Below are 220,808 nucleotides of genomic sequence, written 5' to 3'. Positions count from 1 at the left end.
CAGGTAGGCGCCGCCCACGGAGTCCTGCGGAGATTCGCTGTCGAAGCGCAGGTTGAAGAATTTCTTCGGCACGTTTTCTTTCCTTGGGTCGGGCCTTCAGGGCTGCTGCACGATCTGGATCTCGTTGCCCGCCGGGTCGCGCAGCGTCGCGAGAATCCCGCCCCATTGCTGCCGCTCGGGAAGCCCGATGAACGCGACGCCGAGCGACGAGAGTTCCTTGTACTTCGCCTCGATGTCCGCCACGTCGAAGGACAGCCCCGTGAAGCGCCCCACGAGCACCTGGTCTTCCGTCGGGGCGTCCGCGTCGACACGCTCGACCACCAGGTTCAGCGGCCCCGAGCCGAACACGCAATAGCCATGTTCGCGTCCGTCGGCCTTCAGCGGCAGGCCCAATGTCTGTTCGTAGAAACGGGCAGCATCGCCGAGGTCCTGGACGAAGATTCGCGCGGTGTGAAGTTCCATGGTGCCTCCCCCCGGGGCTGTGTGGTGCGGTCGAACGGCATCCTAAACGCGTGCCTCCATCAAGGACAAGCAACATCGTCAACGGCGACCGCGCACCGCTCCCTTCACGGAATCAACAACACCGACCCCACCGTCCTCCCCTGCTCCACGTCCGCATGCGCCAGCGCCGCGTCGGCCAGCGCATAGGTCCGGCTCACCTCGACCTTCAGCGCGCCGCCGCGCACCAGGTCGAACAGCTCTTCGCAGGCCTGGGCCCGAGTCTCCGGCGTGATGGCATGGAAGCCGAAGCCCGGCCGGTGCAGCGCGAGGCAGCCCTTCTGCGCCAGCAGCATCAGATCGAAAGGCGGCACCGGGCCCGAGGCGTTGCCGTAGTTCACGACGGCACCGAAGGGGCGCATGCAGTCGAACGACGGGATGAAGGTGTCCTTGCCGACGCCATCGAAGACGGCCGCCAGGCCCTGCGGCGCGAGCTGCTTGGTGGCGGCCACGAAATCCTCCTGGCGGTAGAGGATGGTGTGGTCGCAGCCGTGCGCGCGTGCGAACTCGGCCTTGGCCTGCGAACCGACGGTGCCGATCACGGTGGCGCCCAGGTGTCGGCTCCATTGCGTGAGCAGGCTGCCGACGCCGCTCGCGGCGGCATGCACGAGGATGGTGTCGCCGGGCTGGGGCCGGTGGCAGCGGTGGATGACCACCGAGGCGGTCAGTCCCTTGAGCAGCATGGCGGCGGCCTGGCGGTCGTCGATGTCGTCGGGCAGGCGCACCAGGCAGTCGGCCGGCAGGTTGCGCGCCTCGGCGTAGGCGCCGGTGTCCTGGAAGAACAGGCCGCCGGTGCCGGCATAGGCCACGCGGTCGCCCGCGCGCCATTCGGTGACCTCGGCACCCACCGCCTCCACCACGCCGGCGGCCTCGTTGCCGAGGATGACGGGGAAGCGCGGTCCGCGGCCGAGGTAGAAGCCGCCGTTGCGCACGTTGATGTCGGAGAAGTTGAGGCCGATGGCGGTGTGGCGCACGCGCACCTGGCGCGGCGCGGGCGGCGGGAGTTCGAGGTCAAGGGCTTCGAGGACCTCGGGCCCGCCGTGGCGATGGATGGCGATGGATTGCATGCCGCCGAGTGTGCGCACGCGGCGCCCGTCGCGCCCGTCCCCTCCGAGGGGACTGACACCGGGGCGAGCGCGCCCGACAGTGGCGCCATGACCAAGGCCACCTTCATCTGCGCCGACGGCGCCCGCCGCGACGTCGACGTTCCCGTCGGCACCAACCTCATGCGCGCCGCCTGCGACCACGGCATCGACGAGATCGTCGGCGACTGCGGCGGCTCGCTCAGTTGCGCCACCTGCCATGTCTTCGTGGAAGACGGCCCCGCGGACGCACTGCCCGCCATGGCCTCGACCGAGGACCAGATGCTCGACTACACGGCCGCGCCGCGCCAGGCCACGAGCCGGCTCTCGTGCCAGCTCGTGATGAGCGCGGCGCTCGACGGCCTGGTGCTGCGCATCGCCAACCCGCAAGTCTGACGCCATGACCGCAAACTGGCTGCAACTGGAAGACAAGGTCTGCGTGGTCACCGGCGCGGCCGGCGGCATCGGCATCGAGATCGCACGCGAGCTCGCATCGGTGGGCGCCAGGGTGGCGCTGCTCGACCGCGACGAGGCGGGCGCGGCCCGCGCCGCGGCCGACATCGCGGAAAGCGGCGCGCGCGCGATCGCGCTGGGCTGCGACATCACCGACAAGGCCGACGTGGAACGCGCCGCTGCCGCGGTCGAGCGCGAGCTCGGGCGCTGCGACGTGCTGGTGAACAACGCGGCCACGATCTACGCCGCGGCATTGATGGACATCGACATCGAGCGCTGGCACCGGCTGATGGCGGTGAACCTCGACGGCTTCCTGCTGTGTGCGCAGGCCTTCGGCCGCCAGATGATCGCCGCGGGCGGCGGCAGCATGGTGCACGTGGCCTCGATCTCGGGCCGCGTGCCGCAGCCCTACAGCGGCCCCTACAGCATCAGCAAGGCGGGCGTGAAGATGCTGTCGCAGCTGCTGGCGGTGGAGCTCGGCGAGCACCGCATCCGCAGCAACGTGGTGAGCCCGGCGATGGTGCGCACGCCGCTCACCGAGGGCATCTACACCCAGCCCGAGGTGCTCGCGAAGCGCGAGGCCATCGTGCCGGCCGGACGCATCAGCGGACCGAAGGACATCGCCGAGGTGGTGGCCTTCCTGGCCAGCCCGCGCTCGGGCTACGTGAACGGGCAGGACCTGCTGGTCGACGGCGGCCTCAGCACCGCCTGGCTGTCGCTGATTCCCCGCCCCGGTTTCGAGAAGCAGGACGCGCAGGCCCGATGACCCGCGTGCGGCCGGGTGGCCTGGCGGCGTTGGCCACGGTGCATTGCTGCAGCAGCGCGATGATGCGCGTCTGCGATCCGATGCTGCCCGCGCTGGCGCAGAACTTCGGCGTCACCACCGGCCGCGCGGCGCTCACGGTGTCGGTCTATGCGGTGGCCTATGGGCTGCTGCAACTGCTGTTCGGCCCGCTCGGCGACCGCTTCGGCAAGCGCCGCACCATCGGCTTCGCGGCGTTGGGCTGCGTGGCCGGCAACCTGCTCGCGCTGGTGGCGATGAGCCTCGAGATGCTGGTGGTGGCGCGCTTCCTCGCCGGCGCCGCGGCGGCCGGCATCATCGCGCTGGTGCTGGCCTGGGTCGGCGACACCGTGCCCTATGCCGAGCGGCAGCCGGTGCTGGCGCGCTTCCTGATGCTGTCGCTGGGCGGCATGATCGCCGGGCAGTGGGTGTCGGGCGTGCTCACCGAATGGCTGGGCTGGCGCGCGGTGTTCGCGCTGCTGGCCGTGGTGTTCTGCGTCGGCGGGCTCGCGATCAGCCTGAACCGCGAGGTGCGCGCCGAGCCGGTGCGCGCGCCCTCCGGCCACGGCCATGGGCATCTGCGCGACATCCTGCGCGTGCTGGCCGAACCCTGGGCGCGCTGGATGCTGCTGGTGGTGATGGCCGAGGGCGCCTTCGCCTTCTCGGGCCTGGCCTTTCTGCCGGCCTTCCTGGTGCGCGAATACGGCCTCGGGCTCTCGAGCGCGGCGGGCGTGGTGGCGCTCTATGGCGTGGGCGGCTTCTTCTATGCGTTCGCGGCGCGCCGGCTGCTGTCGGTGTTCGGCGAAGGCGGGCTGGTGCTGGGCGGCGGCATCGCGCTGGGCCTGGGCTGGCTGGCGCTCGCGCTCGGCCAGCACTGGGCGCTGGCGCTGCCGGCCTGCCTGGTGGCGGGCCTGGGCTTCTACGCGCTGCACGGCACGCTGCAGACCCATGCCACGCAGATGGTGCCCGCGCTGCGCGGCACCGCGGTGAGCCTGTTCGCCTCGACCATGTTCCTCGGCATCGCGCTCGGCGTGGCCGTGGCCTCGGCGGCGGTGGACCGCATCGGCACGCGGCCGGTGTTCCTGGCCTGCGCGGCGGCGCTGCTGGCGATCGGCGCGGGCTTCGCACTGAGCCTGCGGCAGCGGGCAGCGGCGAATCCGCGCCCGGCCGCCTGAGCGCTCACACGCTGTCCCAGCGCACCTCGCCGTTCTTGCGCACCGTGCGCTTGCGTGCCGCCGGCATCACGTAGAGCGCGTCGAGCACGAGTTCGCCCGGCAGGTCGGACAGGTGGTCGAGGTCGTCGTGCTGCGGCGGCAGCAGGAAGCCCGTGCTCTCCTCCATGTCGAGGAACAGGAAGCCCAGGCACATGTGCATGGCCTTGCGTCTGCCTTCGGGCGAGGCGCGCAGCAGCGCATCGACCGTCATGCCGGTGTGGACGTAGCCCCACAGGCGGCCGCGATAGCCCGCATGGGCCACGAGGCACTTGATGCGCATGTCGGTCTCTTCCACCGAAACCAGGAACACGCCGTCGGCGGTGTACCAGGTGAAGCTCCCGTCGGGGGTGCGCTCCTCGCGCAGGGTCCAGGGGCCGTCGAGTTGCGCGATCACCTCGAGGATCTCGTCCTGCAGGCGCAGGCCGCCGAGGGACTCGCCGGGGACGATGTCGGCGTCAAGATCCATGGGCGGACAGCACCATGCGTTTCCCACCGTCGCGCCCGATCTCCTCGCGCACGCGCAGCCAGCCCCGCGCGCCAGTCCTCGAAGTCGACCTCGATTCCGCGCGCATCCTCGAACACGTAGTCGCGCCACAGCAGCCGCGCCGCGCCGCCCTCCAGGCGCACGAGGTAGGCCTCCTCGCCATCGAAGAGTTCGGATGCCTCGGGCAGCGCGGAATAGGGGCGCGAATCGGTGCCGGCGACGGCGAATGCGAGGCGCACTTCTCCACGGTGCCAGGCGGCGAGATCGGCGAACAGGTCTTCGGCCGGCGCGTGCGCCATGCCGGGCAGCAAGGCCTGCCGCGCCGTTCTCTCGAGCATGTCGTCGATCGCGGCCTGGACCAGCCCGACGACCGACCAGACATCGGGGTCGCCGATCTCGCCGGTTCCGGTGTCGAGGCGGACCTGGCAGAAGCGATGCGTGCCGTCGGACGAGGCGCGCACATCGACATGCCAGGCCAAGGGGGTGGTGTTTTTCTCGGTCATCACCCGCAGGGTACTTCCATGTGCGCCGTTCCCGGTGGCGAGCACCGCCACGTACCGTCTTTCGCGTTCGCCGCGTCCCTATGCAGAATGCGTTCCTCGCCCACGCGCGGCCATCGCGAAGGGCAACGACAAGAACCAGGAGCAGCACGAATGACGAAGCCGGATTCGAAGACGGACCTCCCGATCTCGGAGCAGATCGACCGCAAGATCGCCGAGCTCGGCGACTGGCGCACCCAGACGCTGGGCCGCATGCGGCAGCTGATCAAGGAGGCCGATCCGGAGATCGTGGAGGAGCTCAAGTGGATGGGCACGCCGACCTGGTCGCACGACGGCATCGTCTGCACCGGCGAGTCGTACAAGGGGAAGGTGAAGCTGACCTTCGCCAAGGGCGCCTCGCTCGCGGATGCGGCCGGCCTGTTCAACGCGAGCCTCGAGGGCAATGCGCGGCGCGCGATCGACATCGGCGAAAGCGAGACGGTCGATGCGCAGGCCTTCAAGGCGCTGTTCCAGGAAGCGGTGGCGTTCAACGTGACGAAGAAGGCGGCGAAGGCGAAGCGCCCGGCATAGCCCGCCGCGGACGAAAGCTCAGTCGCCGATGCCCACCAGCTGCCGCGGATACCGCCGGGCCTCGAGCTCGTCGACCAGCGCGCAGGCGAAGTCCGCATACGAGATACCGCTGCGGCCCTGCGCATCGCTGACCAGCGCGCCGACCGCGCAACGGTAGCGGCCGCTGCGCTCGCCCGGCGCGATGCGCGCGGCGGGCGCGAGGCAGGTCCAGTCGAGCCCCGAGGCCGCGAGCAGGGCGACCGCTTCCTCGTGTGCCCTGACCTTGGGCAGCAGTTCGGCCGGAAAGTCCGCCGTGTCGGCCAGCCGCCGCCCCGGCGCCACCGCGAGGCCGCCGGCACCGCCCACGGTGACGATGCGCATAACGCCCGCCGTGCGCATCGCCTGCAGCATCGAGGCCGTGGCGCGCACCAGCAAGGGCGCCACCTCGGCCGGCGCGCCATAGGCGCTGACCAGCACGTCCTGCCCTTGCAGCCCGCGCGCGAGCGCCTCCGCATCGAACACGTCGAACTCGGCGCGCGGCAAGGGCCGCAGCAGGTGGCCGCGGCGCGTGGCCTCGAGCGCCACATGCCGTCCCACGCGCCCGGTGCCGCCCACCAGCGCGATCTTCAGCGGCGCCATCAGGCGATGCGGCCCAGCCCGGCGCGGATGGTCGCGCCCGGCGCGGGCTCGAGCAGGTTGACCTCGGCGCGCTGGAACAGCGCCGTGCCATGGCGCGCGCGCTGCGCTCCGAACTCGGCCTGCAGCGCGGCATCGCGATCCAGCCGCTGGCGGCCCGCATGCCAGGCCGCGGCGTCGGGCCAGGCGTAGAGCAGCACGACCTTCTGCATGCCGGCGCCGGCCGCCATGTCCCACACGGCGAGCACGCGCGCGCCGGCCTCGCGCACGCGCGGCAGCCAGGTCTCGTGCAGGAACACATTGGCGTTGGCGTTCTGCCCGGGCGCGATCTGCTGCTGCACCAGCTCGTGCAGGCCGCCCACCGGCACGGCGGCCTCGGCTCCCGCAAGCGCCGGCCAGGCGGCGTTCGGCTTCAGGAAGAACAGGTCGTGGCGCTCCACCATCTCGTGGCCCGCGTTGGTCTCGGCGCGCACGCGCCACCACTCGGCGTCGGCATAGAAGCTGGCCCACACGGCCTCGCGGTGCGCGTAGTCGCGGTAGGCCATCAGGTAGACGAAGCGCGGCGCGTCGGGGCCGGCCACGGCCTGCCAGCGCGCGACGCAATCGACGCCGTGCTTCTCGAACAGGGCCGGGAAATGGTGGTTGAAGCGGTCGTGCACGTCGGCCATGCGGCCCGGTGCCACCGAGTAAAGACGCAGTTCGTGGATCATGGCCGCCACCATAGCCATGGCACGGCGGCTGTCTGTCCCGCCGCAGGGGGGCATACCGCGCGCGGGTCGCTGCCTATGCTGGCCGGCGGCGGGCACCGTGCCCGCAACTCCTACAACAACCCGACCCGCGCACCATGGCCAAGCTCACCATCGTCTACTACAGCAGCACCGGCCACACCTGGCGCATCGCCCAGGCCATCGAGGAAGGCGCGCGCGCCATGGGCGCCGAAACGCGCCTGCGCAAGGTGCGCGAACTCGCGGGCGCCGAGGCCATCGATGCCAAGCCGGCCTGGAAGGAACACCTGGAGGCCACGCGCGAGGTGCCCGAGGCCACGCCCGACGACCTCTCCTGGGCCGACGGCTTCGTGTTCGGCACGCCCACGCGCTTCGGCCTGCCGGCCGCGCAGCTCAAGCAGTTCATCGACACGCTGGGCCCGCTGTGGGCCGCGGGCGGGCTGCAGGACAAGGTGGCGGGCGCCTTCACGGGGGCCGGCAACCTGCATGGCGGGCAGGAATCGACGCTGCTCGCGCTGCACAACATCTTCTATCACTGGGGATCGGTCATCGTGCCGGTGGGCTACACCGACAAGCGGATCCCGGCGGCCGGCGGCAATCCCTACGGCAGCAGCTTCAGCGACGGCCGCGGCCAGGGCCTGCCCGCGGAGAAGCTCGACGCCGCGCGCTACCAGGGCGAGCGGCTCGCGCGCTTCGCGGGCGTGCTGGCGGCGGCCCGCGCACAGGCCGCCGGCTGAGGCAGGCGGTTCCGATGCCCGTGCTAGTCTCGTGCGGATGGTCCCGCCCTCCCCCATGAAAGATGCGAAGTCCGGCCATGGCGCCGACGAGACGAACGGCACGGGCCCTGGCGCCGGCGACGAGGACGCGGGCGGCGTGCAGGCGGTCGACACCGCGGTGCGCGTGCTGTCCGCGCTGATCGACACCGGCGCGCCACTGATGCTCAAGACCGTGGCCGAGCGCGCCGAGATGCAGCCGCCCAAGGCGCACCGCTACCTCGTGAGCTTCTGCCGCAGCGGGCTGGCCGAGCGCGACGCCGCCAGCGGCGGCTACCGGCTCGGGCCGCTGGCGGTGCGGCTGGGCCTCGCGGCACTGCGCCGGCTCAACGTGGTGCAGGTGGCCTCGCCCACGCTGGGCGAGCTGCGCGACGAGCTCGGCTTCACCGTCGGCCTCGCGGTCTGGGGCGCGGCCGGGCCGACCTTCGTGCGCTTCGAGGAGACCAACGACGCATTGATCATCAGCGGCCGCCCCGGCTCGGTGATGCCGATGCTGACCTCCTCCACCGGCCGCATCTTCGGCGCCTACCTGCCGGCCTCGGTGACGGCGCCGCTGATTGACCGCGAGCTGTCGGGCGTGCCGCATCCGGGCGCGACGCCGAACCCGGCCGCCGGGAAGATGACGCGCGCCGATGTCGAGACGCTGTTCGAGTCGGTGCGCAAGCGCAAGCTCGCGCGCATCCAGGGCGACCTCAATCCGGGGCTGCACGGCGTGTCGGCACCGATCTTCGACCACGCGGGCGCGGTGGCCGGCGTGATGACCGTGATGGGCTCGGCCGGCCTGATCGACACCCGGCTCGACGGCCACGTGGCGACCGTCCTGTCGGCGCGCGCCGAGGACGTTTCGCGCCGCATGGGCTGGGGCTGAAGTCGCCTGCCGCAGCGCAGCGGAGGGTTTCTCCTCACACAGTCAGGATTTCGATGAGCGTAATCTGATTACGGAATTTGAAACCTGCCCGGAACACAGAAGTCCGGGCAGTTGGCGCCCCACAGGCGCCTGGCGGTACCCCAGGAGACAACGATGATGACGGTGATGATCCAGGACCGGCCCGCGGCCGCCTCCTCCTCGGAAGCGCAGCTCGCGCGCCTGGTCGACGGCATGGGCAGCGAGCGTTTCGCGCCCGCGCTCGCGAACTACCTGCATGCGCTGTGCGGCGCCGATCACTTCGCGGCCTTCCGCCTCGGCCAGGACGAGCTGCGCGAAGTGGCGGCCTGCTGCGTGCAGCCCGAGCGCACCGCGCGCGACCGCGTCGAGAGCTACGTCAAGCAGGGCCTGTGGAAGCACGACCCGGCCATGACCGAGGCCCAGCGCCGCGTCGACGGCGCGGCCGCCACGATCATCCACGTCGACTTCAGCGACCACGAGTACGACGACCTGCGCCCGCGCGTCTACCCGCACGTGCGCGACCGCATCCTGCTGTGCGGCCGCGGTACCAACGGCGCCTTCGGCCTCAGCGTGCTGCGCGCCGACCCGCACACGCCGTTCGCGCACGACGGCATCGAGCGCCTCGCGCAGGCGGCCGAGCTGCTGCTGGCGATGCTCTCGAAGCACGCCGACGTGTGCCAGAGCCGGCCCGACGTGGCGCAGGCGCTGACCACGCTCGAGGAGATCGAGAACTGCATCGTGGCGACCAGCCCGCTGCCGCGCCGCGAGGCCGAGGTCTGCGCGCGCATCCTCTACGGGCTGTCGTCGGTCGGCATCGCGCTCGACCTCGCGGTGAGCGAGGAGACCGTGAAGACCTACCGCAAGCGCGCCTACCAGCGGCTGGTGATCGGCAGCGAGCGCGAGCTGCTGACCTGGTATCTCGCGCGCTGGGGCCGCTGGAGCGCGGAGCGCTTTCAGACGATGGCCTCGCGCGCGCTGCACTAGAGCGCGACGTCACGCGTCCCCTGCAGCGGGACTGACCCCGGCGCCCGGCTGTGCCCCAATGAGGCCATGCCCGAGTCGCACCGATGCCGCCCCTGCTCCAACCCTCCGCCGTCCAGCTGATCCTCGAGGATCACCAGGCCCTCGCGACGGTGCTGCGGGCACTGGGCGACAGCGTCGAGCAGGCGCGCCGCTCGGCCCGCCGGCCCGACTTCGAGGAGCTGCGCGCCATGCTGTTCTACCTCGACGAGATGCCCGCGCGCATGCACCACGCGAGCGAGAGCGAGCTGCTGTTCCCGAAGATCCGCGAGCGCTGCCCGGCGCTGCGCCCGGTGCTGGCCCGGCTCGAGGCCGAGCACGAGCGCGGCGAGTCGTCGGTGCGCGAGCTCGAGCATGCGCTGACCGCCTGGGAGCTGATGGGCGAGGTGCACCGCGAATCCTTCCAGCTGCTGCTGCACACGCACTCGACCGTCTACCTCGGCCACATGGAGGTCGAGGAAAGCTACGTGCTGCCAGTGGCCGCCGACTACCTCTCGCCCGCCGACTGGCGCGAACTCGCCGAGGCGCTGGCGCGCCAGCGCGGCGACACCGATGCCGCGATGACGCAGGGCCACCGCGCGCTGTTCGCGCGCATCACCGCCCGCACCTCCTGCCCCGATCCCACGCTCCAGAAATGACCATGCAAGACATCGACGTTCCCGTTCTCATCGTCGGCGGCGGAGGCTGCGGCCTCGCGGCCTCGCTGTTCCTCTCGCGCCAGGGCATCGCCAGCGTGCTGATCGAACGCCATCCGGCGCCGGGCCGGCTGCCCAAGGCGCGCTACATCAGCCAGCGCACCATGGAGCTGCTGCGCCAGTTCGAGGTGGCCGAGCGCGTCTACGAACGCTCGATGCCGCTGGCCCACATCTCGCACATCCGCTGGTGCACCACGCTGGCCGGCGACGGCGAGCTCGACCGCCGCACCTTCTACCGCATCGAATCCTTCGGCGGCGGCTCGCTCGCGCAGCACTACGCGAAGGACAGCCCCTGCGAATCCACGCTCTACCCGCAGGTGCGCATGGAGCCGCTGCTGCGCGAGCTGGCCTCGGCCGAGGCGAACGCGCAGGTGCGCTACCACCACCAGCTGCAGTCCTTCGAGCAGGACGACAACGGCGTGACCGCGCGCGTGCTCGACCGCGACAGCGGCGAGGAATACCGCGTGCGCGCGAAGTACCTGATCGGCGCCGACGGCGGCAAGACCGTGGGCCCGACGCTGGGCGCGGTGATGAGCGGCGCGACCGACCTCGCGCACATGGTCACGGTCTACTTCCGCGCCGACCTCTCGAAGTACTGGGACGACGACCACTCGATGACCACCTGGTTCGTCAATCCCGAGGGCGGCTCCTGGGCCAGCGGCGTGCTGGGCCAGCTCGGGCCCACGCGCTTCGGCCGGCATTCCGAGGAGTGGATGTTCCACTTCAGCTTCCGGCCCGACGATCCCTCGCGCTTCGAGGAGTCGTCGCTGCTGCCGCGCATGCGCGAGCTGCTCAAGATCCCCGACCTGCATCCCGACATCATCGGCATCGGCCACTGGACGGTCGAGGGCGTGCTGGTCGACCGCTACCGCTGGGGCCGCGCGCTGCTCGCGGGCGATGCCGCGCACCGCCATCCGCCGACCACCGGCCTGGGCCTGAACTCGGCGATCCAGGACGCGCACAACCTGGCCTGGAAGCTCGCGGCCGTGCTCAAGGGCGAGGCGCACGACAGCCTGCTCGACAGCTACGAGGCCGAGCGCCGCCCGGTGGCCGCGTTCAACATCCAGTGGGCGCTGATGACCTTTCAGAACCACCAGCTCACCGATGCCGGCATCGGCCTAGTGCGCGGCAACGCCGAGCTGAGCCAGGCGAACTTTCGCCGCTACTTCGCCGACGACGCCGAGGGCCGCACGCGGCGCGCGCGGCTGGCACAGATCATGGAAGTGCAGCGCATGGAATGGCAGGCGCACGACATCGAGCTGGGCTACCACTACGACCTCGGCGCCGTCATGCCCGACGGCACGCCCACGCCCGAACGCGATCCGCTGGGCCAGACCTACGTGCCCACCACCCGGCCCGGCCATCGGTTGCCGCATGCCTGGCTCGAGCGCGACGGCAGGAAGATCTCCACGCTCGACCTGGTGCGCCCGGGCCGCTTCACGCTGCTGACCGGCCGCCAGGGCTCGGCCTGGGCCGATGCCGCGGCCACGCTGGCGCATGGCGCCGGCTTGCCGGTGGACATCGTCGAGATCCACGACACGGCCGCGGTGCGCGACATCGAGGGCACCTGGCGCTGCCTGCGCGGCGTCTCATCGGACGGCGCGATCCTGGTGCGGCCCGACCAGCACGTGGCCTGGCGCGCGATGGGTCGCGGCGACAGCGCGCGCGGCCAGCTCGCGGCGGCCTTCGCGAAGATCCTGCAACGCGATCTCGCGGCCTGATATTCCAACGAACGAGGAGACAGCCACCATGCAACGACGCACCCTGCTTTCGCTCCTGGCCACCGGCGCCCTGGCCCCCGCGGCCTTCGGCGCCGCCGCCCAAGGCAACTGGCCCAGCCAGCCGATCCGCCTGATCGTGCCCTACCCGGCCGGCGGCGGCACCGACTTCTTCGCGCGCCTGGTCGCGCCCGGCATGGGCGAGGTGCTGGGCCAGCCCGTGATCGTGGACAACCGCCCCGGCGCCTCCGGCATCATCGGCGCGACCGCCGTGGCCAAGCAGCTCGCGCCCGACGGCCACACCTTCCTGCTCGGCGACATGACCACCTACGCGGTCAACCCGGCGATGTTCGACAAGCTGTCGTACGACCCGCTCAAGGACCTGCGCACCGTGACCATGACGGCGAAGTTCGACTTCCTGCTGGTCGTCAACCCGAACACCCTGCCGGTGCGCAACCTGCAGGAACTGATCGCGCTGGCCGCGCGCACGCCCGAGGGCCTGAACTACGCCTCGCCGAGCGTGGGCACCACGCACCACCTCGCCACCGAGTTGCTGGCGCGCGAGACCGGCATGAAGCTGGTCGCCATCACCTACAAGGGCGGCGGCCCCGCGGTGCAGGACCTGCTGGGCGGCCAGGTGGGGCTGATGTTCCTCGACCGCGCCACCGCGCGGCCGCACATCGAGTCGGGCCGGCTGCGGCCTATCGCCGCGGCCGGCGCCAAGCGCATCGCGGCCTATCCCGAGGTGCCGACCGTGGCCGAGCAGGGCGTGAAGGGTTTCGAGGTCGAGGGCTGGCAGGGCTTCACCGTGCGCACCGGCACGCCCGACGCCGTGGTGCAGGCGCTGCAGGCGGCCTATCTCAAGGCCATCGCGCCGGCCGAGATCCGGCGCAAGCTCGGTGAGGCGGGCATCGACCCGGTGGGCGGCACGCCCGAGCAGTTCACCCAGTACATCCAGACCGAGACCGCCAAGTGGGGCCGCGTGGTGCGCGAGCGCGGCATCAAGGCCGAATGACGGCTGCTTGACGGCTACTTGAGGCAGGCCTTGGTGAAGACGCCGTCGTGCGCGGCCGTGGCCTCGCAGGCCGGCGCGGCGGTCTGGACGGCCGTGGCACCGGCGGCATCGTCTTTCTCCACCGCCCATGCCATGGGCGCGAGGATCGCGAGGAAGAACGATCCCAGCAGGGCAGCACCGGCTGCCAGCGATCCTATTTTTTTCGTCATGTGCGGCTCCTGGTGCTTGCCGGGCAACAGGCCCGACGCATGGGGACCGATAGTGGGGGCCGGGCGGGTGGGGAACCGTCAGTGCCGGAGCACGGCGCTTGTAGGCGGGCGCTGTATTCAGGGCTGCGGGACCTCACTGGATGAGGCGGCCATCGACCGCCACGGTCTCGACCTTGGCGGCGCTACCGGGCCATTGAGCCCCACCTTCTAGTCCGGCCACCACAGAGAGTGGCCGACCGATGCGGGGACATCGCCAACAGCTATTCAGTAACCGCAGAGAAGGCCGGTGCAGTCATAGGCCGTGGTGAAAACAATATTGCTCCGAGCTTCGTCCACGCCAATGATGCGGGGAGTCGCGCCCTTGCTTCCCTCTTCGTTCAAGAGGGCGATGAATGTCTTCTGGTACTCGGGGTCGCTCAAGCCAATCGCTGCGCCACCCTTCAGCTCCAGCTTCGTCAAGTGATGCTTGAACACCGTTTTCTGGGCCGAGTCTTGAACGTACAGGCTCTCCAGGGTCGTGCCCGGAACGTCCATCACGAAGATCTTGCCGTCGGCGCCGAGCTGGTTCCCGTGGGAAACGCGCTCCTCATAGGACTTTGCGACAGGGTTCAATGTGAAAGAACAACGAGCAGTCGTCGGTTGTTCACGCACGACACGCGCACGTATCTGCGGCGTACCACCTGTCGTATCGATTCCAACCTCGACACCGCAATATCCATTGCTTCCCAACTTGTTCAAGGACGCCAGGAATTCGGGCTTGTCCGTGTCCTTGGTCGGAAATGCGCCCGCATCGGCGTATTCGTACTTGATGTTCGCAGCGCTGTCCTTGCTGAAGAGGACACGGGCCGCTCCCGGCTCGAGAATGAGCCTTGCCGCCGAGTTGACCCTGTACCCCTCTGCGCCGAGGGCCTGCAGCCTGGAGAAGTCCACCGCGTCGGATGCGGGAGCCAGGCGATGAACATATGCGGTTTTATCGACACTCCAATAGACGCCCCGGAGCTTCGGAGCCGCGCCAAAAATCGGAAGCAGGGAGAAAAGTCTCTGCCCTGAAAATTTGGGGCTCTCGAGCTCCGTCGAAAGCAGATCCATGCCGGCAATCTCGGCGTCTCCCAGCGCATAGGTGGAGCGCGTCGTCACCATGGGAGGCGCCGGCGAATCAACCGGCGTCTCCGTCTGCGGCGTATCCGAGCCCGACGTGGGTGGCGTCGTCACGGGCAGTATGGGAAACCCTCCACCGCCGCCTCCTCCACCTCCACCTCCACACGCAGAAATCGACAGGGCAAGACAAACCGAAAGGGCGACTCGCCCTTTTCCATTCTTCGACATTGGAGCTCCTCAGGTTCTTATATGCGCTGACATTCGTCATCAGCTTCAAGGGGTGTGACCCCCTCGACATCATCTCAGAGTCGTTCCTGCCGTTTTCCGCTCAGTGGCGTGCTCGCAACGATCCAAGCTCGGACGCGGCAGGCAGCAGGATCTTGCTTTCTTGCGCCACGAAGAAGTCGATGAGTACGATCGCCGCGCCCACCGCTGCCGCGCAAACCGGTGCGGCGGTCTGAAATGGGCGGCCGCTGTATTCAGGACTGCAGGGCCGCCCCCGCCGCGGCGCGAATCCGCTCGGCCGACTGGCGTGCGCGGCGCATGATGGCCGGGACGTCATAGGCCACCAAGCGGCCGCCGCGCTTGACGATGCGGCCATCGACCATCACGGTCTCGACGTTGGCGGCACTGCCGCTCTGCACGATCGCGGTCTCGGCATTGCCGACCGGGCCGATGTTGAGGTCGTCGGTGCGCACCAGGATGATGTCGGCACGCTTGCCCTCGACGATCGAGCCCGTGACATCGCCGAGCCCCAGCGCGATGGCGCCGTTGATCGTCGCCATCTCGATCACCTCGTGCACGCCCACCGGCTTCGCGCCCGCGCTCGGCGTGCCGGCCCAGGGCACGCCGAGGTTCCAGGTGAAGCGCATGGCCTCGAACATGTCGGGCGGCGCGATCGAGGTGGCGTCGCTCGACAGCGAGACCGCGAGGCCCGCCGCACGCATCGCGAACAGCGCGGCGCGCGCGTCGCCGGTACCGCTCAGGCGCAGCTCGGAATGCGTGGCGAAGCTCAGCGGCGTCCTCGTGCGCGCGAGCGCCGCGAGGTCGGCCGGGCTCGCGGGCACGTAGTGGGCGATCATGAAATCGGGCCCGAGGTAGCCGCGCCGCTCGTAGTCGAGCGCGTCGACGTTGTTGGGCGCCTCCTGCGGCGCATGGATCGCGACCGGCAGCCCGCTGGCCTTGGCGAACTTCATCTCCTCGTGGAAGACGGCCTCGGTGCTCTGCTGCGGGCCGCGCAGGTTCAGCCCCAGGTGCACCAGGCCGGCCAGCGGCGAACGTTCGCCGAACCAGTCGCGCCGCACGCGCGCCAGGTCCTCGTAGCGGTTGAGTTCGTCGGCCGGCATCTGGTCGACGTGGCCGTAGGAATAGCGCGCACGCAGCAGCGACTGCCGGTGCGCGCGCAACTCGGCGTCGGCATGGGCCGGCGAGCGCGTGTTGTGCGACCAGTTGTGCACGGTCGTGGTCCCGCCATGGGCCAACTCGGCGCAGCCCAGCAGCACGCTGTTGTAGAAGTCCTCGGGCGTGTAGAGCGTGGAGGTCGCGCCCTTGGCCGGGTAGTAGGAGAAGCCCTCGCGCGCCGTGAAGCTGCGGCCGATCGCGCTCCACAGGTGGTAGTGGGAATTGACGAAGCCCGGCATCACGATGCGGTCGGTGGCGTCGATCACCTCGACGCCCGGTGCGCGCAGGCCGCGGCCCACCTTCTCGATGGTGCCGTCGCGCACCAGCACGTCGGCGCGCGGCAGGGTGCCGGTGGCGCGGTCGACCGTGACCACCGCGCCGTTTCGGATCAGGTAGCTGCCGCGGCCATCCCTGCGCGCCGCCGTGGCGGCGAGCAACGGTGCGCCGGTGGCGGCGGCCGCGAGGGCGCCTGCGAAGCGGATGAAGTCTCTCTTGCTGGTCTGCATGGGATGTCCCGGTGAGGAAGTGAAGAAGCGATGGATCGCGCGGCTCAGCGCGCATTGAGAAAGAAGGCCCCCGTCATCGCGAGCCCCGTCAGCACCACGAACCCGCGCACCAGCTCCGGCCGCAGCCGCCGCGCGGCCGTGCCGCCCGCATAGCCGCCGGCCGTGGCGCCGAGCGCCATCCACAGCGCATGGGTCCAGACGATCGCGCCGCTGGCCGCGTAGATCGCGACCGCCATCAGCGTGAGGATGGCCGAGACGAAGTTCTTGATGCCGTTCATGCGGCCCATGTCCGCATGCCCGAGCGCGCCGAGCACCGCGAGCAGCAGGATGCCGAGGCCGCCGTTGAAGTAGCCGCCGTAGACCGCGACCGCCACGATGCCCAGGTCGGCGAGCCAGGCGCGCCCCGGTGCGGCGACCTCGGCCCGGCGTCGCACCAGCGCGGGCCCGATCGCGAACAGCAGCGTCGCGGCCAGCAGCAGCCAGGGCACGATGCGGCCGAAGGCCTGGTTCGAGGTCGACAGCAGCAATGCCGCACCGGCCGCGCCACCGAACACCGAGAGCACGCCCAGCCGAAGCAGCGAGGGCGACATCGGCCCCGCGAGCTCGCGCCGCAGCGCCCAGGCCCCGGCCAGGTAGCCCGGCAGCAGCGCCGCGGTGCCGGTGGCATTGGCCGACACCAGCGGCACGCCGACCAGCGCGAGCGCCGGCAAGGTGAGGAAGCTGCCGCCACCCGCCACCGCATTGAGCGCGCCGGCCAGCGCCGCGGCGCCGCCGAGCAGCGCCCATTCGAAGGCCGTGGTCACGGCTTGCGCGCCGGCAGCGACATGCGGTCGGTGCGCAGCAGCGCCGTCAGCACCACGCCCACGGCCGCCAGCAGCGTGATCTGCAGCAGCCCGGCCGAGCCCCAGCCGAGGCGCGCGGCGATGGCACCGATGATGTAGCCCGCGAAGGCGCCCGCGCCGTACAGCGTGGTCACGAACACGCCGGTGGCGCGGTTGGTGAGCGAGGCGCGCACCGCCTTGATGTGATAGCCGGCCAGGTTCACGTAGAGCACGCCGCTGACCACCAGGCCCCAGGCGAAGGACAACGCGGACTGCACCCAGATGCCGGTAGGGCCCGAGAACAGCAGGAAGCCCAGCAGCCCGGTGCCGACGAAGCTCAGCGACAGCACCAGCTTGGGATGGAAGCGGTCGCCGAGCCAGCCGCCGAAGATGGAGGCGAACACGCCGAAGCCGAAGATGCTCATGACGCGGCCGGTGTCGGCCGGCGTGTAGTGCAGGTGCTCGCGCAGGAAGGTCGGGTACATGCCGAGGTAGCCGTAGATGCACAGGCCGCCGATCACGCTCATCGCGGTCAGCAGCACGGTGTTGCGGTTCCACATGCGCTCGGCGCCGCGCTGGTCGGCGCGAGTGTCGGCCGCGGCCACGTTCTCGGTCATGCGACGGCCCACGGTGAGCGCGATCAGCGCCATGGCCGCGAAGCCCGCCACGCCGAACACCACCAGCGGCAGCCGCCAGTCGCGCTCGGCGCCGATCAGGTGGCCGCCGAGCAGCGGCCCCACGATCGCGCCGATGCCGAACGAGAAATTGATCGCGCCCACGGCCGTGGCGCGGTAGCGCGCGAAGTGGCTGGCCGCGATCGCGATCACCACCGTGAGCTGCATCGCCTCGCCGATGCCGGTGGCGGCGCGGTAGGCGATCATGTCGGCGAAGCCGTGCGAGTAGGCCGTGAGCAGCGTGCCCAGCGAGAAGATGGCGATGCCGATCTGCAGCACGGTCTTGCGCGACAGCCGCGCCAGCAGGTAGCCGGTGGGCACGCCGGCCACCGCCATGCCGAGCGTGAAGATGGTCGACAGCAGGCCGGTATCGGCCAGCCCGAAGCCGAACTCGCGGCGCACGTCGGCCGCGATCAGCGGAAAGATCTGCCGGTCCATCGCATTGAGCGCGTAGGACGCGAGCAGCACCAGGAACATGGCGATCTCGAGGCCGCTGATGGGCGCCTCGCGGCGCGCGTCGCCGGCCAGCGGCAGGGCCGAGGTGGTGGAATGCACGATCTGTCTCCTTCTCGCCGGGGCGAGACTCTTGTTCTGGGGAAAAGGCAGCCTCGGCGGCGCGCGCCGGGGCGGGTCTCAAGCGGCGTCGCGCGTCGCGAGATGCCAGTCGAGGATCTGCTCGCCGGTGAAGAAGCCGACGTCCTCGCGCTCGCGGATGTGCGCCAGCGCCTCGCGGAAATAGCGCAGCCGGTGCGGCGCGCCCATGATGTACGGATGCACCACCAGCGCCATCACGCGCGCCGAGTCCCGGGCGTCGGCGTACAGCTGCTCGAACTGGTCGATGGCGCGGTCGCGGTACTCGCTGGCCTTGTGGTGCTGGATCAGCATCATCGCCACGTCGTTGCATTCCTGCGTGTAGGGCACGTTGACGATGTGGCCGCCGTTGCGCGTCTTCAGCTCCACCGGCTGGTCGTCGAGCACCCAGTCGCAGACGTACTCGTAGCCCTGCTCGGCCAGGATGTCGGGCGTGTGCCAGGTCTCGGTGAGGCCCGGGCCGAGCCAGCCGCGCGGGCGCTTGCCGATGTAGGCGCGGATCGCCTCGGTGGTTTTGGCGATGTCCTCGGCCTCGTCGGGCACCTTCTGCATGTTGCGCTGGCCGAAGCCATGGCCGATGAACTCCCAATCGCGCGCCTTCGCCGCCTTGGCGATCGGCTCGTAGGCCCCGATGGCCGAGCCGTTGATGGCGAGCGTGGCGGGAATGCCGAGCGCGTCGATCGCCTCGAGCATGCGCCAGAAGCCGACGCGGTTGCCGTACTCGTGCCAGGCCCAGTTCGGGATGTCGGGCATGGGCGAGCCGCCGGCCGGCGGCGTGAGCACGGTGCGCGGCATGGTCTCGTCGATGTTCCATTCCTCGACGTTGACGATGACCCAGACGGCGAGCCGCTTGCCGCCGGGCAGCCGGCGGGCGGGACGGTCGGCGATGGCCGAATAGGCGATGCGTTCGAGCGGTTTCATGCGGTGTCTCCTTGGCCTTGTGCGTTCAGACGATCTCGACCTGCAGCGGCTCGAGGCCCTCGATGCGGCCCGTGAGCCGGTCGCCGCGCTGCACCGGGCCCACGCCCTCGGGCGTGCCGGTGAAGATCAGGTCGCCGGGCAGCAGGCGGTACTGCTTCGACAGCTCGCTGACGATCTCGTGCACGTTCCAGATCATCTTCTCGAGCACCGAATCCTGCCGCACGCTGCCGTTGACCGCGAGGTTCAGCGCGCCCGAGCGGATGTGGCCGACGCGCGCCACCGGGTGGATCGGGCCGCAGGGCGCCGAATGGTCGAAGGACTTGCCCTGCTCCCACGGCAGGCCGCGCTTGTTGCACTCGCGCTGGCGGTCGCGGCGCGTCATGTCGAGGCCGGCCGCGTAGCCGAACACATGGTCGAGCGCGGTGTCGGGCGAGACATTGGAGGCCTCGCTGCCGATCGCCACCACCAGCTCGAACTCGAACTGGAAGTCCTCGGTCAGCGTCGGATAGGGCACGCGGCCGTCGGTCACCACCGCGTCGGCCGGCTTCTGGAAGAAGAACGGCGGATCGCGCTCGTCGCCCTCCTTCATCTCGCGGATGTGGGCCAGGTAGTTGCGGCCCACGCAGTAGACGCGGCGCACGGGGAACTGCCGGTCGCTGCCGACGATGTCGATGGAGATGGGGGCGACCTGGAGGGCGTCGGCGGCGCCGGGCGCGGGGCTGGTGGGCATTGCGTGTTGTCTCTCTGGAAGGGTTGTGAAGGAGTGGCTAGAGTCTAGGAACGAGGCCCTTCTGCCTCAACGCACAGGCTTGCGCAAAGATATGCAATCCTTGCGATTCCTCGTGCCAGGCCCGCCATGCAACCAGCGCCCTCCCTCATCGACCCGCCCCTGCCGCGCTCCGGCGCCGCACGCCCCGCCATCGGCAACTACACCATGGCCACGCGGGCGCAGCGCGCCTACTTCGGCATCCACGACCAGACCAACATCCTGCCGAACCCGGTGCCGCACCGGCACGAGTACTTCCAGATCTACGTCAACACGCGCGGCGAGACCACGCACTACATCGGCGGCGGCCAGCGCCCGATCGGTCCGGGCACGGTGAGCTTCGTGCTGCCCTTCCTGGTCCACTACATCCCGAACGCGGCCGACGGCGTGTTCCACATCATCAACATCAGCAAGGACTACCTGCTGCCCTCGCTCGATCTCGACGTGTTCGAGCTGTCGGAGGTGCCGCTGGCGCGCGCGCCCGAGCTCGCGCCGTTCCGCTTCCAGCACTGCCTGGACTTCCGCTTCGACGCGGCCGAGACCGAACAGCTGCAGGCGCTGTGCGAGCGCATGACGCAGGAGGCGCAGCGGCCCTCGGGCGAGGACACGGCCAGCCACCTGCTGATCCGCGGCCACCTGCTGAACCTGATCGGCATGGTGTGGCGGCGCTACGGCGAGGACTTCCGCCATTGCGAGGCCCAGGGCCTGGTGCTGCAGTCGTACAAGCAGGCGGTGCTGCGCTGCATCCGCTACATCACGCAGAACCTGGCGCAGGAACTGACCCTGGGCGACGCGGCGCAGGCCAGCCACGTGTCGGCCACCCACCTGGCGCACCTGCTCAAGAGCGAGACCGGCAAGACCTTCCTCGAGATCGTGACCGAGCGGCGCATCGACCGCGCCAAGACGCTGCTGGTCTTCACCTCGGCCTCGGCGGCCGAGATCGGCGAGAGCACGGGCTTTGCCGAGCCGGCCCACTTCGCGCGCCGGTTCCGGCAGGTGGTGGGCACCACGCCCTCGGCCTACCGGCGCCAGTACCAGGGCGTGGGCGCGCGGACCTGGATCGAATAGCGGCGCCACTTCGATGGACTCCCTGATCGCCGCCGCCGCGCGCGCGCTGGCCGCGGGCGACGCGCTCGGCGCGCTCAAGCGGGTCGCGCTGCGCGACGATCCGCCGGCGCTGGCACTGCGCGGCATCGCCATGGCCCAGCTCGGCGACCATGCGCGTGCCCGCGAACTGCTGCGGCGCGCCGCGCGCGGCTTCGGCGCGCACGAGGCACTGGCACGCGCGCGCTGCGTGGTCGCCGAGGCCGAGGTGGCGCTGGCGATGCGCGACTTCGGCGGCTCGCCGCGCGCGCTGCTGGCGGCAGCCGCCACGCTCGAGGCGCACGGCGATCCCACCAATGCGCTGCAGGCCTGGCTGATCGCGGCGCGGCGATCGCTGCTGCTCGGGCGGCTCGACGAGGCGCGCGACGCGCTGGCCCATCTCGACGGCCAGGGCCTGCCGGCCTCGCTCGCGGCCGTGGCCGAGCTCGCCACCGCCGAACTGGCGCTGCGTTCCCTGCGCACTGCGCCGGCACGCGACGCCCTGGCCCGTGCGCGCATCGCCGCCGAGCATGCGGGCGTGCCGGCCCTGCTGGCCGAGGTGGTCGACACGCGCGCCGCGCTCGACCGCCCCGCGGCGCGGCAATACTTTTCCGGCGGCGAACGGATGCTGCGGCTCGACGAGGTCGAGGCGCTGCTCGACTCGGGCACGCTGGTGGTCGATGCCTGCCGCCGCGCCGTGGGCGCGGGCACGACCTGGCGCGCGCTGGCGCGCCGCCCGGTGCTGTTCGCGCTCGCCCTCGCGCTGGCCGAGGCCTGGCCCGGCGACGTGGAACGCGAAGCGCTGATCGCGCAGGTGTTCCGCACGCGCGACCCCGACGAAACGCACCGCGCGCGCCTGCGCGTCGAGATCGGCCGGCTGCGCGCGCTGGTCAAGCCGCTGGCGCGCATCGAGGCCAGCGCGCGCGGCTTCGTGCTGCGGCCGCACGACGAACGGCCAGTCTCGGTGCTGGCGCCGCCGATCGCCGGCGAGCAGGCCGCGCTGCTCGCGCTGCTGTCCGACGGCGCCGCCTGGTCGACCTCGGCGCTGGCGCTCGCGCTCGACGCCAGCCAGCGCACCGTGCAGCGCGCGCTGGCCGATCTCGAGGCCGAGGGCCGCGTGCGCGCCATCGGCCAGACCCGCGCGCGCCGCTGGCTGGCGCCGCCGCTGGCCGGTTTCACGACGATCTTGTTACTCCCCTCCACGCTCGCGATTGCATAGAGTTGTCTCCAAGGCGCCGATGTCCGGTGCCCTCCCAAGGAGCCAACCATGACAGCCAAGACCATCCACGACAGTTCCAGGGCCCGGGCGGCCGAGATCGTGCGCGAGTACGGGCCCTTCGCGGGCGCCACCCAGGTGCACGGCGTGACCCACGACGGCCAGCGCGTCTGGGCCGCCACCGGCGAGAAGCTGGTGGCCTTCGACCCCGACAGCGGCGAGACCACGAAGGCGCTGGACCGCGCCTGCGATGCCGGCACGGCCTTCGACGGCACCCATCTCTACCAGATCGCCGAGGCCCGCATCGACAAGATCGACCCCGCCACCGGCCGGGTGCTGGCCTCGATCCCCGCGCCCGGCCAGGGCAGCGACTCGGGCCTGACCTGGGCCGAGGGCAGCCTGTGGGTGGGCCAGTACCGCGACCGCAAGATCCACGAGATCGATCCCGCGACCGGTGCCGTGCGCCGCACCATCGAGTGCAACCGTTTCGTCACCGGCGTGACCTGGGTCGACGGCGAGCTGTGGCACGGCACCTGGGAGGCCGAGGAGAGCGACATCCGCCGCATCGACCCGCGCAGCGGCGAGGTGCTCGAGCGGCTCGAGATGCCGCGCGGCACCGGCGTCAGCGGGCTCGAGTCCGATGGTGCCGGTCTCTTCTACTGCGGCGGCGGCCCGAGCGGCAAGGTCCGCGCGGTGCGCCGGCCCGCGCATTGATTTACCGAGACTCACGCAAGGAGCATCCGATGAATGCAACGACCACCGAAGCAGGCACGGCGCACCACGCCGTCGTCTCCAGGGACCAATGGACCGAGGCGCGCCGCGCCCTGCTGGAACGCGAGAAGGAACTCACGCGGCTGGGCGACCAGATCGCGCGCGAACGCCGCGCCCTGCCCTGGGTGCGCGTCGAGAAAGACTATGTCTTCGACACGCCCGACGGCCCACGCGCGCTGGCCGACCTGTTCGAGGGCCGCAGCCAGCTGCTGGTGCAGCACTTCATGTTCGCGCCCGGCGGGGATCAGGGCTGCCCGAGCTGCTCGTACATGGCCGACCACCACGACGGCGCCGCCCCACACCTGGCCGCGCGCGACGTCACGCTGCTCGTGGTCTCGCGCAATGCGCTGCCCGAGATCGAGCGCTTTCGCGAGCGCATGGGCTGGAAGTTCAAGTGGGTTTCGTCGGCGCGCAACGACTTCAACCACGACTTCCACGTCAGCTTCACGCCCGAGGAATTCGCGAGCGGCTCGGTCTACTACAACTTCGCCATGCAACCCTTTCCGCAGGCCGAGGCGCCGGGCATCAGCGTGTTCTTCAAGGACGCGGCGGGCCAGGTGTTCCACACCTACTCGCGCTACGGTCGTGGCGTGGAAGTGATGATGGGCGCCTATCCGCTGATCGACCTCGTGCCCAAGGGGCGCGACGAGGAAGGGCTCGAGCACACGATGGCGTGGGTGCGGCATCACGACCGCTACGAGACGCGGCTCGCGGCGCATGCGTGCTGCTCGTCGCGCGGCTGAGACCTCCCATGACCGCGCTATGGCCCTGGCTGGCGGTCGCTGGACTCGGCGCCTTCCATGGGCTGAGTCCGGCCAATGGCTGGATGTTTGCCGCGGCATGGGGCGTGCAGGCGCGCGACGATGGACGGGCACGGCGCGCGCTGCTGCCGATCGCCGTCGGGCATTTCGCATCGGTCGCGATCGTGGCCTTCGTCGTCGCGCAAGGGATGTGGCTGGACCGCGCACTGGTCCAGGTGCTGGCGGGCGCGGCGCTCCTTTTCGCGGCCGCCTGCCGGTTGTTTCGCGGCGGTCGATCCACCATCGGATGGCGAGCCGGCCATGCGGGCCTCGCGGGCTGGTCCTTCGTGATGGCGACCGCGCACGGCGCCGGGCTCATGCTGGTGCCCGCGCTCGTGCCGCTGTGCCTCGGCGGCGATCCCGCGCGGGCCATCACCGCATCGGGCTCGATGACGCTGGCGCTCGCCGCGGTCGCGGTGCACACGGCGGCGATGCTGCTGGCCACCGGGCTGATCGCGACCGGCGTGTGCCGCGGCATCGCGCGGCATCCGCGGTGGCTCGAAGGGCAGGCACTGAAGCGCGGCTGGACCGCGGCGCTGGCGGCTACAGGCTTGCTGCTGATCGCGCTGCGCTGACGGTCGAAAACCCCTCGGCCCGACGGGTGCACGATTGCAACCGCGATGCGTCGACGTTCGAATAGCCCGATGACCGCATTGCTCCCCATCGACATCGCACCGCAACTCGCGCTCTCCCGTGTCGTGCTCGAACGCCACCTGTCCGACACCCTCGAATCCCTGCACCTGTTCGGCTCCGCCGTCGACGGTGGCCTCCGGCCCGGGAGCGACATCGACCTGCTGGTCTGCGTGACCGCGCCGCTGGCGCTCGCGACCCGGCAGGCGCTGATGACCGACCTGCTCTCGGTGTCGGCCGCGCCCGGCACCGACGCGGCCCTGCGCCCGCTCGAGGTCACGATCGTCGTGCGCGACGAGGTGCTGCCCTGGCGCTACCCGGCGCGGCGCGAACTGCAGTTCGGCGAATGGCTGCGCGACGAGTTGAAGGCCGGCGTCTTCGACGCGCCCGAGATCGACCGCGACCTCGCGATCCTGCTGACCAAGGCCAGGCAACACAGCGTCCCGCTGATCGGCCCCGCCGCCGAGACCCAGTTCGACCCGGTGCCCGCGAGCGACTTCGCACAGGCGCTGCGCGACACCATCGGCATCTGGAGCGAACCTCCGGACTGGGAGGGCGACGAGCGCAACGTGGTGCTCGCGCTGGCGCGCATCTGGTTCAGTGCCGCGACCGGGGGCATTGCTTCGAAGGATGCGGCCGCGGCTTGGGTGATCGAACGGCTGCCCGGTGAGTTGCGGCCGTTGATGGCGCGGGCGAGGGAGGCTTATCTGGGGCAGGCGGAGGACGATCTGGCGTCGCGTCAGGGCGAGGTGGCGGGGTTTGTGGCGTATGCCAAGCCGGCTGTACAGCACGCGTTGGAACTGTGTGCTTCACGCCGCGCAGATGCCGTGCGGGATTGAAAGATGGGCGCCACAGGAAGGCGCGCAATCCGGCCACCAGGCACCCATCGGTCGGTTCTTTCGCCCGTTCGTCGGCGGCAGCATGTTCAGAGAGCCTGCCCCGGTACTCTCATGTTTTCCTTGCGATAAGCTCCGTTCATGACCCGCATCGCCGTCCAGCCCGCTCTTTTCGTCTGGGCACGCCAGCGCGCGCGGATGGACGAAGCAGCGCTGGCGGTACGTTTTCCGCGTCTGCCGGACTGGGAGTCCGGCGAGACTCATCCGACGCTGCGACAACTTGAACAGTACGCCCAGGCCACTCACGCCCCGTTGGGCTATTTCTTCCTGCCAGCACCACCACAGGAAGTCGTTCCCATCCCGGATTTCCGAACCATGGGTCAGGGCTTGCCGCGCTTGAGCGCCGACCTGCTGGATGTCATCTACACCTGCCAGACACGGCAGGCCTGGTATCGGGACGAGGCCGTCGTCCATGGCGAGACCCCTCTGCCATTCGTCGGAAGCACAACCCTCGCCACACCGGCAGCAGATGCGGCCCAGCTCATTCGCCAGACGCTGGGTTTCAGCGTGGAGGCGCGTCGCGAATGTCCGACCTGGGCAGAGGCCCTGCGGTTGTTCATCGCGCAGGCGGAGCAAGCCGGGGTGATGGTGATGGTCAGCGGCGTGGTGATGAACAACAACACCCGTCACCTGGATCCTCAGGAATTTCGGGGTTTCGCGTTGGCCGATGCGCTCGCACCGCTCGTGTTCATCAATGGCGCGGACAGCAAGGCCGCGCAGATGTTCACTCTGGCGCATGAGCTAGCCCATCTGTGGCTGGGTCAAACCGCTCTGTCTGATGCTGCGATGGTCGAGGCCTCCAATCACGCAACCGAGAGCTGGTGCAATCGCGTGGCGGCCGAGTTGCTGGTTCCCCAGACCGAATTCCGTGCAGCCCTGCAACGTGACGAGGCACTGGATGTGGCCCTGCAGCGTCTGGCCCGCCATTTCAAGGTGAGCACGCTGGTGTTGCTGCGGCGCATGCTGGACGTGGGCTGGCTGGACAGGAGTGCGTTCTGGGCCGCCTACCGCGCCGAGGAAGCACGCCTGAAAGCCTTGACTCAACGCAATGCCGGCGGCGGCGATTTTTACCGAACCACAGTTGCCCGCGTCAGCAAGCGTTTTGCGCAGACTTTGGTGGCCAGCACCCTGGAGGGACGCACGCTGTACCGCGATGCGTTCCGCATGCTCGGCATCGCCAAGCCAAGCACCTTCAACGAGCTGGGACGAACCCTGGGGTTCCCGACCTGATGGCTTACCTGCTCGACGCCAACGTCTTCATCCAGGCCAAGAACCTGCAGTACGGCTTCGATTTCTGTCCCGCCTTCTGGGAATGGCTCACCAGGACGCATGGCGCAGGCAGGCTGTACAGCATTCGACAGGTGGGCGACGAGTTGACCGCAGGGGCCGACGAGTTGACGGCCTGGGCCGAAGCTCAGGGCGACGGGTTCTTCGTACCGACCGATGCCGACGTGCTGACGGCCGCCCCCGCTGTGAGCGGGTGGGTGGTCAGGCAGGGTTTCGATCCAGCGGCAGTCAACACCTTCTTGCAGGTGGCGGACTTCTGGCTTGTCGCGGCGGCGCTGGCAGGCCGGCACACGGTGGTGACGCACGAGGTCGCGTCGCCGACACTCAAGCGCATCAAGATTCCCAATGTCTGCGTCGGGCTGGGCATCGAGTTCATGAACCCCTATCAGATGCTGCGCAAGGAACAGGCACGCTTTGTCCTTGGCGGATGAGGCCGCACTCTCCACGTTCCCACACAAGCTGCAAGAGCAGTGCCTGCATTCCAAATCGGCTGCGGATCACTGTCCCGAACGCCGTCCGGATTTCGCCGCCTCCCTGGACGGCTTTCGCTTTGCCGGTCCTGCCCTGACGCTTCGCTCTTCCTCTTTCGCCCGCAGCTCATGCACCAAATCCACCAACGCCCGCAACGCCGCAGGCAGATGCCGATGCCCCGCGTAATAAATGCACAACCCCGGCACCGGCACCGTCCACTCGTCGAGCACGCGCACCAGCCGCCCGCTCGCGAGGTCTTCGGCCACGTACCACTCGGCCAGTTGCGCCACCCCCACGCCTTGCCGCACCGCCTCCAGCATCAGCATCGGCGCATCGAGCACCAGCGGCCCCGGCACATCCACAGTGAAAGGCTCGCCGCCCTGCGCGAACTCCCACGGTGAGGGCACGCCGCTCGGCAGTCGCGCGCGGATGCAGGCGTGTTGCATCAGGTCGGCCGGCACCTCGGGCCGGGGGCGGTTCGCGAAGTACTCGGCCGACGCCACCACGGCCATGCGCAGGCTGCCGCCGAGCGGCACGCGCACCATGTCGCGCGGCACCAGCGGCGCGAGGCGCAGGCCGGCGTCGAAGCCCTCGGCGACGATGTCGACCATGCGGCCCTCGGTGACGATGTCGACGGTCACGCCCGGATGACGGCGCAGGAACTCCGCCACCAGCGGGCGGAACACCATGAGCGCCGCGCCCAGCGCGCTGTTGATGCGCAGCGTGCCGCCCAGCGTGGCCCGGCGCTCGCCCACGCTGTCCATCGCATCGCGGATGTTCGTGACGGCCGGGCCGATCTGCTCGACGAACTGCCGGCCGGCCTCGGTCAGCGAGACGCTGCGCGTGGTGCGATGGAACAGCCGCGCACCGAGCCGGGCCTCGAGGCTGGACACGGCGTTGCTGACGGCGGTGGTCGACATCTCCAGTTCCACCGCCGCGGCGCGAAATCCCTGCCGCCGCGCGACGGCCAGCACCACCTCGAGTTCGATCAGGCCGCTCTTGTGCATTGTTCCGATTTTCTGGATGAGTCATCTCATTTTGATCGGATTCTCAAAACGATGGCGGATTCCTAGACTGCCTTCAACCCCGCCAACCGGCGGCAACAAGCCAGGAGTCAGCACCATGTGGAACATCGACAAGGCCTACATCGACGGCGCTTTCGTGCCCGTGCAGGGCACCGAGGTCGTCGAGATCGCCAACCCCGCGACCGAACAGCGCATCGGCAGCGCGACGCTCGCCAACCGCGACGATGCGAAGCGTGCCATCGCGGCCGCGCAGCGCGCTCAGCCCGCGCTGGCCGCCACCGGCAAGGCCGAGCGCATCGAGATGCTCGAGCGGCTGCGCACCGCCGTGCTCGCACGCACCGACGCGATCCGCGACGCGACCATCGAGGAGTACGGCGGCCCGCTCGCGCGCGCCCAGTGGGTCAGCGACTACGCCTCGCAATGCTTCGCCAACGCGGCACGCACGCTCGAGGCCTTCGAGTTCACGCGCCGCGTGGGCGATTCCACGGTGACGCTGGCGCCAGTCGGCGTGGCCGGGCTGATCGCGCCCTGGAACAGCGTCGCCGGCTCGGTCTGCAGCAAGCTCGCCTCGGCGATCGCGGCGGGCTGCGCGTCGGTCATCAAGCCCAGCGAACTGGGGCCGATCCAGGCCTGGGTGGTGACCGAGGCATTGCACGACGCGGGCCTGCCCGCGGGCGCATTCAATGTGCTGCTCGGCCGCGGCGCCGACGTGGGCGACGAGATCGCCACCCATCCCGGCATCGCGAAGCTCTCGTTCACGGGCTCGACGCCCACGGGCAAGCTGATCGCGCGCGCCGCGCTCGACACCATGAAGCGCGTGAGCCTCGCGCTCACCGGCAAGTCGGCCTCGATCGTGCTCGACGACGCCGACTTCGCGAGCGCGCTGCCGCTGGCGCTCAACGCGGCCTTCATGAACAACGGCCAGGCCTGCGTCGCGGGCACGCGGCTCCTGATCCCGCGTGCGCGCATGCCGGAAGCGATCGAGCGCATCGCCGCCATCGCGACAGCGCTGCGCGTGGGCGATCCGCGCGATCCGGCCACGGCCATCGGGCCGTTGCTGAACGCGGCCCAGTTCGAGCGCATCCAGCGCTTCATCCGGCGCGGCAAGGAACAGGGCGCGACGCTCGTGGCCGGCGGCGAGGGCCGGCCCGAGGGGCTGTCGCACGGCTGGTACGTCAGGCCCACGGTGTTCGCCGACGTGCGCAACGACATGGAGATCGCGCGCGAGGAGATCTTCGGGCCGGTGCTGTCGGTGCTGGGCTACGAAGGCGAGGACGAAGCCGTCGCGATCGCGAACGACTCGCCCTACGGACTGCAGGCCTACGTGTTCTCGTCCGATGCGCAACGCGCCGGCCGCGTCGCCACGCGCCTCGAGGCCGGCACGGTGCTCGTCAATCGCATCGCGCCCGACCTGCTCGCGCCCTTCGGCGGGGTCAAGCAGTCGGGCGTGGGTCGGGAGTTCGGGGTCTTCGGGCTCGAAGCCTTCCTCGAGCCGAAGACGATCACCACCGCCTGAGCCTGCCCGTGCCGATCAGGCGATCAGGCCGGCCCGCCCGAAGTAGTGGTCCGCAATCACCGGATCGTTCGCCAGGTCGCTCGCCATGCCCTCGTGCACGATGCGCCCCTGCTCGAGCACCGCGGCGCGGTGCGCGGTCTGCAGCGCGAGGCGCGCGTTCTGCTCCACCAGCAGGATGGTCATGCCCTCGCGGTTGAGCTGCACCAGCGCGCGGAACACCTCCTTGATGATCACGGGCGCGAGCCCGAGGCTGGGCTCGTCGAGCATCAGCACGCGCGGGCGCGCCATCAGCGCGCGGCCGATCGCGAGCATCTGCTGCTGGCCGCCCGACAGCGATCCCGAGAGCTGGTGGCGCCGGTCCTTGAGCACCGGGAACAGCGCATGCACGCGCTCCAGGTCCTTCGCGTCGCTGCCGCGCACGCCGGCGGCCTGGCGGCCGAGCTCGAGGTTCTCGGCCACCGACAGGGGCGCGATCACGCGCCGGCCCTCGGGCACCTGGATGATGCCGGCGCGCGAACGCAGGTGCGCGGGCATGCGGCCCAGCGGCTGGCCCTCGAAGCGGATCTCGCCGCCCGCGGGCACGAGGCCCGAGAGCGCGTTCACCAGGCTCGACTTGCCGGCGCCATTGGGGCCGATCAGCGCGAAGATCTCGCCCTGCTTCACATGGAGGTTCACACCGCGCAGCGCCTGGATGCCGCGGTAGTGGACGTCGAGGTTCCGGATCTCGAGCATGGTTCAGGCCCCCAGATAGGCTTCGACGACCTTCGGGTCGCGACCCACCGCCTCGGGCAGGCCGTCGGCGATCAGCCGGCCCGAGGCCAGCACGTAAAGGTGCGAGCACAGCGACATGACGAAGCGCATGTTGTGCTCGATCAGCAGCACCGCCACGCCGCTGGCTGCCACATTGCGGAAGATGCCCGCGAGGCTCTCGGCCTCGGCGTCGTTCATGCCGGCCACGGGCTCGTCGAGCAGCAGCAGCTTCGGGCTCGTGGCCAGCGCGCGCATCATCTCGATGCGCCGCTGGTGGCCGTACGAGAGGCTGCCCGCGCGGTGCTCGGCCAGCGCGGCCATGCCGAAGCGCTCGAGCAGTTCCATCGCGCGCGCATCGAGCTCGCGCGCCTCGGCGCGCGCCGACGGCAGGCCCAGCAGGTTGGCCCACAGGCCGGACTTCTCGTGACGATGGAAGCCCGCCACCACGTTCTCGCGCACGCTCGCATCGGGCACCAGCCGGATGTTCTGGAAGGTGCGCGCCACGCCGGCGCGCGCGAGCGCGGGCGCCTCGTCGCGCGACACGTCGCGGCCCTCGAGCAGCACCCGGCCCGCCGTCAGGTGCAGCAGCCCGGTGATCAGGTTGACCACCGTGGTCTTGCCCGCGCCGTTGGGGCCGATCAGGCCGGTGATCTGCCCGGCCGGCACCTGCAGGCTCAGGCCGTCGACCGCCGGCACGCCGCCGAAATGGCGGGCCACGCCTTCGAGAACCAGGGTCGCGGTCATGAGCGCACGCCTCCTTCGATCGATGTCTTGACGATGGGTGCCTTGGACACCGCCGGTGCCGCGGGCGCGCGCGCCGCGTGGCCCGCCTGGCGCCGCAGCCGGCGGTCGTGCAGCAGCGCGATCGCGGTGTCGGCCACGCCGCGCGGCAGGTAGACGATCACCAGCATCAGCAGGATGCCCTGCACCACGTTGCGGTAGTCGGCGAACACGCGGAACAGCTCGGGCAGCGTGGTGAGGATGGCCGCGCCCACGAGCGCGCCCCACACCGAGGTGCGCCCGCCTAGCACCACCATCGCGAGCACCGCCACCAGCATGCCGAAGCCGAACTCGCCGGGCGTGATGGCGTAGCTGCTCGAGGCCTGCAGCGCGCCGCCCAGGCCCGCGAGCAGGCCCGAGAGGATGAAGGCGATGCGCTGGTGGTAGGGCACCGAGATGCCGAGCGACACGGCCACGGTCTCGTCCTCGCGGATCACGTCCATCGCGCGGCCGATGCTGTGGCGGCCCATCGCGGCCAGCAGCACCACCACCGCGACCACGATCAGCAGCAGCTCGCCGGTGCCGGCCACCTTCGGAATGCCGCTGATGCCGATCGCGCCGTTGGTCACGCTGGTCCAGTTCTGCGTGGCCGACAGCACGATCTGCACCATGGCCAGGGTGGCGACCGCCTGGAACACGCCGCGCAGCCGCGACAGCGGAAAGGCCAGCACCGCGCTCGCCGCGCCGCCGAGCGCGGTGCCCGCGGCGATCGCCGCCAGCGGCGGCCAGCCGGCCTTGACCACCAGCAGCGCGCAGCCATAGGCGCCGATGGCGGCGAAACCCGCGCTGCCGAGCGAGAACACGCCCGCGCGCAGCACCACGTACTGGCTCATCGCGAGCATCGCGTAGACCAGGATGTGGTCGAACAACGACTGGTAGGTGTAGAAGAAGTTCATCATGCGCGTTGCACCCGCATGGCGGCGGACGATTGACCGAACAGGCCGGTGGGCCGGACCAGGATGACGACGAACAGCGCGGTGAAGACGATCGCCTCCGCCACGCCCGAGGAGACGTAGGCCACCGCGAGCGTCTGCACGATGCCGATCGCGAGCCCCGCGATCAGCGCGCCCGGAATGCTGCCGAGCCCGCCGAGGATGATGATCACGAAGGCGCGCAGCAGCAGCGGCTCGCCCATCGCGAAGTGCACCGAGTTGAAGACCAGCCCGATCAGCACGCCGGCCATGCCCGCGAGCGCGCCCGAGATCAGGAACACCTGCATGTTCACCGGCCCGGGGTTGATGCCCAGCAGCCGCGAGGTCTGCTCCGAATAGGCCACGCAGCGGATGCGCTGGCCGAAGCCGGTGCGGTAGAGGTACCAGACCAGGCCGAACACCATCGCCACCACCAGCGCCACGATCACCAGCTGCAGCAGCTGCACGCGCACGCCGCCGATGGTGTAGATGACCACCGGGAAGGCATCGAAGGGAAAGCGCATCACGGCCGTGTTCGACAGCTTCTGCGCCAGCGCGAGCAGCACCAGATCGGCCCCGATCGACGAGACGATGGCCGAGAACTCCGGCGCGCCACGGCGGCGCAACGGCCGGAACGCGAACAGGTCGAGCGCCACCGACACCAGCCCGCCCGCGAGCATGCCGATCAGCAGGGCCACGTAGATCGGCGCGTCGAGCACCGTGACCGCGTACAGGCCCGCGAACGCGCCCCACATGAACACCGAACCGTGGGCCATGTTCATGATGTGGTTGACCCCGAACAGAAGGGTAAACCCGAGCGCGAACAGCGCGTAGACGCTGCCCACGACCACGCCATTGAGTAGTTGTTGCATCAGCATGGCGGCGATCATCGGAATGCAGCCCTTGGTTGTATGTCCCCTTGCGGTGGTACGGGTGCGCCCGGGGCCGCCGTCCCCCGCATGGGGACAGACGCGCGCGGCGCGCCTGCGGACACTGGGCGAAGCACTGTGCCGACCCTGGAGACCCCATGCGCTTTCCGCAACTGCCCGTCGAGGACGAGCTCGAGATCCGTTCCCTGTTCGCCCGCTACGGCCACCTCGCCGACGCCGGCGACCCCGACTTCGCCCAGCTGTTCACCGAGGACGCGAGCTGGACCCGCGCCAACTCGCCACCGGCCTCGCAGGGCGGCAGCGGCCTGCCGCCCGAAACCATTCATGGCCGCGACCATCTGCTGGCGCTGATGGAAGAGGTGATGAAGAAGAAGTTCGGGCAGCGCATGCACCACCAGATGACCGACTTCTACGCCGTGCCCGGCGAAGGCGCCGACGAGGCCCACGGCCATGCGCGCGCGCTCATCACCGACTGGCGCGACGGCCCCGGCAAGATCGCGATGTTCGGCAAGTACGAGCTGCGCTTCCGGCGCACCGGCGAGGGCTGGCGCATCGCCGACATGACCGTGCGCGTGCTGCCGAGCGCGGATTGAGGAGGACCGACCCATGAACGCCACCGCCACCCTGTCCGTTCCCGACGCACCGGTCCTCGACGAGGACCCGTTCTCCGACCCGAACATCGCCGATCCCTATCCGCTGTTCGACCGCATGCGCGAGATGGCGCCCGCGGTCTACGTCGCGCCGCACGGCTACTACGCCGTCACGCGCCATGCCGAGGCAGGCATCGTCGCGAGCGACTTCGAGCGCTTCACGGTCGAGGGCGGCGTGGGCATGAGCGACATCCGCAAGCCCGGCGCCTGGCGCACGCGCAGCCCGATCTCGGAGATCGACCCGCCCGAGCACACGCGCGTGCGCGCCGCGCTGCAGCGCATCCTGTCGCCGCTGGTGGTCAAGAGCTGGAAGGAGAAGTTCGCGCAGCGCGCCGAGGAGATCGCCGAGGCCGCGGTGGCGCGCGGCCGCGTCGACGGCGTGGCCGACATCACCGAGGCCTACGTGCTCGAGGTGTTCCCGGCCGTGCTCGGCATCGCGGTGCCGCCCGAGCGCATCAAGCTCACGGGCGAGCTCAACTTCAACCAGCTCGGGCCGAACAACGAGCGCGTGGCGCAGGCGCTCGAGCGCGCCGCGCCGATCATGGACTGGTACCAGCAGGTGCTGCAGCGCGAGCACACGCTGCCCGGCGGCTTCGCCGAGAAGATCTACGAGGCCGAGGACGCGGGCCATTTCGACAAGGGGACGGCGCCGCTGCACGTGCGCTCCTTCTTCCGCGCCGGCGTCGACACCACCATCGCCGGCATCGGCTCCACGCTCAAGCTGCTGGCCGAGCATCCCGACCAGTTCGCGCGCGTGAAGGCCAACCCGGCGCTCATCAAGGGCGCGTTCGAGGAGGCGCTGCGCCTGGAGTCGCCGGCGCAGGTGATGTTCCGCACCACCACGGGCGAGGTCGAGCTCGGCGGCGTGCGGCTGCGCGCCGATACCAAGGTCGGCTACCACATGGGCGCCGCCAACCGCGACCCGCGCCAGTGGCCCGACCCCGCGCGCTTCGACGTCACGCGCCAGACCGCGGGCGTGCACCGCGCCTTCGGCATTGGCGCGCACGTGTGCATCGGCCAGATGATCTCGCGGCTCGAGGCCGAGAGCATCCTCGGCGCGCTGGTGCGGCGCGTGAAGCGCATCGAGCCCGCGGGCGCATCGCGCTGGCGGCCGGTGAACACGCTGCGCACGCTCGACGTGCTGCCGCTGCAGCTGGTGGCCGAATAGCTTCGGCACCGCTTCGGGTCGGTCCGTCCCCTGCGATGGGGACTGACGCAACCCGGATGCATGAAGACACTGCCATGGCCCCCTGAGAAAAACCGCGCACCTTCGCGCGCCCTTGGAGACACACCATGACCATGCATCGCAGAGCCGCCGTCGCCGGCGCGCTGCTTCTCGCCTTCAGCGGCCTCGCCTTCGGGCAGGGCAAGGAGATCCCCGTCGGCGTGTTCAACGCCATGACCGGCACCTACGCCTTCGGTGGCGTGCCGATCCAGAACGCCATGAAGCTCGCGCTGGAGGAAGCCAACGCGCAGGGCCTGCCCGGCGGCAACAAGTTCAGGATCGTCGAGGGCGACACCGCGGGCGACAAGGGCCAGGTCATCAACCTCGTCAACCAGTTCGGCAAGCGCGACAACGTGATGCTGATCCTCGGCCCCACGGTCAGCGCCGAGGCCCTGGCCGGCGCGCCGGTGGCCAACGACCTCAAGCTGCCGATCCTCGCCATCGGCAGCTCGCCCGGCATCCTCGCCACCGGCCCCTGGGCCTTCAAGATCCAGGCCACGCCGACCGACATCATGGGCTTCCTCGGCAAGCTGGCCTCGGAGAAGCTCGGCGTGAAGCGCGTGGTGCTGCTGCACGACCAGAGCAGCGACGGCTACATCGGCCAGAAGAACGCGCTGGCCGACTACTTCACCAAGGCCGGCGTCACCATCGCGGCCGACGAGAAGTTCATCTCCTCCGACTCCAACTTCCTCGCGCTCGCGACCAAGATCGCGACCACGCCCACCGACGCCATCTTCATCGCCGCGCCGGCCGAGGTCTCGGCCAACCTGATCCTGCAGATCCGCCAGGCCGGGCTCGAGTCGAAGGTCAAGTTCATCGGCCCGTCGACGCTGGGCTCGGCCGGCTTCATCAAGGCCGGCGGCAAGGCGGTCGAGGGCACCTACTTCGTGTCGGACTATTCGCCCAGCAATTCCTCGCCGATGAACCAGGCCTTCGTGAAGGCCTACCAGGCCAGGTACAAGGCCGCGCCCGACAACTGGGCCGGCATGGGCTACGCGCTGGGCCAGGTCGCGGTGCAGGCGGTGAGGAACGCCGGCGCGAACCCCGACCGCACCAAGATCCGCGACGAGCTCGCGAAGCTCAACAAGGTGCCGATGGTGCTGGGCAACGGCACCTGGAGCGTGGACGCGGGGCGCAACCCGAGCTACGGCGGCGTGCTGCTGCAGGTGAAGGGCGGGGAGTTCGTGGCGGTGCAGTGATCGCCTGAGCGGGGGTGGCAAGCGCGGACGCCGGGCTTGCCGCACAATGCGCCGTCCTTTCGACGCCCCCGGCCATGCCCCTTCCCAAGACCGGCCTGCTCGCGCAGGTCTCCGCCGCCCATCTCGTCAGCCACCTGCACATCATGGCGCTGCCCGCGCTGTTGCCGGTGCTGCCCGCCGCCTGGGGCCTGAGCTTCGTCGAGCTCGGCCTCGCGCTCAGCGTGTTCAACGTGGTCTCGGCGCTGGTGCAGGCGCCGCTGGGCTTCGCGGTCGACCGCTTCGGCGCGCGGCGCCTGCTGATGGCCGGCCTGCTGCTGGGCAGCGCGGCCTTCGGCTCGCTCGCGTTCTCGGGCCATTACGCCTGGCTGCTCGTCGCGATGGCGCTGGCGGGCATCGCCAACGGCGTCTACCACCCGGCCGACTACGCGATGCTCTCCGCTGGCATCGACAGCGCGCGCATGGGCAAGGCCTTCTCGGTCCACACCTTCGCGGGCTTCGTCGGTGGTGCCATCGCGCCGGCCCTGCTGATGGGCATCGCCAGCACCCTGGGCGTGCGCTGGGCCTTCGCCGCCACCGGCCTCGCCGGACTGCTCGCCTGGGCCTTCCTGTTCGCGGGCGAGAAGCCGGCCCTTGCCGCACGGCCCGCGAGCAAGCCGAAGACCGCTGGCGGCAACGGGGCTGGCGTGCGCATCCTCACGCCCGCGATCCTCACGCTGACGCTGCTCTACGTGCTGCTGAGCCTCAGCACGAACTCGATCGGCAGCTTCTCGGTGTCGGCGCTGGTCGGCGGCTATGGCGTGAACCTCACCTGGGCCAATGCGGCGGTCACGGCCTTCCTGTTCGCCAGCGCCTTCGGCGTGCTGGCCGGCGGCGCGCTGGCCGACCGCACGCGCCGCCACGGCCTGGTGGCGGCCGTCGCGTTCGCGCTCGCGGCCATGCTCGCGGCGCTCGCCGCCTGGGGCCGGCTGCCCGATCTCGCGCTCGTGCTGTGCCTGGGCGCCACCGGCTTCCTGACCGGCGTGATCACGCCTTCGCGCGACATGCTCGTGCGCGCCGCCGCACCGCCCGGCGCCGAGGGCCGCGCCTTCGGCATCGTCTCCACGGGCTTCAACATCGGCGGCGCGGTCGGCCCGATGCTGTTCGGCTGGCTGCTCGACCGCGGGCATTTCAGCGGCGTCTTCTGGGCCGCGGTGGTCTTCATGGGGCTGACCGTGATGCTGACCCTGCTGCAGGAGCACCGCGCCGCGCGCGCGCCGCGGCCGCTGTCTCGCCCCGCCGCGGGTTGAGGAAGACGGGGCGGCGACCGACACGCCCGCATCGCGCGCCTGGGCACACTCGGTCATCGACATCACTTGGGCGCTCCGGCGCTCCACCGCATGCTGAGCTACGCAATCCAGAAGGTCGGCGACGACTTCCAGCAGACCCACCCGCAGGGCGAGACCACGCTCGTCGGCTTCATGGCCGCGATCGATGCACATCCGTGGCAGGAACAGCACCGCGAATGGAACGAGCAGCAGGACGGCCCGCTGCCCGCGCTGGTGCTGCGCCACGAGGCCGACCAGCGCGAGCTGTGGGTCACGCTGCTGGGCGACGGCACCGACCGGCGCGGCGAGTACCAGCTGCAGTCGGTGGCGATGCGCCCGCGCAAGGGTTTCTTCGGCAAGGGCAAGCTCGAACAGGACGTCGCGGTGTTCGAGACCCGCGACCGCGGCGAGCTCGACCGGCTGTGCGAGCTGTTCTGCGACGGGCAGTACGAGGCCTTCGATCGCGAAGCGGGGCGGATGGCGGCGCGCGAGGACTGACAGAGCGCCCGCGCGCAAGCACACCGTTTTCCGTTATCCTCCGCCCCGCCCGGACACCAAGATCCGGCCCTTGCAAGAAGGGGCGTTCACCGCCCGGAGACGGAGAGAGACAGATGAATTCGATGGCGTTCTGGCGTCCGCTGCTCGCGGCCGCCACGATGGCGGCTGCGGTGCTGCCGGCTGCGGCGGTGCAGGTGGTGGTCGGGCAGGTGGCCCCGATGTCGGGGCTCGAGGCGCGGCAGGGACGGGCCTTCGGGGTCGGCCTCAAGCTGAGCTTCGACGCGATCAACAAGGCCGGCGGCATCAACGGCCACACGCTGGGCCTGGTGCGCAAGGACGACCTGGGCCAGCCCGAGCAGACCGTGGCGCTGACCAGGGCCCTGGTCGCGGAGAACCGGCCGATGGTGCTCGCGGGCTACTTCGGCACGCGCAACATCGCGGCGCTCGTGGCCTCGGGCACGCTCGAGAAGGAGAAGCTCGCGCTGGTGGGCTATCGCTCGTCCGAACTGCGCGCGCCGCCGCCGCTGCTGTTCAACATGCATGCCGACCTGCGCGAGGAGCTGACCAAGATCACGCGCCACCTCGCCACCATCGGCATCAACCGGCTCGGCGTCTTCTACGAGGACGTGCCCGCGTCCGGCGAACTGCTCAAGCTGATGGACGAGCTGGCCGCGGCCTCGTCGTCGCGCATCGTGGTGCGGGCCTCGTACCCGGCGGGCACCACCAAGGTGGGCGACGCCGCCGAGGCCTTCCTCAAGGAGCCGCCGCAGGCCATCGTGATGCTGACCAGCACCGGCGCCGCCGCGGCCTTCATCGAACGCTACCGCATGGCGCCCAAGGGCACGGCGCAACTGGTCGCGCATTCGGGCGTCGACGTGGAGCAGCTCTCGCAGCGGCTGTCGGAACAGCACATGCAGGGCATCGTGATCGCGCAGGTCACGCCGAGCCCGTTCCGCATCTCGAGCAAGCTGACGCGCGAGTTCATCGAGGCCACGGCCGGGCAGACGCTGGAGGTGCCGGTCAGCTACTCGATGTTCGAGGGCTACATCACGGGCCGCGTGATCGCCGAGGCCGTGCGCCGGCAAGGGCGTACCCCCACGCGCGAAGGCATGGCGGCGGCGCTGGCCTCGCTGGTGAATTTCGACTTCGGTGGCTACGTGGTCGACCTCGGCCCCAATGCCGGCGGCAACGGCACGCGCTTCGTGGAGCTCACGATCCTCAGCAACGCGGGCAAGATCCGGCAGTAGCGCCGGGATTCATTTCTTCGGGCCGAACAACGCGCCCAGCGCCCGTGCCGCCTTGACCAGCGGCGACGGCCGCAGCTGCTGATACTCCGCGCGCAGCTCGGCGCACAAGCCCTCGTCGATCTTTCCGGCGGGCAGGGCCAGCAGCAGTTCCAGCGTCTCGACCTGCCGCTCCACCTGCCCCACGTGGCCATAGCTGCGCGCGAGCCCGATGCGCGCCTTCACGACCTGGGCCGCGATGCCCTTGTCGGCCTCTTCGCCGCAGGCCTCCACCAGCGCCTCGCAGCAGGCCACGGCCTCCTCGTAGCGGCCGGCCTTGCGCAGCCGCACGCCGCGGTTGACGCTGGATTTCGCGGCATAGGTGCGCAGCGCGACCTCGGGCGCCTGCAGGCAGGTGTCGATCACATGGCCATAGAGCGCCAGCGCGGCATCCAGGTCGGTGTCGGCGATGGTGATCGCCTTGCAGAAGCGCGCATTGGCCACGCGCTCGCGCAGGTAGGCGACGTCGGAGCGGGCCCAGCGCACGATGATCGCGTCGTAGGTCTGCAGCTCCTCGGCGCGGCGGCCGAGCTTGTCGAGCTGCACCGCTCGGTTCGACATCGCGAGCGCGACGTCCTTCTCGGCCGAGGTCGAGAGTTCGTTGCCATAGCGCGCGATGACCTCGTCATTGACCGCCAGCGCGGCCTCGCGCTGCGACAGGCAGCCCAGGCTGTAGCCCTTGCGCACCATCGCGTCGAGGCAATGGCGCCGCAGCTCGGGATGCAGCGATTCGACATGGGCCTGCAGCACCTCGTCGTAGCAGGCGATGGCCTCGCGATGCTTGCCCTCCACCGCCAGCACGCGCCCGCGCTCGATGGTGGCGTCGATCTCGTCGCGCTGCGCCAGCGTCAGGTCCTCGTACTGGTCGCCATAGCTCACCGCCGCGCCCTGGCGCTGCAGCCGGTTGAGGCAGGTCAGCCGACTGGCCGCGGCCTTGGCCAGCGTGTCGCGCATCGATGCGCCGGTGGCATTCGGGAAGCGCGCGAGCAGCGCGTCGTAGACCGGCAGGGCATCGGCCTCGCGGCCCAGCAGCATCATCAATGCGTAGGCCTGGTTGAGGTAGGCGCTGGCGACCACGCCCTCGACCTCGGAACCGGTGTCGGCCGCGAAGGCCTGCAGCAGCGCCGCATAGGCATCGACCGCGCGCTGGAACTGCAGGCGACCGCGCCAATGGGCCGCGAGCGCGTACTGCGCCTTCACCGCGATCGTGCGCAGGGCCTCGACCGGATCCTTCGCGAAACGCGCGACGAGCGCATCGACAGCCACGGCATAGCGCTCCTCGACCTCGGTCACGGCGACCTCGATCGCGCGGCCCTCCTCGTCCTTGCCGTCGGGGCGCGGATGCGCGGCGGGGGCCTGCGCCTGCAGGATGTCGCAGCGCAGGTCCATGGCGCGCGCGATGGCGCGGCGCAGCGCGGTGTCCTCGGCACCGCGGGCCTCGGTCCAGCCTTCGAGCGCGCGCAGCGCGGCCTCGACATCGCCGCGGGCCCAAAGGATCTTCGCGCGCTCGATGCGGCCGTGCACGCATTGCAGGCGCGTGTAGGCATCGGCGGACTCGGCGTGCAGCGCATCGAGTTCCGAGAGCGCCGACAGCGCCTCGTCGCCCCGATCGAGCGCGCGCAGGGCCCAGGCCTCGAGCAGCCGCGTGCGTGCCAGCTGCGGCTGCAGCAGCGCGCTGCGGTCGTCGCCGAAACGATCGAGCAGGCGGCGGTAACCGGCCAGCTCGCGTGCCGGGTCGTCGAGCGGCACCAGCTGGTCGAGCATCGCGAGCAGCAGCTCCTGGCGGACCTGCGCATCGGGATGCCCGGCATAGCGCGACCATTGCCATTCGGCCAGTTCGTCGGCGCGGTCCTCATCGTCGGGCTCGGCATCGCGGTCGCGCAGCAGCTGTGCCTTGACGCGCAGGATGCGGTTCACGCAGCGCAACACGGTGGCATCGTCGCTGTCCGCATGCGGGTCCAGCACCGCATCGCAGGCCGCGAGCAGGCGCTCCTCGAGATCCTCGTCCTGCGCGCCGCGCAGCAGGTGGCGCTGCAAGGCGAGCGCGAGGTCGGTGCGCGCCAGTGCGAGGGTCTGGCGCCGCTCGGGCTCGGCGGCATCGGCGTGCGCGGCGATCAGGGTGTGCAGCAGCGCACGGGCTTCCTCGTTGCGGCCCAGCGTCTCGAGCAGGCGTGCATGGGCATGCTGCGCGTCGGCGGCTCGTGCCTTCAGCGCGGGTTCGGTGGCGGCTTGCAGGTCCTCATGCAGGGCCGCGTATTTCTTCAGCGCCTCGTCGTGGTAGTCGAGCTCCGCCAGCATCCGGGCCTGCACGGCGCGCACGCGGGCCACGAGCACGCGCGTCGCGGGCCAGTCGTCGCCGCCGAAGCGCCGCGCCAGGTCCTCGCAATGCCGCACCATGTCGACCCGCGCGAAGGTCGCGCCGCCGGCGGCGCGCAGCCTCGCCTCCTCGAGCCCCGCGGCGACGATCCATTCGCGCAGCGCCGGCGACTGCGCCTGCTCGAAGCGGCGCTGTACCTCCCGCAGCAGGTCCAGCGCGGCCTCGGCGTGGCCGGTCGCAGCCAGCGCGCGAGCCTTCTCGCACTGCGCACGCGCGATCCACGGCCAGGCCGCGACCGGCGCGAACACCGGCGCCAGCACATCGCGCGCACCGGGCTCGAAATGCGCGCACAGCGCATCGGCCGCCGCCACCACCTCGGCCGTGCGCCCGAGCGCGTCCAGCGCCTCGATCTGCCGGAGCCAGGCCGAGGCCAGGTGCTCCTGCAGATCGGGCGAGGCGCTGTCGGCGGGCGTGCTCAGCGGCAGCAGCCGCGCGACGAGCGCTTCGGCCTCCGCGAGGGCCGATGCGGCGGTGGCAAGGTTGGCGAAGCGAGGCGAAGGGTCCGGGCGATCGATGTCGTGCAATCTGGTGTCCTGGCTGGGGCTCTGCGCTTCATTCTCGCCGCCGGCCGGCCGGCCCGCGCTTCACCAGAACGAATCGTCCTCGCGCGCCTTCACCACGCGCAGTCGGTGCTCGGCGATGCGGCGGATCAGGTCCTCGGGCAGCGGTTCGTCATAGCGGACCTTGAGCAGTTCCTTGGTGGTCTGATGCCCGGCCAGTTCCTTGCGGAACGCCTCGAGCGCCGCGGCCGAGGGGGCGAAGCCCAGGTGGGCCTTGTGCGCGGAGAAGGCGAACAGGAAGCGCGGCTCGACGAAGAAGGGCGTGCCCCACTTGATGGCCTCCCGGGCCTCGGGTGCCACGCGCCGCAGCAGCGCGCGCAGGCGCCGCAGGTGCGCATGGGCCTCGGGCGGGGCGGCGGCGATGTAGTCGTCGATCGTGGTGGGCGCCTTGCCGGCCATCTCGTTCATCCCCTTCGTGTTCATCCGCCCTGGCGCTGCACGTCCTTCGGCGTGCGGCCGAACCTCGCCTTGAAGGCGCGGCTGAAATGGCTGAGGTCGGTGAAGCCGAACTCGAGCGCGGCCTGCGACACCTGTCGCACGCGCCCTTCGGCGAGCGCCCGGTAGCTGGCCTCGAGCCGCTGCTGCCAGAGCCAGCGGCCGGGCGTGGTGCCCTCGGCGGCGAACAGCCGCATCAGCGTGCGCAGCGACAGGTGGCAGTCGCGCGCGATGGTCTCGCCGTCGAGCGTCGGGTCGCCGAGCCGGACACGGAGGTAGCGCTTCACGGCCGCCAGGCGCCCGTCGCGCGCACCGGCGTCGACCTGCGAGGGCGAGAGCTCCGCCTCGAGCGCCGTCGACCAGATGTCCATCGCGGCCTGCGCGAGCGCTGGCGGCGCATCGTCGTGCAGCGCCATCAGCTGCTGCAGCACCGATCCCGCGAGCGCGGCCAGCTTCGCGTCCCGGCCGACCGGCCGGGCCACGAATTCGTCGGCCGCGCCGATGCGGCTGGTCAGCAACGCGCGCGGGATCGCGACCATGACAGCATGCGACCACTCGCCGAACTCGAGGCTGAAGGGACGCGACTGGTCGTGCAGCACCATGTCGCCGGGGCGCATGCTCACGCGCCGCTCGTCCTGGCTGAAGCGCGTGTTGCCGCCGAGCGCGAACCAGAGAAAGAAGTCGTCGCGCGGATCGCGCCGGATGTCGGTGGCGCCGCGCGTGACGCGGATCGTCGCCGCGCCGGGCAGCTTCGATTCGATCTCGTTGAGCGCGAGCGCGCCCAGCCCGCGCTGCGACACCCTGGCGCGAAACGCCGCGCCGCCCGGCGCGTTCGCGCACTGCGTGACCGAGTAGCTGCGGCACGTGACCTGGTGCCACTTCTCGAAACTGTCGCCGGGTTCGACCAGGGTTTTCATGGAACGGATGGCAGGTGGAGAACAAAGCTTGGCAAGCCGGGGCCAGCGCGGACGGCCGGCGCGACCCAAGATCGCCGCACCCGCCACCATCCGACTCACCCACCGAGGGGCCAATATGCCTTATCAGATCGATCGCATCAATCCGGCGACCACCGCCGTCATCGTCGTCGACATGCAGAACGACTTCGTCGCCGAGGGCGCCCAGTTGCGCTCGGCCCAGGCCGCGGCCATGGTGCCGACCTTGGCGCGCACCCTGGCCACCTGCCGCGAGCGCGGCATCCGCGTGATCTACACCGCGCACGTGCACCGGCGCGACGGCTGCGACATGGGCCTGTACGACGACCTCTACGGCCCGATCGCCGATCGCAGCGCGCTGGTCGACGAGACACCCGGCAGCGAGATCTTCGCGGCGCTCGCGCCGGCCGCGGGCGAGCACGTGGTCAAGAAGCACCGCTACAGCGGCTTCTTCGCGACCGACCTCGACCTGATCCTGCGCGAATGGGGCATCGACACCGTGGCGATCACCGGCACCACCACCGAGAACTGCTGCCATGCGACGGCGCGCGACGCGATGTTCCGCAACTACAAGGTGGCCTTCCTGTCGGATGCGACCGGCACCTTCGACTACCCCGACGTGGGCCAGGGCGCGATGCCGGCCGAGGCGGTGCACGAGGCCACGCTGACCATCCTGGCCTTCTCGACCGCGCATGTGATGACGAGCGAGGAGTTCGTCGCGCGGATCGATCGCTGAGCAGGCGCGACGGACCGAGCCGGACTGGATCTCAGGGCTTGAGCACGACGAGCAGCGCGATGCCGCCGAGCGCCGCGACGCACAGCCCCGGAGCGATCCGGACCCATGCACGCTCGCGGGTGTTCGTGCCCTCGACCTGCCTTCTGAGGCAGGCCGACAGCACGCCGTGCAGCCCCGACAGCGCGAACACCAGCACCAGCTTCGCGTAGAGCCAGCCCGCGCCGAACCAGCCGCCCAGGCTCGCGAGCGCGATCCCCAGGCCCCACACCGCCACCATCGCCGGCACGGTGACGCGGCGGTCCCAGCGCAGGAAGGCCTGCCCCATGCGCTTCTCGTGCGGCAGCAGCACGCCGCCCGAACGGCCGAGCGCGGCGACCGCCACGCCGAGCAGCAGCAGGCCGCCGGTCCAGGCGAGCACCGCGGCCAGATGCAGGGCCTTGAGCCACAGGTAGCTCATGCGGCCGGCCCGCGGTCGAGCAGCTTCCAGCTGTGGAAGCCACCGCCCGGCAGGCAGGCGAAGAGCACGAGCTTGAAGCCCATGCGCGCGGAGACGTCCTCGAGCGTTGCCGCGTTCACGACCTTCCAGCAGAAGCCCAGGAAGACGAGGCCATGCAGCGGCCCCATGAGGCTCACGGCCCAGGGCAGGCCGGCGAGGTGTTTCATCGGCACCGCGACCAGCAGCAGGACCAGCAGCGTGGCGGCTTCGAGCAGGCAGAAAAGCCGGAGACGGGAAAGGCGCAGGGCTCGGGACGGCAAGAGCAACTCCATGGCGGGAACCTCCATAGTCTCCCGGTGCATGGCCCGAAGCGAAAGTGGCCGGATTGACAAGCTTCGACTGTTTTCCGCCATCCATGGAAGAATCCGCCGCCATGACACCCAGCGCCCCGAAGACCACGCCGCACCGGCTCGCGGTGCTCGCCCTGCCCGGCCTCATCGCCTTCGATCTCGCGAGCGCCTGCGAGGTCTTCGGCCACGCGGAGCTCGCGCCCGGCCAGCCCTGCTACCGCATCGCGGTCTGCGGCGAACGGAAGTCCTTCGACAACGGCAGCTTCACGCTCACGGTCCGGCACGGGCTCTCGGTGCTCGATGAGGCGCAGACCATCGTCGTGCCCGGCATCGCCGATCCCGCGGCACCGATCGGCCGAGCCGTGCTGCAGGCATTGCGCACGGCCTCGGCACGCGGCGCGCGCATCGCCTCCATCTGCTCGGGCGCCTTCGTGCTGGCGCAGGCCGGCCTGCTCGACGGACTGAGCGCCACCACGCACTGGGTCGCGGCGCCGCTGCTCGCCGAGCTCCATCCGCGGGTGGAGGTCGATGCCAAGGTGCTCTACATCGACCACGGCCGGATCCTGACCTCCGCGGGCGCGGCGGCGGGGCTGGACCTGTGCCTGCACATGGTGCGCAAGGACTTCGGCGCGGCCGTCGCGGCGCGGGTGGCGCGGCTGTCGGTGGTGCCGCTGCATCGCGAGGGCGGCCAGGCCCAGTTCATCCAGCCGCTCGACCTGCCCGCCGACCGCGACCTGCAGCCGCTGCTCGCATGGGTGGAGCGCAACCTGCACCGGCCGCTGTCGCTAGACGACCTCGCGCGCCAGGCCTGTAGCAGCCAGCGAACCTTGAACCGGCGCTTCCAGGACCAGTTCGGCGTCTCGCCCGCGCAATGGCTGATCCGCGCGCGCGTGCGCCGCGCGCAGGAGCTGCTGGAACGCACGCGCCTGGGCGTCGAGCAGATCGTCGCCAAGGTCGGGCTGGGATCGGCGGCGAACTTCAGGGCGCAGTTCCAGCGCGTGGCGGGCGTGAGTCCGAGCGCATACCGCCGCAGCTTCGGCGCGAGGTCGAGGGCCTGAACTCCGCGGCGCCGCGCGACTACGAATCCTTGTAGTCGCGTGCTCCCGCGGCAAAAACGGCAGTAGAGTCTTCCCGAAAAGAAAACGTTTGCCCCATCGGCTCGACGCTGCTGCACCGACGAACGCCAAGCTTCATACCTTCGACTGATATTCGTTGTCGAAGGTAGTGGAATGGATGTATCGCCATTGCAATTTGGTTGCAGCTTATTACCGCCGATCGTCACGAGCTTCTCTACAGTGCTCGGTTTTTCGCCTTCACGCTTCGTTGCAGGGAGTTTCATGCCCACGCCCGCCTCCAGTCGGGGCCGCAAGATCACCGCGACCTCCGACGCCATGCCCGTGCTCGACGGGATGGCCGCGCTCGAACCCGTCCTGATCGAGGGCGAGGAAGCACTGAGCCGCCCCTATCGCTACACGCTCACGCTGACCACGCCGGAGTCGTCCACCATCGATGCGCGCTCGGCCGCGAACATCAAGCTCAAGCCGCTGATCGGCGAGGAGTTCGGCGTCCACATCCTGCTCGACGGCCGCCCCGGCGGCGCGCAGCAGCAGCGCCATCTCTCGGGGCTCGTGACGCGGGCGCGCTTCCTGCGCCTGGAGGGCCGGCGCGCGCTCCATGAAGTGGTCATCGAATCTTGGCTGAGCCTGGCCCAGCGCACGCAGGACTTCCGCATCTTCCAGAACAGGAACGTGCTCGACATCGTCGACGAGGTGCTCGGCGCCTACGGCTTCGCGCTCTCGATCCGGGCCACGGGCAGCTACCCGCCGCGCGAGTTCGTGGTGCAGTACGGCGAGACCGACTACGACTTCGCGAGCCGCCTGCTGCACGAGTGGGGCCTCTACTACTACTTCGAGCACGCGGCCAACAGCCACACGCTGGTGATCGTCGACGACATGCAGGCGCACGGCCCCTTTCCCGCCGGCGGCTACGAGCGCATTCCCTTCAGCGCCGCCGAGGCGTCGTCCAACGAGGAACACTGCCACCACTTCCAGCTCGCCGAAGCCTTGCAGAGCGGCCAGTGGGTCACGGGCGACTTCGACTTCACGCGGCCCAAGGCCGACCTGCTGCGCACCAAGGCGATGCCGCGCCGCACCCGGCATGCGGCGCGCGAGGTGTTCGCCTGGCCTGGCAACTACGCGGCCGAGGCCGATGGCGAGCAGATCGCGCGCGCACGGATGGAGGAGACCGGCGCGCCCGGCCAGGTCGCCAGCGGCGCGGGCAACCTGCGCGGCCTGGCGGCCGGCTACCGCTTCACGCTGACCGACCACCCGCAGGACAGCGCGAATGCCGACTATCTCGTGACCGCCACGCGGCTGTCGCTGCAGGAAGCGGGCGACGCGACGGGGCAGGAGGAGTTCCGCTGCCGGGTCGAGTTCGAGGTGCTGCCGGCGAACAACATCTTCCGCCCCACGCCCGACGCGATCAAGCCGCGCACCACGGGCCCGCAGACGGCGGTGGTCACCGGCCCCGCGGGACGCGAGATCTGGACCGACCAGTACGGGCGCGTGAAGCTCAGCTTCCACTGGAACCGCTACTGCAGCAAGGACGAGAGCAGCTCGTGCTGGGTGCGCGTGTCCTCGCCCTGGGCCGGCAGCAACTTCGGCGGCATGCAGATCCCGCGCGTGGGCCAGGAGGTGGTGGTCGACTTCGAGTACGGCGACCCCGACCGCCCGCTGATCACGGGCCGGGTCTACAACGCGGACAACATGCCGCCCTGGGACCTGCCCGCCAACGCCACGCAGAGCGGCCTGCTCTCGCGCAGCTCCGAGGGCGGCAACGCCGCGAACGCGAACGCGCTGCGCTTCGAGGACAAGCTCGGCGAGGAGCAGCTGTGGCTGCACGCGGAGCGCGACCAGTTGCTCGAGGTCGAGAACGACGAGGTCCACACCGTGGGCCGCGACCGCAGCAAGACCGTCGAGCGCGACGAGACCCACCATGTCAAGAACGACCGCACCCGAACCGTCGACCGCAACGAGACGGTCACGATCCACGGCCAGCGCGCCGAGACCGTGGACGGCGACGAGGCGGTCAGCGTCAAGTCGAACCGCAGCCATGCCGTCACCGGCACCGAGACCCTGACGGTCACGGGCGACCAGACGCACATCGCCAAGGCCCACCGCACCGCCAGCGTCACGGGCAACCAGACCACCTCGGTCACGGGCACGGATTCGCTGACGGTCACCAAGGCCCGCACCGTCACGGCGCAGGACAACGACCTGTGGAACGTCACGCTGGCCCAGACCACCACCATCGGGCAGGCCTACCAGGTCTCGGCCCGCTCGCACACCGCGACCTACAACGACGCGATGACGCTCAACGTGCCGGCCGGCCCGGCCTCGGCCACCGCGCAGGGCGACGTCTCGCTGACCAGTTCGGCCGCCAACCTGTTCGGAACGGCCGCCCTCAACATGGGCCTGCTGGCGCAGGGCGGCGACTTCTCGGCCGTGGCCTCGGGCAGCGTGGGCGTGAGCGCCGAGGGCGGCACGCTCGATACCTTCGCCTCGGGCGCCATGACGCATGCGAGCCCGACCAGCGTGGTGCTCAACGTCGACGGCACGGCGGTGGAGGTGACGCCCGGGCGCATCGTGCTGCGCGCGGGCAGCGCCACGCTGATGCTCGACGAATCGGGTGTCACGGTGAACGGCACCAAGATCTTCCTGAACTGCTGAGGGCCGCATCGATGTCCTCCGCGGCACCGGTGCGCAACCCGGTCGAAAAACGCATGGCCCGGCTCCACGACCTGTGGTGGGAGCGCACCGACGATGCCTCGCTGCGCGCGGTCGTGCTGCGGCTGCCGCCCGACTCGCAGCGCATGCTCGACGCCTTCTTCGCGCTGCAGATGGTGGACAGCGACTACGCCACGCCCGACCTGTTCCTGCGGCTGGACGCGGCCTACGAGACCGGTTACCGCTACAGCCGCGAGCTGCGGCAGGCCATGATCGAGACCGTCGCGCACAACCGGCCGCAGCTCGCGAAGCAGGGCGTGGCCGGCCCCTGGGAAGAGGAACACGCGAGCGGCCGCGACAGTGCCGCCGGCTTCGTCGACACCGGCCTGTCGCTGGCGCGCCACCTGCGCCGCCAGCGGCTGTCGGTCGTGCTGCAACCGGGTGGCGTGAGCGACGTCGCCTGCTTCGAGCGCTGGCTCGACGCGGCCATGCAGGCACCCGTGCCGCCGCAGGATGCCGGGCTGCTGCGGCTGGTGCTGGTGGACGACAGCGACTCGCGCGCCTGGCAGCCGCTGGTGGAGCGGCACGCGGGGATCGTGCGCGTGGTCGATGCGCCGCTCGACATCCTGGAAGCCGCGCGCGAGATCGCCGCGCAGGCCGGCGGCGGCGCCGGGGGGGCCGCGCTGTTCCGGCAGCTCCATGCCGACATGCTGATGCTGCTGCGTCGCGGCGACGCGGCCGCCGTGGAAGCGACCGCCGAGCGCGCCGCGCGGCTGGCCACGCGCAACGGCTGGTCCGACCAGCGGGCCGTGCTCGACGTGATGGTGGGCGGCGCCTGGCTGCAGGCGCGCGACTTCGCGCGCTCGGTGGCGCGCTACCGCCAGGCCCGTGCCGCGGCGGCGGAGGCCACGCAGGCCGGCAACCCGATGGGCCCGATGCTGCTGATGCAGGGCTGGATGGCCGAGGGCGGCGCATGGGCCGCGGCCGGCGACATGAAACAGTCGGCCCAGGCCTTCGAGCAGGCGGGCGAAACGGCCCGCCGCATCCCCAACAGCCTGTTCGCGGTCGAGGGCCGGCGCGCCGCGGCCCAGGCCTGGCTCGGCGCCGGCGAACGCGACCGGGCCTGGGCCTCGGCGCTGGCCGGCGTGCGCGAGGCACGCGCCATGGCCGGGGCCGACCGGCCGAACAGCACAGTGCCGCAGCTGCTGCAGGACATGCTCGCGATGCAGGATCCCCGACGCTGCGAGCGCATCGCACAGTGCGCCACGGCCTACGAGCGCGAGGCGCGCGCGGCCCTGGTCGAGGCCGATCTCGCGGGCCACCGGCTCGGCCCCCACCCGCCGCCGGCCGCGATCGCGGCGATCGAAGCGCAACTGGTGCAGCGCTACGAGCTGCTGTTCCAGGGCCAGCTGCGCGAGCGCGAGCAACTGGTGCAGGGTGGCGAGGAGGTGTTTCGCACCGTCGTCGCCATGGGCCGCGAGTGGCTCGATCCGGCCTGGAGCGGACTGCCGCACGTGAAGCATCCGCTGGACCTTTCGCCCGGCGAATGGCGCGAGTCGCCAGCGTTCGCGCGCCTGCCCGATCCGCAACCCTTCGTCGAGGCCGCCTGAGGCGCGCCGGCTCCTTCACGCCCCAAGGAAAGCACTTGTTCTTCGCGGCCAAGCATTTCGATCCGCAGCTGGGCATCGACGCCCACACCTACCTGGCGCCGCCCGGCGTGTGGCCCACGGTGCACATCGGCATCGTGATGGACCCGTTCGACTACCTGCCGACCATCCAGGTGTCGCCCGACAACCCGATCGTCAAGGGACTGGGCGCGCTCGGCACCGCGACCGAGGCCGCCAAGAACGCCATCGGCGAAGGCACGGCGTCGCCTCGGATACCGGCGCCGCCCGGCGCGCCGCCGGACGATGGCGCGATGCCCGAGAGCATCCCGCTGCCGCTCGGCGCCACGGTCGAGGTGGCCGGCGTGCGGCGCGCCAATGCCGGCACCGGCGGCGTGGACTTCCACATCCTGGTCGGCGCGCCGATGCCGATCGTCAAGGGACCGGGCGGCCCGCAGTTCGACGACGAGCTGTTCATGGGCAGCCGCACCGTGCTGGCCGACGGCGATCCGTTCTCGCGCATCACGATGCCGGTGCTCGGCTGCAACATCGTCGGCCTGGTGCCGCCGTTTCGCCCGCGCAAGCTGGTCAAGCCCGTGCGCCTGAGCCTGATGCTGCCGACCACCTTCAACGTGGCGATCCCGCCGCAGGTGTTCGTCGGCGGGCCGCCCACCATCTCCTGGGGCGCGATGATCCAGCGCGGCCTGTTCAAGGCGCTGGGCCGCGCCTACACGCGCATCGCGCGGCGCGTGTTCAAGAACATGCCGCCGGGCTTCCTCAAGTGCCGGGTGCTGCGCGCCGAGCCCGTGGACATCCGCGACGGCAGCGTCTCGGTGACGCACGAGGACTTCCACGTTCCCGGGCGCCTGCCGCTGACCTGGAGCCGCGCCTACGCATCGCGCGACCACGACTTCGCGGGCCACTGCGGCCAGGGCTGGCAGACGCCGGCCGACCTGCGCCTCGTGGCCGAACCCGACGGCCTGCTGAGCCTGCACGGGCCGGACAGCTGCGCGCTCTTCCCCGCCCTGCCCCGGTCCGAGCGCGAACCGGTGCGCGACCTGGTGGACGGCGCACGCCTCGAGCGGCAGGGCGTGCGCCTGACGGTGCGGTTCAAGGACGGACTGCACTTTCACTTCGACGATGCCCTCTCGCCGGCGGGCGAACTGCGGGCGGCGGCGCTACCGATCGCATGCATCGAGGATGCCTGCGGCAACGGCTGGCGCTTCGTGCGCGACGAGGACGGCGCGCTGGTACGCATCGTCGAGAACGGCGCGCACGGGCAGCCGGGACGCAGCATCGAGGTGCGCTCCAGCGGCGGCCGCATCGAGGCGATGGCGCTGCGCGACCCGCTCACCGGCCTGGAACATCCGCTGGTGAGCTATCGCCATGCCGGCGGCGATCTCGTGGCGGCCGTCGATGCACTCGGCGCGGCACGGGAGTTCGCCTACCTGCAGCACCGCATGGTCCGCCACACGGATCGCCTGGGCCTGAGCTTTCACTACGCCTACGACGACCGGTGGCGGGTGGCGCATGCCTGGGGCGACGGCGGCCTGCAGGACTGCCGCTTCGCCTACGACGAGGCATTGCGGCAGACGCAGGCGACCGACTCGCTCGGTCATCTCACGGTGGTCAAGTTCGACGAATCCGGGTTGCCGCTCGCGGAGATCGACCCGCTCGACGGCGTGACCACCTTCGAATACGACGACGCGGGCCGCACCGTGGCCGTGACACGGCCCGAGGGGCTGCGCACCGCGTTCGTCTACGACGCGCACGGCAACCTGCAAAGCACGCGCTGGCCCGACGGCAGCACGATCCGCAACGAATTCGACGACGAGGACCGCGTGCTCGCGGTCGTCGACCCGAACGGGCAGCGCTGGTCGCAGGGCTACGACGAACGCGGCCTGCTGGCGAGCCAGCGCGATCCCCGCGGCGCGGTCACGCGCTTCGAGCACGACGCGCACGGACAGCTCGTGCGCCATGTCGATGCGCGCGGCGCCGTCACGCAGCTCCAGTACGACCGACATGGACGGCTTCTCGTGCTGACCCATCCGCTGGGCGCGCGCACCCGCTTCGAGCACGACGTGCTGGGCCGGCTGAAGGCGCGGCAGGACGCGCTCGGGCGAACGACGCGCTACCACCACGATGCCAAGGGGCGCACGCTGCGCATCGAGCGCCCCGGAGGCGGCCATGCCGCCTGCGCTTACGACGCCGAGGATCAGTTGCTGCTCTACGTCGACGAAGCAGGCGCGCGCACGCGGATGCAGTACTTCGGGACCGGCAGCCTCGCCGCTCGCGTGCAGCCCGACGGCCAGGCGGTGCGCTACCACTACGACACCGAGGAACGGCTGGTCGGGCTGACCAACCAGCGCGGCGAGCGCTATGCGCTGCGGCGCGACGCGCTCGGCCGGATCGTCGAGGAGGTGGACTACTGGAACCAGTCGCGCCGCTATATCTACGACGGCGCGGGCCGCCTGAACGCCACCGTCGACGCGCTGGGACAGCGCGTGGCCTTCGCGTGCGACGCGATGGGCCGCATCACGCGCAAGACCTTCGACGATCCGCTGCAGGCGGGGCGCCAGCGCCACGAGCACTTCGTCTACGACCGCCTCGGCCAGCTGGTGGAGATGCGCAACGACGCGATGCACGTGCGGCGGCGCTTCGATGCCGTTGGCAACCTGCTCGAGGAGCGCCAGGGCGGCTTCCGCGCGAACTACCGCTACGACGAGGTCGGCCATCGGATCCTGCGCGAGACGAGCGCGGGCCATCGCCTGCGCTACGCGTTCGACCTGGGCAACCAGCTGCAGGGCATGGCGATCGACGACGACCCGCTGATCGCCATGACGCGCGACGCGCTGGGCCGCACGCTGAGCGAGCGGCTGGGAACGGGGCTGGAGCGCCGCTTCGCCTACGACGAGCGCGACCTGCTGACCGCGCAGCGCCTGCTCGAGGATGCGGGCCCGGTGTTCGAGACGCGCTACGACTACGACGGCGCCGGCAACCTCGAGTGCCGCGCCGACAGCCGGCAGGGGATCGATCTCTACCGCTACGACGCGCTCGGCCAGCTGCTCGAGCATGCGGACCCGCAAGGCCGGATTCAGCGCTTCCTGCACGATCCGGCCGGCGACCGGCTGCACACACGCGTGCGGCAGACGCCGCGGGCCCGCGTGGCCGGCGGCGAGAACGATGCCGAGGCCGTGCACTGGACGCGCGAGGGCAGCCTCGAGGGCACCCACTACGTGTTCGACCGCGCGGGCGACCTCGTGCAGATGCACGATGCCATGCCGGCCGGGGACGCGCTGCAGCTCGTCTGGGATGCCAACCACCGGCTGGTCGAGAGCCGCAGGGGAACGGCCGTCACCCGCTATGGCTACGACCCGGTCGGCCGGCGCGTCTTCAAGCGCGGTCCGCAGCGCACCACGTGGTTCTTCTGGGACGGGAACACCCTGCTGGGCGAACTGACCGAGGACAACGACGTGCCGCGGCCGCCGCCGGCCCTGCCGTCGAACCCCGTGTTGCAACTGGCGGGCGCGCGCCGTTCCTCGGCCGCCCCCGGAACGAACGACGCGCGCTATCTGAAGGCGCGCGAGTACGTGCACTATCCGTCCACCTTCGTGCCGCTCGCGCTCGTCGAGCGCGATGGCGACCGAAGCGCGGTCCTCCACTACCACGTCGATCCGAACGGCTGCCCGACCCGCCTCACGGACGGGCAAGGCCGCACGGTCTGGTCGGCGAGCCATGCGGCCTGGGGCGCGATCCGCGCGCTGCAGTGCGAGGAGGTCGGCAATCCGCTGCGCTTCCAGGGCCAGTACTTCGACGAGGAGACCGGGCTTCACTACAACCGCCACCGCTACTTCGATCCCCGCAGCGGCCAGTTCGTCTCGCTCGATCCGCTGCGCCTGGGCGCGGGCGAGAACCTCGTGCGCTATGCCGAGAACCCGCTGCTGGGCATCGATCCGCTGGGGCTGGTGGCCGGCGAAAGAATCCCCTATTGGGAGATCGGCGAAACGGGCCAGCACGGGCGCCCCATCCTCGCGCGCGTCACCGGCGACGACGGCAAGTTCGACCACTACGAGAACCCCGGCCATCACGATCCCAACATGCGCTCCCCCGGCCGCGGGACCGATCCCTACAACACCGGCAAGAGCGTGCTGCCCGAGAACCATCGCGAGTTGTTCGAGAGCAGCCGCTCCTACCCCGGCGATCGAAGCGTGCGCTATGCCCGCGACAGCCACGGCAACGTGCACCAGTTCCAGGACTCGGGCGCGCGGATCTTCCACTGGGCCGGTTCGGACAACGGCGTCTCGCTGCGCGGCACGGTCGACCACCTGCGCATCAATGCCGCGCGGCGCCGCTTCGCGTCGACCGTGCCCGCGTGCCGCGCCTAGCGGCGCGCCTCGAACCGACGGCTTCAAGGACAATCGCCCCATCATGCCCGCACATATCTTCGGCACCCGGGAGACCCTGCAGTTCGACATCGCGCCCAAGGACCCCGAGAGCTTCGCGATGCGGCAGGTGGACATCCACGCGGCCGGCACGCACGTGACCGCGACCGATAACGGCGTCTACGTGCCCAGCTTCCTCTTCACGCTGCACAGGACCCTGAAGAGCTTCCGCAACCCGGCCCGCTTCCAGCCCAGGGCGGACATCTTCGGCGACCGCGGACCCGTGGACATCCACCGGATACTCGCCGACGCGCCGGATCCATCGCCCGATCCCGGCGACTTGCCGGACCTCTGGGCCTTCCTCCAGTTCGGAGACGTCACGTTGCGCGTGCTGAGCTTCCTGATCCCCACCGCGCACGGCGTGTACCTGAGCTGCGAAACGCCCTCGCCGGAGACGCCGCAGCAGCCCGGGATCCGGGTCGTCGAAGTGTCGGTGGAAGCCCTGGCACGGACCATGACGCAGGCCTTCGAGGCCGTCGCCGCCGAGTACGAGGGCGACAAGTCGTCCGTGTCCTGATCCGCCCGCGGGCGTCGAGAGAAGGTCGCGGCTAGTCGATCGCGATCTTCGCCCGCGCCACCACGTCCTTCCAGCGCTCCAGCCCCTGCCGGATCGCCTGCGTGACCGCCTCGGGCTCGCTCGATCTCACCGCATAGCCCAGGCGCGCCAGCCTCGCGGCCAGGTCGGCATCGAGGGCCTTGCGCGTGGCGGCGCGGATCGTCGCGAGCACGGAGGGCGGCACGCCGGCCGGCGCCAACAGGCAGTACCAGACCTCGTAGTCGACCGAGGGCCCGCCGATCTCCTTGAGCGTGGGCACCTCGGGCAGCTGCGTGCTGCGCTGCGCGCCGAACACCGCGATGCCGCGCAGCCGCCCGGCCGCGATCTGGCTCGCGACCGAGGGCGAGGTGGCATAGACCATGTCGATCTGCCCGCCCATCGCATCGTTGACCGCCGGCGCCGTGCCCTTGTAGGGCACGTGCAGCGATTGCAGCGGCGAGATGGTCGAGAGGTACTCGCCCACCAGGTGCGGCGAGGTGCCCGCGCCCGGCGTGCCGTAGCTCAGCGAGCGCTTTTTCGACAGCGCGACCAGCTCCTCGAAATTGCGCGCGGGGAAGTCGGGACGCACGGCCATCACCACCTGCGTGCTGCCGACCATGCTCACGGGCGCGAAGTCCTTGAGCGGGTCGAAGCGCGTGTTGCGGTTCACGCTCGGATTGGTCGCGAGGTAGTCGTTGGCGAACAGCAGCGTATGGCCGTCGGCCGGCGCGCGCGCGACGAAGTCGGTGCCCATGTTGCCGCCGCTGCCCGGGCGGTTGTCCACGACGACCGCGCGTCCGAGCAGCTGGCCGAGCCGCTCCGCGAACGGCCGCGCGATGGTGTCGAAACCGCCGCCCGGCGGGAACGGGACCACCATCGAGATCGGGCGCGAGGGAAATTCCTCCGCGGCCCAGGCGCGTGGCAGCGGCGAGGCCGCCAGGGCGGCACCGAGTCCCAGCACGATGCGACGGCGCCGGCCGTCGGACTGAGGGTCGCGCATGGTCACAGCCTCGGCAGCTCGATCTGCAGCAGCTCGCTCGCGGCATCGGCCGTCATCGCGCTGGCCGTCTCCCCGCTGTAGAGCGAAGACCGCGCTTCCCAATCGCGCGGGCCGTCACCCGCGTGGCCCTTGCCGGCCAGCACGAACACGATGCTGTTCGGCGGCACCTCGATGCTCCGGCCCGCTTCGAGCGCGATCAGCGACAGCACGGTCCGCGCCTCGGAGAAGCTGCCCAGGTGCTTGCGCGCCACGCCGGGCCGCTGCGCATCGCCCAGCCATTGCGCGGCAGAAGGGCGGATGAAGATCGGCTTGTCGTAGCGACTCTCGGGGTAGCGCAGCTCGCGGCCGTTCATGTGCTCCCAGACGGCTTCGTAGGCATCCTGGTTGCGCGTGCCGCCCTCGGGCTTGTCGACCTTGTAGACGCCGGCCTCGAAGCGCCCGTTCTTCTTGAGTTCGACGATGCCGCGCTGGAACGCCGCCTCCGACAGGTAGCCGCTGCGGCTCGCGCCACCGAACTGCAGCACCAGCGTGAGCGATTCGCCCGCGATGCTCTGCGGGCCGTAGAACACGCCCTCGGGAAAGTAGCCGATCATGCCGGGCTTCATGACGCCATCGCGCGCGAAGTCGGCGTCGCCCTCGAGCTGCACGCGCACCTGGTCGAAGTTGTGGCGGTGGCGCGGCGAGTCGAAGTCGTTGAAGGTGTTCGAGAGCTGGAGGAAGAAGTTGCCCACGCTGCCGTCGCGGCCGGACAGCAGCGGGTGGTAGCGGAACTTGCCGCCGCGGGCATGGGTGCGCTCGATCATCGTGAGATCGCGCAGGTTCAGAATCTGCTGCATGGAAGGATGCGTCTCCTTGTTGGAATGGCCCGCATGCTGACGCAGTCCCCGCCACAAGCCCAGCGACATTAATTCACGGCAGCGTTGCCATTGCGGCAACGCTGCCCCGCGCACCATGAAACCCCGACGCCCCCTGCTCGACCACCTGAACCTCGCCACCCTGAAGCTCGTCGCGGCGATCGAGCACGAAGGCAGCCTGTCGCGCGCGGCCGCCACCCTGCACATCGTGCCCTCGGCCGCGAGCCGCCGCATCACGCAACTCGAGAACGCCATGGGCGTCGAGCTGCTGCATCGCACGGCGCGCGGCGCCGGCCTGACCGCGGCGGGCCTGTCGATCGCACGCTATGCGCGCGCGATGATGGAGGACGTCGACACCCTCGATGCCGAGCTGCAGAACCTGCAGGCCGGCGTGTCGGGCCGCATCCAGCTCGTCGCCTCGATCTCGGCCATCGTGCAGCACCTGCCGCAGGACCTCGCGCTGTTCCTGCAGCAGCACCCGGGCATCAAGATCGAGCTGGCCGAACACACGAGCGCGGAGATCGTCGAACTGCTGCTGCAACGCAAGGCCGACGTCGGCGTGTTCGTCGCCGAGGGCGACATCCCCGGCCTCAAGCTGCAGCCCTACCGCACCGAGCGGCTGGTCGTGATCCTGCCCGTGCACCACCGGCTCGCGAAGCGCAAGCGCCTGCGCTTCGAGCAGTTGCTGAAGGAGGAGTGGGTGGAGCTGCCCCCCGGCACCGCGCTCGCGAGCCGCGTGGCCAGGGAGGCACTCGCGCACGGCGTGCGGCTGCGCACGCGCATCCAGGTCAAGGGCATGGATTCGGCGAGCCGCATGGTGCAGTGCGGCCTCGGCATCGGGCTGCTGCCCCAGGCCAGCCTCGAGCAACAGGCGAAGTTCCCGAACCTGGCCTTCGTGCCGCTCGACGAGCCCTGGGCGCACCGGGTCAGCTACCTGGCGGTGCCCGCGCTGGCCGAGCCGGCGCCGGCGAGCCGGATGCTGTTGCAGGCGTTGATGGGGCTTTGAGCGGTTCCGGGGGCGAGCCCCGGTCTCAGCGCGGCGCCTGAATCAACGGATCGAGCGCCGCCCGGATCCGCCGCACCGCCAGTTCGCTCGCCAGCGTCTGCGACCCGCGCCCGTAGGTGCCCGCGAGCCGGATCAGCCGCAGCTGCTCGCGCTGCAGCCGCGTCTTGAGCCGCCGCGCCCTGGCGCCGAAGGCCCGGCCCATCTCGCGGCGCACGCGCCAGCGTGCCAGCGGCTGGCCCAGGCGCACCCATTCGTCGTCGCGGATCAGTTCGCGCTCGGGCACGAAGTAGGCCGCGAGCGCGTGCAGGTAGGCGCCGTTCTCGCGCGCGGCCTCGCGCCAGAACAGCCAGGCCGCGATCAGCACCGGGATGCCCTTGACCAGCAGCAGCAACGCCATCTCGCCATAGCCGCCGTCGAAGTAGTCCTCGAGCAGCGGCGAGTTCCAGACGAAGTGCATGGCCCAGGCCAGCACGAAGCACAACACGGCGGCGCCGATGCGCGTGACCAGCCGCCGCTCGGGATGCAGCAGGAACCACGCGACGCCGAAGGACGCGATGGCGGTGTAGGCCGCGTGGCTCCACAGCCCGCTCATGAGTCCGCGCGTGAGCAGGTTCAGCAGCACCGGATAGACCTGGTTCTCGAGCGGGAAGCGCATCGAGGCGTTGACGGTGTAGGTCAGGTTCTCGACCACCTGGAAACCGAGCCCCGCCATGGCGCCGACGATGAGCACCGACAGGTAGGTCTGGAACTGGTTGCGCGCCACCAGCACCAGCAGCACCACGCCCGCTAGCTTGAGGAATTCCTCGGTGATCGGTCCCGCGACCGCGGGCCCCCAGGCCGCCACGAATTCGGGCGAGATCAGCTTGGCGCACAGGCTCTGGATCGCGATGTTGGCCGGCGCGGCGAAGTACACGGCGCCCATGCCGCCCCAGGCGAAGGCCAGCACGAAGGCCTCGGGCGGATGCTGCTCGAGCAGGTCGAGCGTGCGGAACACCAGCAGGAAGGCCAGCGTGTAGAGACCCCACACCACGAGCCCGAGGAAGGCCGTGATGGGCACCACGCGAAAGCCCATCGAGAACATCTGCGCGGTGTAGAACAGGCCGTTGACGATCAGCGCGCTCAACAGCCAGAAGGCGGCACGGCGCGGCTGGAAGAAGGAGTCGGTGCCGACCGGCCACGGCGACTCGTCGCTGTCGAAGGCGGTGGTGGTGATGGTGGTGTCGTGGCTCACAGCGGCGCCTCCAGGTCCATCGACTCGAGCATGCTGCGCGCATCGGCCATGGCTTCGTCGAGGCCGTCGCTGCCGCCGTAGACGTCGATCTGCACCAGCGACTTGCGGCGCTGGTCCACCACCTGCCAGAAGCGGCCGGCGATCTTGCTGCCGTAGTAGGCGAAGGTCTTGCCCTGCAGGCCCCACATGGTGACGAAGTCGGACACGTCGCCCTCGATGCTCAGGCCCTGGCCGCGCTCCATCAGCCGCTGCTGCCGCACCAGCGGACCGTCGGGCCCGCCGGCCCAGGGCAGCGTGGTCACGAGGAACTTATGGTTGCCCTTGAACAGCATCAGCGAACGGCCGGCCTTGGAGCGCGCCACGTCCATCTGCCAGCCGCGCGCGGGCTCGAAGCGCGCATGGCCGACCGACACGGTCTCGCCGGCCGGCAGCGGGCGCGCGCCGGGCGTGTGGCGGTCCCAGAAGATCAGGCCGCCGACATAGGCGGCGATGGCGAGGAAGACCGCGAGGGCGCCCGGCCAGGTGCGGTAGGGGATGCGGCGGGAGGGCTCGTGCATGGGGGCGATGGTGCCATGGCGCGGCACGAGCGATCCCGCCCTCGCACGGTGCGCGCGAGCCTCTTCGACGCCGCGTGTTCGATGCGAACTTTTCACTTCGGCGTCAGTGTGCGGTCAGTCGTCCTATGTCATGCATCTGCCACCGGGAGGTCATACGACCCCCGCATGATCCGCCCCGCGCCCGCCGGCCCCTTCACTGGGGCGGCGGGCGTTTCGTCACTTCTTTCGCGGATCTTTTTTCATGATTTTTTCCTTCCCTCGCACCGCGCGCGCGACCTCGACGCTCGCCGTCGCCGCGGCCGTGCTGCTGCTGTCCGCCTGCGGCGGCAGCGACAACCAGAACGCCGGCTTCCTCCCGCTGCCGCCCTCTGGCTCCAACCCCGGCCAGACCACGCCGCCGCCGGCCGAGTCCGCGCCGCCGGTGCAGGTCGCGTTCATGCCCGACATCCACTTCCACGACGTCTATGCCAACTTCAAGGACGGTTCGTTCCCCGGCGTGTTCAATCCGAAGTCGGGCCGCAACGCGACGATCCGCCTGATGCACGCGCAGATGACCTCGACGCGCCTGTTCAACGAGAACTACTTCGCCTTCATCACCGCGCTCGACGACGCGGTGGCGCGCGGCGTGAAGCTGATCGCGCTGCCCGGCGACTTCTCGGACGACGGACAACCGGTGCACATGCGCGGCCTGAAGAAGGTGCTGGACGACTATGCGAACAAGCACGGCATCCAGTTCTTCGCGGCCCCGGGCAACCACGACCCGAACAAGCCGCTCGAGCGCGCGGGCGGCAAGGCCGACTACCTGGGCATCGACCCCACGACCAACCGCGTCGGCGCGCCCCAGCCGATCTACAGCCGCGGCGGCAACGGCGACTGCGCGGCGTCCAACTACAGCGGCGAATGGGCCAAGGTCAACAGCAGCTACTGCACCGAGGAAGTCAAGGAACAGGGCTACGCGGGCATCACCGAGGCGCTCGACCAGCACGGCCTGATGCCCAAGGCCGGCTACCGCTACTTCGAGACGCCCTACAGCAGCTACAGCTACCAGAACTACGACTTCGCGAAGGCGAAGGAACAGGCGGCCTGGAGCAGGCGCACCTTCGAGATTTGCGCGCAGGGCGCGGGCGGCACCTACAAGAAGGACGGCTACACCTTCTGCCATGACGTGCCCGACACCAGCTACCTGGTCGAGCCGGTCGAAGGCCTGTGGCTCGTGGGCATCGACGCCAACGTCTACGTGCCCACCGGCACCGGCCCCAACGACTTCAACGGCTCGGGCGACGCCGGCTACAACAAGATGCTGACGCACAAGCCGCACGTGATCGCGTGGCTCAAGGACGTGGTGGCACGCGGCAAGAAGCAGGGCAAGCAGGTCGTGGCCTTCAGCCATTTCCCGATGAGCGAGTTCTTCAACGGCGCCTCCGACGACATCATCGCGCTGCTCGGCGCGGGCAAGATGCAGATGGTGCGCCGTCCCGCCGAGGACGTGACCAAGGCGCTGGCCGACACCGGCCTGCAGGTGCACGTGGGCGGCCACATGCACTTCAACGACACGGCCGTGCGCAACTACGAGGACGGCCATGGCCTGGTGAACATCCAGGCACCGTCGATGGCGGCCTACGTGCCGGCCTACAAGCTCCTGACCTTCAAGGACGCGACGCACATCGACGTGCAGACCGTGCGCCTGGACAACGTGGCGCGCTTCGACGAGCTGTTCGACCTCTACCGCGAGGAACACCGCTTCTTCACCGACTTCCCGGGCCGACTGCCGGGCGGCAGCAACGGCGTGCTGTGGGACAAGACGGTGCTCGACGCGAAGAACTACGGCGAGTTCAACACGCGCTACATGTCGGAGCTGGTGCGCCTGCGGCTGCTCAACGACGACTGGCGCTGCGAGATGCGCGAGCTGGTGAAGAGCCCGATCTACGGTTCCGACCTGCTGGTGCTGTCGCAGCTGCAGACCAAGGTCACGCTCAAGCAGCTGGGCAACACCGGCAACCGCGGCCTGCTGAGCAGCGCCTTCTTCTCGTGCCTGGGCGACGCCGGCGGCGACGGCAGCGCGCAGCAGGCGGCCTATGCCAAGGACTACGCCGATGCCGAAGCCAAAGCGCGCGCGCTCGCGGGCGCCAGCGGCATGCGGCTGGAGGACTTCAACCAGTGGAAGGCGATCGACCTCGCGGGCGACTTCGTGCGCCTGGCCAATGCCGGCGACCTCGCGTTCGCCGACATCCCGGCCGACCGCGCGCGCCAGTACAAGCTGATCGCCCAGGCCCTCGAAGGCACCAGCGCCACGCTGGCGCTCAACGGCAGCCAGCAGGTGATGAACGACAACCCGGCCCATGCCGTGTTCCAGGCGCGCTTCAAGCCGCTGATGCAGATCCTGCTGAAGCTCGCCAAGGGCGCGCCCACGCAGCACTTCACGATCGACCTGCAGACCAACAAGCTGACCGACATGACGTCGGCACCGGCGCCCTTCTGAATCGCAGCGAAGACCCAGACATGACATCGAAGAACAACATCCAGCGCCGCGGCCTGCTGCTCGGCGCGGGCGGCGCGCTGCTGGCCGGTTGCGGTGGCGGCGGAAGCAGCGGCGGCTTCCCCTTCGTGCCGGCACCCGCGCCGGCCCCTGCTCCCGCACCGGCGCCCGCGCCGGTGGCCGAACCCGAGGTCACGGCCCCCACGCTGACCGGCCGCGCCGTGCTGCCGGCCGACAGCTACGTGGCCGGCCCGACCTCGGGCCAGTTCATCTCGGGCGGCGACTACACGCGCGCCAGGGACACCTATGGCTACACCCTGCCCTTCCAGGGCAAGCAGCCGATGCAGGGCTTCTCGGCGATGGTGCCCAGCGGCATGCCGGGCGTCTTCTACGCGATGCAGGACAACGGCTTCGGCGGCCGCGCCGCCTCGCCCGATGCCCTGCTGCACATCTACGCGGTGAAGTTCAACTGGGCCAAGGGCCAGGTGATCCCGGCCAACTTCCAGACCGGCGAGACGCTTTCGTCCTTCAGTGCGCAGAGCTATATCCGCCTGAGCGATCCCTACCGCAACCTCGGCTATCCGGCCGTGGCCGACATGGTCAACTACCCGGGCAGCTCGGTGTCGCCGGCCGGCCAGACGCTGGCCGTTGACCCGGCGATCGTCTCGGGCCGCCTGCTGACCGGCTACGACATCGACCCCGAGTCGCTGCAGATCGATGCGCAGGGCAACTTCTGGATCGGCGACGAGTTCGGTCCCTTCCTGCTGAAGTTCGACCGCCAGGGCCGCCTCGTCGCGCGCGAGGTGCAGATGCCCAACCTCGCGAAGATCGGCGGCAATCCACTGGTGCAGACGCCGAACAACCCGTACATCCAGTCGAACACCTCGGTGGCCAACCTCGGCGGTTCGGGCGGCCTGGAAAGCATGGCGATCAACGCCAGCCGCACCAAGCTCTATGCGATGTACGAGAAGGAGATGAACGGCGACAACGCGCAGCGCCGCATCATCAGCGTGTTCGACCTGGCCTCGCAGAACTTCGAGCCGCGCGTCTACGCCTACAAGGTCAGCACCGGCCAGCGCATCAACGGCGACGGCAACCTCGAGACCGAGGTCTACAGCGTCAACGACATGGTCGCGATCAACGACACCGAGTTCCTCGTGGTCGAGAAGGACAGCGGCGCGGGCGACGTGCGCAGCGGCAAGTTCCCGGCCTCGGGCACCTGGCGCAACGCGGCGCGCTTCAAGCGCGTCTACAGGATCGACCTCGCGCAGGTCGACAGCAGCGGCTACCTCAAGAAGGAAGAGATCGTCGACCTGATGGCGCTGAAGGACCCGAAGGGCCTGGGCGGCGACGCCACCATCGACGGCATCTTCGCCTTCCCGATGGAGTGCGTGGAGGTGGTCACGATCGCCGACGCGCAGACGCTGATGCTGGTGAACGACAACAACTACCCCGGCGGCTCGCCCTCGCGCCTGCCGAACAAGGTGGACGGCAACGAGTTCATCCGCATCCGGCTGCCGAAGCCGCTGGCGCTGCCTTCCGCGAAGGCTTGAGCGCGCGCGGCGCGGGGATCGCGATGCGCCGCAGCGCCACGGCCGACACCACGGCCAGCGCCGCGATCCCCGCGGCCGCCACGGCGGACGACACGCCGAGCCCGGCCACGAAGGCGTGCCGGGCCTCGTCGAGCAGGCCCGCGGGCAGGCTTTGCGCAAGCGAGGTCGCGCTCCAGAGGCCCTCTTCCACCGCGCGGGCCGCCTGTTCGGGCAGCCCGCGCGGCAGATGCTCGGCGATGCCCGCGCGGTAAACCACGGTCGTCAGGCTGCCGAAGATCGCCACGCCGAGCGCGACCCCGAGTTCCTGCACCGTTTCCGACAGCGCCGAGGCCGAGCCCGCATGGGCGGCCGGCGCCGCGCCGATCACGAGGTCGGTGCCCAGCGCGGCCAGCGTTCCCAGTCCCAGGTAGATCAGCGCATAGCCGGCCACCGCCCAGCCCAGGCCCTGCGTCGCGGGCAGCACGGGCAGCAGCGCGAGCAGGCCGTGGCCCAGCGCCGACAGCGCGAGCGACGCGGCCATCACGAAACCCGGGCGCACGCGCCGCGCGACCAGCGGCGCGCCGATGCCGGCCACCAGCATCGCGAGCGCGGGCGGCGCCATCCACAGGCCGGCCGTCACCGGCGGCAGGCCGATCACGAGCTGCAGGTACTGCGTCACCAGCAGCAGCGCACCGCCCACGCCGGTCAGCCCGACCAGCAGCACGCCGAGCGCGACGCTGAAGCTGCGGTCGGCGAACAGCCCGATGTCGAGCAGCGGATTCGCGAGCGCGCGCTGGCGCCGCACGAACGCGATCGCGCAGGCGATGCCGAGCAGCAGCGCCAGCGTGGTGGCAATGCCCCAGCCGCTCTTCGCGCTCTGCTTGACCACGTAGACCAGCGGCAGGATCGCCGCCAGCGACAGCGCGACGCTCGCGAGGTCGAGGCGCGCGCGTTCCGGCGCGCGGTATTCGGGCAGCAGCAGCGGCCCGCCGATCCACAGCAGCAGCACCACGGGAATCGCCACCAGGAAGGCCGAGCCCCACCAGAAGTGCGCGAGCAGCAGGCCGCCGACCAGCGGCCCCGCGGCCATGCCGAAGGCGAACATGGTGGCCCAGACGCCGATCGCCAGCGCGCGCTGGCGTGCATCGAGGAACATGTTGCGGATCAGCGCCAGCGTGGAGGGCATCAGCGCCGCGCCCGCGATGCCGAGCAGGGCCCGCGCGGCGATCAGCAGGTTGGCGCTGGGCGCGAAGGCGGCCAGCACCGAGGTGAGCGCGAAGGCCGCGGCGCCGATCAGCAGCAGGCGGCGACGCCCGATCGCATCGCCCAGCGCGCCCATCGTGACCAGGAAGCCCGCGATCATGAAGCCGTAGGCGTCCATGATCCACAGCGCCTGGGTGGCGCTGGGCTGCAGGTCCTCGGCCAGCTTGGGCAGCGCGAGGTAGAGCAGCGTCACGTCGAGCCCCAGCAGCATCGTGGGCAGCGCGAGCATGGCGAGGCCGGCCCATTGGGCGAGGCCCGCGCGCGCCGGCGGCGTTGTCGCAACGCTGTTGCCGTTGTGCTGTTTGAGACCGAAAGCCATGCGAACCACTCCTGAATGATGAAGGAGCGATCATTCTGGGAACGGATCGGCAACAGGACAATATTTCCTCTCATGCTATTACTGGCAGCAATACGAAGGGCGGCGCACTATGGCATCTAGATCGCTCGACCGCACGCGCACCGAACTCTCGGCCTTCCTGCGCGCCCATCGCGAGCGGCTCGCGCCCGCGGACGTGGGCCTGCCCAGCGGCGGGCGGCGCCGCACGCCGGGTCTGCGCCGCGAAGAGGTGGCCGCGCTCGCGGGCGTGGGCATCACCTGGTACACGTGGTTCGAGCAGGGCCGCGAGATCGGTGTCTCGGAAGCCTTCCTGCTGCGCATCGGCAAGATCCTGCGGCTCGACGATGCCGAGTGCTGCCACCTGTTCCTGCTCGCGCAGCAGCGGCCGCCCTCGGCCGAGGCCTATCACTGGCCGAGCATCCCGCCGCTGGTGCAGCGAATGATGGACGAGCTGGTCACGCGCCCGGCCTACGTCACCAACCTGCGCTGGGACGTGGTCGCGTGGAATGCCACCGCCGATCGGTTGTTCGGCTTCTCGGGTCGCGAGCCCGCGCAGCGCAACTTCCTGCGCCTGGCTTTCGCCGATCCCGAGCTGCGTCGGCGCCTGCCGGACTGGAAGGAGGATGCGCCGCGCCTGCTGGCCGCGTTTCGCCGCGAGCTCGCGGTCGCGCCCGACGATCCCGCGATGCTGGCGCTGGTCGATCAGCTGCGGCGGCTGTCGCCCGACTTCCGGCGCTGGTGGGACACGCCGCGCGATCCGCAGCCCTCGCGCGGCATCTCGGCCCTGCTGGACGAGGGCCGGCGCGTGGCCTTCGAGCACGAGGCGCTGACGGTGGACGAGTACCGCCACCTGCGCATGGTGGTGTACTTCGAGGAAGGCGCCGGGCCGCTCAGCGAGACGTCGTCGCCGGCCGCGCGGGAATCCACGCCACCAGCGGCGCCAGCCAGCGCGGTCGCCAGCTCAGCGTGAAGGTCACGGCGAGCGCGGCACCCGCGAGCGCCATGAACCAGACCAGCGAGGCCATCGAGACATGGTCGACGCGCAGGCACAGCAGCAACGACACGACCAGGCAGGCCGCACCCAGCACGCGCAGCACGCGCGCCATGCGCACTGGGTAGGCCGTGCCGGGGCGCGCCTGCTCCCAGTGCACGTCCATCGACAGCGCGAACAGGCCCGCGCCCACGAGGTTGGCGGCCAGCGCGGCCGCGAGCATCAGGGCCTCAGACACGGGCCACCGCCGATCCGTTCGACGCCGACACGGTGGGGACGGCGGCCGCGGCCGTCTCAGCGGCTCGGCGCCGCAGCATGCGCGCGGCCACCACGGCCAGCGAGACCGCCGCGAGCACCGACAGGTCGACGCCCGCCACCGGCCAGTAGCCGCTGCCGATGGTGCGCAGCAGGTGATCGCCGGTGGTGATCCAGTTCAGCAGCACCGCCGCCACGCCCAGCAGCGCCACGGCCCAGCACTGTTCGGCCCAGGCCGGTGCGAGACGGCCCTGCGCCGTGGGCGCGGTGCGCCACAGGCCATGGAGCAGCGAGACCAGCCAGGCGCCCGCGAAGATGCCGATCTCCCAGTTGCCGCGCAGCGGCAGCTCGGCCGGCAGCAGGCGGTTGGCGACCAGCATGGAGAAGGTCGCGATCAGCAGGCCCGGCACCGTCGCGACCGCGAAGGCATCGACCCAGCGCGCGCCCTGCAGGCCCTGCTTCGCATGCTGGCGCTTGCGCTTCTCGACGAAGAAGATGAAGCCGGTGGCGATGCAGGCGCAGCCGGCCAGCCCGCCCAGCACATAGAGCCAACGCAGCAGCCAGTGCCTGAAGTGCTGCAGGTGCAGGCCGGTCAGGAAGTCCTTGATGCCCGCGACCACCGTGGGCGCCGGATCCTCGCGGATCACCTCGCCGGTGGCGCCGTTGAAGTGGATGCCCTCGCCCGTGAGCGTGACCCGGTCGGTGCCCGCGCGGTAGACGCTGACGTAGGCATTGGCATCGCTCACGTGCTGCACGTTGAGCATGCCCACCTCGCCCGCCATGCCGCGGCTGGCCCAGCGGCGCTGGGCCTCGGCCACCATCGCGTCGACCGAGGCCAGCGTGCCCGGCGTGCCCGCGCGGTCGTGCGGCAGGCCGGTCTCCTGGGCCTCGAGCTTCTCGTGCAGTTCGTGCAGCGGCTCGAGCTGGGTGTGGCTCACGGGAAAGTAGACGCCCGCGAACACCACCAGCCCCGACAGTGCGAAGATGAAATGGAAGGGCAGCGCGACCACGCCCGTGAGGTTGTGCAGGTCGAGCGCGCTGCGCTGCACGTGCTTGGCCGGACGGAAGGTGAACAGCTCGCGGAAGATCTTGCGGTGCATCACCACGCCGCTCACCAGCGCGATCAGCATCACCAGCGCCGCGAAGCCGACGATCCAGGTGCCGAGGTTCAGCCAGTTGAGGTGCAGGCTGTAGTGCAGCGGGTAGAAGAAGTCGCTGCCGATCTTCAGCCGGTCTTCCGGCAGCGTCTTGCCGGTGCGCGGGTCGATGGTGGCGTTGCCCCAGACCCCGTCTTCGGGGTCCTTGGCGTTGGGCAGGATGAAGCCCGAATAGATGCTCAGCACCGGGTCGCGGTGCGTGGTGTAGGCCAGCCACTGCTTGGGCTCGAAGCTCGTCGCCATCGGGCCGTTCACGCGCGAGCGCGCTTCCTCGACGTTGGCGGGGGTGGGCTTCGCCTCCTTGAACAGCGGCAGCAGCACCTGGTCGAACGAGGGCATGCGCTGCGGCTCGAAGCGCGTCTCGGGGATCGCCCAGCGGTCGATCTCGCGGTCGAACACCGACAGCGAGCCGAAGAAGAACACGACCATCAGCACGAAGCCGAGCACCAGCCCGAACCAGGTGTGGAGCCAGGCCATCGAGAGGCGGAAGTTCTGGAACACGGAAGTCTCTCCTCGCGGGAATGGTTCGATTCGGGTCGGGTCAGAGCAGCGCGCGCTGCACGAGCGATGCCGCCGCCGTCATCGACAGGCCGCCGCCGGCCAGCACCAGCCACACGCGCTTGACGTTGGCGGCCGAGAACGCCCAGAGGAACGCGACCAGGAACACCAGGAAGGCCAGCATGCTGGCGAGCGACTCGGCATCGTGGAACGGCATGCCCGCGGCGAACAGCAACCCGATGCCGAGCGCGACGAAACCCCAGGAGAACGCATAGCCGCCGAGCACGGCGGCGCCGATGCGGGAGACGATCTGCAGGGCGGGGACAGCGTTCTGGGCCATGGCTTTCTTCGACGGGATGGACGACGGGGGCAGGCGTGATGCCTTGCCGGTGCCAGCCTCGTTTCAGTGGGCCCGCACGCGCGGTTGCTCGAGGCAATTGATAGTCGTTCTCATTCTATCAAGCGCGTTCGGGCCGCCCCGATCTCGTCACGATCCAAAGGACATTCGACTCGAAGCGGTAGTCAGGGCGTCTGCTGCGCCGCGTGCTTGACGCGCAGGATCTCGACGATGCGCGCTTCGTGCAGCACGCGATAGAACACGATGTAGTTCCGGTGCACGACCAGCTCGCGCACGTGGTCAGGCAGCCCGGGTCTTCCGCCTCGGCCGAGTTCAGGGTGTTGCGCAAGGGGCAAGGTCTTGTCGCGCAGCTCCTGGCCGAAGCTGCGCGCCCGCGAGGGGTTGTCCTTGCCGATGTAGCGAACGATGGCACGCAGATCGTCGACCGCCTTCGGCCGCCACTCGATGCGGCAAGGCGTCATGCACGTTTCTTCGCGGCGGGTTTTCGTGCGGCCGTCGGGGCCGCAATGTCGGCCTCCATGAGGGCCAGCACTTCATCGTGCGAAAGATTCGGCCGGGGGTCGTCGACGGCCTCCTGGATTTCCGCGGCCAGCCACTCGTTGTAGGCAGCGGCTTCGTGCGCCTTGCGCAGGGCCTGCGCACGATTGTCGGTGGAACGCTCCACGGGCTCCCGCTCGGCCGGATTCCACTCGCTGGCATCGAACTGCCCGACGGTGATGCCCAGGTCGCGCAGCACGCTCAGTGCGGTGGCCGGATTTCCGAAGCGGCGCGGCTCGGTGCTGCGGGCCTTCGCCAGAACGGCGCCGGCACCGTTGCGCGTGGCGATCTGAACGAGAAACGTGCCCCCCTGCCCTTTGAGCGTCACGCTCGAAACACCGCCGGCTTCGGAGGCCGTGCGGAGTTGCTCCAGGGTCATGCTCTGCATGGCGCCTCCTTGCAGTCAAACAACGTCTATTGTGCAAGACATGTTGAAATCGTGCAAATCGGGGCGCCGGATCGAGGCCCCGTCACATCTTCAATTGCGTCAGTGCCCAGGCCACCATCGCCAGCTGTGCGACGTTCACCAGCATCCCCGCGATGTGCAGCTTGCGGAACGCGACGATCGAGGCGTCGACGCCGGGGATCGTGCCGCGCAGCTCATCCATGCGCGGGATGATGATCCAGCCCCGCAAGGCGAAGGCGAGCCCCCCGATGACCGCGGCACCGAGCGCGAAGACGAGCTTGCCCGACCAGACATAGCTCAGCGCCGCGGCGCTCGCCGTCAGGATCACCGCCACGTAATAGACGTTGAACAGGCCCCGGATGAAGCGTCCGTCCAGCGGCGTGTCGTGCTTGAGCACGAGCAGCGGCAGCGAGCCCATCATGAAGAAGCCCATCCAAACCAGCAGGACGACGGTGGCGGCGAGCGCAACGACGATGGGAAGCATGGCGATCCTCCGCGCGGTCTCGCGGCGGGTGCCGGGGCCGAGGCGCCGAATGTATCCGTTCGCTTCGCCGTTGCGTAGAGGTTCACCCCCTGCTCAAGCCGTCATCCCCCCATCCACGTTGTAAACCCCACCCGTCACGAAGCTCGCCTGCGGCCCCAGCAGCCAGAACACCAGGTTCGCCACCTCCTGCGCGCTCGCCGCGCGCTTGAGCGGCTGGTTCAGGAAGTGCTGCTTCAGCGCGGCCTCGGCCTGCGCCTCGGTGCGGCCGTCGACGAGGAAGGTGCTGCGCAACAGCGGCGTGTCGATCGGTCCCGGGCAGATGGCGTTGATGCGGATGCCGAGCGGCGCGAACTCGAGCGCCGCCTGCTGCGTCATGCGGATCACCGCGGCCTTCGAGGCGCCGTAGACGCCGAGCCCGGCCTCGGCGCGGCTGCTGCGCTGGCCCGACACCGAGGCAGTGTTGACCATGGTGCCGCCGCCCTGGTCGCGCATCGCGCGCGCCACGGCCTGCATGCCGAGCAGCACGCCGCGCACGTTGACCGCGAAGATGCGCTCGAAGTCCTGCATGCGGAACTCGAGCAGCGAGGATTGCGGGCCGACGATGGCGGCGTTGTTGTGGAACAGGTCGATGCGGCCGAACTTGCTCAGTGCGGCATCGACATAGCGCCGCACGTCGGCCTCCTGCGCGACATCGGCCGCGACACCGATCGCATCGCGCGCATCGAGCCCCTCGAGCGCGCGGTCCAGCGCGGCCTCGTCGCGGTCGACGATGGCGACGCGCGCGCCGGCCTCGAGCAGCTGCCGCGCGAGCGCCAGCCCCACGCCGCTGGCACCGCCGGTGACGACCGCCACCCGGCCTTCGAACACGGGCGCGCTCATCGCAGCGTGACCTCCAGCGCGCTCGGCGCGCGAAACACGAAGGTATGCAGATGCGTTGCGCGGTCGGGCTCGACCAGCCGCATGCGCGGGAAGCGCTTGGCGAACTCCTCGAACACGATCTTCATCTCGAGCCGCGCGAGCGGCGCGCCCAGGCAGAAGTGCACGCCGTTGCCGAAGGTGAGCTGCTTGCGCGCATTCGCGCGGCGGATGTCGAAGCGCTGCGGGTTCTCGAACACCTCCTCGTCGCGGTTGGCCGAGGCGAAGGACAGCACGATGGGCGCGCCCTTGGGGATCGTCACGCCGCGAAACTCCACGTCCTCGAGCGCGATGCGGCGCCAGCCGATCACGGCGCCGGCATAGCGCATGCCCTCCTCCACCGTGTTCGCCGCGAGCGAGGGATCGGCGCACAGCGCTTCCCACTGCTCGCGGTTCTCGAGCAGGCTGCGGAAGGTGTTGGTGAGCTGGTTGGTGGTGGTCTCGTGGCCGGCGAAGGCAACGCCGAAGGTGTGGGTGATGATCTCGGGAATGGTCATCACGGCGTCGTCGCCATTGCGGATCTCGAGCATGCGGCTGGTGAAGTCGTCCTGCGGATGCTTCTCGCGCTCGCGGACCATCTCGGTGCAGTACTGCCAGAACGCCACCATGTTGCGCGCGCCCTCGAGCTGCTCGGCATGGGTGGCGGGGCTGAAGTCGATCACGCTGCGCGCGCCGGCCCAATGCTTGACGTTCGGAATGTCCGAGTCGGGAATGCCCAGCACCTTGAACACCACCTGCGCCGGCAGCTCGTAGTTGACCTCGCGCAGCAGGTCGACGGCATCCTTGCCCTCGACGCGGTCGATGGCCTCGTTCACGAGCCGGCGGATATGGCCGTCGAGCTTGACGAACTCGCGCAGGTTCAGCACCTGGCCGGTCACGCCGCGGATGCGCTTGTGCACCGCGCCGTCGAGGCTCGAATGGCTGCCGGTCTGCGCATAGCCGCCCTCCTTGAGGATCGCCTGCGCATCGGGATGCATCGGCGTCACGGGCCGCGTGGTGTTCTGCGACGAGAAGCGCGCGCCGTCGTGCAGCACGCTGTAGACGTCGGCGTGTTTGGTGAGCACCCAGTAGCCAATCTCCTCGCACCAGAACACGGGCTCGTCGCGCCGCTGGGTCTCGAAGGCCGCATGCAGCTCGGGGCTGAAGTAGGGCTTGAAGTCGGCGGACGGCGAGGTCCCCGCATGAAAGGGGCAACCGGCAATGGCATTCATCGGGAAGTCTCCTGGCGTGGGTGTTTGTTCTTGGAAGCGGAAGCAGTCAGCGCATCAACATGCCGCCGTTGACGTCGATCGTGGCGCCCGTCACGAAGCCGGCACCGGGCGACACGAGGTAGGACACCGCGGCCGCGATCTCCTCGGGCGTGCCGATGCGGCCCAGCGGCACGGCCGCGGTGCCGAGGTACTTCTGGCCGCGCTGCGCCTCGGGGACGGTCTGGTGCAGCATCGGCGTGTCGATCGGTCCCGGCGCCACGGTGTTGACGGTGATGCCCAGCGCGGCGGCCTCGCGCGCCACCACCTTCGACAGCGCGAGCACCGCGCCCTTCGAGGCGCTGTAGGCCGCGCCGCTCTGCATGCCCCCCATCTGCCCCGCGAGCGAGGCGACGGTGACGATGCGGCCATGCTCGACGGCCTGGCCGCAGCAGCGGCGCAGCATCTCGCGCACGCAGAGGAAGGTGCCGAGCGCGTTCACGCGCAGCACGGTGTCCCACTCATGCAGCGTGATGTCGACCGTGGGCAGCCGCCCCGGCGCGGGCTGCGCGCTGAGGATGCCCGCGAAGCAGGCCAGCACGCCCACGCTGCCGAGCTTCTCCTGCACCGTGTCAAAGGCGGCGCGCACGCTGTCCTCGTCGGCCACGTTGCAGCCCAGGCCGATATGGCCCTTGCCAGGCAGCTCGGCGGCGGCACGCTCGGCGGCCTCCACATGCAGGTCGGCCACGGCGACGGTCAGGCCGTCCTCGGCCAACCGCCGGGCGCTGGCCAGCCCCAGCCCGCCAGCGGCGCCGGTGATGAGTGCGATGCGCATGAAAAGACTCCTGGATTTCAGCGGTCCGGATGGGCCTCGGCCCAGCACTGCACCAGCGGTTCGCTGATGTAGGCGCTCGTGGTCTGCCCCCCGTCGACGGCCAGCACCTGGCCCGTGACGTAGCCCGCGTCGTCGCTGCACAGGAAGGCGGCCGCGCCGGCCACCTCCTCGGGCAGGCCGGGCCGGCCCATCGGCGTGGTGCCGACGATGGTGGCCTGGAAGCGCGCGGTGTTCAGCCGCCCCGCGGTCTGCGGCGTGGCGATGATGCCCGGTGCGATCGCGTTGACGCGGATGCCCTGGTCGGCATAGTCGGCCGCGAGGTTGCGCGTGAGGCCGATCACGCCGGCCTTGGCCATCGAGTACACGGCCTGCCGGCGGTAGCCCACCAGCCCCAGCGTGGACGCGATGTTGAGCACCACGCCGCGCGCCGCGATCAGCGCCGGAAAGGCCGCGCGCGTGACCATGAAGGTGGCCTTCTGGTTGATGTCGGCGAACCTGCGGTAGTCGTCGTCGGTGGTCTCGTGGAACGGCGGGCAGTTGCCCAGTCCCGCGTTGTTCACCAGCACGCGCAGCTCGCCGAAGCGCTCCATGCATTCGTCGACGATGGCCTGCGGCGCGCCGTCGGCCGTGACGTCGGCGGCGAAGACCTGCAGGTGCTCGTCGCGCGGCAGTTGCGCGAGCCCCTGGGCGTTGATGTCGACTGCGAGCACGCGCGCGCCCTCGGCATGCAGCCGCAGCGCGATGGCGCGGCCGATGCCCGAGGCCGCGGCGGTCACGATGGCGGCCCTGGCCTCGAAGCGTTTCATGCGACTTCCCACACGTCGTACACGGGCCCGTCGCTCTCGCGCGTGCCGGTGCCGACCGCGATGCGGTCATTGAGCCATTCGAGGCCCGGTGCCGCGGTCTCGAACTGCACCGCGACGCGGAAGTAGTCCTCGCCGCGCGCGATCGGCTCGCGATTCACGATCTTGCGCATGATCTCGGGCGTGGGCCCGTTGCGGCGTCCGCTGTAGGTCATGTAGACGAGCCCGCCGCCCTCGGCCTCGAGCACCAGCCGCACGTCGAGGTGCAGGCCGCCATCGGGCCGCTCGAGCACCACGTCGGCGCCGCCGGGCAGCACCCGGCCGCGCAGCCGCTCGCCTTCGAAGCGGCCGCCGCTCACGCACATCACGCGCCGCGTGTAGCCGTGCGGCACGGCGCCCACGAACTGGGCCGGTGCCGTGACCTCGGCCTTGATCGTGAACAGCGGTCGCAGTTCGATCGGTGTCATGCCGCCGCGCCGCTCACTCGCCGGCCTTCTCGCCATGGCCCGTGCCGTAGCGCTTGCGCACGTCCTGGATCAGCTCGAGCAGCGCCTTGGGCACGTCGCGGCCCTCGGCCTTGGCCTGGCGCTTGCAGTCCTCCCACAGCTTGAGGTCGGCATAGCCCTTGTCGGTGTGGCGGTTCCATTCCTTGTCCAGCGGCGTGGTGATCTCCAGGCGCACGCCGGCCGGGTCGTGGAAGTAGATCGACAGGATCAGGCCCTTGTGGTCGGTCGGCCCGATCACTTCCACGCCCTGCGAGGTCAGCCACTCGTACCACTTCGTTACCTCGGCGCGATCCTTCGCCTGCAGCGCGATGTGGTTGAAGATGTCGTAGGCCGGATGGCTGGACTTCGAGGGCGCGGGCACGCCCGGCGCCTCGAAGAAGGCCAGCGTGGAGCCATCGCCCATGCGGAAGAAGATGTGGAAGTAGGGAATCGCGTCGCCGGTAGAGGGCACGCTGTCGTCGAGCACCGTGCTCGCGAGCTCCATGCCCATGATGCGGGTGTAGAAGTCGGTGGTGGCCGCCGCGTCGGGCGTGACCCAGGCCGCATGGTTCAGCATCATCGGCGTGAGGCCGGGGTTCGGGGTCAGCGGGGCCTTGGGCTTGGTGCTGAGATCGGGTGCAGTGGCTTGCATGAAGCGTTTCTCCGTGTTGATGTCGGCTCTTGGAACTCGTTCTTACAGTTGAGGGTCGGCGATGCGAACGGCGATGCCGTCGAGCGCCTCGCTCATGACGATCTGGCACGACAGCCGGCTGCCCGCTTCGCGCGGCGCGGCCGTGTAGTCGAGCATCTGGTTCTCGGTGTCGACCGCGGGCGGCAGCCTGTCGATGAATGCCTCGTCGACGATCACGTGGCAGGTGGCGCAGCTCATGACGCCGCCGCAGTCGCCGACGATGCCTTGCAGGTCGTGGCTGGTGGCGGCCAGCATCAGGCTCTGGCCTTCGGCGACCTCGAGCTCGGTGCGCTCGCCGTTGGAATGGATGTAGATGGCACGGGGCATGGAAGGACTTTCTCTCAGGCGGTCGTTCGCGTCAGTCCCCTCGACGGGGACGTTGACCCGCGCCGCCGCGCAGGCGCCGCAGCACGCTGCGCACCAGCCCCACGAAGCCCTGCGGCATCAGGAACATGCACAGGATCAGGAAGCCCGCGAAGATCGCCGAGGGCGCCGACTTCGAGATCTGGTCGGCGACGTTCGGTATGAACTGGATGAAGGCCGCGCCCACCAGCGCGCCCGAGATGGTGCCGAGCCCGCCCACCACCACGCCCACGAGGAAGAACACCGACACGAACATGCCGAAGCTGTCGGGCGCCACGAAGGCGGTGGCGATGGCGCCGAGCGAGCCGGCCACGCCGGTGTAGAGCGCACTGATGCCGAAGGTCATGGCCTTCACGTGCGGCACGTTGACGCCCATCGCGGCCGCGGCGGTCGGCTGCTCGCGGATGGCGATGGTGGCGCGGCCCAGCCGGCCGCGCAGCATGTTCCAGGCGCAGACGAACATCAGCGCCGCGATCGCCAGCACCACCAGGTAGAGCCACTGGTCGGCCGACAGCTGCAGGCCGAAGGGCGCCTCGGGCTTCATGAGCACGATGCCCTGCACGCCACCGGTCCATGGGTCTAGCGCCTTGTGCTTGAGCAGCTGCGGCGTGGCCAGCGCGAGCGCGAAGGTGGCGAGCGCGAGGTAGTGGCCCTTGAGCCGCAGCGCCGGCCAGCCGAACAGGAAGCCGAAGCCGAAGCACACCGCGGCCGACACCGGCAGGGTGGCCCACCAGGCGAAGCCGCCGTGCTCCATCAGCACCGCGGTGACGTAGGCACCGAGCGCGTACAGCGCGCCATGGCCCAGCGAGAGCTGGCCGTTGTAGCCCACCAGCATGTTGAGGCCGAGCACGCCGATGGCGGTGATCAGCGTCATGGTGACGAGGAAGAGGCGGTAGTCCGACAGCGCGAAGGGCAGCGCGAGCGACGCGATAGCGAGCAGCGCGAAGACGGCGATGCGCCAGGGCGAACGCGCGGGCGCGGCGTCGGCGGCCAGCGCCGGTGCCTGCTCGGGAATGAAGGGCAAGGCCGACATCTTCAGACCCTCGCCACCAGCTTGCGGCCGAACAGGCCCGAGGGCCGCACCAGCAGCACGGCCACGATCAGCACCAGGGCCAGCGTGAGCTTGAGCTCGGTGCCCACGAGGTAGGTGCCCGCGAGGTTCTCGACCACGCCCACGATCAGGCCCCCGGCCACCGCGCCCCAGGGGTTGTCGATGCCGCCGAGCAGCGCCGCCGCGAAGGCGTAGATCAGCACGCCGCCCATCATGTTGGGCTCGAGGAAGACCACGGGCGCCACCATCAACCCGGCCACCGCGCCGATCAGCGCCGACAGGCCCCAGCCCAGCGAGAGCATCAGCGACACCGGTATGCCCGCGAGCCGCGAGGACACCGGGTTCTCGGCCGAGGCGCGCATCGCGAGCCCGACCTTGGTGAAGCGCAGGAAGACATAGAGCAGCGCCATCACCAGCAGCACCACCGCGACCGTGCCGAGCTCGTGGCCCGAGATCAGCGTGCTGCCGCCGGGCAGCTTGTCGGGGAACGGACTCGGGAAGGGTTCGAGCTGGTGGCCGAAGATCCAGCCGGCCAGCGAGTTGATGCCGACGAACAGGCCGATGAAGACCACGATCACCGACAGCTCGGGCACGTCGCCCAGCGGCCGCAGCACCAGCCGCTCGATGGCGAAGCCGGCCACGAAGCCGAAGGCCAGCGTGGCGAGCGCGGCGGCCCAGTACGGCAGGCCCCACTTCAGCAGCAGGAAGGCGATGAAGGTGGAGAACATCGCCATCTCGCCCTGCGCGAAATTGATGTGGTGGGTGGACTGGTAGATCATCACCAGCGCCAGGCCGAGGCAGGCGTAGATGCCGCCCATGGCGATGCCGGAGGCGATCTGTTGCAGCAGGCTGTACATGGGGAGGGTCCTTGTCAGAAGCCGAGGTAGGAGCGGCGGATCTGCGCGTCGTCGCGCAGCTGCTTCGCGGTGCCCGAGATGACGGTGCGGCCGGTCTCGAGCAACCAGGCGTGGTCGGCGATCTCGAGGGCGCGCGCCACGTTCTGCTCGACCAGCAGGATGCCCACGCCCTCCTCGCGATTGACCACGCGCATGATCTCGAAGATCTCGCGGATCACCAGCGGCGCGAGGCCGAACGAGGGCTCGTCCATCAGCAGCAGGCGCGGGCGCTGCATCAGCGCGCGGCTGATCGCCAGCATCTGCTGCTCGCCGCCCGAGAGCGTGCCGGCCTGCTGCCCGCGCCGCTCGCGCAGCCGAGGGAAGTAGCCGAACATGCGCTCCATGTCCTGCTCGACCTCGGCCTTGCCGCGGCGCAGGTAGGCACCCACGCGCAGGTTCTCCTCCACCGTCATGTTGACCAGCGTGCCGCGCCCGTCGGGCACGTGCGCGATGCCCAGCGCGGCGGTCTTCTCGGTGCTGTGGCCATCGATGCGCTGGCCCGCGAGGCGGATCTCGCCGGTGCGTCGCACCAGGCCGCTCAGCGCGCGCAGCGTCGTGGTCTTGCCCGCGCCGTTGGCGCCGAGGATGGTGGTGATGCCGCCCTCGGCGACCTCGAAGTCGATGCCCTCGAGCACGCGCGTGGGGCCGTAGAAGGCCTCGAGGTTCTTCACCTCCAGCAGCGCGGCCATCAGGCGGTCTCCGTGCCGAGGTAGGCGCGCACCACTTCCGGGTCGGCCTGCACCTGCGCGGGCGGGCCGTCGGCGATCTTGCGGCCGAAGTTCATCGCCACCACCTGGTCGGACACCCGCATCACCAGGTTCAGGTGATGCTCGACCAGCAGTACGGTCACGTGGAAGCGCTCGCGCACGTCGAGGATCAGCTGGCGCAGCCCGTCGACCTCCTCGTGGTTGAGGCCGGCCGCGGGTTCGTCGAGCAGCAGCAGCTTGGGATCGGCCACCAGCGCGCGCGCCATCTCCACGCGCTTGCGGGTGCCGAACGAGAGGTTCTTCACCGGCGTCTCGGCCAGCGCCGAGAGGTCAAGCAGGGCCAGCAGCCGCTCGGTGCGCTCGCGCACCTCGGCCTCCTCGCGCCGCACCGAGGGCAGGCGAAACGCATTGGCGAGGTAGCCGGTGCCGGTGCGGCAATGGCGGCCCACCATCACGTTCTCGCGCACCGTCATCGCGGGGAACAGCGCCACGTTCTGGAAGGTGCGGCCGATGCCCGCCGCCGCGATCGCATGCTGCGGCTGCGCGAGCAGGTCGACGCCGTCGAACACGATCGATCCCGAAGCCGGCGTGTAGATGCGGCTCAGGCAGTTGAACAGCGTGGTCTTGCCGGCCCCGTTGGGACCGATCAGCCCGCAGATCTGGCCGCGGCGCACCTCGAAGGAGATGCCGTCGAGCGCCACGATGCCGCCGAAGCGCACGCCGAGGCCGCTGACGCGCAGCAGCACGTCGGCGGCGGCGTTGGTGGAGACGGAGGGGGTTGTCATGGCGGGCAGTATTCGCCGCGCGTCGCAGGCCCGTCAGTCCCCTGCCCGTGGTACAGGCCGCGCTGTCCCTTGCCACGGGGACAGACGCCGCGCGACGCGGCTGCCACATTCGCCGCACTCCCCTCTTCCCACTCCTCATTCACTCATTCATTCCCTCGTGGAGGCACAGCCATGGACTACGGACTGCAGGACCGCGTGATCCTCGTCACCGGCGGCGGCAGCGGCATCGGCCGCGCGATCGGCATCGAGGCCGCGCGCGGCGGCGCGCGCATCGCCGTCGTCGACGCGGTGGCAGAGCGCGCGACGAGCGTGGCGGCCGAACTGCGCGAACTCCGCGCGCAGGCCGTCGCACAGACGCTCGACGTGCGCGATGCCGCCGCCTGCGAAGCCGCGGTGGCACGCATCGAGGAACAGCTCGGCGCCATCGACGGCATGGTCGCCTGCGCGGGCATCTCGCCGCCGGCGCCCGCCCACACCATGCCCGACGAGCTCTGGACCCGCTGCCTCGACGTCAACCTCACGGGCATGTTTCGCTCGCTGCAGCCCGTGGGCCGGCGCATGCTCGAGCGCCGGCGCGGCGCGATCGTCACCGTGGCCTCGATCGACGGCCTCGGCGGCCATGCGGGCCGCGCGCACTACAGCGCCTCGAAGCACGGCGTGATCGGCCTCACGCGCGCGCTCGCGATCGAGTGGGGCCGCTTCGGCGTGCGCGTCAATGCGCTCGCGCCGGGCGTGGTCGACACGCCGCTCGTGCAGGCCAACATCCCGCCCGATCACCTGCAGTACGCGATGGTCGACCGCAACCCGCTGGGCCGCCTGTGCCGGGCCGAGGAGCAGGCCGGCCCCGCGCTGTTCCTGCTGTCCGATGCCGCGAGCTACGTCACCGGCTCGGTGATGACCGTCGACGGCGGCAGCGCCGCGGGCTTCTTCACGCGCTGGAACGGCGCCGACCTCGGCTCGCGCGCGCTGCTCGAGGCGGGCGCCTACGGCGCGCCCGAATGAACCGAACTCTTTGCACCACTCCCTGAAGGACGACAACCCATGAAGAACCTCTTCGACCTGCGCGGCGAGCGCATCCTGATCACCGGCGCCGGCGGCGCCATCGGCGGCGCGACCGCGCGCGTGTGCGCCGCGCTCGGTGCCGAGCTGTTCATCGCCGACCTGAAGGCGCCGACCGAGCTGGCCGACGAGCTGAAGGCGCGCGCCGCTGCGCTCGACAACACGAAGCGCGACGACGTCAATGCACTGCTCGCGGACATCGGCGAGATCGACGCGCTGATCGACACCAGCGGCTACTACGTCAAGGGCGACTGGCTCGATGGCGGCGACGAATGGGAACAGCTGTTCGAGCGCACCATGGCCGTGAACGTCAAGGGCCCGGTCAACCTGCTGCGCGCGGCGCTGCCCGCGATGATGAAGCGCGGCAGCGGCCGCATCGTGCTGACCAGCTCGATGGCCGCGCGCAACGCGGGCTCGACGCTGGCGGTGGAGCCGGCCTACGCGGCCTCGAAGGGCGGGCTGTCGGCGCTGGTGCGCTACTTCGCGCGCCAGGCCGCGGCCTCGGGCGTGGTGGTCAACGGCGTGGCGCCGGGACCGATCTTCACGCCGCTGCTGGTGTCGGCGAACCAGCCCTTCACCGTCGACCAGTACCCGATGAAGCGCCTGGGCCAGCCCGAGGAGATCGGCTGGCCCGCCGCCTTCCTGGCCTCGCGCGGCGCCAGCTTCACCACCGGCGCGGTGCTCGACGTCAACGGCGGCATGTGCTTCTCCTGAGCCGCGCATGACGATGCCGACCGCGCTCGACGTCCTGTGGGAGCCGGTGCGCATCGGCCCCGTGCAGGCGCTCAACCGCATCTACCTGCCCGCGCACCAGGTCAGCCTGCCGCCGCCGGCCTATGGCGCCTACCTGGCCGAACGCGCGCGCGGCGGCGTCGGCCTGATCGTCACGCACGGCTTCCATGTGCATCCGGCCAGCGCGCGCGCCGGCGTGTCGCCGTGGGAGCCCGGCTGGGCCGATGCGGTGCGGGCCTTCGTCACGCCGAGCAAGCGGCTCGGCGTGCCGGTGATCGTGCAGGTCACGCACATGGGCGCCAGCGGCACGCGCCGCACCGACGACATCGCGCACTGGGGCGCCGTGCTCGCGCCTTCGCAACTGCCCTCCCCGGTGCACCGTGCGATGCCGCAGCCGATGGAGGAGGACGACATCCGCGAAGTGATCGAGGGTTTCGCCGCGACCTGCGCCAACGTGCAGGCCGGCGGCGGCGACGGCGTGGAGATCCATGGCTCGCACGGCTACCTGCTGAGCAACTTCCTCTCGCCGTACTGGAACCGGCGCGACGACGAATGGGGCGGCGACACCGAACGCCGCGCCCGGCTGGCGCTCGAGATCGGCCGCGCGGTGCGCGCGCGCTGCGGCAGCGATTTCGCGATCGGCATCAAGCTGAGCCTCGACGAGTACCTCGACGAGTACCTCGGCGAGGCCGGCACCACGCCCGAGGAAACGCTGCGCGTGGTCGCGCTGCTCGAGGCCGAGCGCCTGTTCGACTACGTGTGCCTCTCGCACACCGACTACCACCAGAACCACCGGCTGGTGCCGCCGCAGTCGAGCGGCGAGACCGCGCCGCTGGCCGCCAACGCCGCGCGCGTGCGCGAGGCGCTGCGCGGGCGCATCCCGCTGCTGATCCAGGGCTCGGTGCGCGACATCGCCACCGCCGCGAACATCGTCGAACATGGACAGTCCGACATGGTCGGTCTGGTGCGCGCCCAGATCGCCGACCCCGAAATCGTGCGCAAGGCCAGGGAAGGCCGCGCCGACCAGACCCGGCGCTGCGTGGGCGCCAACCAGGGCTGCTGGCGACGGCTCGGACAGAACGTCAGTTGCACCGTGAACCCCGAGGCGGGCCGCGAGCTGCAGTTCGGCGCGGCGCTGCCGCGTCCCGCCGCCACGCCGCGAACGCTGCTCGTGATCGGTGGCGGTCCGGGCGGCCTCAAGTTCGCCGACAGCGCGGCCGCGCGCGGCCATCGCGTCACCCTGTGGGAACGCACGGACCGCCTCGGCGGCCAGATCCGCCGCGCCGGCCTGCTGCCCGACTACGGTTCGTGGAACTTCCTGGTCGACGACCTCGAGGCCTCGCTGAGCCGGCGCGGCGTGGAGATCGTGCTGCGCCGCGAGGCCACGGCCGACGCGGTGGCCGCCTTCGGCGCCGACGAGGTCATCGTGGCCACCGGCGCGCGCTGGCAGCGCGGCGGCCGCTCGATGTTCCGCACCGACCGCGACGCGATCCCGGGTGCCGAGCTGCCGCATGTGACGGACGCACTCTCCGCGCTCGACGACCTGCCCGCCTGCGGGCGCCGCGTGCTGATCGTCGACGACAACGGCGACTACCTGCCACTGGGCCTGGCCCGGCTGCTGAGCGCCGCCGGCCGCGAGGTCATGGTGGTCGGCGCCGACGCGATGCTCGGCCGCAAGCTCGAGCCCACGCTCGACTGGCCCTGGCTGATGCCGCGCGTGGCCGCGGCCGGCGTGGCGTTGCGCGCCTCGACCACCGTCGAGCGCATCGAGCCGGGCAGCGTCGTGCTGCGCAGCACGCTGGGCGGCGCGAGCGAGACGCTGGCGGCCGACACGGTCGTGCTGTCGATGCTGCGCGAGAGCGACGATGGGCTGTACCAGCAGCTGAAGGCGCGCGGCCTGGCGGTGCGCCGCATCGGCGACTGCGTGGCGCCGCGCGAGGTGGACGATGCGGTGCTCGAGGGATTCAGGGAGGCGCAGGCGATCGGTTGAGCCTCGCCAGCCATCGTGCACGAGGAAGCCTTCGCGTTGCTCACGATGCGAACTCGGGGTTTGCCGAGTCCACGCCTCGCCGGCCCTGCGCTAGATTGCTCCGCATGACGCCCCGACCTTTCAGGCTTCGAATCGCGGATGACGCGATCGCCGATTTGCATGCGCGGCTGGACATGACCCGCTGGCCAGACCAGCCCGCGGGCCCGCCCTGGGCGTACGGGGCCGACCTGGCCTGGATGCAGCGGCTCGCCACGCAGTGGCGCCATCGTTTCGACTGGCGCGCGCAGGAGCAGCGGCTCAACGCGTTTGCGCAATACACGACGCCGCTGCACGGAATCCAGCTGCACTACATCCACGTGGCGGGCCAGGGCCCGGCGCCCATGCCGCTGCTGCTTTCGCACGGCTGGCCTGGCTCGGTGTTCGAATTCGCCGAGTTGATCCCGCGGCTGACCGACCCGGCGCGCTTCGGTGCCGATCCCGCCGATGCCTTCACGGTGGTGGCGCCCAGTCTGCCGGGCTATGGCCTGTCGTTCCACCCCGGCCAGCCGGGATTCTCCGTGGAGCAGATCGCCGATGCGTTCGCCGCGCTGATGACCGACGTGCTGGGTTACGGGCGTTTCGCCACCCAAGGTGGCGACTGGGGTGCCTCCATTTCCGCGCGGCTCGGGCTGGTGCATCCACGCAAGACCATCGGCGTGCACCTGAACCTGTTGCCGATAGCGCGCGATCCGGCGCGTTTGGGTTCCAGCCCGGCAGCGCAGCGCTACCGCGAGGAACTGCAGCACTGGCTGCGCGAAGAGACCGGCTACAGCGCGATCCAGGGCACGCGACCCCACACGCTGGCCTTCGGCCTCGGCGATTCGCCGATCGGCCTGGCGGCGTGGATCGCCGAGAAGATGCGCGCCTGGTCCGACTGCGGCGGCGACATCGAATCGGTGTTCAGCCTGGACGAGATCCTGGCCAACGTGTCGCTGTACTGGTTCACCGGCGCCATCGGCTCCTCGTTCTGGCCCTACTACGCGCGCCAGCATGCCGCGCAGTGGCCGATCCCCGAGGGCGCCACCGTGGACGTGCCCATGGGCTATGCCGAGTTCCCCGCCGAAATCCTGCATCCGCCGCGCGAACTGGCCGAGCGCACTTTCACCGACATCCGGCGCTGGAGCGCGCTGCCGCGCGGCGGCCATTTCGCGGCCATGGAGCAGCCCGAGCTGCTGGCCCAGGAGATCCGGGCGTTCTACCGGCCGCTGCGCGGCACGGCCTGAACCGGATTCACTGCGCGGGTTGCAGCCCGAGCGCGCGCAGTTCGGTCTCCATCAACTGGCGCAGCCGGTGCTGGCGCTCGTAGCCGAAGCGCGCCGTCAGCGTCGCGATGCTGAGCGCGCCCATGGCGTGCTCGCCCATGCGGAACGCAATGCCGAAGCCGGCCACGCCGACCTCGCCGAAGGCATCGAAGGTCACCATGCAGCCCTGCTCGCGCGCCGCCACGCCGGTCTGCAGCAACTGCTCCACCGCCAGGCCGTTCTCCGCATACTGCGCGGCATTGCGCGCATGGATGGCGGCGATCTCCGCGGGGTCCATCAAGCCGAGCACCGCGCGGCCGCCGGTGCCGGTGCCGATCAGGCGGCGCTGGCCGATGTTGGTCGTCAGGATCTTGATCGGCGAGCTGCCCTCCTCGCGGTGCGCGCAATACACCAGGTCGCCCTGGCGCATCATCAGGAACACCGTGTCGCCGCCGATGCGCCCGATGCGCTTCATGGTCGGCACGAAGCGGCGCAGCAGCGGCGTGGGCTGGGGCAGCAGCGAGCCGAGCAGCACCGCCTGGGGCCCCAGCCGGTACAGATGCTCGGCATCGCGGTCGACGAACTGTTCGTCGACCAGGCAGCAGAGCAGGCGGTATGCCGTGGCCCGGTCCAGGCCCGAGTCCCGCACCAGCTGCGCCAGCTTGATGCCGTGGTCGTTGCACTTGGCCACGCGCCGCAGCAACTGCAGCGCGCGGCGCACGCTCTGCGTGCCGCGCGCCGGCCCCTCGCCGGGCCCTTCCACCGCGGTTTCCGCCAGCGCTTCGCCGCCGCGTTTCTCTTCCGCCGACAATTCCGAACCCACACGCACCTCCTTGGCCGATTGGCGCCGCGCCGGCTCAGCGCAGCGGCGAGAAACCGGTCGGCTTGAGCAGGCGATTCTCCATGCCGACGATCCACGGCAGCACCTTGGCCGAGAACGCGATCCACTGCGGATCGTTCCACAGCGCGGTCCGGCGCCGGTCCCTGTCCACCAGGTCCTCGAAGCCCCAGATGTGCACCGCCGTGTTCAATTGCCCGGTCTCGGCCGTGAAGTAGGCCACCAGGTGACCCAGGTGACCGCGCACCAGCGGCAGGCCCTCGGCCTCGAAAAGCGTGAGGAACGGCCGAAAGTTGGCCGGCGCGAAACTGTAGTTGCGTTCTTCGTAGATCATGTGTCGCCTCCGTTCAATCCAGGGGGCCGTCGTAGGCGTCGCTCGCGGCGCCCCAGGCCATGTAGCCGCCATCGACCGGCAGGGTCACGCCGGTGATGAACTCGGCGCGGTCCGAGGCGAGGAACAGCACCGCGTCGGCAATGTGCTGCGCCGTGCCGAGCCGACCCGCCGGGGTGCGGCGCCGCACGCGCTGCGCATCGAGCTTGCCCTCGTCGATCAGGCGCTGCGAGAACGGCGTCAGCATGTAGCCCGGCGCCACCGCGTTCACGCGCACGCCCTGCGCCGCCCACTCGCAACCCAGCGTGCGGGTCATCATGCCGATGCCGGCCTTGGCCGCGCTGTAGGCATTGCGACGCGCGAGCCCGAGCACGCCGGCGATCGAACTGAGGTTGACGATCGCACCGCGGCCTTGCGCCAGCATGTGCGGCGCGGCCGCCTTGCACATCAGGTAGGTGCCGCACAGGTGGATGTCGACCAGCCGACGGAAAGCGGCCACGTCCTGCTCCACGGTGGGCTGGAAGGTGTCGGGAATGCCGGCGCAGTTGACCAGCACATCGAGCCGCCCCCAGCGCGCCACCGCGGCATCGACCATGCGCCGCACGTCGCCTTCGTCCGCCACGTCGCCGGCCAGGCCCAGATGGTCGGGGCCCAGCTGCGCGGCCTCGTCCAGCGCGGCATCCCGCCGCAGATCGGCCACTGCCACCCGCGCGCCCGCGGCCGCGAAACCACGGGCCGAGGCCTGGCCCAGGCCGCTGGCGCCGCCGGTGATCAGGACCACCCGGCCTTGCAGTTCCGGATAGGCATGTTCTCGCCCGCTCATTGCTCGAGCTTGATGTTGGCCGCGCGGATCACCTCGCCCCACAGCGCGCTCTGCGCCTTGACGAAGGCGGTGAACTCGGCGGGCGTGGTCGGCGACGGCTCGATGCCCAGGTCGGCCAGGCGCTTGCGGATGTCGTCGGAGGCGAGCGCCTTGTTGAGCTCGGCATTCAAGCGCGCCACGATGGGCTCGGGCGTGCCCGCGGGCGCCGCCAGGCCTTGCCACGAATACGACTCGAAGTCGGCCAGCCCGGCCTCGGCGAAGGTCGGCACCTCGGGCAGCGCCGCGCTGCGCCGCGCCATGGACAGCGCGATCGGCCGCAGCTTTCCGCTCTTGATGTAGGGCAGGCTGGCGGCCGTGTTGACCAGGTACATGTCGATCTGACCGCCCAGCAGGTCCTGCAGCGCCGGTGCGTCGCCCTTGTAGGGCACGTGGAGCAGCGCGATGCCCGCCTTGCGCTGGAACAGCTCCATGCCCAGGTGGTTGGGTCCACCCGCTCCCGGCGTGGCGTACTTCAATCCGCCGGGCTCGGTGCGCGCCAGCGCGATCAGCTCGGCCAGCGTGTTGGCCTTCAGCGTGGGCCGCACCACCATCACGAAGGGAAATCGCGTGGTGCCGCCGATGTAGCTGAAGTCCTTCTCGGGCTGGTAGGGCACGCGCTTGTACAGGTGCTGGGCCAGGGCCACCGTCGAGGTGTCGACCGTGCCGACCGTCAGGCCGTCGGGCTTGGCGCGAGCCAGCAGATCGCCCGCGATCATGGTGCCGCCGCCGGGCTTGTTGTCGATGACCAGGGTCTGGCCCAGCGCGCGCCCCATGGAATCGCCCAGCATGCGCGCCACCACGTCGGTGCCGCCACCGGCCGGATAGGGAACGATCCAGCGCGGCGGCTGGCTGGGGTATGGCTGCGCCAGCGTCCGCGTGGACAGCGCCGCGCCCGCGGCCAGCGTCAGCAGCGCGCGGCGGCTCAGGTGCGCGGAAGCGTCGAAATCTTTCATGCTTGTCTCCTTGTCTTGCAATCGATCAGCGCGGCTGGGGCGCGCGAACCCCGCCGAAGGTCTGCCACGAGCCCGCGACCAGCCAGCCCGCGTCGGCCGGCACGTTGATGCCCGTCAACACACCGGCCTCTTCGGACAGCAGGAACACCACGACCCGCGCGATGTCCCGTGGTGCGATCAGCCGGCCCAGCGCGCTGTGCGCCTTGAGCTTTTCGGGATCGCGCAGCCCCAGGTCGATCTGGCTCTGCAGCGCGGCCGTGACGGTATAGCCCGGCGACACGGTGTTCACGCGCACGCCCGAGCGGCCCCACTCGGCCGCAAGGCATTCGCCCAGCGAGATGACCGCGGCCTTCGCGGGCGAATAGGCATGCAGCGGCATGGAGCGCATGCCCGCCACCGAGGCGATGTTGACGATGGCGCCGCGCCCGGCCCGTGCCATCGCGCTGCCGAACACCGCGCAGCACGAATAGGTGCCCTCGAAGTCGATCGCGAGCACGCGCTGGAATTCCGCATGCGGCAGGTCGGCCGGCGTGTCGGGCGATTGCACGATGCCGGCACAGTTCACCAGCAGGTCGACGTGCAGGCCCCGCGCCTGCAGCCGTGCCTGCGCCGCCTGCACGGCCGCGTGGTCGGACACGTCGAGCACCAGGGCCTGGGCGCCGAGGCGCCGCGCCGCCTCGTGCGTGCGCGCCTCGTCGATGTCGGCCAGCACCAGCGTGGCGCCGCGCGCGACCAGCAGCTCGCAGCAGGCCAGCCCGATGCCGCTGGCACCGCCGGTGACCAGGGCCAGGCGGCCCGCGAAATCCTGTATCTCGCTCATCTGCGCGCGCACCTTCAACGACCGCTGAACACCGGCTTGCGCTTCGATGCGAACGCCTCGACCGCCTCGTGGTGGTCCTGCGTCAGGTTGGTCAGGCACTCGTAGGCCGTGCCCGCGTCCATGTGGCCGTGCGCCAGCTGGCGCAGCGGAATGGTGTAGCCGGCCTTGGTCCAGCGGATGGCCTTGGTGGCACCGTTCTTGAGCTTGCTCACCAGGGCCTCGACCTTGGCGTCCAGTTCGTCGGCCGTGCTCACGTTGCCGACCGCGCCCAACTGCTTCGCCTCGGCCGCGCTCAGCAGGTCGCCAGTCAGCAGCAGTTCGCGCGCCTTGCCGAAGCCGATCATCTGCGGCCACAGGAAGCCTCCGCCATCGGCTGCGTTCAGGCCCACGCGCACGTGCGGATCGCCGATGCGCGCATGGTCCGCCATCACCGTGATGTCGCACAGCAGCGCCAGGGTGGCGCCCAGGCCCACGGCGTCGCCGTTGATGCGGCCGATGATGGGGATCTCGCAGTCCAGCATCGAATAGACGATGCGCTTGGCCTCCCAGGTCACGATCTCGAAGCCCTCGGGCTCGCGCACCGCCTCCTTCATCCATTCGATGTCGCCGCCGGCGCAGAAGGCCTTGCCGGCGCCCGTCAGCACGATCACGCCGATGTCGCGGCGCTCGCCCAGGTCGATGAACACGCGCGACAGCGCGGTGTGGAGTTCGGCGTTGACCGAGTTCAGCGCATTCGGACGGTTGATGGTGACGCGGGCGACGCGGTCGGCGATCTCGACCTGCAGGGCGGAATTGGACATGGGGAAGTCTCCTGTGGAAAAAGAGGTTGGAAAGAAGGAAGGGGTCAGGCCGCCAGCAATTGCCGGCGCACCTCGATGCGGTTCAGCTGCGCCTCGGCGGCACCGAAGCACCGGGCATTCACGTGCAGGCGGCGGTACCAGTGCGTGAGCCGGTATTCCTCGGTCACGGCGATGCCGCCCGTGACCTGGATCAGCGCGCCCACGCCGCGCAGCACGCGCCGGCCGACGAAGCTCTTGGCCACCGGCAGCGTGGGCCAGGGGCCAGCTGCCTCGGCATCGATCTCCTGAGCGAGGCGCTCGGTCAGCGCCAGCGCCTGCTGGAGGTCGCAGAAGATCTCGGCCATGCGGTGCTGCAGTGCCTGGTTGGCCGACAGCGGCTTGCCGAACTGCATGCGCTGCTTGAGGTAGTCGAGCGTGAGTTCGAACGCGGCCTCGAACACGCCGGTGGCATCGGCCACCAGCGCGGCCGCGGCCCGGTCGACAGCCTGTTCGGCCAGGCCGGGCCAATGGCGCACCGTGGTCCGGTCGAGTTGAAGCCGCGCCGTGGCGCGCCCGTCCACCCAGCGTGCCGGTTCGCGCGAAACACCGGCGGCCGCCAGCTCCAGCAGCGCCAGGCCGCCGGAGGCGAGCGGCAGCAGCGCGTGGGTGGCGTGCTCGGCGCCCAGCAGCGCGCCGGTGCGACCGCTCAGTTGCTCCGCATCCCGGCGCGGCCTTTCGGCCTCGGGCTGCAGGTCGGCCATGGCCAGGCGCAGCGTTCCGGCGCTCAGCGACGCCGCCAGTTCAGGGGCCAGCCGCACGAGCAGCGGGGCCAGCAGCAGATGCAGGTCCAGCGCTTCGGGCCGCGCGTCGCGGCCGGCCAGGCGCAGCAGCTCGAAGCAGGCGCTGGCCGGTGCGCCGAAGCCGTCGGCCTCCTCGGGCAGCGGCAGCGCGAGCCAGCCGAGGCCGGCCAGCGCGGCCCAGGAGCCTGTCGGCGCAAGGTGGCCCTGGCGGAACCGGGCCACGCGCTCGGACAGCGGTGCATGCTCGGCGAACCAGCGCCTGGCCCCGTCCAGCAGCAGATCGAGTTCTTCGCGTTCCATGGTGCGGCTCCCTCACATGTCCAGGATGGACTTGGCGATGATGGTTTTCTGGATCTCGTTCGCACCCGCGTAGATGGTCACCACGCGGCGGAAGAAATGGCGCTCGGCCCAGCCCCGGCCCGCGGGATGCAGCAGTCCGCTGCCGTAGTCGGCGCCCAGCACCAGGCCGGCGTCGCCCAGCAGCGCCATCGCGGTTTCGCTCACGCGCTGCTGCAGCTCGGAGCCGCGGATCTTCAGCGTGGACGCGGCGGGCCCCGGTTCGATGCCGCGCATCTGCTCGGCGATGACCGAGAGCGCGGCCGACTCCAGCGCGACGAAATCCGCCGTCAGCACGGCCAGCCTGCGCCGCACGCCGGCCTGCTCGATGAGGGGCCTGCCATCGGCGCCGCGGCACTCGCGCGCCAGCCGGTCGAGCTCGACGATGTCGCGCTTGGTGCGCGGCGCCTGGGCGTTGTTCACGCGTTCCCGCGCCAGCAGGTCCTTGGCATAGCCCCAGCCCTTGTTGGGGGCGCCGATCATCGCGTCGGCCGGCACGCGCACGCTGTCGAAGAACACGGCGTTGACGCTGTGGCCCTCGTCCATCGTGAGGATCGGCTGCAGCGTGATGCCGGGATCGCGCATGTCGAGGATGAACACCGACAGGCCGGCCTGCGGCTTGGCCTCGGGCTCGGTGCGCGCCAGGCAGAACATCAGGTCGGCGTGATGGCCGCTCGACAGCCAGGTCTTCTGCCCGTCGATGACCCAGTGGCTGCCGTCGAAGCGCGCGCGCGTCTTGAGCGAGGCCAGGTCCGACCCCGCATTGGGTTCGGAGAAGCCCTGGCACCAGAACTCCTCGCCGGCAAGGATCCTGGGCAGGTAGCGCGCCTTCTGCGCGTCGCTGCCTTCGGCGATCAGCATCGGACCGGCCAGGAACAGGCCATGCACGTCGCCCAGCGGCGCATCGGCGAACGCGCTCTCCTCCTCGAAGATGTAGCGCTGCAGGGCCGTCCAGCCGGTGCCGCCCAGCGCTTGCGGCCAGTGCGGCGCGCCCCAGCCGCGGCGGTGCAGGATGGCCTGCCAGCGCGCCATGTCCTCGCGCGCCATGTGCAGGCCGCCGCGCGTCTCGTGGCGCAGGTCCTCGCTCAGGTGGGTCTGCAGGAAGTCGCGCACTTCCGCGCGGAAGCGGCGCAGCTCGGGGGTGTTGAACAGGCTCATGGGTCGTTGGGGGCGAGTGGATTCAAGGCAGCAGCACCAGCGAGCCGGTGGTACCGCGCGACTGCAGCGCCTCGTGCGCCTGCGCCGCTTGCCGCAGCGCAAAGCGCCCGCCGATGTGCACCTGCAGGGCGCCGTCGGCCACCAGGCCGAACAGCTCGTCGGCCGCAGCCTGCAGGTCGGGATGCGTGCGCACATAGGCGAACACGCCCGGCACGGCCACGCCGATCGAACGCGCAGGCCCGAGGTCGGCCAGGGCCACGTTGGGCAGGCCCTCGGCCACCTGGCCGAGGTTGACGACTTGGCCGAATGGCTTGACCACGCGCAGGCAATCTTGAAAGACCGTGCCGCCGAGGCCTTCGAACACCGCATCGACACCGGCGCCATCGGTGAGCGCCCGCACCGCCTCGACGAAGGGCTGCTCGCTGCCCACGATGACCGCATCGCAACCCTGGCGTCGCGCCTGCTCGGCCTTCGCCGCGGAGCCGACCACGCCGATCACGCGGCAGCCCAGCCGGCTGGCCCACTGCGTGAGCAGCGAACCCAGGCCGCCCGCGGCCGCATGCACCAGCACGGTCTGGCCGGGCTCCGGCCGCGTCACCTTGCGCAGCAGCATGTGGGCGGTGAGCCCCTGCAGCGTGACGGCGGCCGCCTGCTCGTCGCTCACGCCATCGGGCACGCGCAGCACATGCCGCGCCGGCAGGTTGCGCAGCGTGGCGTAGCTGCCCACCGGCGGGCATGCGTACGACACGCGCATGCCCGGCGCCAGGTGGGTCACGCCCTCGCCCACGGCCACCACGCTGCCAGCGGCCTCCACGCCGAGCGCGCCGGGCAATGCCGGCAGCGGAAACACGCCGCGGCGGTGGTAGGTGTCCAGATAGTTGATGCCGATGGCACTCTGGCGGATCTGCACCTCGCCGGGTGCCGGCGGCGGCACCTTGATGGGTTCGCACACCATCGCTTCGGGCCCGCCGTAGGCGTGGATTCGAACCGCGTATTCAGTCGACATGGGCATGGGCTTTCGTGGCGGCGAGCAGTTGCTCGCGCAGTTCGCGTTTCAGGATCTTTCCCATCGGGTTCTTGGGCAGGGCTTCGAGCACATGCCATTGGCGTGGCGTGGCGAAATCGGCCAGCAGGCCGGCGCAGTGCGCGCGCAGCGCCGCCGTGTCGAGCGCCACGCCGGGCTGGGCCACCACGCAGGCCGCGATGTCCTCGCCCAGGCCCGCGTGCGGCACCGCGACGACGGCGGCCTCGGCCACCCCGGCGAAGCGGTAGATCGCCTCCTCGACCGCGGCCGAGGCGATCTTCAGGCCGCCCCGGTTGATGATGTCCTTCTTGCGATCGACGAAGTGCAGGTGGCCTTCGTCGTCGATGCGGCCGATGTCGCCGGTGCGCACCCAGCCGTCGACGAAGGCCTCGGCCGTGGCCTCGGGGTTGCGCCAGTAGCCCAGCGCGGCCGAAGGACCGGAGAACACGATCTCGCCGCTTTCGCCTGGTGCCGCCGGCTGGCCGTCCTCGCCGATCACGCGCACCGCGCAGCCGGGCTGCGCCACGCCGATGCAGCCCGCCTTGCGCGGCAGGAACCACGGCGCGAGCACCGTGCCGGCCGGGCCGGTCTCGGTCATGCCCCAGATGTGGACCTGGTCCACCCACGGCAGGTGGCGGCGGAACTTGGCGATGACCTCGGCCGGCATGGCCGCGCCGCCGTAGCCGAGCCGGCGCACGCGCGAGAGGTCGTAGGCCGCGTTGGGGTACTCGTCGATCATGAAGTTCAGCGGCGAGGTCACGCCGTGGTAGACGGTCGTGCCCTCGGTCTCGATCAGCCGCAACCGACCCGCGTTGTCGAGCACGCTGGGCTCCAGCACCGCACCGGCGCCGCTGACCCAGGCCGCCATGCAGGCCATGTTGAGCACCGAGCTGGTGTAGACCGGCCAGGCGCCCTGGTAGGTGTCCTGGTCGGTGAGACCGACGGCGCCGCCAATCGCATGACCGCAATAGAGCTGGCTGCGATGGCAGTGCGTGACGGCCTTCGAGCGCGCCGTGGTGCCCGAGGTGAACAACAGAACGCTGGGGTCCTCGGGGCGCGCCACTTCGGGCAGGGCCGCGGCATGGAACTCGGCCTCCGGTTCGGGCCAGGTGTCGGCGGCCGCGGCCGGGCCGTCCAGCAGCAGCACCCGCGCGACGGGGTACAGCGCACCCACGCGTGCGGCCTCCGCCCGCATGCAGACGACGAAGGCGGGCTCCACCAGCGCCAATGCGTGGCGCAGTTCGTCGTCGGAGGCGCGCACGTTCAGCGGCGAGACGATGGCGCCGAGCCGCCAGCAGCCCAGGGCCGTCAGCACGGCCTCGCGCACGGCCTGGTTGGAGACGAACAGCGCGACGCGCTCGCCGGCCTTCAGGCCGCGCGACGACAGGCCGCGCGCCATCGCTTCCATGCGGATCACCAGCTGGGCGTAGCTCAGCCGGTCGCGGTGGCCTCGATGGCTGTGGGCCGACAACGCCAGCTTGAAGGGCGCCTGGGCGGCGCGGCGCCGCAGCAGCGCGGGCACGGTCAGGCCGTGCAGTTCGCCGTAGCGGTTCAGTTCATCGGCAGGTCGCACGTCCACCTCACGCGATGCTGTAGCCGCCATCGACCGGCAGCGTCACGCCGGTGATGTAGCCGGCGTCGTCCGATGCGAGGAAGGCCGCCGCCTTGGCGATGTCGCCCGGCTGGCCCCAATGGCCCGCCGGCAGGCGCTTCAGGATGGGGCCGGCGCGCTCCGGATCGCTGAAGGCATTGACCGACATGCGAGTGTCGATCCAGCCGGGCGCGATGGCATTCACGCGCACGCCCTGCGCCGCGTAGGCGACCGCCAGCGCGCGTGTCAGCGCCTCGACCGCCCCCTTGCTGGCCGAGTAGCCCGGATTGCGGCCCGAGCCGAAGCGGCTCCACATCGACGCGAAGTTCAGGATGCTGCCGCCAGCGGCGGCCAGCGCGGGGCGCAGCAGCGTGCACGCCAGCTGGGTGCCGTGCAGGTTCACGTCGACCACGCGCCGGAAGCCTTCCACCGTGTGCTCGCGCTCGTCGTGCAGGATGATGCCGGCCGCATTGACCAGCAGGTGCAGCCTTGGCGTGCGCCGAGCCACCGCGCCCAGCGCCTCGGCATCGGTGATGTCCATGCGCTCGAACTCGATGCCCGAGCCCTCCAGGCCCGGCTCGGTGTCGAGGCCGAGCGCCAGCACGCGCCAGTGGCGCCGGCGCAGCTCGAGGCCGGTGGCCAAGCCCAGCCCGGTGCCGCCGCCGGTGATGATGGCGAGGCGATCGTCTTGGGGCAATGTCATGCGTTCTCCAGGGATTGCGAAGGGGACCGGTCCGCCAGCGCTTCGAGCCCGCGCATGGCGGCCACGAAGTCCGACGCGCTCAGCGGCCGCTCGAAATGCTTCAGGTGCGGCGCCGTCATCGCGCCGTCGGCGATCGTCCGCAGCACGTCGTCGGTGGCGGGGACGTCGAAGCCTTGCAGGCTGGTCGCCAGGCCGACCGCACGATGGAAGTCCAACTGCTGCTGCATGAAGTCCTGCGGGCGGCGCTCGAGCATGAACTGCACCAGCAGTCCGTAGCCGACCTGCTGGCCATGCAGCGTCGCGGCTATCCGCGGCACGCGCGTCAGGCCGCGCGTCATCGAATGCGCGATCGACAGGCCGCTGTTCTCGAACGCGAGCCCCGCCAGCAGCACCAGCGCTTCCGTCAGGTGCTCGAAATGCATGTCGGGCGAACCGGCCTGCAGCGCGGCCAGCCCCGGCACGGCGTGCTCGCGGATGGCCCGTTCGCAGGCGATGGACAGCTGCGCCGCGGCCAGCGTGTTGCGCCCGCCGAACAGGTTCAGGCCATGGGCGCGGCGCGCCTGCTCGCCCTCGTACAACTTGCACAGCGCGTCGCCGATGCCCGAGACCAGCAATGCACGCGGCGCGCGCACCAGCACCTCGGTGTCCACGATCACCGCATCGGGATTGCGCGGCAGGTGCTCGACCGATTCCATCCGGTGCTCATCGTCGTAGTACACGAAGGACTCGCTGCAGGGCCCGTCGTTGGAGGCCGAGGTCGGCAGCACGACCAGCCGCGCGCCGAGCTCGCGCGACACCGCCTTGCCGGCATCCACGCCCTTGCCGCCACCGGCCGCCAGCACCACGTCCGGCGCGTCGGTGCCTCGAGCCTGCCGCACCAGCCCCTGCACCATGGCGCGCGTGACATCGCCGCGCACCTCGAGCCACGGAACCGCCATGCCTCGCGCGCTGCAACCCGCATCGACGGCCGGGCGCAGCAGGCCGGCGACGATGGCGTCGCACACCAGCACGGGCCGGCGGCCCAGGCGGCTCACCACATCGCCCACCAGTCCCAGCGCGCCGGGGCCCTGGTAGTAGCGGTGCGCCGCGCCGAACGCGCGGATCGCCTGCGGGTTCGCGCTCATGCCAGCCATGCCGTCACGCGTTCGACGATGCGCGCCTTGCTGAGGCCGTACTTGTCCAGCAGATAGGCGTGCGAGCCGCATTCGGTGAACTGGTCGGGAATCGCGATCTTCAGCAACGGGCGGTGCTGGCCGGCCTCGTACAGCGCGTCGATCACGAGGGAAGCCAGGCCGCCGCTGGCGACATGGTTCTCGCAGACCACCAGGCGTTTGACGGAGGCAGCGAACTCGACCAGGCCGGCCGCGTCGAAGGGCTTGATCGACGCGGTGTGGAACAACGAACTGGCGATGCCGCCTGCCGCGAGCTCGCGCTGCGCATCGATGACGCGCTCGGTCATCGATCCGGTGGAGACGAAGCCCACGTCGCTGCCGCCGGCGACCACGTGGCCCTTGCCGATGCGCACGCGATGCGTCGCGGGATCGAACACCACGGGCACGTTGGCGCGCAGCAGGCGGCTGTAGACGGTGCCGGGGATGTCCACGGCCATCTCGGCGATCTGCGCCATCTCGGTCGCGTCGCACGGGTCGAGCACCGTCATGTTCGGGATCGCGCGCATCAACCCCAGGTCCTCGTTGGCCTGGTGCGTGCCGCCATAGCCGGAGGCCAGGCCGGGGTTGCCGGCGAACATCTTCACGTTCTCGTCGCTGTGCGCGCAGGCGATCGCGAGGAAGTCGTAGGCGCGCCGCGTGGCGAAGGTGCCGTAGGTCGTGCAGTAGGCGACCTTGCCGGTCTTCGACAGCCCGGCCGCGGCCATGACCAGCGCCTGTTCGGCCATGCCGACGTTGAAGAAGCGCTGCGGGTACTTGTGGCGGAAGTCGTGTACGTCGGTGTACTTGCCGAGGTCGGCCGTCAGCACCACGAGTTCGGGATGCCGCTCGGCGGCCTTCAGGGTTCCGATGGCGAACGGCGCGAACTGCGCGGGACGGCCGACCACGGCCTCCGATTCGCTCATCGCGAGCGTGCGCGAAGGGACAAGGGTCTCAGGCATTCTCGATCTCCAGTTCGCGGGCGACGTCGTCCCATTCGTCGGCGTCGATGCGCACGAAGTGCGCGCGATCGCGTTGCTCGATGCGGCGGATGCCGCGGCCGGGGCGGGTGCGCATGACCACGGCCTTGGGTTTGCCCTCGCACAGGCGCGCCCAGGCCAGGGCTTCCAGCAGCTGTGCGAGATCGTTGCCGTCGATCTCGCGCACGGCCCAGCCGAAGGCGGCGAAGCGGCCCGCGACGGGCTCGATGTTCACGACCATGGGCCCGTCGGCCTGGATGCCGTTGCAGTCGATCCACGCAACCAGCCTGTCCAGGCCGAAGCTGGCGGCAGCGGTGGCTGCTTCCCAGGTCGAGCCTTCCTGCAGCTCGCCGTCGGACAGCTCGACATGGATGGCCGACTGGTGGCCGTCCAGCCGGTAGCCCAGCGCGGCACCGGTGGCGATGCCCAAGCCGTGGCCCAGCGAACCGCCGGTCATCTCCACGCCGGGCACATGGCCCTCCATCGTGCTCATTTCCAGCGGGCTGCCGTCGGCGCCGTAGCTGGGCAGGCTGGCCGCGTCGATGAGCCCGGCCTCGGCCAGCACGGCCCACATCGCGATCGAGTAGTGGCCGGTGGACAGGTAGAAGCGCTTGCGGTCGGCGCGCGTGAAGTCCAGGTCGTCCGCGCTGAACTCGTGGAAGTAGAGCGCGGCCAGGAAGTCGGCGATGCCCAGGCCCTGGCCCAGATAGCCCTGGCCCTTGCCGCGTGCCTGCACGACCATCTTTCGGCGCAGGGCCAGGGCCTTGGCCCGCAGCCTCTGCACATCGGCCGCCTCGTCCGGCGGGTTCGGTCTCGCGTTCATGAAATGTGTGCTCCTTGCGTGGTGGTTCAAATGCCGAGGTAGGTGGCGCGCAGGTGGCCGTCGGCCAGCAGTTCCCGACCGCTGCCCGACAGGGCGATGCGGCCGTTCTCCAGCACGTGGCCGTGGTCCGCCATCTGCAGCACCTTGAAGACGTTCTGCTCGATCACGAGCACCGTGACGCCGAGGTCGCGAATGCGCCGGATCGACTCGAAGAGCCGGTCGACCATGATGGGCGCCAGGCCCAGCGAAGGTTCGTCCAGCGCCAGCAGCCGCGGCTTGGCCATCAGCGCGCGGCCCACCGCCACCATCTGCTGCTGGCCGCCCGACAGCGTGTTGGCCGCGAGCTTCTGGCGCTCTTCCAGGATCGGGAACAGCGCGAAGACTTCCTTCAAGGTCTGGTCGCGAACCTCGCGCGCACGTGCGTTGTGCGCGCCGATCAGCAGGTTCTCGCGGATCGACATGCCGCCGAACAGCTGCTTGCCTTCGGGCGACTGCACGAAGCCCTGCCTGACCACTTCGTAGGGGGCCAGGCCCTGCAGCGGCGAGCCTTCGAGCCGGATCTCGCCGGCCTGCGGCTTGATCAGGCCGGAGATGGTGCGCAGCAGCGTGGTCTTTCCTGCGCCGTTGGCGCCGATCAACGCGACGAGCCGGCCCGGGGCGATGGACAGGTCCAGCCCGCGCAGCACCGACACGTCGCCATAGCCGGCCACGAGGCCCCGGATCTCAAGCGCCGGCGTCGACATAGTCTTCTCCAAAGTAGGCCTTGAGCACCGCGTCCTGGCGCACCACGTCGGCCGGCAGCCCGTCGGCGATCAGTTCGCCCAGGTTCATCACGATCACGCGGTCGGACAGGCCCATGATCACTTTCATCACGTGTTCGATGATCAGAACCGTGACCCCGCGGTCGCGCACCTTCTTGATCAGCTCCACCATCACCATGGCTTCCTGCGGTGTCGCGCCGGCCACCACCTCGTCCATCAGCAGCAGGCTGGGTTCGGTCGATAGCGCACGGCCCAGTTCGACCTTGCGCCGCTCGAATGCGGTGAGGTTGTCGGCATCCGTGGAGGCCAGGGCCGACATGCCGAGGAAGTCCAGCAGTTCGTCGGCCTTGCTCAGGCTGCGCGCGCGGTCGCGCGTCTTGACCAGGCTGCCCACGACGAGGTTCTCGCGCGCCGTCATGCCGCCGAAGGGCTTGGACAGCTGGAAGGTGCGCGCCAGCCCCGCGGCACAGACGTCCCAGGGCTTGCGGCCGCTGATCTTCCGCCCGTCGAGCTCGATCTCGCCCTCGTCCACGCCGACGAAGCCGGCGATCATGTTGAAGGCCGTGGTCTTGCCGGCGCCGTTCGGGCCCAGCAGCCCCAGGATCTCGCCGCGCCGCAACTGGAAGGACAGGCCCTTCACGGCCTGCACGCCGCCGTAGCGCTTGGAAATGCCGCGCACCGAGAGCAGGATGTCGGAACCCGTGCTCATCGCGTGCTCCTGCCGCGCAGCAGCCAGGTCCCCAGCCGCTTGATCGGATCCCACAGGCCCTTGGGCAGGTACAGCACGGCCAGGATCAGGACCAGCCCGTAGATCACGAGGTGCAGCCCGATGAACTGGCCGCCCAGGTAGCCGCGCGTCACCTCGGCGAGCGGCGCCAGGAACGCGGCGCCCACCAGCGGACCGAACACCGTGCCCTGGCCGCCGATGATGGCCATCAGCGCCATGTCGATGGACAGCTCGGTGCCCATGTTGCGCTCCGGGTTGATGAAGCGGATGAACTGCGCGTAGAAGCTGCCGCCGAGTGCCGTCATGAACGCGCTCAGTGCATACGCGCTCAGCGTGTAGCGGGTGGGATTGATGCCCAGCGATTCGGCGGCATCGCGATCACCGCGGATGGCCTTCAGGCACACGCCGAGCCGGCTGCGTTCCATCAGCCACGTCATGGCCGTGATCACCACCACCAGCACGAGGATGATGTAGTAGTACGGCACCTTGCTCTCGAACTGGAACAGGCTCCAGTCGGTGCCGACCAGCGGAACGCGCAGGCCTTCGGCACCCTTGAGCGAGATGCCCATCACCAGGTCGGTGTTCTCGACCCAGATGCGCACGATCTCGGCCACGGCGATGGTGGTCAGCGCGAAGTACGGCCCGCGCAGGCGCATGGTCGGGTAGCCGATGACCACGGCCAGCAGCGCCGCCAGCGCACCGCCGACCAGCATGCCGATCCACGGCGAGAGGCCGAGGCCGGTGAGCAGCAGCACCGAGCAGTAGCCGCCCACGCCGCTGAACACGGAGTGGCCGAACGAGATCTGCCCCACGTAGCCGCACATCAGGTTCCAGGCACTGGCCAGGTAGGCGAAGTACAGCACCATGATGGCGCTGTGCAGGAAGAACTCGTCGTGCACGGCCAGCGGCAGCGCGAATCCGGCGAGCAGCAACCCCGCCAGGGCGATCCTGGCGACATGGACGCCGCGGGCCGCGGCCGGTCGAACCGAACCTGCCAGCGCGGAGGGAATGGCGGACATCAGACGCCTCCCTTCTTGCCCATCAGCCCCTGGGGCCGCAGCAGCAGGATCACGATGAACAGGCCCAGCGAGAAGATCGCGGCCGTGGGCGTGGCGACGAACTGCGAGGCCACCGATTCGAAGAGGCCGATCACGACACCGCCGACCAGCGAACCGGCGATGCTGCCGATGCCGCCCAGCACCACGACGATGAAGCTCTTGATGCCGAAGGCCAGTCCGACCTGCGGCGTCACCGGGATGAAGGGCGCGATCAGGCAGCCCATCACGGCTACGGTGGCGCAGCCGAGGCCGAAGGTCAGGTTGTAGATGCGGGCCACGTCGATGCCCGACATGGCGGCCGCGTCGCGGTTCGAGGCCGTGGCGCGCACCGCCCGTCCCAGGTCGGTGCGGCCCAGCCACAGCGACAGGCCCAGCGCCATCAACAGCGGCACGGCGGCGGACACCAGGCGCAGCGTGTTGATCGGGAACTCGCCGAGCATGATCGTCTGCACGGCGATGCCGGAGCTGGCCGAGCGGACGTTGGGGCCGAAGGCCATCAGCGCCAGGTTGTCGATCAGGATGTAGACGCCGGCGGTCAGCAGCAGCGCGCTGATGGGCTCGACCACCAGGGCACGCTCGCGCCGCACCAGCGGGGCGATCACCAGCGCCTGCACCGCATAACCCAGCGCGAACATGGCCGGTGCCGCCACGGCGATGCTCAGGTAGGGATCGAGCCCCAGGCGCTGCTGCAGCCAGAAGGCCGTATACATCGCCAGCATCAGGAACGAGCCGTGCGCGAAGTTGACGATGCGCATGACGCCGAAGATCAGGCTCAGGCCGAGGGCGATGCCGCCCAGCATCGCGCCGACCAGGATGCCGTTGATGGCGGCATAGCCAAGTACAAACCAGTCCATGGGGAGACCTCAGGAGATGTCGGACGAACTTCTCCGCGCACGCGCTCCCCGCCCTGACTCGCGCCAGGGAGGCGTGCAGGAGAACGAGGGGCTCAGTTGTTCGCGCGCTGCGCCCAGCCCGGAACGGGCCAGACGGGCTTGGTGCCCGCCGCCCGGTTGGCCAGCGGCCACACCGTGCGGCGCTTGCCGTCGATGTTCTCGGAGATGACGCCGTGGGCGAAGGTGTTCTGGCCCTGCTCGTCGAACTTGATGCGCTGATAGCCGGGGAACAGCGCGGGCCCGGCGCTGATGTCCGTCGCGGACAGCGCATCCCGCAGCGCCTGGCGCTCGGCGCTCTTGCCGCGCTCGAGTGCATCGGCGATCACGTAGACCGCCGACAGGCCCTGCGAGACGTAGGCGCTCATGCCATAGCCGAGCAGTTCGCGCGTGCGCTTGTCCGCCGCGTGCAGCAACGGATCCTTGTTCACTTCGAGCGCGTCGACCTGCCAGTCCTCCTGCACGAAGTAGTAGGCCACCGACTTCGGTGCGACCGTCGCGTAGAAGCTCGGGTCCTCGGTGCCGCCCCCCGCCGAATGCACGCCGAACGGAAGGTCCAGCCGCTGTTCGGCCAGCTGCCGCGTGAAGAGCAACTGGTCGGGCGTGTACAGCGCGAGGATCAGTGCGTCGGGCTTGGCGGCGCGGATCTTCAGCAGCTGCGAGGTGAAGTCGACCTGGTTCGGCGGCGCGGGCTCGTCGAGCACGATCTCCAGCCCGTACGAGGCCGCCATCTTGCGCACGTTGGCGACATGCGAGCGGCCCCAGTCGCCGCCTTCATAGAACAGCGCCACGCGCTTGACCGACTTGCCGGTCTCCTTCGCGAGGAGCGCCATGGCCTCGAGCTGCTCCCGCGCATCGTAGGTGGCCTTGTTGTTGATGCGGAACACGTACTTGAAATTGCGCTCGGTGATCTCGTCCTTGACCGCGCCCACGGCAACCCAGGGGGTCTTGTTGCGCTCGGCCAGTTCGGTGGCGGGGAAGGTGACGGCGCTGTTGAACGCGCCGCACAGCACCGCGACGTTCTCGCGCTGGATCAGCCGCTCGGTTTCCGAGACCCCCACGTCGGCCTTGGATTGCGAGTCGCCGAAGATGGCCTGCAGCTTGGCGCCGCCCAGCGACTTGATGCCACCGGCCGCGTTGACCTGCTCCACGGCCGCGATGACGCCGGCGCGCGTCTGGTTTCCAACGGCGGCCGACCCACCGCTGAGCGGTAGTACGCAACCCAGTTTGACCGTGGTCTGAGCCACGGCGGTTCCGGCCAGGCCGAGGCCCAGCGCCATCGCCATCAGCCATTGGCGACGGCCCGTCGATTGCCTTGAAAGTCCACTCATGCTTGTCTCCGCTTTGTGTTGATCGCGTGCAGAGTGTGGACATCCGGCCAGGCTTCACCGGCGGAAAAGCGGTGCATCGTTCACTATGTGAACATGTCAGAAACCCTGAGTCGCCGGCGGCACGGTCGATCGCACCATCGCGCCATGCGCATCGACTCAACGGTTCCCCAAGGCTTCTTACCCTCCGACCTCGACGAGGGATTTCTCGTGCACGTGGGCCCGCTCTACATGCGGCCGCATCGCAAGGAGTCGCGCGAGTTCGTGCTGGCGTTGCGGGCGGGCGCGCAGCATGCGAACCGCTATGGCGTGGTGCACGGCGGCCTGCTGGCCACGCTGGCGGACACGGCCATCGGCGCCAACCTCGCGCGCACGGGCGCCGGCTCGTCGGTCGACACCACGCTGACCGTCAACCTGACGCTGAACTACATCGCGGGGGCGCAGGTCGGCGACTGGATCGAAGCGCATGTGCGGCTCGTGAAGGGGCATGGACGGGTTCGCTTCGGCGAATGCGACGTGGTCTGCGGCGAGAAGCTGCTGGTGCAGGCCAGCGCTTCGTTCTATGTGCCGGCGCCGCGCTGACGCCAGGCGCCCGGCGGACTCACCCCTCCTCGACGAACGCCTCCTCGCGCTTCGAGCGCACCGCCGGCGACAGCACGATCACCAGCAGCAGCGCCGCGCCGATCAGCAGCCCGGCCGAGATCGGCCGCGTCGCGAACACGCTCCAGTCGCCACGCGACAGCAGCAGCGCGCGCCGCAGGTTCTCTTCCATCATCGGCCCGAGGATCAGGCCCAGCAGCAGCGGCGCGGGCTCACAGCCCAGCTTCAGGAAGGCGTAGCCGACGATGCCGAAGAAGCCCACCATCCAGACGTCGAAGGTGTTGTTGTTGGTCGAGTACACGCCGATCGCGCAGAACAGCACGATGGCCGGGAACAGCCAGCGGTAGGGGATCGACAGCAGCTTGATCCAGATGCCGATCATCGGCAGGTTCAACACGATCAGCATCAGGTTGCCGATCCACATCGAGGCGATCAGCCCCCAGAACAGTTCGGGGTTGCTGGTCATGACCTGCGGGCCCGGCTGGATGTTGTGGATCGTCATCGCGCCCACCATCAGCGCCATCACCGGGTTGCCCGGAATGCCGAGCGTCAGGAGCGGAATGAACGAGGCCTGGGCACCGGCATTGTTGGCCGACTCGGGGCCGGCCACGCCGCGGATATTGCCCTTGCCGAAGGGAATCTCGCCTGGCTTGAGGCTGAGCTTCTTCTCGAGCGTGTAGGAAGCGAAGGCCGACAGCAGCGAGCCGCCGCCGGGCAGGATGCCCAGCGAGCAGCCGAGCGCCGTGCCGCGCAGCACGGCCGGAAACATGTTGCGGAAGTCTTCCTTGGTGGGCATGAGGCCGTGCAGCTTCGCCGTGAAGACCTCGCGCTCCTCCTCGGGTTGCGAGAGGTTCGCGATGATCTCGCCGTAGCCGAAGATGCCCATCGCGATGGCGATGAAGCTGATGCCGTCGGTGAGCTCGGGAATGTCGAAGCTGAAGCGCGCCACGCCCGAGTTCACGTCGGTGCCCACCAGGCCCAGCAGCAAACCCAGCATGATCATGCAGATGGCCTTGATCAGCGAGCCCGAGGCCAGCACCACCGCGCCGATCAGGCCCAGCACCATCAGCGAGAAGTACTCGGCCGGGCCGAACTTGAAGGCCAGCTCGGTCAGCGGCGGCGCGAAGGCGGCCAGGATCAGCGTGCCCACGCAGCCCGCGAAGAACGAGCCCAGGCCGGCCGCGGCGAGCGCGGGCCCTCCCCGGCCCTGCCTGGCCATCTGGTGGCCGTCGATCACGGTCACGACCGAGGAGGACTCCCCGGGCAGGTTCACGAGGATCGCGGTGGTCGAGCCGCCGTACTGCGACCCGTAGTAGATGCCCGCCAGCATGATGAGCGCGGCCACGGGCGGCAGCGCGTAGGTCGCGGGCAGCAGCATCGCGATGGTCGCGACGGGGCCGATGCCGGGCAGCACGCCGATCAGCGTACCGAGCAGGCAGCCGATGAAGGCGTAGACCAGGTTCTGCAGCGTGAAGGCCGCCGCGAAGCCGATGGAGAGGTTGTTGATGAGGTCCATGGCGCTCGTCCTCAGCCGCTGATGAAGGTGGGCCAGACCTGGAACTGCAGGCTCAGGCCGACGATGAAGGTGAGGTAGCTGCCGATCGCGAGGATGGTGCCGAGGATCAGCGCGGTGCGCATCGAGAAGCGCGGCCCCGCGACGCTCGCGACGGCGACCAGCGCGTAGATCGCCGCGATCAGGCCCATGGCCGGCACGCCCCAGGTCGGCAGGCCGCCGAGCAGCACGCCGAACACCAGGTTGGCGCCGATGATCAGCAGCAGCGGCTTCCAGGCGATGCGGCCGACCGGCTCGCCGCCGGCCGCGCCGAAACGCAGCGAGCCCGCCAGCACGACGGCACCGCCGATCGCCAGCAGGATCCCCAGCACGAGCGGGAAGTAACCCGGGCCCATGCGCGCCCCGCTGCCGATGGTGTAGTTGGTGGCACCGATCGCGAAGGCCGCGCCGACGCAGATGAACATGATTCCAGACAGAAAGTCCTTCTGGCTCTTGATCTTCATGGATGAGGAGGAGGGAACGCCGCGACCTTCCGCGCCGAAGGACGCGGGTGGGGCGAAGCGGGGGTGTTGTCGACAACGGACGCCGGGGCGTTCGCGCGGAAGAACCGGTCGCCGCCTCGCGGTCAGCTTCCGATCAGTTTCATCATGCTATGACATGTTTTATGTCACAGCATGAGTGATTACCCTCTGGGCCCGCGCAACGGCTGATACATTGCGGTCTCCTTTGCCGATCCCGCCCATGCCGACTTCCTCCAGCCCGCTCCAGAAGCAGCGCTTCGAAGCCCTCTCCGATTTCCGCTACACGCTGCGCAGCTTCCTGCGCTTCAGCGAGGACGCCGCGCGCGAGGAAGGCATCACCGCGCTGCAATACCAGCTGCTGCTGCACACGCAGGGCTTTCCGGGCCGCGACTGGGCCTCGATCGGCGAGCTGGCGGAACGCCTGCAGGCGCAGCCGCACGGCGTGGTGGCGCTGGTGTCGCGCTGCGAGGAAGCGGGCCTGGTCGTGCGCAAGCCCAGCGCCGTCGACCGGCGCCAGGTGGAGGTGCACCTGCTGCCCGCGGGCCGCAAGAAGCTCGCGCGGCTCGCGACCGAACACGCCGGGCAGCTCGCGACCCTGGCCGAGGTGGTGCGGCTGGCGAGCAGCCTGCGCGACTGAGGCCGCGGGCCGCCGTCTTGTAACAGCCGGCATCGTGCGCGGGCCGGTCGTTAAAATCCGCGACTTTCCTTCAATCCCCTCTTTCGCATCCACCATGCTCCTTCGCTTCCCCGCACGCTCCGCCCTCCTCCTGTGTTCGCTGCTTGCCACCGCCGCCGTGCGGGCCGAACCCGCCGACGCGATGGAGATGGCCGAACGCTATGCGGATGCGGAGCACTGCATGGAGCGGATCATCGGCAAGCGCTGGGAGATGCGCTATGGCGTGGAGCTCGCGCGCAACCAGTGGGGCGCGCTCGAGCCCACGGGCCGCTCGATGGACAGCGCGCCGCAGGCGATCCGCATGGCCGACATGAGCTGCCGGCGCGAACTCAGCATCGAGCGCCAGCCGCGGCCCTGACACCGCGCGTGTTGCAAGGTGTGAAGAAACCGTAGCGAGCGCCCCGAGGTCGCGCCGAGGACCGGAGCCGTACCTTGTACGGTGAGGACCGCAGGTGCGAGATCGGGGCGCGCAGCAGGTTTATTCACACCTTGTCAGCGCTCGATGGTGATCAGTTCAGTCATGGGCTTCCATGACTTGCCATCGAACTGTGCGAGCCGCGCCTGCCGGATCGGGTAGTAGTCGTCGGCGCGGAAGTTGATCTTCATGCCGGGCAGCAGCATGCCCAGTTCGATGTCCTTGAGCCCCTGCACCTGCTTGAGGAAGTTCTCGCGCGTGAGGTTGTCGCCACAGCGCTCGAGCACCAGCGCCGTGAGCTGCGCGCCCATGTAGGTGTAGACCGAGGTGGTGTCGCCCGGATCGTCGTTGGGCAGGTACTTCTTGAAGAAGGCCAGGTACTCCTGCATCGCCTTGTCGTTGTTCCAGGTCGGGTCCGACGGCGTCTTGAACCAGTAGCTCGACACCAGCCCCACCGAATTGTCGAGGCCGGCCGGGGTCAGCACGCCGCTGATCGAGCTCGACACGTAGGGCACGATGTAGAACGGCTTCCAGCCGATCGCCGCCGTCTTGCGGATCGCCTGCGCCTGCGCCTTGTTCGAGGTGAAGGCCACCAGCACCTCGGCGCCCGAGGCCTGCAGCTGCAGGATCTGCGAGTCGACGGTCGGGTCGCTCATCTCCTGGCTCACCTCCTTCACGATGTTCGACTGCTTCGCGCCGAGCGCCTTGCGGAAACCGCGCATGTAGGACTTGCCCACGTCGTCGTTCTGGTAGAGCACGCCGATCTTCGCGTTGGGCTTGGACTCGGCGAGGTACTTGCCGTAGATCGAACCCTCGATGTCGTAGGCAAAGGAGAAGGGCACGGTCCACGGCGTGGTGGCCGAATCGTGCAGGTTCGGGCTCGAGGCATAGAAGAACACCTGCGGCACCTTCTTGCCGTTGAGGTACTTCTGCACCGAGGTCTGCGAGGCCGTGCCCATGGAGTTGACCAGCGCCAGCACCTGGTCGGACTCGACCAGCTTGCGCGTGCCCTCCACGGTCTTGGGCGGGCTGTAGGCATCGTCGACCGACAGCAGGTTGATCTTGCGCCCGTTGACCCCGCCCCTGGTCTCGTTGAGCATCTTGAAGTAGGCCACCGACATGCGGCCCACCATCGAATAGGCCGAGCCGGGGCCGCTGTAGGCCACGGTCTGGCCGAGCTTGATCTCGGTGTCGCTGGCACCGGGGCCATAGGTCTTCTGGGCCTGTGCCGTCGCCGCGGTCGCGAAGGCGGTGCAGGCCACGAGGGCTAGCAGGGAAGCGCGCATGTGTGTGTCTCCTGGTTCCGGGGGATGGTCGTTCTTCGAGCCGGCGCGAGTACATCAAGCGGAGCGCGCGGCGTCTGTCCCCTTGCCGGGGACGCAAGCGCGCAATGAGCCCGCGCCGTCCCCGTCAAGGGGACTGACGAGCGGCGGGAGCGCATCGAGACTCGATGCATTCCCCCACGCCAGGAGCCCCTGCATGACCACCACCGCCGAACCCGTCGCGCTGCGCGACGCGCCCGTGCTGGACATCGACCCGTACGCGATCGAGGTGCTGCTCGATCCCTATCCGTTCCACGAGGCGCTGCGCGAAGCCGGTCCCGTGGCCTACATCGCGCCGCACGGCATCTATGCCGTGGGCCGCCATGCCGAGGCCAAGACGGTGCTGGCCGACCATGCGCGCTTCACCAACGCGGGCGGCATCGGCATCCAGGACATCCGCAAGCCCGGCGAGTTCCGCATCCCGAGCCGGCTGCTCGAGGCCGACCCGCCCGATCACACGAAGATCCGCTCGGTGGTCACGCGCCTGCTGTCGCCGCTCGTGATCCGGCGCTGGAAGGAAGGCTTCGATCGCAAGGCCGAGGCCCTGGTCGATCGGCTGCTGGAGCAGCGCGAGTTCGACGGCGTGGAAGACTGCGCCGAGCGCTTCGTGCTCGAGGCCTTTCCGGCCGCGGTGGGCGTGCGCCTGCCACGCACCGAGACCCTGGCCATCGGCGAGATGCGCTTCAACCAGAGCGGGCCGCGCAACGCGCTCTACGAGCGCGCGATGCAGGCCGCGCAGCCCTACCTCGCATGGTTCGAGGAGAGCGTGTCGCGCCAGGGCGTGATTCCCGACTCGATCGCCGAGCTGCTGTTCCGCGCCGAGGACGCGGGCGAGCTCGACGAAGGCATCGCCTCGAACGTGGTGCGCAGCTTCGTGGGCGGCGGCACCGACTCGACCATCGCCGGCATCGGCTTCACGCTGCACCAGCTCGCGAAGAACCCGGCGCAGTGGGAGCGCGTGCGCGCCGAGCCGGCCAAGGTCAAGGCCGCGTTCGAGGAAGGCATCCGGCACGAGACGCCGTTCCAGGTCACCTACCGCACCACGCGCGGCGAGACCGAGCTCTCGGGCGTGCGCCTGGCCCCCGACACCAAGATCGGCGTGTTCATGGGTGCGGCCAACCGCGACCCGCGCCAGTTTCCCGAGCCCGAGCGCTTCGACGTCGACCGCCCCGCGCTCGCGGGCAGCCACGTGGCGCTGGGCAACGGCATCCATGCCTGCATCGGCCAGATGCTCGCGCGCCAGGAATCGGAGGCGCTGATCGGCGCGCTGAGCCGCCGCGTGGCGCGCATGGAACTCACGGCGCCGGCCAGCTACCGGCCGATCAACCAGATGCGCACGCTCGACCGGCTGCCGATGCGCATCGTGCCGGCATGACGGCGGGCAGCGAAGCGCACGGTCCGCTCGCGGGCCTGAAGGTGCTCGAGATGGGCCAGCTGATCGCGGGCCCCTTCGCCGCCAAGACGCTCGGCGACTTCGGCGCCGAGGTCGTCAAGATCGAGCCGCCCGGCGCCGGCGATCCGCTGCGCAAGTGGCGGCTGCTGAAGGACGGCACCTCGGTCTGGTGGCAGGTGCAGTCGCGCAACAAGCGCTCGATCGCGCTCGATCTGCGGGACAGCGAGGCGCAGGCCATCGTGCGCCGGCTGGCCGCCGAGTCGGACGTGCTGATCGAGAACTTCCGCCCCGGCGCGCTCGAGGGCTGGGGGCTCGGTCCCGAGGCGCTGCTCGAGGCCAACCCGCGGCTGATCGTGCTGCGCGTGAGCGGCTACGGCCAGACCGGCCCCTACCGCGACCGCCCCGGCTTCGGCGTGGTGGCCGAGGCCATGGGCGGGCTGCGCCATCTCACGGCCGAACCCGGCCGGGTGCCGGTGCGCGTGGGCATCTCGCTGGGCGACACGCTGGCCGCGCTGCATGGCGTGATCGGCATCCTGATGGCGCTGCAGGAGCGCCAGCGCTCTGGCCGCGGTCAGGTGATCGACGTGGCGCTCTACGAGGCGGTCTTCAACTGCATGGAGAGCCTGCTGCCCGAGTACAGCGCCTTCGGCGCGGTGCGCGGCGCGGCCGGCAGCGCCCTGCCCGGCATCGCGCCGAGCAATGCCTACCTCTGCGGCGACGGCGGCTATGCGCTGATCGCGGGCAACGGCGACAGCATCTTCCGCCGGCTCATGACCACGATCGAGCGACCCGATCTCGCGGCCGATCCGGCGCTGGCCGACAACGCCGGCCGCGTCGCGCGCGTGGCCGAGCTCGATGCCGCCATCGGCGCCTGGACCGCGCGGCACGAGGTGGCCGAGGTGCTCGCGCGGCTCGACGCGGCCTCGGTGCCGGCCGGGCGCATCTATTCGGTGGCCGACATCACGGCCGATCCGCACTATCTCGCGCGCGGCATGCTGCAGACCATCGCCATGGGCGACGGCGATGCGCTGCAGGTGCCCGGCATCGTGCCCAAGCTCTCGCGCACGCCCGGCGCGCAGCGGCGCAATGCGCCGCGCCTCGGGCAGGACACCGACGCGGTGCTCGCCGAGATCGGCCTCACGCCCGCGCAGATCGCCGAGCTCAAGCGGCGCGGCGTCGTCGCGGGCAGCGAGGCATGAGCACGATGCGCGCCGCCTTCTATACGCGCCAGGGCGAAGCGGCCGAGGTGATCCGCGTCGGCGAGCAGCCGCGGCCCGAGCCCGGCCCGGGCGAGGTACGGGTGCGGCTTCGCAGCTCGGGCGTGAACCCCTCCGACTGGAAGATGCGGCGCGGCGGCGGCGGTCGCGCGCTGGTGGCGCCGCTGATCGTTCCGCACAGCGACGGCGCCGGCGTGATCGATGCGGTGGGCGATGGCGTGCCCGCCGCGCGCATCGGCGAACGCGTGTGGACCTGGAACGCCCAGTGGCGGCGCGCCTTCGGCACCGCGGCCGACTACGTCGCGCTGCCGTCCGCGCAGGCCGTGCCGCTGCCGGCCGCGCTGGGCTTCGCCGAGGGCGCCTGCCTGGGCATTCCCGCCTTCACCGCGCTGCATGCGGTGCGCCTGTCCGAATGCGGACCCGGCCAGCGCGTGCTGGTGGCCGGCGGCGCCGGGTCGGTGGGCCACTATGCGATCCAGTTCGCGAAGCTGCGCGGCGCGGAGGTCATCGCCAGCGTGAGTTCGGCGCGCAAGGCCGCGCACGCGGTCGCGGCCGGTGCCGACCATGTCGTGGACTACCGCGAGCAGGACCTCGGCGACAGCGTGCAGGCCCTCACGGGCGGCGCGGGCGTGGACCGCGTGATCGAGGTCGACCTCGCGAACAACGCGGCGCATTACCCCAAGCTGCTGAAGCCCGGCGCGCGCGTCGTGGTCTACGGCACGACCGGCATGGACGCCGTGCTGCCGGCCGTGGTGCTGATGCAGAAGAGCGCCGAACTGCGCTTCTTCACCATCTACGAGATCGCGCCCAGCGAGCGCGAGGCCTGCCTGCGCGAACTGCTGCCGCTGCTCGAGGACGACCTGCTGCTGCACACCATCGGCCAGTTGCTGCCGCTCGAGGAGATCGTGCGCGCGCACGAGCTGGTCGAGCGCGGCGAGGTGCTGGGCAACGTCGTGCTCGCGATCGACTGATCTTCATTCTTCCCATCGTTTCCCGGAGGTTCCCCATGATCGAAACCGACGTCGTCATCATCGGCAGCGGCGCGGCCGGGCTCACCGCCGCCATCACCGCGCGCCAGCTGGGCCTGGAGGTGCTGGTGGTCGAGAAAACCGCGCTGTTCGGCGGCACCACCGCCTACTCGGGCGGCGCGCCGTGGATTCCGTGCAACCACGTGATGAAGCAGATCGGCCTCGACGATTCGCGCGCGGCCGCCGAGACCTACCTGCGCGCCGTGCTCGGCGAGGCCTACCGCGACGACCTCGTCGCGAGCTACCTCGACCACGCGCCCGAGATGCTGGCCTTCATGGAGCGGCACTCCGAGGTGCGCTTCAAGCCCTTTCCGCTGCCCGACTACGAATCGGACCTGCCGGGCGCCGCGCGCAGCCGCTCGCTGCTGACCCAGGCCTTCGACGGCCGGCTGCTGGGCCACCGCCTGGCCGACCTGCGCATGCCGCTGCCGCAACTGATGCTGTTCGGCAGCATGCAGATCGAGGGCGCCGACATCCACCCGATGCGCCATGCGCTCAAGACCTGGGCTGGTTTTCGCCACACCGCGCGCGTGATGCGGCGCTTCGTCGCCGACCGGCTGCGCTACGGGCGCGGCACGCGCATCGTCAACGGCAACGCGCTGGCCGCGCGGCTGTTCCATTCGGCGATCCAGGCCGGCGTGACTTTGTGGAAGAACACGCCCGCGCTCGAACTGGCCATGGAAGACGGCCGCGTGACCGGCGTGGAGATCGAGCGCGAGGGCCGCCGCAAGCAGGTGCTCGCGCGGCGCGGCGTGCTGCTGGCCACCGGCGGCTATGGCGCGAGCGAGGCGATGCGCCGCAAGCACATTCCGTTCGCCGAGCACCACCATTCGCTGCAGCCCGAGGGCAACGTCGGCGACGGCGTGCGCCTCGGCGTGGCGGCCGGCGGGCTGCACGACCCGGCCCATGCGGGCGACTGCATCTGGACGCCGGTGTCGGTGCTGCGCAAGCCCGACGGCGGCATCGTCAGGTATCCGCACATCTTCATCGACCGCGCCATGCCCGGCTGCATCGCCGTGGGGCCCGATGGGCGGCGCTTCGTCAACGAGGGCGGGTCGTACCAGACCTTCGTGGGCACGATGCACCGGCGGGGCATCACCACCGCGCACCTGATCGCCAACCGCGACTTCCTGCGCCGCTACGGGCTGGGCCTCGCGCGGCCCGCGCCCTTCAGCGCGCGCTCGCTGATCGAGGCGGGCTACCTGGTCGAGGCGCCGACGCTGGCGCAGCTGGCCGGGCGGCTCCAGATCGATCCGGGCGAACTCGAGGCCACGGTGCGGCGCTTCAACGAAGGCGCGGCGCGCGGCGAGGACCCGGAGTTCGGCAAGGGCGCCGACGCGCACTCGCGCTTTCGCGGCGACCAGACGCATGCGCCCAATCCGGGCGTGGCGCCGATCGGCGAAGGGCCCTACTACGCGCTCGCGCTGCATCCGGGCGATCTCAGCACGGTGGGCGGCCTCGAGACCGATGCCGAGGCCCGGGTGCTGACGCCACGGGGCGTACCGATCGAGGGGCTCTACGCGGCGGGGCTCGACATGAACTCCATCATGCGCGGACGCTATCCGGGCGGTGGCAGCAGCATCGGGCCGGCGATGACCTTCGGCTACATCGCGGCGCGGCAGATGGCGCAGGCGCGATCGTCGATGCCGCGGGCCGACGCTCAGACGATCGGCGCGTAGCCGGGCGCGGCCCAGCGCAGGCTCACGCGCGTGCCCTGCCCGGGCCGGCTGTCGATGTCCAGCCGCACACCCATCGCCTCGGCCTGCTCGCGCAAGCCGACCAGCCCGTAGTGCCCGGGCGCGATGGCCCGGCTGTCGAAGCCCACGCCATCGTCCGCGATCTCCAGGTGCAGAACGCCGGGGTCGGCACGCCGCAGGCGCAGGCCCAGATGCCGCGCGCCCGCGTGCCGCTCGACATTGCGCAGCAGCTCCTCGCACATGCGGTAGACCGTTTCCGCGGGCTCGGCGGCCAGCGCCGGCAGCCCGGGCGCGAGCTCGCAGTCCACGGCGATGCCCGTGCGCTCGCTGGTGCCCCTGGCCAGCTCGGTCAGCGCCGCGCCCAGCCCGATGTCGCGCACCGGGTTGCTGCGCAGCTGGTCGATGGCGCGGCGCGCCTCGGCCAGGCCCTCGCGCGCGGCCTGTTCGGCGCGCATCAGCTCGTCGGGCAGCTGCTGCGGCTGCGCGGTCGCGATGTGCTTGAGCACGCGGATCTCGGTGAGCATGGCCATCATCGAATGCGCCAGCGTGTCGTGCAGGTCGCGCGCCATGCGCAGGCGCTCGCGCATCACGGCGGACTCGCGCGACTCCTGCGCCAGCCGGCTGATCTCCATGGTGCGCTGGCGCACGCGCTCGTCGAGTTCCGCGTTGAGCAGGCGCAGTTCGTCGCGCTCGCGCTGCAGGGTGTCGAGCAGCCGGTCGAGCGCGGTGCCCAGGCGCGCCGCCTCGTCGGCGCCCTCGGGCACCTCGATGCGCGAGGCGCTGCCGGCGAGCACCGCATCGGCCGAGCTCGCGATCGCGCTCACGCGATGGGTCAGGCGGTGCGTCATCGCCACGCCGACCACCGCGGCGCACAGGCCCAGCATGCTGAGCACCAGCGTGATGCGCCATTCGATGGCGGTCGCGAACGAAGCCAGCGACGCCACCGGCTCCACCACCACCACGCGCCAGCCCAGGCGCCGCAAGGTGCCGTCGCGCTCGGTGCGCGGCGCCGCCACCAGGAAGGGCTTGTTGTCGACCAGCCGCCGCACCCGGATGCGCGCCGGCAGGTCGGCGCCATCGGTGCCCAGGCCCGCGACCGTCGGGTCGAAGGGCGCGGCCAGGTCGCCGCTCTCGCGCCAGCGCGTGCCGAGCAGGGCCGCCGGGCCGTGGCGCACCATGCCGTCGCGGTCGATCAGCAGCCACTCGCCCGGCGAGGCCTTGATGCCGGACACCGTGTGGTCCACCCACTGCCAACTGAGCTGCGCCGCGACCACGCCGACGATGGCGCCATCGGCATTGCTCACCGGCGCGCTGAGCTTGAGGAAATGCTCGCCCGGCGAGCGGCCCTCCTCGATCCACGCGTCGGCCAGCCCCTGCGAGATCCACGCATGCTGGTTGACGTTCTGGCCCACCACCTGGCTGTCGGTGGCGGCGACGATGAAGCCGTCCGCATCGGTCAGCGCCAGCCAGATCAGGTCCGGCACGCCACGGTGCACCGCCTCGAGCGAGCGCTGCCGCCACGCGGCATCGTCGCCCTGCACGTCCTGCGACAGGATCGAGGCCACCACGCTCACCGACTGCAGGCGCAACAGCATCGCGGTATCGAGCTCGGCGCTGACGTGCTCGCCGGCCGTCTCCAGCCGCTGCGAGTGCACCTCGAGCAGGGTCGAGCGCACGAAGCTGCGCAGCCAGAGATTGGCCGCCAGCGCCAGGCAGATGGCCAGCGCGATCATCAGCCAGCCGATCGCGGCGGCGAGGCTGCGCCGGGGGTCGATGCGCTGCAGCAGGCTCATCGAGCGGTCGAGGCCGGCGAGGCGGAAGGGGGGCGCGCGGTCATGGGCGGCGCATTGTCGCAAAGGACCCGTGGCGCGTCAGCCCATGACTTTCGGTATGGGCACTTACCCTGATATCTCGGGGTTTTCCTCGGGTCGCGGCGTGACTTCCGGCAGGCGCGAGCAGTTATTTTCGAGACGACAGTTGCGTCCATCGCGCAGCGTGTCGAGAGATGCGCCACATCCACCCAGTTCGACAGCGCCGCGACGCGATCGGCGTGACCTGCCAAGGAGACATTCGACAATGAGCACCCCCACATCCCTCTCGCCGGCCGTCGGCGCCTCCGCCGGCGTCCCGGTACGCTGGTACGCCAGCCGCTGGACGCAGCTGGTCGTCGGCATCGTCTGCATGATCGCAACCGCGAACATCCAGTACGCGTGGACGCTGTTCGTGCCCGAGATCCAGAAGTCCTTCGGCTGGGAACGCGCCTCGATCCAGATCGCCTTCACCATCTTCGTGCTGGTCCAGACCTGGCTGGCGCCGATCGAGGGCTACTTCATCGACAAGTTCGGGCCACGGCTGATCGTGGCCTTCGGCGCGGTCTTCATCGGCGCGGCCTGGGTCATCAACTCGCAGGCGACCACGCTGCTGGGCTTCTACATCGGCGCGGCCGTCGGCGGCATCGGCGTGGGATCGATCTACGCCACCTGCATCAACAACGCGCTCAAGTGGTTCCCCGACCGCCGCGGCCTGGCCGTGGGCCTGACCGCCGGCGGCTACGGCGCCGGCTCGGCCGCGACCATCCTGCCGATCGCCGCGATGATCGAGTCGTCGGGATTCCAGGAAGCCTTCTTCTTCTTCGGCGTGATGCAGGGTTCGCTGGCCTTCCTGGCCGCGTGGTTTCTGCGGGCCCCGAAGGCGCACGAGATCCGCGCCTCGGCCAAGCTCACCCAGAGCCGCCGCGACTACACGCTGAAGGAGGCGCTCAACACCCGCCTGTTCTGGCTGATGCTGCTCATGTTCTCGTGCGTGGTCACCGGCGGCATGATGGCCGTGGCGCAACTGGGCGTGATCGCGCAGGATCTGGGCGTGAAGGAGTTCAAGGTCGACCTCTACTTCTTCGTCATGGCCGCGCTGCCGCTGGCGCTGATGCTCGACCGCGTGATGAACGGCATCTCGCGCCCCCTGTTCGGCTGGATCTCCGACCACATCGGCCGCGAGAAGACCATGGTGATCGCCTTCACGCTCGAAGGCATCGGCATCATCGCGCTGGGCTACTTCGGCCACAACCCGTGGGCCTTCCTGATCCTGTCGGGCGTGGTGTTCCTGGCCTGGGGCGAGGTCTATTCGCTGTTCTCCGCACTGGCCGGCGACGCCTTCGGCACCAAGCACATCGGCAAGATCTACGGCGTGCTGTACTGCGCCAAGGGCATCGGCGCGCTGTTCGTGCCCATCGGCAACCTGATGATGGAAGCCACCGGCACCTGGTCGACCGTGCTCTACACCGTGGCGGGACTGGACCTGTTCGCAGCCTTCCTGGCCATCGTGGCGCTGCGGCCGATGCTCAAGGCGCACGTCGAGGCCTCGTCCGCGAATCCCGCGGGCAAGCATGGACGCTTCGGATTGAGCGAATGACCCGCTTCAGCGAATGAGCGGATGAACGACGCCGGGCACGACCCGGCGTCTTTTTTTTCTCAGGGCTGTTTTCTTCGCGCGAGCACGAGCACCGCCAGTTCGGTGCGCGTGTTCGCGTGAAGCTTCTGCATGATGCGGCTCGCGTGGTTCTTCACCGTGCCTTCGGCCAGGTTCAGCGCCGCCGCGATCTGACGGTTGCTCTGGCCCTTGGCGATCAGGTCGAGCACCACGGCCTCGCGCTCGGTCAGGGGGTCGGGCGCCTCCTGCACTTCGGCCGACTCGGGCTCGGCGCAGGCCGGCGGGTCTTCCGCCGCCACGTCCTGCGCCACGTGGTTGGCCAGCAGCCGGAACTGGTCCATCACCTTGCGCGCGATCTGCGGCGTCATGCGCGACTCGCCGCGATGCACCGCGCGCACCGTGTCCAGCACCTCGTCCTCCGAGGCGTCCTTGAGCAGGTAGGCCTGCGCGCCGGCGCGCACCGCGTCGAACACCAGGTCGTCGCGGTCGAAGGTGGTCAGCACCATCACGCGGGTACGCGGCAGCGCGGCCGTGATCTCGCGCGTGGCCAGCACGCCGCTCTGGCGCGGCATGCGCAGGTCCATCAGCACCACGTCGGGCAGCAGGCGCCGCGCCAGCTCAACCACCTCCATGCCGTCGGCGGCCTGGCCGACCACCTGGATGTCGGATGCAGCGTCCAGCAGCATGGCCATGCCGCGGCGGATCAGGGGCTGGTCGTCGGCGACGAGGACGCGGATCTGCGGATCGGTGGGCGCAAGGGGGGGAACGGCCGAAACGGTGGTGGCGCTCATGGGGGCCTCATTGTGCGATGCAAGGCGGCCCGCGGCGGGCAGGGATGGCCCTGAGGTCCGGGGATATTTTCGGGTTCCGGGCGCCTGAGACACCCCCCCGCACCAGGGTTTCGGGGGCCCATTGGCCAGCCCCGGCCCCGGTCGCGCGACAATCCGGGGTTACGGCCAAAAAAGGGCCACCCCCTGACGGCCGGAAATTCCAGCACTTGACAACCTGCATCTACGGAAGAAGCGCATGAGCACGAAGCAACCCACCATCGTCTACACCCTGACCGACGAGGCGCCCCTGCTGGCGACCTACGCATTCCTGCCCATCATCCGCGCCTTCGCGAATCCGGCCGGGATCAACGTCGAAACCAGCGACATCTCCGTGGCGGCCCGCATCCTGGGCGAGTTCCCCGAACTGCTGAGCGACGACCAGAAAGTGCCGGACAACCTCGCCGAGCTGGGCAAGCTGACCCTCAAGCCCGAAGCCAACATCATCAAGCTGCCCAACATCAGCGCCTCGGTGGCCCAGCTCAAGTCGGCCATCAAGGAACTGCAGGGCAAGGGCTACAAGATCCCCGACTACCCCGAAAACCCGACCACGGACGAGGAAAAGGACATCCGCGCGCGCTACAACAAGTGCACCGGCAGCGCCGTGAACCCCGTGCTGCGCGAAGGCAACTCCGACCGCCGCGCGCCCAAGGCCGTCAAGGAATACGCCCGCAAGAACCCGCACAGCATGGCCGACTGGAGCCAGGCCTCGCGCTCGCACGTCTCGCACATGCACGGCGGCGACTTCTACCACGGCGAGAAGTCCATGACCCTGGACCGCGCGCGCAACGTCAAGATGGAGCTCATCACCAAGAGCGGCAAGACCATCGTGCTCAAGCCCAAGGTCGCGCTGCTGGACCGCGAGGTCATCGACTCCATGTTCATGAGCAAGAAGGCCCTGCTCGAGTTCTACGAGAAGGAGATCGAGGACGCGCACAAGACCGGCGTGATGTTCTCGCTGCACGTCAAGGCCACCATGATGAAGGTCTCGCACCCCATCGTGTTCGGCCACTGCGTGAAGATCTTCTACAAGGAAGCCTTCGAGAAGCACGGCAAGCTGTTCGACGAGCTGGGCATCAACGTCAACAACGGCATGGTCGACCTCTACAACAAGATCGCCACCCTGCCCCAGAGCACCCAGGACGAGATCAAGCGCGACCTGCACGCCTGCCACGAGCACCGCCCCGAACTCGCCATGGTCGACTCGGCCAAGGGCATCACCAACTTCCACTCGCCCAACGACGTGATCGTGGATGCCTCCATGCCCGCGATGATCCGCAACGGCGGCAAGATGTGGGGCGCCGACGGCCGCCTGAAGGACGTGAAGGCCGTGATGCCCGAATCGACCTTCGCCCGCATCTACCAGGAGATGATCAACTTCTGCAAGTGGCACGGCGCCTTCGACCCCAAGACCATGGGCACCGTGCCCAACGTCGGCCTGATGGCGCAGAAGGCCGAGGAGTACGGCTCGCACGACAAGACCTTCGAGATCCCCGAGGACGGCGTCGCCAACATCACCGACCTGGACACCGGCGAAGTGCTGATGAGCGAGGACGTGGAGCAGGGCGACATCTGGCGCATGTGCCAGGTCAAGGACGCCGCGATCCGCGACTGGGTCAAGCTGGCCGTCACGCGCGCGCGCAACTCCGGCATGCCGGTCGTGTTCTGGCTCGACGCCTACCGCCCGCACGAGGCCCAGCTGATCACCAAGGTCAAGATGTACCTGCACGAGCACAACACCTCGGGCCTGGACATCCAGATCATGAGCCAGGTGCGCGCCATGCGCTACACGCTGGAACGCGTGGTCCGCGGCCTCGACACCATCAGCGCCACCGGCAACATCCTGCGCGACTACCTGACCGACCTGTTCCCGATCATGGAGCTGGGCACCTCGGCCAAGATGCTGTCGATCGTGCCGCTGATGGCCGGCGGCGGCCTCTACGAGACCGGCGCGGGCGGCTCGGCCCCCAAGCACGTGCAGCAGCTGGTGGAAGAGAACCACCTGCGCTGGGATTCGCTCGGCGAGTTCCTCGCGCTGGCCGTGAGCCTGGAGGACCTGGGGATCAAGACCGGCAACCAGAAGGCCAAGATCCTCGCCAAGACCCTGGACACCGCCACCGGCAAGCTGCTCGACAACAACAAGAACCCCTCGCCCAAGACCGGCCAGCTCGACAACCGCGGCAGCCAGTTCTACCTGGCGATGTACTGGGCGCAGGAACTGGCCGCGCAGACCGACGACAAGGAGCTGCAGGCCGCCTTCGTCAAGCTGGCCGACACCCTCGCCGCCAACGAGCAGAAGATCGTCGAGGAACTCGCCGCCGTGCAGGGCAAGGCCGTGGACATCGGCGGCTACTACCTTGCCGACAAGGTGAAGTTCGAGGCCGTGATGCGCCCGAGCGCCACGCTCAACGCGGCGCTGGCCTCGGCCCAGGGCTGATCGGCATCGCGCGGGTGGCAGCAGCCATGAAGCCCTCCTGGCTCGCGATGCTCCCCGCCGTGCTGGCCCTGGCCGGCGCGGCGGGCAGCGCGCACGCGGCCGAGGACTGCGAGGCCCTGCGCACCCGCATCGAGTCGAAGATCGCCGCCGCCGGCGTGGCGCGCTTCACCGTGGCCGTCGTCGATGCCAACGCGTCGACGAGCGGGCAGGTGGTGGGCAGCTGCGAGCTGGGCAGCAGGAAGATCGTCTATGAGAGGGACGTCGGTACTGGCGCGGGTTCTGCGCCGGGACCGGGCTCGGCTTCCGTGGGGGAGCCGATGCTGACCGAGTGCAGGGATGGGACTGTGTCGATGGGTGGGGATTGCAAGTAGCGTCCTGACGCTTCAGGTCGTGCATGGCGCCGCAACCCAGGTGGCCAGGGCTTCTTCAAGCCCCTCCCACGATGACTCCCCGACCCACGCCACGTAGCCGTCGGGCCTGACCCACACGGCCGCTGGCGCACCGACCTCGCCGAGCACCGGGAGCTCCCAGGTGCCATCGAAGCCGGCGTCGATCACCTGGACCTTGTCGGCCAGGCGTTTCGCATCCAGGCCGCCCGGAACCCCGAAATTCAGCAGCAGCGGCCGCGCCGAATGCATCAGCGCGAAGACGCGCTTCGTACCTTCCGCAGTCACGACCTCGAGATCCGGCATCCTCCTGCCCACCAGCGGATGCCCCTCCCCCAGGTCATACCGGATGTCCAACCCCGACATCATTCCCGCGAAGCGCTTGCGCGGCTCCTCCATCCGAAGCAGTTCCGACACGCTCTCCGCCAACGCCTTGCTGCGATCGTCCTGCCGCCGCAGCGCGACCTGCGCCAGCGAATTGCGCAGCACCAGCGCCCCTACCGGATGCCGCTCCGCCTGATAGCTGTCGAGCAGGCTGTCCGGCGAGATCCCCTTGACCACTTGCGCCAGCTTCCACCCGAGGTTGAAGGCATCCTGCACGCCGAGATTGAGCCCCTGCCCGCCCGCCGGGTAGTGCACATGCGCCGCATCTCCGGCCAACAGCACGCGCCCCTTGCGATAGCTGGCCGCCTGCCGCGCCATGTCCGTGAATCGCGAGATATGAAGCGGGCTGTGTACGCCGAAGTCGGTGCCGTAATGCGCGATCAGGCCTTCGCTCAGATCGCGCAGCGTGGGCTGGTCCGCGTGCCCCACTTCGCGCTCCGTCACCATGATCCGCACGGTCTTCCCGTCGTCCATGCGGCTCAGGCCGTGGGTGCCGATCGCGTCGTGCCGCATGCCCCACACGGGCTCCTCGGCGACCTCCGCTTCGGCGAGGATGTGGCTGATCGTGGCATCCCATCCCGGAAACTCGATCCCCGCCGCTTTCCGGATCACGCTGCGCCCACCATCGCAACCGACCAGGTATTGCGTACGCAGCGTCTGGCCGTCGCGCAAATGGACGTCGACACCGGCCTCGTCCTGATCGAAGCCGACCACCTCGCGCTCCCGATACGTGGTCACGCCCAGTTCGGCAATCCATCCCGCAAGAATGCGCTCGATGTGCTTCTGCCACAGCGCCAGTCCGTAGTTGTGCCGCGTCGGGAAATCGCTGATGTCGAGCCGGTTGAGGCCGAACGCGGCCACCTGGGCGGTCTGCCCCTCGGCCAGGAACCGGTCGACGATGCCGCGCTGGTCGAAGATCTCGAGAGTGCGCGCATGCAGGCCGCCGGCGCGCGATCCTTCGATATCCTGGTTCGAGCGCCGCTCGAGGATCGCGACATCGACGCCGGCCAGCGCCAGTTCGCCCGCGAGCATCATGCCGGTGGGGCCGGCGCCCGCGATCAGCACCGCGTGGCCGGACGGCTTCGTTTCGCTCATTCCCATGTCCCTCCTCGTGTTTCGACCCGCGCCGCATCGCGCCATCCGCCCGGCGTCACCCCATGCAGCCGCACGAACGCGCGCTGCAACGCATCCACCGACCGAAACCCGCTGCGGCTCGCGATCCGTTCCTGCGTCCACCCGGTCTGCCGCAGCAACTGCGCCGCCGCCGCCACGCGCGTGCGCTCGACGAAGCGCGCGGGCGTGCACCCGGTCTCGGCCGCGAAGGCGCGCGCGAAGTTGCGCGGGCTCATGCCGGCGCGCTCGGCCAGCACCTCGACCGCGAGGTCTTCCCGCGGATGGGTGCCGATCCATGCGACCAGTTCGCGCAGCCGATGGCTCGCGCTGGCCTGCGCCTGGAGCGCGGGGGTGAGCTGCGGCTGCTCGCCGCCGCGCAGCATCGGCAGCGCCAGGGTGCGCGCGATGTCCATCGAGACCTCGTGGCCCAGGTCGTCCTCGACCAGCGCGAGCGCGAGTTCGATGCCGGTGACCACGCCCGCAGAAGTCCAGACCTTGCCGTCGCGCACGTAGATGCGCTGTTGCCGCACGCGCACCTGCGGACGCAGCTCCTGCAGCATCTCGCACACGCGCCAGTGGGTGGTGGCCTCGCGCCCGTCGAGCAGGCCGGCCGCGGCCAGCGCGAAGGCGCCGCTGCACACGCTCGCGACGCGGCGCACGCGCGGCGCGGCCTGGGCGATCCAGTCGCCGATGCGCTGCTCGAGGATGGCGTGGCGCACGGCGGGTTCGTCGCCGCCGGCCACGATCAGGGTGTCGATGGCCCCGGGCAATGCATCCAGGCTGCAAGTGCCACCCAGTTGCAGGCCGCTGTTGGTCGACACGGTGCCGCCACCCGGCGAGGCGATCAGCACCTCGTAGCTGCCGGGTCGTAATTGCTCGGCCTTGCTGAACACGCTGGCGGGGCCCGCGACGTCGATGGCCTCGACGCCGTCGAACGCGACCAGCACGACGGTGCTGGCAGGAACCGCGGCTTCTTCGTCCTTGTGGGTGGGGGTCGGCATTCCTAAGCTCGGTGCATCGAGGTCATGAAGGGGATTCTCCATGTGGAACGGGCTGCGTGCGCTGCTGTGCGCGAGTATGGCGGCGATCGGGTTGGCGGGATGCGGCACGGGCACGCGCGATGCGGCGGTGCCGCCCGCGGCGCACGACGAGGCGGCGCTCGCGCGCGACCGGCAGGCTTTCGTCGAGGCCATGAAGCCGCGCCGGCCCGGCCGGCCGGTGGTCGCCATGCTGGCGCTCAACGAGGGCACCGAGCTCACCGACCTGCTGCTGCCCCACGCGGTGCTGCAGCGCGCCGACGTGGCCGAAGTGCGGATCGTGGCGCCGCGCGCGGGCCGGGTCACGCTGTTCCCGGCGCTGCAGGTCGAGGGCGCACAGGACTTCGCCACCTTCGACCGCGCCCATCCCGCGGGCGCCGACTACGTGATTGTGCCCGCGATGGAGCCGGCCGATGCGCCCGCGGTGAGGGCCTGGCTGCAACAACAGGCCAGCCGGGGCGCGCGTGTGATCGGCGTGTGCTCGGGCGCGCTCGTGCTCGCGCAGGCCGGCCTGCTCGACGGCCGGCGCTTTGCCGGCCACTGGTACGACCGCGGCACGCTGCGCCAGCGGCCCGGCGCCACGCACGTGCCCGACCGGCGCTACCTGGTCGACCGCGACGTGGCGACGACCACCGGCATCACGGCCTCGGTGCCCGCGACGCTCGCGCTGGTCGAGGCGATCGGCGGGCCCGCGAAGGCCGCGGCGATGGCGGCCGAACTCGGCGTGGACGGTTGGAGCCCCGCGCATGCGAGCGCGCCCTTCAGCCTCACGACCGCCCGCGGCGCCGAGTACCTGTTCAACAAGGCCGCGTTCTGGCGCGGCGAGCGCCGCCGGCTCGAGGTGCGCGATGGTGCCGACGACATCGCGCTCGCGCTGGCCACCGATGCGTGGACGCGCACGGGGCATGTCGATGTCGAGGCGGTCTCGTCCTCGGGCCCGGTGAAGCTGCGCAGCGGTCTCGTGCTGGTGGCCGGCCCCGCCACGCGCGAAGTACAGCCGCTGCCGCTGGTGGCCGCGCTCAAGCCGGTGCAGCAGCTCGACCGCACGCTGTGCGAGATCGCGGGCCGCTACGGCAACGCGCGGCGCGACTGGGTGATGCAGGAGATGGAATACCCGCGCACGGCGGCGAACACCGCCCGCGCGTGCTGATCAGCCGGCGTCCGCGGCGATGAAGTTGCGCCCGCGCGCACCGGCCAGCGCCTGCAGGATGCGCTCGCTCCAGTCCGCCTCGGGAATGCCATAGCTCAGCGGATCGACGCTCACGCCCAGCCCCTCCAAGAAGGCGCTCAGCGACGCGACGGCCTGCTCGATGTCGTGCGCATCGAACACCGACAGCAGCAACGCATCGAGCGCCGGATCGCGCCCGGCCGCGAGCTGCATGATGCGCGGCAGGCTGAACGAACACGCGATGCCGTGCGGCACGCCATGCCGCAGCGTGATGTCGTAGGACAGCGAATGCGCGAGCGCAGTGCGCGTGTTGGAGAACGCCAGGCCGGCCTGCAGCGCCGCGGTGGCCAGGCGCTCGCGCAGCTCGGGCCGGTCGGGCCGTGCCAGCAGTTCGGGCAGCGTGGCGACGATGCTGCGCGCCGCGCTCACAGCCAGGCTTGCCGACACCGGGTTGCGATGCACGTTCCACAGCGACTCGAGCGCATGCGACAGCGCATCGAGGCCGCTGGCCAGGGTGGCCGCATGCGGCAGGCTCAGCATCAGGTCGGCATCGACGATGGCGGCCTCGGGCCAGGTCCACGGCAGCTGCAGCGACAGCTTGCGCGCATGGGCCTGGTCCCACACGGTGGCCCAGGGCGTGACTTCACTGCCGGTGCCCGCGGTGGTGGGAATGGCCAGCAGCCGCCGGTGCCGCCGGGCCGCGGCCGGCGCGCTGTCGGCGCCTTCGAGCAGCGCGAGCAGTTCGTCGAAGCGCCCGGCCGCGGGGCGCGTGAGCATCACCTTCGCGCAGTCGATCACGCTGCCGCCACCGAGCGCGATGACGCAGTCGACCTCCGCTTGCTCGCGCCACAGCCGTTCGTACATCGGCGCCAGCCAGGCCACGTCGGGGTTCGGCAGCACCTCGGTCTCGACGCTCGCGAGGCGCTCGCCCAGCAGGCCGCGGATGCGATCGACGAGGCCGAGGCCGACCGCCTCGGGGAAGGCGATCAGGATCGCGCGGCGTGCGCCGAGCAGCCCGGGCAGCGCATCGAGCGAGCCGCAGCCGGCGTGCACGTCCACGGGGTTGTAGTAGGTCCACATGATGGGTTCGGGAAAGCTCGCGCCACGGCCGCGTCATGCGGCCGGGCGAGAGAGAGAAAAAAGATCCGTGCGGCCTTCAGTGCCGGCCGCTGTGCTGGATGCGGTGGCGCAGCTGGCTCGAGAGCAGGTCGGCCACGATCACCATCACGGTGATCACGATGATGCAGGTGGCGGTCTCCTGGTAGCGGAACAGCTTGAGGCTGCTCACCAGCTCGAAGCCCAGCCCGCCCGCGCCCACCATGCCCAGCACGGTGGCCGAGCGCAGGTTCACCTCGAAGCGGTACAGCACCACGGCGATCCAGGCCGTGACGACCTGCGGCAGCACGCCGAACACGATCACCTGCAGCGGCCGCGCGCCGGTGGCGCGCAGGGCCTCGAGCGGTCCCTGGTCGATCTCCTCGATGGCATCGGCGAAGAACTTGCCGAGCATGCCCGCGCCATGCAGCGCGAGCGCCAGCACGCCGGGGAACGGACCGAGCCCCACGGCCGACACGAACACCAGCGCGAGGATCAGCTCGTTGATGCTGCGCACCACGTTGAGGGCCTGGCGCGTGCACTGGTAGACCCAGCGCCGGCTCTGCAGATTGCGCGCCGCCAGGAAGGACAGCGGAATCGCGGGCAGCACCGCCAGCAGCGTGCCCCAGACGGCGATCTGGATGGTCTCGAGCGCGGGCGCGACCAGGCGGCTCAGGATGTTGGTGTCGGGCGGCATGGTGCGGCCCAGGAAATCGAGGATCTGCGGCAGGCCCGCCGCCAGTTCGGACCAGCTCAGTTGCGCGCCGCCGGCGCTCCACTGCAATGCCCAGCCGACCACGCACAGGCCGATCAGCAGGTTGAACCAGCCGCGGCGGCTCTCGGGCAGCGGGCCGGTCCAGGCGTATCGGGTCGAGGGGGTGTTCATGCGTGTCCTTCGGTGCGTGCAAAGAGCGGCAGCGGCACGGCCTGCGCGGCGGGCTCCTTGTGGTCGACCGCGGGCTGCGGCACGTAGATGCGGTCGATGTCCTCGGGCCCCATGGCCTGCGGCGCGCCGTCGAACACGACGCGGCCCTGCGAGAGGCCGACGATGCGGTCGGCGAACTCGCGCGCGTAGTCGACCTGGTGCAGGTTGCACAGCACGGTGATGCCGAGGTCGCGCGAGGCATCGCGCAGGTACTGCAGCACCTTGCGCGAGGTCTGCGGGTCGAGGCTCGCGACCGGCTCGTCGGCGAGGATCAGCCGCGGCTGCTGCGCGAGCGCGCGCGCGATGCCCACACGCTGCATCTGGCCACCCGAGAGCGAATCGGTGCGCGCATGGGCCTTGTGCGCGAGTCCCACGCGGCCCAGGCATTCGTGCGCCAGCGCGATATCGGCGCGGCTGAAGAAATGCAGCACCGAGGCCAGGGTCGACACCGCGCCGAGCCGCCCCGTGAGCACGTTCTTCAGCGCGCTGAGCCGCGGCACCACGTTGTGGTGCTGGAAGATCATCGCCACGCGCTGGCGCAGCGCGCGCGTGTCGGCGCAGTTCACGGCGTCCATGCCGTCGACCCTGAGCTCGCCGCCGTCGGCCAGCGCCAGCCGGTTCACGCAGCGCAGCAGGGTCGACTTGCCGGCCCCCGATTCGCCGAGCACCACCACGAACTCGCCCGCCGCGGCATCGAGGTCCACGCCGCGCAGCACGGCGTTGTCGCCATAGCGCTTGGTGAGCTGCCGGATGCGGATCACTTCATGCTCCGCAGGTCGAGCTTGAGCACCTTGGCGGTGTCGCGCACCACGTTGTAGGCTGCGTCGGTGGTGGGCTGGAAGCCATTGAGCACGCCCTGGTCGCCCCACGGCAGGTCCTTCACGTTGGCCAGTGCCTTCGCGATCTTCGCCTTCAGCGCCGGATCGAGGTCCTTGCGCCAGACCATCGGCGATTCGGGGATCGGGCTCGACGACCAGACGATCTCGAGCTCGTCCTGCTTGACCTGACCCTTGGCGATGGCGCTCGCGAGGATGCGGTCGGCCACGGCGGCGGCGTCGACCTTCTTGTTGGCCACGGCCAGGATGCTGGCGTCGTGCGAGCCCGAGAAGATCACGCGGCCGAAGAAGGTCTCGGGGTCATGGCCGGCCTGCAGCAGGCCCGACTTGGGGAACAGGTGGCCCGAGGCCGAGGTCGGGTCGACGAAGGCGAAGCTGCGGCCCTTGAGGTCGGCGGTCCTGGCGATGCCGCTGTCCTTGCGCGCGATGATCACGCTCTTGTAGGAGCTCTGGCCGGTCTTCTTCGTCACGGCCACCGCGAAGGCTTCCACGTCCGCGACCTGGTTCGCGAGCACGTACGAGAACGGGCCGAGGTAGGCCACGTCGAGCTTCTTCGAGCGCAGCGCCTCGATCACGCCGTTGTAGTCGGTCGCCACGAAGGGCTTGACCGGCATGCCGAGCTGCTGCTGCAGGCTGTCGAGCACCTGGCGGCTGCTCTCGATCATGGCCTGCGAATCCTCGGCCGGGATCAGACCGATGGTGAGGGGCTGCGCGGCCAGGGCCGGCAGGGCGGCGACCGCGGAAACTGCCGAAAGGGCCAGGGCGATCAGGCTGCGGCGCAGGCGGAGAAGGGTGTTCATGGTGGTGTCTGGGATGGAAAAAAGGGACTGGAAGGGACCGGAACGGCAGGCGTCGGCCTGCGACTACCCCAAGGCTAAGAACGCCATGTGACAGCCGCATATCAGATCGATCACGGATTTGTCACGATTCCATTCAAACAATCTATGGATGTCCGCCGCCAAACTCCGCGCCTTCCTCGCCGTCGCCCAGCACGGCAGCTTCAGCGCCGCCGCGCGTGCCGTGGGCCTGAGCCAGCCCACGCTCACCACCCAGGTCCAGGCGCTGGAGCGCCAGCACAAGGTCATGCTGTTCCACCGCCAGGGCCACCGCATCGAGCTCACCAGCGTCGGCGAGCGCCTGCTGCCCATCGCGCGCCAGATCGCGGCGCTCGAGCTCGATTCGTACAACCTGCTGCACGACAGCGGCGACCTGCAGTCGGGCGAGCTCAAGCTCGGCGCGGTCGGTCCCTTCCACGTGATCGAGATGGTCGACGCCTACCGCAAGCGCTATCCGCGGCTCGACGTCTCGATCCGCATGGGCAATTCGTCGTCGGTGTTCAAGGACCTCGAGGAGTACGCGGTCGACATCGGCGTGCTCGCGCGCTTCCACGAGGCGCCGGGTTTCAGCGCGACGCCCTATGCGCGCCATGCGCTGATCCTGTTCGTGCACCGCGACCATCCGTTCGCCAGGCGCGGAGAGATCCGGCTCGAGGAACTGCACGGCCAGCCGATGCTGCAGCGCGAGAGCGGTTCCAGCACGCGGCGCGCGCTCGACGAGGCTTTCGCGCGCGCGGGCGTCCGGCCCAGGCTCGCGATGGAGATCGGCAGCCGCGAGGCGATCCGCGAAGCGGCTGCGCGCGGCATCGGCATCGGCGCGGTCTCCGAGGCCGAGTTCATTCCCGACGCGCGCCTGCGCACCGTGCGCATCGAGGGCGATCCCGCGGTGACGCAGACCTACCTCTACTGCCTGCAGGTGCGACGCGACAGCCGCGTGCTCGCCTCTTTCTTCGACGTGGCGCTGAAGCTGCGCAAGGGGGAGTTCGAAGGCGCGACATGACAGCCGGCCCCCGCGAACCTTTGCATCCATATGCGAACGACGGCTAAGCATCCCTGAAAGCCTTCGTTGGCCCGCCACCGGCGGCCACCTTAGTCTGCGTCGATCCTCTTTCAGCAAGGACCCCGCAGATGAACGACCGACTCCAGCGCGTGCATGCCTCGCGCTCGGCCGCCGTGAAGGCCGGCCTCGACCATCCGGTGATCGACACCGACGTGCACGTCAACGACTTCGCGCCGGTGCTCGAGGACTACGTGGCGCAGTACGGCGGCAACAAGCTGGTCGACGCGCTGCGCAAGGCGCTCGGCGGGCGCTTCGTCACGCGCAACGGCGGCGGCAAGGACTGGTACCAGCAGTCGGCCGAGGAACGCCAGTTCCACCGCACGCTGCGCGCGCCCTGGTGGGCCCGCGTCACGCGCAACACCTACGACCTCGCGACCTACACCCTGCCCGCGCTGCTGCACGAGCGCCTGGGCGAGCAGGGCTCGGACTACTCGATCCTGTTCCCCAACGATGTGCTCTCGCCGGCCGCGGCCGGCAGCGAATACCGCCAGCCGCTGCACCGCGCCATCAACCACTTCCACGCCGACCAGTACCGGCCCTACGCCGACCGGCTGACGCCGGTGGCGGGCATACCGCTGCACTCGCCGCAAGAGGGCATCGAGGAGCTGGAGTTCGCGGTCAAGACGCTGGGCCTGAAGGTCATCAACATCGCGGGCGGCGTGCGCCGCCCGATCCGCGCCATCGCCGAGAAGTACCCGGCCGCCGAGCATCCAGAGATCGCCAAGCAGGTCGGCCACATCGACTTCTACGGCATCGACAGCGAGCACGACTACGACCCCTTCTGGGCCAAGGTGGTGGAACTCGGCGTGCCGGTGACCACGCACTACGGCAGCCAGGGCTGGACCGGCCGGCAGTCGATCAGCAACTACATGAACAACCACATCGGCCACTTCGCCGACGGCTCGCAGGCCTTCGCCAAGGCGCTGTTCTTCGGCGGCGTGACGCGGCGCTTCCCGGGGCTGCGCGTGGGCCTGCTCGAAGGCGGCGCGGACTGGGGTTCTCACGTCTACACGCACCTGGTGGACCGCTGGGAGAAACGCAACCGGCATGCGATACACAACTACGACCCGGCCGAGGCCGACATCGAGCTGCTGGCCTCGCTGTTCGAGCGTCATGGCGGCGACCTGCTCAAAGGCCGCACGCTCGACAAGGCCACGCTGCTGCGCGACAGCCTGGGCATCTCGGCGCTGCCGCACAGCCGCGAACCGAACGAGAGCGAGATCGACGACTTCGCGCTCGCGGGCATCGAAAAGGTCGAGGACATCCGCGACCGCTGGGTGAACAACTTCTACTTCGGCTCGGAAGCCGACGACCGCACCGTGGCCGCGGCCTTCAACGACAAGGTGAACCCGCTGGGCGTGAAGATCAACGCGATCTGGTCGTCCGACGTGGGCCACTGGGACGTGCCCGAGTTCACCGAGCCGCTGGCCGAAACCTGGGACCTGGTGCAGCAGGGCGTGATCTCGGCGGCCGACTTCCGGGCCTTCGTGTTCGAGAACCCGCACCGCTTCTACACCGAGGCCAATCCGCGCTTCTTCGAAGGCACCGAGGTCGGCCGCAAGCTGGCCGCGAAGAAAGGCACGCCATGAAGCCGATGCGGCATCTCCCGCGCTGGACCGCGCTGCTGGCCACCGCCCTCGCGGCCTCGGCGCAGGCCGCGCCCGACACCATCCGCATCGGCGTGGCCACGGCGGGCGGCGGCGATCCCGTCACCTGGGGCGGTTCGCCCGGCGGCGTGGCGCGCGCCAACAACTGGCTCGAGGAAGAGTTCAAGGCCTCGGGCATCAAGGTCGAGTGGCTGTTCTTCAAGGGCGCGGGCCCGGCCGTGAACGAGGCGCTGTCGAACAAGCAGATCGACTTCGCCTACCAGGGCGACCTGCCCTCGATCGTCGGGCGCTCGAACGGCCTCAAGACCAAGGTGCTGCTGGTCAGCGGCGCGCGCAACAACCTCTACCTGGTCACGCCGACGCAGTCGGCCATCCAGTCGATCAAGGACCTCAAGGGCCGCACGGTGTCGATCTTCCGCGGCACCAACGGCCACCTGGTCGCGATCAACGTGCTGGCGGCCGAAGGCCTGGCCGAGCGCGACATCAAGGGCGTGAACCTCGACACCGGCAGCGCGCAGGCGGCGCTGGTCTCGAACGGCGTGGACGCGGCCTTCGGCGGCTACGAATGGTTCAAGGTGCGCGACCAGGGGCTCGCGAAGGTGGTCTATTCCACCCAGGGCCGCGATCCGGCGCTCACGCGCCAGGCCGCGCTGCTGGTGCGCAGCGAGTTCGAGCAGGCCAACCCCGCCGAGGTGCAGCGCGTGGTCGACGTGTTCGTGCGTGCCGCCCACTGGTCGTCGGAGGAGAAGAACCGCGACGAGCTGTTCCGCATCTGGGCCCGCAGCGGCACGCCGGTCGCCTCGTGGACCGCCGAGTTCGACAAGCAGCCGCTGGCGCAGCGCAACTCGCCGCTGGCCGACGACTTCATCGTGGCGCGCTACAAGGCCGTGGTCGGCGACGCGCTCAAGCTCAAGCTGATCCGCCGCGAGGTCACGGTCGACGACTGGTTCGACACGCGCTACCTCAAGGCCGCGCTCAAGAAGCAGGGCCTCGAGGGCTACTGGAGCGCTTTTGACGCGAAGGGGCAGCCGAAGGCTGGGCCCGCGGTCGCGTCGCGATGAGCGCCGAAGCCGAACTGTCGGCGGTCCTGCAGCGCGAGCAGGTCGCGCCGCTACGCTTCTCCTTGCCGTGGCGCCGCCTCGGCGACGCCGCCCTGCCCTGGCTGCTGCCCGCCGCATTGCTCGCGCTGTGGTTCGTGGGTGCTGGCCAGGGCTGGATCTCGCCGCAGGTGCTGCCGCCGCCCGAGTTCGTGGCCGAGACGCTGCGCGACCTCGCGACCAGCGGCGACCTCTGGCTGCACGTGAGCACCAGTTTCGCGCGCGTGGGCGTGGGCTTCGCGATCGGCGCGCTGCTGGGGCTGCTGCTGGGCACGGCCATGGGCCTGTCGCGCCGCGTCGAGGCCTACCTGCTGCCGAGCTTCAACGCGCTGGTGCAGATCCCGGTGCTGGCCTGGCTGCCCTTCGTGCTGCTGATCGTGGGCATCGGCGAGCCGCTCAAGTACATCCTGATCGCCAAGGCGGCGCTGGTGCCGGTGGCGCTCAACACGCTGCAGGGCTTCCGGCAGACGCCGCAATCGCTGCGCGAGGTCGGCGAGGTGTACGGCTACAGCCGGCGCCAGCAGGTGCTGGAGATCGTGCTGCCGCATGCCGTGCCCACGCTGTTCACGGGCGTGCGGCTGGGCTTCACCAAGGCCTGGCTGTCGCTGGTGGTGGTCGAGCTGGTCGCCTCGAGCGAAGGGCTGGGCTACCTGATCGTCTATGGCCGCCAGCTGTTCCAGCTCGACCTGGTGATGGCCGCGGTGGTGATCGTGGGCGCGATCGGCTGGGCCATCGACCGCCTGCTCGAGCGGCTCGAGAACACGCTGCACCGGCACCGCCCGGGCGGTGCCGCGCGATGAGCGGGCCCGCCTCGCTGTCGCGCGACGCGGCCGAACTGGCCGCGGTGCAGCCGCTGCGGCCCGTCGATCGCAGCCGCTGGCGCGGCCTGGCGCTGCCCGCCGTGGCGATCGCGCTGTGGACGCTGCTGTCGTGGCTCGACGTGGTCAATTCGGCGCTGCTGGTCTCGCCGCAGAAGGTGCTCGCGACCGCCGCCGACCAGATCGTCAGCGGCCGCCTGTGGCGCGCGCTCGGCGCCAGCCTCGCGCGCGAGGCCACGGGCTTCCTGATCGGCACCGCCTCGGGCCTGGTGCTCGGCGCGCTGCTGGGCCTGTGGCCACTGTTCGACCGCATCGTCGGCCCGAGCTTCAACACCTTCAAGCAGATCTCGCTGTTCGCGTGGATTCCGCTGATCTCGGTCTGGTTCGGCCTCGGCGACGTGGCCAAGGTGGTGTTCCTCTCGCTGGCCGCGCTGGTGCCGGTGGTGGTCAACACCTGCGACGGCATCCGCACCGTGCCGCCCGCGCTGCTCGAGGTGGCGCGCGTCTACGGCTTCACGCGCTGGGAGACGCTCGCGCAGGTGGTGCTGCCGGCCGCGCTGCCCGCCATCTTCACGGGCGTGTACCTCGCGCTCATCTATTCCTGGCTCGCCACCATCGGCGCCGAATACCTGCTGGTCGCCGGCAAGGGCATCGGCAACACGCTGATCGAGGGCAGCGAGCATTTCCAGATGGACCTGGTGATCTTCGGCATGTTCGTCATCGGCCTCGTCGGATGGCTGATGAACGCCTCGGCGCGCGCGCTCGAACGCCGGCTGGCGCGCTGGACCGGCCGGGCCTGACACTTCTTCTTCTCCGCACCATGAGCACCTCCATCGCATCGAACGAACTCGACATCCGCGGCCTCGGCAAGCGCTACGCGCAGGCGCAGGCGCGCGGCGGCGAACTGCAGGTGCTCGAGAACATCGACCTGCACGTGCCGCCGGGCAGCTTCACCAGCATCGTGGGCGCGAGCGGCTGCGGCAAGTCGACGCTGCTGCGGCTGGTGCTCGGGCTCGACGACCAGTACGAGGGCCAGATCCTGCTGGGCGGCCAGCCGATCGCGGGAACCGGCCGCGAGCGCGGCATCGTGTTCCAGGACCACCGGCTGTTCCCGTGGCTCACGGTCGAGCAGAACATCGCCGTGGGCCTGCGCAACGCGCCGCTCGGCGCGAAGCGGAAGGCCGAGCTGGTGGCCGAGCACGTGGCGCTGGTCGGCCTCGGCGGTTTCGAGAAGTCGTGGCCGCACCAGATCTCGGGCGGCATGGCGCAGCGCGTGGCCATCGCGCGCGGCCTGGTCAACCGGCCGCGCGTGCTGCTGCTCGACGAGCCCTTCGGCGCGCTCGATGCCCTCACGCGCGCGCGGCTGCAGATCGAGCTGCAGCGCATCTGGCAGAAGGAGCGCATCACCATGCTGCTGGTGACGCACGACGTGGAGGAAGCCGTGTTCCTCGGCGACCGCGTGGTGGTGATGCAGCCATCGCCGGGGCGCATCCGCCGCACCGTGGCTGTGGACCTGCCGCATCCGCGCAACCGCAGCGATCCGGCGTTCATCCGGTTGCGCGACGACGTGCTGGGCGATTTCGTCGATGCGGGAGTCGACGAGCGCCGCGCGCCACCGCGCGGCGGCGAACCCGGCGAACCCGACGAGACACGGCCCTCGCGATTGCAGCTCGCATGGTGAGGATGGAGCGCGAGCGCTAAGACGTTTTGCTCATTTCCAAGCAACGAATCGGTAGTTCGCCCGCGCGAACCCGCGCCACAGAATCTGCGGCTCCCGACCTTTGCCAGGATCCACGATGAGCAACGAGAACACCTTTTCCGCCGACGCCTTCGACACCAGCTTCGGCCATCTGCGCATCCGCCGCGTGGCGGGCAGCCTCGGCGGCGAAGTGCAGGACCTGAAGCTGTCGCCCGAGCTCGACGCCGAGACCGTCGAGCTGCTGAATGCCGCGCTGGTCAGGCACAAGGTGCTGTTCTTCCGTGGCCAGACGCAGCTCGACGACGCGTCGCACCAGGCCTTCGGCGCGCGCTTCGGCCGCACGGTGGCCCATCCGACGGTGCCCTCGCCCACCGGCACGAAGCTGTTCGAACTCGACGCCTCCAAGGGAGGCGGGCGCGCCGATTCCTGGCACACCGACGTGACCTTCGTCGATGCCTTCCCCAAGATCTCGATCCTGCGCGGCGTGAAGATCCCGGCCTATGGCGGCGACACGGTCTGGGCCAACACCGCGCTGGCCTACGAGCGCCTGCCGGCGCAGCTCAAGCAGCTCGCCGACCAGCTCTGGGCCGTGCACAGCAACGACTACGACTACGGCGCCGACCGCGTGCAGGTCGAGGAGGAACGCCTGACCCACCACCGCAAGGTGTTCGTCTCGGCCGTCTACGAGGCCGAGCATCCGGTGGTGCACGTGCATCCGGTCTCGGGCGAGCGCGCGCTGCTGCTGGGCCATTTCGTGAAGAAGCTGGTCGGGCTGTCGAGCACCGAGTCGGCGCGCATCTTCGAGCTACTGCAGAACCGCGTGATCCGGCTCGAGAACACGGTGCGCTGGAACTGGCGCCAGGACGACGTGGCGATCTGGGACAACCGCGCCACGCAGCACTTCGCGATCAACGACTACGGCAACCAGCCGCGGCTGGTGCGCCGCGTCACGGTGCACGGCGAGGCGGCCGTGTCCATCGACGGCCAGCGCAGCCGCACGCGCAGCCGGCCCGAGGCCACCAACGACGCACGCATCGACGAAGTCATCGCCGCCACCGCCTGATGCCATCCGCCCACGACATGAAGCCCCAGAATCCCCTCACCTCGCTGCACCGCCGCGACCTGCTCAAGACCACCGCCGCGCTCGGCGCCGCATCGCTGCTGCCCGGTCTCGCCGGCGCCCAGGGCGGTGCGAAGAAGTTCGCGGGCGTGACGCTCAACGTCTCGACCTTCAGCGCCGCCTATCCCAAGCTGCTGCAGCAATGGCTGCCCGAGTTCGAGGCGCTGACCGGCGCCAAGGTCAACTTCGACACGCCTTCGTTCCCGGTCTACAACCAGCGCGCCGACCTCGAGCTCTCCACGCGCGGTTCGGCCTACGACGTGGTCAACGTCACCTTCATCTATTCGAGCCGCTGGATCAACTCCGGCTGGCTCACGCCGCTCGACGACTACATCCGCAACGCGAACCTGACCGCGCCGGACTTCGACATCAACGACTTCCTGCCCGGTGCGCGCGCGCCCGAGACCGGCCGCGACGGCAAGCTCTACGGCATCCCATGGACCGCCGAGGCGCTGCTCACGGCCTCCTCGCGCTTCGACCTGGTGGAGAAGGCCGGCCTGGCCTTCCCCGACACCACCGACGACCTGGTGAAGGTGCTGCGGGCCGTCAACCGCAAGGAACGCGTGGCCGGCTTCGTGGCCGACAACCACTACGGCTGGACCTTCGTGCCCTACCTGCACGCCTTTGGCGGCGACGTGTTCCGCAAGGCACCCGACGACCTGTTCCCCACGCTCGACACGCCCGAGGCGATCGCGGCCGGCGAGTACTACGCCAACCTGCTCAAGGAGTTCGGCCCCGACGGCGCCGTGACCTACCAGCCCGACCAGGTGACGCAGGCGCTCAAGCTGGGCCGCGTGAACTTCACCGATGCGGGCCAGCTCCACCTGGCGCAGCTCGGCGACGCAGCCACCAGCAAGACCGTGAAGACGGTGCGCTTCGGCCAGGTGCCCAAGGGCCCGGCCGGCCGCTTCCCGGGCACCGCCGTGCATGCGCTGGGCATTCCCACGGGCTCGAAGAACAAGGAGGCCGCGTGGGCCTTCATCCAGTGGGCATTGAGCAAGCAGACCACGCGCCGCGCGGTGACCGCGGGCTACGGTTCGCCGGCGCGCCGCTCGGACATCGATTCGCCCGAGTTCCGCCAGAAGCAGGTCATCAACGGCAGCGACCTTGCGAAGCTCTCGCTCGAGGCGATCGAGTCGGCCTCGAAGTCGGGCCACATGAAGTACCGCACGGTCTCGGTCTATCCGCAGGTCGACCAGCAGCTCAACAAGGCGATCGAGCTGATCGCGAGCGGGCAGCTGTCGGCGAAGCAGGCCTTCCAGCAGGCGCAGGCCAACTCGATCGCCGAATTGAAGCGCGCGGGCGTCAAGCTCTGAGGCACGGCGGCGATGGCTTCCGTGCTTTCCGCGCCGGCCTCCTGGCAGGCCGAGCAGCGGCGCGCCTTCCTGCTCGGGCTCTCGCCCTCGCTGGCGGTGCTGCTGCTGATCACCCTGGTGCCGGCGGCGGCGCTGCTGGTCGCGAGCTTCACGCCGCTGAGCCTGACCGATCCGGCGGCCAGCTTCCGCTTCGACGATCCGCTGGTGAACTACCGCCAGCTGCTGCACGACGACCGCTTCCTCGGCTCGATCGCGGTGCAGCTCAAGCTCTCGGCCTCGAGCGTGGCGCTGCAGCTCGCCACCGGGCTCGGCCTGGCGCTGCTGCTCAACGGCAAGTCGCGCGTGCTCGACGGCGCGAAGACGCTGCTGCTGATACCGATGGTGCTGCCGCCGATCGTGGTGGCGCTGATCTGGAAGATCATCTACACGCCCGACGTGAGCCCGATGCACCGGCTGCTCGAGCACATCGGCCTGCCCGTGCGCTCGCTGATCGCCGACCCCGACACCGCGCTGTGGGCGATCTCGCTGGCCGACACCTGGCAGTGGTTTCCCTTCACCATGCTGATGGTGCTGGCCTCGCTGCAGATGATTCCCGACGACCCGATCGAGGCCGCCACGCTCGAGGGCGCGAACCGCTGGCAGCTGTTCCGCCACATCGTGTTTCCCTACATCCGGCCGGTGCTGGTGGTGTGCGGCCTGTTCCGCCTGATCGACAGCTTCAAGGCCTTCCCGCTGATCTACGTGCTGACCAACGGCGGGCCCGGCAACGTGACCGAGGTCACCAACTACTACGGCTTCATCCAGGCCTTCAACTTCTCGTACTGGGGCTATGCGAGCGCGATCGCCACCGTGATGCTGGTGGGCGTGTTCGTGCTGAGCTGGCTGGTCGGCAAACTCGGATGGGGCAGCCATGACGCTCGCTAGCCGCACGATCGACGCTACCGAACTCGCGCTGTCGCACGAGGAAGGCGCGGGGATCGATCTCTCAGGTTCTGCTCCCCGCGCCCGCCGCGTGCCCTGGCTGCGCGCCCACGGGCGCTCGCTGACGGTCGCGCTGCTGGTGCTGCTGGTGCTCTCGCCCTTCCTCTGGCTGGTGCAGCTCGCGTTCAAGCCCGCGGCCGACATCTTCGAGGACGGCCTGCTGTTCGTGCCCACGCTCGACGGCTTCCTGAGCCTGCTGCAGGGCAACTTCGTGCGCTCGTTCTGGAACAGCCTGGCGGTGAGCACGATGTCGACCGTCTTCTCGCTACTGATCGGCGTGCCCGCGGCCTACGCGCTCACGCGCTGGAAGTTCAAGGGCCGCGACCGCATCGCGCTGTGGATCCTGGTCACGCGCATGGCACCGCCGATCGCCTTCACCATCCCGTTCTTCCTGGCCTACCAGTACCTGGGGCTGCAGGACACGCTGATCGGCCTGGCGATCGTCTACCTGACCTTCAACCTCGCGATCGTGATCTGGCTGATGCAGACCTTCTTCGAGGCGGTGCCGGCCTCGCTCGAGGAGGCCGCGTGGATCGACGGCTGCGGCGTCTGGCAGGCCTTCTGGCGCGTGGCGCTGCCGCTGACCGCGCCGGGCCTCGCGGCCACCGCGGTGCTGTGCTTCATCTTCTCGTGGAACGACTTCTTCTATGCGCTGATCCTCACGCGCACCAACGCCATCACGGCGCCGGTGGCGATCGTCAACTTCCTGCAGTACGAAGGCTGGGAGTGGACCAAGATCGCCGCGGGCGGCACGCTCGTGATGTTTCCGGTCATCGTGTTCACGGTGCTGGTGCGCAAATACCTCGTGCGCGGTCTCACGGCCGGCGGTGTCAAGGACTGACCGACCCCATGGCTTACATCTCCATCCGCAAGCTCTTCAAGCAGTTCGGCAGCACGCCCGTCATCCGCGGCATCGACATCGAGATCCGCGACGGCGAGTTCGTGGCGCTGGTCGGGCCCTCGGGCTGCGGCAAGTCGACGCTGCTGCGCACCATCGCGGGCCTCGAGACCGCCGATGCCGGCGACATCCTGCTCGGCGAGCGCCGCATCAACGACACCGCGCCGCGCGACCGCGACGTGGCGATGGTGTTCCAGAACTACGCGCTCTATCCGCACATGACGGTGGCGCAGAACCTGGGCTTCGGTCTCAGCATCCAGGGCCTGCCGCGCGACCAGATCGCGCGCCGCGTGCAGGCCGCGGCCGAGACGCTGGGTCTGCAGGAACTGCTGGCGCGTCGCCCGCGCCAGCTCTCGGGCGGACAGCGCCAGCGCGTGGCCATGGGCCGCGCCATCGTGCGCCAGCCGCAGGCCTTCCTGTTCGACGAGCCGCTGTCGAACCTCGACGCCAAGCTGCGCGTGCAGATGCGCACCGAGATCAAGGCGCTGCACCAGCGCCTGGGCACGACCACGGTCTACGTCACCCACGACCAGGTCGAGGCCATGACCATGGCCGACCGCATCGTGGTGCTCAAGGAAGGCCGCGTGGAGCAGATCGGCGCGCCGCTGGAACTCTACGACCAGCCGCGCAATGCCTTCGTGGCGGGCTTCATCGGCTCGCCGGCGATGAACATCATCGCCGGCCGGCTGCAGCTCGACGGCGCACCACACGTGCTGACCGACGACGGCCTGCGGCTGCCGCTGCATCGCGCGCCACGCGCGGCCCATGACGACCGCGTGCTGTACGGCACGCGGCCCGAGCACTTCACGATCGATGGCGGCGGCAACGGCGATGCCGATGCGGCGCTGCCGGCCGACGTGATCGTGGTCGAACCGACCGGCTCGGAAACGCAGGTGGCGCTGAAGCTCGGCACGCAGACCGTGATCGCGGCCTTCCGCGAGCGCATCGACGCGCGGCCCGGCGAGCGGCTGCCGCTGTGGCCGGTGGCGGTGAAGGCGCATCTGTTCGATGCGGCGGGCGGGCACCGGCTCGATTGATCAGCGCCCCTTCTGCCGGATGTACGCCTGCGGCGTCATGCCGATCTGCTTGCAGAACATGGCGATGAAGGCCGAGGGCGAACCGTAGCCCAGCTCGATCGCGACGTCCTTCACCGCGCGCCCCGCCTCCAGCAGGGCGATCCCGCGGATCACCTTGAGGCGCTGGCGCCATTCGCTGAACGGCATCTGCAGGTCGCGCTCGCAACGCCGCGCCAGCGTGCGCTCGGTCGAATGCACCGTGGCGGCCCATTCGGCGAGCGAGCGGCCATCCCAGGGTTGCGCCTGCAAGGCCTCGAGCACGCGGCCCAGCTGGGGATCGTCCGACATCGGCAGGTAGCTGTCGTGGCCGGGCGCAATGGCCAGCTCATCGCGCAGGACCTCGAACAGGCGTTGCTCGGCCGGGGTGCGCGGCACCTCGATGGAGCGGCTGCGCAGGCTGTCGAGCACCGCCTGCGTCAGCGGGCTGATGACCATGGTGCAGGCGCGCTTGGGGAGCACGTCGCACAAGGCCTCGGCCAGGTAGACCGTGGCGTAGCTGGCCGCATGGCGGTTGCTCGACAGGTGCTCGACGCGCGGCGGGATCCACACGCCGTACTGCGGCGGCGCCAGGAAGACCCGGCCGCTCATCCCGACCTCGATCACGCCCGAGATCGCGTGCACGAACTGTCCCTCTTCGTGGCTGTCGCGCGGCGCGGTGCCACCGGGCGCGAGGTGCACGACCTTGAAGAGCACGGGCTGCCCGTCGGCGGCGGATTTGAGTTGTCGCTTCATGTTGTCCGGCTTGCTCGATCGGTTGTCCGATTGGATGGGCTGCCATCCACCCCCTCACTCTAGACTGCCTTCGGCCTCGCAACCATTGCCTATCTCGAAGGAGACCCCGCCCATGAATGCACGACCCGACGACAGGCTCCCATCGGACCAGCAGGTCGAGGAATTTTCGCGCGACGGCGCCATCGTCCTGCGCGGTGTCCTGCGGCCGCCCGAGGTCGAGCTGCTGCGCCAGGGCATCGATGCCAATCTCGCCGCGCCGAGCGTGCGCGCGAAGGTGGCGAGCCGGCCCGACGATCCGGGCTTCTTCATCGAGGACTTCTGCAACTGGCAGGAGATCCCGGCGTACTGGGACGTGATCTCGCGCTCGGCATTGCCGGCCGCCGCGGCCAGGCTTACGAGGAGCACGCAGGTGCGGCTCTATCACGACCACATGCTCACGAAGGAATCGGGCACGCGCCAGCGCACGCCCTGGCACCAGGACCAGCCCTACTACAACGTCGAGGGCAGCCAGAACGTCAGCTTCTGGATTCCGGTGGATCCGGTGTCGCGTGCCTCCACGCTCGAGCTGGTCGCCGGCTCGCACAAGGGGCCGTGGCTGATGCCGCGCACCTTCATGACCAACGAGGCCAAGTGGTTTCCCGAGGGCGCGCTGGCCGACCTGCCCGACATCGAGGCCGACCGCGCGGCCCACGACATCCTCGGCTGGGCCGTGGAACCCGGCGACGCCATCGCCTTCAACATGCTCACGCTGCACGCCTCGGCCGGGCTTGAACCCGGCCGGCGGCGTCGGGTGTTCTCGGTGCGCATGCTGGGCGACGACATGCGGCATGCGCCGCGGCGCTGGAAGACCTCGCCGGATTTCCCGGGGCTGGCCGAGCAGCTGCCGGCGGGCGCGCCGATGGCGCATCCGCTGTTTCCGGTGCTGTGGCCGCCGGCTTCCAGTTAACGGGCCGCGAGGCGTTCGGCTTCGAGCGCCGCGCGAACGCTGGCGCGCTGCCCCATGCGAACCATGAAGCGCTGGATCGCCGCGTAACCCGAGAGATCGAGATTCACGCGCGGCGGCCACGACAGCACGTTGTAGAGATAGGCATCGGCCACCGAGAAATCGGCGCCCAGCACGTAGTCGTGGGTCGACAGGTGCTCGTCGATGTAGGCGAACTTGCTCGTGAGGTTGCCGTCCGCGAATCGCTTCTTGGTGTCCGCGTCGAGGTAGGGTGAGAACATCACGGCCATGCCCTTGTGCAGGTCGCTCGCGACGAAGTTCAGCCACTCGAGCGCGCGGTAGCGCTGCCGCGTGCCGAAGGGCGGAAGCAGCCGGTGCTCGGGATGCCGGTCGGCGATCCATTGCAGGATCACCGCGCCTTCGGTGATCAGGTCGCCGTCGTCGAGCTTGAGGACGGGGATGAAGCCCTTGGGCGTCACCTGCAGGTAGTCGCCTTCGACCGTCGTCTTGGTCTTGAAGTCGACCTTGACCAGTTCATAGGCCTGGCCGGCCTCCTGCAATGCGATCTGCGAGGCGAGGCCGCAGGAACCGGGGGCGTAATAGAGTTTCATGGTTGACTAGAGAGGAGCGGGTATCAGGGCATCGAAATCGCTGGCATCGTGGCGCTCGCGCAGCACGGTGCCCGGCGCGCCCGAGGTGCGGTTGACCACCCTGCCGCGCGCGACCGCGGGCCGCGCGGCAATGGCCTCGTACCAGCGCAGCAGGTGCCTGTACTCCTCGACGGCCAGGAACTCGTGCGTGTCGTAGACGCCGTAGAGGCTGCCCGGATACCAGGGCCACACCGCCATGTCCGCGATCGTGTATTGGTCGCCGGCGAGGAACTCGTGCGAGGCCAGATGGGTGTCGAGCACATGCAGCTGGCGCTTGGTCTCCATCGCGTAGCGGTCGATCGCGTATTCGATCTTGAACGGCGCATAGCCATAGAAGTGGCCGAGGCCGCCGCCGACGAAGGGCGCCGAGCCCACCTGCCACATCAGCCAGTTGAAGGTCTCCGTGCGCGCGCGTCCTTCGGCCGGCAGGAAGGCGCCGAAGCGCTCGGCGAGATGGACCAGGATCGAGCCACTCTCGAAGACCTGCGTGACCGGGTCCGTCGATCGATCGACGAGCGCGGGAATCTTGCTGTTGGGATTGAGGCCGACGAAGCCGCTGCCGAACTGGTCGCCCTTGAAGATGTCGATGAGCCAGGCGTCGTACTCGGCGCCCTCGTGTCCGGCCGCGAGCAGTTCCTCGAGCAGGATCGTGATCTTCTGGCCGTTGGGCGTGCCCTGCGAATACAGCTGCAGCGGATGCCTGCCGACCGGCAGCGCCTGGTCGAAACGCGCGCCCGACACGGGACTGTTGATGCTGCCGAAGGTGCCGGCCGGATTGCTCTTCGGTTGCCAGACCTTGGCGGGCACATAGCCCGCGGGTTGATTTGCTGGAGGCGTGTCTGTCATCGATGGCTTTGGTGGATGGATGTCGATGCAAAAAATTCTAGGAACGCAGCGACGATTCATCTACGCGCGCCACTCGAATTCATCGTTCGGCCGCCCGAACAATGCGGTGGCCCGCCTCAAGGGGCGGGATGCGCGTCGACCCGCCAGCCCGCCTCCGCCTTGCCCACCACGCCTCCCACCCAGTCCACGAAGGCGCGCACGGTGGGCGACAGGTGGCGGTTCTGCGGATAGAGCACGGAGAGCGGCGCGGCCGGCGCGGCATAGTCGGCGAGCACCCGCCGCAGCTGTCCGCTGCGCAGGTGCTGCTGCACCATGTAGCTGCCCGCGCGGATCAAGCCCAGGCCCTCGAGGCCGCAGGCCACGTAGGCATCGGTGTCGTTGACGATGAGGCTCTCGCGCATGGCGATGCAGCGGTCCTCGCCGTTCTCCACGAAGTGCCACTCGAGCGAGCGCGCCGTGCGGCTCGAGAGGTAGCCCACGGCCTTGTGCCGCGCCAGGTCCTCCAGCGTCTTCGGCGTGCCATGGCGCTCCAGGTACTCGGGCGAGGCACAGCTGACCCAGTCGAAGGCGCCGATGCGCCGGGCCACCAGCGTGGCCGAATCCTCGGGCGTGCCCGCGCGGATGACGCAGTCGATGCCCTCCTGCACCAGCTCCACCGTCCGGTCGCTCACCGTGAGCGTGAGCTCGACATCGGGATAGCGCGACTGGAAGTCGCGGATCGACGGCAGCACCACGAGGCGCGCGAGCGAGAGCGTCATGTCGACGCGCAGGCGCCCGCGCGGCCGTCCGGCGCTGCCGGGGAAGCTGGACTCGACGGCCTCGATCTCGGCCAGCAGCCGCCTGCAATGGTCGTAGTAGAGCGTGCCTTCGGGCGTCAGGCTGATGTGGCGCGTGGTGCGCTGAAGCAGCCGCGCGCCGAGGAATTTCTCGAGGTCCTTGACCGCGCGCGTGACGCGCGACTTGGGCAGCACGAGGCTGTCGGCGGCCCGCGTGAAGCTGTGCATCTCAACGACGCGGGCGAAGATCTGCATCGATTGCAGGCGGTCCATTCGATCTCTCCTTGGCCCGGAATTTATTGCTCGAGGCGAAACAAGTATAGGTTCGCCTCCTTCGACTTCTGGCGCCTTTCCCTCTGAATTCAAGGGCCGGGGCCGAATCCACTGTTCCATACAAGGCAACAAACTTAGCCAGCTTCAGGGCTAGATGTTCGTGCGCCGCGCGCTCAGACTGCGGGCCATTCAACCCTCTCGAGCAACTCGCATGAAACCCCTCCAGAAGCATCCCCTCGCGGCCCTCGTGGCCGCGATCGCGGTGGCCGGCGCGGGCAGCGTTCTTTGGAAGCATGGCTCCGAAGCGCATGCCGCGCCCGCCGCCGCGGTTCCCACCGTCAAGTACCGGCCGGCCCTGCAGCGGCCGGTGACCGACTCGCAGGACTACACGGGCCGGCTCGAAGCCGTCGACCTCGTGGACGTCCGCCCCAAGGTGCCCGGCACGCTGCTGGCCGTGCATTTCAAGCCCGGCCAGCATGTGCGCCAGGGCGAACTGCTGTTCACCATCGACCCCGCGCCCTACGAGGTCCAGGTGCGCCAGGCGCAGGCCGCCGTGGCGGGCGCCGAGGAACGGCAACGCCTCGCCGACCTCGAGCAGGCGCGCGCACGGCGGCTGCTCGAATCGGACTCGATCGCGCGCCGGGAATTCGATGCGCTCGACAACGCGGCGCGCGCGGCGGCCGCATCGCTCAAGGGCGCGCAGGCTTCGCTGGCCCAGGCCCGGCTGCAGCTCGACTACACGCAGGTGCGGGCACCGATCGCGGGCCGCATCTCGCGAGCGGAGATCACCGCGGGCAACGTGGTGGGCGCGGGCGGCGAGGCGGTGCCGCTCACGCGCATCGTCTCCGACGGCAAGCTCTACGCCGCCTTCAACGTCGACGAGCAGAGCTACCTGCGGCTCATCGCGCCGTCGCTGCGCGCGGGCGCGCAGCCGACGGTCGCGGTCGGCCTCGCGAGCGACGACGGCTTTCCCCATGCGGCCGCCATCGAGGCGCTCGACAACCAGATGGACACCCGCTCGGGCACGGTGCGCGTGCGCGCTCGCATCGACCGCGTGGGCCCCGACATGCTCCCGGGCCTGCAGGCGCGCATCCGGCTGCAGGGCGGCCTGCCCTACGAGGCCGTGACGGTCGACGATGCGGTGGTCGGCACCGACCAGGACCGCAAGTACGTGCTGGTCGTCGATGCGCAGAACAAGGTCGAGCGCCGCTTCGTCGAGCTCGGCACGCTGCACGGCCGCGATCGCGTGCTGCGCAGCGGCGTCGCGCCCGGTGCCAGGGTGATCGTGGACGGCGCGTTCCGCGCGCCGCCGGGCACCGCGGTGTCGGCCGAGGCCGCCGAGCCATCGGCGGTGCCCGATGCGCCGACCGCGTCCGCGCGCGCCGTCGACGGGGGCCGGTCGTGAACATCTCGAAGTTCTTCATCGACCGCCCGATCTTCGCGGGCGTGCTGTCCGCGCTGATCCTGCTCGCGGGCATCGTCGCGGCCTTCCACATGCCGGTCTCGGAATACCCGCAGGTCATTCCGCCCTCGGTGGTCGTGCATGCGCAGTACCCGGGCGCCAACGCCAGGACCATCGCCGAGACGGTGGCGGCGCCGCTCGAGCAGTCCATCAACGGCGTGGAGGACATGCTCTACATGGACTCCAAGGCCAGCGGCGACGGCCATCTCTACCTGACGGCGACCTTCAAGCTCGGCACCGATCCGGACCGGGCCCAGCAGCTGGTGCAGACGCGCGTGTCGCAGGCCCAGCCGCGGCTGCCGGAGGACGTGCAGCGCCTGGGCGTCACGGCCATCAAGAACTCGCCGATCATCACCATCGCCGTGCACATGGTCTCGCCGAACGGGACCTACGACAACAACTACATCAGCAACTACGCCATCCTGCACGTGAAGGACCGGCTGGCCCGCATCGCGGGCGTGGGCGACGTGGTGGTGTGGGGCCCGGGCGGCTATGCCATGCGCGTCTGGCTCGACCCGGCCGCGCTGGCCGAACGCGGGCTCGGCGCGAGCGACGTGGCGGCCGCGATCCGGCGCCAGAACATCCAGGCCGCGGTCGGCACCATCGGCAGTTCGCCCGCGTCGCCCGACACCGCCTTCCAGCTCAACGTCAACGCCGACGGGCGCCTGAAGTCGCCCGAGGAGTTCAAGGGCATCGTCATCAAGTCCGATGCCAACGGCGCGATCACGCGCCTGGGCGACGTGGCGCGCGTGGAACTGGGCGCCGAGGACTACGGCATCCGCGCCACCCTGGACAACGCGCCCGCCGTCGCGGTGGCCGTGCAGGAAGCGCCGGGCGCGAACTCGCTGCAGATCTCGCGCGAGGTGCACCGCGCCATGAAGGAACTCGAGAAGGAGTTCCCGCAGGACGTGGTCTACCGCGTCGTCTACGAGCCCAGCCGCGCCGTCCAGTCCGGCATCGACGCCGTGATCGAGACCCTGCTGGAGTCGGTGGCGCTGGTCGTGCTGGTGGTGTTCCTCTTCCTGCAGACCTGGCGCGCCTCGATCATTCCGCTGCTCGCGGTGCCGGTCTCTATCGTCGGCACCTTCGGCTTCCTGCTGCTGGCCGGCTACTCCATCAACACGCTGTCGCTGTTCGGCCTGGTGGTCGCGATCGGCATCGTGGTCGACGACGCGATCGTGGTGGTCGAGAACGTGGAGCGCAACATCGCGCGTGGCCTGGGCCCGCGCGAGGCCACCTACCAGGCGATGCGCGAGGTCAGCGGCCCCATCGTCGCCATCGCGCTCACGCTGTCGGCGGTGTTCCTGCCGCTGGCCTTCCTGAGCGGCCTGACCGGCGAGTTCTACAAGCAGTTCGCGGTCACCATCGCGATCTCCACCCTGATCTCGGCGGTGAACTCGCTGACGCTGTCGCCGGCGCTGTCGGCGCTGCTGCTCAAGGGCCACGGCGACGCGCCCGACGCGGTGACGCGCGTGACGCAACGGCTGTTCGGCCGCTTCTTCGCGCGCTTCAACCGCCGCTTCGACCGCGCCTCCGAAGGCTACGGCAGCGGCATCGGCAGCCTGCTGCGGCACAAGGGCGCGCTGCTCGTCGTCTACGCGGGCCTGCTCGGCGCCACCTGGTGGCTCACCGGCCACGTGCCGGGCGGCTTCGTGCCCGCGCAGGACAAGGAGTACCTGGTCAGCCTGGCGCAACTGCCCGAGGGTTCGACGCTCGATCGCACCGAGGCGACCATGAAGCAGATGAACGACATCGCGCTCAAGCATCCCGCCGTGATGGGGACCTCGAGCTACAGCGGCCTCTCGATCAACGGCGTGACGAAGAGCTCGAGCACCGCGCTGACCTTCGTGCTGCTGAAGCCCTTCAAGGAACGGCCCGGGATCAGCGCCGAGCAGGTGGTGGCCGACCTGAGCCGCGAGTACGCCGGCATCGGCCATGCCTACACCGGCGTCTTCCCGCCGCCACCGGTCTACGGCCTGGGCACGCTCGGCGGCTTCAAGCTGCAGATCGAGGACCGCGCGGACCTGGGCTACGAGGCGCTCTACAAGGCGACCCAGGCCTTCGTCAAGAAGGCCTCCGAGGCACCGGAGCTCGCCTCCATCTACTCGACCTACACGGTGAACGTGCCGCAGCTCAAGGTCGACATCGACCGCGCCAAGGCACAGCAACTGGGTGTCGATACGCCGGCGGTGTTCAACACGCTGCAGTCCTTCCTGGGTGCGTACTACGTCAACGACTTCAACTTCCTGGGCCGCGTGTACCAGGTGCGGATGCAGGCCGACGCCAGGTTCCGCTCGAAGCCCGACGACATCGGCCAGCTGCACGTGCGCAGCGAGTCGGGCCGCATGGTTCCGCTCGCCTCGCTGGCGAGGATCAGCCAGACCTACGGGCCCGACCAGGTGGTGCGCTACAACGGCTTCACGGCCGCCGACGTCAACGGCGCCCCGGCGCCCGGCTATTCCTCGGGCCAGGCGATGGCCGCGATCCAGCGGATCGCGGCCGAGACGCTGCCGCCGGGCATGAGCTACGAATGGACCGACCTGACCTACCAGCAGATCATCGCGGGCAACAGCGCGGCCTGGATCCTTCCGCTGTGCGTGCTGCTGGTGTTCCTGGTGCTGGCGGCCCAGTACGAGAGCCTCACGCTGCCGCTGGCCATCATCCTGATCATCCCGATGAGCATCTTCTCGGCGCTGCTCGGCGTGTGGCTCACCCGGGGCGACAACAACATCTTCACGCAGATCGGGCTGATCGTGCTCGTCGGGCTGGCGTCGAAGAACGCGATCCTGATCGTCGAGTTCGCGCGCGAGCTCGAGATGGCGGGCCTGTCGACCGCGAAGGCCGTGATCGAGGCCTGCCGCCTGCGGCTGCGCCCGATCCTGATGACCTCGCTCGCCTTCGTGATGGGTGTCATCCCGCTGGTCGCGTCGACCGGCGCGGGCGCGGAGATGCGCCAGGCGATGGGCATCTCGGTGTTCTTCGGGATGATCGGCGTCACGCTGTTCGGCCTGTTCCTCACGCCGCTGTTCTATGCGCTCGTCAGGTCGCTCGGCAGGGGCAGGCCGCTGCACGCGGCGGCGCATCACGAGGCGCCGGCGCTCGCCGCGCGCCATCTCGAGCCCCTGCAACCGGAGGGCCGCGCATGAGCCGCTTCATCCCCACACGGAACCTGCTGGCGACGGCGGCCATCGCCTTCCTGCTGTCGGCATGCTCGCTCGCTCCCACCGAGCAGCGCCCCGGCATCGACATCCCCGCGAGCTACCGGCAGTCCGGTGCGCCTTCCGGCGCGATGCCGGCGGAAGAACCCGGCCGCTGGAAGCCGGCCGAACCCGCCGACCACCAGACGCCCCCGCCCTGGTGGGGCGTCTTCGGCGATCCCGTGCTGGTGCAGCTCGAGGAGGAAGCGCTGCGGGCGAATCCCGACGTGGCGATCGCGATGGCACGGCTGAAGCAGGCGCGCGCGCTGACCTCGCGCAGCGAGTCGGCACGCTTCCCCGAGATCGACGCGGGCTTCGGCCCGACCCGCCAGCGCGGCACCGGCGCGGCCGCGGGGCGCGGAGACGGCTCGCCGGGCAGCACGCAGACGCTGTGGCGCGCCCAGGCTTCCGTGGCCTACGAGGTCGACGTCTTCGGCCGCGTCGCCTCGGGCATCGCCGCCGCGCGGGCCGACGAGGCGCGGCAACGCGCGCTGGCGCACCAGATGCTGCTGCTGGTGCAGGCCGAGGTCGCCGGCACCTACTTCGGCCTGCGGCAGCTGGAGGGCGAGCTGCGCCTGCTGGCCGACACCGTGGCCTTGCGCGAGGACGCGGCGGCGCTGCTCGAGCGCCAGCTCGGCGCGGGCGCCGTGGCGCGCCACGTCGTCGACCAGGCGAGGACCGAACTGTTCACGGCGCGCGCCGAGCACCTGGCGGTGGCGCAGCAGCACGCGCAGGCCTCGCACGCGCTGGCCATCCTGCTCGGCAAGGCGCCGGCGAGCTTCTCGCTCGCCGCGAAGCCGCTGGAAGCCACCGTCGTGCAGCTGCCGCCGGGCCTGCCCTCTGCCCTGCTCGAGCGCCGGCCCGACATCGCGGCCGCCGAGCGCGCCATGGCCGCGGAGAACGCACGCATCGGCGTGGCGAAGGCCGCGTACTTTCCCTCGCTCGCGCTGACCGGTTCGCTCGGCTACGAATCGGCCGCGCTCGGCAACCTCGGCAACTGGACGCAGCGCACCTTCCTGCTGGGTCCGCTCGCGGGCACGATGCTGAGCCTGCCGCTGTTCGACGGCGGACGCCGCGAGGCCGAGCTCGACCGCGCCCGCGGCGCCTACGAGGAGAGCGTCGCGCAGTACCGCAAGACGGTGCTGCAGGCCTTCCGCGAGGTCGAGGATGCGCTGGTCGCGATGCGGACCCTCGATGCGCGCATCGCCCAGCAGCGCGAGGCCGATGCATCGGCCGCGCGCTTGGCCCGGTCCGCGAAGGCGCGCTTCGATGAAGGCGACACCGACTATCTGGCGGTGGTCGACGCACAGCGCACGCGCCTGCGCAACCGGCAATCGCTGATCCAGTCCGAAGGCGCGCGCGCACGCGCGAGCGTCGACCTCGTGCGCGCGCTCGGCGGCGGCTGGGAAGCCACCGGCAGCGCGGCACATGCCCGTTCCGCACCCTCCTCGTCCTGAAGATTCCATGTCCCACTCCAAGCTCTTCGAACCGCTCACCCTGCTGCACGGCCCGCCGATGCGCAACCGCTTCATGCTGGCGCCGCTCACCAACCAGCAAAGCGAGGTCGGCGGCGACGCCTCCGAGTTCGACCAGGACTGGATCGCGCAGCTCGCGCGCGGCGGCTACGCCCTGATCCAGACCTGCGCCACGACCGTCGAGGCCGGCGGCATCGCCTTCGCGCGGCAACTCGGTATCCACAGCGACGCCCATCTGCCGGGCTTGCGCCGGATGGCCGACGCGATGCGCGAAGGCGGCGCGCTGTCCGCGGTGCAGCTGCACCATGCGGGCCATCGTGCCAATCCGCGGCTGGGCGGCATCCCGGCGCCGGCTTCCGGCGACACCCTGCCGGGCATCGATGCCTTGACGACCGAGGAAGTCGAACGGATCCGCGACAGCTTCATCGCGGCCGCGCAACGCGCCGAGCGCGCGGGCTTCGACGGCGTCGCGGTCCATGGCGCCTTCGGCTGGATCCTCTCGGAGTTCATGTCGCCGCTGCTCAACGACCGCACCGACCGCTATGGCGGCAGCATCGAGAACCGCGCCCGCCTCACGCTCGAGGTGATCGAGGGCATCCGTCGCGCCTGCGGTCCCGCGTTCCAGATCGGCTGGCGCCTGTCGATCGAACGCTATGGGCTGCGGCTCGAGGAACTGCGCGACGTCACCGCCGACATCCTCGACCGCGAGCTGATCGACTACCTCGACCTCGCGCTGTGGGATTCGGCCCAGGTCGTGCAGCAGGGCACGTTCCAGGGCCGCACCATGCTCAGCGTCTTCACCGGGCTGCCGCGCCGCGGCGTGCGCGTGGGAGCGGCGGGCCGGATCATGAGCGCCCGGCGCGCGGCCGAGCTGCTGGACGAGGGCTGCGACTTCGTGCTGGTCGGCCGGGCCGGCATCCTGCAGCGCGACTTTCCGCTGCGGGTGATGGAGAACCCGCTGTACGACAGCCCGAGGCTGCCGGTGACCGCCGACTACCTGCGCGCGGGCGGCTTGAGCGAACGCTTCATCGCGCACATGCGCGGCTGGCCGCACTTCGTCCACCCCGCGAGCCCCTGAGTTCGGGCGCGGGGACTATCCCTGGTGCATGGCCGAATGGCTCTTGAAGAGATCGGCCGCCCAGTCCACGAACACCCGCACCTTGTTCGACAGATGCCGGTTCTGCGGAAACACCACGTGGATCGGCATCGGGTCGTTGCTCCAGTCCTCGAGCACGGGCACGAGACGGCCGTCCTCGATCATGGGCCGCAGCAGGAACTCCGCCATCTGCACGATGCCCAGCCCCGACAGGCCCGCGGCCGTGTACGCATAGCTGTCGTTCAGCGCGATCCGCCCGGGCAGCACGAGCTGCACGCGCTCGCCGCCGCGCGTGAAGTCCCAGTGGAACATCTCGCCCGTGCGCGCGGAGAAGTAGTTGACGCAGCGATGCCGCGCCAGGTCGTCCGGATGCAGCGGACGGCCATGGCGCTCGAGGTAGGCCGGCGAGGCGCAGGTGGTGTAGTGCATGGCCCCGACGCGGCGCGCGATCAGGCTCGAGTCCTCGAGCGCTCCGCCGCGCACCGCGCAATCCACGCCCTCCTCGATCAGGTCCACGGGCCGATCGCTGCAACCCAGCTCCAGGTGGATGTCGGGATAGCGTGCGAAGAAGTCGGGCAGCGCGGGGATGATCACCAGGCTGGCCAGGCCGGTCGGGGCGTCGACGCGCAGGCGCCCCGAGGGACTGCGCCGCGTGCGCGACAGCGATTCGTCGGCCTCGCGCACATCCGACAGGATGCGCAGGCACCGCTCGTGGTAGGCCGCGCCGTCGGCGGTCACGCTGACCTTGCGCGTGGTCCGGTGCAGCAGCTTCGTCGCGAGCGAGGACTCCAGCGCCTGGATCAGCGTCGAGACCGTCGCCTTGGGCAGCTTCAGGTGCTCGGCCGCGCGCGTGAAGCTGCCCGTGTCGACCACCTGCACGAAGACCTCGATCGCCTGCAGCTTGTTCATCGCTCGCCCTGCCCCGCCGCCCGTCATGCGAGGAACGCGCGGGTGCCCGCAGCCTGCTGGAGGATCCAGTTGCAGAAGCTGCTCACCTCGGGACGGCCGGCCGCGTTCGGGTTGACGATCATCCAGTAAGCGCCCGGGCCCGCGGTGCGGTACGCCTCGCCGAACACCTCGCGCAATTCGTTGCGCCCCAGCAGGTCGGCCACCAGCGGCAGCCGGGCCAGCGCCAGCGCGTGGCCGGCCACCGCGGCCTGCACCTGCTGGTAGGTGAAGTTCAGGTGCATCCAGTTGCGCGGCTCGAGCTCGGCGTGGTTGTGGATGCGCAGCCAATGCCGCCAGCTCGCGAGGCCGGCCGAGGCATAGGCGTCGTCCTCCTCGACCAGCGTGTGCCGCGCGAGGTCGCCGACGCTCTTCAGCGGCGGCGCATCGCCGAGCTCGATCTGCCGCGCGAAGGCCGCGCTCATGACCGGCGTCAGCGCCTCGTTGAACAGCCGCGTGGCACCGGCGGGCGCGAGCTTCGGCGCGCAGTAGCGCAGGAACACGTCCGTGTCGGGACTCTCGATCGGCGCCATCGCATCGCTCGACGACACGCGGATGTCGATCTCGGTGTGCTCGCGCTGGAACTGCTCCAGCCTCGGCAACAGCCACAGCGAAGTGAACGAGGCGAAGGTGCTGACGGTGACGCGCGCCTTGGCGCTCGGCGAGCGGATCTGGCGCACGGCCTCGTCGAGGCGGTCGAGCATCGGGAACAGCGCCTTGACCAGCACCCGGCCCTCGGCGCTCAGCTCGACCGAGCGCGTGCTGCGCGCCAGCAGCGTCGCGCCGATGTCGCTCTCGAGTGCCTGGATCTTGCGGCTGACGGCCGATTGCGTGAGGTGGAGTTCGGCCGCCGCGGCATTGAAGTTGAGATGCCAGGCGACCGCGGCAAAGGCGCGCAGGGGTCCGATCGATAGCGGTCTTTGACGGTCCATGGAAAGAGTGATGGCACCGCGTCGCGAGACGGACCGGCGCATGCGGGACTCTACGCAAGAACACCGCGCCGGGTGCGACGCGCGGCGCAATTGTGAGTTGCGTTCGCCGATGCATCGAATCGATGGTCCAAACCTAAGATCGACTTCGCCAGCCCGACTACGGGCTGTCTTCTCGATTCAATGCAACCGATTCAAGGTCTTTCAATGAAATTCGCCATCTTCGTTTTCTCCGATCCCAAGGCCGGGGAAGAAGCCGTGGGACGCCTCTTCAATGCGCTCGCGACCGCCTACGACTTCAAGCAGCGCCATGTCGAAGTCGCCATCTATTTCCAGGGCGCCGGCACGCGCTGGGCCGGCGTGGTCGGCAATACCGACCATCCGGTGCATGGGCTCTACAAGGCCGTCGAGGACAAGGTCGCGGGCGTGTCCTGCGGCTGCGCCGACGTCTTCGGTGCGCGCGAGGACGCCATCAAGAACGGCTTCGAACTGCTGAGCGGCAACGACGTGCCGGGCACTTCCGGACTGCCGAGCATCGGCGCCCTCGCGGCCGACGGCTTCACCATCCTGACCTTCTGATCGATCGATTCGAACTCGCCGCGCCCGGGAGTCCTAGAGCGCGGCGAGTTCGCGGCGCAATCTCGGTCCGACCAGGTCGATGAAGCTTCGCACCCTGGACGAGCCGAAGCGGCTCTCGCGGTGCAGCAGGTGGATCGGCAGCGAGCCGCTCGCGTAGTCGGCCAGGATCGCGCGCAATTCGCCGCTGCGGACCTTGTCGGCCACCTGGTAGCACGGCAGGTTCACGATGCCGATGCCGCGCACGGCCGCGTCGATGGCGGCATCGCTGCCGATGACATCGAGGACCGGCTTGAGCTTGACCGAGATCGCGCTGTCCTTCGACCTGAACTTCCACACCGCCACCTGGGCCGACACCTCCGCGGCCACGATCCTGTGCTTCTGCAGGTCCATCGGATGCACCGGCTCGCCGTGCTGCTCGAGGTAGGCCGGCGAGGCATAGCTGAGCCTGCGCACCTGGCCGACCTTGAGCGCCTTCATGCCCGAGTCGGGCAGCTCGGCGATGCGGATGGCCACGTCGAAACCCTCGTCGATCAGGTTCACGGTGCGATCGAGAAAGATCGCCGAGATCTCCATCTCGGGATAGAGCGCGAGGTATTCCTTGATCAGCGGAATGATGAAGAGCCGGCCGAACACCGTCGGCGCGGTGATCCGCAACTGGCCGCGCGCGACGACGTTGGCGCCGATCACCGAGGCCTCGGCGCGATCGACCAGCTGCAGCACCGCGCGCGAATCCTCGAGGTACCGCTGCCCGCTCTCGGTGAGCGCCAGGCCCCGGGTGTTGCGCTGGAAGAAGGCGACGCCCATCTTCGATTCGAGGTGGTTGATGGCGCGCATGGCCGCGGCGGCCGAGATGTCGAGCCGCCGCGCACCGCCGGCCAGGCTTCGTTCCTCGCCGACGGCGACGAACACCGTCATCAAATGAATGTCGTCCATGTCACCACCATCTTTCCGGCTCGACCGCCCTGCGTCGCGCGCAATTATCAATTGCGGTCCGCTTCCTTTCGGGTCGCCGCGTCGATCGGCACAATTTTTTTCCAATGACCGTTCTCGAAAGCATCGACCCATGACGACCAGCGACACCCTGTTCCACGAAGGCGAATTGATGGCCCAGCGCAATGCGGGCGAGAGAGAGATCGCCGAGCGCAACGGCGCCACCGTGGGCCGCACCATCGTCCGGGGCGCCCTGCCCTTCGTGCGCCAGCAGAAGACGGCCTACGCGGCCAGCCTGGACCGCAACGGACAGGTGTGGGCCTCGATCCTGCTGGGCGAGCCGGGCTTCCTGGCCCCCAGCGACGACGCCGCCGCGCTGTCGGTCGACCTGGGCAAGGTCGCGCGGCTCGATGCCGATCCCTTCTGGGAGAACATCCGGCACGATGCGCGCATCGGCCTGCTGCTGCTGGAGCCGCAGAGCCGGCGCCGTTTGAAGATCAACGGCGAGGCCCATCTGGAGAGCGATCGGCTCGAGGTCCAGGTGACCAAGTCCTTCCCCATTTGCCCGCGCTACATCCATCGGCGCGAAATCACGCTCCCGCACCCTGGCGAAGCGGCGCCGTCCTCGACCGCCAGCCATGGCCATGAACTGGGCCCCGAGCAACTCGCGCTCATCGGCGACGCCGACACCTTCTTCCTCGCATCGGCGCACGCCACGCGCGGCGCGGACTGCTCGCACCGCGGGGGGCCGCGCGGCTTCGTGCGGCATGCGGGCGATGGCGTGCTGAGGATTCCCGACTACAACGGCAACAGCATGTTCAACAGCTTCGGGAATTTCCTGCTGAACCCGCAGGCGGGCCTGGCCTTTCCCGACTACGAGCGGCGCCGCGTGCTGCAGCTGGCCGGCACGGTCGAGATGATGTGGAACCAGTCCGATCCCGCGGGCCTCACGGGCGGCACCGGAAGATTCTGGGAGTTCAGGACCTCGCACTGGATCGAGAGCGAGCTGCCGGCGACGCTGCAGGCGAAGTTCATCGAGTTCTCGCCCTTTCTGCCGAAGGTGGACTGAACATGCGACTCACCGTGACGAAGGCCGAGGCGCTGGCCGCCGGCGTGCGGCTCATCCGATTGCAGCATCCCGCCAACGAACGCCTTCCCGGCTTCGATGCCGGCGCGCACATCGAACTGGGATTCGATGTCGATGGGCAAAGCCTGCTGCGCAAGTATTCGCTGGTCTCCGACACCGGAGCGCTCGACCGCTACGACATTGCGGTGAAGCGCAACGACAGCGGCCGCGGCGGCTCGCGCTTCCTGCACGACGTGCTGGCCGTTGGCGACACGGTGGAAGTGTCCACGCCGGTCCATGCTTTCGGCATCGCGCCTGCCGCCAGCCACCACGTGCTGATCGCCGGCGGTATCGGCATCACGCCGATGCTCGGCATCGCATCGGCGCTGAAGCAGCGCGGTGCTTCGTACGAACTGCACTATGCGGCCAGGCACGAGCGGGAAATGGCCTTTCGCGACCGGCTGCTCGACCAGGGGCACGACAAGCTGTTCCTCTACGCGACGCGGCAAGGAGAATCCCCGCGGCGCATCGATGTGCAGGGGCTGCTGCAGCCTCGCTCTCGCGACGAGGGCGTGCACTTCCATGTCTGCGGCCCGGCGAAGCTCATCGACGATGTGCGGCTGGCGGCCACGGCCCTCGGCATTGCGTCGTCGCGCATCCACTTCGAGAGCTTCGGACCCGCGTGGAGCGCCACCGACACGAAGGTCCGGCTCGCATTGACCGAATCGGGCCTCGAACTCGAAGCCTCGCCGGGAACCACCTTGCTCGACGCGGTCGAGGCCGCGGGCGCGTGGATCCCCTCGGACTGCCGGCGCGGCGAATGCGGCGCCTGCATCGTGAGCTACGGCGGCGGCACGCCGATCCACCGGGACAACTGCCTGACCCCGCAGCAGCGCACGCATTCGCTGTGCCTGTGCGTGTCCTGGGCCGAGCCGGGCGACGCGCTGGTGCTGCGGGCCTGAACCCTCAGTTCAACGCCTCGCGGCCGCGCAGGCGGTGCACGAGCAGCTCGACGAACTCGCGGGCCCGCGGCGATTCCCAGCGGTCCCGCTCGCAGACGACATGGATCGGCCACGGCGGTTCCTCGTGGTCCGCCAGCACGATCGCCAGGCGCCCGGCCTCCCGGTGGGTGGCGATCTGGTAGGAGAGCAGTTGCGCGATCCCGCTGCCGCGCACGACGGCCTCGATGGCCGCATCGTTGGTCCCGACGATCAGCCGGGGCGCAAGCCGCAGCGCGAGGTCCGCATCGCCCGAGCGAAACCGCCATTCGTTCCCCGGCGACAGGGGCGCGGCCGAAACGATCGCATGTCGGGCGAGTTCGGAGGGATCGCGCGGCGTGCCGTGCGCCTTCAGGTAGTCGGGCGATGCGCACAGCACGCGCCGCACCTGCCCCACGCGGATGGCCTTGAGCCCGGTGTCGGCCAGAAAGCCGATGCGTATCGCGACATCCATCCCCTCCTCGCGGAGGTCGACGATGCGATCGAGGAAATAGCCGGAGATGCTCATGCGCGGAAAGCGCCCCAGGTACTCCTCGATGCACGGCATCACGTGCGAGATGCCGAACAGCGCGGGGGCGGTGACATTGAGGTGTCCCTGCACGGCGCTGCTCACGCCACGGGCCGTCTCGGCCGCATCGGCGAGCTTCGCGAGGATGAGCTTCACGTCTTCCAGGTAACGATGGCCGACGTCGGTGAGCCTGACGCTGCGCGTGGTGCGCAGGATGAGCTTCACGCCCAGGTGCTCTTCGAGAGCGGCGATCGCGCGCGTGACGGCCGGCGCCGACATGCCCAGATGCCGCGCCGCGGCCGCGAAATTCTGCGCTTCGGCCACCGCGAGAAACACGGTCATCAGGTGCGCGCGATCCACTGCGGTTGCTACGGTTGTGGGGTCTGGATGGGGAAGGGCCGGAGCATTCTACGTTTGGGTTTCGCGGCTTCCCCTGGCCATCGGCGCCAGCCGGGCGTCGCCGATCCCCGCTGAGGAACTCGTTTTTCTAGTTTCCCAATAAGGAAACAAAAAAGCCAGATCGCGCCAACGGCGGCGGGACACCGAACGCATGACCGACGCCTGGGATTGTTCAGCCTCCAGAACAATCTTCCCCGTATTTCGCCGCGGAAGAACAGTTTGCGGCCCCGTGACCCGGCTGCTAGCATTCGTTTCCCATCAGGAAACTTTTGTCATGTCGCGAGCCACGAGCTCCAGCCCATGCCAACCTGATCTTGCCGGCCGGAAGCAGCCTGCAAGGCGCCCCGCCGCACGCATGCCGCGCCAACCGCGGCGATGGGCAGGTGTCCCGTCGGACACAGGTATTCCATCCCCAAAAAGAAACCGTCTTAGGAGACAAGCATGAAAGCCATGAGAACCGCAGCCTGCGCGCTGCTCGCCCTGGCCGCCATCGGCACGGCCGGTGCCGGCACGACGTTCGACACCGTCAAGAAGCGCGGCACCGTCCAGTGCGGCGTCTCGACCAACCTGCCGGGCTTCGCGTTCACGGACAGCAAGGGCGAGTGGCAGGGCATCGATGCCGACACCTGCCGGGCCATCGCGGTGGCCATGTTCGGCGATGCATCGAAGGCGCGGTTCACGCCGCTCACCACGCAGGCCCGCTTCACCGCGCTGCAGTCGAGCGAGGTGGACGTGCTGACCCGCAATACGACCCAGTCGCTCACGCGCGACACCACGCTGGGACTGATCGGCGTGGGGGTCAACTACTACGACAGCCAGGGGATCATGGTGAAGAAGGACCTCGGCGTCGCAAGCGCGAAGAAGCTCAACGGCGCCACCATCTGCGTGCTGCCGGGAACGACCACCGAGCTGAACCTGGCCGACTGGTTCCGCGGCGCGAAGATGGAGTTCAAGCCCGTGGTCCTCGACAAGGCCGACGAGATCCTGCGCGCCTTCGCCGCCGGGCGTTGCGACGGCATCAGCATGGACAAGTCGCAGCTCGCACTGGCGCGGATCAATCTCGGCAATCCCGACAACTTCGTGATCCTGCCCGAGGCGCTGTCGAAGGAGCCGCTGGGCCCGATGGTCCGCCAGGGCGACGAGGCCTGGTTCAACGTGGTGCGCTGGTCGCTCAATGTGCTGCTGGAAGCCGAGGAGTACGGCCTGAGCTCGAAGAACGTCGACGAGGCGCTCAAGAGCCCGTCGCCGGGCATCCAGCGCATGCTCGGCGTGACGCCCGGCATGGGGAAGAACCTCGGCATCGACGACAAGTGGGCCCACCGGATCGTCAAGCAGGTCGGCAACTACGGCGAGGTGTTCGACCGCAGCCTGGGCATGGCCAGCCCCATGAAGCTGGAGCGGGGCCTGAACGCGCCCTACACCAAGGGCGGGCTGATGTACGGCTGGCCGATCCGCTGAGGCCGGCGGCGGCGCACGCGCCGCCGCGATGTCCGCGTCTTCCGAACCTCTTCCACGCAGCCATGCCCTCCCACCACACACTTGCACCGCCCACGCGCCGGCCCCGGCGCTTCAGCTGGACCGATCCCTCCACGCGCGCCCTGGCCTGCCAGGCGGCGGCCATCGCGGCCGTCGCGCTGGTCGCCTGGTTCCTGGTGTCCAACACGCTCCACAACCTCGCCTCGAGGAACATCTCCACCGGCTTCGGCTTCCTCGGGCGCGAAGCCGGCTTCGCGATCGGGGAGAGCACCATCGCCTACACGCCGGCCGACTCCTATGCGCGGGCCATCGGCGTGGGCGCGCTCAACACCCTGCGCGTGGCGCTGATCGGCATCGTGGCCGCCACGCTGCTCGGCACATTGATCGGCATCGCGCGGCTGTCCGGCAACTGGCTGATCGCGAAGCTCTCGGCGCTGTACGTCGAGCTGGTGCGCAACGTCCCGCTGCTGCTGCAACTGCTGCTCTGGTATGCGCTGATCACCGAGAACATGCCCGGGCCGCGGCAGGCGCACCATCCGCTGCCGGGCGTCTTCCTCTCGAACCGCGGCCTGAAGGTGCCGACGCTCGAAGGCAGCTCGGTCGACTGGATGCTCGGTGGCGCGGCGCTCGCGCTGGTGCTGGCGCTGCTGCTCGCGCACTGGGGCGAAAAGCGCAGGGAAGCCAGCGGCCTGGAGTTCCCGTCCGGGCGCGTGGCCACGGCCCTGCTGCTCGGCCTGCCGCTGGCCGGCTGGCTGCTGGGGGGCGCCTCGCTGTCGCTGAACCTGCCCGAGCTCCGGGGCTTCAGCTTCGAGGGCGGCGCCACGCTGTCGCCGGAACTCGCGGCGCTGCTGGCGGGCCTCGTGTTCTACACCACCGCCTTCATCGCCGAGATCGTGCGCTCGGGCATCCAGGCCGTCGGCAGCGGCCAATGGGAGGCCGCGCGCTCGCTGGGCCTGCGCCGCTCGCGCATCCTGCGGCTGGTGGTGCTGCCGCAGGCGGTCCGGGTGATGGTGCCGCCCGTCACGAGCCAGTACCTCAACCTGGTCAAGAACAGCTCGCTCGCGGTGGCCATCGGCTATCCCGACCTGGTGTCGGTGGTCAACACGACGCTCAACCAGACGGGGCAGGCCATCGAGGGCATCCTGATCATCATGGGCGCCTACCTCACGGTGAGCCTGTCGATCTCCTGCTTCATGAATGCCTACGACAAGCGCATGTCGCTGGTGGAGCGCTGACATGAACGGCATCGCATCGCCCGCGCGGCATCTGGACATCGCGCCGCCGCGCCCGCCCCGGGGCGGCCCGCTCGCCTGGCTCCAGCGGCGCCTCCTCGCCTCGCCCGCCAGCGTGGTCGCGACCGTGCTGCTCGCCTGGCTGCTGCTGATGGCCGTTCCGGCGCTCGTCGACTGGGGCTGGATCCAGGCGAACTTCAGCGCCACCAGCGGCCAGGAATGCCATCGCTCGCACGGTGCGTGCTGGGCCTTCATCGCCGAGAAGCACCGCCTGATCCTCTTCGGCACCTATCCCCACGACGAGCAGTGGCGGCCGCTGGTCGCCACCTGCCTGCTGATCGGCCTGATCGTCTGCAGCGGCATCCGCCGGTTCTGGAACCTCGCATTGCCGGCGATGTGGGTGCTGGGCCTGTCGACCGTGGCCGTGCTCATGTGGGGCGGCGTGCCGGGGCTGGACTACGTGGAGAACGTGCGCTGGGGCGGCCTGCCGCTGACGCTCATCCTCTCGACCTTCGGCATCGCATTGGCCTTCCCGCTCGGCGTGCTGCTCGCCCTCGGGCGGCGTTCGCGCATGCCGGTCATCAAGGCGCTGTGCGTCGTCTACATCGAGCTGATCCGCGGCGTGCCGCTCATCAGCCTGCTGTTCATGTCGTCGGTCATGCTGCCGCTGTTCCTGCCCGAGGGCTTCGCCATCGACAAGCTGCTGCGCGCGCAGATCGCGATCGTCATGTTCGCCGCCGCCTACATCGCGGAGACCGTGCGCGGCGGCCTGCAGTCGGTGCCCAAGGGGCAGTACGAGGGTTCCGATTCGATCGGCCTGGGCTACTGGCAGCAGATGCGCGCGATCGTGCTGCCGCAGGCCCTGAAGATCGTGATCCCGCCGCTGGTCAGCACCTTCATCGCGCTGTTCAAGGACACCTCCCTCGTCGTGATCATCGGGATCTTCGACCTGACGCTGGCCGCGAAGGCCGCGCTGGCGGATGCCGCGTGGACCGGCTTCGGCATGGAGGCCTACCTGTTCATCGCGGCCATCTACTTCGTCTTCTGCTTCGCCATGTCGCGCTACAGCCAGGCCCTGGAACGGCGCCTGGCGACGGGCCACCGGGCCTAGAAGCGACCGCCCCGCACTCCAAGGATTCCAGACATGAAAGAACCCATCATCCGCCTACAAGGCGTCAATAAGTGGTACGGAGAATTCCACGTGCTGCGCAACATCGACCTCGAGGTCGCGCGCGGCGAACGCATCGTCGTCTGCGGTCCCTCGGGGTCGGGCAAGTCCACGATGATCCGCTGCCTGAACCGGCTCGAGGCGCACCAGCAGGGACGCATCGTGGTCGACGGCACCGAGCTGACCGACGACCTGCGGCGCATCGAGGCCATTCGCCGCGACGTGGGCATGGTGTTCCAGTACTTCAACCTGTTCCCCCACCTCACGGTGCTGGAGAACCTCGTCCTGGGGCCGACCTGGGTGCTCAAGAGGCCACGCGCCGAAGCCGAGGCCGATGCGATGAAGTACCTCGAGCGGGTGCGCATCCCCGAACAGGCGAGGAAATTCCCCGGCCAGCTCTCGGGCGGGCAGCAGCAGCGCGTGGCGATCGCGCGCTCGCTGTGCATGAAGCCCAAGATCATGCTGTTCGACGAACCCACCTCCGCGCTCGACCCCGAGATGGTCAAGGAGGTGCTGGACGTCATGGTGAACCTGGCGCAGGAAAGCGGCATGACCATGCTGTGCGTCACCCATGAGATGAACTTCGCGCGCAAGGTCGCCGACCGCGTGATCTTCATGGACCGCGGCGAAATCATCGAGCAGGGAGGGCCCGAGGATTTCTTCGGCAATCCGCGCAACGAACGCACGCGCGCGTTCCTGGGCCAGATCCTGCACTGACGGCTTCCACCACTTTTCGGACATCGGAGAATCGGATGACAAGAGAACTCGATCGGCCCCCGGGATTCCAGACCCGCGCCATCCATCACGGCTACGGCTCGCAAGACCCCTACGGGGCCGTCTCGCCGCCGATCTACATGACGTCGACCTTCGCGTTCGACACGAATGCCGAGGCCGAAGCCATCTTCGCCGGCGAGAGCGACCTCTACGTCTACGGGCGGCAGCACAACCCGACGCAGGATCTTCTGGAGCGGAGGCTGGCCAACCTCGAGGGTGCGCAGGCCGCGGTCGCCACCGCCTCGGGCATGGCCGCGATCAACGCGGTGTTCCTCAGTCTCCTGGGAAGCGGCGACGAGATCGTCGTTCACCACACGATCTATGCCACGGCAACCACGCTGATCGACGAAGGCCTGCCCCGCCTGGGCATCAAGGTGACCAAGGTCGATCTGTCGTCGCCCGCGGAGCTGGCCGCAGCGATCACGGCGAAGACGAAGCTCGTGTACTTCGAGACGCCGATCAATCCGACCGGAGAGGTGCTCGACATCGAGGCCATCTCGAAGATCGCGAAGGCCGCCGGCGTGCGGGTCGTGGTCGATTCGACCTTCGCCTCCCCGGCCCTGCAGCGCCCCTTGGCCCATGGCGCCGATCTGGTGGTGCACTCGCTGACCAAATACATCAACGGGCACGGCGATCTGCTCGGCGGCATCGTGGTGGGTGACCTGCCGACCATGAACAGGGTCCGCAGCGTCGGCCTGAAGTACATGACCGGCGCTTCCCTTTCGCCGATGCTCTGCTTCCTGGTCCTGCGCGGTCTCAAGACCCTGAAGCTGCGCATGCGCCAGCACGGCGAGAACGCGCTGGCGATCGCGCGGATGCTGGCGGCCCATCCGGCGGTCGAAGTCGTGCGCTATCCCTTCCTCGAAGACAGCCCGGGGCACGAGATCGCGCGCCGGCAGATGCTGCATGGCAGCGGCATGCTGTCCTTCGACCTGAAGACGGGATACGACGGCGCGATCCGGATGATCGATCGCCTGCGCCTGATCTCGCGCGCGATCAGCCTCGGCGATACCGAGTCGCTGATCACGAGCCCCGGCGCCCTGATGCGCGCGCGACAGAAGATCGCGCCGACGGCGCGCCTGAGCGAAGGCGTCACCATGGACCTGATACGCCTTTCGGTGGGACTCGAGGATGTGGAGGACCTGATCGCCGATCTGAGGCAGGCGCTCGACGCGCCCTGATTCGGCGCTGCACGGGCGCGCCCGCCCGCATCAATGGGCGCGCTTCATGCGAATAACTCCACAGTCCGATCCGCCGTTCGGGAAAGAATGAGTCATCGGATGCGATGCGCATCGAGGACAGGACACCGCAATGAAATCAGCAGGCCTTTCTCTGGCGACCCGTGCCATCCACGCGGGCTACGATGCCTCGGCGCACCAAGGGGCGCTGAATCCGCCGATCTTCTGGTCGTCGACCTTCGCCTTCGACTCGGCCGAGCAGGGCGCCGCGCGCTTCGCGCAGGAAGAGCCGGGGATGATCTACACGCGCGTCACCAATCCGACCGTGCAGTTGCTCGAGGAGCGCCTCGCATCGCTCGAGGGCGGCGAGGCCGCGCTCGCCTTCGGTTCCGGCATGGACGCGATCTGCACGCTGATGTGGACCTTGCTGAGGCCAGGCGACGAGTTGCTCGTCGACCTCACGCTGTACGGCTGCACCCACGCGCTCGTGCACCACCTGCTGCCCGACTTCGGCATCGTCACGCGGGTGGCGGACTTCACGCAGCCGGGCGAGCTGGCGGCCCAGCTCAACGCGAGAACGAAGCTCGTGCTGTTCGAGACGCCCGCGAGCCCCCACATGCGCGTCGTCGACATCGCGGCGGTCTCGGAGATGGTCCATGCCCACAGCACGGCACTGGTCGCGGTCGACAGCACCTACTGCACGCCCTACCTGCAGCAGCCGCTGAAGCTCGGCGCCGACGTGGTCGTGCATTCGCTCACCAAGTACATCAACGGCCACGGCGACGTGATCGCGGGTGCGCTGGTGGGCACCAAGGCGCTGATGTCGACGCTGCGCTTCGTGGGCATCAAGGAACTGACCGGCGCCTGCATGTCGCCCATGGATGCCTACCTGATCCTGCGCGGCCTGAAGACGCTGCCGGTGCGCATGGACCGGCATTGCGCGAACGCGCAGCGCGTCGCGGAATTCCTCGAAGCCAGGCCCGAGGTGGCACGCGTGAAGTTCCCGGGACTGCCTTCGCATCCCCAGTACGAGCTGGCCAGGCGGCAGATGTCGCAACCGGGCGCGGTGATCGCGTTCGACATCCATAGCGGACTCGATGCCGGACGCCGCTTCATCAACGCGCTGCGCCTGGTGACGCGCGCCGTCAGCCTGGGCGATGCCGAGAGCCTGGCCCAGCATCCCGCGAGCATGACGCACGCGACCTACACGCCCGAGGAGCGCGCGCGGCACATGATCGGCGACAGCCTGATCCGGCTGTCGATCGGGCTGGAGGCGATCGAAGACATCCTCGAGGACCTGCGGCAGGCGCTGGAAGCCTCGTCCGCCGGCTGAGCGACCCTAGGCCACGCGCGCGAGCAGGTTACGCACCTCCTCCGGCCGCGGTATCGGCGCCACCGCCCCGAAGCCCGTGGTCGTGAGCGCCGCCGCCGCATTGGCATAGCGCACCGCCTGCGCGATCGCATCGCCCGCGGCCAGCCGCGCGAGCAGCGAGCCCGCGAAGCAGTCGCCGGCGCCGGTCGCATCGACCGCCCGCACCGCATGGCCCGCGATGCGCTCGCGCGACGAGGGCGTGGCGAGCACCGCGCCGGCCTTGCCGAGCTTCAGCACCACGGTGCGCGCGCCGGCCTCGAAGCACCAGTCGAGGATGGCGTCTTCGCCGTCGAGGCCGGTGAACTGCTGCGCGTCCTCGATGCTCGGCAGGAACAGGTCCGACAGGCCCACGGTCTCGCGGATCACGGCGCGGGCGCGCGCCAGCGGCCAGAGCTTGAGGCGCAGGTTGGCGTCGTAGCTGACCTGCACGCCCGTCGCGCGCGCGATGGCGATGGCCTCGAACACGGTGTCGCAGGCGCTCGCGCTGATGGCCTGGCTGATGCCCGACACATGGAGGAAACGCGCGCCCTCGATGGTGCCGCGCGACAACCCGGCCGGCACCATGCGGCTGGCGGCGCTGCCGGCGCGCAGATAGCTGAAGGCATGGCCGTCGCCGTCGTGCGTGACGAAGTACACCGCGGTCGGCGCCTGCGCATCGCGCGCCACGCCCTCGGTGGCCACGCCCTCGGCGCGCCAGAGTTCCATCAGCGCATCGCCCCAGGTGTCGTTGCCCACGCGCGTGAGGTAGGCGGTGCGCGCGCCCTGCCGGGCGGCGGCGATGATGGCGTTCGAGGTGTCGCCGCCGAAGCCCTGCAGGTAGCCGGGCTCGCCGGGACGGACCTGGTTGAACTCCACCATCGGCTCGCCGAGCGCGACGATCTGCACCGCGCCGGTGGCTTCAGATGCGGCCATATTTCGCCAGCCCCTTGCGCAGCGAGCGCTCGGCCACGATCAATTTGGCCTGCTCGAGCTCGCGCTGGTCGATCTCCTGCGCCATCGCGAGCACGGCCTCGGCGTGGGCGAGCGGCACGATCACCACACCGTCGATGTCGGCCACCACGATGTCGCCCGGGTGCACCATCACGCCGCCGATCATGGTCGGCACGCCCGAGCTCAGGGTCTTGTGGCGGCCCAGCGTGGTGCCCGGCGAGACGCTGCGCGCGAACACCGGGAAGTCGTAGTCGCGGCGGATCTCGGCGATGTCGCGCACGCCGCCGTCGAGCAGCGCACCCGCGTGGCGGTTGGCGAAGGCGCCCGCGGTCATCAGGCCGCCCCAGACGGCGACGTCGCTCTCGCCGCCGATGCCGATGCAGATCACGCTGCCCTCGGGCGCCTCGTCGATCAGGTCGAGCGCATGCTGCGGCGGCACGAACTCGTCGGTCGGCACCTCGATCACGGTGGCGGCCGGGCCGACCACGCGCCTGTCGTTGATGCGCGGCTTGATCTCGTGGTCGAGGTAGCCGCGCTTGCCGGTGACCTTGTCGACGGCATCGGCGACCGAGGCGGTGGCGACCTTCTCGAAGGCGGCGATCAGTTGCTGGGTGTCCATGAATCTCTCTCCTTGTATATGGGGCAATGGGCTGGAAGACGGAAAACGGCGGGCAGGCTCCCGCCCGCCCTCCTCGCGGAGGGCGGCAGAAAAACGAATCGGGGGTTCAGGCGCTCACTGCGCGGCCTTGGCGATCTCCTCGCGCGCCTGCTTCATCAGCGCGGCGCCGATCTGCTCGGTGAACTTCTCGTGCACGGGCTTGACCTTCTCGCGCATGCGGTTGGCCTCGGCGGCCGGCAGGTCGACCACCTGCAGCCCGTGCTTCTTCATCTGGTCGACCAGCTTGCGCGTCTCCTCGCGGTTGATCTGGCGTTGGTAGGTGCCGGCATCGACGGCCGCCTTGCGCACCACGTCGCGATCGGCCTCGGAGAGCTTGTCGAACCACCTCTTGCTCGCCAGGACGATGTAGGGCGTGTAGCTGTGGGCGCTCAGGGTCAGGTATTTCTGCACTTCGTAGAACTTGCCCGACTCGATCAGGCCCAGGCCGTTCTCCTGCGCGTCGACCGACCGGGTCTCGAGCGCGCCGTAGAGCTCGGTGTAGGGCAGCGGCAGCGGGTTGGCGCCCAGGGCCTTGAAGGTCTCGATGTAGACCGGGTTCGGGATCACGCGGATCTTCAGGCCCGCGATGTCCTCGAGCTTGTTGACCGGGCGGCGCGAATTGGTGAGATGGCGAAAGCCGTTCTCCCAGTAGGCCAGGCCCACCAGGCCATGGGCCTCGAGCTTCTGGAACAGCGACTGGCCGACCGGGCCGTCGAGCAGCCAGTCGGCCTCCTTGAAGCTGGAGACCAGGAACGGCAGGTCGAGCAGCGCGTATTCCTTGACCACGCCGACCAGGCCCGAGGTCGGGCCGACCATCAGCTCCTGCACGCCGCCCTGCAGCGCCGACTGCATCTGCGCATCGGTGCCGAGCTTGCCGCTGCCGTAGGTGTTGACGTTGACGCGGCCGCCGGTGCGCGTCTTCACCAGCTCGGAAAAGCGCTTGGCCGCCAGGCCCTGCGAGTTGTCGTCGCTGGCGCCGTAGCCGAACTTGCCGGCCTGCGCATAGGCCAGGCCGAGCGCGGCGGTGGCGGCCAGCGCGACGATGATCTTCTTCAGCATGTCTCTTGTCTCCTTGTGTGATGCGATGGGTGAACGGATTCAGCGGAACCAGGTGGCGGGCACGAGCACCAGCGCCGGGAACAGGATCAGCAGCAGCAGCACGACGAGCTGCGCCAGCATGAAGGGCATGACGCCGCGGATCGCGTCGTCCATGCGGATGCGCGCCACGCCGGCCACCACGTTGAGCACCGTGCCCACGGGCGGCGTCACCATGCCGATGGCGTTGTTGATGATGAACAGCACGCCGAAGTAGATCGGGTCGATGCCGGCCTCCTTGATGATCGGCATCAGCACCGGCGTGAGGATCAGGATGGTGGGCGTGAAGTCGAGCGCGGTACCCACCAGCACCACCACCGCCATCAGCACCAGCATCAACAGCGTCTTGTGCTCGATGAAGGGCTGCGCCAGCGCCACGATCTGGTCGGGGATGTTGGCCACCGTGATGAGCCAGGCCGACACCAGCGAGGCCGCCACCAGGAACATGATGATGGCCGAGGTCATGGCCGCGCTCAGCAGCGCGCGGTAGAGGTCGCGCAGCGACAGCGCGCGATAGACCACGGTGCTCACGAACAGCGCGTAGGCCGCGGCCACCACGCCGGCCTCGGTGGGCGTGAACACGCCGAACTTGAGGCCGAAGATGATGATCACCGGCAGTCCCAGCGCCCACAGGCTGCGCAGCACCGCCACGCCGATCTCGGGCAGGCTGCGGCGCGGCGCCGGCTGCACCGTGCCGCGGCGCGAGAGCCACCACCAGGTGACGATCAGCGAGGCGCCCATCATGAGGCCCGGCACGATGCCGGCCATGAACAGCTTGGTGATCGACAGGCCCGCGGCCACGCCGAACACCACGAAGCCGATCGAGGGCGGGATCACCGGCGCGATGATGCCGGCCGCCGCGATCAGCCCGCTCGAGCGGCCCACGTCGTAACCGGCATTGCGCATCATCGGGATCAGCAGCACCGCCACCGCCGCGGTGTCGGCGATCGCCGAGCCCGAGACGCTGGCCAGCACCAGCGCCGTGAGCACCGCCACGTAGCCCAGGCCGCCGCGGATGTGGCCGATGATGGCCATCGCGGCATCGACGATGCGCCGCGACAGGCCGCCGAGGTTCATGATCTCGCCGGCCAGCAGGAAGAAGGGCACCGACATCAGCAGGTAGTTGTCGGCGCCGTCGACCAGCTTCTGCGCCAGGATCTGCACGTCGAAGCTGTTCATCTGCAGCATCAGCGCGACGCCGCAGACCATGAGGGCGAACGCGATCGGCATGCCCAGCGTCATGGCGCCGAGCAGCGATGCGATGAAGGTGAAGACGGTCATGGAGTGGCCTCTGTCCTTGCGCTCAGTCGGCGGCGCGGTCTTCGCTCTCGCGCACCGTCACCAGCTGCGCGTCGCTGAGGTCGCCGCGCAACGCCTGCCAGAGGTTGGCCAGCAGGGTGATGCCCATCAGCACCGCGGCCACCAGCCCCACCGAATAGACCGCCGCCACCGGGATGCCCGAGACCGGCGCGTGGTTGTCGAGGTTGACCTTGGTCTGCTCCCAGCAGCCCAGCCACAGCATCACGACGCAGCCCAGCATCAGCAGGTGGCTCAGGACGAAGAAGGCCAGCTTGCCCGCATGCGGCAGCCGGCTGACCACCGTGTCCATGCCCAGGTGCGTGCCCTGGCGCAGCGCGACGATCGAACCGATGAAGGTCAGCCAGACGAACAGCATGCGCGACACCTCCTCGGTGAAGGTGATGCCGGTGTCGAACACATAGCGCAGCACCACGTTGGCGAACACCATCAGCGACATCACGGCCAGGCCGCCCACGAGCGCGTGCTCGAACCACCGGTAGAGCCGGTCCATTGCTGCATTCATCTTGTCTCCTGATCTGTGGCAACAAATATATCAGATGCCAGATATTAAACGCTAGAGATCAGATCCGGTATTTCCCGAGGGCCGGTCCTGTTAGGATCGCGCATGGCCCCGCCCCGTCAATCCGCCCTCTCCGTCAAGGTCGAGCGGCCCAAATCGCTCACCGAACTCGCGATCGACCAGATTCGCGCCGCCATCGTCAGGGGCGAATTGGGGTTCGGGGAAGCGTTGTCGGAGTCGGTGCTGGCGGCCACGCTGGGGATCAGCAAGACGCCGGTGCGCGAGGCGCTGCTGCACCTCAAGATGGAAGGGCTGGTCGAGGTCCATCCGCAGCGCGGGACCTTCGTCTTTCAGCTCGGCGAGGCCGAGGTCGCGAACATCTGCCGCTTCCGCTCGATGATCGAATGCGAGGCGCTGGCCGACGGCATGGAGCACCGGCCCGAGGCGCTGATCCAGGCGCTCGAGAAATGCCTGGACGACATGGCGGCCGCCTTCTCGAAGCAGCAGCACGACGAGTTCCCGCGCCTGGACACCGAGTTCCACAACGCCATCATCGAGAGCTGCGCCAACAGCTACATCCAGTCCGCCTACATGCTGGTGGCGGCGCAGCTCACCGCCCTGCGCTACCGGCTGCCGGCCGAAAACAGCCAGGTCACGCACTGCCAGGACAACCACCGCGTGGTCGTCGACGCGATCCGCGCCAACGACGCGGCGCGCGCGCAGGCGATCCTGCGCGAGCACATCCAGAGCACGGAGCAGGCCTACCTGATCGCCTGCCGCAACATGGTGGCGCCGGCGCGCGAAACGGCGAAACCCTAAGTTGCCGCGGCCACGATGGAAACGCCGTGGTCCGCCAGGTGCAGGCTCACGGGCGCGCCGGGCATCAGCGACTGCCTGACCTCGGGCGAAACGACGAAGATCTCGCCGAGCCCGCTCGAGAAGGTGTATTCCACGGTGCTGCCGACATAGGTCCTCTTGAGCACGCGCGCCGCGAGACCATCGTTCGAGACCGGCCGGATGATCCAGGCCTCGGGCCGCACCGCCACCTTCACCGGCCCCGCGCCGATGCCGTCCGGCGCCGTCACGCCGAGCGTGCCCAGCATCACCTGGCGCCGCGCATCGCAGACGCCGTCGAACAGCATCGCTTCGCCCATGAAGCCCGCGACGAATTCCGACTGCGGCGACTCGTAGAGCTCGTGCGGCGCGCCACGCTGGGCGATCGCGCCCTGGTCCATCACGATGATGTGGTCGCTGACCGCCAGCGCCTCGCTCTGGTCGTGCGTGACGTAGGCCACCGTGAGCGACAGCCGCTGCTGCAACGCGCGGATCTCCTCGCGCATGGAGCGGCGCAACCGGGCGTCGAGGTTCGACAGCGGCTCGTCGAACAGCAGCACCGCCGGCTCCAGCGCCAGCGCGCGCGCCAGCGCCACGCGCTGCTGCTGCCCGCCCGACAGCTCGCTGGGCATGCGCTCGTTCATGCCCTTCAGGCCCACGGTCTCGAGCATCAGCGCGGCCTTCTCGCGCGCCTGCGCCTTCGCGAAGCCCGACATGCGCAGCCCGTAGGAGACGTTCTCGATGACGCTCATGTGCGGGAACAGCGCATAGCTCTGGAACACCAGGCTGACGTTGCGCTGCGCCGCGCCCAGGGTCGTGACGTCCACGCCGTCGATGAAGATGCGCCCCGCGCTCGGCGTCTCGAGCCCCGCGATCATGCGCAGCGTCGTGGTCTTGCCGCAGCCCGACGGGCCGAGGATGGTGGTGAGCGTGCCCCGGGGCACGCCGAAGCTGATGTCCTTCACGACCATGGGCGCCTGGGCGCCGGTGCCATAGCTCTTGGACACGTTCCTGAATTCGATGCCGTACATGTTCTTCTCCGATTGAGATGCTTCAGGTGGCCGCCGGCGCATGTCGCGCGTCGGCCGCCCCGGTGTCCGGGCGCCGGGCCGCGGCGGCCCTGCGGCCCAGCCTGCGGTCGCCGACGCGCCATTGCACGAGGCCGGTGACCACCGCCATCAGCACGATCAGCGCGGTGCTGTATGCGAGCGCCACGCCGTAGTCGCCCTGGCCGACGCGGCCGATGATGAAGGTGGTGGCCAGCTCGGTCTGCGCCGTGACGAGGAAGATCACCGCCGACACGGTGGTCATCGAACGCACGAAACTGTAGATGAGCGAGGCCGCGAGCGCCGGCTTCAGCAGCGGCAGCGTGACCGACCAAAGCGTGCGCGCGGTCGAGGCGCGCAGCATCAGCGAGGCCTCGTCGAGCGACTTGTCGAGCTGCTTGAAGGCCGCCGAACCCGCGCGCACGCCCACCGGCAGGTTCCGGAAGATGAAGCACAACACGATGATCAGCCCGGTGCCCGTCATCTCGAATGGCGGGGCGTTGAAGGCCAGCACGTAGCTCACGCCCAGCACCGTGCCCGGGATCGCGAAGGCCATGAGCGCCGAGAACTCGAACGCGCCCTGCCCGCGGAACTGCACGCGTGCCAGCAGCCAGGCGATCAGGAGGCCCAGCCCCGCGGTGAGCGGCGCCGCCACGGCCGCCAGCCGCACCGTCGTGAAGAGCGAATCCCAGGCCACGCCGGCCCATTGCACCGCGCCCCCCTCCACCACCACCGAGAAGGCCGTGCGGAAGTGCGCCAGCGTGGGCGTGTAGTTCCGTCCCCAGGTCTGCACGAAGCCGCCGCAGAAGGCGAACACATAGACCACCAGCGTGAAGACCAGCCACGGCACGACCACGCACAGCGCGGCGCGCCGCAGACCGTCGGGCAGGCGCATCGAGAGCCCCGCGTCGCCCTTGCCCGAGACGGTGGTGAAGTTCCTGCGGCCCAGGATCCCGCGCTGCACCGCGAAGACCCCCAGCGCAAACACGGTCAGGATCAGCGCGAGCGCGGCCGCGCGGCCCTGGTCGAACTGCGCGCCGACGATCGCGAAGAAGATCTCCGTGGACAGCACCGAGAACTGCCCGCCCACGATGATCGGGTTGCCGAAGTCGGCGATGCTCTCGATGAAGCCGACCAGGAAGGCGTTCGTCAGGCCTGGCAGCATCAGCGGGAAGGTGACGTGGCGGAAGGTCCGCCAGGCATCGGCGCGCAGCGTCTGCGAGGCCTCCTCGAGCGAGGGGCTGATCCCCTCGATCACGCCACGCACGATGAGGAAGGCGATCGGCGTGAAGGCGAACAGCTGCGCGAGCCAGACGCCGAACCAGCCGTAGAACCAGCGCGTGGGTTCGATGCCGAAGGCCCATTCGATCAGCTGGTTGACCAGCCCCGCCCGCCCGAACAGCAGGATCAGGCCCAGCCCTACCACGAAGGGCGGCGTGATGATCGGCAGCGGCGCGAGGAAGCGCAGCGCATGCCTGATCCGCGAGGCACTGCGGTTCTCGACCAGCGCGAGCAGCGTGCCGAGCACCGTGGTCGTGACGCCGGTCAGCGTGGCCAGTGCCAGCGTATTCCAGGCAACGCCGCAGCTGCGCGCCGAATGCAGGCAGCCGACGCCCCAGATCCTTTCGCTCGCGATGCGCGCGAACCAGGCGCCGGCGCTGAACTGGCCGCCGTCGTCGAGGAAGGCGCCGGCCAGCGAGCGGAACACCGGCAGCGCGACGAAGGCCAGCAGCAGGCTGCCCGCGCCCACCACGGCCGCCGCGACGAACAGGTCGCCGCGGAACGCACCCGTGCGCGCCGCGCCGAACGCGGTCAGCATCAGCAGCGCGCCCAGCACGAGCATCGCGCCCCAGCCGAAGCCCGGTTGGCCGGCGGCGACGGCCGCCGCGAACAGGCCCGGCGCCGGGTCGGCGGCGGGCAGGCCGATGGCGAAACCCTGCAGCAGCACGCCCGCCACGCCCAGCGCGCCGCAACCGGCCAGCAGCCGTCCCTGCGCGACACCGGGCGCCCCCCGCATCGCCAGCAGGCCGGCGAGCAGCGGCCAGGCGGCCAGGGCCAGCCAGGGCCGGCGATGCAGCAGCACCTGCGCGAGCGCCGAGGAGCTGTCATGGCCCGCGAGCAGTTCGCCCACGCCCTGCAGTCCCGCGAGGCCATCGGGCAAGGCATGCCAGGGCAGCAGGCAGAAGGCGAGCAGGCCGACGACCGACCAGAGCGCGATCGGCCTGTTGTGAGGATCGAGCTTCATGCGGATCCGTTCAACGCGACTGGCCATTGACTTCGCGCTCCCAGCGTTCGATCAGGCGCTTGCGCTCGGCCGAGCGCCCGTACTTCGCATAGTCGTAGTCGATGAGGCGGATCTTGCGGAAGTCGGGGATGTGGCTGTCCAGCGTGGCCGACTTGTTGGACGGCAACTGGTACTGGTGCGCCGCCGCGGCCAGTTGCTGCGCCGCGGGCGTCAGGGCCCATTCGTAGAACCTCTTGGCATTCTCGAGATTGCGCGCGCCCTTGATGATCGACATCGAGCCGATCTCGGCGCCGGTGCCCTCGCAGGGCGTCGCGGTCGCGATCGGGAAGCCCTGCATCTGCTCGCTCGGCGCGTCGTGCACGAAGCTGATCGACACCGTGGTCTCGCCGCGCGCCGCGGCCTTGATCGGGCCGGTGCCGGAACGCGCGTACTGGCTCACGTTCCGGTGCAGGCCCTTCATGTAGTCGAAGGCCTTGTCCTCGCCCATCAGCTGCACGAGGGTCGCGATCATGGTGTAGGCCGTTCCCGAGCTCGCGGGATTGGCGACCTGGATCTCGCCGCGCAGGCCCGGCGACAGCAGGTCCTTCCAGCATTTGGGCTCGGGCAGCTTCTTCTTCGCCAGCAGTTCGGTGTTGTAGGCGAAGCCCAGCGGCCCCGAGTACACGCCGACAGTGCGCCACTGCGACTGCTCGGCCTGCGACTGCGACCAGGCATGCAGCTGCGGCAGCGAGGGCGACTTGTACGCAAGGGTCAGGTCCTGCTCCGCGGCCTGGAGATGGGGATCGCCCGTGCCACCGAACCAGACATCGGTCTTCGGGTTGCCGCGCTCGGCCAGCAACTGGGCCAGCGCCTCGCCGCTGCCGCGCTTGAGCACATTGACCTTGATGCCCGAGCTGCGGGCGAAGGTGGTGCTCATGAGCGAGCACCATTCGTCCTGCACGGAGCAGATGACGTTCAGCTGGCCAGCCCCCTGGGCATGGACGGCCGGCGCGCACAGGCCGGCGGCCAGCGCGAGGGCCGCGAGGGCATTTGTCTTGTTCATGGATATCTCCTTGGAGTGGGATCGAAAAGAAAAGGGCGACACGCGTCCCCGGCCACGCGCGGGCCGTGAAGAAACGGGAAGGAATGCGGGGGCTTCGTTCGGCCGGCATGGGTGCCGGCCGCGTTCAGGGGGCCTGGCTCCAGCGGACCACGGCGTCCACGCCGATGACCCGCCCGGCATCGACGCGGTTGTAGATCTCCATCGACGCGCCCATGGCCTCGGCGATCTGGCGGCAGATCGACAGGCCCAGGCCGACCCCGCCCTTGGTGGCCGAGAAGGCCTGGAACAGCCGCGGCCGCAGCGCATCGTCGACGCCCGGGCCGCCGTCCCACACCACGAGCTCCACCGTCGCGGCATAGGCGCGCACCAGGATGCCGAGCCGGCCGCCATCGGGCGTGTGATGGATCGCGTTCGCGAGCAGGTTGCGCAGCAGCTCGCCGAGCATCAGCGGATCGCCGGTGGCGCCCAGCTGCTCGTCGCCCTCGAGCGCGAAGTCCAGCCGCTTGGCCGCGATGAGCGGCGCGAGCTCCATCACCGCGTCGACGGCCGCCGCATGCAGCAGCACCGCCTGCAGGCGCCCCGCCCGCTTGACCTGCTCGAGCTTGCTGAGGCTCAGCAGCTGGTTGGCCATGTCCGTCGCGCGATCGACCGTGTGCAGCATCTGCGGCAGGATCTCGCCGGCCGGCACGTCGCCCGCCATGGCGGACTGCAGCTGCGTGCGCAGCACCGACATCGGCGTGCGCAGCTGATGGGAGGCATCGGCCAGGAAGCGGCGCTGCTGCTCGACCCATTCGCGCTGCCGCTGGTGCAGCTCATGCATGCGCGCCATGGCCGGGCGCAGCTCGGAGGGGCCGTCGTAGAGCGCCATGTCCAGCTGCGGGGCATCGAGCGCGCGGCGCGCGCGCGCCAGCCAGCGCGAGGTCATGGCCACCGCCGAGACCACCACGGCCGACATGCCGAGGGCGGCCGCGGCGAGCCAGCCCAGCAGTTGCCGCGGCATCCGGTCCCAGGCGGCGAAGCGCGCGCGCATCGGTTCCGCGGCCTGGACCACCACCTTCCCTCCGGGCCGGGTCGCGTCCTCGCGCAAGGCCGCCGCGGCACGCACCGCCACGTCCCCGCGCTGGCTCACATAGAGGCGCGGCGCGCCCGACGCCGGCAGGCTCGCGACCCAAGGGAACGCCTCGAGCATGCGGTCGCCGGCGATCCGGCTGCCGTCGAGCGAACCGGTCCGTTCGAACACGGCACCGACACCGGGCTGCCCCGAAGCGCCGAGCGCCGCCACCAGCCGCGCGTCCTGCGCCCGCGCCAGCTCGATCAGCGCCGCCACGAGATGGAACGCCGCGATGCAGGCCACGACCAGCCACAGGCCGCCCAGCAGCCACAACAGCAGGAAGCGCCGCAGCGACACGGCACCTGGCGGCCAGGACGACGGCATCATCCGCCGACCGGGCGTTGCGCCGCCGCGGAGGTGTCGTCGCACAGCAGATAGCCGACGCCGCGCAGGTTGAGCACCTCGACGCTGGCGCCGACCAGCTTCTTCCTCAGCCGGTGCACCACGAGGTCGATGGCCTCCGACTGCGCCGTGTCGGCACCGAACACCGCCTGCCTGAGCTCCTCCCTGGGCACCACGCGATCGACGCGCGACATCAGTTTCTTCAGCAGGTCGGCCTCGCGCTGCGACAGTTCGAGCGGGCTCTCGTCGCGGTAGAAGACATTGGCGGCGGCTTCGTAGCGCAGCCGGCCGCAGCGCAGCTCGCCATTGCGGCCGAGCCGGCGGGTCAGCGCGCCCACGCGCGCGATCATCTCCTCGAGGTCGAAGGGCTTGGCGAGGTAGTCGTCGGCGCCGGCATTGAGCCCCGCGATCCGGTCGCCGACCGCGCCGCGGGCCGTCAGGATCAGCACCGGGGTCGCGTTCCCGTCGCCGCGCAGACGGTGCAACAGCTCCAGGCCGTCGAGCCCGGGCAGCGACAGGTCGAGCAAGATGATGTCGAAGTTCTTCTTGCGCGCCGCCGCCAGGGCCTCGGCGCCATCGCTGCAGCACAGGATCTCGAAGCCGCGCGACGACAGGCTGCGGGACAGTATTCCCGACAGATCGAAGTCGTCTTCCACGAGCAGCAGTTGCATGCCCGGATGTTGCCATCGGGGACCTTCCCGCGAACTGGGGCTTGCACCACGCAACGGTGAAAGACAGACGAAAGAAAGGCCGGCGTCGATCCAGCGGGCAATGGTCCAGCCAGATTCGAAGAACGTGGTCCAACCGGAAGGCGCGATGCGGACGCACACTGCCTCGACCCCTTTCATCGACCTTGCCCTCATGACCGCCACCCCGATCCACTTCCGCCCCGTCGAATCCGATGCGGACCTTCTCGCCTGCCATCCCATGGTGCGCCAGTTGCGTCCTCACCTCGCGAGCCCCGAGGCCTTCCAGCAGGCCGTGGCCGAGCAGCGCCGCGAGGGCTACCGCATGCTCGCGGCCTGGCGGCACGATGCGCCGTGCGGCTTCGCGGGCTACCGCTTGCAGCGCAACCTGATCCACGGGCGCTTCCTCTATGTCGACGACCTCGTGACCGCGCAGGACGAGCGCGGCGGCGGCGTGGGCAGCGCGCTGCTCGGCGCGCTGAAGGCGCTGGCCCGCGAGGCCGGGTGCACGCGCCTCACGCTCGACACCGGCTTGGACAACGCGCTGGCGCAGCGCTTCTACTTCCGCAACGGCCTGCTCGCGCGCGGCCTGCATTTCGGATTCGACCTGCGCTAGCTGTCAGCCGATCGCGTACGTCATCGTTGCCCATGGGCCGACGATCGCGACGCGCCGGAGCTCTACAACCGGAACCTGTTCCTGGTTCAACGAAGGAGAGTTCCGGATGTCACAGACGAACAAGGCCGTCCTCGAGCAGGCCAACGCGGCCATCGTCGAAGGCGACTACGAAGGCTTTCTGAGTGCCTGCACCGACGACACGAAGTGGACCTTCGTGGGCGAACAGACGCTCGACGGCAAGGAAGCCGTTCGCCAGTGGATGGCCCGGACGTACAAGGAGCCGCCCCGGTTCGATGTGCATCGGCTGGTCGCCGAGGGCGACATCGTGGCGGCCATCGGCGAGATCACGCTGAAGGACGAAGCGGGCAAAGCGACCCATCACAGCTACTGCGATGTCTGGCGCTTTCGCGACGGAAAGCTGGCCGAGCTGCATGCCTTCGTGGTCGAGACGGGGCAACAGGCCGGCCCGCGATGAACAGAGGGCGCCGCCTGACTTCCGCCATTCGTCAGGCGCCGGTGTGGAGCACCCTGAAGCGATCGGGCTGCGAGGGATCGCGCTCGACGACCTGGACCGGCGGCCCGGCCCATTGCAGGACATCGATGCCCGGCACGCGCGAGAACCGGAAGGGACCGCGGCTGCCCTCGAAGCTCGCGTGCGACCATGCATCGGCTATGCCTTCGCGCCGCGCACCGTGCGATCGCATCGCTTCGGCGAGCACAGCGATCGCGTCGTAGCCCTCGAAGGCGACGAACGAAGGCGCCACGCCCAGTCGCTCGCGCAATGCCGCTTCGATGCGCATGGCTGACGAACCGAGACGCTCGGGCAGATAGCGAAGAAACGGAATCGCCGCGCCATCCACCCCCAGCGCCGCCATCCATTCGGCGAACTCGGGCTGCCCCGCTGGCGCGCCGATCCGCATGCCGGCAAGGCGTGGGTCATGGCGCACTGCCTTGACGATGGGCACGCCCGGCTCGGGGTGGCCGGCCAGCATCAGGACGGCCGTGGCGCGTTGCTCGAACAGCTGGTCGCACAGTGCCGCGGGCGACAACGCGCGCGCGTCGAGCTCGATCAACACGCCGCCGCGCGCGGCCAAGTGCTCGCGCAGGATCACCGTGCCCGCCGCCCAATAGACGCTGGCATCAGCCGCGACCGCGATGCGGCGATGGCCCTCGCCCAGCAGGAAGTCGGCGTAGATCCGCCAGCCATGCGACTGCGCCGGCGCCAGCCGCGCCACCCAGGGTGTCGGCTGTTCGCACAGCGCATCGAGCACCGCCGACGCGCAGAGGAACGGCAGGCCAAGCGCATGCGCCCGCGCGGCCGCGGCGCGAGCGACCACGCTGTGGTACTCCCCGGCCAGCGCCACCACGCCGAGGCCGGCCAGTTCGTCCACGGCGGCCACGGCTTTCGCGGGATCGGCCGCGGTGTCCCTCGCCACCAGGCGCAGGGGCCGGCCGTCGACACCGCCCGCATCGTTGATCTCGCGCACGGCCAGTTCCATGCCCGCCAGCAGATGCTCGCCCGCCTCGACCCAGCCCGGCCGGCTCAGCGGCGCGAGCGCGCCGATCTCGATCGCGGAAGAACTCATCGGCCGCTCAGGCGAAGCGCTTGGCGCCCGCCACGCAGAACACCACGACCACGGTCGATGCGATCATGGTCCAGGCCACCGGCTCGCCGAGCAGCATCCCGGCCAGCAGCAGGCCGAAGAAGGGCTGCAGCAACTGCAGCTGGCCCACGCCCGCGATGCCGCCGAGCGCCAGGCCGCGGTACCAGAAGACGAAGCCGATCATCATGCTGAAGACCGACACGTAGGCGAGGCCGGCCCAGGCCGGGGCGCCGATGCGGTCCCAGGCATGCGGCAGGGTGAACAGCGCGATGGCGGTCATGAGCGGCAGCGACAGCAGCAGCGCCCAGCAGATCACCTGCCAGCCGCCGAGGCGGCGCGAGAGCGTGGCGCCTTCGGCATAGCCGAGTCCGCACACCACGATGGCCGCGATCATCAGCAGGTCGCCCTGCAGGCTGCCGCCGCGGCTGCCGTGCAGCGCAAAGCCGGCCACCACAGCGGCCCCGACGATCGAGAACAGCCAGAAGGCGGGCCTGGGCCGCTCGCCGCCGCGCAGCACGCCGAAGATCGCGGTCGACAGCGGCAACAACCCGACGAAGACCACCGAATGCGCGGCATCGATGTGCTGCAGCGCCAACGCGGTCAGCAGCGGGAAGCCGACGACCACGCCGATCGCCACCAGGGTCAGCGGCACGAGGTCGGCCCGCCTGGGCCGCGCCTCGCGCAGCGCGAACAGGAACACCGCGCCCAGCAAGGCGGCGATCACCGCGCGCGCGCCCGTCAGGAACAACGGCGAGAAATCGGCCACGGCCACGCGCGTGGCGGGCAGCGAGCCGCTGAAGATGAGCACGCCCAGCAGGCCGCTGCCCCAGCCGGCCGAATGTCGTCGAGAACCTTCGCTTGTCATCCGCCCAGCGTATCTGGGCCGAGCCCTGACGGGAAGGCACAGAGGCATACAATTTCCGCAAACTGTATGGCTCATCCCGGCCACACAGTCACCCGGAAGGCGGCGAGGATGAACGGTGTGAAGGCAACGATGCGGACCGATGCGCTGATGGAGGCGGTGCGCGCCAAGATCGCGAACCGCGCCCTGGTGGAAGGCGACCGCCTGCCTTCGGTGCGCAGCTTCGCCGAGACCATGGGCGTCTCGCCCTCCACCGTGGTCGAGGCCTACGACCGCCTCGAGGCCGAGGGCGTGATCCGCGCGCGGCGCGGCTCGGGCTTCTACGTGACCGGCGCCAACCTGCCGCCGATGGCGCTGGCCGAGATGGGCGCGCCGCGCGAACGCGACGTCGATCCCTTCTGGGTCTCGCGCCAGTCGCTGGATGCCGATGGTTCCTTTCTCATGCCGGGCTGCGGCTGGCTGCCGGCCGACTGGATGCCTCACGCCGCCCTGCGCAAGGGCCTGCGCGCGCTGAGCCGCGCCGACGACGCGCTGCTGGCCGACTACGGCAGCACGCGCGGCGCACTCGCGCTGCGCCGCCTGCTGCTGGCGCGCCTGGCCGACGAGGGCATCGCCGCGACGCCCGAACAGCTGCTGCTGACCACCTCGGGCACGCAGGCCATCGACCTGATCTGCCGCCTGCTGCTGCGGCCCGGCGACACCGTGCTGGTGGACGATCCCTGCTACTTCAACTTCCAGGCGCTGCTGCGCGCGCATCAAGCGAAGATCGTCGGCGTGCCGTTCACGCCCACCGGCCCCGACGTCGCGGCCTTCACGCAGGCGCTGGCGCAGAACCCGCGGCTCTACATCACCAACTCGGCGCTGCACAACCCCACCGGCGCCACGATCTCGCCGCAGACCGCGCACCGCGTGCTCGGCGCGGCCGCGGCGCAGGGCATGACCATCGTCGAGGACGAGGTCTTCGCCGACTTCGAGCCCTCGCCCTCGCCGCGGCTCGCGGTGCTCGACGGCCTGCAGCGCGTGATCCGCATCGGCAGCTTCTCCAAGACGCTCTCGGCCTCGGTACGCTGCGGCTACATCGCCGCGCGCCGCGACTGGATCGACGGGCTGGTCGACCTGCAGGTGGCGACCCAGTTCGGCGGCCCGAGCCCGGTGGCCACCGAACTGATCGCCGGCGTGCTGGCCGGCGGCAGCTACCGCAAGCACATGGACGAGGTGCGCCAGCGCCTCATGCGCGCGCGCAAGGACGCCACCGAGCGCCTGAGGGCGCTGGGGATCGAGCCCTGGCTCGCGCCGCGCGGCGGCTTCTACCTCTGGTGCCGGCTGCCCGATGGGCTCGACTCCGCGGTGCTGGCGCGGCGCTGCATGGAACAGAAGGTCGTGCTCGCGCCCGGCAATGTCTTCAGCGTCTCGCAGACGGCCGGCGCGTTCGTGCGCTTCAATGCCGCGCAGCTCGGCGACCGGCGCGTGTTCGGCCTTCTCAAGCAGGCCATGAAGGACAGCATGCCCCCACGCAACACGACGACCAGGCGCAAGCCAAGCGCGGCCCTGTGAGAATCGACCACGCTCCCGCCCCATCCGATCTCCAGCCTCCCGTGCCGTCCACCGAACTCCAGGGATTCATCCTCACCCGGCGCTGGCGCGATGCGCCCGGCGGCACCGAGATCGAGTTCTGGCTCGCCACCGACGAGGGCCCGCGCAAGGTGCTGCTCAACGCGCAGACCTCGGTCGCCTTCGTGGCGGCGAAGCACAGGCAGGCGGTGGAAGCGCACGCCCCGGAGCTGCCGGGCCTGCAGTTGCGCGAACTCGCGCTCAAGACCTTCGGCCAGGAGCCGGTCGTCGGCGTCTACGTCACGCATTTCCGCCAGCTCAAGCGGCTGGTGCGCCTGCTCGAGGCGAAGAGCATTCCACTGCTCGAAGCCGACATCCGGCCGCACGACCGCTACCTGATGGAGCGCTTCATCACCGCGGGCGCGCTCGTGGAAGGCGGCAGGCCCGACGGCGCCGCCCTCGTCGATGCGAGGCTCAAGCCCGCGCCCGCCTACCGGCCGCGGCTCAAGGTGGTGTCGCTCGACATCGAGACCAGCCAGCACGAGGAGCTCTACTCGATCGCGCTCGACGGCACCGGCGAGCGCGTGGTCTACATGCTGGGCGAAGCGCCCGCGCAGGCGGCGAGCGAACCGCTGGACTTCTCGCTCGTCTACTGCGCCAGCCGCAAGGCGATGATCGAGTGCCTCAACGACTGGTTCGAACACAACGACCCCGACGTCATCGTCGGCTGGAGCGTGATCCAGTTCGACCTGCGCGTGCTGCAGAAGACGGCCGACACCGCCGGCACGCCGCTGCTGCCGGGTCGCGAACGCCGGCCCTTCGAATGGCGCACGCATCCGGGCAAGCAGGGCTACCTGTTCGCGACCACCGCGGGCCGCGTGATCATCGACGGCATCGAGGCACTGCGCTCGGGCATGTGGAGCTTTCCGTCCTTCAGCCTCGAGTCGGTGTCGCAGGCCTTGCTCGGCGAAGGCAAGGCCATCGGCGACGAGTACGACAAGATGGCCGAGATCGAGCGCCGCTACCAGCAGGACAAGCCGGCGCTCGCCACCTACAACATTCGCGACTGCGAGCTGGTGCTGCGCATCTTCGAGAAGACGAAGCTGCTGAGCTTCGTGCTGGAGCGCGCCCAGACCACGGGCCTGCAGGCCGACCACTTCGGCGGCTCCATCGCCGCGTTCAGCCACCACTACCTGCCGCGCATGCACCGGCTGGGCTACGTGGCGCCCAATGTCGGCGAGATCCTCAGCAAGGCCTATCCGGGCGGCTACGTGATGGACTCCAAGCCCGGCTTCTACGACTCGGTCGTGGTGCTCGACTACAAGAGCCTCTATCCATCGATCATCCGCACCTTCCTCGTCGACCCCGTGGGCCTGGTGGAAGGCATGCGGGCGCAGGACCCGGCCGCGGGCGTGAAGGGCCCGAACGGCACCCTGTTCTCGCGCGACAGGCACTGCCTGCCCGAGATCGTCAGCACCTTCTGGCATGCGCGCGACGAGGCCAAGCGCGCGAAGAACGAGCCGCTGTCGCAGGCGCTGAAGCTGCTCATGAACTCCTTCGCGGGCGTGCTGGGTGCGTCCGACTGCCGCTTCTTCAATCCCGACCTGGTGTCCGCCATCACGCTGCGCGGCCACGAGATGATGCGGCTTACGCGCGACTTCGTGGAGGAACGCGGCTACGAGGTCATCTACGGCGACACCGACTCCATCTTCATCTGGCTCAAGCGCGCGCATTCCAGCGAGGACGCGCACGCCATCGCGGCGGCGCTCACCACCGAGATCAATGCCTGGTGGACCCGCACCCTGCACGACGAACAGGGGCTGCGCAACTTCCTCGAGATCGAGTTCGACACCCACTACAAGAAGTTCTTCATGCCCACCATCCGCGGCTCGGAGATCGGCAGCAAGAAGCGCTATGCGGGCCTGAGCGTGGATGCCAAGGGCCGGGAGGAGATGGTCTATCGCGGCCTCGAGATGGCGCGCAGCGACTGGACGCCGCTGGCGCGCCAGTTCCAGGAAGGACTGCTGTCGCGCATCTTCCACGACGAGCCCTACCGCGATTTCGTCGCCGACTACACGCGCTCGATGCTGGCGGGCGCCAAGGACGAGCTGCTGATCTACCGCAAGCGCCTGCGCCATCGGCTCGACGACTACCAGGTCAACGTGCCGCCGCAGGTGCGTGCGGCGCGCATCGCCGACGCATTCAACGACCGGGCGCAGCGGCCACGCCAGTACCAGAACGGCGGCTGGATCCAGTACGTGATGACGCGCAACGGGCCCGAGCCGCTGGAAGCGCGGCAGTCGCGCATCGACTACGAGCACTACCTCGCGAAGCAATTGCGGCCGATCGCGGATGCGATCCTGCAGCCGATGGGCGAGAGCTTCTCGGCGCTGACCTCCTCGCAGTCGCGCCTGTTCGACGAGTAGGCTCAGATGCGGCCGAAGTCGCCGCCGCGCCCCAGTCCCGATGCGAAGCGGCCCGCGCCATCGGCGCCTTCCTGGTGATGCGCCTCCACGCCGTTGGCCCACTCCACGCGCATCGCATCGCGCAGCGGCAGGCCATGGCTTTCGTGCACCGTGCGGCGATCGGCCCGCACGGCGGCCTGCGGAAAGCGCGCGATCTCCCTGGCCATCGCCTCGGCCGCCTGCCGCGCCTCGCCATGCGGCACCAGTTGCTCGCACATGCCGATGCGCAGCGCCTCCTCGGCCGGCACCTTGCGGCCGGTGAGGATGATCTCCATCGCGCGGCCCTGTCCCACCAGCCGCGGCAGACGCACCGCGCCGCCATCGAGCAAGGGGATGCCCCAGCGGCGGCAGTAGACGCCGAAGTAGGCGCTCTCGGCCATCACGCGGATGTCGCACCACAGCGCGAGCTCCATGCCGCCCGCCACCGCGGGGCCTTCCACCGCCGCGATCACGGGCTTCGACAGCTCCAGCCGCGTCGGCCCCAGCGGCCCTCGCGGCGCCGCGTTGGCGCCCATCGGAAACGCCAGGCCGCGCACGATGTCCTGGTCGAAGCGCTCGCGGTCCGCCAGCGTGCTCGCGTACTTGAGGTCCCAGCCGGCGCAGAAGGCGCCGCCCTCGCCCCACAGCACCGCGACGCGCGCCTGCGGATCGCGGTCGAAGGCCTGCAGCTGCTCGACCAGCGCGTCGGCGCTGTCGGGGTCCATCGCGTTGCGCGCTTCGTCGAAGCGGCTGTGGATCACGGTCCACACCGCACCATCCTTCTCGGTTCTCACGGTCATTGGCGTCTCCTGTTGAAGTGCTTACTATCGTGAAGACACGCGCATCGCGCTGTCGTTGCAACGACATCCATGAAGCCCGCCCCACCGCCCACCTCCCTGCTAGACCGCAGCGCCTGGTTCGCCACGCTGGAGCCGGCGCAGCAGGCGCTGGTGCGCGCCACCCTGGTCGAAAAAGATGCCGCGATCGGCGAATGCGTGGCCAGGGTGGGAGAGACCGCGGCGCACTGGATCGGCGTGGACAGCGGCTTCCTGCAGATGTCCGTGACCGCCGCCGATGGCAGCGAGACCACGCTGCATTTCCTGCGCGAGGGCGAGTGGGGCGGCGAAGGCTCGATGCTCAAGCGCGAGCAGCGGCGCTACGACGTGATCGCGGTGCGCGCGAGCCGCGTCTGCCTGCTGCCCGCACCCACCTTCGAGCTGCTGCTCGCGCAGAGCGTGCCGTTCAACAACTTCCTGCTCAACAACCTCAACCAGCGCATGGGCACGGTCACGGCCTTGCTCGAAGCCTCGCGCATGCTGGCGCCCGACATGCGCGTCGCGCGCTGCCTCTCGCTGCTGGCCCAGGGCGACGACGGCGATGCGCTGGCCCTGCCGCAGCATCAGCTCGCCAACCTGTGCGGACTGTCGCGCCAGCGGACCAACATGGCGCTGCGCGCGCTGAGGTCCGACGGATTGGTGCAGCTCGAGGGTCCCCGGATCAGGATCGTCGACTTCGCCGGGTTGGCGAGCCATGGCGCGAAGGCCGGCGGGCGAAGGAAAAGCGGGCGCGCCGCCTGACCATCCGCCGCGCGCGCACCCAGTCACGCCGAAGCGCCGAGCCCGCACAAGGCCTGCACGACCGCCGTGCGCGCCTGGCCGAAGACCATGCCCTGCCAATCGGCATCGTCGACGTAGAAGCAGGCCTTCAGTTCCTGCCCGGCCTCGGCCTTGAGCCGCGGCGCGACGGGCGGCTCGGCCCGCCAGCAGAAGTGGTCCGCGCGCAGCGCATCGATCATCCGCAGCAACGGCACGGTGCCGAACTCGAGCGCGATCGTGGTGCCCAGTGCGTGGGGGCATTCCTGCGCGAGGATCGTCACCATCGGGCCGCTGATCTCGTACATCACCGAATCGTCGCGCTCGGTCGAGATGACATCCGCGCCCCACCAGGTCCGGGCCCGGTCGATCTCGCCGGGCCTGCCGATGAACACCTTCTCGCAGTGGCCCCGCGGGCCGAGCCCGGTGTGCAGGTCGATCCAGCCCACCTGCTTCGCCGCGGCGCCCTCCTGCCGAAGGACCCGCCGGATCGTCCTGTTGCTCCAGGTCGCGCGGCTGCCGCCGTAGAACATGCCTGTGGGCGAGTCGTACTGCCCCTGGAACACGGACTGTCCGTAGGCCTCGACGCCCTGCGCGGCGATCCAGGCATCGAGCCGCGCGGCCTCTTCGGGGCCCGGAGGCCATGCAGGCGGAAGCAGCAGGGGCTCCAGCTCGGCGTAGCCATGGTTCGGCGAGCGCGCCTCGTCGAAGCGCACGAAGTTCCGGTTCACGTCCACGTTGTCCTCATTGACGCGGCGCAGGTGCGAGAAGCCGAAGGGATTCACCGCGTGCACGAACAGCAGGCCGACGCCCATGCGCTCGGCCGTGGCCAGCAGCGGCTCGTCCACGAGCATCGCCGACTGGCAACCCGAACCGCAGAAGCCCTCGACGCCGTGGATCGCGGAGGTCAGCACCAGCAGCTTGTCGGCGCGCGGATCGCCGAATCGCACGATATCCATCGCGAGTTCCTCGCCCTGCGCGCCGCGCACGCCTTCGATCGCATGCGAAGCCACGGCGAGCCCCGCCGCGCCCGCGCTCGCGAGAAAGCGCTCGCGTGCCGCGGCATAGCTGGCCGCGAAATGGTTCGTGGGTTTCACTTGAAGCTCCCCACCGGCATCGCGGGGCGCACGCGCGGCGGCGCTTCCTTCGGGCTCTGCGCATCGAGGTCCTCGCCGGTGCGGTCCACGAGCCAAGGCATGACGAGGGTCGAGACCACGGTCACGGCCACCAGGTACCAGGCGGGAGCCAGCTTGTCGGCGGTCTCATGCACCAGCCAGGTCAGCACGAAGGGCGAGAAGCCGCTGAAGACCGCGACCACCACGCTGTAGACGGTCGAGAGCCCGCTGGCACGCACATGCTTCGGGAAGATCTCGGTGAGCATCACCAGCAGCGCCGGAAACTGCGAAGTCAGGCACACGCTGAGCAGCCCGACGACCACGTACAGGCGCCCCGGCGATGGCGCGGCGAGCAGCCAGTGGAAGCACGGGAACACCAGCAGCAACACCACGCGCGACCAGAAGATCACGGGCTTGCGCCGCAGCCAGTCGGCCAGCAGGCCCGACAGCGGCGCGACGAGCAGGTTCACGATGCCGAACACCACGCCGGCCCAGATGCCGACCTGCACCGGCAGCCCGAGCTCCCGGGCCGCATAGGTCGGCATGTAGAACGCGACCACGTAGATGCCGACCGTGCACGCGAGGAACAGCAGGCTGGCCTGGATCAGTTGCTTCCAGTGGTGGCGCAGCAGCAGGCCGATCTTGCCGCCCGTTTCGCCCGAGGCCGCTGGCGTCGGCGCATCGACATGCGTCTCGTGCAGGCGCGTGCGGATGTACATGCCCACCGGCGCGATCAGGATGCCGAGCACGAAGGGCAGCCGCCAGCCCCAGCTCTCGAGATCGGCCGGGGCCAGCACCGAGATCACGGTGCTCGAGACGAGCGCGCCGAACATCACGCCCAGGCCCTGGCTCGCGACCTGCCAGCTGGCCATGAAGGCGCGCTCGTTGCGGCCCGCGTACTCGACCAGCATGGCCGTCGATGCACCGACCTCGCCGCCCGCCGAGAAGCCCTGGATCAGCCGCGCCAGCACGATGATCGCGGGCGCCGCCAGCCCGATCTGCGCGGGCGTGGGTGCCGCCGCGATCATGGCGCAGCCCAGCGCCATGAGACCGATGGTCAGCCCCATCGCCTTCTTGCGGCCATGGCGGTCGGCATAGGCACCGATCACCACGCCGCCCAGCGGCCGCGCGAGGAAGCCGACGCCGAAGCTGGCCACCGCCAGCAGCAGCTGCGCATACGGACTCAGGGAGGGGAAGAAGATCCGGCCGATGATGCTCGTCATGAAGCCGTAGACGGTGAAATCGTAGAACTCCAGCGCGTTGCCGACCGTGATCGCCGTCACCGCCTTGCGCTTCGATAGCGGCGGCGCGACGCCGCTTGTCTGGGTACCCATTGCTGTCTCCTGGCCATGCCTTTTGTTGCGATGGCGGATGCTAGGAGCGGCGATCCGCGGCCGGAAGACAAGCACTCTTCAGCGGTGATAGGCATTGCCTTTCATCACGGCTTCATGGCGCAGGCCATCGAGGAAGTTCTGCGCCGCCGGGCTCAGCACGGAGCCGGGCCGCGAGATCACGCTGACGTCGAGCGCCGCGAGGGGATCGCACAGCGGCAGCTTCACCAGGCCGTAGTGCGGAAACTCCTCGCGCGTCATCGTGTCCACGAACACGCCGACCAGGTCGCTCTCGCCCACGAGCTTCAGGCCGATCGCCGTCGAGGTGCAGCGCACCACCCGCGTCGGCGGCGCGATGCGCTTCGGGGCGAACAGCTGGCGTACCAGCGCGGGCGCGCTCTCGTCGTCGTAGGGCAGCAGCCATTCCCAGTCGGCGAAGCCGTCCGTGTTCGCCGCGTCCAGGATCGGATGGCCCTCGCGCGCCACCGCCACCATGGCGGTGCGGTACAGGCGCTTGACCTCCCAGTCGGCCAGCGAGCCCGGCAGCATGTGAGCGACCATGAAGTCCACCGTTCCGTCGAGGATGCGCGGCAGCGTGTGCGGGATCGAGGCCTCGTTGAAGCGGACCTCCACATGCGGGAAGCGCGCGCGGAACGCCGCGAAGGCCTGGGGCAGTATCTCGAAGGCGACGGCCGTGGAGATCGCGATCGAGATCAGGCCCGAGCTGCCGTCGCGGATCTCCTCGATCTCCGCCACCGCGCGCTCCATCTCGCGCTGGATCACGCTGGCCCGGCGCACCAGCGAGCGCCCATACACCGTGAGCTCGACACCGGCCGTGCCGCGCTGCAGCAGCGGCGCGTCGACCGACAGCTCGAGCTCGCGCATCGCCTGGGTCACGGCCGGCTGCGACATGCCGAGCGCGCGCGCCGCGGCCCGGATGCTCCCATGCTCGGCGACGCTGAGGAACGAGCGGAGTTGACTCAGTTTCATGGCGGTCGGGCTTGGATGAAATCGAGGGGTTCGCAGTGTACGGGGGCGTTGCGCGTGCTAGCGGCGCTTCGCGGCCGGCGGCGCGGACTGCACGGGCGTCAGCTCGAACAGGCGATCGCGCAGCCAGACCGCGAAGGCATCGGTGTGGGTGATGTTGTGCCAGTACAGGCGCAGGTCGAACTCGGGCGAGGGAAAACGCAGGCCGATCTCGCGCACCCGTTCGCCGAAGCTGGCCAGGCCGAGCAGCCGCCGCGGCACCATGGAAACGGCGTTCGTGCCCTGCAGCAGGTCCGGCAATGCCATGTAGCTCGACGCGGTCATGACCACGTTCCTCTTCTGCCCGGCATTCAGGGCCTGGCGCTCGAAGATGGCCGGCAGCAGGCCCAGGCCCGAGGGCGACACGTCGATGTGCGCGCAGCCGCAGAGCTGGGCCAGCGACAGCTGCCTGGGCGCCGCGGCGTTCTCGCGATGGGTGATGCAGGCGAGCTGCTCGCGCGCCAGCGGCTGCACGCGCAGGCCGCGCGCCTCGAGGTTCTCGGTGCCGATGCACAGGTCGAGCGCGCCTTCGGCCAGCAGCTGCGGGATGCCCTTGGCGATCGGGCGCATCACGAGCTGCACGCCAGGCGCGTGCTGCCGCAGCAGGCGCGCGAGCCGGACCCCCAGCGTGGACTGGATGTAATCGTTGGCGCCCAGCACCAGTACGCGCTCGACCTGCGCGAGCTCGAACGCGTCCTCGTCGAACAGCTGCCGGCACTGGGCGATGGCGCGGTCGACGGCGGGCCGCAACTGCCGGGCCCGGTCCGTGAGGAACATCTTGTTGGAGGAGCGCACCAGGAGCTGGTCGCCGAGCTCCTCGCGCAGCGCCTGCAGCAGCTTGCTGACGGCCGAGGCGCTCGTTCCGAGCTGCTCGGCGGCCTGGCTCACGCTGCAGGTCTGCAGCAGCACGTGCAGCGGCACCAGCAGGTTCAGGTTGCGGGCGCGGAGCCTGTCGAGTGGATTGGCGGCGGCCATGGCGGGGACTCGCTGTGCGTTTTCGGATTTCCATTCTAGGCAATCCGGATGTTCCGAACGGAGCGTTGCCTCCATGGCGACCCGTTCGCAGAATGGCGCATCCCTTCATCGCACAGCCCGCAAAGGACCGACCACTTGTCATTCATCCGCTACGAACGCAGCGACGGCATCGTCATGTTGACCATGTCGTCGCCGCGCACCCGCAACGCCCTCTCCGCGCCCGCCATCGCGGACCTCGTGGCCGCCTGCCAGCGTGCCGATCTCGACGAGGCGGCCAGGGTGGTCGTGCTGACCGGCGAAGGCTCCGCGTTCTGCGGCGGCGGCGACGTGAAGGAGATGCTGGCCTCGCTGGACGATGGCTTGCCGCCGGCCGAGCAAATCCGCGCGAGCTTCCAGGCGGGGATCCAGCGGCTGGCCCGCACGCTCCATGGCCTGCGGCTGCCCGTCATCGCGGCGGTGAACGGAGCCGCGATCGGCGCCGGCCTCGACCTGGCCTGCATGTGCGACCTGCGGATCGCGTCGCGCCGCGCGGTCTTCGCCGAGAGCTTCGTCAAGCTCGGCCTGGTGCCGGGGGACGGGGGCGCCTGGCTGCTGACCCGCCTGCTCGGGCCGGCGAAGGCGGGCTACCTGGCCTTCACGGGCGAGACCATCGACGCGGCGCTCGCGCTCGAGCTGGGCCTCGTGAGCGCAGTGGTCGACGACGACCAGCTCCAGGCCCAGGCACAGGCGCTCGCCGCCCGGATCGCCGCTCATTCGCGAACGGCGCTGCGGCTCACCAAGCAGCTGCTGCGCGCCTCCGCGACGCAGAGCTTCGACGAGGTGCTGCACCTGTCGGCCGAGGCCCAGGCGCAGGCCATCCATTCACCCGAACACCGCGTAGCGGTCCGCTCGCTGGCGGATGCGCTGTCCACCGGCAACACCCGCTAGATCCATGCAGGCAATCCACATCAGTTCCGCGGGCGCGATGCCCGAACTCGAGCCCCTGCGCGCCGACGTGCGGGCCTTCTTCCACGGCACTCGCGCGTACAGTTCGGCCACCGACCGCGCGAAGAACTGGCTGGCCGGCAGCCGGTCGCTGGCGCGCGAGCTCGGCCGGCGCGGCTGGATCGGCCTGTCATGGCCGAAGGCGTACGGCGGCCAGGAGCGCGGCAATCACGAACGCTACGTGGTCTGGGAAGAGAGCCTCGCCGCCGGCGCGCACATCTGCAGCTGCATGCCGATGGACCGGCAGACCGGCCCGCTGCTGCTCGAGTACGCATCGGATCGCGTGAAGCGCGAACTGCTGCCGCGCATGGCGCGCGGCGAGATCAGCATCTGCGTGGGCATGAGCGAGCCCGACGCCGGCTCGGACCTCGCCAGCGTGCGCAGCACGGCGCGCCGCACGGAAGACGGCTGGGTGCTCAACGGGCGCAAGGTCTGGACCTCGATGGCGCACGAGGCCGACTACATGATCGGGCTGTTTCGCAGCAGCAGCGGATCGAGCCGGCAGGAAGGCCTGTCGCAGTTCGTGATCGACATGCGCTCGCCGGGCATCGACGTGCGGCCGATCCCGCACATGCAGGGCGAGAGCCATTTCAACGAATGCACTTTCGACGACGTGAGGCTGCCTGCCGATGCGCTCATCGGCCGCGAAGGGGAAGGCTGGAAGCAGGTGAACCGCGAACTGGCCTACGAGCGAAGCGGACCCGAACGCTTTCTCAGTTCGTTCGAATTGCTGCGGCAGATGGTGGGAGCCGCCGACGCATCCAATCCGCAGCATGCGGCCGAGCTCGGCCACCTGGTCGCCGAACTCGCGGCACTGCGCGAGATGTCGCTGGGCATCTCGGCGATGCTCGCGCGCGGCGAATCGCCCGCGCTCGCGGCCGCCATCGTCAAGGACCGCGGCACGAGCTTCGAGCAGAAGGTGACCGAAGCCGCGCACCAACTCTTCGACATCGACCTCTCGGACCCGCGCAGCGAACTGGCGGCGGCCGCCGCATTCACGACGCAGGCGGCGCCGCAGTTCTCCATCCGGGGCGGCGCGCGCGAGATCCTGCGCGGCATCATCGCCAAGGGAGTGGGACTGTGAGCGCGGGACTGGAGACGCTGATCGTCGACAGCTATGCGCGGCTGTGCGCGGCGCGCCTCGAGCCACGCGCGCACGAGCAAGCCGGGCAAGACATGCAGGCGCTCTGGAACGAGGTGGAGGCCCTCGGGTTGCCGGGCCTGCTGACCGACTACGACGGCGAGCTGGAGCGGCCCGAGTCGACGGCCCTCGCGATCGCGCAGGCCACCGGCTACCACTGCGTTCCGCTGCCCGTGCTCGAGAACATGCTGGCCCGCGCGCTGCTGCGCAAGGCGGGGCTCGAGGCACCGGCCGGCATGCTGGCACTGGGGATCGTGCGCGACGCGGAACTCGTCGAGACCACGGGGCAGGCGCCGCTGCTGCAAGGGCACGCCACGGTGCCATGGGCGCGCCATGCGAGCCATGTGGTGCTGGCCGTCCAGGCCCGGCAGGGCGAGCATGTGCTCCTGCTCGCCGCGGATGCGCCAGGCCTGGCCATCGAGCACGGGCACAACCTCGCGCACGAGCCGCGCGACCGGCTCCGGTTCGAGCGCGTGCGCTGCCTGGCGCAGGCGGCGCTCGCGGACTGTGTCGAGGCGACGTCGCTCGAGACGGCGCGCTATCGCGCGGCACTCATGACCGGCGCGGCCGAGAGCGCGCTCGACATGACGGTCGCCTATGTCAACGCCCGCTCGCAGTTCGGCAAGCCGCTGGGCAAGTTCCAGGCCATGCAGCAGAGCCTCGCGGTGTTCGCGGGCGAGGTGACGAGCGCGCTGTCGGCCTGTTCGCTCGCGTTTTCGACCAGCGCTCCCGACTGGCGCACCATCGCCATCGCGAAGATGCGGGCCGACGTCGCGGCGTCGGTCGGATGCAATGCCGCCCACCAGGCCCACGGCGCGATCGGCGTCACCGCCGAGTACCCGCTGCACCTGCGGACGCGGCGGCTGTGGTCCTGGCGGACGGAGGACGGCTCGGGCGCCTCGTGGGCGCGCCGGCTGGGGGGGGATTTCATCGCACGCGGCGCGGACGCGCTCTGGCCGGCGGTGACGGGCCTGCGTTGAATGGACCGAAAAACACGATGACAACGGAGACACGCATGACGATTCGATCGACCGCGGGCACGACGCGCCGCACCTTCGCCGCGAGGGGCGCGGCGCTGGCCACGCTTGCCTCTTTTCCATTCGCCGGCCGCGCCCTGGCGCAGGCGCCCTTTCCCTCCAAGCCCATCGAGCTGGTGGTGCCGTTCCCGCCGGGCAGCGGCTCCGACATCGGTGCCCGCTATTTCGCGGAGCAGCTGGGCCGGCTCAGCGGCCAGCCGGCCACGGTGCGCAACATCGCGGGCGGCAACGGCTTCATCGCGATCTCGAACGTGCTGCGCGCCGATCCTGGCGGGCACACCATCTTCATCGGCGCCAATTCGGCCTTCGTGGTGAATGCCGTGCAGTTCAGGAAACTGCCCTATGACCCGATCAGCGATTTCGCGATGCTCGGCATGCTCAACCGCGCGCCCGCGCTGCTCGCGGTGCGCGGCGATTCGCCGGCCAGGGACCTGAAGTCCTTCGTCGAACGCGCGCGCCTCGCGCCCGGCGAAGTGAATTCGGGCCACGGCGCCACCTCGTACCTGATGTTCGGGGCCCAGTTCTACAACCTGGCCGGCATCAAGGTGAACCACGTGCCGTACAAGGGCGCGAGCGACCTGGCGGCGGCCCTGGCCTCGAACGTGGTCGACGCCGGCTTCATCGATCCCGGCTCGGGCCTGGCGCTCGCGCAGGCTGGCCGCATCCATGTGCTGGCCGTGGCGGGCGAGAAGCGCCTGCCCCAGTTGCCCGGCGTGCCCACCTTCCAGGAGGCGGGCTACCCCGAGTTCACCGCCTACAACTGGGCCGCCGCCGCCGTCAGCGCGAAGACGCCCGCATCCGTGGTGGCCCGCCTCGAAGGCTGGTTCTCCGCGATCGCCAGGGCCGACGCCACGCGATCCTTCTTCGCGGCCACCGGCAACGAGGCCGTGCAGACCACGGGAGCCGAGCTGCGCCGCTTCCAGCTCGCCGAGATCCAGCGCTGGACCGACACCGCCAGGCTCGTGAACCTGGTGCAGGAATGAACCATACCGCCCCACCGCTCGCCGGCATCCGCGTCCTCGACATGACGACGGTGCTGCTCGGCCCCTATGCGGCCCAGATGCTGGGCGACCAAGGCGCGGACGTCATCAAGATCGAGGCACCCGAAGGCGACGGCACGCGCACCACGGGGCCGGCGCGCGAACCCGGCATGGCGTCCGCCTTCATCGGCGCCAACCGCAACAAGCGCAGCCTCGTGCTCGACCTGAAGCAGCCCGCGGCGCGCGAGGCCTTCCTGCACCTGGTCGATCGCGCCGACGTGCTGATCTGCAGCATCCGGACCGCCAAGCTCGCCGCCCTCGGACTGGATCCGGCGCTGCTGCGGGAGCGAAACCCGAGGCTGGTCGTCGTGACGATCCAGGGGTTCGGCACGGACGGTCCGTATGCGGGACGACCCGCGTACGACGACATCGTCCAGGGCCTGTGCGGACTGGCCGCCCTCGGCGGCGGCGCGGACGGGGAGCCGCGCTATCTGCCGACGGTGATCGCCGACAAGACCTGCGCGCTGTTCGCGACGCAGGCGGTGCTGGCCGCGCTCGTCGCGCGCGCCACCACCGGTGCCGGCTCGCACGTCGACGTGCCGATGCTCGAGTGCATGGTCAGCTTCACGCTCGTGGAACACCTGTACGGCGCGCAGTTCAGCCCGCCGCTGGGCGAGCCCGGCTACAGCCGCCTGCTCACGAAGTGGCGCAGGCCCTACGCCACGCTGGACGGCCATGTCTGCGTGGTGCCGTACAACGACCTGCACTGGCGGCGCTTCTTCGAGGAGACCGGCCGCCACGACCTGCTGCGGGACCCGCGCTTCGCCGACATGGCCGCGCGCACGCGCAACATCGATGCGCTGTACGCGGAGCTAGCGGCCTGCATCGCGCTGCGCACCACCGGCGCGTGGCTCGAGGTCTGCGAGCGCCTGGACATACCGGCCGCGCCCCTGCGCGGCCTCGCCGACCTCCAGTCCGACCCGCATCTGGTCGCCACCGGATTCTTTCGCACGGTGGAGGACGCGCGGATGGGAGACCTGGTGATGACGGCGCCGCCGCTGCGCTTCGCCGATGCGCCTTCGCCCGCCGTGCGCGTGCCGCCCAGGCTCGGGCAGCACACGCGGCAGGTGCTGCGCGAGGCCGGACTCGACGCGCCGGCGGTGGAGCGGCTGATCGGCCTCGGCGCGGCGGTCCAGGCCTGAGCGATCGTCGGGCAGGCCCGGGATCAGCCGGCGCGCCCGCGCCGCACCCGCGCAAGCGCCTCTTGCACGGTCCGCCCCAGCAGGGCGCCCTGGCTCGCGGGCCAGGACTTCAGCGCCGCCGACATCATGAACGTGTTCTCGCTGCCGCCGCGTCATGTCTTTTGCCATAGGAGCGGGTCGGCTTTCTGCTCGACAATCGCCGCCGACTGGGTTTTCGTCCTGAAGCAGCGGCAGCGCCGTTCGCCAAGCGACAGATCGGGCCGTTCCGATCGCCTGCGTCAGGACACCCTCGCGAATGGCATCTCTGGAACTGCCCGACCACATCCGGCGCGACGTCGAAGCCATCGGCCGGATCGGCGCCGTGCCGTCCATGTTGCGGCTGATCTGCGAACAGACGGGCATGGGCTTCGCCGCCGTCGCGCGCGTCGACGGCGAGAGCTGGACCGCCTGCGCCGTGCTCGACCGCATCAACTTCGGCCTCAGGCCCGGCAGCCAGCTCGAGCTGCACACCACGCTGTGCGTCGAATCGCGCGCGGCGCGCCAGCCCATCGCCTTCGACCATGCGAGCACGCACCCGGTCTTTCGTACCCACCACACGCCGCGTCTCTACGGCATCGAGAGCTACATCTCGGTGCCGATCGTCAAGGTCGACGGCAGCTACTTCGGCAACCTCTGCGCGATCGATCCGACGCCGCACGGCGTCGACAACGACCGCACCATCGCGATGTTCCAGGGCTTCGCGGACCTGATCGGCCACACGCTGGAACTCGAGGACCGGCAGAGCGCGACCGAGGTCGCGCTGCTCGACGCAGAGGCCACCGCCGAGCTGCGCGACCAGTTCATCGCCGTGCTCGGCCACGACCTGCGCAATCCGCTGGCCTCGCTCAGCGCCATCGGCGAGCTGCTGGCCCGGCGCGCGGCCGACCCCGACAGCGCGCGCGCGGGGCTGCGCATCCGCGCCACCACGAAGCGCATGGCCTCGCTGATCGAGGACGTGATGGACTTCGCCCGCGGCCGCATGGGCAACGGCCTGGATGTCGCGCGCGAGCCAATTCCCGACCTGGGCCTCGCGCTCGAGGACGTGGTGGCCGAGATGCGCACGGCGCATGCGGCGCGCGCCATCGCCGCCGACATCCGCGTGACGGACACCGTGCACGGCAGCCGCGGCCGCCTGCAGCAGGTGCTGTCGAACCTGCTCGGCAACGCCGTCTCGCACGGCGCGCCCGATGCGCCCATCGACGTGGCGGCCTGGACCCGCGACGACTGGTTCGTGCTGAGCGTGAAGAACCAGGGCGACCCGATCCCGCCCGACAACCTCCTGAAGATTTTCCAGCCGTACTGGCGGCCCGCCGAGAGTCGCGGCCATGGCGGACTGGGTCTCGGGCTGCATATTTGCTCGCTGATCGTGAAATCGCACGGCGGCACGCTGCAGGTGACCTCGACGGCGGAGCACGGCACGAGCTTCGTGGCGCGCATTCCGGTGCGGCCGGGGGTTGCGGCGGTCGCCTAGGAATCGCCGTGATCGCCTGCGCCGGGGAGAAGGACATGCCCTCGATCGCAGGTTCAATTGCGCCGCGAGAACAGCATGGGTTGCCACCCATCGCGTGAACCCCGCTAGCAGCCGTCACGGACGTTCATCGCGATGCGGACGAGCTCCACCTGCCGCTTGCAGTCGAGCTTTCCCATTATCATGGCGATCTGTTTGCGCACCGTATGGATCGACAGACCCCGGTGCGTCGCATAGTCGGCAGCCTTCATGCCGCTGGCCAGTGCGTGAAGCACGGCGGCCTCGGCACCGGTCACTCCCAGCGCACCGGCGAGCGCCTCGGGGCTCGCGAGCATCGGCACCCCTTCTTGGCGCATCCGGACGAAAAGCAGCGGCTCGGCGGCCAGGCGCAGGATCGGATTGGCCTTCGTCACATCGATGCAGAGCAGCCCCGCGCCCGGCGCGATGGGAAAAGCCATGGTGCGGACGACACCGTCGGCGCATGCCGCGGCCAGGCCACCCTCCAACCGTGCCTGCAGGCGCGCATCCGCGGCGGCAAGATGCCCTTTGCGCTGCAGCAGGCCCCTGCGCTCGTCGAGCAACGCTCGTGCCCTGGGCGACGCATGCACCAGCAGGCCATTGCGGTGCACGAGGCAGCTGGCCTCGTCCAGCGCGTCGAAGGCCACGTCGCTGACGCTCAGCCAGGAGGAGGCGCGCGCCCTGCGCAACGCCATCGCGTCCTGCAAGGCCCTGGAATATCCGCATATCCTCGCTCCTCGAAGTCTTTCGCCCAGCGCGTCGGATGCGACCGCCCGCTGGAAACCCAGGCTCACGCGCCGTCCCGGTCCGTTCTCGACCATGTAGGAATACAGCTGCCGCATCCGGTGCCTCGACATGAAGTCGACGTAGTAGGCGTTGCGCTGCCGGAGCGGCTCGGGAATCAGTTGCTGCGTGTCGAGCCAGGTCCCGGGGTCACGAACGACGCCGGGCTTGGTCATGACGTCTTCGGTGTGAAAGTGCTCCGCATAGTCGCGCATCGCGCCGAGGTCCGCGCCGAAGTTCTGCATGTCGACGACGCGGTCTCCCTCGAAGACGATCATCACCGCCGCATCGCTCTCCACCAGCGTGTTCGCGGTCGCCAGGACGTCGCGCCAGGATGCCCTGGCATCGGGGATGGATCGAACGGCCTCCAGTGCGCGCATCAGGTCGACATCTTGTCGCATCAGACTTCTCCTCCGCCGGGTGATGATGCGCCCGGGAGAGCGGCTCGTCCATCCGTGCGCCGGAAACTGCCGAGTCTCATGGCCTGGACCGCGAGGCGGGAGGGACTCTTTCTTGCGCGAAGTGTTGGGCATTCCCCGGGCAGCCGCATCACTCGAATTGAGTATGCGTGCGCTCCGCCCGGCAATGCCCTGCCGCCACGCGGCTACTGGAGCTTGTACAGCGCGATCGCCGAACTGAACGCCACCTGCTTCTGGTTCGTCGCCTGCAGCAGGAAGGAGTTGATGGTCGAGTTCTTCGCGTACATCGTGGGGTCGGTGGTGTCGCAGTGCCTGTCGGCGGAGGTCTGCCGCGAGCAGTACACGACGGCCCTGCGGGCGCTGCTCGGAAACGTGGCGGAGTCGTTGAAACCCGCGCCGTTCGCACCCGGGGTGGTGCTGCCGAAAGGCGCATTGCCGAAAACGCTCAGCTGGGTCGGCGCGGGCGCGCCGGCGGGTACCGACCAGCCGTCCTTGTCCCCGGGCGGCGAACTGAAATTGACCCAGATCGGGTTGGCGACGAGCAGGTAGCCGCTGGCCGCCGACCCCGTTGCCAGGAAGTCCCGCAGTCCGCCCGACAGCTGCGCCAGCGGCTGTTGCCGCAACTCGGCCATCGTGAGTGCGCGCGAAAGCGTTCGCGCGGTCTGCACGACGTTCGGCTTCGTCGTGTCGGCATGATGGAACTCCACGGTCCAGATGCCCTGGTCGGCGATCGCGCGGATTTGTGCGTCATCGAGCTGCGGCTGCGCATAGGTGAGCGATGTCTCCTTGGTCGAGGGATTGCCGGGCGTCTCCGTGCTCCGATACTCGCCGCGCAGCCTGTAGACGGAACTTCCGGTGATGGCGCCGTTCGCCCGCGCGAACCGCAGCGTCGAATAGCCCGCGCCCGGCAGGAAGGTCAGCGGCGTGCCCCACGGCGTCGTGACCACGGCCTTGGCGAAGACGGGGTTGCCGGCGCCGTCGGTCAGGTTCGGGATCGTGACGTCGTACCCGGTGCCGTAGTTGCTGAACGCCGGGGTGTTCAGGAACTCGCGAAGCTGGGCGTAGGGCTGTACCGTGGCCCGGTACGCATTGCCGTTGCCGACCAGCTTGAGCGTGTTGCCGACCCGGCGCGCACCGAGCAGGTCGAAGGCGGTGTTGCCTTGAGGGTCCGTCGTGCGATAGCTGAGCACCATGTCTCCGTTGGGGCGAAAGAATTCCACGCTGCCCCGTTCCCAGCGAAGTCCCCTCGCGCTCGCGCGAAACAGGCTGGCATAGGCCCCGGCGTTCGCGGACGAACGACCCACGTTCGCGCCATTGCTGTAGAAGGTGGAGGGATCGTCGTCGAGAAAGAGTTGCCGGCATGCGGGCGCCGCGACCGCCGACGGCCCGCCGACGGCGTCCGTGTCGTCATCGGTTGCGGTGCTGACGCGCTGCGTCAGCGGCAAAGCGTAGCAATCGGTGAATCGCCGCAGCAGCTCCGCCACGAGCGCGGGCGGCGGCGCATCCGCGACCTCCACGCCTGCGCCGATCGGCGGGATGCTGCTGTCGCCGCTACGGAACCGGACAGAGACAGGCGTCCCATCGGCCGTCTTCACCGTGATCTCGATGTTGGCCACCTCGCCGTCGGGCCGGACACTCACGCTCAGAACATCGAGCAGCCTGTCCTGTCCGGTGCCGTCGGCCACCAGCGCGTCGAGCAACGGGTGGCCGAGTGCCAAGCCCAGGCTGTCCAGCACCGGCTGCAAGGCCGTCTTCAGTGCCGCCACCTGCTGCGAGATGCTGTCGGCCGTGAGGATCTCGGGACGGCTCGACAGCACGCCCGCGAGTTGGGCCGGGTTGCCCGCGGGAGACAGGCGGGCGACCACGATGTTCGTGAGTGGCGTGACATTCGCGATGCCCGAACTCCGGACCGCCGCGCCGTAGAGCACCTGGTCGTCGCGCAGTGCGCGAATCACCAGCGGTGCCTGGGTCGCCGCCGGCAGCGGGCAGGTGTAGGCGCCGCCGGTGTCGGTCTGCGTGGTGCAGACCGTGGTTCCCCCGGCATCGGTGACCGTGATCTCCGCGCCCGCGAAAGGGGCGCCTGTTGCCGCCACGCCGCTCAGCGTCGTTCCGGTGGAAGGGTTCGGCGCTGGCGCCGGAGGCGCCACCGTCGATCCGCCCACGGGCCAGAAGAAGCCTCCGCTCCCTCCTCCTCCGCCGCCGCAACCGGCAATGGCCAGCAACGCGGCCATCGCGAGAGACGACCGCGGACCTGCATTCCTCATCGATCTTTTCATGTACGTTTCCTCCGCAAGGTTGGCTCGGCCCAGGATGACCCTGGCACCCGCGAAGGCAGTGTTGCGCAGACCATGCGCGACGGCATCACCAACTCTGAGTAAGGCTGGCCCGGAATTTCCGATGATCGCGACCGACGCTAGATCAGCCCCCGCGTCGCCGCCTTCAAGGTCGCCGCCGCGCGCGTCGTGCACCCGAGCTTCTGGAACACGCGCTCCACGTGCGTGCGCACCGTGCTGGGACTGATGCCCAGCGCGCGCGCCACCTCCTTGGTGTTGTCGCCCTGGCTGATGCAGCGCAGCACCTCGAGCTCGCGCTGGGACAGCGATGCATCGTCCTGCGCCGGCGCCGCGGGCTTCGGCGGCACCGCGCCCGGCAGCGTGCTGGCGCACAGCGCCTCGACCACGGCCGCGTCGAAGCGGCCGGCCGCGGCGTCCTCCTGCATGCGCTCGGCCGCCTGTTCCCGCGTCAGCGCTTCGCGCCACGGACGGCGCGTGCAGTGCGACCACCACTGTTCGGCCGCTGCGACGACCTGTCCTTCCAGCGGCATGGCCGCACCCGAGCGGCCACGGAAATAGCCCGAGCCATCGCGCCGCTCGAAGGCGAAGGAGGCGATCTCCGCTTCGGCCGCGAGGCCGTCGATCTGCCCGGCTGCGCGCGAGGTCCAGTAGGGCACGAGCCGCACGCGCTCCAGCGCCGAGGCCTGCAGCGGCCCGGGCGCGTTCCAGATCGCATTGGGCACCGAGGCGCGTCCGATGCCATGGATCAGCCCCGCCTTGTAGGCACGGCCACAGCCGGCTTCGTCCAGCCCCATGCGCGCGCCGCAGTCGCGCGCCAGGCTGGCCACGCGGCGCGAGTAGCCGGTCATCCACGGCAGCTTGAGGTCGATCACGTCGCCGACCAGTTCCAGCCCCATGGGCCGGCGCATCGAGTCCGGCTGTTCCGCTGCCTCTGCCCATGGCGCGGCGGGTGCATCGAGCGCCTGCATCCAGGCCGCGAGATCGGCCGCGCTGGCGTCGAGCAGCGCGGCCGGGTAGAGACTGTCCGCGCGGCCGCGCACCAGCGCGAGCGCCTGCTCGACGCCGTACAGGCGGCCGAAGATCTCGAGGTCGCTGGCCAGCGCCACCACGTAGGTCGAGAACGGCACCGCCTCGCCGCGCAGCAGGCCCGGCACCCCGCTGCCGTCGTAGGCCTCGAACACGGCGCGCAGCGTGGCTTCGGTGTCGTGGCTCAGCCCCAGCGTGTGAGCGATGTCGCCCGCGATTTCGCAGTGGATCTCGGCCATGGCGAGCACGGCGCCGGGCACCGGCGCGCTGTCGTGGGGCTGGCGCATGCGCGGTGCCGAGGAGGCGAGCAGCGCCCGGCGGCCCTCGACGTCGTCGTCGAGGAAGTCGGCGAACTCCTGCGCATTGGCCGTGCAGCCCGACCAGCGCAACAGCGCGGCATGGCGCGCCGCCTCGATCTGCGCCGCGGAACAGCCGGCCCGCGCCGCGATCTTGCCCGCGAGCCAGGCCGTGCGCAGCGAATGGTCGATCGGCTGGCCCATGCTCAGGTCGCCGATGAAGGCCAGCGCGCGGACGGCGTCGAAAACGGGAATGGTCGTGTCGTGGGACATGGCCCATTTTGCGCGTGTCGGTCATTCGACCGATACCGGCCGCCGGGGTGGCTCGGAAGAATCGTGGCATCCACCGCTCGACGGGCGGCCCCCTTTCACTCGCGGCTTCCACCGCCTCTTTCTCATGACCGACATCCTGCAAAACCCATCCCCGCGCGCCGCCTGGCTGCGCAAGCTCTATTTCACCCGCGCCGCCTTTTCCTTCGCCTGGGTCGCGCTGGCCTTCACCGCCGCGAAGCAGTCGCCCGCGCTGGCCACGGTGCTGCTGATCGTCTACCCCGCCTGGGACGCCTTCGCCAACCTGTGGGACGCCCGCATGAGCGGCGGCGCGCAGGCCAATCCCACGCAGATGCTCAACCTCTGGATGAGCACCCTGGTCGCGCTCGCGGTCGCGGCCTCGCTAGTGGCCGGCTGGCAGGTCGTGCTGCTGATCTTCGGCATCTGGGCCATCGTCTCGGGCCTGCTGCAACTGGCCACGGCCATCCGCCGCCGCAAGGCCGAACGCGGCCAGTGGGTGATGATGCTCAGCGGCGCGCAGTCAGCGCTGGCCGGCGGACTCTTCATCTCGCGGCAGGGCACCGATGCGCCGATTCCGCAGACGCTGGCGGGGTATGCGGCGGTGGGGGCGGTGTATTTCCTGATCTCGGGGGTGGTGATTCTGGTGCGGGAGCGCAAGCGCTGAAACGTCGGTGCGCCGCCACTTTGCGCACCCGGCAACGGGTCCGACGACTCCCCACGCTATGCAGCCTCGGCCGCCTTGCGACGGCGAGCTTGCGCCAGGCCCTTCGGTCTGGACAGCTTCACCACCGGCGCCATGCCGGCGGTGGCGGCCATGTCCATCAGGGTGTCCAGGGAGAACAGGTTGATCCTTCCCCGAACCAGGTCGGAGATGCGCGGCTGCGTCACGCCGAACAACTGCGCCGCCTCGGTTTGCGTCATGCCCTGTTGCCGAATGACTTCGGCCAGGCTCATCATCAGGTCGGCACGCGCGCGCATGCTGGCCGCCTCCTGGGGCGTGCCTGCAATGGCGTCGAAGACGCTGTCGAAGCGGCGGGCTCCGGTCATGATGCGAGGTCCTTCAAGGCACTTTATACAAGTCTTTGTATTGACCCTTGAAGTCTCGCACGCGCTGACGACGATTACTTTTCTCGAACGGGTGTTCGCTCAAGGCGGCAACACCAACGGCCCGCAATCCGAATCCGCAATGAAGGTCGCGATCAGCGACGCCGGCTTCACCGGATCGGGGTTCTCCGCGAACAGGTGCAGCGCGCGCGGCGGCTCGAACCAGGCCTGGCCGGCCTGGTAGTCGACTGCGGGGCCGCCCGCCATCTGCGAGCGCACCGTGCCGCTGACCACCACGGCCTGCACCGAGCCCGGGTGCCGGTGCGCGGGCGTGTAGGCCAGCGGCGGGAACTCGACCAGGGCGGTGGTGATGGACTTGCCCGGCACGTTCGGCAGCGGCTCGCACGACAGCGGCCGCACGGTCGTCTGCGGGCGCGCGGCGCTGCCTTCGGGTGCGGGCGCCGAGGCGAACATCGGGCGCGTCACGCTGCTGCAGAGGTCGTCGAGCCATGCGACGGTGGCCTGCCTGCCCGCATGCGGCACCAGCGCCCATGCGGCCGCGCCGAGGGCGAGCCCCGCGAGGGCCAGCGCGACCGCATGCCGCGACGCGCGCGACGATAGGCGGGCTGCGATGCTCACGATCGTGCCTCCGCGCCCAGGCGCATCGACGGGGTCCAGCCGAGCAGGCGTCGCGCCTTGCCGCTGTCGACCTCGGGGTTGTCCTCGGCGATGTTGAAGACACCGCCAGCCGAATGGCGCCAGGCCAGCAGCGCGGCCCAGGCGGCCGCTTCGACGTGCACGGGGCTCGCGCCCTTGGGCTCGTCGGCGCCGGTGCCCGGGCCGTACAACTGGCCATAGCGCAGCACCGTGCCGGCGATGCCCGGCGCCTGGAGCACGGCCTGCTCGAGCGCCACCACGCCGCCCACGCTGATGCGGCGCGCGCCTTCGGCCCCGGTATCGAGCGGCTGCGCTTCCGCGTAAGGCTTGGGGCCCGGCGCATAGGCCCAGGCGATGCTCTGGGCCACCATGCGCACCGCTCCCGCGGCGCGCGCGGCCTCGACCAGGTTGCGCGTGCCCTCGGTGCGCACGCGGGCGTTGCGCGCGGTGGCCTCGGCCATGCGCGCGGGATCGAGGCCGCGCGGCAAGTCGGTGAGCTGGTGGATCACGCCGTGCGGCGCGATGCGCACCAGCGCGGCCTTCAGCGCTTGCGCATCGAACACGTCGACCAGCACCGGCTTCACGCCCCGGGCCTCGAGCGCCGCGGCGCGCTCGGGCTGGCGGGTGCTGCCGTGCACTTCGTAGCCGGCCTCGCGCAGCAGCGGGATCAGGGCCGAGCCGATGGCACCGGTGGCGCCGGCCAGGAAAATTCTTTCGCTCATGGCGTTCTTTCTCGGAGACGGATGCTTTGGAGCCTCCAGCTTAGGCAGCCGATGGCCCGGCGCACAGTGCCAAGAATCGGTGGATCGGATGGACCATCGCGGCCCATCGCGATGGCGCGCTCAGCCCTGCCGCACCAGCGCCAGCAACCGCGCGCAGGTTTCCGCCGCGATCTCCACGCGCAGATCCGCCACGCCGAGCAGCAGCCCGGTGTTCTCGGGCCCGGGCTGCGCGTACCACGGCGACAGCGGCACCGGCGTGAGGCCGTGCGCCGCGAGCGATTGCGCCAGCGCCAGGTCCGACACGCCCGGCGCGAGGCGCAGCAGCACGGTCAGGCCCGCGGCGATGTACGTCGCCGATGCGACATCGAGGCAGGCGACCAGTGCCGCGCGCCGCTGCGCATAGACCTGCCGGGTGCGGCGCAGGTGGCGCAGGAAATGGCCGTCGCGCAGGAAGGCCGCCACCGCCAGTTGCACCAGCGGCGCGGGCGCCGGCGGCAGCACCGCCGCATGGCGCGCGAAGCGCTCGACCTGGTCCGCCGGCACGACCAGGAAACCGAGCCGCAGCATCGGGCTGATGGTCTTGCTGAAGGTGCCCACGTGCAGCACGCGCGCGCCCTCGCCGGCGGCCACGAGCGAGGGCGCGGCGCGGGCGCCGAGCTGCAGCTCACCGAGGTAGTCGTCCTCGACCACCCAGGCCCGCGCGCGCTCGGCCCACGCGAGGATCGCCTGCCGCCGCCGCGCCGACAGCGCGACACCGAGCGGTGCCTGCTGCCCCGCGGTGACGACGGCCAGCGCCGCATCGGGCGCGCGTGCCATGCCCTCGTCGACCACCAGGCCTTCGGCATCGACCGGCACCGGCACCGGTTCCACGCCGAGCGCATGCAGGCAGCGGCGCGTGGTGGGATAGCCGGGGTCCTCGGTCCAGGCCGCGGTGCCGCGCAGCCCCAGCGCCTGCACCGCGAGCGAGAGTGAGCCGGCGTAGCCGGTGGTGACGAAGACCTGTGCTGCCGTGCACGGCAGCCCGCGCGCGAGCGAGAGGTAGGCCGCGATCTCGCCGCGCAGCGCGAGTTCGCCGCGCGGGTCGGGATTGATCTGCCGCGCATGCGAGGTGGCGCGCACGGCACCGGTCATGATGCGCGCCCAGACCTTGGCGGGGAACAGGTCCTGCGCCGGGTTCGCCATCTGGAAGATGCCCGAGCGGCCGGGGAAGCTCGGGATGGTGCCGACGGGCGCGGATGGAACCGCCACTGCCTCGCGCGGGCGCGACGACGACGGCAGATGCTCGGCGACGAAGGTGCCGGCCGCGCCCAGCGAGACGATCAGCTGCGCATCGAGCAACCGCTCGTAGGCCGCGCTCACCGTGCCGCGCGCCACGCCGAGCTGCGAGGCCAGGTCGCGCCACGACGGCAGGCGCGCCCTCGGCGCGAGCCGGCCCTCGCGGATGGCCGCGCGCAGGCCCGCGGCGATCTGTTCGCTGACCGGCTCGCGTGCCGCGCGGTCGATTCGTAGCTGGAGCTTCGACATGGGCGGATGTTAAGCAGGTGGCCCGTGGAATCGACCTGGGCACCGCCCGCTCGAGGCCAGCCAGCCGCGGAAGCGGCAGGTTTTTTGCATACAGTGCATGCAATCCCTTGAATCTCTTCCCACCCATCCATGGAAATCGACTTCCAGACCCTCGACCCCTACGCGCGCTACAAGCTGATGGCGAGCCTGATCGTGCCGCGGCCGATCGCGCTGGTCACGACCCTCGAGCCCGAGGGCACGGTCAATGCCGCGCCCTTCAGCATGTTCAACATGGTGGGCGAAGACCCGCCGCTGGTCTTCGTGAGCATCAACCGCATGCATGACGGGCGCGTCAAGGACACCGCCGCCAACATCCTGCGCACCGGCGAGTTCGTCGTGCACCTGACCGACGAGGCGATGGCCGAGCAGATGCATGCCTGCGGCGATGCGCTGCCGCGCGGCAGCAGCGAGCTCGCGCACGCCGGATTGCATGCGGTCCCGTCGAACACGGTGGCGCCGCCGCGCATCGCCGAGGCGCCCGTGGCCTTCGAATGCGTGCTGCACGAGAAGATGGAAACCGAGAGCCGCTACGTGTTCTTCGGCCGCGTGCAGTGGCTCGCGGTGCGCGACGGGCTCGTGGACGCCGAACGCTGGCGCGTGCAGTTGCAGGACTACCGGCCCGTGGGACGCTTCGGCGCGAGCTTCTACGTGGGCACGCAGCAGCGCTTCGCGCTCGGCGCGGCGGCGTCGGCGGGCAACGGCATCGACCAGCTCTGACTCACGGCGACGAGTACCAATGTCATAAATCCTCCCTAGCATGGCCGCATGAGCCTGCATCGCCCCAGCCGCCGCCAAGTCCTTCGTGGTGCGACGGCCATGGCCTTCGCTTCGTCCCTCGGATCCAGCTTCGCCCAGGGCGCGCGTCCCGCCGAACAGCCGGCGGTCAAGGTCACGCAGCTCATGGACGTCTCGCCGAGCCAGCAGGCGCTGTCGCGCGACTATGCGACGGGCTTTCGCCTCGCCTTCGCGGAGCTCAAGGCCTCGACGGGGCTCAACGTGCAGCTCAAGGCGTTGGAGGTGGGCGAATCGGATGCCGAAGTGCAGGCCGCGCTGAAGGCCGTCGGCGAGGACAGCGCGCAGGCGGCCCTGGTGGGCAGCGTCGGCGAACGCCTTGCGCTCGCGAGCCTGGCGCATGCCGAGAGCAGCCGCCTCGAGATCGCGCATGTCGCGCCCTGGCTCGCCGACTCGCGCTTCGATGCGAACCCCAACCTGTTCGCGCTGTTCGCGTCGCGGGAAGACCAGATCCGCCACGTGCTCAAGAACCTCGCGACCATGGGCGTGGCGAAGATCGGCATCGTGTACCCGAGCGCCGGGCACGCCAGGGCGCTGCAGCCGGGCATGGCGCAGATCGCCGAACGCCTCAAGCTCGAGGCACAGGTGCTGACGGCGCCCCAGGGGCGCGACCTCGAATTCTTCGGCGGCCAGTTGCCCGCCAGCACGCCGTACTTCCTGCTGTTCACGGGCGATGCCATCGAGCTGGCACTGTTCACGCGCGGCCTCGCCCGACGGGGCGTGCAGCGCACCGTGGTGTGCCTGTCCGATGTCGACACCAACACCTTCCTGCAGCTGAGCCCCGGCAAGGGCGTACCCATCATCTTCACGCGCGTGGTGCCCGACCCGCGCACCAGCAAGATCGCGATCGTGCGCAGCTACCGCAACGCGCTGCAGCACTACTTCGACGAGGAGCCCTCGCCGACCAGCTTCGCCGGCTACCTCGGCGGGCGCCATGCCGGCGCCGTCATCGCGGGCGCGGGCGCCGAGCCGGGGCGCGCGAAGCTGCTGGCCCAGTTCAAGCGCCGCGCCGCGGTGGAGCTCGACGGCTGGCGCTTCGACTACGCCGGCGGTTCGCGCGCCAGCAATCAGGTCAGCCAGATCCTGCTGAACAGCAGCGGCAACTTCGTGGGCTGAGGGGCCGCGCCTACCCGGCGCGCTGAATCATCTTCCACCCGTTGCCCGACGGGTCCCTGAAGCCGGCATCCACGGTGCCGTAGCGCTCGACCGGCTCCTGCGTGAACTCCACGCCCTGGGCGCGCAGCCGTTCGTAGCTCGCGCGGCAGTCGTCGACGCTCAGCACCAGCGGCGGCATCGCGCCCTTGGCCACGATCGCCTGCAGCGCCTGCGCCGTGGCCGCATCGTGCACCGGCGGGCCGGGCTTGAACAGGCCGAGCTGGAACGCCGGCTGCTCGGGATGCTGCACGGTCAACCAGCGGTAGTCGCCGTTGCCGACATCGGTGTGGACGCGAAAGCCGAGCTTGCCCGCATAGAAGGCGAGGGCCTCCTCCTGATCGCGCACATACAGACCGACCGTTTCAATACCTTGGCTCATGGAATCTCCTGTGGTTCGGCCTCGTTTGTACCGGCCGCGGCCTGGCGGCGCTTCTCCGAAACTGCTGTTTGGAGATGGGGCCGCTGCGAGGCACTGACGATGCAGGCCGGCACCGGCCCGAAGGCCCGCGCCCCGCCCTTGCCGCGCGCACGCACCTCGCCCGGGCTGCCGCCCGTGATGTCGCGGAAGGTGCGCCCGAAGGTGCCGAGGCTGGACCAGCCGGTGGCGAAGGCGATGTCGGTGATGGAGAGTTCGGTCTCGCGCAGCAGCGCGCTCGCGCGTTCGATGCGGCGCGTGAGCAGGTAGCGGTGCGGCGGTGTGCCGAAGGCCTGCTTGAACGAGCGCGCGAAGTGGGCCTCGGAAACGCCGCTGACCTGCGCCAGTCGCTCGACCGGCCATTCCTCGTGCGAGGCGGCGTCCATGCGGTCCTTGGCGCGCAGCAGGCGCCGCAGCAGCGCGGGGTCCTGCGCGAGCGAGGCCGCGTCGACCGGCTCCCGGCGCCTCGTCACAGGCCGCCCGCCACCTTCAGCACGCTGCCGGTGACATAGGACGACTTGTCCGACAGCAGCCAGACGATCGCCTCGGCGATCTCGCGCGCCTCGGCCGCGCGACGCATCGGAATGCGCGCCGCCACGCGCTGCGGCCGCCCGGGTTCGCCGGCCGCGGCATGGATCTCGGTGAGCGCGGTGCCGGGCGAGACCGCGTTGACGCGGATGCCCTGTTCGGCCAGTTCCTTCGCGAGGCCGACCGTGAAGGCCTCGAGCGCCGCCTTGGAAGCCGCGTAGTGCACGTACTCGCCGGGCGCGCCCAGCGTGGCCGCGATCGACGAGACGTTGACCACCGCGCCGGTGCGTCCCTCGGCACGCCATTGCGCGACGACGGCCTGCGTGAGATACATGGGCCCAAGCACGTTGACGTCCATCACCTGGCGCAGGGTGGCGTGCGAGACGTCGGCGAAGCTGCCGAGCGGCCCGGTGATGCCGGCGTTGTTGACCAGCGCGGCCAGCGGCGCGAACGCGGGCGGCAGGGCCTGCAGCACGCGCGCCGCGCTGGCGGGATCGGCCGCGTCGGCCTGGATCGCGAAGGCGCGGTGGCCGGCCTGCTCGATCTCGCGCACCAGCGCGGCCGCCGCGTCGTGCCGGCGCTCGTAAGTGAAGCACACGTCGTGGCCGGCCGCGGCCAGCAGCTTCGCCGCCTCGGCGCCAATGCCTCGGCCGCCACCCGTGATCAACACGGTTCCCGCACTCGCCATGGGTCGTCTCCTTCGATGGGCGTGCCGCCATGCCGGGCACGCCGGCATTGTGTCGCAGGAGACCGGCGAAGCTCGTCGCGCGGAGCTACAGCGCCGGCCGCGCGGCCGACGGCGCGCGCGCATCGCGTGCCGGATTCATGAAGTCGAAATGCGCGGCGATCGGGGAGGACTCGGGCACCACGTAGACCACGCCCCGGCGCTGCCCCAGCGCGGGCTTCACGTAGGCGTCGTAGAAGGCCGCGGGCACGTTGATGCAGCCGTAGGAGATGCGGTTGTCGGCGATGGTGGGCGAGGCGAGCCGTTCGAGCCGGCGATCGGCCTTGTTGGTGGTGCGCACGCGATGCATGGAGATCGCGGCGTCGTAGTCGACCCAGACGATGTCCTCGCCGCCCGTGTTGCGTCCCGGCTCGGAAGCGAAGCGCCCGGCCGGCGTGGTGCGTTCGTGCGGCCGGATCTTGGCCATGGGACGCTCGCCGATGCCCGACACCGAATCGTCGCCGCGCGCGAGACCCAGCAGCACCGGCGATGCGCCGAGCAGCGTGCCCTTCGCGTCGAAGACGAAGACGCTCGCGGCCTTCTTGTCGACCACCGCGAAGGCGCCGCCCGCGTTGTCGCGCGCCGCGACCGCGGCCTGGGCGATGCGCTGGGCATCGGCCGTCAGCGGGGCCGCGGGCATCGCGGGCGGGGCGGCAAGCGCCGCCGCGCTCGCGAGCAGCAGCGCTGCCGCTACCGCCCGCGAGCAGGAAATGCCTGTCTTCATCACTGAAGCCGCGGCCTCAGTTGCGGTCGGCGCGCGCCGGACGCATCGGCTGGGCGGCGGCCATGTTGCTGCTGCCCGAATCCTGCGACATCGCGGTGCCGCGTGCCGGAGCCGGGGTGGCGGCCATGGTGTTGTTCTGGGGCGTGGTGCCGGTCGTGCCCATCGGGCCGCCCGCGGGATTCTGCTGGCCGGCGGCGGTGGCGGGGTTCGGCGGTGCGGTGGTGGGCGGGTTGCCCTGCGCGAAGGCGGCGCCGGCGGCGGTGAAGGCGAGGGCTGCGATCAGATGGGACGTGCGATTCATGACGATGCTCCTTGAGGGATCCGGCGAGGCCGGAAGGTTGGGGATCCGCCGGACCGTTTGCCCGACTGGTTTCAACTTAGGGCCCACGAAAAATCGCCAGGTCAGTTCGCGGCCCGGCCTCCTGTAGGAGCGCGACACCCCAAAACGGCACGGGCCGGGCGTGCGCGACGCCCGGCCCGTGCCGGCAAATGCCATCCGGTGGGGTTGGCTACTGCGGCTTCTTCTTCAGGCTGATGACCTGCGGCTGCGTGACCGCCTTGAGCCCGTCGATGCCGAACTCCAGGCCCCAGCCCGAGCCCTTGACGCCGCCGAAGGGCACCATCGGATGGATCGCGCCATGCTGGTTGATCCACACCGTGCCGGCCTCGATGCGCGACGCGACCGCGCGCGCCTGCTCGATGTCGGTGCCCCAGACCGAGGCGCCCAGGCCCACGTCGACGCGGTTGGCCTGCGCGATCGCGTCGTCGATGTCGCGGTAGCGGATCACCGGCAGCACCGGGCCGAACTGCTCCTCGTCGACCAGGCTCGCGCCGTCCGCGATGTCGGTGACCAGCGTGAGCGGATAGAAGTTGCCGGCGCCCGCGCTCGGCTCGCCGCCGCAGACGATGGTCGCGCCGCCGGCGCGTGCCTCGTCGACCAGCCGGCGCACCTTGTCGAACTGCATGCGGTTCTGGATCGGGCCCATCGCGATGCCGGGCTGCGCGCCGTCGCCCATCGGCATCGCCTCGGCGATCGCCTTGAGCTCGGCCACCACCGCGTCGTGCAGCGCATCGGGCACGTACAGCCGCTTGGCGCAGGCGCAGGTCTGGCCCATGTTGAGGAAGGCGCCCCAGAACAGGTCCATGGCGATGGCCTTCGGGTCGGCGTCGGGCAGCACGATGGCGGCGTCGTTGCCGCCGAGCTCGATGGTGGTGGGCGTGAGGTTGCGCGCCGCGGCGGCCGCGATCTTCGCACCGGTGGCGCTCGAGCCGGTGAACATGATCTTGTCGACGTCGGGGTTCTCGACCAGCCAGCCGCCGACCTCGCCGGTGCCGCTCACGGTGTTGAGCACGCCGGGCGGCAGCACCTCGGCGATCAGCCGCACCATCTCGAGCGTGCCGATGCTGGTGTATTCCGAGGGCTTGATGACCACCGTGTTGCCCGCGCGCAGCGAGGGCACGATCTGCCAGATGGCGATCAGGAGCGGCCAGTTCCACGGCGCGATCGCCGCGATCACGCCGAAGGGCTTGCGGTGCATCTCGTCGCGGCGCGTGGCGTCCTCGAACACCACGTCCACCGGCATCTCGAGGCTGGCCGGCACCTGGGTCCAGGCCTCGCAGCCGAACAGCTCGAAGCGCGCGCCCGGCACCTCGGTGGGGCCGACGCCGCCCAGCGGCTTGCCCTGCTCGCGCGTGACCCAGCCGGCCAGGTACTCGGCATTGCCGTGCAGCACCTCGGCCACCTTCATCAGCAGCGCGCGGCGCTCGGCGTCGGGCCGCGCGGCCCAGGCCGGCTGTGCCTTGCGCGCCGCGCGCACGGCCTGCTCGACCTGCTCGGCCGTGGAATGCGGCACGAGGCCGATGGCTTCGCCGGTGGCGGGATTCTTCGATTCGAAGCTGCGCTCCGACGTGACCGGACGGTTGTCGACGGTATTGGGGTAGGTTTGAAGGCTCATGGGGCGCAGTCTGCGAGCCCGCCGCCTTCATGGCATCGCGAACATTCGCGACGGGGTAGTCCCGGGGTCTTCCCCAGGGCCCGGCGCGCCGCCCCCTGCGGCAAACCCTATCGCGAAAGCTCGCGATAGCCAGGCGGGCGAGCGCTTTCCAGAATCCCGGGGGCCGCTGCCCTGCCCTCGCCGGCCCCGGCCCCCTCACAACAACCGACAAGAAACCAGGAGACACGATGCCTCACCGCCTTCCGCCCGCTCTCACCGGCCTTCGCCCGCCTGCGCGCCTCGCGCTGCTGCTGGTCGGCTGTGCCCTCGCCGGCGCGGCCGCGGCCCAGGCCGTGGACGGCGCGCGCATCGCCGCGGCCGACCGCGAGCCGGGCAACTGGATGAGCCACGGCCGCACCTACGACGAGCAGCGCTTCAGCCCGCTCGCGAAGATCAACGACCGCAACGTCGGCAAGCTCGGCATGGCCTGGACCTACAAGCTCGATGTCGACCGCGGCGTGGAGGCCACGCCGATCGTGGTCGACGGCGTGATGTACACCACCGGCGCCGAGAGCATCGTCTACGCGCTCGACGCGCGCACCGGCAAGCTGCTGTGGCGCCACGACCCGAAGGTCAATGCCGAATCGCTGAGCCAGGGCTGCTGCGACGTGGTCAACCGCGGCGTGGCCGTGTGGAAGGGCCGGGTCTACGTCGGCGCCTTCGACGGCCGGCTGATCGCGCTCGACGCGCGCACCGGCGAGCAGGTCTGGTCGGTCGACACCGTGCTCGACAAGACCAAGAGCTACACCATCACCGGCGCGCCGCGCATCGTGAAGGGCAAGGTGCTGATCGGCAACGGCGGCGCCGAGTTCGGCGTGCGCGGCTACGTCACCGCCTACGACGCCGAGACCGGCCAGCAGGCCTGGCGCTTCTTCACCGTGCCCGGCGACCCGGCCCAGCCGCCCGAGAACAAGGCCATGGCCATGGCGATGAAGACCTGGTCGGGCAACGGCTGGGTCAAGTGGGGCGGCGGCGGCACGGCCTGGGATTCGATGGCCTACGACCCCGAGCTCAACCTGCTGTACATCGGCACCGGCAACGGGTCGCCCTGGAACTACCAGTTCCGCAGCGAGGGCAAGGGCGACAACCTGTTCCTGTCGTCGATCGTCGCGCTCGACCCCGACACCGGCGACTACGTCTGGCACTACCAGACCACGCCCGCCGACCGCTGGGACTACACCGCAACGCAGCACATCGTGCTGGCCGACCTGCGCATCGACGGCAAGCTGCGCAAGGTGCTGATGCAGGCGCCGAAGAACGGCTTCTTCTACGTGCTCGACCGCACCGACGGCAAGCTGATCTCGGCGAAGAACTACGTGCCGGTCAACTGGGCCTCGCACATCGACCTGAAGACCGGCCGGCCGGTGGAGACCGGCGCCGGCAACTACGGGCCCGGCGAGCAGAAGAAGCTGGTGATCCCGGCCTTCCTGGGCGGCCACAACTGGCACCCGATGTCCTTCAACCCGAAGACCGGCCTCGTCTACCTGCCCGCGCAGGAGACCATGGCCGAGCTCGAGGCGCAGAAGGAGCCGCTGTTCCTGCCGACCAAGTCGGTGGTCAACCTCGGGCTGGAGGTGCCCGAGCTGCCCGAGGACCCGAAGATCGAGGCCCAGATCCGCGGCGCCTGGAAGGGCCGCCTGCTGGCCTGGGACCCGGTGCGCCAGAAGGCCGCGTGGTCGCACGACTACGCCAGCGCCTGGAACGGCGGCACCCTGAGCACCGCGGGCAACCTCGTGTTCCAGGGCACGGCCGACGGCCGCGCCGTGGCCTATGCGGCCGACAACGGCAGGCAGCTCTGGCAGAGCCCCGTCAACAGCGGCGCCATGGCCGGCCCGATCAGCTACGAGGTCGACGGCGAGCAGTACGTGAGCTTCATGGTCGGCTGGGGCGGCGCCTTCCCGCACATCACCGGCCCCATTTCGCTGAGTGCCCGTGTGCGGCCCGAGGCGCGCGTCGTGACCTTCAAGCTCGGCGCCAGCCAGAAGCTGCCGCCCGCCAAGCTCGCGCCCGCGCTGCCGCGCGCCGCCGACGTGCCGCCGCTCACCGCGTCGGCCGAGCAGATCAAGCAGGCGCGCCTCATGTTCAACGGCCTGTGCGGCTCCTGTCACGGCCTCAATGCCGTCAGCGGCGGCGTCGTCCCCGACCTGCGCTACATGAAGCCCGAGCAGCACGAGCTGTTCGCGGCCACCGTCAGCGGCGCGCGCATCAACCGCGGCATGCCGGGTTTCGCGGGCGTGCTCAAGCCCGAGGACATGCAGCTGCTGCACCAGTACGTCATCAAGCGCACCCACGACCTCAGCGCGGAGATCGCGGCCGCCCGGCCGGCCGCCAAGTAGGCAAACCCCATGCCGACGCCCTGCCCGGACTGGCTATCATCCGGCCGACCTGGATGTGCAGTCGGAGATGGGCGCATGAACGACGAAGAGCTGATGGCCGCGCAACGCCAGTTGCGCCGAAGCCTGCTGGATGGCCATGGCGCCCTGCGCTGGCGGCCCGCGCGCGACCTGGCCGCGCACCTGCTGCTGCATCTCGACGAACCCGACGACTGCTGGCGCTTCGCCGCCGGCTGGCTGCGCGAGGCCTTCGACGCCGACCGCGTCGACTGCGGCTTCGGCCGCCCCGACGAAGCGTGCTACCGCCCGCAGGCCGAGGCCCTGCGCCGCGACCGCGACGTGCCCTCGGTGATCGGCCTCGCGATCGACGCCGCCGACTGCGGCGTGCAGACCGTCTGGCATGCGCACGGCGTCGTGGTGCTGCGCGACGTCGAGCAGGAGCGCCGGCTCGGCCAGAGCACGCGCGCCGAACTGCTGCGCATGGGCACGCGCGTGAAGATGGCCGCGCCGATCATGGACCGCACGCGCCCGCTGGGGCTGATGTGCGTCGACTGGATGGATGCCTGCGAGCCGGCGCGCGACGAGCGCTGGGCGCGCTTCGAGGAGATCGCTGCGGTGGTGCTCGGGCCGGTGATGAGCGCGGCGCAGCGCGTGGCGGGTGGAACGCAGCGGGTTGCTGGCCGGCCGGTGCATGACGGCGATGCGATCGATCTGCTCGAGAGCTTGACGCCGGCCGAGCGCACGGTGGCTCGGCTGGCGGTCGATGGGTTGAGCTACAAGGAGATTGCGCGAAAGCTCAATCGGTCGTTCTCGACGGTGGATCACCAGTTGCGCAGTGCGCGGAGCAAGCTGGGGGTGAGTTCCACGGCGCGGTTGGTGAATTTGATGTCGGGGACACGGGCGCATTGAGCGGGGCGACCTCGCACTCAACCGCACGGCCGCAGTGCTGCCGCGGCCAACAACCCACTGATTCTTCGGGCGTCTGACGCTGCGCTGGGTGCCCATGTCCTGTCCGCTTGGTTGCCCAACGTTCCAGCATCAAGGCCCGACGCCAAAGTTGCGAAGACATCGGACCAGAACTGCCTCTCCTCGCTGGTGCTGAACAGCTCCTCCAGGTCGAAGTCATGGCCGGGGAAAAACGATGAGGACTCCGACTCGAACTTGCTCACGAACAGGGCGTGCTCGTTTTCCTCGATACATCTCCGTGCGCAGGCGAGGGCGAACTCCACCAGGGCCGCGGATCGCTTGTTCGACACCACGACTGAGCCGCAGCTTGTGAAAAAGGAGGCGCTCATGAAAGTTGATTGCCAAGAGTACACAGCATACGTTCCTCGCATCCTGATTGGCTCCCGCCTTCGTGATGGCTGCCGGTCAACATCGCATCGTCTGGGACGATGCAGAATCCCCAAAAAACCCAACGCGCTATTTATGTCCCGACGTCTTTGGTCCATTCTTTCTCTGTTCGTGATTGCACTCGGTGTCACCGCATATTTTTCGTTCTTGGCAGGGGCGAGTCGTGCGCGTGCAGTCAACGCCGTAGTCAACTCGGTGTCAATCAAGGCCGAAGAGCAGTGCTATAAAACCAACGACCTGGAGTGCTTCCGGGCGAGTTGGATTCTGCGAGCCGGGATGACAGCCACGTCCGCTCACCGCTCGCTGGAAGGTTTCTATCCCTCCGCCGCAGAGCCTGAACTCCGTTCGTACATCCAATGGGCCGAGCAACTTCCAAAGATCCACACGCCCGAAAAATAAGCATCGTCGACATTTCAACTGCCACCACCGCCAGAAACAGATCTTCGACGGCGTCGCAGAAATTTCTCTTGGCCCATGTTCTTGATTCTGCGGCGACCAAGATCAAACATCATCAGTAGTCGTGCTATTTTTTTGAGAGGGCGGTCTCAAACCCCAAGTGCAACACCGTCTGGAAACTGCGCATTGTGGTCGAGGCAGTCCTGGAAGAAGGCCTCCGCAGGCGTCCTCCAATCGAGCGTGTTGCGCGGACGGGTGTTGAGCTCCCAGGCAATGGCATCGAGCTGGCGCTGGCTGTAGACGCTCAGGTCGGTGCCTTTAGGCAGGTACTGCCTGATCAGTCCATTGATGTTCTCGTTGCGCCCCCGCTGCCACGGGCTGTGGGGATCGGCAAAGTGCGCTTTCCGTCACCCAGTTGCACCAATGCCAACTGATAGTCCCGACCCTCTGCGACATCGGCACGCTTCCGCATAGACGCCCCCCCAAATTCTGAGCCACTATCGAACGACCGGTTCTGGCCGGCTACAGCCGCTCGATGGAACGAGCAAGCATTTCGGCTGCGCAGGCGGACATGTGACCGCATCCATCGAAACCCGAGACCGGGGCAGATAACGTTCCGCTCACTGTCACGCGCTTACCGTGCCATCGCTTGAGTTGATCTTCATTGAACCGAAGCGCTCCGTTACCGACGCTCAACCAAATGCTTGAAGGGCGGATCGGCCCTATTCGGCCCGGTTCGCGCCGCTCCACCTTCGGGAAGTGATCGATGGACGTGTCCTCGAACTCGAAGCAGAGGACGCCTTCAACCGTGATCTCCTGGCCAGCCACCTCTTGCAAAGCATCGATAGCGGAATTTATAGACAGGGTCGTGGTCATCGGTTTAGCTACTGTTGCTGAACGTCCGGTTGTGGCCGTTTGCAGCTAAATGCCACTTGCCCAGAAAAACTGCGGAGCGATCGCAACCGAGAATAATTCATCAAACTCGGCGACAAATTTTTTCTTAAAAGGGCCCTGCTTGGTGATGCGGTAGGGCATGTAGATGAAGCGTGAGAACCCTTCTGCTTCAACGTGTACCCGAACCCCATCGGGGGCGCTTGGTGAGTATTCATCGGGAATGTTCACGTTCGCAGCGAGAGCCACCGCCGACAGCTTTCCGGCGGCTGCATCAGCAGCAAAGTTGCAGCCAAGTAGTTTGTAAATCTCTTGAGCATTTGGCCGCTCTTGGCCGTTGTGACCACCAACGCTTCCAAACTTTCCGTCATTCGTCAACGTCGCACCGAATGGGTAGAAGTCTCCTGTGTCCTTCAGCATCGTTTTTGCGAAGTCGGTGCAGTAGGTGACAAGCGCGCTGAGTTGTTCGGGGGATACTGCCATTAGTTCTCCATTTAATGCAATTTGATCGCCGAATGCTTTTTCAGGGTGTTCCGCTTGCTTCACAACAACTTTCCGGTTGTGGCTGCATCCGGTCAGCGATGCACATGCACTTACCTCTGTATAAAGCGAACCATGGGCTCAATTTTTGAGATTACGCTCAGACATCCGTCGGAGGAAACTATGAGCCATTCTCTAAAGTCGCCGATGGCACTTGTCACATTCAGCATGCCGTAGGACTGCTCTTGCTCCATCCAGCCACCTTGCTTGACCTCGAAGATTGTGTGCCCTGTCTGTACAGGGACTACCCCCCAATAAGAGAGCAAGTCTCCCTCATCGAGGAATCTAAATCCTCTTGGAATCGAGAATAAAACCTCTAGGTATCTGTCTTCGTCATCATGAGTGCGGTCAAAGCTGACCACGACGCGCAAACCAGTAACTCCGAGCGTCAATTCACTAATATCCGAAAAACTAAAGCTGACTACGGGCTGCTCGAACGGCTTTGTAATTACGGAAGATTTCATATTCAGTCAAGCAAAAAACATCTTTAGTGCATCTTTTGCGCGAGGGGCAGCTTCTGGCCAGTAGGCGTCAAACCCATCGCCCTTCAAATTCGACGTCGACGGAACCTCCGTTAACCCGAACAAGGTAGAAGCTTCCACTAGGGATGGTCTGCAGAACGCGAATGCCTATCGCGACTAAATGGATAGGGTGACGGCAGCCATTCTGATGATCAGATCGAACAGCCCCATCATCGATCTGCTGCGCCAGACACCCATTACGCGGGCCTCGCGAGGCCGATTCGAGTGCTGCAGACGCACTCATCCCCTGGCTCCCATCAACTTCCTGCGCGCCATCCACAGATTCGACAGCGCAAACAGCGTGACGATCTGCGCTGTGTTCTTCATCAAGCCGCGGTAGCGAACCTTCGTAAACCCGAACTGCTGCTTGATCACTCGGAACGGGTGCTCGACCTTGGCTCGGATGCTGGCCTTCATCTTCTCCACCCGCTCGGCCACGAACTCGGGTTCAATGAACGGATTCAATATCCTGCGCTGACCCAGACGCATCGCTACGTGCCAGGTCGGCCCCACAGCCTCCGCCCGCTTGTGCACGCCCTGATAGCCGGAATCCCCGAACGCCGCATGTTCCTCGCCATGCAAGAGCGCACCGGCCACGTTGATGTCGCTGACGTTCGCCGCCGTGCCTACCACTGTGTGCACCAGGCCTGATGCGGCATCCACACCAATGTGCGCCTTCATCCCGAAGTACCACTGGTTGCCCTTCTTGACTTGGTGCATCTCTGGGTCGCGTTCACCTTCAGCGTTCTTGGTCGAACTGGGCGCCGCGATCAAGGTGGCATCCACGGCTGTGCCCGTGCGCAGCATCAGGCCTTTGGCTTGCAGGATGTCGTTGACCACGCGCAGCATGTCAACGGCCAGGTCATGGACCTCCAGCAGATGACGGAATCGCAAGATGGTGGTCTCGTCAGGCAGGCGGCTCGCGCCGTCGCCCAGACCAGCAAACTCCCGGTACAGGGGAACGTCGTGCAACGCCTCCTCCATCGCCGGATCGCTCAGTCCGAACCACTGCTGCAAGTAGTGAATGCGCAGCATCGTCTCGATGGCAAATGGCGGGCGGCCGGTCTTGGCTCGCGGGCTGTGCGGCTCGACGATCTGTACCAGCGCCCTCCATGGAACCACCCGATCCATTTCATCGAGGAATTCGCGCTTGCGGGTCTTCTTCGTCGACAGGTTCAGGCCCAGGCCAAGCTGAATCGGCGGCGTTACGCGTTTGGCAATCATGGTTCAGATCATGCAAGGCTTGCGCCGGTTTTGCAGACCATCCCTAGAGAAAAGTCCTGCATGGAGGCTGCCCGTACGGATCTTGTAGTCCGCTCCCAAATGAACGGGATTTCCGTCCAAGTCCTCATATGGATAGGTTGATTGGTCCCAGAAGTTGAGCACCACTTCCCCGCTCTCGGCTGTCACCAAGTTGCATGCCGTTCGCTCCATTTGCGTACGAGGAAAAAATGGCAGCGGATTTACGTATGGGTTCATCATCAGAGGGCTCGCTCACTGACTGCTTTTGGGTGAACGGTGCTGTGGCGTTGACCGACCGCTTCTGGCCGCATTCTGCCCCCAATGCGAGCCGGGTTAAGTAGGCCGCCCGAAGTATGCGATCAAGAACGCTCTCGCAAGAACGTTTCATCATCACCATAAAGGCTGCTTGAAGCGAAACGCACAACGAAACCGGCGCCTTCGTCTCGAGCTTCGTAGCCTGGCAAACCATCGTCTCTTTGGATCTCCTGCACCACCAAGTTCATCGCTGTCCAGGAAACTGGGCCAGCCAGATAGGTGCAGTTGAAAAATGCCAGTCCAACTGGCTCCTGCCGGCTGGTCGGATCAGTCAATTTCACGATGAGGCGGTCCTGGTCGTTCCTAAATGAATTGATACTCGCGTCCGCGCCGCGCCACCCGTCGAGGCGACGCTGAAACGCTGTCAAATCCAGAGCTTTGAAGATCATCTCGATGTCTGCTTGTGGCCGTATGCCGCCTCGTTCAGCGAATTTCGATGCGGCCATCTGCACAACGTACTACCTCAGCACGCCATTCGGGCTTGTCCATTCCATCGTTGCTCTGGATACCAAAGGTCTCGACTTCGCCAGTTTCCGAAAGTGGGTCGCAGGTCCACCAAGCCGATTCATAGGGCGTGTCGCCACGTTCGTGCTCGTATGCGACTGCGACCGGTTCGGAAACTGCGACGGCAACTTGTCGAAGCCACGTAAGGAAATCCAGATTCCACTTCCCGAGGTAGCCCTCCTTTTCGCCATCGCGGAGGTCGGCTTCGTGCAATACAGGACGAGCGTTCTCCGTACGCCAAAGTAGTTCATCAGAATCCGGTGGTACATGTGTATGCCCGTAGACGTCTTCGAGCAACAAGACGGACTTCACGTCGATGAGCAGAAGCTGCTCACTCACCTTCGCAACGCTCAAGGCGTCGTGAAGCGATGCGCAAAGCGAGAGATGCTGCGCGGTCTTTCCGCCGGCGGGAACTGAGAGCAGAACGTCAATTGGCATGAGGTAGATGCATGGGAGGAACGACCGCTTTGGAGCAAATTTTGAGGGCAGCCCGAATCACTGGTCCTGGCCGCAAGCGATCTGCAGGACGGATCGCTAGTGCGGTCTGAGCGTGGTATGCCTCTACCACCAAAATATAGGCCCCTATCATGCTGCCCGTCGAGCTGCTGAGCGTCTCCTCCTGTCGAGCATTCACGGTTCGGAACATGGGACCGCAGACCACCCGATCGCCGTCGACGAGGTCTCGTCTCTACGGTTCCCGCGACGTGTTGTCCTTACTGACGTGGTCCAGCAGATCATCAACGGTATCGAACGACATCGTTCCTGCATCCACATCCCGCTCTGCGATTGCAAGGTCATCGAGACCGAGTTGTTCGTCGAGCTGAGCATGGATCCAGCTGTCGGGGAACTGGCGTGGTGCTTCGAAGCGCAGAAGTGTCGCCTCCGCGAGCACAACGACCGACTTCAAGACCAGATCGGATCGCAGGCTGGTGGATTCCTTCACTGGCTCGTCACCGACGGCCTCTTCGATTTCGCCGACGATCTGGTCGATGATCAGGCCCCACTGCGCTGGCGAGACGCCGAGTATCTGGTCGATGCGGCGCAGCAGAACCGTGGCGTCCGGCACTCCCCCGTCCTCGAGTTCAGGATCGACGTTGACCCAAACGTCAGCTTGCGCCGCCAACACTCGCGCCCGGCCGACGACGATGTCCTCGCGCACCTCGACATCGGTGAGCACCCCGCTGCTTGAGATCGCTTCTCTGAATTCGTGGAACATTCCATCTTCCTGCGTGAAACTGTCGTCCGAGTCTGCTTCCGGCCGATCGTACCCATTCGTGCCAGGCCTACCTCGGCCTGCCTGTCGATGATCGGCATCGAGCGCGTGGCGGCCACCGAGGCCCATCCGCGAACCCGACCGAAGCGAAATCCTTCATCGAGAAGACTCCAGCCCGTCACGCCCAAAGAACATGTTCTCGAAGCCCTTTCATCGGCTCAATCCGACCGCATCACCATTTGCCAAGAAATCTGCGGCGCCCGAACACTCGCGCACACCGGCCCCCCATCCTTCATCGTTCCTTCGATGCATGCCTCGATCGCGGCATTCGGGTCGCCCGCTGCGCGCTCCACCAGCGCGATCGGAATATCGGCCAGCTTGATCTTCGCCCTTCGCTGCCACGGCGTTCCCGTCTGCCCCGCGGACAACCCAGAGTTCACGTACACGAATCGATCCGCGGGCGTGCCTTGCGCGAAAGGGCCTCGGAAGTTGGGAGAACCATCGGCGAGTGCGGGACCAAGTGTCAGCGTGATGGCGAAGGACACCGAGTCCGCCGTCGCGAGGAATGGCTTCACCAACTCATCGCGCCCGCGCTGCACGGCAAAGTCGACGCCCGGCGGCGGCGACTGCAGCGTGAGAATGAGTTGGAGGTTTGCTCGGTGGTCGGTCCGCATGGGGCTGCAGTTTAGAGGCGACCTCGGCGCTGGCGCGCGCGAGATTGGCACATCGAACATCGTCGAGACAGAATCCCCGATCTCCCCAAAAGACTCGAGCACCCGGAATGCTCG

Annotated in this window: 217 protein-coding genes and 1 pseudogene (2 of these 218 cut by a window edge); 94 read left to right on the top strand and 124 right to left on the bottom strand. The window is 69.6% G+C overall.

Going from position 1 to position 220,808, the window contains the following annotated elements; all coding sequences use genetic code 11:
* The 3 genes from ACODT0_RS02095 to ACODT0_RS02085 all read right to left on the bottom strand — a co-directional run.
* Positions 1-72 carry the start of a hypothetical protein gene (locus ACODT0_RS02095; RefSeq protein WP_489040415.1) on the bottom strand. 570 nt of this gene lie to the left of the window's left edge, so 72 of the gene's 642 nt are visible here — the first part of the coding sequence; its start codon is at positions 70-72; its stop codon lies beyond the left edge, outside the window.
* A 24-nt stretch (positions 73-96) separates the two neighbouring features.
* Positions 97-462 (bottom strand): VOC family protein, encoded by a 366-nt coding sequence (locus ACODT0_RS02090; RefSeq protein ID WP_489040414.1) that lies wholly within the window; start codon positions 460-462, stop codon positions 97-99.
* A gap of 104 nt (positions 463-566) precedes the next feature.
* The gene (locus ACODT0_RS02085; RefSeq protein WP_489040413.1) at positions 567-1,565 is read right to left on the bottom strand and encodes a quinone oxidoreductase family protein; all 999 of its coding nucleotides are present in this window, start codon (positions 1,563-1,565) and stop codon (positions 567-569) included.
* 87 nt (positions 1,566-1,652) lie between these two features.
* Between ACODT0_RS02085 and ACODT0_RS02080 the strand changes: the two genes are divergently transcribed.
* The 3 genes from ACODT0_RS02080 to ACODT0_RS02070 are packed head-to-tail and all read left to right on the top strand — an operon-like array spanning position 1,653 to position 3,989.
* A complete protein-coding gene (locus tag ACODT0_RS02080; RefSeq protein WP_057594183.1) occupies positions 1,653-1,976 on the top strand; it encodes a 2Fe-2S iron-sulfur cluster-binding protein in 324 nt (107 codons plus the stop codon).
* Positions 1,977-1,980: 4 nt separating this feature from the next.
* On the top strand, positions 1,981-2,799 hold the full coding sequence (locus ACODT0_RS02075) for an SDR family NAD(P)-dependent oxidoreductase (RefSeq protein WP_203206908.1): 819 nt from the start codon (positions 1,981-1,983) through the stop codon (positions 2,797-2,799).
* Complete coding sequence (locus ACODT0_RS02070; protein ID WP_489040412.1) at positions 2,796-3,989, top strand: MFS transporter; 1,194 nt, start codon at positions 2,796-2,798, stop codon at positions 3,987-3,989. Before ACODT0_RS02075 ends, ACODT0_RS02070 begins: the two co-directional genes overlap by 4 nt.
* Positions 3,990-3,993: 4 nt before the next feature.
* Here ACODT0_RS02070 and ACODT0_RS02065 read toward each other — a convergent pair whose 3' ends face one another.
* Together ACODT0_RS02065 and ACODT0_RS02060 are read right to left on the bottom strand one after the other, a co-directional pair.
* Entirely contained in the window at positions 3,994-4,494 is a 501-nt protein-coding gene (locus ACODT0_RS02065) for a hypothetical protein (protein ID WP_489040411.1), read from the bottom strand.
* Positions 4,419-5,015, bottom strand: coding sequence for a hypothetical protein (locus tag ACODT0_RS02060; RefSeq protein ID WP_489040410.1), 597 nt, complete (start codon positions 5,013-5,015; stop codon positions 4,419-4,421). The genes ACODT0_RS02065 and ACODT0_RS02060 overlap by 76 nt, the downstream gene beginning before the upstream one ends.
* 150 nt (positions 5,016-5,165) lie before the next feature.
* Here ACODT0_RS02060 and ACODT0_RS02055 point away from each other — a divergent pair, with 150 nt between their 5' ends.
* Positions 5,166-5,582 (top strand): DUF1801 domain-containing protein, encoded by a 417-nt coding sequence (locus tag ACODT0_RS02055; RefSeq protein ID WP_489040409.1) that lies wholly within the window; start codon positions 5,166-5,168, stop codon positions 5,580-5,582.
* Positions 5,583-5,600: 18 nt separating this feature from the next.
* Here the strand turns inward: ACODT0_RS02055 and ACODT0_RS02050 are convergent, their stop codons facing one another.
* Both ACODT0_RS02050 and ACODT0_RS02045 read right to left on the bottom strand, forming a co-directional pair.
* A complete protein-coding gene (locus tag ACODT0_RS02050) occupies positions 5,601-6,200 on the bottom strand; it encodes an NAD(P)-dependent oxidoreductase (RefSeq protein WP_489040408.1) in 600 nt (199 codons plus the stop codon).
* Positions 6,200-6,907, bottom strand: coding sequence for an NIPSNAP family protein (locus ACODT0_RS02045; RefSeq protein WP_172705340.1), 708 nt, complete (start codon positions 6,905-6,907; stop codon positions 6,200-6,202). The genes ACODT0_RS02050 and ACODT0_RS02045 overlap by 1 nt, the downstream gene beginning before the upstream one ends.
* A 134-nt stretch (positions 6,908-7,041) precedes the next feature.
* On the opposite strand from ACODT0_RS02045, the gene wrbA reads away from it, so the two are divergent.
* From wrbA to ACODT0_RS02015, 6 genes are all read left to right on the top strand, one after another.
* Complete coding sequence (gene wrbA, locus ACODT0_RS02040) at positions 7,042-7,659, top strand: NAD(P)H:quinone oxidoreductase (protein WP_057594190.1); 618 nt, start codon at positions 7,042-7,044, stop codon at positions 7,657-7,659.
* Positions 7,660-7,714: 55 nt separating this feature from the next.
* Entirely contained in the window at positions 7,715-8,563 is an 849-nt protein-coding gene (locus ACODT0_RS02035) for an IclR family transcriptional regulator (RefSeq protein ID WP_057594191.1), read from the top strand.
* A 153-nt stretch (positions 8,564-8,716) separates the two neighbouring features.
* On the top strand, positions 8,717-9,565 hold the full coding sequence (locus ACODT0_RS02030) for a helix-turn-helix transcriptional regulator (protein WP_489040407.1): 849 nt from the start codon (positions 8,717-8,719) through the stop codon (positions 9,563-9,565).
* Between the two features lie 83 nt (positions 9,566-9,648).
* Complete coding sequence (locus ACODT0_RS02025) at positions 9,649-10,239, top strand: hemerythrin domain-containing protein (RefSeq protein ID WP_489040406.1); 591 nt, start codon at positions 9,649-9,651, stop codon at positions 10,237-10,239.
* Positions 10,240-10,241: 2 nt separating this feature from the next.
* On the top strand, positions 10,242-12,017 hold the full coding sequence (locus tag ACODT0_RS02020) for an FAD-dependent monooxygenase (protein WP_489040405.1): 1,776 nt from the start codon (positions 10,242-10,244) through the stop codon (positions 12,015-12,017).
* 28 nt (positions 12,018-12,045) lie between these two features.
* A complete protein-coding gene (locus tag ACODT0_RS02015; RefSeq protein WP_057594194.1) occupies positions 12,046-13,029 on the top strand; it encodes a Bug family tripartite tricarboxylate transporter substrate binding protein in 984 nt (327 codons plus the stop codon).
* A gap of 14 nt (positions 13,030-13,043) precedes the next feature.
* Here the strand turns inward: ACODT0_RS02015 and ACODT0_RS02010 are convergent, their stop codons facing one another.
* The 7 genes from ACODT0_RS02010 to ACODT0_RS01980 all read right to left on the bottom strand — a co-directional run bounded on the left by ACODT0_RS02010 (position 13,044) and on the right by ACODT0_RS01980 (position 19,980).
* Entirely contained in the window at positions 13,044-13,238 is a 195-nt protein-coding gene (locus ACODT0_RS02010; protein ID WP_172705341.1) for a hypothetical protein, read from the bottom strand.
* 264 nt (positions 13,239-13,502) lie between these two features.
* Positions 13,503-14,378, bottom strand: coding sequence for a hypothetical protein (locus ACODT0_RS02005; protein WP_422098850.1), 876 nt, complete (start codon positions 14,376-14,378; stop codon positions 13,503-13,505).
* Between the two features lie 437 nt (positions 14,379-14,815).
* The gene (locus tag ACODT0_RS02000) at positions 14,816-16,243 is read right to left on the bottom strand and encodes an amidohydrolase family protein (protein ID WP_489040404.1); all 1,428 of its coding nucleotides are present in this window, start codon (positions 16,241-16,243) and stop codon (positions 14,816-14,818) included.
* A gap of 44 nt (positions 16,244-16,287) precedes the next feature.
* Positions 16,288-17,046 carry a sulfite exporter TauE/SafE family protein gene (locus tag ACODT0_RS01995; protein WP_261211052.1) on the bottom strand — a complete coding sequence of 253 codons (759 nt, stop codon included), beginning with the start codon at positions 17,044-17,046 and terminating at the stop codon, positions 16,288-16,290.
* Positions 17,043-18,293 carry an MFS transporter gene (locus tag ACODT0_RS01990; RefSeq protein ID WP_395346658.1) on the bottom strand — a complete coding sequence of 417 codons (1,251 nt, stop codon included), beginning with the start codon at positions 18,291-18,293 and terminating at the stop codon, positions 17,043-17,045. The genes ACODT0_RS01995 and ACODT0_RS01990 overlap by 4 nt, the downstream gene beginning before the upstream one ends.
* A 78-nt stretch (positions 18,294-18,371) precedes the next feature.
* Positions 18,372-19,250, bottom strand: coding sequence for a polysaccharide deacetylase family protein (locus ACODT0_RS01985; protein ID WP_489040403.1), 879 nt, complete (start codon positions 19,248-19,250; stop codon positions 18,372-18,374).
* Positions 19,251-19,275: 25 nt separating this feature from the next.
* Positions 19,276-19,980, bottom strand: a complete 705-nt coding sequence (locus ACODT0_RS01980) for a fumarylacetoacetate hydrolase family protein (RefSeq protein ID WP_489040402.1) — start codon at positions 19,978-19,980, stop codon at positions 19,276-19,278.
* 126 nt (positions 19,981-20,106) lie between these two features.
* Here ACODT0_RS01980 and ACODT0_RS01975 point away from each other — a divergent pair, with 126 nt between their 5' ends.
* The 8 genes from ACODT0_RS01975 (at position 20,107) to ACODT0_RS01940 (ending at position 27,130) form a co-directional block, all read left to right on the top strand.
* Positions 20,107-21,084 (top strand): helix-turn-helix transcriptional regulator, encoded by a 978-nt coding sequence (locus ACODT0_RS01975; RefSeq protein ID WP_479669449.1) that lies wholly within the window; start codon positions 20,107-20,109, stop codon positions 21,082-21,084.
* 13 nt (positions 21,085-21,097) lie between these two features.
* Positions 21,098-22,318: a helix-turn-helix domain-containing protein gene (locus tag ACODT0_RS01970; protein ID WP_489040401.1), complete on the top strand. Its 1,221-nt coding sequence runs from the start codon at positions 21,098-21,100 to the stop codon at positions 22,316-22,318.
* A 48-nt stretch (positions 22,319-22,366) separates the two neighbouring features.
* On the top strand, positions 22,367-23,029 hold the full coding sequence (locus tag ACODT0_RS01965; RefSeq protein ID WP_261211044.1) for a Vgb family protein: 663 nt from the start codon (positions 22,367-22,369) through the stop codon (positions 23,027-23,029).
* 29 nt (positions 23,030-23,058) lie between these two features.
* Positions 23,059-23,829, top strand: coding sequence for a DUF899 domain-containing protein (locus ACODT0_RS01960; protein WP_489040400.1), 771 nt, complete (start codon positions 23,059-23,061; stop codon positions 23,827-23,829).
* A gap of 8 nt (positions 23,830-23,837) precedes the next feature.
* The gene (locus ACODT0_RS01955) at positions 23,838-24,461 is read left to right on the top strand and encodes a hypothetical protein (protein ID WP_489040399.1); all 624 of its coding nucleotides are present in this window, start codon (positions 23,838-23,840) and stop codon (positions 24,459-24,461) included.
* 69 nt (positions 24,462-24,530) lie between these two features.
* On the top strand, positions 24,531-25,355 hold the full coding sequence (locus ACODT0_RS01950) for an AadA family aminoglycoside 3''-O-nucleotidyltransferase (protein WP_422098841.1): 825 nt from the start codon (positions 24,531-24,533) through the stop codon (positions 25,353-25,355).
* Between the two features lie 138 nt (positions 25,356-25,493).
* The gene (locus ACODT0_RS01945; protein ID WP_296726809.1) at positions 25,494-26,642 is read left to right on the top strand and encodes an ImmA/IrrE family metallo-endopeptidase; all 1,149 of its coding nucleotides are present in this window, start codon (positions 25,494-25,496) and stop codon (positions 26,640-26,642) included.
* A complete protein-coding gene (locus ACODT0_RS01940) occupies positions 26,642-27,130 on the top strand; it encodes a DUF4411 family protein (RefSeq protein WP_057594141.1) in 489 nt (162 codons plus the stop codon). The genes ACODT0_RS01945 and ACODT0_RS01940 overlap by 1 nt, the downstream gene beginning before the upstream one ends.
* A 66-nt stretch (positions 27,131-27,196) precedes the next feature.
* Here the strand turns inward: ACODT0_RS01940 and ACODT0_RS01935 are convergent, their stop codons facing one another.
* A complete protein-coding gene (locus tag ACODT0_RS01935) occupies positions 27,197-28,177 on the bottom strand; it encodes a LysR family transcriptional regulator (protein WP_489040398.1) in 981 nt (326 codons plus the stop codon).
* Between the two features lie 115 nt (positions 28,178-28,292).
* On the opposite strand from ACODT0_RS01935, the gene ACODT0_RS01930 reads away from it, so the two are divergent.
* Positions 28,293-29,711: an aldehyde dehydrogenase family protein gene (locus ACODT0_RS01930; protein WP_489040397.1), complete on the top strand. Its 1,419-nt coding sequence runs from the start codon at positions 28,293-28,295 to the stop codon at positions 29,709-29,711.
* A 15-nt stretch (positions 29,712-29,726) separates the two neighbouring features.
* Here the strand turns inward: ACODT0_RS01930 and ACODT0_RS01925 are convergent, their stop codons facing one another.
* Genes ACODT0_RS01925 through ACODT0_RS01910 form a run of 4 tightly spaced genes read right to left on the bottom strand, consistent with a single transcriptional unit; the run spans position 29,727 to position 33,024 of the window.
* On the bottom strand, positions 29,727-30,443 hold the full coding sequence (locus tag ACODT0_RS01925; protein WP_057594136.1) for an ABC transporter ATP-binding protein: 717 nt from the start codon (positions 30,441-30,443) through the stop codon (positions 29,727-29,729).
* A gap of 3 nt (positions 30,444-30,446) precedes the next feature.
* Complete coding sequence (locus ACODT0_RS01920) at positions 30,447-31,205, bottom strand: ABC transporter ATP-binding protein (RefSeq protein WP_057594135.1); 759 nt, start codon at positions 31,203-31,205, stop codon at positions 30,447-30,449.
* Positions 31,202-32,140, bottom strand: a complete 939-nt coding sequence (locus tag ACODT0_RS01915; protein WP_489040396.1) for a branched-chain amino acid ABC transporter permease — start codon at positions 32,138-32,140, stop codon at positions 31,202-31,204. The genes ACODT0_RS01920 and ACODT0_RS01915 overlap by 4 nt, the downstream gene beginning before the upstream one ends.
* Positions 32,137-33,024 carry a branched-chain amino acid ABC transporter permease gene (locus ACODT0_RS01910; protein ID WP_489040395.1) on the bottom strand — a complete coding sequence of 296 codons (888 nt, stop codon included), beginning with the start codon at positions 33,022-33,024 and terminating at the stop codon, positions 32,137-32,139. The genes ACODT0_RS01915 and ACODT0_RS01910 overlap by 4 nt, the downstream gene beginning before the upstream one ends.
* A gap of 155 nt (positions 33,025-33,179) precedes the next feature.
* Between ACODT0_RS01910 and ACODT0_RS01905 the strand changes: the two genes are divergently transcribed.
* The 6 genes from ACODT0_RS01905 to ACODT0_RS01880 all read left to right on the top strand — a co-directional run bounded on the left by ACODT0_RS01905 (position 33,180) and on the right by ACODT0_RS01880 (position 39,165).
* A complete protein-coding gene (locus ACODT0_RS01905) occupies positions 33,180-33,635 on the top strand; it encodes a nuclear transport factor 2 family protein (protein ID WP_489040394.1) in 456 nt (151 codons plus the stop codon).
* A 13-nt stretch (positions 33,636-33,648) separates the two neighbouring features.
* Entirely contained in the window at positions 33,649-34,860 is a 1,212-nt protein-coding gene (locus ACODT0_RS01900; RefSeq protein WP_489040393.1) for a cytochrome P450, read from the top strand.
* A gap of 125 nt (positions 34,861-34,985) precedes the next feature.
* Complete coding sequence (locus ACODT0_RS01895; protein ID WP_489040392.1) at positions 34,986-36,116, top strand: ABC transporter substrate-binding protein; 1,131 nt, start codon at positions 34,986-34,988, stop codon at positions 36,114-36,116.
* Between the two features lie 74 nt (positions 36,117-36,190).
* Positions 36,191-37,402 carry an MFS transporter gene (locus ACODT0_RS01890; RefSeq protein WP_489040391.1) on the top strand — a complete coding sequence of 404 codons (1,212 nt, stop codon included), beginning with the start codon at positions 36,191-36,193 and terminating at the stop codon, positions 37,400-37,402.
* Positions 37,403-37,492: 90 nt separating this feature from the next.
* Positions 37,493-37,918: a hypothetical protein gene (locus ACODT0_RS01885; RefSeq protein ID WP_422098831.1), complete on the top strand. Its 426-nt coding sequence runs from the start codon at positions 37,493-37,495 to the stop codon at positions 37,916-37,918.
* A gap of 113 nt (positions 37,919-38,031) precedes the next feature.
* The gene (locus ACODT0_RS01880; RefSeq protein ID WP_422098830.1) at positions 38,032-39,165 is read left to right on the top strand and encodes an ABC transporter substrate-binding protein; all 1,134 of its coding nucleotides are present in this window, start codon (positions 38,032-38,034) and stop codon (positions 39,163-39,165) included.
* 9 nt (positions 39,166-39,174) lie between these two features.
* Here ACODT0_RS01880 and ACODT0_RS01875 read toward each other — a convergent pair whose 3' ends face one another.
* Genes ACODT0_RS01875 through ACODT0_RS01865 form a run of 3 tightly spaced genes read right to left on the bottom strand, consistent with a single transcriptional unit; the run spans position 39,175 to position 43,490 of the window.
* Positions 39,175-42,102, bottom strand: a complete 2,928-nt coding sequence (locus tag ACODT0_RS01875; protein ID WP_489040390.1) for a hypothetical protein — start codon at positions 42,100-42,102, stop codon at positions 39,175-39,177.
* 60 nt (positions 42,103-42,162) lie between these two features.
* Positions 42,163-42,546: an iron chaperone gene (locus tag ACODT0_RS01870; RefSeq protein ID WP_489040389.1), complete on the bottom strand. Its 384-nt coding sequence runs from the start codon at positions 42,544-42,546 to the stop codon at positions 42,163-42,165.
* Between the two features lie 11 nt (positions 42,547-42,557).
* Positions 42,558-43,490, bottom strand: a complete 933-nt coding sequence (locus ACODT0_RS01865) for a helix-turn-helix domain-containing protein (RefSeq protein ID WP_489040388.1) — start codon at positions 43,488-43,490, stop codon at positions 42,558-42,560.
* A gap of 115 nt (positions 43,491-43,605) precedes the next feature.
* Between ACODT0_RS01865 and ACODT0_RS01860 the strand changes: the two genes are divergently transcribed.
* Entirely contained in the window at positions 43,606-44,241 is a 636-nt protein-coding gene (locus ACODT0_RS01860) for a cysteine hydrolase family protein (protein ID WP_057594126.1), read from the top strand.
* 31 nt (positions 44,242-44,272) lie between these two features.
* On the opposite strand, the gene ACODT0_RS01855 is transcribed toward ACODT0_RS01860, so the two are convergent.
* Positions 44,273-44,698, bottom strand: coding sequence for a CopD family protein (locus tag ACODT0_RS01855; protein ID WP_489040387.1), 426 nt, complete (start codon positions 44,696-44,698; stop codon positions 44,273-44,275).
* Positions 44,695-45,009: a DUF3817 domain-containing protein gene (locus ACODT0_RS01850; RefSeq protein ID WP_489040386.1), complete on the bottom strand. Its 315-nt coding sequence runs from the start codon at positions 45,007-45,009 to the stop codon at positions 44,695-44,697. The genes ACODT0_RS01855 and ACODT0_RS01850 overlap by 4 nt, the downstream gene beginning before the upstream one ends.
* Before the next feature lie 101 nt (positions 45,010-45,110).
* Here ACODT0_RS01850 and ACODT0_RS01845 point away from each other — a divergent pair, with 101 nt between their 5' ends.
* The 5 genes from ACODT0_RS01845 (at position 45,111) to ACODT0_RS01825 (ending at position 55,315) form a co-directional block, all read left to right on the top strand.
* Positions 45,111-46,085 (top strand): GlxA family transcriptional regulator, encoded by a 975-nt coding sequence (locus ACODT0_RS01845; RefSeq protein ID WP_489040385.1) that lies wholly within the window; start codon positions 45,111-45,113, stop codon positions 46,083-46,085.
* A 279-nt stretch (positions 46,086-46,364) separates the two neighbouring features.
* Positions 46,365-48,755 (top strand): type VI secretion system Vgr family protein, encoded by a 2,391-nt coding sequence (locus ACODT0_RS01840; protein WP_489040384.1) that lies wholly within the window; start codon positions 46,365-46,367, stop codon positions 48,753-48,755.
* A gap of 11 nt (positions 48,756-48,766) precedes the next feature.
* Positions 48,767-50,362 carry a hypothetical protein gene (locus tag ACODT0_RS01835; protein ID WP_296726729.1) on the top strand — a complete coding sequence of 532 codons (1,596 nt, stop codon included), beginning with the start codon at positions 48,767-48,769 and terminating at the stop codon, positions 50,360-50,362.
* 35 nt (positions 50,363-50,397) lie between these two features.
* Complete coding sequence (locus ACODT0_RS01830) at positions 50,398-54,741, top strand: RHS repeat-associated core domain-containing protein (RefSeq protein ID WP_489040383.1); 4,344 nt, start codon at positions 50,398-50,400, stop codon at positions 54,739-54,741.
* Positions 54,742-54,784: 43 nt separating this feature from the next.
* A complete protein-coding gene (locus ACODT0_RS01825) occupies positions 54,785-55,315 on the top strand; it encodes a hypothetical protein (RefSeq protein WP_057594121.1) in 531 nt (176 codons plus the stop codon).
* Between the two features lie 31 nt (positions 55,316-55,346).
* On the opposite strand, the gene ACODT0_RS01820 is transcribed toward ACODT0_RS01825, so the two are convergent.
* Positions 55,347-56,333: a Bug family tripartite tricarboxylate transporter substrate binding protein gene (locus ACODT0_RS01820; protein WP_057594120.1), complete on the bottom strand. Its 987-nt coding sequence runs from the start codon at positions 56,331-56,333 to the stop codon at positions 55,347-55,349.
* Positions 56,334-56,335: 2 nt separating this feature from the next.
* Complete coding sequence (locus tag ACODT0_RS01815) at positions 56,336-57,169, bottom strand: hypothetical protein (RefSeq protein WP_489040382.1); 834 nt, start codon at positions 57,167-57,169, stop codon at positions 56,336-56,338.
* Between the two features lie 115 nt (positions 57,170-57,284).
* Here ACODT0_RS01815 and ACODT0_RS01810 point away from each other — a divergent pair, with 115 nt between their 5' ends.
* Entirely contained in the window at positions 57,285-58,193 is a 909-nt protein-coding gene (locus ACODT0_RS01810) for a LysR family transcriptional regulator (protein ID WP_296726720.1), read from the top strand.
* Positions 58,194-58,218: 25 nt separating this feature from the next.
* On the opposite strand, the gene ACODT0_RS01805 is transcribed toward ACODT0_RS01810, so the two are convergent.
* Together ACODT0_RS01805 and ACODT0_RS01800 are read right to left on the bottom strand one after the other, a co-directional pair.
* Positions 58,219-59,424: a PrsW family intramembrane metalloprotease gene (locus ACODT0_RS01805; protein WP_489040381.1), complete on the bottom strand. Its 1,206-nt coding sequence runs from the start codon at positions 59,422-59,424 to the stop codon at positions 58,219-58,221.
* On the bottom strand, positions 59,421-59,981 hold the full coding sequence (locus tag ACODT0_RS01800) for a hypothetical protein (protein ID WP_057594117.1): 561 nt from the start codon (positions 59,979-59,981) through the stop codon (positions 59,421-59,423). Before ACODT0_RS01800 ends, ACODT0_RS01805 begins: the two co-directional genes overlap by 4 nt.
* Positions 59,982-60,222: 241 nt before the next feature.
* On the opposite strand from ACODT0_RS01800, the gene ACODT0_RS01795 reads away from it, so the two are divergent.
* Positions 60,223-62,460: a metallophosphoesterase gene (locus ACODT0_RS01795; protein ID WP_489040380.1), complete on the top strand. Its 2,238-nt coding sequence runs from the start codon at positions 60,223-60,225 to the stop codon at positions 62,458-62,460.
* A gap of 20 nt (positions 62,461-62,480) precedes the next feature.
* Positions 62,481-64,010, top strand: coding sequence for an esterase-like activity of phytase family protein (locus ACODT0_RS01790; RefSeq protein ID WP_489040379.1), 1,530 nt, complete (start codon positions 62,481-62,483; stop codon positions 64,008-64,010).
* On the opposite strand, the gene ACODT0_RS01785 is transcribed toward ACODT0_RS01790, so the two are convergent.
* Positions 63,958-65,571 carry an MFS transporter gene (locus tag ACODT0_RS01785; RefSeq protein WP_489040378.1) on the bottom strand — a complete coding sequence of 538 codons (1,614 nt, stop codon included), beginning with the start codon at positions 65,569-65,571 and terminating at the stop codon, positions 63,958-63,960. The two genes, ACODT0_RS01790 and ACODT0_RS01785, sit on opposite strands and share 53 nt — an antisense overlap.
* Positions 65,572-65,680: 109 nt before the next feature.
* Here ACODT0_RS01785 and ACODT0_RS01780 point away from each other — a divergent pair, with 109 nt between their 5' ends.
* Complete coding sequence (locus tag ACODT0_RS01780) at positions 65,681-66,559, top strand: helix-turn-helix transcriptional regulator (protein WP_489040377.1); 879 nt, start codon at positions 65,681-65,683, stop codon at positions 66,557-66,559.
* Here ACODT0_RS01780 and ACODT0_RS01775 read toward each other — a convergent pair.
* From ACODT0_RS01775 to ACODT0_RS01695, 17 genes are all read right to left on the bottom strand, one after another.
* Positions 66,480-66,818, bottom strand: a complete 339-nt coding sequence (locus ACODT0_RS01775; RefSeq protein WP_057598032.1) for a DUF3325 domain-containing protein — start codon at positions 66,816-66,818, stop codon at positions 66,480-66,482. The genes ACODT0_RS01780 and ACODT0_RS01775 overlap by 80 nt on opposite strands.
* Entirely contained in the window at positions 66,811-68,493 is a 1,683-nt protein-coding gene (locus ACODT0_RS01770) for a PepSY-associated TM helix domain-containing protein (protein ID WP_489040376.1), read from the bottom strand. The genes ACODT0_RS01775 and ACODT0_RS01770 overlap by 8 nt, the downstream gene beginning before the upstream one ends.
* Positions 68,494-68,533: 40 nt before the next feature.
* The gene (locus ACODT0_RS01765; RefSeq protein WP_057597325.1) at positions 68,534-68,830 is read right to left on the bottom strand and encodes a hypothetical protein; all 297 of its coding nucleotides are present in this window, start codon (positions 68,828-68,830) and stop codon (positions 68,534-68,536) included.
* A 182-nt stretch (positions 68,831-69,012) separates the two neighbouring features.
* Positions 69,013-69,309, bottom strand: a complete 297-nt coding sequence (locus tag ACODT0_RS01760; protein WP_489040375.1) for a type II toxin-antitoxin system RelE/ParE family toxin — start codon at positions 69,307-69,309, stop codon at positions 69,013-69,015.
* Positions 69,306-69,773 carry an antitoxin PaaA2 family protein gene (locus tag ACODT0_RS01755; RefSeq protein WP_489040374.1) on the bottom strand — a complete coding sequence of 156 codons (468 nt, stop codon included), beginning with the start codon at positions 69,771-69,773 and terminating at the stop codon, positions 69,306-69,308. The genes ACODT0_RS01760 and ACODT0_RS01755 overlap by 4 nt, the downstream gene beginning before the upstream one ends.
* A gap of 82 nt (positions 69,774-69,855) precedes the next feature.
* Complete coding sequence (locus tag ACODT0_RS01750; RefSeq protein WP_261206018.1) at positions 69,856-70,275, bottom strand: hypothetical protein; 420 nt, start codon at positions 70,273-70,275, stop codon at positions 69,856-69,858.
* 93 nt (positions 70,276-70,368) lie between these two features.
* Complete coding sequence (locus ACODT0_RS01745; protein WP_261206020.1) at positions 70,369-71,154, bottom strand: SDR family NAD(P)-dependent oxidoreductase; 786 nt, start codon at positions 71,152-71,154, stop codon at positions 70,369-70,371.
* The gene (locus ACODT0_RS01740) at positions 71,151-72,401 is read right to left on the bottom strand and encodes a cytochrome P450 (protein WP_057597321.1); all 1,251 of its coding nucleotides are present in this window, start codon (positions 72,399-72,401) and stop codon (positions 71,151-71,153) included. Before ACODT0_RS01740 ends, ACODT0_RS01745 begins: the two co-directional genes overlap by 4 nt.
* 46 nt (positions 72,402-72,447) lie before the next feature.
* Positions 72,448-73,212, bottom strand: a complete 765-nt coding sequence (locus ACODT0_RS01735; RefSeq protein WP_489040373.1) for an SDR family NAD(P)-dependent oxidoreductase — start codon at positions 73,210-73,212, stop codon at positions 72,448-72,450.
* A 17-nt stretch (positions 73,213-73,229) separates the two neighbouring features.
* Positions 73,230-74,018: an SDR family NAD(P)-dependent oxidoreductase gene (locus ACODT0_RS01730; RefSeq protein ID WP_479669479.1), complete on the bottom strand. Its 789-nt coding sequence runs from the start codon at positions 74,016-74,018 to the stop codon at positions 73,230-73,232.
* On the bottom strand, positions 74,015-74,482 hold the full coding sequence (locus ACODT0_RS01725; protein ID WP_296726605.1) for a DUF3237 domain-containing protein: 468 nt from the start codon (positions 74,480-74,482) through the stop codon (positions 74,015-74,017). The genes ACODT0_RS01730 and ACODT0_RS01725 overlap by 4 nt, the downstream gene beginning before the upstream one ends.
* Positions 74,483-74,495: 13 nt before the next feature.
* Positions 74,496-75,152, bottom strand: coding sequence for a VOC family protein (locus tag ACODT0_RS01720; protein WP_057597317.1), 657 nt, complete (start codon positions 75,150-75,152; stop codon positions 74,496-74,498).
* A gap of 42 nt (positions 75,153-75,194) precedes the next feature.
* Entirely contained in the window at positions 75,195-75,518 is a 324-nt protein-coding gene (locus ACODT0_RS01715; protein WP_057597316.1) for a 2Fe-2S iron-sulfur cluster-binding protein, read from the bottom strand.
* A gap of 31 nt (positions 75,519-75,549) precedes the next feature.
* Positions 75,550-76,587 (bottom strand): branched-chain amino acid ABC transporter permease, encoded by a 1,038-nt coding sequence (locus tag ACODT0_RS01710; protein WP_489040372.1) that lies wholly within the window; start codon positions 76,585-76,587, stop codon positions 75,550-75,552.
* Between the two features lie 2 nt (positions 76,588-76,589).
* Entirely contained in the window at positions 76,590-77,462 is an 873-nt protein-coding gene (locus tag ACODT0_RS01705; protein WP_261206027.1) for a branched-chain amino acid ABC transporter permease, read from the bottom strand.
* Positions 77,463-77,476: 14 nt separating this feature from the next.
* Positions 77,477-78,190 carry an ABC transporter ATP-binding protein gene (locus ACODT0_RS01700; RefSeq protein ID WP_057597313.1) on the bottom strand — a complete coding sequence of 238 codons (714 nt, stop codon included), beginning with the start codon at positions 78,188-78,190 and terminating at the stop codon, positions 77,477-77,479.
* Positions 78,190-78,993, bottom strand: a complete 804-nt coding sequence (locus tag ACODT0_RS01695; protein ID WP_489040371.1) for an ABC transporter ATP-binding protein — start codon at positions 78,991-78,993, stop codon at positions 78,190-78,192. Before ACODT0_RS01695 ends, ACODT0_RS01700 begins: the two co-directional genes overlap by 1 nt.
* Positions 78,994-79,164: 171 nt before the next feature.
* On the opposite strand from ACODT0_RS01695, the gene ACODT0_RS01690 reads away from it, so the two are divergent.
* The 4 genes from ACODT0_RS01690 to ACODT0_RS01675 all read left to right on the top strand — a co-directional run bounded on the left by ACODT0_RS01690 (position 79,165) and on the right by ACODT0_RS01675 (position 84,036).
* Entirely contained in the window at positions 79,165-79,995 is an 831-nt protein-coding gene (locus tag ACODT0_RS01690) for an SDR family NAD(P)-dependent oxidoreductase (protein WP_489040370.1), read from the top strand.
* A 39-nt stretch (positions 79,996-80,034) separates the two neighbouring features.
* Positions 80,035-80,766: an SDR family NAD(P)-dependent oxidoreductase gene (locus ACODT0_RS01685; protein WP_057597311.1), complete on the top strand. Its 732-nt coding sequence runs from the start codon at positions 80,035-80,037 to the stop codon at positions 80,764-80,766.
* A gap of 7 nt (positions 80,767-80,773) precedes the next feature.
* Complete coding sequence (locus ACODT0_RS01680; protein WP_489040369.1) at positions 80,774-82,774, top strand: oxidoreductase; 2,001 nt, start codon at positions 80,774-80,776, stop codon at positions 82,772-82,774.
* Positions 82,775-82,878: 104 nt separating this feature from the next.
* Positions 82,879-84,036 carry an epoxide hydrolase family protein gene (locus tag ACODT0_RS01675; protein WP_489040368.1) on the top strand — a complete coding sequence of 386 codons (1,158 nt, stop codon included), beginning with the start codon at positions 82,879-82,881 and terminating at the stop codon, positions 84,034-84,036.
* A 7-nt stretch (positions 84,037-84,043) separates the two neighbouring features.
* Here the strand turns inward: ACODT0_RS01675 and ACODT0_RS01670 are convergent, their stop codons facing one another.
* The 19 genes from ACODT0_RS01670 to ACODT0_RS01580 form a co-directional block, all read right to left on the bottom strand.
* Positions 84,044-84,877: an IclR family transcriptional regulator gene (locus tag ACODT0_RS01670; protein WP_422098804.1), complete on the bottom strand. Its 834-nt coding sequence runs from the start codon at positions 84,875-84,877 to the stop codon at positions 84,044-84,046.
* Between the two features lie 34 nt (positions 84,878-84,911).
* Positions 84,912-85,226, bottom strand: a complete 315-nt coding sequence (locus ACODT0_RS01665; protein ID WP_057593533.1) for an NIPSNAP family protein — start codon at positions 85,224-85,226, stop codon at positions 84,912-84,914.
* A gap of 13 nt (positions 85,227-85,239) precedes the next feature.
* Entirely contained in the window at positions 85,240-86,046 is an 807-nt protein-coding gene (locus ACODT0_RS01660; protein ID WP_057593532.1) for an SDR family NAD(P)-dependent oxidoreductase, read from the bottom strand.
* A complete protein-coding gene (locus ACODT0_RS01655) occupies positions 86,043-87,038 on the bottom strand; it encodes a Bug family tripartite tricarboxylate transporter substrate binding protein (protein WP_489040367.1) in 996 nt (331 codons plus the stop codon). Before ACODT0_RS01655 ends, ACODT0_RS01660 begins: the two co-directional genes overlap by 4 nt.
* 25 nt (positions 87,039-87,063) lie before the next feature.
* Positions 87,064-87,858 (bottom strand): SDR family NAD(P)-dependent oxidoreductase, encoded by a 795-nt coding sequence (locus tag ACODT0_RS01650; RefSeq protein ID WP_057593541.1) that lies wholly within the window; start codon positions 87,856-87,858, stop codon positions 87,064-87,066.
* A 14-nt stretch (positions 87,859-87,872) separates the two neighbouring features.
* A complete protein-coding gene (locus ACODT0_RS01645; protein WP_057593530.1) occupies positions 87,873-88,658 on the bottom strand; it encodes an enoyl-CoA hydratase/isomerase family protein in 786 nt (261 codons plus the stop codon).
* A 44-nt stretch (positions 88,659-88,702) separates the two neighbouring features.
* The gene (locus tag ACODT0_RS01640) at positions 88,703-89,737 is read right to left on the bottom strand and encodes an acyl-CoA dehydrogenase family protein (RefSeq protein ID WP_489040366.1); all 1,035 of its coding nucleotides are present in this window, start codon (positions 89,735-89,737) and stop codon (positions 88,703-88,705) included.
* A gap of 12 nt (positions 89,738-89,749) precedes the next feature.
* Positions 89,750-90,931, bottom strand: a complete 1,182-nt coding sequence (locus ACODT0_RS01635) for an acyl-CoA dehydrogenase family protein (protein WP_057593528.1) — start codon at positions 90,929-90,931, stop codon at positions 89,750-89,752.
* A 22-nt stretch (positions 90,932-90,953) separates the two neighbouring features.
* On the bottom strand, positions 90,954-91,937 hold the full coding sequence (locus ACODT0_RS01630; RefSeq protein ID WP_489040365.1) for a quinone oxidoreductase family protein: 984 nt from the start codon (positions 91,935-91,937) through the stop codon (positions 90,954-90,956).
* Positions 91,927-93,534, bottom strand: a complete 1,608-nt coding sequence (locus ACODT0_RS01625; protein ID WP_489040364.1) for a class I adenylate-forming enzyme family protein — start codon at positions 93,532-93,534, stop codon at positions 91,927-91,929. Before ACODT0_RS01625 ends, ACODT0_RS01630 begins: the two co-directional genes overlap by 11 nt.
* Before the next feature lies 1 nt (position 93,535).
* Positions 93,536-94,249 carry an SDR family NAD(P)-dependent oxidoreductase gene (locus ACODT0_RS01620; protein ID WP_489040363.1) on the bottom strand — a complete coding sequence of 238 codons (714 nt, stop codon included), beginning with the start codon at positions 94,247-94,249 and terminating at the stop codon, positions 93,536-93,538.
* Positions 94,246-95,373 (bottom strand): glycerol dehydrogenase, encoded by a 1,128-nt coding sequence (locus ACODT0_RS01615; protein ID WP_064262128.1) that lies wholly within the window; start codon positions 95,371-95,373, stop codon positions 94,246-94,248. The genes ACODT0_RS01620 and ACODT0_RS01615 overlap by 4 nt, the downstream gene beginning before the upstream one ends.
* Positions 95,370-96,359, bottom strand: a complete 990-nt coding sequence (locus tag ACODT0_RS01610) for a transketolase family protein (protein WP_413765665.1) — start codon at positions 96,357-96,359, stop codon at positions 95,370-95,372. The genes ACODT0_RS01615 and ACODT0_RS01610 overlap by 4 nt, the downstream gene beginning before the upstream one ends.
* Positions 96,352-97,200, bottom strand: coding sequence for a transketolase (locus ACODT0_RS01605; protein ID WP_057593523.1), 849 nt, complete (start codon positions 97,198-97,200; stop codon positions 96,352-96,354). Before ACODT0_RS01605 ends, ACODT0_RS01610 begins: the two co-directional genes overlap by 8 nt.
* A 26-nt stretch (positions 97,201-97,226) precedes the next feature.
* Positions 97,227-97,943: an ABC transporter ATP-binding protein gene (locus ACODT0_RS01600; RefSeq protein WP_489040362.1), complete on the bottom strand. Its 717-nt coding sequence runs from the start codon at positions 97,941-97,943 to the stop codon at positions 97,227-97,229.
* Entirely contained in the window at positions 97,924-98,670 is a 747-nt protein-coding gene (locus tag ACODT0_RS01595) for an ABC transporter ATP-binding protein (protein ID WP_057593521.1), read from the bottom strand. Before ACODT0_RS01595 ends, ACODT0_RS01600 begins: the two co-directional genes overlap by 20 nt.
* Positions 98,667-99,707 carry a branched-chain amino acid ABC transporter permease gene (locus ACODT0_RS01590; protein ID WP_489040361.1) on the bottom strand — a complete coding sequence of 347 codons (1,041 nt, stop codon included), beginning with the start codon at positions 99,705-99,707 and terminating at the stop codon, positions 98,667-98,669. Before ACODT0_RS01590 ends, ACODT0_RS01595 begins: the two co-directional genes overlap by 4 nt.
* Complete coding sequence (locus ACODT0_RS01585; protein ID WP_057593520.1) at positions 99,707-100,600, bottom strand: branched-chain amino acid ABC transporter permease; 894 nt, start codon at positions 100,598-100,600, stop codon at positions 99,707-99,709. Before ACODT0_RS01585 ends, ACODT0_RS01590 begins: the two co-directional genes overlap by 1 nt.
* 92 nt (positions 100,601-100,692) lie before the next feature.
* Positions 100,693-101,967: an ABC transporter substrate-binding protein gene (locus tag ACODT0_RS01580; RefSeq protein ID WP_422098796.1), complete on the bottom strand. Its 1,275-nt coding sequence runs from the start codon at positions 101,965-101,967 to the stop codon at positions 100,693-100,695.
* A 144-nt stretch (positions 101,968-102,111) separates the two neighbouring features.
* On the opposite strand from ACODT0_RS01580, the gene ACODT0_RS01575 reads away from it, so the two are divergent.
* Positions 102,112-102,546 (top strand): PaaI family thioesterase, encoded by a 435-nt coding sequence (locus ACODT0_RS01575; RefSeq protein ID WP_296726504.1) that lies wholly within the window; start codon positions 102,112-102,114, stop codon positions 102,544-102,546.
* Between the two features lie 19 nt (positions 102,547-102,565).
* Here ACODT0_RS01575 and ACODT0_RS01570 read toward each other — a convergent pair whose 3' ends face one another.
* Both ACODT0_RS01570 and ACODT0_RS01565 read right to left on the bottom strand, forming a co-directional pair.
* Positions 102,566-104,080: a tripartite tricarboxylate transporter permease gene (locus ACODT0_RS01570; RefSeq protein ID WP_489040360.1), complete on the bottom strand. Its 1,515-nt coding sequence runs from the start codon at positions 104,078-104,080 to the stop codon at positions 102,566-102,568.
* A gap of 11 nt (positions 104,081-104,091) precedes the next feature.
* A complete protein-coding gene (locus tag ACODT0_RS01565; RefSeq protein ID WP_057593516.1) occupies positions 104,092-104,580 on the bottom strand; it encodes a tripartite tricarboxylate transporter TctB family protein in 489 nt (162 codons plus the stop codon).
* A 238-nt stretch (positions 104,581-104,818) separates the two neighbouring features.
* Here ACODT0_RS01565 and ACODT0_RS01560 point away from each other — a divergent pair, with 238 nt between their 5' ends.
* The gene (locus ACODT0_RS01560) at positions 104,819-105,235 is read left to right on the top strand and encodes a MarR family winged helix-turn-helix transcriptional regulator (protein WP_057593515.1); all 417 of its coding nucleotides are present in this window, start codon (positions 104,819-104,821) and stop codon (positions 105,233-105,235) included.
* 94 nt (positions 105,236-105,329) lie between these two features.
* Positions 105,330-105,632 (top strand): hypothetical protein, encoded by a 303-nt coding sequence (locus ACODT0_RS01555; protein WP_057593514.1) that lies wholly within the window; start codon positions 105,330-105,332, stop codon positions 105,630-105,632.
* A 134-nt stretch (positions 105,633-105,766) separates the two neighbouring features.
* Here ACODT0_RS01555 and ACODT0_RS01550 read toward each other — a convergent pair whose 3' ends face one another.
* Positions 105,767-106,975: an ABC transporter substrate-binding protein gene (locus ACODT0_RS01550; protein ID WP_057593510.1), complete on the bottom strand. Its 1,209-nt coding sequence runs from the start codon at positions 106,973-106,975 to the stop codon at positions 105,767-105,769.
* A gap of 193 nt (positions 106,976-107,168) precedes the next feature.
* On the opposite strand from ACODT0_RS01550, the gene ACODT0_RS01545 reads away from it, so the two are divergent.
* Genes ACODT0_RS01545 through ACODT0_RS01530 form a run of 4 tightly spaced genes read left to right on the top strand, consistent with a single transcriptional unit; the run spans position 107,169 to position 112,328 of the window.
* Positions 107,169-108,386: a cytochrome P450 gene (locus ACODT0_RS01545; RefSeq protein ID WP_057593509.1), complete on the top strand. Its 1,218-nt coding sequence runs from the start codon at positions 107,169-107,171 to the stop codon at positions 108,384-108,386.
* A complete protein-coding gene (locus ACODT0_RS01540) occupies positions 108,383-109,603 on the top strand; it encodes a CaiB/BaiF CoA transferase family protein (RefSeq protein WP_489040359.1) in 1,221 nt (406 codons plus the stop codon). Before ACODT0_RS01545 ends, ACODT0_RS01540 begins: the two co-directional genes overlap by 4 nt.
* Positions 109,600-110,592: an NADPH:quinone reductase gene (locus ACODT0_RS01535; protein ID WP_489040358.1), complete on the top strand. Its 993-nt coding sequence runs from the start codon at positions 109,600-109,602 to the stop codon at positions 110,590-110,592. Before ACODT0_RS01540 ends, ACODT0_RS01535 begins: the two co-directional genes overlap by 4 nt.
* Positions 110,593-110,627: 35 nt before the next feature.
* On the top strand, positions 110,628-112,328 hold the full coding sequence (locus ACODT0_RS01530; RefSeq protein ID WP_489040357.1) for an FAD-dependent oxidoreductase: 1,701 nt from the start codon (positions 110,628-110,630) through the stop codon (positions 112,326-112,328).
* Here ACODT0_RS01530 and ACODT0_RS01525 read toward each other — a convergent pair.
* The gene (locus tag ACODT0_RS01525) at positions 112,310-114,139 is read right to left on the bottom strand and encodes a histidine kinase (protein ID WP_489040356.1); all 1,830 of its coding nucleotides are present in this window, start codon (positions 114,137-114,139) and stop codon (positions 112,310-112,312) included. The two genes, ACODT0_RS01530 and ACODT0_RS01525, sit on opposite strands and share 19 nt — an antisense overlap.
* Positions 114,140-114,422: 283 nt before the next feature.
* Here ACODT0_RS01525 and oxlT point away from each other — a divergent pair, with 283 nt between their 5' ends.
* Positions 114,423-115,754, top strand: a complete 1,332-nt coding sequence (gene oxlT, locus ACODT0_RS01520) for an oxalate/formate MFS antiporter (RefSeq protein ID WP_261206040.1) — start codon at positions 114,423-114,425, stop codon at positions 115,752-115,754.
* A 59-nt stretch (positions 115,755-115,813) separates the two neighbouring features.
* Here the strand turns inward: oxlT and ACODT0_RS01515 are convergent, their stop codons facing one another.
* Positions 115,814-116,563 carry a response regulator gene (locus ACODT0_RS01515; protein WP_422098780.1) on the bottom strand — a complete coding sequence of 250 codons (750 nt, stop codon included), beginning with the start codon at positions 116,561-116,563 and terminating at the stop codon, positions 115,814-115,816.
* Between the two features lie 235 nt (positions 116,564-116,798).
* Here ACODT0_RS01515 and ACODT0_RS01510 point away from each other — a divergent pair, with 235 nt between their 5' ends.
* Positions 116,799-119,036, top strand: coding sequence for an NADP-dependent isocitrate dehydrogenase (locus ACODT0_RS01510; RefSeq protein WP_057593503.1), 2,238 nt, complete (start codon positions 116,799-116,801; stop codon positions 119,034-119,036).
* A 26-nt stretch (positions 119,037-119,062) separates the two neighbouring features.
* Positions 119,063-119,407, top strand: a complete 345-nt coding sequence (locus ACODT0_RS01505) for a DUF1161 domain-containing protein (RefSeq protein WP_261206042.1) — start codon at positions 119,063-119,065, stop codon at positions 119,405-119,407.
* A 12-nt stretch (positions 119,408-119,419) separates the two neighbouring features.
* On the opposite strand, the gene ACODT0_RS01500 is transcribed toward ACODT0_RS01505, so the two are convergent.
* Both ACODT0_RS01500 and ACODT0_RS01495 read right to left on the bottom strand, forming a co-directional pair.
* Complete coding sequence (locus tag ACODT0_RS01500) at positions 119,420-120,901, bottom strand: FAD-dependent monooxygenase (RefSeq protein WP_489040354.1); 1,482 nt, start codon at positions 120,899-120,901, stop codon at positions 119,420-119,422.
* On the bottom strand, positions 120,898-121,920 hold the full coding sequence (locus ACODT0_RS01495) for a GlxA family transcriptional regulator (RefSeq protein ID WP_489040353.1): 1,023 nt from the start codon (positions 121,918-121,920) through the stop codon (positions 120,898-120,900). The genes ACODT0_RS01500 and ACODT0_RS01495 overlap by 4 nt, the downstream gene beginning before the upstream one ends.
* A 40-nt stretch (positions 121,921-121,960) precedes the next feature.
* On the opposite strand from ACODT0_RS01495, the gene ACODT0_RS01490 reads away from it, so the two are divergent.
* Positions 121,961-123,106 carry a DJ-1/PfpI family protein gene (locus tag ACODT0_RS01490; RefSeq protein ID WP_489040352.1) on the top strand — a complete coding sequence of 382 codons (1,146 nt, stop codon included), beginning with the start codon at positions 121,961-121,963 and terminating at the stop codon, positions 123,104-123,106.
* Here the strand turns inward: ACODT0_RS01490 and psrA are convergent, their stop codons facing one another.
* The 4 genes from psrA to phnD form a co-directional block, all read right to left on the bottom strand.
* The gene (gene psrA, locus ACODT0_RS01485; RefSeq protein ID WP_489040351.1) at positions 123,107-124,204 is read right to left on the bottom strand and encodes an iron-containing alcohol dehydrogenase PsrA; all 1,098 of its coding nucleotides are present in this window, start codon (positions 124,202-124,204) and stop codon (positions 123,107-123,109) included. It lies immediately after the preceding gene.
* Positions 124,205-124,280: 76 nt separating this feature from the next.
* Complete coding sequence (phnE, locus tag ACODT0_RS01480; RefSeq protein ID WP_203206793.1) at positions 124,281-125,105, bottom strand: phosphonate ABC transporter, permease protein PhnE; 825 nt, start codon at positions 125,103-125,105, stop codon at positions 124,281-124,283.
* The gene (gene phnC / locus ACODT0_RS01475) at positions 125,102-125,905 is read right to left on the bottom strand and encodes a phosphonate ABC transporter ATP-binding protein (protein ID WP_261206048.1); all 804 of its coding nucleotides are present in this window, start codon (positions 125,903-125,905) and stop codon (positions 125,102-125,104) included. The genes phnE and phnC overlap by 4 nt, the downstream gene beginning before the upstream one ends.
* On the bottom strand, positions 125,902-126,780 hold the full coding sequence (gene phnD, locus ACODT0_RS01470; RefSeq protein ID WP_261206049.1) for a phosphonate ABC transporter substrate-binding protein: 879 nt from the start codon (positions 126,778-126,780) through the stop codon (positions 125,902-125,904). The genes phnC and phnD overlap by 4 nt, the downstream gene beginning before the upstream one ends.
* A 148-nt stretch (positions 126,781-126,928) precedes the next feature.
* On the opposite strand from phnD, the gene ACODT0_RS01465 reads away from it, so the two are divergent.
* From ACODT0_RS01465 to ACODT0_RS01415, 11 genes are all read left to right on the top strand, one after another.
* On the top strand, positions 126,929-127,816 hold the full coding sequence (locus ACODT0_RS01465; RefSeq protein WP_057593496.1) for a LysR substrate-binding domain-containing protein: 888 nt from the start codon (positions 126,929-126,931) through the stop codon (positions 127,814-127,816).
* A gap of 128 nt (positions 127,817-127,944) precedes the next feature.
* On the top strand, positions 127,945-129,465 hold the full coding sequence (locus ACODT0_RS01460) for an amidohydrolase family protein (protein ID WP_489040350.1): 1,521 nt from the start codon (positions 127,945-127,947) through the stop codon (positions 129,463-129,465).
* Positions 129,462-130,544, top strand: a complete 1,083-nt coding sequence (locus ACODT0_RS01455) for an ABC transporter substrate-binding protein (protein ID WP_489040349.1) — start codon at positions 129,462-129,464, stop codon at positions 130,542-130,544. The genes ACODT0_RS01460 and ACODT0_RS01455 overlap by 4 nt, the downstream gene beginning before the upstream one ends.
* Positions 130,541-131,380 carry an ABC transporter permease gene (locus tag ACODT0_RS01450; protein ID WP_489040348.1) on the top strand — a complete coding sequence of 280 codons (840 nt, stop codon included), beginning with the start codon at positions 130,541-130,543 and terminating at the stop codon, positions 131,378-131,380. The genes ACODT0_RS01455 and ACODT0_RS01450 overlap by 4 nt, the downstream gene beginning before the upstream one ends.
* Positions 131,377-132,198, top strand: coding sequence for an ABC transporter permease (locus ACODT0_RS01445; RefSeq protein ID WP_489040347.1), 822 nt, complete (start codon positions 131,377-131,379; stop codon positions 132,196-132,198). The genes ACODT0_RS01450 and ACODT0_RS01445 overlap by 4 nt, the downstream gene beginning before the upstream one ends.
* 20 nt (positions 132,199-132,218) lie before the next feature.
* The gene (locus tag ACODT0_RS01440; protein WP_489040346.1) at positions 132,219-133,079 is read left to right on the top strand and encodes an ABC transporter ATP-binding protein; all 861 of its coding nucleotides are present in this window, start codon (positions 132,219-132,221) and stop codon (positions 133,077-133,079) included.
* 115 nt (positions 133,080-133,194) lie between these two features.
* Positions 133,195-134,160 (top strand): TauD/TfdA dioxygenase family protein, encoded by a 966-nt coding sequence (locus ACODT0_RS01435; RefSeq protein ID WP_203206784.1) that lies wholly within the window; start codon positions 133,195-133,197, stop codon positions 134,158-134,160.
* A gap of 17 nt (positions 134,161-134,177) precedes the next feature.
* A complete protein-coding gene (locus tag ACODT0_RS01430; protein ID WP_489040345.1) occupies positions 134,178-135,533 on the top strand; it encodes an ABC transporter substrate-binding protein in 1,356 nt (451 codons plus the stop codon).
* Between the two features lie 12 nt (positions 135,534-135,545).
* Entirely contained in the window at positions 135,546-136,457 is a 912-nt protein-coding gene (locus ACODT0_RS01425) for a carbohydrate ABC transporter permease (protein WP_395346833.1), read from the top strand.
* A complete protein-coding gene (locus tag ACODT0_RS01420) occupies positions 136,444-137,355 on the top strand; it encodes a carbohydrate ABC transporter permease (protein WP_489040344.1) in 912 nt (303 codons plus the stop codon). Before ACODT0_RS01425 ends, ACODT0_RS01420 begins: the two co-directional genes overlap by 14 nt.
* Positions 137,356-137,363: 8 nt before the next feature.
* Positions 137,364-138,449: an ABC transporter ATP-binding protein gene (locus ACODT0_RS01415; protein WP_489040343.1), complete on the top strand. Its 1,086-nt coding sequence runs from the start codon at positions 137,364-137,366 to the stop codon at positions 138,447-138,449.
* Here ACODT0_RS01415 and ACODT0_RS01410 read toward each other — a convergent pair whose 3' ends face one another.
* Positions 138,450-139,220: an AraC family transcriptional regulator gene (locus ACODT0_RS01410; protein ID WP_489040342.1), complete on the bottom strand. Its 771-nt coding sequence runs from the start codon at positions 139,218-139,220 to the stop codon at positions 138,450-138,452. It abuts the gene before it with no gap.
* Positions 139,221-139,332: 112 nt separating this feature from the next.
* Here ACODT0_RS01410 and ACODT0_RS01405 point away from each other — a divergent pair, with 112 nt between their 5' ends.
* Complete coding sequence (locus tag ACODT0_RS01405; protein ID WP_057597829.1) at positions 139,333-140,166, top strand: phytanoyl-CoA dioxygenase family protein; 834 nt, start codon at positions 139,333-139,335, stop codon at positions 140,164-140,166.
* Here the strand turns inward: ACODT0_RS01405 and gstA are convergent.
* The 3 genes from gstA to ACODT0_RS01390 form a co-directional block, all read right to left on the bottom strand.
* Positions 140,163-140,774, bottom strand: a complete 612-nt coding sequence (gene gstA, locus ACODT0_RS01400) for a glutathione transferase GstA (RefSeq protein WP_057597828.1) — start codon at positions 140,772-140,774, stop codon at positions 140,163-140,165. The genes ACODT0_RS01405 and gstA overlap by 4 nt on opposite strands.
* Before the next feature lie 6 nt (positions 140,775-140,780).
* Positions 140,781-141,659, bottom strand: a complete 879-nt coding sequence (gene yghU, locus ACODT0_RS01395; RefSeq protein ID WP_057597827.1) for a glutathione-dependent disulfide-bond oxidoreductase — start codon at positions 141,657-141,659, stop codon at positions 140,781-140,783.
* Positions 141,660-141,775: 116 nt separating this feature from the next.
* Positions 141,776-142,708, bottom strand: coding sequence for a LysR family transcriptional regulator (locus tag ACODT0_RS01390; RefSeq protein WP_413765686.1), 933 nt, complete (start codon positions 142,706-142,708; stop codon positions 141,776-141,778).
* A gap of 211 nt (positions 142,709-142,919) precedes the next feature.
* Between ACODT0_RS01390 and ACODT0_RS01385 the strand changes: the two genes are divergently transcribed.
* The 4 genes from ACODT0_RS01385 to ACODT0_RS01370 are packed head-to-tail and all read left to right on the top strand — an operon-like array spanning position 142,920 to position 149,920.
* Entirely contained in the window at positions 142,920-144,113 is a 1,194-nt protein-coding gene (locus ACODT0_RS01385) for an efflux RND transporter periplasmic adaptor subunit (protein WP_489040341.1), read from the top strand.
* The gene (locus ACODT0_RS01380; protein WP_489040340.1) at positions 144,110-147,316 is read left to right on the top strand and encodes an efflux RND transporter permease subunit; all 3,207 of its coding nucleotides are present in this window, start codon (positions 144,110-144,112) and stop codon (positions 147,314-147,316) included. Before ACODT0_RS01385 ends, ACODT0_RS01380 begins: the two co-directional genes overlap by 4 nt.
* Positions 147,313-148,824, top strand: a complete 1,512-nt coding sequence (locus ACODT0_RS01375; RefSeq protein ID WP_489040339.1) for an efflux transporter outer membrane subunit — start codon at positions 147,313-147,315, stop codon at positions 148,822-148,824. Before ACODT0_RS01380 ends, ACODT0_RS01375 begins: the two co-directional genes overlap by 4 nt.
* A gap of 7 nt (positions 148,825-148,831) precedes the next feature.
* The gene (locus tag ACODT0_RS01370) at positions 148,832-149,920 is read left to right on the top strand and encodes an oxidoreductase (protein ID WP_489040338.1); all 1,089 of its coding nucleotides are present in this window, start codon (positions 148,832-148,834) and stop codon (positions 149,918-149,920) included.
* A 15-nt stretch (positions 149,921-149,935) separates the two neighbouring features.
* Here the strand turns inward: ACODT0_RS01370 and ACODT0_RS01365 are convergent, their stop codons facing one another.
* A complete protein-coding gene (locus ACODT0_RS01365; protein WP_489040337.1) occupies positions 149,936-150,847 on the bottom strand; it encodes a LysR family transcriptional regulator in 912 nt (303 codons plus the stop codon).
* Positions 150,848-150,870: 23 nt separating this feature from the next.
* Positions 150,871-151,815, bottom strand: a complete 945-nt coding sequence (locus ACODT0_RS01360) for a LysR family transcriptional regulator (protein ID WP_489040336.1) — start codon at positions 151,813-151,815, stop codon at positions 150,871-150,873.
* 204 nt (positions 151,816-152,019) lie between these two features.
* Between ACODT0_RS01360 and ACODT0_RS01355 the strand changes: the two genes are divergently transcribed.
* On the top strand, positions 152,020-152,391 hold the full coding sequence (locus ACODT0_RS01355; protein ID WP_489040335.1) for a DsrE family protein: 372 nt from the start codon (positions 152,020-152,022) through the stop codon (positions 152,389-152,391).
* Positions 152,392-152,424: 33 nt separating this feature from the next.
* On the opposite strand, the gene ACODT0_RS01350 is transcribed toward ACODT0_RS01355, so the two are convergent.
* Positions 152,425-153,324 carry a LysR family transcriptional regulator gene (locus tag ACODT0_RS01350; protein ID WP_261206071.1) on the bottom strand — a complete coding sequence of 300 codons (900 nt, stop codon included), beginning with the start codon at positions 153,322-153,324 and terminating at the stop codon, positions 152,425-152,427.
* A gap of 130 nt (positions 153,325-153,454) precedes the next feature.
* Here ACODT0_RS01350 and ACODT0_RS01345 point away from each other — a divergent pair, with 130 nt between their 5' ends.
* On the top strand, positions 153,455-154,390 hold the full coding sequence (locus tag ACODT0_RS01345; protein ID WP_489040334.1) for a pyridoxamine 5'-phosphate oxidase family protein: 936 nt from the start codon (positions 153,455-153,457) through the stop codon (positions 154,388-154,390).
* 2 nt (positions 154,391-154,392) lie between these two features.
* Positions 154,393-155,349: a PDR/VanB family oxidoreductase gene (locus ACODT0_RS01340; RefSeq protein WP_489040333.1), complete on the top strand. Its 957-nt coding sequence runs from the start codon at positions 154,393-154,395 to the stop codon at positions 155,347-155,349.
* Between the two features lie 4 nt (positions 155,350-155,353).
* Here the strand turns inward: ACODT0_RS01340 and ACODT0_RS01335 are convergent, their stop codons facing one another.
* The gene (locus tag ACODT0_RS01335) at positions 155,354-156,235 is read right to left on the bottom strand and encodes a LysR family transcriptional regulator (RefSeq protein ID WP_489040332.1); all 882 of its coding nucleotides are present in this window, start codon (positions 156,233-156,235) and stop codon (positions 155,354-155,356) included.
* Between the two features lie 498 nt (positions 156,236-156,733).
* On the opposite strand from ACODT0_RS01335, the gene ACODT0_RS01330 reads away from it, so the two are divergent.
* From ACODT0_RS01330 to ACODT0_RS01305, 6 genes are all read left to right on the top strand, one after another.
* The gene (locus ACODT0_RS01330) at positions 156,734-157,750 is read left to right on the top strand and encodes an amino acid ABC transporter substrate-binding protein (RefSeq protein WP_489040331.1); all 1,017 of its coding nucleotides are present in this window, start codon (positions 156,734-156,736) and stop codon (positions 157,748-157,750) included.
* Positions 157,751-157,812: 62 nt separating this feature from the next.
* Positions 157,813-159,003, top strand: a complete 1,191-nt coding sequence (locus tag ACODT0_RS01325; RefSeq protein WP_489040330.1) for an amino acid ABC transporter permease — start codon at positions 157,813-157,815, stop codon at positions 159,001-159,003.
* A 1-nt stretch (position 159,004) separates the two neighbouring features.
* The gene (locus tag ACODT0_RS01320; RefSeq protein WP_489040329.1) at positions 159,005-160,111 is read left to right on the top strand and encodes an amino acid ABC transporter permease; all 1,107 of its coding nucleotides are present in this window, start codon (positions 159,005-159,007) and stop codon (positions 160,109-160,111) included.
* Between the two features lie 33 nt (positions 160,112-160,144).
* Complete coding sequence (locus ACODT0_RS01315) at positions 160,145-160,885, top strand: amino acid ABC transporter ATP-binding protein (RefSeq protein WP_489040328.1); 741 nt, start codon at positions 160,145-160,147, stop codon at positions 160,883-160,885.
* A gap of 35 nt (positions 160,886-160,920) precedes the next feature.
* Positions 160,921-162,123 (top strand): trans-sulfuration enzyme family protein, encoded by a 1,203-nt coding sequence (locus ACODT0_RS01310; protein WP_489040327.1) that lies wholly within the window; start codon positions 160,921-160,923, stop codon positions 162,121-162,123.
* Positions 162,124-162,253: 130 nt separating this feature from the next.
* The gene (locus tag ACODT0_RS01305; RefSeq protein WP_489040326.1) at positions 162,254-163,453 is read left to right on the top strand and encodes a trans-sulfuration enzyme family protein; all 1,200 of its coding nucleotides are present in this window, start codon (positions 162,254-162,256) and stop codon (positions 163,451-163,453) included.
* Between the two features lie 6 nt (positions 163,454-163,459).
* Here the strand turns inward: ACODT0_RS01305 and ACODT0_RS01300 are convergent, their stop codons facing one another.
* From ACODT0_RS01300 to ACODT0_RS01280, 5 genes are all read right to left on the bottom strand, one after another.
* Entirely contained in the window at positions 163,460-164,404 is a 945-nt protein-coding gene (locus ACODT0_RS01300) for a sugar kinase (protein ID WP_489040325.1), read from the bottom strand.
* Positions 164,391-165,041, bottom strand: a complete 651-nt coding sequence (locus ACODT0_RS01295) for an RraA family protein (protein WP_057589904.1) — start codon at positions 165,039-165,041, stop codon at positions 164,391-164,393. The genes ACODT0_RS01300 and ACODT0_RS01295 overlap by 14 nt, the downstream gene beginning before the upstream one ends.
* A gap of 114 nt (positions 165,042-165,155) precedes the next feature.
* Positions 165,156-166,139: a TRAP transporter substrate-binding protein gene (locus tag ACODT0_RS01290; protein ID WP_489040324.1), complete on the bottom strand. Its 984-nt coding sequence runs from the start codon at positions 166,137-166,139 to the stop codon at positions 165,156-165,158.
* Positions 166,140-166,178: 39 nt separating this feature from the next.
* Positions 166,179-167,456 carry a TRAP transporter large permease subunit gene (locus ACODT0_RS01285; protein ID WP_489040323.1) on the bottom strand — a complete coding sequence of 426 codons (1,278 nt, stop codon included), beginning with the start codon at positions 167,454-167,456 and terminating at the stop codon, positions 166,179-166,181.
* Between the two features lie 22 nt (positions 167,457-167,478).
* Positions 167,479-167,997, bottom strand: coding sequence for a TRAP transporter small permease (locus ACODT0_RS01280; RefSeq protein ID WP_489040322.1), 519 nt, complete (start codon positions 167,995-167,997; stop codon positions 167,479-167,481).
* Positions 167,998-168,099: 102 nt separating this feature from the next.
* On the opposite strand from ACODT0_RS01280, the gene ACODT0_RS01275 reads away from it, so the two are divergent.
* Positions 168,100-168,813, top strand: coding sequence for a GntR family transcriptional regulator (locus ACODT0_RS01275; RefSeq protein ID WP_489040321.1), 714 nt, complete (start codon positions 168,100-168,102; stop codon positions 168,811-168,813).
* Here ACODT0_RS01275 and ACODT0_RS01270 read toward each other — a convergent pair.
* The 5 genes from ACODT0_RS01270 to ACODT0_RS01250 all read right to left on the bottom strand — a co-directional run bounded on the left by ACODT0_RS01270 (position 168,810) and on the right by ACODT0_RS01250 (position 175,285).
* The gene (locus tag ACODT0_RS01270) at positions 168,810-169,859 is read right to left on the bottom strand and encodes an ABC transporter ATP-binding protein (RefSeq protein ID WP_296740170.1); all 1,050 of its coding nucleotides are present in this window, start codon (positions 169,857-169,859) and stop codon (positions 168,810-168,812) included. The two genes, ACODT0_RS01275 and ACODT0_RS01270, sit on opposite strands and share 4 nt — an antisense overlap.
* Before the next feature lie 22 nt (positions 169,860-169,881).
* Positions 169,882-172,119 carry an ABC transporter permease gene (locus tag ACODT0_RS01265; protein WP_489040320.1) on the bottom strand — a complete coding sequence of 746 codons (2,238 nt, stop codon included), beginning with the start codon at positions 172,117-172,119 and terminating at the stop codon, positions 169,882-169,884.
* Positions 172,120-172,129: 10 nt separating this feature from the next.
* Entirely contained in the window at positions 172,130-173,161 is a 1,032-nt protein-coding gene (locus ACODT0_RS01260; RefSeq protein WP_261206087.1) for an ABC transporter substrate-binding protein, read from the bottom strand.
* A 124-nt stretch (positions 173,162-173,285) separates the two neighbouring features.
* Positions 173,286-174,599, bottom strand: a complete 1,314-nt coding sequence (locus ACODT0_RS01255; RefSeq protein WP_489040319.1) for a sensor histidine kinase — start codon at positions 174,597-174,599, stop codon at positions 173,286-173,288.
* A complete protein-coding gene (locus tag ACODT0_RS01250; RefSeq protein ID WP_489040318.1) occupies positions 174,596-175,285 on the bottom strand; it encodes a response regulator transcription factor in 690 nt (229 codons plus the stop codon). Before ACODT0_RS01250 ends, ACODT0_RS01255 begins: the two co-directional genes overlap by 4 nt.
* Before the next feature lie 190 nt (positions 175,286-175,475).
* On the opposite strand from ACODT0_RS01250, the gene ACODT0_RS01245 reads away from it, so the two are divergent.
* Positions 175,476-175,916 carry a GNAT family N-acetyltransferase gene (locus ACODT0_RS01245; protein ID WP_489040317.1) on the top strand — a complete coding sequence of 147 codons (441 nt, stop codon included), beginning with the start codon at positions 175,476-175,478 and terminating at the stop codon, positions 175,914-175,916.
* Positions 175,917-176,022: 106 nt separating this feature from the next.
* Complete coding sequence (locus ACODT0_RS01240; RefSeq protein WP_489040316.1) at positions 176,023-176,391, top strand: nuclear transport factor 2 family protein; 369 nt, start codon at positions 176,023-176,025, stop codon at positions 176,389-176,391.
* Between the two features lie 31 nt (positions 176,392-176,422).
* Here the strand turns inward: ACODT0_RS01240 and ACODT0_RS01235 are convergent, their stop codons facing one another.
* A complete protein-coding gene (locus ACODT0_RS01235) occupies positions 176,423-177,502 on the bottom strand; it encodes an ABC transporter substrate-binding protein (protein ID WP_489040315.1) in 1,080 nt (359 codons plus the stop codon).
* Between the two features lie 7 nt (positions 177,503-177,509).
* Positions 177,510-178,385, bottom strand: coding sequence for a DMT family transporter (locus ACODT0_RS01230; RefSeq protein WP_489040314.1), 876 nt, complete (start codon positions 178,383-178,385; stop codon positions 177,510-177,512).
* Positions 178,386-178,493: 108 nt separating this feature from the next.
* Here ACODT0_RS01230 and ACODT0_RS01225 point away from each other — a divergent pair, with 108 nt between their 5' ends.
* Entirely contained in the window at positions 178,494-179,936 is a 1,443-nt protein-coding gene (locus tag ACODT0_RS01225) for an aminotransferase-like domain-containing protein (RefSeq protein ID WP_489040313.1), read from the top strand.
* A 41-nt stretch (positions 179,937-179,977) separates the two neighbouring features.
* Positions 179,978-182,359, top strand: a complete 2,382-nt coding sequence (locus ACODT0_RS01220; RefSeq protein ID WP_489040312.1) for a DNA polymerase II — start codon at positions 179,978-179,980, stop codon at positions 182,357-182,359.
* Positions 182,360-182,361: 2 nt separating this feature from the next.
* Here ACODT0_RS01220 and ACODT0_RS01215 read toward each other — a convergent pair whose 3' ends face one another.
* Positions 182,362-183,177, bottom strand: coding sequence for a crotonase/enoyl-CoA hydratase family protein (locus ACODT0_RS01215; RefSeq protein WP_209540007.1), 816 nt, complete (start codon positions 183,175-183,177; stop codon positions 182,362-182,364).
* 69 nt (positions 183,178-183,246) lie between these two features.
* On the opposite strand from ACODT0_RS01215, the gene ACODT0_RS01210 reads away from it, so the two are divergent.
* Positions 183,247-183,954: a Crp/Fnr family transcriptional regulator gene (locus ACODT0_RS01210; protein ID WP_261206096.1), complete on the top strand. Its 708-nt coding sequence runs from the start codon at positions 183,247-183,249 to the stop codon at positions 183,952-183,954.
* Between the two features lie 23 nt (positions 183,955-183,977).
* On the opposite strand, the gene ACODT0_RS01205 is transcribed toward ACODT0_RS01210, so the two are convergent.
* From ACODT0_RS01205 to ACODT0_RS01190, 4 genes are all read right to left on the bottom strand, one after another.
* A complete protein-coding gene (locus tag ACODT0_RS01205) occupies positions 183,978-185,066 on the bottom strand; it encodes a DUF2817 domain-containing protein (protein ID WP_489040311.1) in 1,089 nt (362 codons plus the stop codon).
* Entirely contained in the window at positions 185,063-186,418 is a 1,356-nt protein-coding gene (locus ACODT0_RS01200; protein WP_489040310.1) for an MFS transporter, read from the bottom strand. The genes ACODT0_RS01205 and ACODT0_RS01200 overlap by 4 nt, the downstream gene beginning before the upstream one ends.
* Before the next feature lie 78 nt (positions 186,419-186,496).
* The gene (locus ACODT0_RS01195) at positions 186,497-187,405 is read right to left on the bottom strand and encodes a LysR family transcriptional regulator (RefSeq protein ID WP_489040309.1); all 909 of its coding nucleotides are present in this window, start codon (positions 187,403-187,405) and stop codon (positions 186,497-186,499) included.
* 57 nt (positions 187,406-187,462) lie between these two features.
* Positions 187,463-188,416, bottom strand: a complete 954-nt coding sequence (locus tag ACODT0_RS01190) for a LysR family transcriptional regulator (protein ID WP_489040308.1) — start codon at positions 188,414-188,416, stop codon at positions 187,463-187,465.
* 135 nt (positions 188,417-188,551) lie between these two features.
* Here ACODT0_RS01190 and ACODT0_RS01185 point away from each other — a divergent pair, with 135 nt between their 5' ends.
* The 6 genes from ACODT0_RS01185 (at position 188,552) to ACODT0_RS01160 (ending at position 195,270) form a co-directional block, all read left to right on the top strand.
* Positions 188,552-189,343, top strand: coding sequence for an enoyl-CoA hydratase-related protein (locus tag ACODT0_RS01185; RefSeq protein WP_412179296.1), 792 nt, complete (start codon positions 188,552-188,554; stop codon positions 189,341-189,343).
* A gap of 4 nt (positions 189,344-189,347) precedes the next feature.
* Complete coding sequence (locus ACODT0_RS01180; protein WP_057589924.1) at positions 189,348-190,484, top strand: acyl-CoA dehydrogenase family protein; 1,137 nt, start codon at positions 189,348-189,350, stop codon at positions 190,482-190,484.
* Positions 190,481-191,521, top strand: a complete 1,041-nt coding sequence (locus ACODT0_RS01175) for an acyl-CoA dehydrogenase family protein (protein WP_489040307.1) — start codon at positions 190,481-190,483, stop codon at positions 191,519-191,521. The genes ACODT0_RS01180 and ACODT0_RS01175 overlap by 4 nt, the downstream gene beginning before the upstream one ends.
* 35 nt (positions 191,522-191,556) lie before the next feature.
* Positions 191,557-192,561 (top strand): Bug family tripartite tricarboxylate transporter substrate binding protein, encoded by a 1,005-nt coding sequence (locus ACODT0_RS01170; protein WP_057589926.1) that lies wholly within the window; start codon positions 191,557-191,559, stop codon positions 192,559-192,561.
* Complete coding sequence (locus ACODT0_RS01165) at positions 192,558-193,760, top strand: CaiB/BaiF CoA transferase family protein (RefSeq protein ID WP_057589927.1); 1,203 nt, start codon at positions 192,558-192,560, stop codon at positions 193,758-193,760. The genes ACODT0_RS01170 and ACODT0_RS01165 overlap by 4 nt, the downstream gene beginning before the upstream one ends.
* A gap of 295 nt (positions 193,761-194,055) precedes the next feature.
* Positions 194,056-195,270 carry a GAF domain-containing sensor histidine kinase gene (locus ACODT0_RS01160; protein WP_489040306.1) on the top strand — a complete coding sequence of 405 codons (1,215 nt, stop codon included), beginning with the start codon at positions 194,056-194,058 and terminating at the stop codon, positions 195,268-195,270.
* A 104-nt stretch (positions 195,271-195,374) separates the two neighbouring features.
* Here the strand turns inward: ACODT0_RS01160 and ACODT0_RS01155 are convergent, their stop codons facing one another.
* From ACODT0_RS01155 to ACODT0_RS01145, 3 genes are all read right to left on the bottom strand, one after another.
* The gene (locus ACODT0_RS01155; RefSeq protein ID WP_489040305.1) at positions 195,375-196,469 is read right to left on the bottom strand and encodes a helix-turn-helix transcriptional regulator; all 1,095 of its coding nucleotides are present in this window, start codon (positions 196,467-196,469) and stop codon (positions 195,375-195,377) included.
* A 203-nt stretch (positions 196,470-196,672) separates the two neighbouring features.
* Complete coding sequence (locus ACODT0_RS01150) at positions 196,673-198,718, bottom strand: carboxypeptidase regulatory-like domain-containing protein (RefSeq protein WP_489040304.1); 2,046 nt, start codon at positions 198,716-198,718, stop codon at positions 196,673-196,675.
* A 182-nt stretch (positions 198,719-198,900) separates the two neighbouring features.
* Positions 198,901-200,376 (bottom strand): HD domain-containing phosphohydrolase, encoded by a 1,476-nt coding sequence (locus ACODT0_RS01145; RefSeq protein WP_489040303.1) that lies wholly within the window; start codon positions 200,374-200,376, stop codon positions 198,901-198,903.
* Between the two features lie 124 nt (positions 200,377-200,500).
* Here ACODT0_RS01145 and ACODT0_RS01140 point away from each other — a divergent pair, with 124 nt between their 5' ends.
* Positions 200,501-201,058: a DUF308 domain-containing protein gene (locus tag ACODT0_RS01140; RefSeq protein WP_082321485.1), complete on the top strand. Its 558-nt coding sequence runs from the start codon at positions 200,501-200,503 to the stop codon at positions 201,056-201,058.
* A 56-nt stretch (positions 201,059-201,114) separates the two neighbouring features.
* On the opposite strand, the gene ACODT0_RS01135 is transcribed toward ACODT0_RS01140, so the two are convergent.
* The 4 genes from ACODT0_RS01135 to pdxR form a co-directional block, all read right to left on the bottom strand.
* Complete coding sequence (locus ACODT0_RS01135; protein ID WP_057589932.1) at positions 201,115-201,441, bottom strand: helix-turn-helix domain-containing protein; 327 nt, start codon at positions 201,439-201,441, stop codon at positions 201,115-201,117.
* 99 nt (positions 201,442-201,540) lie between these two features.
* Entirely contained in the window at positions 201,541-202,077 is a 537-nt protein-coding gene (locus tag ACODT0_RS01130) for a cupin domain-containing protein (protein WP_489040302.1), read from the bottom strand.
* Positions 202,074-202,817, bottom strand: coding sequence for an NAD-dependent epimerase/dehydratase family protein (locus ACODT0_RS01125; RefSeq protein ID WP_489040301.1), 744 nt, complete (start codon positions 202,815-202,817; stop codon positions 202,074-202,076). Before ACODT0_RS01125 ends, ACODT0_RS01130 begins: the two co-directional genes overlap by 4 nt.
* Positions 202,818-202,937: 120 nt before the next feature.
* A complete protein-coding gene (gene pdxR / locus ACODT0_RS01120) occupies positions 202,938-204,341 on the bottom strand; it encodes a MocR-like pyridoxine biosynthesis transcription factor PdxR (RefSeq protein WP_489040300.1) in 1,404 nt (467 codons plus the stop codon).
* Positions 204,342-204,470: 129 nt separating this feature from the next.
* Here pdxR and ACODT0_RS01115 point away from each other — a divergent pair, with 129 nt between their 5' ends.
* Positions 204,471-205,097, top strand: coding sequence for a flavin reductase family protein (locus ACODT0_RS01115; protein ID WP_261206111.1), 627 nt, complete (start codon positions 204,471-204,473; stop codon positions 205,095-205,097).
* A gap of 99 nt (positions 205,098-205,196) precedes the next feature.
* Positions 205,197-206,288, top strand: coding sequence for an ABC transporter substrate-binding protein (locus tag ACODT0_RS01110; RefSeq protein ID WP_489040299.1), 1,092 nt, complete (start codon positions 205,197-205,199; stop codon positions 206,286-206,288).
* A gap of 10 nt (positions 206,289-206,298) precedes the next feature.
* Here ACODT0_RS01110 and ACODT0_RS01105 read toward each other — a convergent pair whose 3' ends face one another.
* The 6 genes from ACODT0_RS01105 to ACODT0_RS01080 all read right to left on the bottom strand — a co-directional run bounded on the left by ACODT0_RS01105 (position 206,299) and on the right by ACODT0_RS01080 (position 210,673).
* Entirely contained in the window at positions 206,299-206,706 is a 408-nt protein-coding gene (locus ACODT0_RS01105) for a VOC family protein (RefSeq protein WP_057589938.1), read from the bottom strand.
* Positions 206,703-207,215, bottom strand: a complete 513-nt coding sequence (locus ACODT0_RS01100; RefSeq protein WP_489040298.1) for a helix-turn-helix transcriptional regulator — start codon at positions 207,213-207,215, stop codon at positions 206,703-206,705. Before ACODT0_RS01100 ends, ACODT0_RS01105 begins: the two co-directional genes overlap by 4 nt.
* The gene (locus tag ACODT0_RS01095) at positions 207,212-207,958 is read right to left on the bottom strand and encodes an SDR family oxidoreductase (protein WP_489040297.1); all 747 of its coding nucleotides are present in this window, start codon (positions 207,956-207,958) and stop codon (positions 207,212-207,214) included. The genes ACODT0_RS01100 and ACODT0_RS01095 overlap by 4 nt, the downstream gene beginning before the upstream one ends.
* Before the next feature lie 85 nt (positions 207,959-208,043).
* Positions 208,044-208,718: a L,D-transpeptidase gene (locus tag ACODT0_RS01090; RefSeq protein ID WP_489040296.1), complete on the bottom strand. Its 675-nt coding sequence runs from the start codon at positions 208,716-208,718 to the stop codon at positions 208,044-208,046.
* A gap of 16 nt (positions 208,719-208,734) precedes the next feature.
* Positions 208,735-209,019 carry a proteophosphoglycan ppg4 gene (locus ACODT0_RS01085; protein ID WP_422098740.1) on the bottom strand — a complete coding sequence of 95 codons (285 nt, stop codon included), beginning with the start codon at positions 209,017-209,019 and terminating at the stop codon, positions 208,735-208,737.
* Positions 209,020-209,227: 208 nt separating this feature from the next.
* The gene (locus ACODT0_RS01080) at positions 209,228-210,673 is read right to left on the bottom strand and encodes an aldehyde dehydrogenase family protein (RefSeq protein ID WP_479669548.1); all 1,446 of its coding nucleotides are present in this window, start codon (positions 210,671-210,673) and stop codon (positions 209,228-209,230) included.
* 227 nt (positions 210,674-210,900) lie between these two features.
* Between ACODT0_RS01080 and ACODT0_RS01075 the strand changes: the two genes are divergently transcribed.
* Complete coding sequence (locus ACODT0_RS01075) at positions 210,901-213,048, top strand: PQQ-dependent dehydrogenase, methanol/ethanol family (RefSeq protein ID WP_489040295.1); 2,148 nt, start codon at positions 210,901-210,903, stop codon at positions 213,046-213,048.
* A 75-nt stretch (positions 213,049-213,123) separates the two neighbouring features.
* Positions 213,124-213,954 carry a helix-turn-helix transcriptional regulator gene (locus ACODT0_RS01070; protein WP_489040294.1) on the top strand — a complete coding sequence of 277 codons (831 nt, stop codon included), beginning with the start codon at positions 213,124-213,126 and terminating at the stop codon, positions 213,952-213,954.
* Positions 213,955-213,971: 17 nt separating this feature from the next.
* On the opposite strand, the gene ACODT0_RS01065 is transcribed toward ACODT0_RS01070, so the two are convergent.
* On the bottom strand, positions 213,972-214,340 hold the full coding sequence (locus tag ACODT0_RS01065) for a hypothetical protein (protein ID WP_489040293.1): 369 nt from the start codon (positions 214,338-214,340) through the stop codon (positions 213,972-213,974).
* Here ACODT0_RS01065 and ACODT0_RS01060 point away from each other — a divergent pair.
* Positions 214,339-214,797 (top strand): hypothetical protein, encoded by a 459-nt coding sequence (locus ACODT0_RS01060; RefSeq protein WP_479669552.1) that lies wholly within the window; start codon positions 214,339-214,341, stop codon positions 214,795-214,797. The two genes, ACODT0_RS01065 and ACODT0_RS01060, sit on opposite strands and share 2 nt — an antisense overlap.
* A gap of 146 nt (positions 214,798-214,943) precedes the next feature.
* Here the strand turns inward: ACODT0_RS01060 and ACODT0_RS01055 are convergent.
* The 9 genes and pseudogenes from ACODT0_RS01055 to ACODT0_RS01015 form a co-directional block, all read right to left on the bottom strand.
* A pseudogene (locus ACODT0_RS01055) lies at positions 214,944-215,192 on the bottom strand (IS30 family transposase); the annotation flags it as partial.
* A 124-nt stretch (positions 215,193-215,316) separates the two neighbouring features.
* Positions 215,317-215,670: a hypothetical protein gene (locus tag ACODT0_RS01050; RefSeq protein ID WP_479669553.1), complete on the bottom strand. Its 354-nt coding sequence runs from the start codon at positions 215,668-215,670 to the stop codon at positions 215,317-215,319.
* A 45-nt stretch (positions 215,671-215,715) separates the two neighbouring features.
* The gene (locus tag ACODT0_RS01045; protein WP_489040292.1) at positions 215,716-216,231 is read right to left on the bottom strand and encodes a hypothetical protein; all 516 of its coding nucleotides are present in this window, start codon (positions 216,229-216,231) and stop codon (positions 215,716-215,718) included.
* 47 nt (positions 216,232-216,278) lie between these two features.
* Positions 216,279-216,689: a hypothetical protein gene (locus ACODT0_RS01040; RefSeq protein WP_479669555.1), complete on the bottom strand. Its 411-nt coding sequence runs from the start codon at positions 216,687-216,689 to the stop codon at positions 216,279-216,281.
* Between the two features lie 297 nt (positions 216,690-216,986).
* Positions 216,987-217,970, bottom strand: a complete 984-nt coding sequence (locus tag ACODT0_RS01035) for an IS5 family transposase (RefSeq protein ID WP_489040291.1) — start codon at positions 217,968-217,970, stop codon at positions 216,987-216,989.
* 377 nt (positions 217,971-218,347) lie between these two features.
* On the bottom strand, positions 218,348-218,692 hold the full coding sequence (locus tag ACODT0_RS01030) for a hypothetical protein (RefSeq protein WP_489040290.1): 345 nt from the start codon (positions 218,690-218,692) through the stop codon (positions 218,348-218,350).
* Positions 218,693-218,726: 34 nt separating this feature from the next.
* Positions 218,727-219,245 carry a hypothetical protein gene (locus ACODT0_RS01025; protein WP_479669557.1) on the bottom strand — a complete coding sequence of 173 codons (519 nt, stop codon included), beginning with the start codon at positions 219,243-219,245 and terminating at the stop codon, positions 218,727-218,729.
* 250 nt (positions 219,246-219,495) lie between these two features.
* The gene (locus tag ACODT0_RS01020) at positions 219,496-220,023 is read right to left on the bottom strand and encodes a hypothetical protein (protein WP_489040289.1); all 528 of its coding nucleotides are present in this window, start codon (positions 220,021-220,023) and stop codon (positions 219,496-219,498) included.
* 215 nt (positions 220,024-220,238) lie between these two features.
* Positions 220,239-220,694: a DUF5990 family protein gene (locus ACODT0_RS01015; protein WP_489040288.1), complete on the bottom strand. Its 456-nt coding sequence runs from the start codon at positions 220,692-220,694 to the stop codon at positions 220,239-220,241.
* Here ACODT0_RS01015 and ACODT0_RS01010 point away from each other — a divergent pair.
* On the top strand, positions 220,660-220,808 hold the 5' portion of the coding sequence (locus ACODT0_RS01010) for an energy transducer TonB (protein ID WP_479672811.1). It continues 376 nt past the right edge of the window; 149 of the gene's 525 nt are visible here — the first part of the coding sequence; it begins with the start codon at positions 220,660-220,662; its stop codon lies beyond the right edge, outside the window. The genes ACODT0_RS01015 and ACODT0_RS01010 overlap by 35 nt on opposite strands.

Source organism: Variovorax sp. FG153, assembly GCF_057809595.1.
Note: the sequence above shows the minus strand (reverse complement) of the source record. Positions and strands in the feature narration are given on the sequence as shown.

Bases quoted from the DNA above. Each gene is read 5' to 3' on its own strand.
- ACODT0_RS02090 (WP_489040414.1), bottom strand. From the start codon at position 462: ATGGAACTTCACACCGCGCGAATCTTCGTCCAGGACCTCGGCGATGCT.
- ACODT0_RS02085 (WP_489040413.1), bottom strand. From the start codon at position 1,565: ATGCAATCCATCGCCATCCATCGCCACGGCGGGCCCGAGGTCCTCGAA.
- ACODT0_RS02080 (WP_057594183.1), top strand. From the start codon at position 1,653: ATGACCAAGGCCACCTTCATCTGCGCCGACGGCGCCCGCCGCGACGTC.
- ACODT0_RS02075 (WP_203206908.1), top strand. From the start codon at position 1,981: ATGACCGCAAACTGGCTGCAACTGGAAGACAAGGTCTGCGTGGTCACC.
- ACODT0_RS02070 (WP_489040412.1), top strand. From the start codon at position 2,796: ATGACCCGCGTGCGGCCGGGTGGCCTGGCGGCGTTGGCCACGGTGCAT.
- ACODT0_RS02065 (WP_489040411.1), bottom strand. From the start codon at position 4,494: ATGGATCTTGACGCCGACATCGTCCCCGGCGAGTCCCTCGGCGGCCTG.
- ACODT0_RS02060 (WP_489040410.1), bottom strand. From the start codon at position 5,015: ATGACCGAGAAAAACACCACCCCCTTGGCCTGGCATGTCGATGTGCGC.
- ACODT0_RS02055 (WP_489040409.1), top strand. From the start codon at position 5,166: ATGACGAAGCCGGATTCGAAGACGGACCTCCCGATCTCGGAGCAGATC.
- ACODT0_RS02050 (WP_489040408.1), bottom strand. From the start codon at position 6,200: ATGGCGCCGCTGAAGATCGCGCTGGTGGGCGGCACCGGGCGCGTGGGA.
- ACODT0_RS02045 (WP_172705340.1), bottom strand. From the start codon at position 6,907: ATGATCCACGAACTGCGTCTTTACTCGGTGGCACCGGGCCGCATGGCC.
- wrbA (WP_057594190.1), top strand. From the start codon at position 7,042: ATGGCCAAGCTCACCATCGTCTACTACAGCAGCACCGGCCACACCTGG.
- ACODT0_RS02035 (WP_057594191.1), top strand. From the start codon at position 7,715: ATGAAAGATGCGAAGTCCGGCCATGGCGCCGACGAGACGAACGGCACG.
- ACODT0_RS02030 (WP_489040407.1), top strand. From the start codon at position 8,717: ATGATGACGGTGATGATCCAGGACCGGCCCGCGGCCGCCTCCTCCTCG.
- ACODT0_RS02025 (WP_489040406.1), top strand. From the start codon at position 9,649: ATGCCGCCCCTGCTCCAACCCTCCGCCGTCCAGCTGATCCTCGAGGAT.
- ACODT0_RS02020 (WP_489040405.1), top strand. From the start codon at position 10,242: ATGCAAGACATCGACGTTCCCGTTCTCATCGTCGGCGGCGGAGGCTGC.
- ACODT0_RS02015 (WP_057594194.1), top strand. From the start codon at position 12,046: ATGCAACGACGCACCCTGCTTTCGCTCCTGGCCACCGGCGCCCTGGCC.
- ACODT0_RS02010 (WP_172705341.1), bottom strand. From the start codon at position 13,238: ATGACGAAAAAAATAGGATCGCTGGCAGCCGGTGCTGCCCTGCTGGGA.
- ACODT0_RS02005 (WP_422098850.1), bottom strand. From the start codon at position 14,378: ATGGTGACGACGCGCTCCACCTATGCGCTGGGAGACGCCGAGATTGCC.
- ACODT0_RS02000 (WP_489040404.1), bottom strand. From the start codon at position 16,243: ATGCAGACCAGCAAGAGAGACTTCATCCGCTTCGCAGGCGCCCTCGCG.
- ACODT0_RS01985 (WP_489040403.1), bottom strand. From the start codon at position 19,250: ATGAAACCGCTCGAACGCATCGCCTATTCGGCCATCGCCGACCGTCCC.
- ACODT0_RS01980 (WP_489040402.1), bottom strand. From the start codon at position 19,980: ATGCCCACCAGCCCCGCGCCCGGCGCCGCCGACGCCCTCCAGGTCGCC.
- ACODT0_RS01975 (WP_479669449.1), top strand. From the start codon at position 20,107: ATGCAACCAGCGCCCTCCCTCATCGACCCGCCCCTGCCGCGCTCCGGC.
- ACODT0_RS01970 (WP_489040401.1), top strand. From the start codon at position 21,098: ATGGACTCCCTGATCGCCGCCGCCGCGCGCGCGCTGGCCGCGGGCGAC.
- ACODT0_RS01965 (WP_261211044.1), top strand. From the start codon at position 22,367: ATGACAGCCAAGACCATCCACGACAGTTCCAGGGCCCGGGCGGCCGAG.
- ACODT0_RS01960 (WP_489040400.1), top strand. From the start codon at position 23,059: ATGAATGCAACGACCACCGAAGCAGGCACGGCGCACCACGCCGTCGTC.
- ACODT0_RS01955 (WP_489040399.1), top strand. From the start codon at position 23,838: ATGACCGCGCTATGGCCCTGGCTGGCGGTCGCTGGACTCGGCGCCTTC.
- ACODT0_RS01950 (WP_422098841.1), top strand. From the start codon at position 24,531: ATGACCGCATTGCTCCCCATCGACATCGCACCGCAACTCGCGCTCTCC.
- ACODT0_RS01945 (WP_296726809.1), top strand. From the start codon at position 25,494: ATGACCCGCATCGCCGTCCAGCCCGCTCTTTTCGTCTGGGCACGCCAG.
- ACODT0_RS01940 (WP_057594141.1), top strand. From the start codon at position 26,642: ATGGCTTACCTGCTCGACGCCAACGTCTTCATCCAGGCCAAGAACCTG.
- ACODT0_RS01935 (WP_489040398.1), bottom strand. From the start codon at position 28,177: ATGCACAAGAGCGGCCTGATCGAACTCGAGGTGGTGCTGGCCGTCGCG.
- ACODT0_RS01930 (WP_489040397.1), top strand. From the start codon at position 28,293: ATGTGGAACATCGACAAGGCCTACATCGACGGCGCTTTCGTGCCCGTG.
- ACODT0_RS01925 (WP_057594136.1), bottom strand. From the start codon at position 30,443: ATGCTCGAGATCCGGAACCTCGACGTCCACTACCGCGGCATCCAGGCG.
- ACODT0_RS01920 (WP_057594135.1), bottom strand. From the start codon at position 31,205: ATGACCGCGACCCTGGTTCTCGAAGGCGTGGCCCGCCATTTCGGCGGC.
- ACODT0_RS01915 (WP_489040396.1), bottom strand. From the start codon at position 32,140: ATGATGAACTTCTTCTACACCTACCAGTCGTTGTTCGACCACATCCTG.
- ACODT0_RS01910 (WP_489040395.1), bottom strand. From the start codon at position 33,024: ATGCAACAACTACTCAATGGCGTGGTCGTGGGCAGCGTCTACGCGCTG.
- ACODT0_RS01905 (WP_489040394.1), top strand. From the start codon at position 33,180: ATGCGCTTTCCGCAACTGCCCGTCGAGGACGAGCTCGAGATCCGTTCC.
- ACODT0_RS01900 (WP_489040393.1), top strand. From the start codon at position 33,649: ATGAACGCCACCGCCACCCTGTCCGTTCCCGACGCACCGGTCCTCGAC.
- ACODT0_RS01895 (WP_489040392.1), top strand. From the start codon at position 34,986: ATGACCATGCATCGCAGAGCCGCCGTCGCCGGCGCGCTGCTTCTCGCC.
- ACODT0_RS01890 (WP_489040391.1), top strand. From the start codon at position 36,191: ATGCCCCTTCCCAAGACCGGCCTGCTCGCGCAGGTCTCCGCCGCCCAT.
- ACODT0_RS01885 (WP_422098831.1), top strand. From the start codon at position 37,493: ATGCTGAGCTACGCAATCCAGAAGGTCGGCGACGACTTCCAGCAGACC.
- ACODT0_RS01880 (WP_422098830.1), top strand. From the start codon at position 38,032: ATGAATTCGATGGCGTTCTGGCGTCCGCTGCTCGCGGCCGCCACGATG.
- ACODT0_RS01870 (WP_489040389.1), bottom strand. From the start codon at position 42,546: ATGAACGAGATGGCCGGCAAGGCGCCCACCACGATCGACGACTACATC.
- ACODT0_RS01865 (WP_489040388.1), bottom strand. From the start codon at position 43,490: ATGAAAACCCTGGTCGAACCCGGCGACAGTTTCGAGAAGTGGCACCAG.
- ACODT0_RS01860 (WP_057594126.1), top strand. From the start codon at position 43,606: ATGCCTTATCAGATCGATCGCATCAATCCGGCGACCACCGCCGTCATC.
- ACODT0_RS01855 (WP_489040387.1), bottom strand. From the start codon at position 44,698: ATGAGCTACCTGTGGCTCAAGGCCCTGCATCTGGCCGCGGTGCTCGCC.
- ACODT0_RS01850 (WP_489040386.1), bottom strand. From the start codon at position 45,009: ATGGAGTTGCTCTTGCCGTCCCGAGCCCTGCGCCTTTCCCGTCTCCGG.
- ACODT0_RS01845 (WP_489040385.1), top strand. From the start codon at position 45,111: ATGACACCCAGCGCCCCGAAGACCACGCCGCACCGGCTCGCGGTGCTC.
- ACODT0_RS01840 (WP_489040384.1), top strand. From the start codon at position 46,365: ATGCCCACGCCCGCCTCCAGTCGGGGCCGCAAGATCACCGCGACCTCC.
- ACODT0_RS01835 (WP_296726729.1), top strand. From the start codon at position 48,767: ATGTCCTCCGCGGCACCGGTGCGCAACCCGGTCGAAAAACGCATGGCC.
- ACODT0_RS01825 (WP_057594121.1), top strand. From the start codon at position 54,785: ATGCCCGCACATATCTTCGGCACCCGGGAGACCCTGCAGTTCGACATC.
- ACODT0_RS01820 (WP_057594120.1), bottom strand. From the start codon at position 56,333: ATGCGCGACCCTCAGTCCGACGGCCGGCGCCGTCGCATCGTGCTGGGA.
- ACODT0_RS01815 (WP_489040382.1), bottom strand. From the start codon at position 57,169: ATGCAGCAGATTCTGAACCTGCGCGATCTCACGATGATCGAGCGCACC.
- ACODT0_RS01810 (WP_296726720.1), top strand. From the start codon at position 57,285: ATGAAACCCCGACGCCCCCTGCTCGACCACCTGAACCTCGCCACCCTG.
- ACODT0_RS01800 (WP_057594117.1), bottom strand. From the start codon at position 59,981: ATGCACGAGCCCTCCCGCCGCATCCCCTACCGCACCTGGCCGGGCGCC.
- ACODT0_RS01795 (WP_489040380.1), top strand. From the start codon at position 60,223: ATGATTTTTTCCTTCCCTCGCACCGCGCGCGCGACCTCGACGCTCGCC.
- ACODT0_RS01790 (WP_489040379.1), top strand. From the start codon at position 62,481: ATGACATCGAAGAACAACATCCAGCGCCGCGGCCTGCTGCTCGGCGCG.
- ACODT0_RS01785 (WP_489040378.1), bottom strand. From the start codon at position 65,571: ATGGCTTTCGGTCTCAAACAGCACAACGGCAACAGCGTTGCGACAACG.
- ACODT0_RS01780 (WP_489040377.1), top strand. From the start codon at position 65,681: ATGGCATCTAGATCGCTCGACCGCACGCGCACCGAACTCTCGGCCTTC.
- ACODT0_RS01765 (WP_057597325.1), bottom strand. From the start codon at position 68,830: ATGGCCCAGAACGCTGTCCCCGCCCTGCAGATCGTCTCCCGCATCGGC.
- ACODT0_RS01760 (WP_489040375.1), bottom strand. From the start codon at position 69,309: ATGACGCCTTGCCGCATCGAGTGGCGGCCGAAGGCGGTCGACGATCTG.
- ACODT0_RS01755 (WP_489040374.1), bottom strand. From the start codon at position 69,773: ATGCAGAGCATGACCCTGGAGCAACTCCGCACGGCCTCCGAAGCCGGC.
- ACODT0_RS01750 (WP_261206018.1), bottom strand. From the start codon at position 70,275: ATGCTTCCCATCGTCGTTGCGCTCGCCGCCACCGTCGTCCTGCTGGTT.
- ACODT0_RS01745 (WP_261206020.1), bottom strand. From the start codon at position 71,154: ATGAGCGCGCCCGTGTTCGAAGGCCGGGTGGCGGTCGTCACCGGCGGT.
- ACODT0_RS01740 (WP_057597321.1), bottom strand. From the start codon at position 72,401: ATGAATGCCATTGCCGGTTGCCCCTTTCATGCGGGGACCTCGCCGTCC.
- ACODT0_RS01735 (WP_489040373.1), bottom strand. From the start codon at position 73,212: ATGCGCATCGCACTCATCACCGGCGCCGCTGGCGGGCTGGGGCTGGCC.
- ACODT0_RS01730 (WP_479669479.1), bottom strand. From the start codon at position 74,018: ATGAAACGCTTCGAGGCCAGGGCCGCCATCGTGACCGCCGCGGCCTCG.
- ACODT0_RS01725 (WP_296726605.1), bottom strand. From the start codon at position 74,482: ATGACACCGATCGAACTGCGACCGCTGTTCACGATCAAGGCCGAGGTC.
- ACODT0_RS01720 (WP_057597317.1), bottom strand. From the start codon at position 75,152: ATGCAAGCCACTGCACCCGATCTCAGCACCAAGCCCAAGGCCCCGCTG.
- ACODT0_RS01715 (WP_057597316.1), bottom strand. From the start codon at position 75,518: ATGCCCCGTGCCATCTACATCCATTCCAACGGCGAGCGCACCGAGCTC.
- ACODT0_RS01710 (WP_489040372.1), bottom strand. From the start codon at position 76,587: ATGTCGGCCTTGCCCTTCATTCCCGAGCAGGCACCGGCGCTGGCCGCC.
- ACODT0_RS01705 (WP_261206027.1), bottom strand. From the start codon at position 77,462: ATGTACAGCCTGCTGCAACAGATCGCCTCCGGCATCGCCATGGGCGGC.
- ACODT0_RS01700 (WP_057597313.1), bottom strand. From the start codon at position 78,190: ATGGCCGCGCTGCTGGAGGTGAAGAACCTCGAGGCCTTCTACGGCCCC.
- ACODT0_RS01695 (WP_489040371.1), bottom strand. From the start codon at position 78,993: ATGACAACCCCCTCCGTCTCCACCAACGCCGCCGCCGACGTGCTGCTG.
- ACODT0_RS01690 (WP_489040370.1), top strand. From the start codon at position 79,165: ATGGACTACGGACTGCAGGACCGCGTGATCCTCGTCACCGGCGGCGGC.
- ACODT0_RS01685 (WP_057597311.1), top strand. From the start codon at position 80,035: ATGAAGAACCTCTTCGACCTGCGCGGCGAGCGCATCCTGATCACCGGC.
- ACODT0_RS01680 (WP_489040369.1), top strand. From the start codon at position 80,774: ATGACGATGCCGACCGCGCTCGACGTCCTGTGGGAGCCGGTGCGCATC.
- ACODT0_RS01675 (WP_489040368.1), top strand. From the start codon at position 82,879: ATGACGCCCCGACCTTTCAGGCTTCGAATCGCGGATGACGCGATCGCC.
- ACODT0_RS01665 (WP_057593533.1), bottom strand. From the start codon at position 85,226: ATGATCTACGAAGAACGCAACTACAGTTTCGCGCCGGCCAACTTTCGG.
- ACODT0_RS01660 (WP_057593532.1), bottom strand. From the start codon at position 86,046: ATGAGCGGGCGAGAACATGCCTATCCGGAACTGCAAGGCCGGGTGGTC.
- ACODT0_RS01655 (WP_489040367.1), bottom strand. From the start codon at position 87,038: ATGAAAGATTTCGACGCTTCCGCGCACCTGAGCCGCCGCGCGCTGCTG.
- ACODT0_RS01650 (WP_057593541.1), bottom strand. From the start codon at position 87,858: ATGAGCGAGATACAGGATTTCGCGGGCCGCCTGGCCCTGGTCACCGGC.
- ACODT0_RS01645 (WP_057593530.1), bottom strand. From the start codon at position 88,658: ATGTCCAATTCCGCCCTGCAGGTCGAGATCGCCGACCGCGTCGCCCGC.
- ACODT0_RS01640 (WP_489040366.1), bottom strand. From the start codon at position 89,737: ATGGAACGCGAAGAACTCGATCTGCTGCTGGACGGGGCCAGGCGCTGG.
- ACODT0_RS01635 (WP_057593528.1), bottom strand. From the start codon at position 90,931: ATGAGCCTGTTCAACACCCCCGAGCTGCGCCGCTTCCGCGCGGAAGTG.
- ACODT0_RS01630 (WP_489040365.1), bottom strand. From the start codon at position 91,937: ATGTCGACTGAATACGCGGTTCGAATCCACGCCTACGGCGGGCCCGAA.
- ACODT0_RS01620 (WP_489040363.1), bottom strand. From the start codon at position 94,249: ATGACATTGCCCCAAGACGATCGCCTCGCCATCATCACCGGCGGCGGC.
- ACODT0_RS01615 (WP_064262128.1), bottom strand. From the start codon at position 95,373: ATGAGCGCGAACCCGCAGGCGATCCGCGCGTTCGGCGCGGCGCACCGC.
- ACODT0_RS01610 (WP_413765665.1), bottom strand. From the start codon at position 96,359: ATGCCTGAGACCCTTGTCCCTTCGCGCACGCTCGCGATGAGCGAATCG.
- ACODT0_RS01605 (WP_057593523.1), bottom strand. From the start codon at position 97,200: ATGAACGCGAGACCGAACCCGCCGGACGAGGCGGCCGATGTGCAGAGG.
- ACODT0_RS01600 (WP_489040362.1), bottom strand. From the start codon at position 97,943: ATGTCGACGCCGGCGCTTGAGATCCGGGGCCTCGTGGCCGGCTATGGC.
- ACODT0_RS01595 (WP_057593521.1), bottom strand. From the start codon at position 98,670: ATGAGCACGGGTTCCGACATCCTGCTCTCGGTGCGCGGCATTTCCAAG.
- ACODT0_RS01590 (WP_489040361.1), bottom strand. From the start codon at position 99,707: ATGTCCGCCATTCCCTCCGCGCTGGCAGGTTCGGTTCGACCGGCCGCG.
- ACODT0_RS01585 (WP_057593520.1), bottom strand. From the start codon at position 100,600: ATGGACTGGTTTGTACTTGGCTATGCCGCCATCAACGGCATCCTGGTC.
- ACODT0_RS01580 (WP_422098796.1), bottom strand. From the start codon at position 101,967: ATGAGTGGACTTTCAAGGCAATCGACGGGCCGTCGCCAATGGCTGATG.
- ACODT0_RS01575 (WP_296726504.1), top strand. From the start codon at position 102,112: ATGCGCATCGACTCAACGGTTCCCCAAGGCTTCTTACCCTCCGACCTC.
- ACODT0_RS01570 (WP_489040360.1), bottom strand. From the start codon at position 104,080: ATGGACCTCATCAACAACCTCTCCATCGGCTTCGCGGCGGCCTTCACG.
- ACODT0_RS01565 (WP_057593516.1), bottom strand. From the start codon at position 104,580: ATGAAGATCAAGAGCCAGAAGGACTTTCTGTCTGGAATCATGTTCATC.
- ACODT0_RS01560 (WP_057593515.1), top strand. From the start codon at position 104,819: ATGCCGACTTCCTCCAGCCCGCTCCAGAAGCAGCGCTTCGAAGCCCTC.
- ACODT0_RS01555 (WP_057593514.1), top strand. From the start codon at position 105,330: ATGCTCCTTCGCTTCCCCGCACGCTCCGCCCTCCTCCTGTGTTCGCTG.
- ACODT0_RS01550 (WP_057593510.1), bottom strand. From the start codon at position 106,975: ATGCGCGCTTCCCTGCTAGCCCTCGTGGCCTGCACCGCCTTCGCGACC.
- ACODT0_RS01545 (WP_057593509.1), top strand. From the start codon at position 107,169: ATGACCACCACCGCCGAACCCGTCGCGCTGCGCGACGCGCCCGTGCTG.
- ACODT0_RS01540 (WP_489040359.1), top strand. From the start codon at position 108,383: ATGACGGCGGGCAGCGAAGCGCACGGTCCGCTCGCGGGCCTGAAGGTG.
- ACODT0_RS01535 (WP_489040358.1), top strand. From the start codon at position 109,600: ATGAGCACGATGCGCGCCGCCTTCTATACGCGCCAGGGCGAAGCGGCC.
- ACODT0_RS01530 (WP_489040357.1), top strand. From the start codon at position 110,628: ATGATCGAAACCGACGTCGTCATCATCGGCAGCGGCGCGGCCGGGCTC.
- ACODT0_RS01525 (WP_489040356.1), bottom strand. From the start codon at position 114,139: ATGAGCCTGCTGCAGCGCATCGACCCCCGGCGCAGCCTCGCCGCCGCG.
- oxlT (WP_261206040.1), top strand. From the start codon at position 114,423: ATGAGCACCCCCACATCCCTCTCGCCGGCCGTCGGCGCCTCCGCCGGC.
- ACODT0_RS01515 (WP_422098780.1), bottom strand. From the start codon at position 116,563: ATGAGCGCCACCACCGTTTCGGCCGTTCCCCCCCTTGCGCCCACCGAT.
- ACODT0_RS01510 (WP_057593503.1), top strand. From the start codon at position 116,799: ATGAGCACGAAGCAACCCACCATCGTCTACACCCTGACCGACGAGGCG.
- ACODT0_RS01505 (WP_261206042.1), top strand. From the start codon at position 119,063: ATGAAGCCCTCCTGGCTCGCGATGCTCCCCGCCGTGCTGGCCCTGGCC.
- ACODT0_RS01500 (WP_489040354.1), bottom strand. From the start codon at position 120,901: ATGAGCGAAACGAAGCCGTCCGGCCACGCGGTGCTGATCGCGGGCGCC.
- ACODT0_RS01495 (WP_489040353.1), bottom strand. From the start codon at position 121,920: ATGCCGACCCCCACCCACAAGGACGAAGAAGCCGCGGTTCCTGCCAGC.
- ACODT0_RS01490 (WP_489040352.1), top strand. From the start codon at position 121,961: ATGTGGAACGGGCTGCGTGCGCTGCTGTGCGCGAGTATGGCGGCGATC.
- psrA (WP_489040351.1), bottom strand. From the start codon at position 124,204: ATGTGGACCTACTACAACCCCGTGGACGTGCACGCCGGCTGCGGCTCG.
- phnE (WP_203206793.1), bottom strand. From the start codon at position 125,105: ATGAACACCCCCTCGACCCGATACGCCTGGACCGGCCCGCTGCCCGAG.
- phnD (WP_261206049.1), bottom strand. From the start codon at position 126,780: ATGAACACCCTTCTCCGCCTGCGCCGCAGCCTGATCGCCCTGGCCCTT.
- ACODT0_RS01465 (WP_057593496.1), top strand. From the start codon at position 126,929: ATGTCCGCCGCCAAACTCCGCGCCTTCCTCGCCGTCGCCCAGCACGGC.
- ACODT0_RS01460 (WP_489040350.1), top strand. From the start codon at position 127,945: ATGAACGACCGACTCCAGCGCGTGCATGCCTCGCGCTCGGCCGCCGTG.
- ACODT0_RS01455 (WP_489040349.1), top strand. From the start codon at position 129,462: ATGAAGCCGATGCGGCATCTCCCGCGCTGGACCGCGCTGCTGGCCACC.
- ACODT0_RS01450 (WP_489040348.1), top strand. From the start codon at position 130,541: ATGAGCGCCGAAGCCGAACTGTCGGCGGTCCTGCAGCGCGAGCAGGTC.
- ACODT0_RS01445 (WP_489040347.1), top strand. From the start codon at position 131,377: ATGAGCGGGCCCGCCTCGCTGTCGCGCGACGCGGCCGAACTGGCCGCG.
- ACODT0_RS01440 (WP_489040346.1), top strand. From the start codon at position 132,219: ATGAGCACCTCCATCGCATCGAACGAACTCGACATCCGCGGCCTCGGC.
- ACODT0_RS01435 (WP_203206784.1), top strand. From the start codon at position 133,195: ATGAGCAACGAGAACACCTTTTCCGCCGACGCCTTCGACACCAGCTTC.
- ACODT0_RS01430 (WP_489040345.1), top strand. From the start codon at position 134,178: ATGAAGCCCCAGAATCCCCTCACCTCGCTGCACCGCCGCGACCTGCTC.
- ACODT0_RS01425 (WP_395346833.1), top strand. From the start codon at position 135,546: ATGGCTTCCGTGCTTTCCGCGCCGGCCTCCTGGCAGGCCGAGCAGCGG.
- ACODT0_RS01420 (WP_489040344.1), top strand. From the start codon at position 136,444: ATGACGCTCGCTAGCCGCACGATCGACGCTACCGAACTCGCGCTGTCG.
- ACODT0_RS01415 (WP_489040343.1), top strand. From the start codon at position 137,364: ATGGCTTACATCTCCATCCGCAAGCTCTTCAAGCAGTTCGGCAGCACG.
- ACODT0_RS01410 (WP_489040342.1), bottom strand. From the start codon at position 139,220: ATGAAGCGACAACTCAAATCCGCCGCCGACGGGCAGCCCGTGCTCTTC.
- ACODT0_RS01405 (WP_057597829.1), top strand. From the start codon at position 139,333: ATGAATGCACGACCCGACGACAGGCTCCCATCGGACCAGCAGGTCGAG.
- gstA (WP_057597828.1), bottom strand. From the start codon at position 140,774: ATGAAACTCTATTACGCCCCCGGTTCCTGCGGCCTCGCCTCGCAGATC.
- yghU (WP_057597827.1), bottom strand. From the start codon at position 141,659: ATGACAGACACGCCTCCAGCAAATCAACCCGCGGGCTATGTGCCCGCC.
- ACODT0_RS01390 (WP_413765686.1), bottom strand. From the start codon at position 142,708: ATGGACCGCCTGCAATCGATGCAGATCTTCGCCCGCGTCGTTGAGATG.
- ACODT0_RS01385 (WP_489040341.1), top strand. From the start codon at position 142,920: ATGAAACCCCTCCAGAAGCATCCCCTCGCGGCCCTCGTGGCCGCGATC.
- ACODT0_RS01375 (WP_489040339.1), top strand. From the start codon at position 147,313: ATGAGCCGCTTCATCCCCACACGGAACCTGCTGGCGACGGCGGCCATC.
- ACODT0_RS01370 (WP_489040338.1), top strand. From the start codon at position 148,832: ATGTCCCACTCCAAGCTCTTCGAACCGCTCACCCTGCTGCACGGCCCG.
- ACODT0_RS01365 (WP_489040337.1), bottom strand. From the start codon at position 150,847: ATGAACAAGCTGCAGGCGATCGAGGTCTTCGTGCAGGTGGTCGACACG.
- ACODT0_RS01360 (WP_489040336.1), bottom strand. From the start codon at position 151,815: ATGGACCGTCAAAGACCGCTATCGATCGGACCCCTGCGCGCCTTTGCC.
- ACODT0_RS01355 (WP_489040335.1), top strand. From the start codon at position 152,020: ATGAAATTCGCCATCTTCGTTTTCTCCGATCCCAAGGCCGGGGAAGAA.
- ACODT0_RS01350 (WP_261206071.1), bottom strand. From the start codon at position 153,324: ATGGACGACATTCATTTGATGACGGTGTTCGTCGCCGTCGGCGAGGAA.
- ACODT0_RS01345 (WP_489040334.1), top strand. From the start codon at position 153,455: ATGACGACCAGCGACACCCTGTTCCACGAAGGCGAATTGATGGCCCAG.
- ACODT0_RS01340 (WP_489040333.1), top strand. From the start codon at position 154,393: ATGCGACTCACCGTGACGAAGGCCGAGGCGCTGGCCGCCGGCGTGCGG.
- ACODT0_RS01335 (WP_489040332.1), bottom strand. From the start codon at position 156,235: ATGACCGTGTTTCTCGCGGTGGCCGAAGCGCAGAATTTCGCGGCCGCG.
- ACODT0_RS01330 (WP_489040331.1), top strand. From the start codon at position 156,734: ATGAAAGCCATGAGAACCGCAGCCTGCGCGCTGCTCGCCCTGGCCGCC.
- ACODT0_RS01325 (WP_489040330.1), top strand. From the start codon at position 157,813: ATGCCCTCCCACCACACACTTGCACCGCCCACGCGCCGGCCCCGGCGC.
- ACODT0_RS01320 (WP_489040329.1), top strand. From the start codon at position 159,005: ATGAACGGCATCGCATCGCCCGCGCGGCATCTGGACATCGCGCCGCCG.
- ACODT0_RS01315 (WP_489040328.1), top strand. From the start codon at position 160,145: ATGAAAGAACCCATCATCCGCCTACAAGGCGTCAATAAGTGGTACGGA.
- ACODT0_RS01310 (WP_489040327.1), top strand. From the start codon at position 160,921: ATGACAAGAGAACTCGATCGGCCCCCGGGATTCCAGACCCGCGCCATC.
- ACODT0_RS01305 (WP_489040326.1), top strand. From the start codon at position 162,254: ATGAAATCAGCAGGCCTTTCTCTGGCGACCCGTGCCATCCACGCGGGC.
- ACODT0_RS01300 (WP_489040325.1), bottom strand. From the start codon at position 164,404: ATGGCCGCATCTGAAGCCACCGGCGCGGTGCAGATCGTCGCGCTCGGC.
- ACODT0_RS01295 (WP_057589904.1), bottom strand. From the start codon at position 165,041: ATGGACACCCAGCAACTGATCGCCGCCTTCGAGAAGGTCGCCACCGCC.
- ACODT0_RS01290 (WP_489040324.1), bottom strand. From the start codon at position 166,139: ATGCTGAAGAAGATCATCGTCGCGCTGGCCGCCACCGCCGCGCTCGGC.
- ACODT0_RS01285 (WP_489040323.1), bottom strand. From the start codon at position 167,456: ATGACCGTCTTCACCTTCATCGCATCGCTGCTCGGCGCCATGACGCTG.
- ACODT0_RS01280 (WP_489040322.1), bottom strand. From the start codon at position 167,997: ATGAATGCAGCAATGGACCGGCTCTACCGGTGGTTCGAGCACGCGCTC.
- ACODT0_RS01275 (WP_489040321.1), top strand. From the start codon at position 168,100: ATGGCCCCGCCCCGTCAATCCGCCCTCTCCGTCAAGGTCGAGCGGCCC.
- ACODT0_RS01270 (WP_296740170.1), bottom strand. From the start codon at position 169,859: ATGTACGGCATCGAATTCAGGAACGTGTCCAAGAGCTATGGCACCGGC.
- ACODT0_RS01265 (WP_489040320.1), bottom strand. From the start codon at position 172,119: ATGAAGCTCGATCCTCACAACAGGCCGATCGCGCTCTGGTCGGTCGTC.
- ACODT0_RS01260 (WP_261206087.1), bottom strand. From the start codon at position 173,161: ATGAACAAGACAAATGCCCTCGCGGCCCTCGCGCTGGCCGCCGGCCTG.
- ACODT0_RS01255 (WP_489040319.1), bottom strand. From the start codon at position 174,599: ATGATGCCGTCGTCCTGGCCGCCAGGTGCCGTGTCGCTGCGGCGCTTC.
- ACODT0_RS01250 (WP_489040318.1), bottom strand. From the start codon at position 175,285: ATGCAACTGCTGCTCGTGGAAGACGACTTCGATCTGTCGGGAATACTG.
- ACODT0_RS01245 (WP_489040317.1), top strand. From the start codon at position 175,476: ATGACCGCCACCCCGATCCACTTCCGCCCCGTCGAATCCGATGCGGAC.
- ACODT0_RS01240 (WP_489040316.1), top strand. From the start codon at position 176,023: ATGTCACAGACGAACAAGGCCGTCCTCGAGCAGGCCAACGCGGCCATC.
- ACODT0_RS01235 (WP_489040315.1), bottom strand. From the start codon at position 177,502: ATGAGTTCTTCCGCGATCGAGATCGGCGCGCTCGCGCCGCTGAGCCGG.
- ACODT0_RS01230 (WP_489040314.1), bottom strand. From the start codon at position 178,385: ATGACAAGCGAAGGTTCTCGACGACATTCGGCCGGCTGGGGCAGCGGC.
- ACODT0_RS01225 (WP_489040313.1), top strand. From the start codon at position 178,494: ATGAACGGTGTGAAGGCAACGATGCGGACCGATGCGCTGATGGAGGCG.
- ACODT0_RS01215 (WP_209540007.1), bottom strand. From the start codon at position 183,177: ATGACCGTGAGAACCGAGAAGGATGGTGCGGTGTGGACCGTGATCCAC.
- ACODT0_RS01210 (WP_261206096.1), top strand. From the start codon at position 183,247: ATGAAGCCCGCCCCACCGCCCACCTCCCTGCTAGACCGCAGCGCCTGG.
- ACODT0_RS01200 (WP_489040310.1), bottom strand. From the start codon at position 186,418: ATGGGTACCCAGACAAGCGGCGTCGCGCCGCCGCTATCGAAGCGCAAG.
- ACODT0_RS01195 (WP_489040309.1), bottom strand. From the start codon at position 187,405: ATGAAACTGAGTCAACTCCGCTCGTTCCTCAGCGTCGCCGAGCATGGG.
- ACODT0_RS01190 (WP_489040308.1), bottom strand. From the start codon at position 188,416: ATGGCCGCCGCCAATCCACTCGACAGGCTCCGCGCCCGCAACCTGAAC.
- ACODT0_RS01180 (WP_057589924.1), top strand. From the start codon at position 189,348: ATGCAGGCAATCCACATCAGTTCCGCGGGCGCGATGCCCGAACTCGAG.
- ACODT0_RS01170 (WP_057589926.1), top strand. From the start codon at position 191,557: ATGACGATTCGATCGACCGCGGGCACGACGCGCCGCACCTTCGCCGCG.
- ACODT0_RS01165 (WP_057589927.1), top strand. From the start codon at position 192,558: ATGAACCATACCGCCCCACCGCTCGCCGGCATCCGCGTCCTCGACATG.
- ACODT0_RS01160 (WP_489040306.1), top strand. From the start codon at position 194,056: ATGGCATCTCTGGAACTGCCCGACCACATCCGGCGCGACGTCGAAGCC.
- ACODT0_RS01155 (WP_489040305.1), bottom strand. From the start codon at position 196,469: ATGCGACAAGATGTCGACCTGATGCGCGCACTGGAGGCCGTTCGATCC.
- ACODT0_RS01150 (WP_489040304.1), bottom strand. From the start codon at position 198,718: ATGGCCGCGTTGCTGGCCATTGCCGGTTGCGGCGGCGGAGGAGGAGGG.
- ACODT0_RS01145 (WP_489040303.1), bottom strand. From the start codon at position 200,376: ATGTCCCACGACACGACCATTCCCGTTTTCGACGCCGTCCGCGCGCTG.
- ACODT0_RS01140 (WP_082321485.1), top strand. From the start codon at position 200,501: ATGACCGACATCCTGCAAAACCCATCCCCGCGCGCCGCCTGGCTGCGC.
- ACODT0_RS01135 (WP_057589932.1), bottom strand. From the start codon at position 201,441: ATGACCGGAGCCCGCCGCTTCGACAGCGTCTTCGACGCCATTGCAGGC.
- ACODT0_RS01125 (WP_489040301.1), bottom strand. From the start codon at position 202,817: ATGAGCGAAAGAATTTTCCTGGCCGGCGCCACCGGTGCCATCGGCTCG.
- pdxR (WP_489040300.1), bottom strand. From the start codon at position 204,341: ATGTCGAAGCTCCAGCTACGAATCGACCGCGCGGCACGCGAGCCGGTC.
- ACODT0_RS01115 (WP_261206111.1), top strand. From the start codon at position 204,471: ATGGAAATCGACTTCCAGACCCTCGACCCCTACGCGCGCTACAAGCTG.
- ACODT0_RS01110 (WP_489040299.1), top strand. From the start codon at position 205,197: ATGGCCTTCGCTTCGTCCCTCGGATCCAGCTTCGCCCAGGGCGCGCGT.
- ACODT0_RS01105 (WP_057589938.1), bottom strand. From the start codon at position 206,706: ATGAGCCAAGGTATTGAAACGGTCGGTCTGTATGTGCGCGATCAGGAG.
- ACODT0_RS01095 (WP_489040297.1), bottom strand. From the start codon at position 207,958: ATGGCGAGTGCGGGAACCGTGTTGATCACGGGTGGCGGCCGAGGCATT.
- ACODT0_RS01090 (WP_489040296.1), bottom strand. From the start codon at position 208,718: ATGAAGACAGGCATTTCCTGCTCGCGGGCGGTAGCGGCAGCGCTGCTG.
- ACODT0_RS01085 (WP_422098740.1), bottom strand. From the start codon at position 209,019: ATGAATCGCACGTCCCATCTGATCGCAGCCCTCGCCTTCACCGCCGCC.
- ACODT0_RS01080 (WP_479669548.1), bottom strand. From the start codon at position 210,673: ATGAGCCTTCAAACCTACCCCAATACCGTCGACAACCGTCCGGTCACG.
- ACODT0_RS01075 (WP_489040295.1), top strand. From the start codon at position 210,901: ATGCCTCACCGCCTTCCGCCCGCTCTCACCGGCCTTCGCCCGCCTGCG.
- ACODT0_RS01070 (WP_489040294.1), top strand. From the start codon at position 213,124: ATGAACGACGAAGAGCTGATGGCCGCGCAACGCCAGTTGCGCCGAAGC.
- ACODT0_RS01060 (WP_479669552.1), top strand. From the start codon at position 214,339: ATGAAAGTTGATTGCCAAGAGTACACAGCATACGTTCCTCGCATCCTG.
- ACODT0_RS01065 (WP_489040293.1), bottom strand. From the start codon at position 214,340: ATGAGCGCCTCCTTTTTCACAAGCTGCGGCTCAGTCGTGGTGTCGAAC.
- ACODT0_RS01050 (WP_479669553.1), bottom strand. From the start codon at position 215,670: ATGACCACGACCCTGTCTATAAATTCCGCTATCGATGCTTTGCAAGAG.
- ACODT0_RS01040 (WP_479669555.1), bottom strand. From the start codon at position 216,689: ATGAAATCTTCCGTAATTACAAAGCCGTTCGAGCAGCCCGTAGTCAGC.
- ACODT0_RS01035 (WP_489040291.1), bottom strand. From the start codon at position 217,970: ATGATTGCCAAACGCGTAACGCCGCCGATTCAGCTTGGCCTGGGCCTG.
- ACODT0_RS01030 (WP_489040290.1), bottom strand. From the start codon at position 218,692: ATGATCTTCAAAGCTCTGGATTTGACAGCGTTTCAGCGTCGCCTCGAC.
- ACODT0_RS01025 (WP_479669557.1), bottom strand. From the start codon at position 219,245: ATGCCAATTGACGTTCTGCTCTCAGTTCCCGCCGGCGGAAAGACCGCG.
- ACODT0_RS01020 (WP_489040289.1), bottom strand. From the start codon at position 220,023: ATGTTCCACGAATTCAGAGAAGCGATCTCAAGCAGCGGGGTGCTCACC.
- ACODT0_RS01015 (WP_489040288.1), bottom strand. From the start codon at position 220,694: ATGCGGACCGACCACCGAGCAAACCTCCAACTCATTCTCACGCTGCAG.